Here is a 215,743-nt window from a genome sequence, read left to right as displayed (position 1 = left end):
TGGCCTCCAGCCGTCTATTTTCAGAAATATAAAAAAGGGGAAGTAAAACCCAGAAAAATCGTTCTTTGAAAAACGGAGAAAAGATTAGAATTCGGAAGAGCGTGTCCAAAATTAGGGGGCTCAACCGATATCGACCGAGATTCTGATATATCGGTCAAAGTTTAACTATATCGACCGAGATTCGGAAATATCGGCCGAAATTTAATTATATCGACCGAGATTCAGATATATCGGCCGAAATTTAATAATATCGACCGAGATGCAGATATATCGGCCGAAATTTAGTTATATCGACCGGATTACATATACATCGACCAAAAATTTATACTATCATCCAATTTTGACTTCTCCACAAAAGCTGTGCCTCTCCTTTTTAAATTGACTGTAAAGAAGGTCTGCCGCGAGGGTTGAGGACTGAAGACTAAGAGTGGCTTTGACTAAACAGCTTGCGCATTTGTTCTTCTCTACATGATTTGCAGCATTATAGCAAACCCTATCGGAAAAAGGGGGTGGACAAATGGTCAGAACGATTCTTTTTCTTCTAATCGTTCTTTTTGCTGCCGGGTGTACGAATGATAAGCCGAGACCTGAAGGAATAAGCGGGATAACTGGGACGCCGGCGGCCAGCGCTCAGGAACTGAAAAAAGGAAGCTACTCGGTTCATCACTTTGTCAAGGGAAATACTGTGTTTGTGGAATGTTTTTTCCCTAACGGCAATTTCGGACAAAAGAAGGATCTTTCAAAAGGGGAGCTGTTTATCACGGTTACCGTAGACGGAAAAAATGCACAGAAGTACTTTACTCCTGCTTTCTCCATACACGGACTTAAAAAGGGGTATCATGAAATATCTTTGGAAGTATCAGCTCATAATGAGCCTGAAACCGTTCACAGCCCTTATAGCTGGACTGTAAAAGTGGATTGATGTTTTTTCAGCAGCATTTCTATTCAGCCCTTTTTCATGGTAGAATGGCAGTGGAGGTGCTGTCATTGGTTTATGCAACAATGGAAAGTGTGCAAATTCTGGATCAGGCTGACCAGATTAGTGATATGATTCTTCAGTCCGAGCTGGCCGAGACCTACCGCGCTTGCCTGAACGATCTTAAGAACGATCAGCCTGCACAGGAAATTGTAAGCAGGTTTGTAAAAGTTAAAGATATACATGAGGATGTCCAGCGTTTTGGAAAATATCATCCTGACTATAAACAGATTTCCCGTGAGATGAGGGAGGTCAAAAGGGAATTGGATTTAAATGAGAAAGTTGCAGCATTCAGAAGAGCGGAAACAGCGCTTCAAACCCTGCTCGATGAAATAAGTGTTCAGCTGGGGAGTGCTGTTTCAGAACACGTGAAAGTGCCGACGGGCAACCCGTTCTTTGACAGTCTTTCTGCTTGCGGAGGCGGCTGCGGTTCCGGCGGCGGCTGCGGCTGCAAAGTATCATGAGTTATAGGCGGAGGTGACTCCGTCTTTTGTTTGTATAGAGATTTCTTTTTAAGCTCTTGAAATTAAAGCTGGGAGAGGCCGTTCTATTTTAGGAGAATACAATCCGAGCAAAGATTTCCGCAGCAAAACATCTTTTCAAGCGGAACATAAAAACGGTGTCTGTACACATAAAGATTTTCTTCATTACGGACAAAAATAGTCTCGGACGTTACTTTTTTATGGAGCATCGCTTTTTTTGAAAAGAGAAAGATTGTTTTTCTGACTTCAGCTTCGCTTGTACCGGGGACCGTTTCAATATAAAGGAAGGGCGTGCCGGCAATCAATTGCCTCTTCACAGAATAGAACGGTGGATGATTAAATAATTTTTCCATAAAATGATCCCAAATGAGGTCCAGGTCGGCCTTCATATTAATCCTCCTTCAAGAAGCGTATTGTTAATGAGTGTAAACTCTGATAAACTTTTCTACGACATGTGAAAAAGGGTGAGATAAATATGGATGGAAAAAGACAAGGCCTTATCGTTTGGATGCACTCATTAAAACAAGTGAAAATGCTCCGGCGCTTTGGAAATGTGCACTATATCTCCAGAAGGCTGAAATATGTTGTTCTGTATTGTGATATGGAGCAGAATGAGGCATTAACAGAGAAAATCTCTTCTTATTCTTTTGTAAAGCATGTTGAACCTTCTTACAAACCTTTTCTGAAATTGGAGTTTGAGAAAAAACAGGATAAGGCAAAAGAATACGATTATAAAATGGGCTTATAATGATCAAACGCAATCCTGATTGGAGGATTGCGTTTTTATTTTTGCTCTTGCAGATTCCTCTAGCAAGCCTTAATAGAGAAACAGCTGCTATTTTAACGGTGGAAGAATGTGATTCAACCTGAGAATCCCCGTTAAATACTGATAATATAAAACGTTCTCATGGAAAAGTGCTGAAGGCTTCACATCGAACTGATTAATCGGCTTTCCCGTTTTTTCAGCTGCTTCCCGAAAGAGCTGATGCCTTTTGGTTTCCTTTTCACGGGGGTCAGCAATGCCTTCCCTGCAAAAATAAATCGGGAGAAAATCTCCCGGGTCAGCAGGGGACATGATGACTCCTGCAGAGACTGATTTTTTGCCTTTCCATTCTGTATGAAGAAGGATGAAAGAAATGATTCTTTCTTCCTGGTGCTTAATGATCTCGAGCAATTCGTACAAATCCGAATATCCTTCTCCCAGTTCAATAAAACGCTGAATCATAAAATGATCTCCCTTACTTGTATGATTTTCTCCTACAAACTTAGCATGAAACGCAAAGAAGTGCCATGGAGGAAATAAATGTATAGAATTCAGCAGAGGGGCCATACTAGCTGTAGACAGCATCTCGTTCATGATGCTGTTGCCAACCGCGGAGAAGACTTACGTTTCCCCATAAGTTCTTCCTCCGGTTTCTCCTCTCCCTTTTCCTTCTAGCCTTTCGGTTTAGAGGGACCCTGCGGCATTTGCTGCAGGGCTTTTTTTATTCCTGGAACGTGTGCATCTTTTCTCGTTCTGTATTTTATGGTACGATGACTTTGCAAAAAAACAGGAAATTTGTAAAGCAGTGGTGAATGAGTAATGAGAGTAGTATCAGGTTCTTTAAAGGGAAGGCCTTTGAAGGCAGTTCCGGGCATGTCGACCAGACCGACAACGGATAAAGTGAAAGAAGCCATCTTCAATATGATTGGACCCTATTTTGATGGGGGTTCTGCCCTGGATCTTTTTGGAGGCAGCGGCGGCCTCGGAATTGAAGCACTAAGCAGGGGAGTGGCAAGCTGCATTTTTGTCGACCGGGAGGCAAAAGCGATTCAAACGATACATAATAACCTGGAAGCATGCCGGCTTCAGGATCAGGCTGAAGTTTACCGCAACGATGCTGAAAGGGCGCTCAAAGCAATCATCAAACGAGAACTTCAGTTTAAGCTGATCTTTTTAGATCCACCGTATAAGCAACAAAAATTGAAAGCGCTTATAAATCAAATAAGCGAAAAGCAGCTCCTGGCATCAGAAGGTTTTTTAATAGCTGAACACGGTACTGAAATTGCTTTGCCGGAGGAAATAGGAAACTTGAGCCTGGCGAAGTATGAAACGTACGGTGCAGCGGCTGTCAGTATTTATCAGCATAGCGGCGATGGGAGAATGGGGGAATCGTAATGGCGAGTGTAGCAGTATGTCCAGGAAGTTTCGATCCGGTTACTCTTGGACACTTAGATATCATCAGACGGGGAGCGAAAGTATTTGATACAGTGTATATCTGTGTTCTGAATAACTCTTCAAAGAATCCGCTTTTTAATGTAGAAGAAAGATGTGCTTTGTTAGAGGAAGTGACAAAGGATATGCCAAACGTAACCGTTGAATCGTTTAAGGGGCTTTTAATTGATTATGCGCGAAGCAAAAATGCCAATGCAATATTAAGAGGGCTTAGAGCGGTATCGGACTTTGAATACGAAATGCAGATTACATCTATGAACCGCGTGCTTGATGACACGATAGAGACCTTTTTTATGATGACAAACAATCAATATTCCTTCCTTAGTTCGAGCATTGTAAAGGAAGTGGCCAAGTACAAAGGGGATATTTCGGATTTGGTGCCTTCTCCGGTTGAAAAGGCTTTAATTGAAAAATTCAAGTAATGGAAAAGGCAGAGACCGGATCTCTGCCTTTCTTACTGTTAATAGGCGGCGGCTGTCCTCCGCCAATAGAGAATAATATACAAAAAGAGAAAAAAAAGTGTAATAGCCGGCCCGGAACCCAATAGCCAATCATACTCTTCAAAACCGTTTGGCCTTCCTCCAGTGCCATATGTTTCTGTTACGCCCCCCCTGTTTAAGTAAAGAGGCTTCCATAGCAGCCATGTAAGGAACGCGGCAATGAATCCCTGCATGATTCGTGCAAAAAAGAAGGGGAGGAATCGGATGTCCGTTTCAGCAAGGATGCTTGCCACTTGCGCTTGTACAGAAAGACCGCTGAAGGCAAGAATGAAGCTTGCAATAATGGCCTGAAACAAAAGGCCGGCCTCTGCATTGCTTGCCTGCATGCTGCCATGAGTAATTTCAAAAACACCGGCAAGCAAAGGCTGCGTCAGTGATACAGGCAGGGAGAACAGACTGAACAGCTGTGCCATACCGGAGGAAAGAATTCCGATGAAGCCCGTAATGCTGAGAATTTTGTTCAGCACAGAAAATAAAATGATAAAGCCGCCTATGACCAATAGGGTTTGTACAGAACCGAGCACCGCATCACCCAGCATTTTTCCTATTGGTTTCTTGTTTTTTAATCTCGTCTTGTGCAATGCAGCGAACGCTTCTGACAAAGACGGAAAAGGAAGAACCCTGCTTCTCGAGAGCGCCCGCTCTTCTCTGCTGTTCCCATGAAACCTCATCATCACTCCAACACATACATTGGATAAGTAATGGGCTGCAGCAAGCAGAAGGCCGAGAGCAGGATTTTTAAAAAAACCAACCGAAACGGCAGCGAAAATGAAGAGGGGGTTTGAACAATTCGTAAATGAAACGAGCCTTTCTGCTTCAATTGCTGTCAGCTGTTTTTCTTTTCTCAGCAGGGAAGTGAGCTTCGCACCCGCAGGAAAACCGGAAGCGATTCCCATTGCCCATACAAAACCGCCTGCCCCGGGAACGCGAAAAAGAGGCCTCATAACTGGCTCAAGCAGCACACCTGCAAAGCGCACGATTCCAAAACCGATTAAAAGCTCTGATACAATGAAAAAAGGGAGCAGGGAAGGAAAAACGATCCTCCACCACACATCAAGACCTGCCTGCGACGCTTCCAATGACGCTTTTGGGTGTAAAATGATGGATGCAGTGAGAGCCATCATGACCAAAGCAATAATAAGCGTGTTCCATTTTTCCCGGCTCAACAGTTTACCCCCGCTCTAGTTCTATACATTAAGAACTGTGTAATGATAAAATGGTTGTCAGGCATGTACAGCTTCTAATACCTTAATATACGAGAATAGCGGTCCTTTTTAGACCATAAGATTCACTAAGAGCCTTGAATTATCAGGAGGAGGGCCAAGTGGATGGAACCTAAAATTGGATTAGCGCTCGGATCAGGTGGAGCCAGAGGCTTTGCTCATCTTGGGGTAATAAAAGTACTGACAGATGAGGGGATTCCCATTCACATGATTGCCGGGAGCAGCATGGGGGCGCTGGTCGGCAGTTTTTATGCAGCAGGCTTGGAGATCAAAAGCCTTTATCAAATTGCAGCCGCTTTTAAACGCAGCTATTATTTGGATGTGACCATTCCTAAAATGGGGTTTATTGCAGGGGAAAAGATAAAGGGTTTGATACGTGCCTTCACAAAAGGCAATAATATAGAAGATTTGAATATTCCTTTAGCGATTGTGGCAACGGATTTATGCACGGGAGAAAAAGTGGTCTTTAAGAAGGGACCTGTCGCTGAAGCTGTTCGCGCGAGCATAGCCATTCCCGGGATTTTTGTTCCGGAGACAGTCAACGGCAGGATGCTTGTCGATGGAGGAGTTGTGGACCGTGTTCCGGTTTCGGTTGCAAGGGAAATGGGTGCAGACATTGTCATTTCCGTAGATGTGTCCGTTGTCAAAAAACAGGAATCCATCACTTCCATATTTGATGTGATTATGCAAAGCCTCGATATCATGCAGGACGAACTCGTCCATCACCGCGCTTTGGCTTCTGATATCATGCTCCGCCCAAAGGTAGCCAAATTCAGTTCAAGATCTTTTACAAACATACAGGAGATTATGATGAGCGGGGAAGCAGAAGCCAGGAGTAACCTGGAAGCCATCCGTTCTTTGATTGACAATTGGAAGGAGTCGCGTAATGAAGAATAGACGAAAAGGGGCCATCCGCGCTTTTGTCATCGGCATCCTGATTGCCATGGCCATTTCCTATATAAAGCTGCCCTACTACATAACAAAGCCCGGCAGCGCTTCAGAGCTGGAGCCAATCATTAACGTGGACGGCGGTTACGACTCAGCAGGAAGCTTTTCGCTGACAACCGTCAGTATAGGGAGGGCCAGTATACTAGGCTATGTATTTGCGCAATTTGACCGCTATGCGGAAATTGTGCCAATCGGTCAGGTGAAAGCACCCGATGAATCGGATGAAGAATACTTGAACCGCCAGCTGAAGCTTATGGAAGGATCGCAGGAATCGGCTTTGATCCTTGCCTATGAAGAAGCGGGAAAAGAAGTGAAAAGCGATTTTAACGGAGTATACGTCAATTCATTGATTAAAGGCATGCCCGCTGCAGATGCTTTAAAGGCCGGGGATCGGGTGTTTGAAGCAGACGGGAGAAAATTGAAGAGCGCAGAGGAGTTCACAGCATATGTAAGCAAAAAAAATGCGGGCGACCAGGTGAACATCACCTTTGAGCGGGATGGCAGGAAAAAGACGGCAAGCATACCAATCGCCAAGTTTCCCGATGCACTCAATAGTGGAGCGAAAGCAGGGATCGGAATAACCTTGATGACCGACAGAGAAGTAACAGTCAATCCGGATATTAAGCTAAACACAGAAGACATCGGCGGACCTTCTGCAGGGTTAATGATGAGCCTGGAGATTTATGACCAGCTTACAGAAGAGGATTTTACAAAAGGATATACCATTGCAGGAACAGGCACGATAGCTGAAACCGGAGAAGTCGGCCCGATCGGAGGGATCTCCCAGAAAATCGTAGCAGCTGACAAATCCGGAGCAGAAATTTTCTTTGCGCCCAATGAAAATGGAAGATCCAATTCCAATTATAATGAAGCGGTCAAAACAGCAAAAGACATAGACACGAAAATGAAAATTATCCCTGTTGATCAATTTAGTGATGCCGTTGCTTATTTGGGAAAATTAAAGGAAAAATAAACAGCAGCCGCCTGTGTTGTCAGGCGGCTGTTCCTATGGTTTTTGTTGCTGCAATCGAATCGGAGGTGTGGAGTATTCTGTTTTGAGCAGCTGGGCACGCATGGATTGTGGAAAGCCCATTGCATAAACAGCAGATGCTTTAATATCCAGCTCCAATGCAGGATGATTGAAGGCATTCACATTCGAAATGAGAGGCACAGAGAGGGTCTTCTTGACACTGCCAAGGTAGCGCTGTCCGGACTCGTTCATGCCAAGCACACGTATGTAAGGGCTCCGCTCATTATTTATTGCTCTGTGCATTTTTTCTTTAGTGGTCCTTGTCAGCAAATGAACACACATTCTCTGCAGCCTTGTCCACGTATACCGCTTTGTTTTTAGCTTTTCCATAAACTCCTTAAAAGTTGAGGCCTCTTTGATTGAAGCTGCCAGGCGGTTCTCCAGCCCTTCCTCTACTTCATAAATTTCTGCAAGCTCGCTTGGTTCCATCGTCAGGACCGTATATTGCAAATATGGGAAAAACCGCTCCCAGTTCATGAATGGAAACCCTTCTTTGACTCGCTGCGTTAAAATATTGAACGTATAATCCGGAACAAAACCTCTGATCTCCTTTAAACCATGAGGTCCGCTGAATATAGCGTTTCTGAGTGATGTCGCACTGGCTACCTTGCCCTCGGGAAGATCCTGATCATGGTATTGAGCGGATGTGCGCTTAATTGTAAGAGCCTTCATCCCGCTTTGCTGTTCTGCAATTGAAGACACATATTGAAACCCTAAAATATTATTTGGTTTAGTGAGATCAGCGAGAGGTCCCGAGTGGTCCTTAATTTTACTGAAGGAAAGAGAAAGCGCTTTTGGATAGCTTAAGCCCTGTTTAATAAATTCTTTTATGTGTGAACTGTATTGATCTTCATTTTCCGTAATCGCACTGACCGTAAGCAGAAACGGTTCAATTTCTCCATCCTCGCTTCCGAAGCATAGATGATTGGCTTTAAGAGAATCCAAAATAGAAACCGCTCCGTTAGCAAACGTACTTGCTTTTTGTGAGGCAAAAGCATAAGGCAGTTCAATGACAAGGTCTGCACCCGCCTCCAGTGCCATTCTGGCCCGCTCCCACTTCGGCAAAAGGGCAGGCTCACCCCTTTGCAGAAAGTTCCCGCTCATGACAGCTATTGTCAAATCGGCTTCAGCGGCTTTAACCGATTTCTGCATATGATAAAGATGTCCATGATGAAATGGGTTGTATTCAACAATCAGCCCTAATATATTCACTGAAATTGGCTCCTTTATTTTGTTTTGCGGATCAACCATGTTAAGATATATACAGCTTGGCCATCTTTAAACAACGGCAGGCAAAGTTATGTTATAATGCTAGTTATTGTGCCGCTGATGTATGGAAAGACTGCCGGAATGACTATATTATAGTGTAAAGAAAAAATATTGACAAATGGAATAGTGAAAGCTATAATTACCTTTGTTGCCTTGAGGTGATACGTTATGAAATGGTTAATCAACCAGTTATATCAATATCAAAGCAAAGGATTGGAACTGAATGAAGTGATCAATCTCACTGAGCTGATTGAAGAGCATCAGGAAGTGAGAGACATTTCACCTGTCCATATTACGGGCAGAGCGGCCATCCAATCGGATCAAGCTGCATTTCAGATGACAATCACAGGAGTCCTGACACTTCCATGTGCCAGAACGCTTGTCGATGTCCCATTTCCTTTTCATATTGAGACAACTGAAGTATACCTATTGAAACCGACAGACTATGATGAGGAAGCTGAAGGAGAAATTCACACGCTGGACAGCGATGAAGTCGATTTAATTCCAGCAATTAAAGAACTGATTCTTCTCGAAATTCCAATGCAGGTCTTCAGCGACAGCGTTAACGAAGAAGGAGCCGCTCCTCAGGAGGGCAAAGACTGGAAAGTCGTGTCCGAAGAGGAAAACAAAAATAAAGTGGATCCGAGAATGGCCGGCCTGGCCAAATTCTTCGATAACAATAACGAAAGCTAAAGGCTGAATTTTAGCTTTAATCAGATGATCGGATAAATACCGTCTTCATCCAGAACATGTAAGTTTAACACTCTTTAAGGAGGTGGGAAGAATGGCTGTACCTTTTAGAAGAACTTCTAAAACAAGAAAAAGATTGCGTCGTACACACTTCAAATTGCAAGTGCCTGGTATGGTAACATGCCCTAACTGCGGTGAAATGAAAATGTCTCACCGTGTATGTAAAGCTTGTGGATCATACAAAGGAAAAGAAGTTGTAGAAAAATAAGATTCGTAAAAAACCCGCTGGAAGCTGCTGCTTCTTAGCGGGTTTTTTGTGGTTTGTGCCGGGGATTGGGCATCGAAAAAAATCGCACCTTAATGAAAGCCCCTTCAAATCACCGTGATATAATGGTTTCATCTGAAAAACGGGGTGATGGGATATGGGAGAAAAGGTGATAATTACAGAAGCGGGAAATGGAATCGTTGAAATCAGGCTGAATCGTCCTGAAAAAAGGAACGCTGTCGATTTTGATGTAATGACTGAGCTGGAGATGTTTTTACATCAGTATGAGCACAGGGAGGACATACGTGCACTGGTCCTTACCGGAGATGGAGAGGATGCCTTTTGCTCGGGAGGTGATCTTTCTGCCTTCCACGGCTTAAAAACAGAGAGGGACGCCTATGGGATGCTTCATCGCATGGGGGAAATACTGTACCGGTTTGCGGTTTTTCCGGCTCCCGTTTTCGCTCTGATTAATGGTTCATCTGTTGGGGGAGGCTGTGAGCTGGCCATGGCTGCGGATACCAGGATTGCAAAGGCTGGAGTAAAAATGGGCTTTATTCAAGGAACCTTATCCATTACAACCGGCTGGGGAGGAGCATCACTATTAATGGAAAGAGTTCCGTCAGCTGCCGCATTGGAAGTGCTTTGTTCGTCGCGGATATATAGTGCTGAAGAATGTAAAGCAGGCGGATGGATTAATCATATCGTTCCGGCGTCAAAGTACAGGGAAGAGGGGATGAAAATCATTCAGCAGTCTCTTCCGGATAATCCGGCTGTCGGACGTGCCTATAAAGGGATTTCAGTGAATAAGCTCATGCAAAGCTTACTATGGGAGAGGATGGAAAAGGAGATAAAAGGGTGTGCTCGATTATGGGAGAAAGAAGAGCACCATCTGGCAGTAGACCGGTTTTTCAAGAAATCCTAACTGGATGCATGATCAGGAGAACGCATTACGCTATCCGGAATACATATTGGGTCAGCAGCAGGAAACCGGCTGAACTTTATGGATACCAGCCTTTCGGCATCATTCTATAGGAAGGAGTCAATCGATTCTCTCCGGTCATCTCTGAAGCAGACACCATCCGCTTTTGTTTTTGTACATAGTCTATCAATTCTACCAGTAGCATATGATTAGTAAAAACATGGTGGGAGGGATTGGGATGACAGCTACAAGACAGGATGCGTGGACCAGGGATGAGGATTTGCTGCTTGCAGAGGTTGTGCTTCGTCAAATCCGGGATGGTGGAACGCAGCTCGCTGCTTTTGAGGAAGTGGGCAGACATTTAACAAGGACAGCAGCTGCGTGCGGTTTCCGCTGGAATTCACACGTAAGAAAGCAATATAAGTCAGGGATCGATTTAGCCAAGAAACAGCGCAAGGAGGCGAGGGTAAAGATAGAGCCTGTGCCTGAAGAGAGTAAAACAGAGATTTTCAGGTCTCCTGCCGAGAAAAGCAATCTTACCATAAAAGAAGTAGTAAAGTTTCTGGAAGCTTATGACGAATCAGGCAATATTGTTGATTTAAAAGAGAAAAACGAGGAGCTTTCCGCTGAAATGAATCAATTACGCAGCAGAGTGGAAGAGCTTGAGAAAGAAAAGCAGCTGCTGCAAAGTCAGCTCGAGCTTGTGGAAGAAGACTATCATTCTTTGATTGAAATTATGGATCGAGCAAGGAAGATGGCTCTGTCGCATGAGGACGAAAGGAACCGCAAAGTAAAGTTTCAAATGGACCGGAACGGAAACCTTGAGCGTATTGAAAAGTAACGTCTTAAAGAGCGGAGGGCAGCCGTCATTTAGAAAAGGGTGGAGCTTGGCGCCCCTCCGCCTGATGCAGGCCGCTGTACCTGATTCTAAAATAATGGATGCGAGAAGATCAAAAAAGGACCGCTGAATGGGCGCGGTCCTTTTCTCTTTAGGCTGATTCTGAGGAATGATGAGAGGAGTCCGGTGACCAGAGCAGCGGATTTTCTCCCTTATCACGGTCCATATCATACTTAACTGCCTCAAAGTCCATCTTGCTCCAAAAGTCGGCTGACTTAACTCTTGGGTTCGTTTTTATTGGAAGCTTAAAGGATTTCGCAAACTCTACCAGGGATTGGCCGTATCCCGCCCGCTGATAGTCAGGCAGAACTTCAAGCTTCCAAAGCTCAAGGTAGTCTTGCTGTGGAGTAAAGTACTGGTCGAATTTTTTATCCACTTTGTACAAGCTCATCCTTGCAACTAGTTTTTCTCCAAAGTAGATTCCGTAAAAAGGAGAATCGCTGTCATTTTCAATCATGTTTCCTTCCAGTTCCTCGAGCATGGAAAGCTCCTGAAGTCCGTATTCTTTAAACCTTTTAAATTCTTCAAGTGTTTTGTAGTTAATGAGAAGGCGTTCCACCTTATGCATGTTTTTTCCCCCTTGATGCAGATGAAAAGCAGCAAAATTTTAAATTTACCGACTACTCTTATTATAGCATGGGAGCAAAGGATTTCAAAATGAAACGAAAACGCTTTCAAATTTTTAAAGGAGTTTTCATTATATTGTAGAAACATATTATTGAAGATGTGCTTTTTTATACAGGGCAGGATCTGAATGCTCTGGACACTGGCTGGATATTCAGTGCCGGCCTTACTAAGCCATTAATGCAGGGGGTGGAGATAGTGAAAAAAATCTTGATTGCCAACAGGGGGGAAATTGCTTCAAGAATTATTGAAACGTGCCAAAAAATGCAGATTGAAACCATTGCCATTTACTCGGATGCGGATCAGGACCTTCCTTATGTAAAAGCCGCAGATTATTCATTCCGCATAGGAGAAGCGCCAGTTGCGAAGTCCTATTTGCTCGCAGATGACATATTGGACCTTGCTGTTAGAGAAGGGGCTGACGCTATACATCCAGGATATGGCTTTCTATCAGAGAATAGTGAGTTTGTTAAGAAAACGGAGCAGAGAGGTCTTGTATTTATCGGTCCGCCTTCTTCAGTAATTGAAAAAATGGGAGACAAGGTGACAGCTAGAAAAACGATGCAGGAGGCTGGAATACCGGTCGTTCCAGGGAGCGGATTCGCGATTGGGACAGTGGATGAGGCGGCTGTAATAGCTGAGCGGATTGGATACCCTGTTATGTTGAAGGCGAGCGGAGGTGGCGGAGGCATCGGGATGCAGCTCCTTGAGAGCCGGGAAGATTTAGAAAAGGTTTTTGTCTCCGCTAAAACAAGAGCGAAAGCTTATTTCGGAAATGATGAAGTTTTTCTTGAAAAATATATTTCAGAGTCCCGTCACATTGAGGTGCAGATTTTTGGGGATGATCATGGACATGCGGTTCATTTATTTGAACGGGAGTGCTCCGTTCAGCGGCGGAATCAAAAGGTTATAGAGGAAGCGCCCTCTCCGAGCATTTCAGAAGAAACGCGCAGGAACATTTGCGGGGCAGCGGTCAAAGCAGCCCTTCACGTTGGATACAGAAATGCAGGAACCGTTGAGTTTATCATGGATGAGAAGGAGCAGTTTTACTTTCTCGAAATGAATACCCGCCTTCAGGTGGAGCACCGTGTAACTGAAATGATCACCGGTCTTGACCTTGTGAAGTGGCAGATACTGGCAGCTGATGGGGAGGTGCTGCCGCTGAGCCAGTCAGAAATCCGAAAGCTCGGCCACGCTTTGGAGTTCCGGATTTATGCTGAAGACCCAGTGAGGTTTATCCCTTCTCCTGGAAAACTGAATGCGTTTACATATCCTGAACATGCAGATTTTGTGCTTGACCGCACATACGAAGAAGGGAATCAAATCACTCCTTTTTATGACCCGCTGATTGCCAAAGCTGTCGTGTATGGAGAAAACCGGGATAAGGCTTTGGAAAAAGCCTCGGAGGTATTTGAAAACGTTAGGATTGAGGGAGTCAAATCTAATGTGCCGCTTTTTTCAAAAATTGTAAAAGATGACGTATTTAAATCAGGTCAATACAATACTTCCTATTTACAGCAATCAAAAATAGTCGGATAAAGGATGATTGAATATGAAAGAAGTTACAGCAAGCATGGCGGGTACTGTACTGAATGTGTTAGTAGAATCGGGTGCCTCTGTCAATACCGGGCAGGATTTATTAATGCTTGAATCCATGAAGATGGAAATACCGATTGAATCCACTTTTACAGGTAAAGTAAAAGAAGTAAAGGTTCAAACAGGAGATTTCGTAAATGAAGGGGACGTCCTCGTCATTTTGGAGGATTAAAGGGGGATCATTAATGAAGATGATGGAACTGGATGGACAGCTGAAGGAAAAGATTGCGGAAGCTGAGGCTGGCGGCCATCCTAAATACCACGAAAAATCACGGCAGCAGGGGAAGCTTTTCGTCCGGGACCGCTTAAAACAGCTGTTTGATAACGGGCAGTATACGGAGGATGGGAAATTCGCCAACCATCTTGCCGGAGACCTTCCGGCAGATGGCGTCGTAACGGCTATTGGCAAGGTTCATGGCCAAACCGTTTGTGTGATGGCGAATGACTCAACGGTTAAAGCTGGCTCCTGGGGTGCGCGGACCGTTGAAAAGATTATCCGAATTCAGGAAACGGCAGAAAAATTAATGGTGCCTCTTCTATATTTAGTTGATTCCGCCGGTGCAAGGATTACCGATCAGCTCGATATGTTTCCAAACCGAAGGGGAGCTGGCAGAATCTTTCATAATCAGGTCCGGCTGTCAGGAATGATCCCTCAGGTATGTCTCCTTTTTGGACCGTCGGCCGCAGGTGGGGCATACATTCCTGCTTTCTGCGATATCGTCATCATGGTGGAAGGAAATGCCTCCATGTATTTAGGGTCTCCCCGGATGGCCGAGAAGGTCATAGGCGAGAAGGTGTCGCTTGAAGAAATGGGCGGAGCGCGGATGCATTGCAGCGTCAGCGGATGCGGAGATGTACTTGTATCTACAGAGGAGGAAGCCATAGCCGAAGCCCGCACATTTATGACCTATTTTCCCGGAAATTTCAAGCATAAGCCATCAGGCAAAGAGCCGGCTGCCCCGGTCTCTGAAAAAGCTCTTTCTGCTATTGTTCCTGAGAATCAGAATGCGCCTTTCAATATGTATGAAGCAATCGATACGCTGATTGACGGAGGCAGTTTCTTTGAAATCAAAAAGCTATTTGCCCAGGAGCTCATAACCGGATTGGCGAGAATAGATGGGAAGACTGTAGGAGTTGTAGCCAATCAGCCGAGGGTAAAAGGCGGAGTCCTGTTTGTGGATTCTGCCGATAAGGCGGCAAAATTCGTAACCCTGTGTGATGCTTTTAATATCCCGCTCCTTTTCCTGGCGGATGTACCCGGATTTATGATCGGGACGAAAGTGGAAAGAGCGGGTATCATCCGGCATGGAGCTAAAATGATCGCTGCGATGAGCTCAGCCACTGTGCCGAGGATTTCGGTTATTATCCGAAAGGCTTATGGAGCGGGGCTGTATGCTATGTCAGGACCTGCATTCGAGCCGGATTGCTGCATCGCTCTTCCATCTGCTCAAATTGCGGTGATGGGCCCGGAGGCGGCAGTTAACGCTGTATACTCAAATAAAATTAATGAAATAGAAGACCCGAAGGAACGAATGAATTATGTGCTTGAGAAACAGCAGGAATATAAGGAGCACATTGACATTTACCGGCTTGCTTCAGAGATGATTATCGATCATATCGTCGGGGCGGACGATCTCCGAAATGAATTGGTCATCCGGTTTAGTCAATATGAATCGAAAGAAGAAGCACTCCCTTATAGAAAACATCCCGTCTATCCCGTATGATCTAATAATGACTCCAATCCTGCATGGTAATGCACAGATGGAGTCATTTTTTTATTTTCGTTTCCCAAACAGATGTTTTGCAGCGCCAATATTTGGTATGATAAGGGAAATAAAGAGGAGGCGTGTTTTCATGAACGCTGGAGTTATCGGCGGCGGAGCCATCGGTTTGCTTTTTGCTGCCTACCTGAGCCGCACCCACTGCATCACAATCTATACAAACACAGAGGAACAAGCAGCCGCTATAAGGGAAAACGGAATCACGCTGCTGAAAGGGAGTGCCCCGCTTCAAAGCTTCCCGGGCGCAACAGCCTCCAGGCATTACAAGGAGGAGCTTCTGATTGTGACGGTCAAACAGTTTCAGCTGCCTTCTGTACTGGAAAATCTTTCTCCTTCACATCCGAAGACCCTTCTATTCCTGCAGAATGGAATGGGACATATCCATAGTTTATCAGAGCTGAGAGGGCATAATTTGTATACGGGTTCAGTCAGTCACGGTGCGTTTAAACGCTCTTTAAACGAAGTGAGGCACAACGGGAGCGGCGGAACCGTTTACTCCGCTTTTTCTGCAGAAGGGGCAGCACATGATGAGGGACTTATACAATCACTGGGAACGGAAGATTTCCCTTTTCTCCTCGCCCCTGACTGGTATATTGTCCTTGCTGAAAAGCTGCTTGTAAACGCTTGTGTAAATCCATTAACGGGACTGTTAAAGGTCCGGAACGGAGAGCTTATAGACAACCCCCACTATTTACATTTGTTAAAAAAAGTCTTCAATGAGGCCTTTGAAATTTTGGAGCTCCCCGATAAAACGAAACAATGGGAGAACGTACAGAAAGTGTGCAGCATGACATCTGATAATACGTCCTCCATGCTTCAGGACCTTGCCAATGGGAGAAAGACAGAAATTGAAGGCATTGCGGGCTTTCTATTGGAAGAGGCAGCTAAAAAAAGGGTGCAGGCGCCCATTCTTGATTTTACATATAAAGCGATTAAAGGAATGGAAAGTATGTGAAACGGAGGACAATCATTTGGCTGGAGTTATCTCAGTTTTGCTTGGCGCGGCCGCAATAGTACCGGTACTATGCCTGGTCATGCTTATAGCCGCGTTCAAAACGATTACAGGAAAAGGGAAAAAGGCGGTTCTCGCTGCAGCAGACGTAAGTGTAATGATTTTTTTCTTCTCAGTTTATATTAAAGTAATCACCATCTGGAGGATTGAACCTTCCATGTATCTATTTTGGACATTTATAGGGTGGAGCTTCCTATTCACTCTGTTTTTCGCCTTTTCAGGGTGGAAAAGACCGGGGCGGGCATTTAAAAAAATGTGGAGGCTGTCCTTTCTTGTTTATTTTCTTGCGTCCCCCTTGCTGTTTTTTTATGGCGCCGGATTATTTGCGGTCAGAGAGTTTTACTAAAGGACGGGTGAGACGTATTTTTTAACAAAGCCTTCAAGAAGTGCTATACTTTTTGACGGAATGCATTTTTAACCGAGAAAGGAAGTACATCATGGAGATATCTGAGTTCTCCCTGCAATCGGCGAATCCGTTTGTCAGTGCACTGCTTGAAAAAAAGCTAGATAGTTATACATACTTTGATTATGACATCCACCAGGAAGATGTTTATAGAAAACGGCACAGCGATCTGCTTAGCGGTTCTTTTAACAGAAAAGAGCTGTTTTCCTGTCTGAAAACGTACAATGAAAAATTCCAGGCACCTGCGGCTATGCATAACATCGAAAGGCTGCTCGACAGCCAGAGCACAGTAGTGGTGGGCGGCCAGCAGGCAGGACTGCTTACAGGCCCCCTTTACACCATCCATAAAGTGATTTCTATTTTGACCCTCGCCCGGCAGCAGGAGGAAAAACTTGGGACACCCGTGATACCCGTATTCTGGATCGCGGGGGAAGATCACGATTTTGATGAAATCAATCATGTCTATATACAAAAGAATAACCGCATTAAAAAGAAGGCAGTCAGCCAGAGGATAACTGACAAGAGATCAGTCGCATTTGCAGAGCTCGACCATGCTGCCTGTAAAAGATGGGTAGAAGAAGTCATTCAATCTTATGGGGAAACGCAGTATACGAAAGGGCTGTTGAACAAATTAACCGCATTCCTGGATAAATCCTCCACTTATACAGAATTTTTCGAATGGCTTATTATGGATTTGTTCGGCTCTGAGGGACTTGTTCTGATTCAATCTGCAGACCGTAGCCTCCGGGAATTTGAAACAGAATATTTCCAGACGCTAATCCGGAAAAATGATGAGATTGCACGGGCGGTTTTACATCAGCAGCAGCTGATTCGGTCTCATGGTTTCTCCCCGATTATTGAAACGGCCTTGGAAAGTTCAAATCTTTTCTATGAATTGGACGGAGAACGCGTATTGCTGCATAGAGCGGAAGCGGGCGGATTTACGGATAAGGAAGGCAGGCTGTCTTTTACCGATCAGGAATTAATGGACGAAGCAGCCGCATATCCGGAAAAATTCAGCAACAATGTTGTGACAAGGCCCATCATGCAGGAAATGATCCTCCCAACACTGGCTTTTATTGCCGGTCCGGGAGAAATATCCTACTGGGCGGAGTTAAAAAAGGCATTCCAAACAATGGGTTTGAAGATGCCGCCGGTCATCCCGAGGCTCAATATTACCATTCTGGAACGGTCTATAGAGTCAGACCTTAAACAATTGCACATGGAATTGGAAGAAGCCTTACAAGCTGACTGGAAAGAGAAAAAACAGAAGTGGATGGAGGAACACCAGGAGCTTGACATCGATTCACTTGCAGAGGATGCGATTCAGCGCACGAGAGAGATTCACAGTGGCCTGTCAGAACGGATTATTTCAGAGTTTTCAGTGATGGAAAGTTACACAAATAAAAACATTCAATTTATTGTTAGGCAAATGGACCTGCTTCGAAAAGAAACAAAGAAAAATATAGAGCAGAAACACCATCACATTTTATCGAAATTTGACAGGGCAGAACGCTCTATTTTACCTGAAGGACTTCCGCAGGAAAGAATCTGGAACATTTATTACTATTTAAACAAGTACGGGAGTCAATTCACGCAAAATCTTTCGGGTTTGTCATATTCTTTTAATAATCAACATAAGGTTGTCAAATTATAACGTAAATTTTTTAAAAATCCTGTGCTGCACAGGGTTTTTTTTTGTTTTGAACTCGTGTAGAATGGGAAGTGGAGATAAGTGGGGGAAAGTGGTGAGTCAGGGAGAGAGAGTGGGGACAGGTCATGTTCATGGGGGAATATCAGCATACAATCGATGCAAAAGGCCGCATGATCGTCCCAGCTAAATTCCGTGATGGGTTGGGTGAGTCTTTTGTCCTAACGAGAGGGCTCGACCAATGTCTGTTCGGCTATCCAAAAGCTGAATGGGAAATCATGGAGGAAAAGCTGAAGGCTCTTCCGCTTACCAAAAAAGACGCTCGGGCGTTTACACGATTCTTCTTTTCAGGTGCCGTTGAATGCGAACTGGATAAACAGGGGCGGATCAACATTGCATCCCCTCTGCTGAATTACGCTAAGCTTGAAAAAGATTGCGTTGTCATCGGTGTATCAAATCGAATTGAGCTTTGGAGCAAGCCGGTTTGGGAAGACTATGTAAATCAGCAGGAAGATTCTTTCGCGGAAATAGCTGAAAACATGATTGATTTTGATATATAATGAATCATTGTGCATAGGTCTTTACACGGTCTATACAGGCATATTCGAATTTGATAAAGGTGGTATCATCCATGTTTAAGCATAAAACAGTTTTACTGAGAGAAACGGTAGATGGACTGAACATAAAACATAACGGTACATACGTTGATTGCACACTTGGCGGTGCAGGTCACAGTGAATATCTTCTTTCTCAATTATCAGCAGAAGGCAGGCTGTTCGCTTTTGACCAGGATGACACAGCCATTGAGCATGCAAAAAACAAACTATCGGATTATGAAGGACAGGCCATCCTCATTAAAAGCAATTTCAGAAACATCAGAGAAATGCTTGCGGAACAAGGTGTTGAAACAGTAGACGGCATTCTTTTTGATTTAGGAGTCTCATCTCCGCAGCTGGATACACCCGAAAGAGGATTCAGCTACCATCATGATGCACCCCTTGATATGAGAATGGATCAGCAATCTGATTTATCCGCCTATGATGTCGTGAACACTTGGAGCTATGAGGATCTGGTGCGGATTTTTTTCCGCTACGGAGAAGAAAAATTCTCAAAGCAAATTGCAAGGAAGATAGAAGCGAAGCGCGATAAGGAACCGATCCAAACGACATATGAGCTTGTAGAACTCATTAAAGAGGGCATTCCCGCGCCGGCAAGGCGTACAGGAGGCCACCCGGCCAAAAGAATTTTCCAGGCGATCCGCATTGCTGTTAATGATGAGCTGAAAGTGTTTGAGGAGGCAATTGAACAATCGATTGAACTTCTGAATCCGGGCGGAAGAATCAGTGTCATCACCTTCCATTCATTAGAAGACCGGATCTGCAAAACAACGTTCAAGCAGGCTGCTGAAGTTCCTCAGCTCCCGCCGGGTCTTCCGATTATTCCAGAGGGATTTGAACCGAAAATTAAACTCATTACGAGAAAGCCGATTTTGCCCGCAGAGGAAGAGCTGACTGAAAATAACCGGTCACGTTCCGCAAAACTCCGTATAGCAGAAAAGCTTTAAAGCTCGGATGACACATAGATAAAGAAAGCCTTTGATAAAAAAATGAAAACCAACTAAAAAATCCTGAAGAGGAGGGCCAGCCATGAGCAATTTAGCAGTAAAAGTAAATCAGCGCTCGCAGGAGCAAACGAAACGCCGGCAGCATCAGCATACCGAAACACAGGCAGTACCGGTAAAAAGGAGACTTCCCATCACCCTTGGAGAAAGGGTTCTGCTCGTTCTGTTCGTCCTGGGCTTGGCCGCAGCGGGCGTTCAGCTGATCTCAAGCAGTGTAGCTTCCTATCAGTCAAGCATTGAGGTGCAAAAGCTCGAAGCCCAAGTGGAAGCACAAACGAAAAAGAACAGCGATCTTTCTGTTCAAGTTACAGAATTAAGCAACTATGACAGGCTGATGAGCAAAGCAAAAGAGATGGGACTTAAGCTTGATAAGGACAATGTGAAAGGTCTTACCAATTAAATGATGCTGAAAAAAAATAAAAATATGAATAGAGGAGCAGCCGTATTAGCAACACTTTTTGCGGCGCTCTTCTTTATCATTGCTGCCAGGTTTCTTTATATCCAGCTTACTGGTCAAGTCGATGGACAAGTCCTCGCAGTACGGGCGGCCCAAAAGTACGAGGAAAAGCAAACCCTCGAGGCCTCAAGAGGGTCAATTCTCGACCGCAATGGAAAAGCGATTGCTGAGGATACATCAGCCTATAAAATCGTAGCTGTTTTGGATGACGAGCTGACTACAAACCCAAAAAAGCCGCAGCATGTAGCAGATAAAGAGGAGACGGCCGAAAAACTTGCTCCCCTTCTTGGGATCGAGCCGTCAAAAATGCTTGTAATTCTCAAAAAGGATGCGAAACAAGTAGAATTCGGCGCTGAAGGACGAAATTTAAGCCAGACAAAAAAACTGGAGATTGAAAAACTCAAGCTCCCTGGCATCGCTTTTGTTAAAAGCCAGAAACGATTTTACTCGAATGGTGTATTTGCCTCCCATGTTATAGGCTATGCTCAGAAAAATGAAGATACAGGGGCTATAAATGGGATGCTTGGGCTTGAAAAGAGTCTCGACAGCCATCTTCAGGAGAAGGATGGTGCCATCCAATATGAAAAAGATCATTACGGATGGAAGCTTCCGGGCAGTGAAGACAAAATCACCCCTCCTGATAACGGAAAGAACGTTTACCTGACACTTGATCAAAAAATCCAAGCGTTCATGGAAGATGCTATGAATGAAGCGGTTAAGGAGTACAATCCAAAAAAGGTGATGGCGGTAGCAGCCGACCCAAAAACCGGAAAAATTCTGGCAATGAGCCAGCGTCCAAGCTTTAATCCGAACACTAGGGATATTAACAACTACACAAACGATATCGTCGGCTATCCGATTGAGCCAGGTTCAACAATGAAAATGTATACCGTGGCGGCGGCAATAGAGGCAGGTGTATATAAAGGCGACTCCACCTACAAATCGGGAAGCTATAAGATCGGCAAGTATACGATTCGGGATCACAACAAAACCGGCTGGGGCGAGATTACATTTAATGAGGGATTTGAGCGCTCCTCAAATACAGCCATGATTAATCTGGCGATGAAGCTTGGCCCGGATGCGTATAGTGATTATATGAAAAAGTTTGGCTTTGGTACAAAAACAGGAATAGACCTCCCTGGAGAAGAGGCGGGTCAAATCAAATCAGACAGTAAAATTTCCCTGGCAACTGCGTCTTTCGGCCAAGGTTCAACAGCCACAGTGATTGAGCAAATTCAGGCTGCGACAGCGATTGCCAACGATGGGAAAATGATGAAGCCCTATATCATTGATCAGATTGTAGACACTGACAAAAATAAAGTAGTCAGCAAAAATGAACCTAAGCAAGTAAGCCAGCCCATCTCGGAGAAAACGGCTTCCCAGGTTCGGGATTTAATGGGGAAAGTGGTAACTTCCAAAAACGGTACAGGAAAACCATATGCCATTGAAGGCTATGACGTAGCCGGAAAGACCGGAACAGCCCAAATACCGGGGGAAAACGGCCGTTACATGACCGGGAAGGAAAACTTCATTTTCTCGTTTATGGGAATGGCGCCTAAGGATGATCCGGAACTCCTCGTATACGTAGCGGTTCAGCAGCCAGAGCTGGAACCGACTGAAACCGGATCCATGCCTGTTTCCGGAATTTTTAAGACCATCATGCAAAACAGTTTGCAATATCTGCAGATAGAACCGGATGAAAAACAGCCAGAAAAGGAAAAAACTAACGCCAAAGATCCAGTCATGGAATCTGTAATAGGCTTAAATAAAAAAGAAGCTGAATCCAGACTTAAAAACGGCGGCTATCAGCCGATTGCGCTAGGAACAGGCACGACAGTAGAAGCACAGTCCCCATCTGAAACTTCTGTACTGGCCAAAGGGGAAAAAGTCTTTCTTCAAACGGGCGGCCGAGTCAAAATGCCCGACATCTCCGGATGGTCTAAAAGGGACATTATGAAGCTTGCCGATTTGCTGCAGCTCCGTGTTTCTTTCACCGGAGAAGGATTTTCTGCGAAGCAGAGCCTGCCAAAAGGAACGCTGGTCAGTGAAGATACGTTACTGACCGTTAAGCTAAAGCCTCATTTTTGATGATTGGCGGGGGGCGCTGTTTTGGAACAGTTTGATAAAATGATGACGTTCAGCAGCGCAAGTACCTCCGTCCCTCATTGCGGCAAAGTCCCGGGGAGAGAGGCGGAATGCTCTATGTCCCTCTCCTCCAGCGTTTTTAATAGGCTGATGCAGGAGTTAAGGCAGCGGGCGTAATTGGGGTCGGAGGCTCTCCTCCGACCCCTTATTTGTGCTTGATTGGATTCAGAGGAGAGCCCTTTAATCCTGCAGCGTGTTTCTCGTATCGCGGACAGAGATTTAGCGCGCTTTGGCAGAGCTGGGGTTGAAGGCGATTTTTTTAAGGCAGGGGTCAGGTGTCCGGCAAAGAGATAACAGTGTGTAAGTGTAACGGAGCTTTACTGCTGTAAAGGGGCGGGGGACAGAGACAGCAGGATGTCAACCCTTGCGCACCAGGGACTGACAGATCTGGTGCCGGAGCTTTAGTGCAGCAGCGAAAGTGGGGCCAGGCACGGTGCCTGGCCCCTGTTGCTTTACCGTACTGGGGGACAGAGGCATGAATCTGTAATCCCTAGTCCGCCAATGGCTCAGTGAGTGGGTGCCGGAGCTTTAATCCTTTAGATGAAGTGGGGTCAGACCCACTGACGATGCATGGTATTAAAAAAAACTCCCAATCCAGAAGGGACCATCCTTTTTAAAAACGCTGCTAAAAATTGCTGAACAGCCGCTTGTATATCTCCTCTCATCTCCTCCTTCTCTTTCAGCACACATGATTTCATTGATAGGAAGGGTCCAGTCACCCCTAATCCCCCCTTGCCGTTCTAATCACACCTGTACAAGCATATAGTGGGAGGAGCATAGACAAGGAGTGATTTTGTTGCGCGTATCCCAGGTAACCGTCAGAAAACGACTGGCTGCTGTATTCCTGATTGGTGTGCTTGTATTTGCGGTGATTGATGTCAGGCTTGGCTATGTCCAGTTTGTGCTGGGGAATAAGCTGACAGCCGGAGCAAAGGACTTATGGAGCCGCAATCTTCCATTTGAACCTGAGCGGGGAGAAATTTTAGACCGGAATGGTGAGAAGCTGGCTACAAATATCAGCGCACCAACCGTATACGCAGTCCCGAGACAGGTTGAGAATCCGGCGGAAGCGGCGGCGAAGCTTGCACCGGTGCTGAATATGACGACAAAGAAAGCGTATGATTTCCTGACAATGAATGAGATGATTGTCACGCTTAAGCCGGAAGGGAGAAAAATTTCCCATGAGAAGGCAGGTGAAGTCAGAGCGCTTGGTTTAAAAGGGGTCTACATTGGCGAAGACAGTAAGAGATACTATCCGAACGGAAGCTACCTGTCACATGTTCTTGGATTTGCAGGAATCGATAATCAGGGGCTTCTCGGCTTGGAAGCCTATTATGATGATGAATTGAAGGGGGAGAAAGGGTTTGTCAAATTCTACTCCGATGCAAAAGGAAAAAGAATGCCGAATGAAGCAGATGATTACAGGCCTCCTGTAGACGGGCAAACGCTAAAGCTCACGATTGACTCAAAAGTACAGACAATCATCGAAAGGGAACTGGATCTTGCTCAGGCTCAATACAATCCGGATGGAATGATTGCCATTGCCATGAATCCGAAAAACGGGGAAATACTGGGAATGTCCTCCAGGCCGGATTTCGATCCTGCCAGCTATCAGGACGTAGAGCCAATTGTATATAACCGGAACCTTCCGGTATGGAGCACCTATGAACCTGGATCCACCTTCAAAATCATCACCCTTGCAGCAGCACTTGAAGAACAGAAAGTGGACCTGGAGCATGATCATTTCCACGATCCTGGTTCAGTTGAGGTAGCCGGTGCAAGGCTTAAGTGCTGGAAGAGAGGCGGCCATGGATCGCAGAGCTTTTTGGAGGTAGTCCAGAATTCATGCAACCCTGGTTTTGTAGAGCTCGGTCAAAGACTTGGGAAAGAGAAGCTTTTTAAATACATTAAGGAGTTCGGGTTCGGTCAAAAAACCGGGATCGATTTACAGGGTGAAGGAAGAGGAATCCTCTTTAACATCGATCGGGTGGGGCCGGTTGAACAAGCAACTACCGCATTCGGACAAGGAGTCTCGGTTACACCGATTCAGCAGGTGGCCGCGGTATCCGCAGCAGTAAACGGCGGGGTTTTGTATACCCCTTATATTGCGAAAGAATGGGTGGACCCGATCACCGGAGAAATCATAAGCAGGACCACGCCACAGGGAAAAAGAAGGGTCATATCAGAGGAGACCTCCAAGCAGATTCGATACGCTCTGGAAAGTGTAGTAGCTGCGGGAACTGGGAGAAACGCTTTCGTGGAAGGCTACAGGGTGGGCGGAAAAACCGGAACCGCCCAAAAAGTAAGCAACGGTGTTTACTTGAAAAACAATTTTATTGTTTCATTCATCGGGTTTGCCCCAGCTGATAATCCCGAACTCGTCGTCTATGTAGCGGTTGATAATCCAAAAGGGACAGTCCAGTTCGGGGGGACCGTTGCCGCCCCGATTGTAGGGAACATTATGAGGGACAGCCTGCCAGAAATGGGCGTAAAGCTTAGAAAAGATCAAATTGAAAAGGTGTACAAGTGGGGAGACACAAAGAAGGTGGAAGTTCCGAATCTTTTAGGGATGGAGCTGGATGAACTGAGGGAACAGCTGATCAATGTAAAATTTGATGTTGCAGGCAGCGGGAATGCAGTTGTTCAGCAATCTCCTGCAGCCGGGACGAAGGTGAATGAAGGTTCCGCTATCCGTGTATTCATGGGTAATCCATGATCGTAAGAGTACGATGAGCATTTCTGGAGACCTGCTATTGGCAAATCAGTCCGTCTGAGCAAAGCAAGGCTTAGCCGGGCTGTTTTTTTTGAATATAAAGATCCGTCCGGCTGCTTCTTCTCAACACTGCTCAGCCAAAAGTGAAAAATTGGCTCAGTGCAGATAAACATGAGGAGTCCGCATCTCACAAAAGGTTGGCTCTTTTCATTGAAGTGAGATAAAATATGAACTGTATGCATAAAAGCATATGGTTATTTTAAAGAGTGTGAATTGAGAGGTTTGATAAGGATGAAGTTGACTGATTTGCTTTCCTGTTTACATTTTGGAGAATTCCGTCCAGACGGAAACCCTGACATTGAATCAATTGAAATGGATTCTAGAAATGCAGGAAAAGGGAGCTTGTTTATTTGTATAAAAGGCTATACAGTAGACGGGCATCATTTTGCCGGACAGGCTGTAGACCAAGGGGCAGTGGCTGTTATAGCTGAGCGAAAGCTTGACCTTCCTGTGCCCGTTATCATAGTGCCTGATTCAAACAGAGCAATGGCTGTACTTGCGGATGCATTTTACGGACAGCCGACACAGAAACTTCATTTAATCGGCGTGACCGGTACAAACGGGAAAACGACAACCGCCCATTTAATTGAAAAAATTATGAAGTCTGCCGGTAAAAATACCGGGATGATCGGTACCATGTACATAAAAATCGGAGATGAGACTCTGGAAGTCAGAAATACAACTCCTGAAAGCCTGACTCTTCAAAAAACATTTAAGAAAATGACTGACAATGGGGTTTCCAATGCTGTAATGGAAGTATCCTCCCATGCTCTTCATATGGGCAGGGTCCACGGCTGTGACTATGATGTGGCGGTATTTACCAATCTTACGCAGGATCATCTGGACTACCATGGAACGATGGAAGCCTACAAACAGGCAAAAGGACTGCTGTTTGCCCAGCTTGGAAATACGTTTAACCATTCCCGGCCAAAATATGCGGTGATCAATCAGGATGATGACGCGGCAGCTGATTATAAAAGCATGACAGCTGCACACATCTTGACTTACGGGATTGATCAGCCCGCAGACATTACGGCATCAGCTATTCAGATGACATCAAGCGGCACAGAATTTATGCTGAAAACCCCTTACGGATCAAGAAGGATGAAGCTGAAGCTCATCGGAAAATTCAGCGTTTATAATGTGCTTGCAGCTGTTGGAGCGAGCCTCGCTTCAGGTATAGCCCTTGAGACCGCCGCTGCTGCACTCGAGGAGGCAGACGGTGTCAGAGGGAGATTTGAACTGGTGGATGCCGGACAGCCTTTTGCTGTCATCGTGGATTATGCCCATACACCTGATAGTCTGGAAAATGTTTTAACTACCGTCAAGCAGTTTTCCGAAGGCAGAACCTTTGTTGTAGTAGGCTGCGGAGGAGACAGGGACAAAACAAAGCGCCCGTTAATGGCTCAAATTGCTGTTAAATATGCAGACGAACCGATTTTCACATCGGATAATCCCAGAAGTGAGGATCCGCTTGATATCCTGGCCGATATGGAGGAGGGTGTCCGGGATCATTATTACCATTCCATATCAAACCGGGAGCAGGCCATCTTTTTCGCCGCTGCGAATGCAAAACCTGGAGATGTTGTGCTCATAGCCGGGAAAGGCCATGAAACCTATCAGCAAATAGGCAGCAGGACTTATGATTTTGACGACAGGGAAGTAGCCATTAAAGCAATCAGCAGCTTAAAAATCGGCTACAGCCCGACAATGGCATCCAAGAATGATAACGGAAGAGAGCAGTGAGGAAAATGAGTATGTTAAGACGGTGTAAACATAATAGAATATCCATTGCATATGATGTTCACGTAGAGACAAGGATGGAGCTTGAAGGAGGAAGGCGCAGTGCTTGAGCAAGTTATTTTATTTACCATTTTGATGGGGTTTTTAATTAGCGTTCTGCTTTCTCCTGTCTTTATCCCGTTTTTAAGAAGATTGAAATTTGGACAAAGCATTCGGGATGAAGGTCCGAAGTCCCATATGAAAAAATCAGGAACGCCTACTATGGGCGGTATCATGATTATTCTTTCTATTATTGTAACGACCCTCGTGATGACGGGGAAATTTGCTCAGCCAAGTGTAGAAATGTATTTGCTGCTTTTTGTTACATTTGGATACGGAGTGCTGGGATTCCTTGATGATTTTATAAAAGTTGTGATGAAGCGCAATCTGGGCCTGACTTCTAAGCAAAAACTTATCGGACAGATTATGATTGCAATCGTGTTTTACCTGGTTTTCAGACAATACAATTTTTCAACAGAAATCCGTGTGCCGGGCACAGAATTTGCGTTTGATCTCGGCTGGGCCTATGTGCTGCTGATTGTCTTTATGCTGGTTGGAGGATCCAATGCGGTCAATTTGACAGACGGTTTGGATGGATTGCTTTCCGGAACGGCTGCTATTGCGTTTGGAGCGTTTGCCATTCTTGCCTGGAATCAGAATCAGATTGATGTTGCCATTTTTTCTGTGGCAGTGGCCGGGGCTGTTCTTGGGTTTCTTGTGTTTAATGCCCATCCAGCCAAAGTATTTATGGGCGATACCGGATCGCTTGCCCTGGGAGGCGCGATCGTGACGGTGGCAATCTTGACAAAGCTTGAAATTCTGCTTGTCCTGATTGGAGGGATTTTCGTTTTGGAAACTCTGTCGGTCATCATTCAGGTCATTTCCTTTAAAACGACCGGTAAAAGAGTTTTTAAAATGAGTCCACTCCATCACCATTATGAGTTATCAGGCTGGTCAGAGTGGCGTGTTGTCGTTACATTCTGGACAGCCGGACTTATTTTTGCTGTTATCGGAATTTATATTGAGGTGTGGATGTAAGTGAAGACAATACAAACATTTGCAGGGAAACCTGTTCTCGTACTCGGGCTTGCCAAGAGCGGATTTGCAGCAGCAAAGCTCCTTCATAAGCTGGGTGCTGACGTGACGGTAAATGATATGAAACCCTATGAAGAGAATGAATCAGCGCAGATTCTTCATGATATGGGAATGAAAGTAATTTGCGGCAGTCATCCTCAAACACTGCTCGAGGATGAGAAGATTGAAATCGTTGTGAAAAACCCGGGTATTCCATATACCAATCCAGTGCTCGTTCAGGCTGCTGAAAAAAGGATTCCGATTATTACAGAGGTAGAACTCGCTTATCTTATATCTGAAGCAGATATCATTGGGATCACGGGTTCAAACGGGAAAACGACCACAACGACAATTGTGTATGAAATGCTGAAAAAAGGCGGCTTCAAGCCGCTCATCGCAGGCAACATTGGTACGGTAGCCTGTGAAGTAGCCGAACATGCTCAAAAGGAAGAGGTCATAGTAATGGAGCTCTCATCTTTTCAGCTCCAGGGCACCAACACCTTCAGGCCGGCTGCAGCTGTTATCCTAAACCTATTTGATGCCCATCTCGATTATCACGGGACAAGAGAAGCGTATGCAGATGCGAAAGGCAAAATCTATGAGAATTTGAATCCTGATCACCACGCGGTAATTAATGCAGACGATCAGGAGGTATGCAGACTCTCTGAAAATACGAGGGCCAAAAAAGTCTTTTTTTCTGTCAAACAGGAGCTTGAAGAAGGGGTCTTTATCCGCAATCAAGCGATTTGGTACGGGACGGAACGCCTCATTGATGTAAAGGACATTGTTCTTCCGGGGAAACACAACCTGGAAAACATACTGGCCGCAATCGCTCTTGTCAAAACGAGAGGATGCTCAAATGAGGCCATCATAAGCGTTCTTACATCATTTTCAGGAGTTGTGCACCGTCTTCAGCACGTGCGGACCATAAGGGAACGCAAGTTTTACAATGATTCAAAAGCAACCAATATTCTGGCCACCTCTAAAGCGCTTGATGCCTTTGAGCAGCCCGTTATTCTTCTTGCCGGAGGGCTGGACAGAGGAAATGAATTTGATGAATTAAAGCCTTCCATGAAGAATGTAAAAGCGCTGATCAGTTTTGGAGAAACCGCTCCAAAGCTTGAAAGAACAGCAAGAGAAGCCGGAATAGAAGTGATCAAACGTGTCGATAATGTGGAACAGGCAGCCGGCGCGGCTTACGGTCTTTCGAATGAAGGCGATATTATTCTGCTATCTCCCGCATGTGCAAGCTGGGATCAGTATAAGACATTTGAACAAAGAGGAGACATGTTTGCAAGTGCCGTGCATAAGCTAGATTGAGGGCTCGTACCGCGGCGTCTGCCGGGAGCCTGACCCTTTAGACGAAATAGAGGTGTATGGCTTTGACGGCGAAAAAAACGACTCCGGATTTTATTTTAATTATTGTCACGCTTCTGCTGCTGGCAGTGGGCCTTATAATGGTTTACAGCGCCAGTGCAATCTGGGCAGACTATAAATTTGATGATTCCTTTTTCTTTGCGAAAAGACAGCTGTTATTTGCCGGCATTGGAGTCATCGGCATGTTTTTTATTATGAACATAGATTACTGGACATGGAGAACGTGGGCTAAAGTTTTGATGCTGGCCTGTTTTGTTCTTCTGATAGCGGTACTGGTGCCGGGGATTGGGATGGAGCGCAACGGTTCCCGAAGCTGGATCGGTGTCGGGGCATTTTCCATTCAGCCATCGGAGTTTATGAAATTTGCCATGATTGCTTTTTTAGCTAAATACCTTTCTGAGCATCAAAAGAAGATTACATCGTTTAGAAAAGGCCTTGTTCCCTCACTGGGACTTGTTTTTATAGCTTTTGGAATGATTATGCTGCAGCCTGACCTTGGAACAGGTACAGTGATGGTTGGAACGTCTGTTGTGATGATTTTTACAGCAGGAGCAAGGATTCGGCATTTTGGCCTGCTAGGCTTGCTTGGTGTGGCTGGATTCGCTGCCCTCGTTTTATCTGCGCCCTATCGGATGAAGCGCATTACTTCATTCATGGATCCGTGGCAGGACCCGTTAGGAAGCGGATTTCAAATTATCCAGTCTTTGTATGCAATCGGGCCGGGCGGGTTATTCGGAATGGGATTGGGTCAAAGCAGGCAAAAGTTCTTTTATTTGCCGGAACCTCAAACTGACTTCATCTTCGCGATTCTTTCAGAAGAACTCGGATTTATCGGAGGGTCCCTTGTTTTGCTTCTGTTCTGCCTAATGCTTTGGAGGGGTATTCGAATAGCGCTTGGTGCACCGGATCTGTACGGAGCCTTTTTGGCAGTAGGGGTTATCGGAATGGTGGCCATTCAGGTTATGATCAACATCGGTGTCGTAACAGGCCTTATGCCGGTCACCGGTATCACCCTTCCTTTTCTCAGCTATGGCGGCTCATCCCTGACGTTAATGCTGATGGGAATAGGGGTATTGCTGAATATCAGCCGATATGCAAAATATTAAACAAACAGGCCATTTGTCGGATGAGGCTGACCCTGCTTAGGATGAAGACTCCGCAGAAGAGCTGTGCCTGAGCTTGCCGTGCCAGCCCATCCCATTTAAAAATGGATTTATTAAAGCATGGTGTTGATGTTTAAATCTGCTGAATGAATCGGAATGCGCGAGTCTTCGGGCTCAGAGCAGCGGGACAAGTGAGAGCCAGGAGTTGCTCAGCTGCTTCGGATAGGCAAACGGATGCTGCAGTCAACAGCCAAATTTACAAAAGCTTTTATAAAAAAGGGCATCGAGGAGGAAACGGAATGAAGATCGCTGTCAGCGGAGGCGGAACCGGAGGCCATATTTATCCGGCACTGGCATTAATCAAAGAGATGAAAAAGAAAAATCCCTCGGCGGAATTTTTATACATAGGAACAGAGAACGGCCTTGAAAAAGGAATTGTGGAAAGAGAAGGGATCCCTTTTAAAGCCATTGAGATTACAGGCTTCAAAAGGAAACTTTCATTGGATAACGCCAAGACCGTCATGAGGTTTTTAAAGGGAGTCCAGACCAGCAGGAAATATTTAAAAGAATTTAAGCCGGATGCTGTAATCGGAACAGGAGGGTACGTTTGCGGCCCTGTTGTATATGCAGCGGCAAAATTAAAGATTCCGTGCGTGATCCATGAGCAAAACAGTCTTCCGGGCCTGACTAACAAATTTTTAGCAAGATATGCAGATAAAGTTGCGATTTGCTTTGAAGAAGCGAGACGGTATTTTCCAGGCAATAAGGCAGTTATGACAGGGAATCCGCGTGCTTCTGAAGTCGCAGGGGTAAACGGGGAAAAAGGTAAATTGTCTGCAGGGTTAAAGCCCGGGAAAAAATCTGTCCTCGTTTTTGGCGGGAGCAGGGGAGCGAGGCCGATAAATAAGGCCATTCTAGAGGTTCTTCCGGATTTAGGTAAAAAAGATTACCAGATTCTTTACGTTACAGGTGAAGTTCATTATAATCAAGTCGCAGAAGAAGCAAAGACACTCGGATCTCCTGAAAATGTAATTATCAAGCCATTCATCCACAATATGCCGGAAGTGCTGGCCGGAACAGATTTGATCGTTGGAAGAGCAGGCGCTACATCCATAGCTGAAATCACAGCGCTGGGGCTTCCAAGCATTCTTATTCCAAGTCCGTATGTTACAGCGAACCATCAGGAAGTCAACGCGAGGTCTCTAAGTGATAAAGGTGCTGCTGTTTTGATGCTGGAAAAGGATTTAACAGGGAAATCGCTTCTCAGCGAAATAGACAGCATTATGAAGGATGAAGCAAAGCTAATGAATATGAGGACTGCTTCCTCTGAAATCGGGATGCCCGATGCAGCGGCCCGGCTCGCAGAGGTGCTGGAAGAAGTATCAGGCAGCAAAAATTAATGATTGTTTTACAGGAGGGCATAATGGAGAACGTCATCAGAGAGTTAGAAGAGGCAAAAGTTGGCAAAATACTGGTCAATGAACCATTATCCAAGCATACTACGATGAAAATAGGCGGACCGGCGGATTGTCTTGTACAGCCTGATGGGGTTGAGAGCATTGAAACCATCATCCAGATTGTTAAGAAATACAAGATCAAGTGGCGGGCAATCGGCAGAGGCTCCAATCTTCTCGTTTCAGATGAGGGAATTGAAGGAGTGGTAATCAAGCTTTCCGATGGCCTGGACCATATGGAGCTGGACGGTGACATACTGACGGTTGGCGGCGGTTATTCTGTGATTAAGCTTGCTACTATTATCAGCAAAAAAGGATTTTCAGGACTTGAATTTGCAAGCGGCATCCCCGGTTCTATAGGCGGGGCAGTCTACATGAATGCAGGAGCGCACGGCTCGGATATGAGCAAAATACTGCTCAAAGCCCGCATCTTGTTTGAAGACGGCACCATTGCCTGGCTTACAAAAGAAGACCTGCAGTTCTCCTACCGCACTTCAATTCTTCAAAATAAGCGACCCGGTATTTGCCTGGAAGCTGTCCTTCAATTGGAAGCTGGCGAAAAGGAATCCATTGTAAAAATCATGCAGAAAAATAAAGATTACCGGAGAGAAACCCAGCCCTGGAATTATCCATGTGCAGGGAGCATATTCAGGAACCCGCTGCCTGAATATGCAGGGGCACTGGTAGAAAAAGCAGGGCTGAAAGGTCATAGGATAGGCGGAGCGCAAGTCTCGGATATGCACGGAAACTTTATTGTGAATGCAGGCGGTGCAACGGCTGCAGATGTATTGAATCTGATTGCATTTATTAAAAAAACCATTTTTGAACAATATGGAGTGGAGCTTGAAACAGAAGTCGAAATTATCGGGCGGAAACCTGATAAAACAGCTTAATTAATCCGCCTATTGTGCTATAATGACTAATATAGGAAAAATGTAAAACGGCATCCTGGATGCCGTTTGTTTATATTATAAATTTTGAATTACAGTAGAAAACTATAGAATGAATGTCAGCGGAAAAGAAAAAGGAAGGCTCATGTCTGCGTACCGCTGCAGCGCCGCAAAACCCAAACACTGCTGCAGACCTATGCACCACGTCCGTTCTTTGCTGCAGATGGCGCTTAAAGCTTTATGCACTCCCTTCCGCTTTTGTTCAGAAAGGTGATTGGGAATTTGAATAATCGAATGGAACAGGAAAAAATTGTTTCGATCGAAGACCGCATCCCCAAATTGAAACAGCAGCGCAAGCAAAAAACCAATAAAAGGCTCATTATGTTTTTGTGCCTGTTTTTCATTTTGATTCTTCTTGTTATTTATTTTCAGTCTCCGCTCAGTAAAATAGCGGTCCTTGAAGTAACAGGAAATTCCCACTCAATTGAAAAGGAAATCCTGAAAGCCAGCGGAGTTGAGAAGGGGACAGGCTTCTGGAATCTTAATGAAGACAAGACAATAGCAAATGTAAAAAAACTAAAAGAAATAAAATCTGTACAAGTTTTAAAGACTTTCCCCAATAAAGTCACTCTTCAAGTCGAAGAGTATAGGCGGGTGGCTTATGCTGAAAAAAATGGAAGCTATCTGCCGATACTTGAAAACGGAGTGGTAATAAAATCGGACGCACAGTCGCTGCCTGCTGATGCTCCAATATTGATCAATTGGAACGACGCTGAACACCTTCAGGAAATGGCAACCGCTCTTCTGAAAATTCCGAAGCCGATCACCGCCTCCATTTCAGAGGTTTACCATACACCTGAGAAGAATGATTCCTGGCATATCACATTGTATATGAACGAAGGGTTTATCATCAGCGGCTCCGTGCGGAACATAGCAGAAAAGATTAAGGATTATCCTTCAATTGTGTCTCAGCTGAAGCCAGGTTCAAAAGGGATCATTCATATGGAAGTGGGCACGTATTTTGAATCCTTTGACAAGCCTGAAGAAAACAGCGGAAAAACAAAACAGGGAGAAGAGACAGATGAAGTTCAAGGGTAAGTATATTCTGCTCTCCATGGTTATGCTTGTCCTGGGATATTTGATTGCGTTCTCCTACCAGCTTACGAATGAAGGAAGCAAGGGAAGCATTTCAGCAGAAAAGTGGAATAAAGAATATGAATCAAGGCAGCTTCTCGTGGAACAGGAAGAAAAGAATCTTGAGCTTGGGGAAGAGCTGCATAAAAAACAGCAAAGCGTACAAAAGCTTGAAGAAAACCTAAAGAAAGACAAGCAGGCTTCAAGCGGCATGGTGGAAGAAATTGAAGAGCTTAGAATGTATGTCGGTGAAATTGGCGTGAAAGGGGAGGGGGTTCAGATTACCCTCGAAGACTCTTCTTACGTACCTGCCGATGAAAATGCCAATAATTATATTGTTCACGAAAGCCACATCTTTAAAGTAATCAATGAACTTTTAATTTCCGGTGCTTCTGCTGTCTCAATCAACGGGCAGCGAATTTCTGCAGACTCCTATATTTACTGCAACGGCCCGGTTGTGACAGTGGATGGAAATCAGTTCCCAGCTCCGTTCGTCATATCAGCGATAGGGGACCCGGATACGATGCTTGCTGCCTTTACTATTTCAGGCGGAATATCTGATCAGCTCGTCTACGACAATATCGTCGTAAAATCTGAAAAGAAAAGTGAGATTACAATGAAACCTATGCTTCAGGGTGAACGTGCATCCTGAGCGCTCATAGATGTAAGGAGTAAAGAATGTGTCAGGACAGAAAAAGATAGTGGGCTACACGCTGATCATGGGTCTCTTCGGTTTTATGCTGTCCGTTCAGTTTCTATCGATAAAGGAGCCGGTTATTCGAGACACAAGGGATCTATGGGAAATCAGGGAAGATTTAAAGGAAGAGCAGAAAAAACATACGGAGCTGGTGGCAGGTATAAGAAAATACGATGAGCTTTTAAGCACCTATGAATCAGGGGAAGAGGCGGCGGGTGAAGCTGCTTTGAAAAATACGCTGCAGGAGCTCAAAATCCAAGCCGGTTTAACCGAAGTAAAAGGAGAAGGGCTCGTGCTTCACCTGAAACCACTGTTTAATGAAGAGCTGATTGGGGAAAATACTCTATCTGTCTCACCGGACCTGCTGAGAAGACTGTTAAATGAACTGAATACGTACGATGCAAAGTATATTTCCATCAATGGCATAAGGGTTACCGGCACAACCGTGATCCGTGACATAAATGGAGTGACGAAAATGGACGGCTACTCATTAAATTCGCTTCCCATTGAAATCAGAATCATTGCGGAGGATGCAGAAAAGCTGTCTGACAGGGTTAAAGCATCCGGTACTCATGACTTGTTCGCCATCGATAATATTAAGCTTGAAGCAGAGGATCCCTCATCTGATATCGTGATTCCGGGAAGCGATAAGAAAATCCCCAGCGGCAAGCTTTCATATGATGAAGGCGTTAAAGGGGGAACTAACTAATGTGGCTGCCAGTGCTTGGGCTGATCCTCGGGATTGCTCTTGGTTTTACCACTGAAATTAAAATCCCTGCAGAGTACTCAAATTACCTGTCCATTGCGATCCTGGCTGCCTTGGATACCCTGCTTGGGGGAATACGCGCCCAGCTTCAAAACATATACGATGAGCTTGTGTTCGTGTCCGGATTCTTTTTTAACATTTTATTGGCAGCGGCTTTAGCTTTTCTGGGTGTACATCTTGGTGTAGACTTATATCTGGTGGCGGTCTTTGCCTTTGGTGTAAGGCTGTTTCAAAACATTGCGGTTATCAGGAGAATTCTGATTGCTAAATGGAGTGAAGCCAGGAAAAATGTAAAAAAAGTTGAGTAAACTAGAGGGAAAAATGCTTCTTTTGCCGAATAAATTCCTATAGCGGAATTTCTGGCCTAACCGAAAAGGAGCGATTCTGCTGTTTTTGGCATGAAAAGGCAGATTACACACGTAAATCGTGCCCTAATCCAAGATCCAGATTGTAATCCAGCTTATCAAATAATAGAATAGAAATGTAGAGAGAGAAGGAGGTGCCATAGAATGAACAACAGTGAAATCTTCGTGAGTCTCGACATCGGTACATCCAGTGTTAAAGTAATCATCGGAGAAATGGCCGATGATGCTCTTAACGTAATAGGTGTTGGGAACGTCAAGTCAGAAGGATTAAAAAAGGGTTCGATCGTAGATATAGACGAAACCGTTCATTCTATTAAGAAAGCCGTTGAACAAGCGGAGCGCATGGTAGGAATTCCACTTAAAAGAGTTGTAGTAGGAGTTGCCGGAAACCATGTACATCTTCAGGAATGTCATGGAGTGGTTGCGGTTTCCAGTGAAAACAGGGAAATCGCCAATGAAGATGTCCGCCGCGTTATAGAAGCGGCACAGGTTATGTCGATTCCTCCTGAAAGAGAAATTATTGATGTCATACCCCGTCAGTTTATTGTCGACGGTCTGGATGAAATAAATGATCCCCGCGGAATGCTTGGGGTAAGGCTTGAAATGGAAGGGACAATCATTACCGGTTCCAAAACAATCTTACATAATTTGCTTCGCTGTGTGGAACGTGCGGGGCTTGAAATTACAGACATTTGTCTCCAGCCGCTGGCTGCCGGTTCTGTAGCACTTTCCCGGGATGAGAAAAATCTCGGAGTTGCCATGATAGATATAGGCGGCGGCTCCACAACGATCGCTCTTTTTGAGCAGGGTCATCTCCGGTCATCTTCCGTCCTTCCAATAGGGGGAGAGCATCTTACTAAGGATTTGTCCATTGGCTTACGGACCGCTACTGAAGAGGCGGAGAGAATCAAGGTAAAGCATGGGCATGCATTTTATGATCATGCTTCACCGGACGAGGTTTTTGAAGTATCGATAATTGGTACGGATCAAAAACAGCAATTTAACCAGCTGGAAATCTCTGATATCATTGAAGCAAGACTCGAGGAGCTATTTGAAATGGTGCAGCATGAGCTTGCACGTCTCGGAGTCAGAGATCTGCCGGGCGGTTTCGTGCTTACCGGCGGCACAGTCAGCATGCCTGGAGTGCTTGAGCTTGCACAGGATATGCTACAGAGCAGTGTGAGAATTGCAAGCCCTGATTATATAGGGGTCAGAGAGCCGCGGTATATGACAGGTGTAGGGCTTATCCAATTTGCTTACAAAAATGCTAAAATTCAGGGAAGAAGAATTGGTTCCAACGTATCCCAGGAAGCTTACACTGAACAGGCGGCAGCTGTAAGAGAAGAACAGCCTCAGCGGACAAGCAAGCCTAAACAGCCAAATGAAGATAAGAAGCAAAGCAAAGTGAAAAAGTTTTTCGGCTACTTCTTTGATTAAAACGATCAACCAGAAGTGATTGATGGATTAGGAGGATTATGCATGTTGGAGTTTGAAACGAATATTGACGGTTTAGCAACAATAAAAGTAATAGGTGTAGGCGGAGGCGGGAACAACGCAGTAAACCGCATGATCGAGCATGGAGTTCAAGGGGTGGAATTCATTGCCGTCAACACGGATGCACAGGCACTGAATCTATCAAAAGCAGAAGTAAAAATGCAAATAGGCTCTAAGCTTACGAGAGGTCTTGGCGCAGGTGCCAACCCTGAAGTCGGGAAAAAGGCAGCGGAAGAAAGCAAAGAGCAGATTGAAGAAGCGCTTCGAGGCGCTGACATGGTATTTGTGACAGCCGGAATGGGCGGAGGAACAGGTACAGGTGCAGCCCCTGTCATAGCTCAAATTGCAAAAGATTTAGGTGCATTAACTGTTGGAGTTGTAACACGTCCGTTCACTTTTGAAGGAAGAAAGCGTGCGATGCAGGCTTCAGGCGGAATTTCATCTATGAAAGAATCCGTTGATACGCTGATTGTCATTCCAAATGACCGTCTTCTCGAAATTGTTGATAAAAATACACCGATGCTTGAAGCCTTCAGAGAGGCAGACAACGTACTGCGGCAGGGTGTACAGGGTATTTCGGATTTAATCGCAGTACCCGGTCTGATTAACCTTGACTTTGCTGATGTAAAAACCATCATGTCCAACCGTGGATCTGCCCTGATGGGAATTGGTGTTGCCACTGGAGAAAGCAGAGCGGCTGAAGCTGCTAAAAAAGCTATCTCAAGTCCGCTTCTTGAAACATCCATAGATGGAGCTCAAGGTGTCTTGATGAACATTACGGGCGGTGCCAACTTAAGTCTTTATGAAGTTCAGGAAGCCGCGGATATCGTTGCTTCTGCTTCCGATCAGGAAGTGAATATGATTTTCGGTTCTGTAATTAATGAAAACCTTAAGGATGAGATCGTAGTTACTGTCATTGCGACCGGCTTCAGCGAGCAGGAGATTAACCCTCCTAAACAGCCTCGCTTCGGAGGAACGGCTCAGCCTGCTCCTAACAAGCCTGCTATGCCTCAGAAACGCGAGCGTGATCGTGAGGTAAAGCGCGAGGAACCTGCACCATACAATGAAACTCCCCGCCAGCAGCAGCCGGACGATGCACTGGATATACCTACCTTCCTGCGCAACCGCAACAGAAGAAGATAAATAGAGTTTAAGCCTGGCACATCGATGATGCCAGGCTTTTTTTTATGCACCGGGTAAGAGAAACTCTCCGGATAGAAGGGGTTTTGTTCCGACAAAACCCCTGAAAAAAACACGGGTTTCCCCTTCATGAATTGACAGACTTTACAGGACGATCTCTATATACTTATGGCTATATCCTGCATATAAGACAATCATTAGCCTGTTAAGGAAGTAGGTTGAACATTGTCCGTTTATCTAGATGTCATATGGATGCTGAATTTTTTATTTGACTTGTTTTTGCTGCTGCTTACCTCAGTGTTTTTGAAAAGGCCGAAAGTGTGGTATCGGCTTTTGCTGGGAAGCTTGATTGGTTCATCGATCATCTTATTCATGTTTACCCCAGTGAGCCCGTTTTTCAGCAGCCCAGCAGGAAAAGTTCTCATTTCTGCTGCTATGGTCTATACAGCTTATGGTTTTGTCCGCATCAGCTATTTTCTGCAAAATATGCTTATGTTTTATTTTGTCACGTTTGCTATTGGTGGAGGCCTGATCGGGACGCACTATTTTCTTCAGCAGGACAGCTATCTCGCAAACGGTGTACTTGTTACACAGACGACAGGATTTGGAGACCCGGTATCCTGGATTTTGGTTATCTGCGGTTTCCCGCTGCTGTGGCTGTTTTCATCCGGACGCGGAAAGGATGTTCAGGTGAAAAAGCTTCAATATCATGAAATTGTGAATGTTACTGCGGTATTTGGCGACTCCGTTCTATCGATGAAAGGTTTAATTGACAGCGGGAACCAGCTGTTTGATCCCATCACCCGGACTCCTGTCATGATTGCAGATACGGCCCTGCTGAGAGATGAGATTCCGCTAGAGCTAGCAGATCATGTGATGTCCGGAAACATTCTTGAAAATCTGCCGGAGCTAGACGAGCACTGGGGTTTAAGAATGCGGATTATCCCCTACAGAGGCGTAGGGCAGCAAAATCAATTCTTAATCGGTCTGAAGCCGGATTCGATCACCATTCATACAGAAAAAGAAGAAATCAGCGTGAAAAAAGCCATTATCGGGCTGAGTTCATCCAAACTTTCGGCCGATGGGGACTTTAGCTGTATTGTTCATCCGCAAATGCTTCAGGGGGCAGCCTCGGCACATGTGTCCTAAATCAACCAGAATATTATAAATTTACCCGCATCCTTTAATATTAGAAGGGGGAGAAAGATGAAAAACTTAAGGCTCAAAGTGACGTACTGGTGGTATAAAGTCCTAACCAAGCTCGGCTTTAAGACGGATGAAATCTACTATATCGGAGGCAGCGAGGCACTGCCGCCTCCGCTTAATAAAGATGAAGAAGAGATTCTTTTGAAAAAACTGCCGAAAGGGGATCAGGCGGCAAGAGCTATTTTAATTGAACGGAATCTCAGGCTTGTTGTCTACATTGCCAGAAAATTTGAAAATACCGGAATCAATATTGAAGACTTGATCAGCATAGGAACAATCGGGCTGATTAAAGCGGTCAATACGTTTAATCCAGAAAAAAAAATAAAGCTGGCTACATATGCTTCCAGGTGTATTGAAAATGAAATACTAATGTATTTGAGAAGAAACAACAAAATACGGTCTGAAGTTTCATTTGATGAACCTTTGAATATTGATTGGGACGGCAATGAGCTTCTTTTGTCTGATGTGCTTGGAACGGATGATGATATTATTACTAAGGACCTGGAAGCAAACGTTGACAAAAAATTGCTGTTGAAGGCTCTTCAGCAGCTGAATGAAAGAGAAAAACAAATTATGGAGCTCCGTTTCGGACTGCAGGGCGGAGAGGAGAAAACGCAAAAAGATGTAGCGGACATGCTCGGAATTTCGCAATCATACATTTCACGGCTCGAGAAAAGGATTATTAAGCGATTAAGGAAGGAATTCAACAAAATGGTATGATTTTCTAATATGCCATCCTGTATTCAAGCAGGCTGATGACTATTGCAGCACCTGCTGATCGGAGCAGAAGCTGCTGGGGCAGGCCGGGCGAGGCGAAGAGACAGGTATAGAGCCGCCCTTGGATAACCAGCCGGCTGCCGGCAGGCGAATAGAACAGAAAAAATAAAAGGGGAGACAAACCCTTTTTTTATTTGGACCAAAGCAAAAAGTGCAGTCATGAGCTGTTTCCAATGTGCATATTTTTCCAACTGCAGGAAATACTGTTTTTTGTACAGCAGCTCCTGACTGGAGGGAAAGATGTGACACGAAATAAAGTAGAAATTTGCGGAGTAGACACCTCAAAACTTCCCGTGCTGAAAAATGAAGAAATGAGAATTCTCTTCAGAGAAATGCAGAGCGGGAACAACTCAGCAAGAGAAAAACTCGTAAATGGAAATCTCAGATTGGTTCTGAGTGTCATCCAGCGTTTCAACAACCGTGGGGAGTTTGTCGATGATTTATTTCAAGTCGGCTGCATCGGGCTTATGAAATCCATCGATAACTTCGACCTGGGACAAAATGTTAAATTTTCAACATACGCTGTACCTATGATCATCGGGGAGATTAGAAGGTATTTGAGGGATAATAATCCGATAAGGGTTTCCCGTTCCTTAAGAGACATCGCGTATAAAGCCCTTCAAGTAAGGGAAAAGCTGATGACTCAGACATCAAGAGAACCTTCTGCAGAAGAAATTGCAAAAGTCCTTGAAGTTCCTCATGAAGAGATCGTATTTGCCCTGGATGCCATACAGGATCCTGTATCCCTGTTTGAGCCGATCTACAATGATGGCGGAGACCCGATTTACGTTATGGATCAGCTCAGCGATGAACGCAACAGAGATATTCAGTGGATTGAAGAGCTTGCTTTAAAAGAAGGAATGAGACGGCTGAATGACAGGGAAAAGCTTATCCTCAGGAAGCGTTTCTTTCAAGGAAAGACCCAGATGGAAGTGGCAGACGAAATTGGAATATCACAGGCCCAGGTATCAAGGCTTGAGAAGGCTGCTATAAAGCAAATGAACAAGAACATCCAGCAATAGGGACAAGCCATAGGAACTGAGCCGGAAACGGCGAGGTTCCTTTTTTGCTGCATTTTTTAATACGGGCTCAGGTTTTGCTGAGGAAATTGGCGCCGCGGGTACCGGTATTTAGAATACTGAACCAAACCGGTCATACATTGGTTAATAAGAGATTTGTTAAGGAGAGATGGAGTACATGATGAATATATCCGAGTTCCAGACTAAGGATATTGTCAACGTTTCTGATGGAAAAAAGCTTGGAAGCATCGGGGATTTCGACATTAATGTGACGACAGGAAAAATCCAGGCGATCATCATCTCAGGCCCGGGGAAAATGCTTGGATTTTTCGGGCGGGAAGAGGAATTTGTCATCCCGTGGCGAAACATAGTAAAGATTGGAGAAGACGTCATTTTGGTCCGCGTAGCTTCAAAAGAAGCTTCCCAGGATTAGAGAGAATCAGAGGCTTATAAATGATTAAATTTGCCCTTTATTTATGAACATCAAGGGAAAGATGTGGTAAAATAAAGGCATTCATCATAGGATTTTTGTCGAAAAGGAGATCGGTATGAGTTCTGAGCTGTTTTCAAGTGACCGGGATACATTTTTGAGCCTGAACCGTTTTACAGGAGTGGACTCCTCCATCCTGGCAGGTTTTACGGTGAAAGATGGAGGGACCAGCAAGGATCCATATGCATCTTTAAATATGGGCCTCCATGTCCAGGATGTTCGGGAGGACGTCGTGGCGAACCGGAGGTTATGCGCCGCTGAGGCAGGCATATCTCTGGAAAACTGGGTGTTTGCAGACCAGGTTCATGGAAAAAGAATAGTCAAAGCCGGTCAAAAGGAAAGAGGAAGCGGTGCCTTTCATTACGATCAGGCGATACTGGAAGCAGATGGACTTTACACAAATCAGACTGGTCTTGTCCTAGCCCTTGCATATGCAGACTGTGTACCAATCTTTTTTTATGAAAAAAAGGCGAAACTCATCGGAATTGCCCATGCAGGATGGAAAGGAAGCGTATTAAATATTGGCGGTGAAATGATTGCTGCCTGGCTTGAAGCAGAGGGTGCTTCTCTTGAAAATATTCATGCCGCGATTGGTCCTTCAATCGGCCCATGCTGCTATAAAGTCGACGACCGTGTCATTTCAAAAGTGAACAAACTGTTTAATCACCATGAAGAGCTTCCCTGGGTAGAAACAGAGCCGGGTCAATACCGTCTGGATTTAAAAAAACTAAATGCAGCTTTGCTGAAAAAAGCAGGTCTTTCCGATAACCAGATTTCCGTCTCCGGACTGTGCACCTGCTGCGAAAAGGATTTATTCTTCTCCCATAGAAGAGATGCCGGCCGAACGGGACGAATGATCGGTTTTATAGGTTTAAAAGAGGAGGATTCCTGATTGGAAGTAAAACAAAATCTGACTGCAATCATTGAGAATATTGAAGCAGCCTGCAGGCGGTCAGGCAGGAACCGTAAAGATGTCCATGTAGTGGCAGTAACCAAGTATGTGACAGCAGACCGGGCAGAGGAAGCGGTTGAAGCGGGAATTCTTCATCTCGGAGAGAACAGGGATGAAGGCCTCTCCGGCAAATTTGACCGTATTGGGGCCCGGGCGGTTTGGCATTTTATCGGCTCTCTTCAAACGAGAAAAGTGAAAAATGTTATTGATAAGATCGATTACATACATTCACTGGACAGGCTCTCACTTGCAAAAGAAATTGATAAACGGGCAGACGCTCCCGTTAAATGCTTTGTGCAGGTAAACACTTCTGGCGAGGAATCCAAACATGGATTGTCTCCGGACGAAACCATCCCCTTCATCGAGGCGTGCAGGGAATATCCGAATATCCTGATTTCAGGACTCATGACCATGGCGCCAAACACGGATGACAAAGGGCTCATCCGGCAGACCTTCCAATCTTTAAGGCAGCTTAGGGACAAAGTGAAGGCTATGGAATTGAGCCACGCCCCTTGTGATGATCTTTCAATGGGGATGTCAAATGATTATACAGTTGCGATCGAAGAGGGAGCTACGTTTATTCGAATCGGCTCTTCCCTTGTAGGATAAACCAGGAGGTGTAAACATGAGTATTAAAAACCGCTTTAAGAATTTTTTTGTGCTGGATGAAGAGGATTACGAGTACCAGGAAGAACAAACATTTGAAGAGGAATATGGATCTGCCGAGCAGCCGGCAGCAAAAAAAGAAGGCAAACAAAATGTCGTTAGTTTGCAAAGTGTGCAAAAATCCTCTAAAGTAGTTTTATGCGAGCCCCGCGCTTATTCGGAAGCTCAGGATATTGCAGATCAGCTGAAAAACCGCCGGGCAATCGTCGTGAATCTTCAGCGCATCCAGCATGATCAGGCGAAACGAATCGTCGATTTTCTGAGTGGAACAGTTTATGCGATAGGCGGAGATATACAGAAGGTAGGGCTGAATATCTTCCTTTGTACGCCTGATAACGTAGATGTATCGGGCACAATCTCTGAACTGGCAGTTGAAGATGAACCTCAAAGGTGGTAATGGACAATGAGCATTGTTTTTACAGTATTAGGGTATTTGCTGCGGTTTTATTCGTACGCCATCATCATTTACATTCTGATGTCCTGGTTTCCGAACGCGAGAGAAACTAAATTTGGAGAAATTCTCGCTTCAATCTGCGAACCGTTTTTAGAGCCTTTCCGTAGAATCATTCCATCTTTCGGAATGATCGACTTTTCTCCAATTGTAGCCATCCTTGTTCTGAATCTTGCACAAGGCGGTCTATGGTCTTTATACAATATGATCAGCTGATTTAAAGGGACGAAAAAGTCCCTTTTTCTATGTGTGCAGAGAAAACACGGCACCAGTTTAAGTGAATGCACTTGATAGCTGAGTATCCGTGTTTTTACTTTTACGCCTTAGGGAAAACGTGAACGAAGCACCCATTATATAGAAACGGTGATAACATGACAGATTTATTTCAGCATTTCAGAGAAGATGAGCGGGATTTTGTTGAAAAAGTAATGGGCTGGAAGGATTTCGTCCAAAGCTCTTACAGTGCGAAACTTACGGACTTTTTGGACCCCAGGGAGCAGGAAATCGTACAGTCAATTGTAGGCGATCAAATGGAGACTAAAGCAGCTTTCGACGGCGGCGCCCCTGGAGCAGAGAGAAAAAGAGCTCTTATTCATCCTGATTACATGAAACCCGGGAAAGAAGACTTTGACCTGATCCTATACGAAATCAGCTACCCTGCAAAATTTGTAGCCCTTGAACACCCTCAAGTGCTTGGAGCGTTAATGTCCATTGGACTTAAGCGTTCCAAATACGGAGATATATTGATGGAAAACGAAGTCATTCAGCTTGTGGCGGCAAAGGAAATGGATGATTTCCTGAGGCTTCAGCTAACTGAAATTGGGAAATCTAAAGTGGAGCTGAAAAAAATCAGCTTCTCTAATGCCATTGCCGTTACGGAGAGCTGGAATGAGGCATCGGCGACTGTCAGTTCTCTCCGCCTTGATGCAGTAGCCGCTGCGATTTATGGACTTTCGCGGCAAAAGGTTCAGCCCCTTTTGCAGGCAGGGCATATTAAGGTAAACTGGCGCACAGCAGAGCAGGGAGCAATGGAGTGTCAGGAAGGGGACACAATTTCTGTAAGAGGGTATGGCAGAAGCAAAATCACAGAAATTCTTGGCCGGACGAAAAAAGACAAGATCAGAATGCACTATGGGCGGCAAAAATAATCGTGAAATTTGGAGGTTTTGCCCCAAAATTCACGAATAATGAATTATAATGGTATGCAGGGACGTATACCGATACATATGGAGGTGGCCTATAGTGCCTTTAACACCGCTTGATATTCATAATAAGGAATTTAATAAAGGGTTCCGCGGTTATGATGAAGACGAAGTAAATGAGTTTCTGGATCAGATTATTAAAGATTATGAAATGGTCATCCGTGACAAGAAAGAGTCTGAAGCACGCGTTGCAGATATGGAAGAAAAGCTGAGCCACTATACGGTCATTGAGGAAACCTTGAATAAATCCATTCTGATTGCACAGGAAACGGCTGAAGAAGTAAAGCGCAATGCTCAAAAGGAAGCTAAGCTGATCATAAAGGAAGCCGAAAAAAATGCCGACCGCATCATTAATGAATCCCTTTCGAAATCCCGCAGAATTGCCATGGATATCGAAGAGCTTAAAAAACAGTCTAAAGTATTCCGCACCCGTTTCCAGATGCTGATTGAAGCACAGCTTGATCTTTTAAAGAATGATGATTGGGATCATCTGCTCGAATACGAAGCGGAAGCTGTTTATGCCGGCGAGGATGAAGAAGCAAAATACCGTCCTTGACTTTTTGCCGGATATTCGCATATAATTTGAGCACAATCGAAATATGAACCGACGATGACAGGGATAGTAATCTGAATGGAGCCTTTATTCAGCGAACCGGGGGCGGTGGGAGCCCGGGTAAAGTTTTCAGACGAACATCACCCTTGAGTTCCTTCCTGAAAAACTGAGTAGGGAAGGCGCATCATTCCCGATACGAATGCTTAAGCGGATGCGTTTTTTGCGTGTCTATAAGGGTGGTACCGCGTGAAGCAAGCCTTCTCGTCCCTTTCCACAGGGATGAGAAGGCTTTTTTGTATTTTATTTTAGGAGGAAACGGAATGGATTATAAAAATACGCTGCTTATGCCAAAAACGGAGTTCCCTATGCGCGGCAATCTGCCAAAGCGAGAACCGGAAATGCAGGAAAAATGGGAAGAAATGAACATCTACAAAATGGTTCAGGAGCATACGAAGGACCGTCCTCTATTTATTCTGCATGATGGCCCTCCCTATGCCAACGGTGATATCCATATGGGTCATGCACTTAATAAAATTCTAAAGGATTTTATCGTCCGCTACAAATCGATGAGCGGCTATAACGCCCCTTATGTCCCGGGCTGGGATACACATGGTCTTCCGATAGAAACGGCTTTGACTAAAAACAAAAAAGTGAACCGCAAGGAAATGTCTGTAGCAGATTTCCGAAAGCTTTGCGAAGAATACGCCTGGACTCAAATTGAAAGCCAGCGCGAGCAGTTTAAACGTCTGGGGGTAAGAGGAGACTGGGATCACCCTTATGTCACGATGAAACCTGAATATGAAGCGCAGCAAATTCTTGTTTTCGGAGAAATGGCTAAAAAGGGGTATATTTATAAAGGTTTAAAGCCTGTTTACTGGTCTCCTTCAAGTGAGTCAGCCCTTGCAGAAGCTGAAATTGAGTATCAGGATAAAAAATCTCCCTCTATTTACGTTGCGTTTGACGTAGCAGATGGAAAAGGTGTTTTGGAGGAGGATGAAAAAATTGTCATCTGGACCACAACTCCATGGACCATTCCAGCGAACCTTGGAATTGCTGTGCATCCAGATCTTGAATACACCGTCGTGCGGGCAAATGACGCGAAATATGTAGTTGCCACAGAGCTGCTTGCCTCCGTAGCGAAAGAGCTTGAATGGCAGGACTTCGAAACCGTCAGAACCCTGAAAGGGAAGGAAATGGACCGGATAGCTGCGAAACATCCGCTCTATGAAAGAGAATCACTCGTCGTCCTTGGCGGGCATGTTACGACAGATGCCGGTACTGGCTGCGTTCACACGGCGCCTGGCCACGGGGAAGATGACTTTTTAGTCGGGAAAGAGTATGGCCTTGATGTGCTTTGCCCAGTCAATGAAAAAGGAGTAATGACCGAGGAAGCTCCCGGGTTTGAAGGGCTTTTTTACGATGAAGCGAACAAACCCATCACCGAAAAGCTTCAGGAAAACGGGGCGCTTTTGAAGCTTTCCTTTATCACCCACTCCTATCCGCATGACTGGAGAACAAAGAAGCCAACCATCTTCAGAGCAACGGCCCAATGGTTTGCATCCATTAAAGATTTCCGGTCTGAATTGCTGGAAGCTGTTAAAGAAACAAAATGGGTCCCTGCTTGGGGAGAAACCAGGCTGTTTAATATGGTTAGAGACCGTGGAGACTGGTGTATTTCCAGACAGCGCGCCTGGGGAGTTCCGATTCCTGTTTTTTATGCAGAGAATGGCGAGCCGATCATTACAGATGAAACAATCAGCCACGTATCCGGTCTATTCCGGAAACACGGCTCCAACGTGTGGTTTGAGCGTGAAACAAAAAATCTTCTGCCTGAGGGATTCACACATAAAGGAAGCCCGAACGGCACGTTCTCCCGCGAGATGGATATAATGGACGTCTGGTTTGATTCGGGTTCTTCCCACCAGGCAGTTCTTCATGAGCGTGAAGATCTCAAGCGGCCGGCTGATCTTTATCTGGAGGGCTCGGATCAGTATAGAGGCTGGTTTAACTCCTCCTTGTCCACATCTGTAGCTGTAACAGGCAAAGCGCCTTATAAAGGGGTGCTTAGCCATGGGTTTGCACTGGACGGCCAGGGCAGAAAAATGAGTAAATCGATCGGAAACGTTGTCTTGCCTTCCAAAGTAATGAACCAGCTCGGTGGGGACATTCTCCGCTTATGGGTCGCTTCCGTGGACTATCAGGCAGATGTACGGGTATCCGACGCTATTCTTAAGCAGGTCGCTGAAGTATACCGGAAAATCCGGAACACGTTCCGCTTCCTTCTTGGAAACCTTGCCGATTTTACTCCGGCAGACGCAGCAGACTGGGAAAATCTGCGGGATGTTGACCGCTACATGCTCGTAAAGCTTAACAAGCTCATTGATAAAGTGAAAAAAGCGTATGAAGAGTATGAATTTGCCGTGATCTATCATGCAGTTCATAACTTCTTTACGATTGAATTGAGCTCCTTTTACCTTGATTTTGCAAAGGATGTTCTATACATTGAAGGGAAAGATCACCCGGACCGCCGTGCCATCCAAACGGTCCTTCATCAAACTCTGCTCGCACTTACAAAGCTTACGGCGCCTATCCTCCCTCACACAGCAGATGAAGTCTGGGAGCATATTGACTCCGAAGCGGCAAAGAGTGTACAGCTGACGGATATGCCGGAAAGCATGGAGATCGAAAATGCTGAAGTGCTTGAGGAAAAATGGGATGCCTTTATGACGCTTCGCGACGATGTTCTAAAAGCTCTTGAAAACGCCAGAAGTGAGAAGGTCATTGGCAAGTCACTGACTGCGAAGATCACACTTTATCCAGACCATAAAACGGCAGCGCTTCTTGGGTCAGTCGAAGAGGATTTAAAGCAGCTCTTCATTGTCTCGGGCTTTGAAATTGGCGGAGATCTGAATTCGGCTCCGGCTCATGCGCAGCACTTCAGCAACATGAAGATTACTGTTGAGGCGGCCGAGGGCGGAACATGTGAGCGCTGCTGGATTGTCACGCCTGAAACAGGAAAGGACCTTGAACATCCAGGTCTGTGCGCCCGCTGTGCAAGCATAGTAAAAGAAGAATATACATCTTAACCAATGGAAGGGGCTGTCTAAAAAGTCCTTTCAATGGAAAATATAGAAACAAAAAACCCCCGGGTCATTCCGGGGGCTTATTTGTGAAAATCGCTTTGATCCAAACCGGCCGGTGTGGCTGTTTGAAGCGCAAGGTGCTTACCTCCAAGTTTCCCAAGAGGTTACCACCCGCTACGCCCGCTGCTGAGCGGCCTGAAGTGAAAATCAGTCAGGTCAACAGCTCTTTTCATTAGGCTTTGTTAAAGCATCGTGTTGATTTTTCACACCTGTTGATTGGAGCGGAAGGCGTGAGACTCCGAGCTAAGAGCTAAGCGAGGAGGAGGCTCACCGCCCAGTCCTTGGATAAGCAAGCGCCTGCTAGCTGCAATCAACAGCCAAGTTTAACAGAGCTTTTCATTAAAATTCAAAAGGAATTACTCGGCAGCCCCTTTTTTAACACAGTTAACTCCCTTATTTGATTGAAACAGCTCCTCGTTTCCCGGCAATAGTCATCTGTGGAAAAAAATGAACAGGGTTAGACTCCGCTGAACGGATAAACTATTTTTACAAACCTTACAGCAGGAGTTGAGCCGCATTGAGCAATGATTTTTTTTCGATCCGAAAGGAGCTTGAATTAATGCGGAAGGAGCTTCAGGAGCGGTTGTTCCACCACTCTATGTTTGAATCAGACCATGATGGAGCGCACAATGGAACGATTTTGCATCATGTTAAAGAAGAGCTGAGGGATGTCGAACACGCGCTAAGCAAAATGGATACCGGCTCTTACGGGTTCTGTGAAGAAACTGGCCTGTCCCTGCCAATTTCCAGTCTGAAATATTTGCCGACGGCAAGAAACGTTCATGATTTTTCCTACCTGGATCAGTATGAGAAAAAGTCACTTCCCTATTCACCAAACGGCAATTCAGATTATGCGGGAGAAATGGTTTACTATAGCCGTTCACACAGTTGAACGGTTTTTTTCTCTATTCCTTACTCTTTTCAAATTTTTATGATAAAATTCATTGTATCTAATTTGAATGCCTGGGGGAACGTACGTGCGTTTAGTAAGCTACATAATAGCAGTTGCGGTAATCATTCTTGATCAGCTCACAAAGTGGCTGATTGTCCAAAACCTGGAAATTGGGGAAAGCATTCCTGTTATTGAAGATTTTTTCTATATTACTTCCCATCGCAATCAAGGTGCCGCATGGGGAATTCTTCAGGGGCAAATGTGGTTTTTCTACATTGTTACGATTGTGGTGACCGCAGCAATCGTGTACTATATTCAAAAGTTTGTTCTGAAAGCGGGACTTTTAGGAGCTTCATTAGGTTTGATGCTTGGGGGAGCCATCGGAAATTTTATCGACCGGGTCCGTTACCAGGAGGTCGTCGATTTTATACAAACCTTTATTTTCTCCTATAATTTTCCAATATTTAACATAGCAGACTCTGCCTTATGCATTGGGGTGGCACTTTTATTTATTCAAATGCTGATCGACAGTAAAAATGAGAAAAAAGAGGGGCAAGCACAGTAATGGACATCCATGAGTATACAATTGATAAAGAGCAGGCTGGAGACAGGCTCGATAAAATCCTTTCTGCCATAAATGAAAACTGGTCAAGAACACAAATTCAGTCTCTTATGAAAAGCGGGCTGGTGCTGGTGAATGGCCAGGCAGTAAAGAACAATTATAAAGGGGCAGAAGGAGATCAGGTCTCAGTCGAGATCCCGGAGCCCGAAGAATTGAATGTTGAAGCAGAGGAAATGAATTTGGACGTTTACTATGAGGACAGTGACGTTCTGGTGGTGAATAAGCCGAAGGGTATGGTGGTTCATCCTGCACCCGGACACGTGACAGGCACTCTTGTAAATGGCCTGATGGCGCACTGCAATGACCTTTCAGGTATAAACGGGGTGATGCGTCCCGGGATTGTCCACCGCATTGATAAAGATACATCCGGGCTGCTGATGGTGGCAAAGAATGATCTTGCTCATGAATCGCTGGTAGACCAGCTCGTTGAAAAAAGTGTTACCCGGCGCTATAAAGCGCTCGTGCATGGAAATATATCGCATGATCAAGGTACGGTCAACGCACCGATCGGCCGGGATAAGCAAGACCGCCAAAGCATGACGGTTACGAGAGAAAACAGCCGGGATGCTGTCACTCACTTTAAAGTGCTGGACCGTTATAAAGATTTTACTTATATTGAATGCCAGCTGGAGACGGGAAGAACCCACCAGATTCGTGTACACATGAAATACATTGGCTATCCGCTCGCGGGAGATCCGAAATACGGACCGCGAAAAACGCTTTCGCTTGAAGGACAGGCGCTGCACGCAGGCGTCCTGGGATTCAATCACCCCCGGACCGGCGAGTACATGGAGTTCGAAGCACCGCTGCCTGAGTTTTTCAGCAAGCTTTTAACACAGCTTGAGAAATAACCGTTGACAGGCAGGAATGATTTTGACATAATAACTTTAGTTGAATAGAACCTTTAATTTCAGTCCTGTGAGGCTGGGAAGGGTACGGTTAATGATTAAACAATGGTACTCCCATGCCCTCTTTTCCCAACAGGATGAGAGGGCATTTTTTATTTGAAGGGAGGCAGACGTTATGTCCAAAAAAGCGGTTGTGCTGGACGAACAGGCGATTCGCAGAGCTCTAACCCGAATTGCACATGAAATCATTGAACGAAACAAAGGCATAGATGATTGTCTCCTGATCGGAATTAAAACACGGGGGATTTATCTCGCAAACAGGCTGCAGGAGAAAATCCGCCAGATTGAGGGAAAAGACATTCCAATCGGGGAGCTTGATATTACCCTGTACCGCGATGACTTGACTAAGAAGACGGGCAATCAGGAACCGCTCGTAAAAGGTTCGGATGTCCCGGAGCCGATCCTGGATAAAAAAGTGATTCTCGTTGATGATGTGCTCTACACAGGAAGAACGGTCAGGGCAGCAATGGATGCTCTTGTAGACATGGGCAGGCCGGCTGCCATCCAGCTCGCCGTCCTGGTTGACAGGGGGCACAGGGAGCTGCCGATCAGGGCAGATTTTGTAGGGAAAAACATCCCGACCTCAAGCTCTGAAAAGATAGTGGTTGAAATGGAAGAAGTCGATGAAAGCGACTCTGTATCCATCTATGAAAAAAATAGCTAGTTCTTTTTAAAGCAGTCCCGTGAGACGGCAAAGAGAACCGGAATCAGCATCTGTTTTTAAGATGCGTGTATTTCTGTGTACCTCTTTGCTGAATCCGGCAAAGAGGTTTTTTTAGGAGGAGAGAGATAGATGAAAAATGAAAAAATCGTTTTAGACATTCATGAAAAACCAAAAGCTCCCGTTTGGCTCACTTTAAGCTTCCAGCACCTTTTCGCTATGTTTGGCGCCACAATTCTGGTTCCGTTTCTCGTGAAGATGGATCCCGCTGTTGCACTTATCTCAAGCGGTGTCGGGACTCTCATATTTCTGCTGATCACCAAGTTCCAGGTGCCGGCTTATCTCGGCTCGTCCTTTGCATTTATTGCCCCGCTCGTGGCGGCTCAGACCGGAGGAGGCCCGGGTGCGGCTATGGTCGGAAGCATGCTTGCAGGTGCTGTATATGCTGCGGTAGCGCTCATAATTAAGGCGACTGGCCACAATTGGATTCTCAGAATGCTTCCGCCGGTTGTAGTTGGACCTGTCATCATCGTCATCGGGCTTGGACTGGCCGGAACCGCAGTCGATATGGCAACCAACAACCCTGCGGGTGATTACAGTCTGCTTTACTTTTCTGCAGCACTGGTGACACTTGCCGTAACCGTTATCTGTTCTATCTTCTTTAAAGGATTTTTCAGCCTGATTCCGGTTCTGATTGGTATTTTCACCGGTTATCTTTACTCCCTTGCAATCGGAATCGTGGATTTCAGCAAAGTCATCAAAGCAGGATTTATTCAGGTGCCCGATTTCACCATCCCGTTTGTGGATTATCAGCCGCAATTTACCTGGCAGATCCTCCTGCTGATGGCTCCGGTAGCCCTTGTAACGCTCTCAGAGCATATTGGACACCAAATGGTTTTAAGCAATGTCATTGGCAAAGATTTAGTAGAAAAACCTGGCCTGCACCGCTCGATTTTAGGAGACGGACTTGCGACGATGGCTGCGGCCCTGCTGGGGGGGCCTCCGAATACAACCTATGGTGAAAACATTGGAGTACTCGCGATTACCCGGGTTTACAGTGTATATGTTCTTGGCGGTGCTGCCGTCCTTGCCATTACGTTCGGTTTTATCGGGAAGATCTCGGCTTTAATCAGTTCCATTCCCACTCCAGTGATGGGAGGGGTCTCCATCCTTCTTTTCGGAATCATCGCATCCTCCGGTCTCAGAATGATGATTGACAGCAAAATGGATTTGGGCGATAAAAGGAACCTGATCATCTCCTCGGTCATTCTGGTGATCGGAATCGGAGGAGCGGTCATCAAAGTCGGCGAAAGCTTCGAATTGCATGGCATGGCGCTCGCGGCAATCATCGGCATTATCCTGAATGCTGTGCTCCCCGGCAAGGCGGGAGCGGATACGCTTCATCTTGAAAAGGAAACAGATCATAAAAAATCTGCTGTTTCCTAAATACTCATACCTTTTAAAAAAGTCCGGAGAGGCTTGCAAGGGTGTAAAGAATGGCCGGCTGGCCCTTCTGCTTTCGTGCACCCTGAACCGGTATGTTCAGGGTGTTTTTTTATAAAAACTGAAGGAGGAAGAAGATGAAGCATTTGTTAACCATGTCGGAACTTTCCCTGGAAGAGATCAACTGGATTGTTGAACTGGCCTGTAGGATGAAAGCAGGGAACCTTCCTTCTCTCAGGGCTGAACCGGTTTTTGCTGCCAATCTGTTTTTTGAGCCGAGTACGAGAACACGCTTCAGCTTTGAAGTGGCTGAAAAAAAACTGGGTCTTCATGTTTTGAATTTTCAGGCGGAGAGCTCGAGCGTCCAAAAAGGGGAAACCCTTTATGATACAGTCCGGACGATGGAGGCGATTGGGGCCCACGCCGTTATTATCCGCCATCCTCTTGACCGGTATTTTGATTCTTTAAGGGAACGGGTCAGCATTCCTATCCTAAATGCTGGTGACGGCTGCGGAAATCACCCCACTCAATCTCTGCTGGACCTAATGACCATTCATGAGGAATTTAAATGCTTTAAAGGCCTGACTGTAAGCATCCACGGGGATATCAGACACAGCCGTGTAGCAAAATCCAACGCAGAAACCCTGGCAAGACTCGGGGCTGAGGTGTTGTTTGCGGGACCGCCTGAGTGGCAGGACCCGGCCAATCCTTTTGGAAGGATCACAAGCACGGATGAAGCGATCGAGCAGTCGGATGCTGTCATGCTGCTCCGCATTCAGCATGAAAGGCATACAGCTGCGATAAAGAGCCCGGATGCTTATCTTGCTTCATATGGCTTAACGAAAGAGCGGGAAAGAAGAATGAAGTCGGGGGCAATAATCATGCATCCCGCCCCGGTCAATAGAGGGGTGGAAATCGATGACTTCCTTGTGGAGTGCAGCCGTTCCAGAATTTTCAGGCAAATGGAAAACGGAGTGTATGTCCGAATGGCCTGCTTAGCACGCTCACTTGCTTCTAAAATGCTGAATAAAGGAGAGAATCACCATGTCTTATATTCTTAAAAACGCAAAAGTTTTAGACGACGGAGGGAATTTTCTAAAGCAGGATTTTCTGATCGAAGACGGAAAAATAGCTAAAGCCGCGCCACAGCTTGAGGCAGGGGACCATCAAGTCATCGATGCATCCGGTCATCTCGTTTCCGCAGGCTTTGTGGATGTACATGTCCATTTAAGGGAACCGGGAGGCGAGCACAAAGAAACCATTGAAACCGGAACGAAGGCAGCAGCCAGGGGCGGATTCACAACCATTGCAGCCATGCCGAACACCCGCCCTGTCCCGGATCATCAAGAGCAAATGGAAAAGCTGATCGGGAGGATCAGTCAGAAGGCATCAGTAAGAGTTCTGCCATACGCATCCATCACTGTCAGACAGGCTGGAAAGGAGCTCACAGACTTTACCGCTTTAAAAACAGCAGGAGCCTTTGCCCTTACAGATGATGGGGTGGGGGTTCAGGAAGCGGGAATGATGTTTGAGGCGATGAAAAGAGCGGCAGCAGCAAATCTGAGCATCGCAGCACATTGTGAGGACAACTCCTTAATCAACAGAGGAGCCGTGCATGCAGGGGAATTTGCTGAAAAACATCAGCTGAATGGAATTCCCTCTGTTTGTGAGTCTGTACATATTGCCAGGGATATCCTGCTTGCTGAAGCAGCGGGGTGTCATTATCACGTTTGCCACATCAGTACGAAAGAATCCGTCAGAACGGTGAGAGATGCAAAAAGGGCGGGAATCAATGTCACAGCGGAAGTAACGCCCCACCACCTGCTGCTGTGTGACGAGGATATCCCCGGGCTTGACCCGAATTTTAAAATGAATCCCCCGCTTAGAGGAAAAGAGGACCGTGACGCCCTGCTTGAAGGCTTGCTCGATGGAACAATCGATCTGATCGCAACAGATCATGCGCCTCACACTGCTGAAGAAAAATCGGAAGGAATAAAACTCGCTCCTTTCGGAATCACAGGACTTGAAACGGCCTTCCCGCTCTTATATACCCATCTTGTTTTACCAGGGAAAGCGACGTTAGGCCAGCTGTTGAAATGGATGACGATCCGTCCTGCCGAAACATTTGGACTGCCGTATGGAACCCTTTCAGAAGGGGCGCCAGCAGACCTTGTGATGATTGATCTGGCAGAAGAAAGAACAATTGATCCCGCCGGATTTCTTTCAAAAGGAAAAAATACTCCATTTGCAGGCTGGAGCTGCAGCGGATGGCCTGTAGTAACGATAGCAGAAGGAAACATTGTTTTTGATGAAAGGGGAGTCCGGACATGAAGCGTTTGCTTGTACTGGAAGATGGGACCGTTTTTGAAGGAAACGGATTTGGAAGTGAAAGAGACTCGATTGGAGAAATTGTTTTTAATACAGGAATGACCGGATATCAGGAGATCCTTTCAGATCCTTCCTACTGCGAACAGATTGTGACCTTAACGTATCCGCTGATTGGAAATTACGGCATCAACCGGGATGATTTTGAATCCATAACCCCCTTTACAGGCGGTCTGATTGTAAAAGAGCATTCCCTTTTTCCCTCTAATTGGAGGAGCGGTTATTCGCTTGATGAATACTTGAAAATGAAAGACATCCCGGGCTTATCCGGAATTGATACAAGGAAGCTTACGAGAATCATCCGCAGCCACGGAACGCTCAAGGGTGCCCTCATCTCTGGAAATGCGGACCCGGCAGAAGTACTGGAAAAGCTGAAAGCCATCCGTCTCCCGGTCAATCAAGTGGAGAGAGTATCAGCGAAAACTCCCTACGCAAGTCCAGGTCGGGGGCGGCGGGTTGTGCTCGTGGACTTTGGAATGAAGCACGGGATTTTGAGAGAGCTGAACAAGAGACATTGTGATGTTGTGGTTGTGCCGCACAATACTTCAGCAGAAGCGGTTCTTCAGCTGAATCCGGATGGCATTATGCTATCGAATGGCCCCGGGGATCCAAAGGATGTCCCGGAAGGAATTGAGATGATAAAAGGCGTCTTGGGGAAGGTCCCGCTCTTTGGTATCTGTCTCGGGCATCAGCTCTTTGCTCTCGCCTGCGGGGCAGACACAGAGAAAATGAAGTTTGGACACCGCGGCTCCAACCACCCTGTAAAGGATCTGCAGTCGGGAAAAGTCGCCATCACCTCGCAAAATCACGGGTACACAGTCAGGGAAGCGTCCTTGCTTCATACAGACCTTGAAGTTACACATCTTGCTCTCAATGACCGGACAATTGAAGGGCTAAAACATAACAGCCTGGCCGCTTTCACTGTGCAGTATCATCCGGAGGCCTCACCTGGTCCGGAGGATGCCAACGGGCTGTTTGATGAATTCATGGAACTGATTGAAACGAAACGGAAGGTAGGGAATCGATAATGCCGAAGCGCACAGACATTCAAAAGATCCTTGTAATTGGTTCTGGCCCCATCGTTATAGGCCAGGCAGCTGAATTTGATTATGCAGGCACACAGGCTTGTATTGCTCTTAAAGAAGAAGGATATGAGGTCGTTCTTGTCAATTCCAATCCGGCTACCATAATGACAGACACGGAAATTGCAGATCATGTGTACATTGAACCGCTTACTGCAGAATTTGTCAGCAATATCATCAGGAAGGAGCAGCCGGATGCCCTTGTTCCCACATTAGGAGGACAGACCGGTCTTAATCTGGCTGTAGAGCTTGCGGAATCTGGTGTTCTGGAAGAGTGCGGGGTTGAGATTCTTGGAACCAGCCTTGAAGCCATCCAAAAAGCGGAGGACCGGGACCTGTTCCGCAGACTCATGAATGAGCTCGGTGAACCTGTACCGGACAGCGAAATCGTTCATACAGTGGAAGAAGCCTTTGTTTTTGCCGGCCAGATTGGCTACCCCATCATTGTAAGGCCCGCCTTTACGCTCGGAGGAACAGGGGGAGGGATCTGCAGCAATGAGGAGGAGCTTGCGGAAATCGTGGCCTACGGTCTTAAAGTGAGTCCGGCTACCCAATGCCTTCTGGAAAAAAGCATAGCTGGATTTAAAGAAATTGAGTACGAAGTGATGAGAGACAGTGGCGATCATGCGATTGTCGTATGCAACATGGAAAACTTTGATCCGGTTGGCATCCATACCGGTGACAGCATTGTCGTTGCCCCGTCCCAGACCTTAAGCGACAGGGAATATCAGATGCTCCGCAATGTATCCCTTAAAATCATTAGAGCGCTCGGCATAGAGGGAGGCTGCAACGTCCAGCTTGCGCTCGACCCGGACAGCTTTCAGTATTACATCATCGAGGTAAACCCGAGGGTCAGCCGTTCATCTGCACTGGCATCAAAAGCGACCGGCTATCCGATCGCAAAGCTTGCTGCCAAAATTGCCGTCGGCCTCACACTGGATGAAATGATGAATCCTGTCACTGGAAAAACGTATGCATGCTTTGAACCGGCGCTGGATTATATCGTGACGAAAATTCCGCGCTGGCCATTTGATAAGTTTGAATCCGCCAACAGATGGCTCGGTACGCAAATGAAGGCGACAGGGGAAGTGATGGCGATCGGGCGGACGTTCGAGGAGTCTTTGCTTAAAGCCATCCGTTCCCTTGAAGCCGATGTGAATCATATAGAGCTTAAGGCTGCGGCAGAACTGGACGATCCCCACATTGAAAAACGGATACGAAAAGCCGGGGATGAGCGGCTTTTTTACCTTGCTGAAGCATTAAGAAGAGGAATCACACCTGTGACGCTTCATGAATGGAGCAAAATCGATTTATTCTTTCTTTCAAAGCTCAACGGAATCATTGAGCTTGAAAAGCAAATTAAACACTCCCCCTTTGACTTAGAAGTTTTAAAGCAGGCTAAGAGCAATGGCTTTTCGGATGAGGCAGTTGCGAAGCTCTGGTCTTCAAATGAGAGGGAAATTTACGAGCTCAGAAAACAGTCAGGCCTAATGCCCGTCTACAAAATGGTTGACACGTGCGCTGCGGAATTCGAGTCTTCAACACCCTACTTTTACGGAACGTATGAGGATGAAAACGAATCGGCCGTCACCTCACGCGGTAGCGTTTTGGTGCTAGGCTCCGGTCCGATCAGAATCGGACAGGGAGTGGAATTTGATTATGCCACTGTTCATTCAGTTTGGGCAATCAAGGAAGCCGGTTATGAAGCCATTATTATCAATAACAATCCTGAGACCGTTTCAACTGATTTCAGCATCTCCGATAAGCTTTATTTTGAACCACTAACCGCTGAAGATGTAATGCATGTAATCGAACTGGAAAAGCCGATTGGGGTAGTGGTTCAATTTGGCGGGCAGACGGCGATCAATCTGGCAGATGAGCTTTCTGCAAGAGGAGTGAAAATTCTTGGAACGTCACTGGAGGATTTGGACCGGGCTGAAAACCGGGATAAGTTTGAACAAACGCTGCAAGACCTGGACATCCCGCAGCCGCAAGGAAAGACTGCTGTATCTTCTAAAGAGGCTGCTCATATCGCCGGCGAAATCGGCTATCCGGTTCTTGTGCGCCCCTCCTATGTGCTCGGGGGCAGGGCGATGGAAATCGTCTACAGGGAGGATGAACTGCTGCATTACATGAATAATGCCGTTAAGGTCAATCCGGCGCACCCTGTCCTGATTGATAAATACTTAACCGGAAAAGAAATTGAGGTGGATGCCATTGCGGATGGTGAGACGGTTGTGATCCCCGGCATTATGGAGCACATCGAGAGGGCTGGCGTGCATTCGGGGGATTCAATCGCGGTTTATCCTCCTCAAACATTGACTGCAAGCTGTAAAACCAAAATCATTGAGCATACCATCGCGCTGGCAAAGGGCTTGAACATCTCAGGGCTTCTGAACATTCAATTCGTTATTTACCAAGACGATGTATTCGTGCTGGAAGTCAACCCAAGGTCAAGCCGTACTGTGCCGTTTTTAAGCAAGATTACCGGTATTCCAATGGCCAATCTGGCTGCCAAAGTCGTGCTTGGACAAAAGCTCAAGGATATGGGATATGAAACAGGGCTTGCAGAGGAAAAATCCGGCGTATTTGTAAAAGTACCTGTTTTCTCTTTCGCGAAGCTGAGAATGGTCGATATTACGCTCGGCCCGGAAATGAAGTCGACAGGTGAAGTGATGGGCAAGGATGCAACGCTTGAAAAAGCTCTGTACAAGGGCCTGGTTGCTTCAGGAATCCAAATCCATAAATATGGATCAGTTCTGCTTACCGTCGCCGATAAAGATAAAACAGAAGGACTTGAAATCGCGAAACGCTTTAACCGGATCGGCTATCAGATTCTTGCAACGAGCGGAACGGCTGATTATTTAAGGGAGGCTGGCATTCCAGCTAAAATCGTGAATAAAGTCAGTGAACAGCAGCCGAATCTTTTGGATGTCATCAGAAATGGCGAAGCCCAATTTGTGATCAATACGCTGACAAGAGGGAAGCAGCCGGAAAGAGACGGCTTTAAAATCCGCAGGGAATCTGTTGAAAATGGAGTGCCTTGCCTGACCTCCCTTGATACGGCTAAGGCCATTCTCAGGGTGCTCGAGTCCATGAGCTTTTCCACTGAAGCGATGCAGCAGCTGAATCCGAAGCGGGAGGTAATCCATTCATGATCGTAAAGGAGAACATGCTCGTTTTGGCAAACCGTGAAATGGCTAAGGACGTATTTGAGCTTGTTTTAAAAGGGAAGATGACGGAACAGATGAATACTCCGGGGCAGTTTGTCCATGTGAAGGTATCAGAAACCGTAGTTCCGCTCCTGAGAAGACCGATCAGCATAGCAAAGATTGAGAAAAAAGAACAAACGCTAACGCTCCTATACAGAAAAGGAGGAGAAGGCACCGTCCTTCTTTCAAAAAGATCCCCTGGAGACCTGCTTGATGTAATCGGTCCCCTGGGGAATGGATTTCCGGTGGACTCTTCTCTTTCCGGTAAGAGAATGCTGCTGATCGGAGGAGGGATCGGCGTCCCGCCTCTTTACGAACTGTCCCGCCGATTGAAGGCTTTTGGTGCAGAACCTGTCCACGTGCTCGGCTTTGAAAGCAAAGATCATGCATTTTATGAAACGGACTTTGAGAGACTTGGTGATACGTATATTACAACGGTGGACGGCAGCTTGGGTTTGAAAGGTTTTGTGACGGATGCGATCAGCCTGTATGATCTCCGCTTTGAACGGGTCTATGCCTGCGGTCCGACACCAATGCTGAAGGCGATTGAAACCCTTTTTCACGACAGGGAGGTTTACCTTTCCCTCGAAGAGAGAATGGGCTGCGGAATCGGTGCCTGCTTTGCCTGTGTGTGCCATGTGCCGGATTCCCCTCACGGCTATAAGAAAGTTTGTTCGGACGGTCCGGTCTTTAGAGCGGGAGAGGTGGTGCTGCCGTCATGTTAGAAGTGAAATTACCGGGGCTGGAGCTTAAAAACCCAATCATGCCGGCTTCAGGCTGCTTCGGTTTCGGCAAAGAATTCGCCAATCTTTATGATCTGAACAAGCTTGGCGCCATCATGATAAAGGCGGCTACTCCTGAAGCAAGATTCGGCAATGAGACACCTCGGGTAGCAGAAACACCAGGCGGCATGCTAAACGCTATCGGCCTTCAAAATCCCGGTCTTTACGGAGTGATAGGAGAAGAGCTTCCCAGACTGGAGGCTTATGATGTTCCGATCATTGCCAATGTGGCAGGTTCAAGTGTCGAAGATTATGTGGCGGTAGCGGAGAAAATCAGTGCCTGCCCGAATGTAGCGGCACTGGAGCTGAATATTTCCTGTCCGAATGTGAAGACAGGAGGAATCGCTTTTGGAACGGACCCAAACATGGCGGCGGATTTAACGAAAGCTGTTAAAAAGGTATCCAGTGTTCCCGTATATGTCAAGCTTTCCCCTAATGTAACCCATATTTCTGAAATAGCCGCAGCTGCTGAGCAGGCTGGTGCAGACGGGCTGACGATGATCAACACGCTTCTTGGGATGAGGCTCGATTTAAAAACCGGCAAACCGGTTTTAGCCAACAAAACGGGCGGGCTCTCCGGACCGGCCATTAAGCCTGTAGCAATCCGGATGGTCCATGAAGTCAGCCGGGCTGTATCCATCCCGATTATTGGAATGGGGGGGATCCAGTCAGCAGAGGATGTCCTGGAGTTTCTGTATGCCGGAGCGAGTGCGGTTGCAGTAGGAACCGCCAACTTCGTCAATCCATTCATCTGTTCGGAAATCATTGATGCATTACCGGAAGTACTTGCCCGTTACGGATTCAGTCACATTAAAGAATGTATTGGAAGGAGCCATGACTATGCAGCCGGTTATCATCGCGCTTGATTTTGAGAACAAACTGGAAACAGACCGCTTTTTAAGCAGAATGGATCCGCAATCTTTTTATTTAAAAGCTGGAATGGAGCTGTTTTACAAGGAAGGCCCCGCAATAGTGGAGTGGCTGAAATCAAAAGGACATCAAGTCTTTCTTGATTTAAAGCTTCACGATATCCCAAACACTGTAAAAAAAGCAATGAAAGCTTTAGCCTCATTAGAGATTGATATGGTGAATGTCCATGCTGCCGGCGGTGTGAACATGATGGAAGCCGCCCTGGAAGGACTTGATTCAGGAACATCTTCCGGCCAAAAGCGGCCGATCCTCATTGGTGTAACACAGCTGACAAGCACATCCCAAAGAGTATTAAATAATGAGCTTCTCATCCATAGGGAAATGGATGAGACTGTTATTCATTACGCGGGCCTTGTAAAACAGGCAGGATTGGACGGGGTGGTTTGCAGTGTGTGGGAATCTGCGCAGGTGAAGGCATCGCTTGGGGAAGAATTTATAACCGTTACACCCGGTATTCGATTTGCCGGTGAGGCTCCTGCAGATCAAACCAGAATTGCCACTCCCGAAATTGCTCGCAGGAAGAACGTTACCAGTATGGTCGCCGGCAGAAGCATCACTGCAAAAAGTGAACCGATGCAAGCCTATAATCAGATGCTGAAAGAATGGGAGGGTGTTGTACAATGAAACACACGATAGCAAAATCTCTTCTGGACATTGGAGCTGTCACACTTAAGCCGAACGAACCGTTCGTATGGGCAAGCGGCATTGAATCTCCGATCTATTGTGATAACCGGCTTACATTATCCTATCCGCAAATAAGGAAAAGCATTGCAGAAGGCCTGGCTAATGTGATTCAGGAGCACTACCCGGATGCAACACTGATTGCCGGCACTGCGACAGCCGGCATCCCACATGCTGCACTTGTGAGTGATCTCCTCGGACTGCCGATGTGCTACGTCCGCGGGAGTGCCAAGGGGCACGGGAAGGGGAATCTGATTGAAGGACGGACCGGCAGCCATGACCGTGCGGTTGTTATCGAAGATCTGATCTCTACAGGAGGAAGCGCCATTCACGCGGTAAAAGCCCTTCGGGAAGCAGGAGCTGAAGTATTGGGTGTGGCAGCCATTTTCACCTATGGGTTTGATACCGCTGACAGCCATTTCAGTCATGACGGGATTTCTTATCAAACGTTAACGGATTACTCCACACTCATTCAAATTGCGGGGAGAGAAAACCTTATTCAAAAAGAAGATTTGGATAAGCTTGAAAAATGGCGGAAAAATCCGGCTGCTTCTGATTGGAGATCCTGAGCGCGTTTCTGAATATATTGATTTGTCTTGCTGTTTTTTGAGAGCCAGCTGAACGGAAAACCCCCATCACAAGGGGGTTTCTTTGTAAGTATCTTTCCATATTAAATAAATCAGAAAAACAAACCATATGCAATAGGGGAGAGAGCCTGGAATACGGACTAACTGGACAGCCCCTTTTTCCCATTTCCAAGGCACAATCAGAACGCCGAAATTATAAAAACCAGACAGAAAAGGTTAAAATCAGGCCGATCAGGCCGGCAGCTGTGAAGCTAAGGCGGAACCAGACCGGGATGCGGTGTTCAGGGATTGCTTTTGCGAGGGTGGACCAATACCATAAACCCGCGGCAGCGAATAACCGGAGTCCGCCTTCAGATGTGAACTTCATTTCGTTCAGCTCTGCCCGGCTCGACATCGATGAAAAAGCATAGGCGAATCCTAATGCGGAGAAAATATACCCGATTATAGAGAGGAGCGCTTTCCATGCCATTCTTCTTCAATCCCTTTCTTCAATCAGCATGGTCAGAAAAGATCCTAACCTATTTTCCGTTCTGCCGATAACATACGGAATGTTTGTTTTGAACAGCGGCCCCCCATATACAAACGAATGAAATTCCCCATTCTCACCGCACGGGTCTGCCCGTCCTTCCAGATCTTTTACAAAAGACTCATCATAGTGCCTTCCGAGAAAATCATAAGGGAGCCTGGCTCCATCTAAGCCAGAAATAACCGCCAAAAACCCATCCGATTGAAATTTTTTGGATAATCTGTCCGGCCGCTCTCCCCATAATGGAAAAATAGCCTTCATCCCATGCCGAGCTGTCAATTCTTCTCTGTATTTTTTTATATCTGCAAGAAAAAGGTCACCATAGGCTGCATGCAGGATTTTCTGATCTCTGCAAGTTTTAAGAAATTCTCCCATGCTTTTATCATATTCCTTATTAGAGGCGCCGGGGGGAATTTCAATGATGTGAAGCGGCAAATCCAGCTCCTCTGCCTGCTTTGCAATTAGACCTTTCGTAACACCGTGAAAGGGTACACGACCTGTAATGGAGTCCACTGCCGTAAATAATCCGCAAACTTGAATTTCTTGATTTTCAAGGAGTACTTGAAGCATCATGGCACTGTCTTTGCCGCCGCTCCAGGATACAATGGTTTTTTTCACACGAATCACCTCATATCCATAGTTTATCGTATCGTAAAGTTTTTTTTAACTTAAAAAAACCAGTCAATTCAAGCTTTGATTTAGTTTTGATAAAACCTACCCGAAAACTCGGGTTGACAATCGTTCGAATTGTGCTAAAATTTGAAATCAATACACATCATACTTATCCAGAGCGGTGGAGGGACCTGGCCCTGTGAAGCCCGGCAACCTGCTGAAAAGCAAGGTGCTAAATCCAGCAAAATGGAACCCATTTTGAGAGATAAGGGGAAAAACCTCACTAGTCTTTCTAAAATGGAAGGCTTTTTGCTGTTGATTTTAGGCGGTCCGGCTGCTGTCCGGTTACATGCCGTTTAATCAGCTTGAATGCTGTCAGAGCCTATTTTGTTAAAGGGAGTGCTGTCCGTGGGGGAGCAAGATCAGCTTGATCAAGTAATGGGAAAGCTAAAGGAAATGCTTCAAGCAATGAATTATGGATCGATTACCCTGATCATTCAAGATGGGAAAATCATTCAGCTTGAAAAAAATGAAAAAGTGAGATTGAAATAGAATAGGGATCACGATCGCTGACCAGACAAACTGGAGGCGGGACCTGCGCTGCGGCATAAATGTTTTATTATGCTTTGGTGCTGTCCCGCTTTTATTTTTTTACAAGAGACCTGCTTGTCCTGGGTGCTTACATGAGCACCCGGCCGGGCCATTGCGGCAGAAGCTGTTGGCTATAAAACCATTGTGTTTAGATTAAGAGAGGTGCAAACATGCTTACTTATGAGAACTGGACCGGCAGCTATCCGGATTTTGAAGATGAAGATCATTTGAAAGAAGCGCTGCACGTGCTGAGCTGGGCATACGGCCATTATGCGGACGAACTGGTGTATGCCTGCAGCTTTGGAATCGAAGGAATCGTCCTGATTGAACTAATATCCAGAATCAAAAAGAATGCAAGAATTGTTTTCCTGGATACAGAGGTACATTTCAAAGAAACGTATGAGCTAATTGACCGGATAAGGGCAAGGTATCCTGATTTAAACATTACGATGAAAAAACCTCCGTTAACGGTTGCGGAGCAGGCAGCAAAGCATGGAGATGAGCTTTGGAAAACCAATCCGAATGAATGCTGCAAAATCAGAAAAGTGCTCCCGCTAAGAGAAGTAATGAGCACCGAAAAAGCGTGGATTTCCGGCTTGAGAAGAGAGCAGTCTCCTTCCAGAAAAGATACAGAGTTTTTAAACAGGGACGGCAAATTTGAGAACATAAAAATATGTCCTCTCATCCATTGGACGTGGAAGGATGTCTGGCGTTTCGCCCATAAGAATGATCTGGATTACAATATGCTTCACGATCAGGGGTACCCGAGCATAGGCTGCAAGCCTTGTACACAGCCTGCTATTGATGTAAGTGACTGCAGGTCAGGACGATGGAATGGCACACAGAAAACCGAATGCGGCCTTCACGGGTGAGGAGTAAATGATAATGGAAGCTGCAGCAATTTTTTTAAGCTTATTTTTCGCCATGAATATCGGTGCGAGCGGAGCGGCTGCATCGATGGGAGTGGCTTATGGAACAGGGGCCATTCCCCGCAGGTTGGCAGCCCTTATTCTTTGCGGAATAGGTGTGATCCTCGGTGCTGTATTGGGCGGCGGAGAAGTAGTGAAGACGATCAGTTCAGGACTAATCCCCAAATCCGTGATTTCCATAGAAATTGTTCTTGTTATTATCGGAGCGGCAGCCATCTCTTTGTTCATGGCGAATTTAATGGGCATCCCGTTATCCACCAGTGAAGTTACGGTCGGAGCAGTAGTCGGGGTGGGGGTAGCCTTCCAGGCCCTTTATGTTCAATCCATCCTTGTTATCATGGCGTTTTGGGTCATTATTCCGGCGGCAGCTTTTTTTATCACCTATGCTGTTTGCAAAATGGCCAAACCGCTTTTCGCAAAGCTTGAGGCAAAGAGGGGGAGCTTGCTGATCTATCTCCTGATTGCGGCAGGATTCTTTGAAGCCTTTTCAGCTGGCATGAATAATGTAGCCAACGCTGTAGGACCGCTGGTCGCTGCTAATCTCATGTCAGTTGGGCAGGGCGTCTGGCTTGGAGGGCTTTTTGTAGCTGCAGGCGCCATCCTTTTAGGAGGAAGAGTACTTGAAACGAACGGGAAAAAAATAACGAATTTATCCAAATCAGAAGGAATCGTTATTTCCACGACCGGCGCTTTACTTGTAGTCATCAGTTCACTTTTTGGACTGCCCGTTCCCTTAACACAGGTTACCTCCACTTCAATCATGGCTTCAGGCGCTGCGAAGAGCGGAGCGCTTGTTTTTCAAAAAGGGATCGTGAAAAAAATTGTAAAAGTATGGCTTGTTTCTCCGCTCGTCAGTTTGACCATCTCTTACGTACTCGTCAAACTTTTTATAAAATCAGACTTTTACTCCACGTTTTCTGCGATTGCAGTCATGACAGCTACCCTTGGGGTTCTGTCTCTCATGAGGGCTATTAAAAAAGAAAAAAGTTCCGTGCATGAACAAGGCGGGGGAATCTAACGATAAAACCCACTTTTTTAATATGAATAGGAGGATTATAATGAGCTTAACACCGCATGGAGGAACCTTAATTCAGCGAACAGAAATTGGAAAAGATATAGGATTCATCAAAAAAACGATAGAAATAGATGCGATGGCATTGAGCGATCTGGAGCTTCTGGCTAATGGAGGTTTTAGTCCGCTTACCGGATTCATGCCAGAAGAGGAGTATTTGAGTGTAGTAGATAAAACGAGACTTACAAATGGAACGGTGTGGTCGATCCCGATCACTCTGCCTGTTTCTGCCCAAGCAGCGAAGACATTATCAGCTGGAGATCAGGCAAAGCTTAGCTTTGAAGATACCGTTTACGGATTGATAGAGGTCAGCGGGATTTATAAACCGGATAAAGAAAAGGAAGCAGTGAATGTATTCCGGACATCTGACCGGAATCATCCCGGGGTCAAAAAGCTTTTTTCAAGAGGGGATTTTTATGTCAGCGGTGAAATTATCATGACAAAACGAACAAATCCTCCTTTTCCGGACCACTATTATGATCCAATCGAAACACGCTCCGCTTTTGCGTCCAAAGGCTGGAAAACGATTGTAGGATTTCAGACGCGCAATCCTGTTCACAGGGCTCATGAGTATATTCAAAAAACTGCACTTGAAACCGTTGACGGCCTGTTTTTAAATCCGCTTGTAGGGGAAACAAAGTCCGATGATATTTCAGTGGAAATCCGTATGAAAAGCTATGGGGTTCTGCTAAGCGAATATTATCCGAAAGAACGGGTTTTTCTTGGAGTGTTTCCTGCGGCAATGAGGTATGCAGGGCCCAGAGAGGCCATTTTCCATGCCATTGTCCGCAAAAATTACGGCTGCACACACTTTATTGTAGGCAGAGATCATGCGGGGGTCGGTGACTATTACGGCACATACGACGCCCAGCATATATTTGATGAGTTTGCGCCCGAAGAGATCGGAATTACTCCTCTCCGTTTTGAACATAGCTTTTATTGCAATAAATGCGAGGGGATGGCTACGACAAAATCATGCCCTCATAACGCAGAGCACAGAGTCATCCTCTCCGGCACAAAGGTAAGGGAAATGCTCCGCAATGGCGAAGTGCCTCCAAGCACCTTCAGCAGACCTGAGGTCATTAAAGTGCTGATCGAAGGGTTAAAAGAGAAGAAACCGGAAACGGAGGAAGTGCAATGAGCCAGTCAAAAAATGTTACGTGGCACGAGCACTCTATAACAAAACAGGAGCGGAGAGAGAAAAACGGGCATCATAGCTTCGTTATCTGGTTTACCGGACTTTCTGGATCAGGGAAATCCACAATAGCCAATGAACTGGCCCGCATGCTCCATAAAAGCGGGGTTCAGGTTTACGTTCTTGATGGCGACAATGTTCGTCAAGGGCTTAACGGGGACCTTGGCTTTTCAGATGAAGACCGCCGTGAAAACATCCGAAGAATCGGAGAGGTATCCAAGCTTTTTACAGATGCGGGCAGTGTTGTCATTACAGCTTTCATTTCTCCCTTCAAAGAGGACCGAAGTCATGTACGCAAGATAATGGAGCCGGATGAATTCATCGAAGTATTTGCAGAGTGTTCCCTTGAGCAATGTGAAGCAAGAGATCCGAAAGGACTATACAAGAAAGCAAGAAAAGGGGAGATTAAAGGTTTTACAGGGATTGATTCTCCCTACGAAAAACCGGATCATCCTGAAATCACTTTGCAGAGCGGGAAGTATAATCCTGCGGAATGTGCTGAACAGGTTATCAGCTTTCTCAAGGACAAAAAATTCATTCAAGATTAAGCTGACGGATTACCTGCAGTCACATGTGCGGTATAATGGAATTAAGGAGGGATGCGTATGTCTAAGGTGTATCTCGTAGGAGCAGGACCGGGAGATCCGGACCTCATCACGGTGAAAGGCTTGAGATGCATTCAGAAAGCAGATACAATCCTTTATGACCGGCTAGTTAACAAAGAATTGCTGGAGCACGCAAAGGAAGGCGCTGACCTTATTTATTGCGGCAAGCTACCCGATTACCATACGATGAAACAGGAAACGATTAACCGTTTCCTGATTAAATTTGCTACAAAAGGCCATACCGTCACCAGGCTGAAAGGCGGCGACCCTTTCGTCTTCGGCCGGGGCGGGGAAGAGGCTGAGGCCTTGGCTATGAATGGAATAGATTTTGAAATCGTTCCCGGAGTCACATCCGGCATAGCGGCCGCCGCATATGCCGGGATTCCTGTTACTCATCGGGAAGTGAGCGGCAGTGTCGCATTTGTTGCCGGTCATTATAAAAATGAGGCAGAGGACAAAGAGCGCTGGAAAGGTCTTGTTAATGGTGTGGACACATTAGCGGTGTATATGGGAGTAAGCCAGCTCCCCTACATACAGGAACAGCTGCTGTATCATGGAAAATCCCCTGCTACACCTGCGGCCGTCATTCACTGGGGAACTACCGATGTTCAGAAAACCGTGACGGGAACACTCGAGAATATAAATAAGGCTGTTGATCAGCACGGCATTACCAATCCAAGCATGATCATAATCGGTGACGTGGTCCGATATAGGGATCAGCTGAAATGGTTCGGCAAAGACAAATTCCAGAACGCTGTAAGCGAGGCGCTGTAATATGAAACAAGCTGTACTGTATATATGCCATGGCAGCCGGGTAGAGAAAGCAAGGGCAGAAGCTGTATCATTCATCTCCAAATGCATGGAATCCGTTGATGCCCCCATTCAGGAAATCTGTTTTTTAGAGCTGTCAGAGCCTGATATTCTGTCAGGCTTTGAAGCCTGCATCAAAAAAGGAGCGGAAAGCATAGCTGCGGTTCCTGTGCTCCTGCTGACTGCCGCTCATGCAAAGCTTGATATTCCTGAAGAGCTGGAAAAGGCTGGAGCCTTATATCCTGAAATACCGGTTACATATGGGAAACCGATCGGCGTTCAGGGAGATATGGCGGAGGCAGTTCTGGAGCAGCTGCGTCCGCTCCCTAAAGATGAGGATGTTCGGGTACTTCTCACCGGAAGAGGAAGCTCGGATCCTGACGTTAAAAGAGATTTGGGCATAATCGCAAAGGGGATTGCTGAAAGGGCAGAAGGTGTGAACATAAGCCCGTGCTATTTAACGGCTGCAGAACCGTCTTTCTCAGATATGCTCTCAAGAATTGATGATTTTCCGGAAAAGAACATTTACATTGTTCCGTACTTGCTATTTACCGGACTGTTAATGAAAGGAATCGAGAAAGAAGCGAGTCAGCTTACAACCCGTAAAAACATGACAGTTTGTTCATATGTTGGGTTCTCCATGTATGCGGAAAAAGCATTTTTAAGAAGGGTTAATGAGACACTGTCGGCTCTTTCTGAAAAACCGGAAGCGGAGGCAAAATGATTCCTTTCATGATTGACTTAACAGACAAACCGGTTTTGATTGCCGGAGGCGGAGCAGTAGCCGTGAGAAGATTAAAGCTTTTTTTGCGGGAGAATGCGCGCATCACGGTAATCAGCCCGGAAGCAGACGGAGAAATTCAGGAGCTTCATGCAAAAGGATTGCTTGAATGGAAGCAGCGTCCTTTTGCTCTTGATGATCTAACCGGTTATCTTCTCGTGGTGGCTGCCACAGATGACAGGGAAGTCAACAAAAGCATCGCTGTGAATGCGAACCCTTTGCAGCTTGTAAACATTGCAGATGAGGCGATGGAAGGCAATACTCAGGTTCCGAGCCACGCTTCCAAAGGAAGGCTGACGCTTGCTGTGCATACCGGGGGTGCGAGCCCTGCCAGAGCCAGAGAAATCTGTATTGCTCTCTTGAATGAAATTGAGGAAGGCACAATTGATGAACTGGACACATTATATGAGGAACGTCGGGAAAAAAAACGGAGCAAGCGAAAATACGAAGACCTGTAACGGGTCTTTTTTCTTGTTGAAATAATCACAGGTAACGGGAAGAGCTGCTTAAGAAGGATGTGCCAGGAAGAGCTGAGACCCAGGAGGCTGCCAGCCGCATGAAGAAGTGCAGGCAAGGGAAGCCGATCCTCTGCAGTCTATAAACCACTAAAAGCAATCAATCTTCTGTCCGCATGAAAAAGACCAGTCCGCTCGTTACGGCAGTTTGCTCGCCAATACAAGACACGCAGGTTTCATAATCTTATGTATGGTGAACTTCGCAGGTCTATTGCTTGCTGTTTATCTCATCGGGAACTAGTGTGCTTCCTTCCTTTTTCATTTATTCCCCCTTTACGAGCGCAATTCCGCAAAAAGGAGCATGGCTCAGCCTATGCTCCTTTTTGCTTTCATTCTTTCAGCTTTTTGACCAAATCCGGATCCGGCGTAACAAATACCGTCTGCTGGCGGTCATATATAACAAAACCCGGCTTTGAACCGTTTGGCTTTTTGACATGCCGCACGAGTGTGTAATCTACAGGAACGGAACCCGAACTTCTTGCCTTGCTGAAGTAGGCGGCGATGTTCGCTGCTTCCCGGATTGTAGCATCCTCCGGGTTCCTGGATTTAATGACCACATGTGAGCCGGGGATGTCTTTTGTGTGAAGCCATGTGTCATCCCGGGCAGCCACCCGGCTGGTCAAATATTCATTTTGCTTGTTGTTTTTCCCGACCAGTATGACTGTCCCGCTCGTGGATCGGTACTGTTCGAGTACAGGATTAACAGCCTTCGGTTTTTTCCCCTTTCGATCGGGCTTTTTCTTCATATACCCCTCATCCTGGAGCTCTTCCCGGATTTCTGCCAAATCTTTTGGAGAGGCGGTCTCAATCTGCTGAAGCAGATTATCGAGATATTCAATCTCTTGTTCAGCGAGTTTCACCTGTTCGTGGATGTGAGAGACTGATTTTTTTGCCTTTTGATACTTGTTGAAGTAGCTTTGCGCATTCTCAGATGGCGTTTTTTGAGGGTTCAGGGCTATCTTGACTGAACTGCCAGTTTCATCATAATAATTGATCACCTCAGCGCTCTTATCGCCGCGCTGGATCGAATACATATTGGCAGTGAGCAGTTCTCCGTATAGCTGGAATTTTTCTGCATCCTCAGCATCAAGTAATGATTTTTGCAGCTTTTTAATTTTTGACTTATTTTTTTTCAACTCATTTTGCAGAAATCGTTCAAGATCGTTTCCCTGCTGCTTTACCCGGTCCCGGTCGGCTTTTCCGAAATAGTACCGGTCAAGAAGCTCACTTAATGATCCGTATACTTTTCGATCCCCGTTCATGTGCGTAAGGTCAATTAAATAAAAGGCCTCCTTATCTTCGCCTGTTATCATAACAGGCTTCCAATTTCCTTTTTCAAGGGTATCCATCGTTTCTGTAAACGCCTTTGGGAGGGTTATCCTGTTAACCATTCCGGACCGTTTCGTTATTTCTTTAGCCAGAAGGGGGGAAACGCCGGCAAAATGCTGGACAAGCTGCCGATCGAGATTGCCGGCAAAAAAATCAAGTTTTTTAACAACGTCCTCTTCCGTTATCCCGAATGGAGCCATTTTATTCTGTGAAGGGGGAAAGATGTATTCATGCCCCGGAAGCACAGTCCTGTAGCTGTTTACGGCAGGAGGCAGATGCTTAATGCTGTCAATGATTGTCCTTTGCCCAGAATCAACTAGAATCATATTGCTGTGGCGCCCCATTATTTCAACAATCAGTTCCTTATAAGTCATGTCACCAAGTTCATTTCTGCCTTTGACATGGAAAATGATAATCCGTTCCATATCCTTTTGTTCGATCCGTTCAATGACGCTGCCCTCGAGATGCTTTCGCAAAAGCATACAGAACATTGGCGGCGTACTCGGATTGTCATATGTCTCCTTGGTCAAATGCATCCGGGCATAGCTGGGATGCGCTGATATAAGCAATTTATAATTTGCCCCGCCGGAACGAATCTGCAGGACCAGCTCATTTTTATAAGGCTGATAAATTTTAGAGATTCGCCCGCTCTCAAGCTTTCCTTGAAGCTCTTTTGTTATTGCATATGTGAAAATTCCATCAAATGACATGTCCTTCACCCGCTCTGTTTTTCAAAATTTAGTGGAAAAAGCTCTAATATTCTATTCTCTCACAATTATAGCGCGAAGGGCCAGGAACTTTCACTAAAAACACCCGATTTGTCTGGTATTGAAAGGACTGGGCAAGCTGTCATGCTAATTAGTCATGAACCCGTGCTTGTCTGAATAGGATGGAGGTAGAGCAGAGCTTGACCAACATTTCAGAGCAAGGGGTGGATAGGCTGATCATGAAATGGCATGAGATGGAGATTCAAGATGTGGCGGAGTCCGTCAGCACAGACCGGGAATCGGGGCTCTCCGGCAATGAGGTTGAAGCCCGTTATGCTAAGTTTGGCTACAATGAGCTGCAGGAGGCGGAAAAAACTTCGGCGCTTTTGTTGTTTTTAGGGCAATTCAAGGATTTTATGGTGCTCGTTCTTCTTGGAGCAACGGTTATTTCCGCTTTCCTAGGCGAGTACATTGATGCTGTCGCAATCGTAGCTATAGTGCTTATGAACGGAATTTTGGGTTTTTTTCAAGAAAGAAGAGCAGAAAAATCATTAGAGGCTCTAAAGCAGCTATCAGCCCCACAGGTCAGCTGCCTAAGAGAGGGAGACTGGGTGAGGATCCCTTCACGGGAAGTTGTTCCGGGAGATATTATAAAATTCACGGCCGGTGACAGGATCGGGGCGGACCTTCGGCTGCTCTCCGTTAAAAGCCTGGAAATTGAGGAGTCGGCTCTAACAGGAGAATCGATTCCTGTGCAAAAATCCAGTGAAGCGCTAAAGCTAAAAGATCCAGGACTAGGCGATCTCTCAAACATGGCGTTCATGGGAACTCTTGTTACCCGGGGGAGCGGGATAGGCCTCACAGTTGGAACCGGCATGAAAACAGCGATGGGACAGATTGCGGATCTCCTGCAGTCTGCTGAATCGATGGACACCCCCCTGCAAAAGCGCCTCGAGCAGCTTGGGAAGATCCTCATTGTCACGGCGCTATTCTTAACAGCCCTTGTAGTGGGAGCAGGGGTCCTTCAAGGCCACAGTCTTTATGCGATGTTTCTGGCGGGTGTATCGCTTGCGGTGGCTGCCATTCCGGAGGGGCTTCCTGCCATTGTTACCGTCGCCTTATCCCTTGGCGTTCAAAGAATGATTAAGCAAAAATCGATTGTCCGCAAGCTGCCGGCAGTAGAAACGCTTGGCTGTGCATCCGTCATCTGCTCAGACAAAACCGGAACCATGACGCAAAATAAAATGACTGTAACCGATATATGGTCCGGAGGAAAACATTGGAAGGTGTCCGGAACCGGATTTGAGACTAGCGGGGCATTTACTTTTAAAGACCGGACAATCAGCCCGAAAGAGGAAAAGGCACTCCATCAAATATTAACGTTTGGGATGCTCTGCAATACGGCTGAATTAAAGGATGAGGAGAACGAAAGCCGGATTGACGGTGACCCGACGGAAGGCGCCATGCTGATCGCGGGGATGAAAGCGGGACTCACACGGCCATCCTTAAGGAATTCCTTTAAGATTATTGAGGAATTTCCGTTCGATTCTGCAAGGAAGATGATGAGTGTCATTGCAGAGGACTCGGCCGGAAACAGATTTGTCGTCACGAAGGGAGCACCGGATGTTTTACTTGGCCTTTCCGGACAGGTTTTATGGGAAGACCGGCAGGAGTATATGTCCACTAAATACGCGCAGCGCATAAAAGAATCGATTGAAAGCATGGCATCTAAGGCGCTTCGGACGATCGCTGTTGCTTATAAACCCGTCAATCCGGGCCGGGAATTGAATCAGGAGGAAGCCGAGAAGGATTTGGTCTTTGTCGGACTTCAGGGAATGATTGATCCCCCAAGGCCTGAAGTGAAGCTGGCCATCAAAGAATGCAGGGCAGCCGGCATCAAAACGGTCATGATTACCGGAGATCACGTGATTACAGCACGTGCTATAGCCAACCAGCTGGATCTCCTGCCGCCGGGGGGCAAAGTGATGGAAGGTTCGGCCCTTAACAAGCTTTCTGAAGAGGAGCTTGAGAAGACGGCGGAAAACGTCTACGTGTTTGCAAGAGTGTCTCCTGAGCATAAGCTGAAAATAGTCAAAGCGCTGCAAAACAGGGGTCACATTGTTGCCATGACAGGTGACGGCGTAAACGATGCGCCTGCCATTAAAGCAGCGGATATCGGCATATCCATGGGAATTACGGGAACGGATGTAGCTAAGGAAGCGTCCTCGCTCATTCTGGCAGATGACAATTTTGCCACAATCAAATCGGCTATTCGCGAAGGACGCAATATTTATGAAAACATTCGAAAGTTTATCCGTTATCTTCTCGCTTCCAATGTAGGGGAAATTCTCGTGATGCTCTTTGCCATGCTCCTTGCATTGCCCCTGCCGCTGGTTCCAATTCAAATTTTATGGGTAAATCTTGTGACGGACGGACTTCCGGCCATGGCTCTCGGCCTTGATCAGCCAGAAGGAAATTTGATGAGCCGGAAACCCCGTCATCCGAAAGAGGGTGTTTTTTCAAGAGGGCTTGGTTGGAAAGTGCTATCTCGAGGGTTCTTAATAGGAGCAGCGACCCTGGCTGCCTTTATGTTTATCTATTACAAAGATCCTGAGAACCTCGCTTATGCCCAGACAATTGCTTTTGCCACCCTTGTGATGGCCCAGCTTATCCATGTTTTTGATTGCAGGAGCGAGAAATCAATCTTTGACCGCAATCCTTTTGAGAATCTTTATCTGCTCGGTGCCGTGGCTTCTTCCATTCTGCTCATGCTGGCCGTAATCTACTATCCTCCCTTGCAGCCGATTTTCAAGACGGTCGCGATTGAACCAAGAGACTGGATTCTGGTTATGGGAATGGCCGCACTTCCGACATTTTTGCTGGCAGGTTCACTTTTAACAAGAAAATCCTGAGCTGGTATGGTATAATTCACAAGGTAATAGCGAGTCTATTACCTTTTTGTTTTTCATCTTTTGCTAGAGCGGATTATTGACGGATTAGCAACGGATGATTGAAGCGGTCTCTGGGCATGTAAACGGATAGCTGGAGCGGCGGATATCAGCATCATTGTTTAATAAAGCCTTATTTTATTGGCTTAGCAGGAACAGAATGTGCAAGAGAACCAGCCTTTGAGAAAATCTGCACAAAACGGCTTCTTCTCAAGTGCCAGGAATAAGGAATGAATCAAACCAACTCCCGCACACTGGAAGTGATGAAGATGATTGCCAGCATGACAGGGTTTGGAAGGGCAGTACGCGAAAAAGATGGAAGAAGGATCACTGTCGAAATGAAGTCCGTTAACCATCGTTTCTGCGAGATTAGTATAAAAATGCCTAGACAACTTATGTCCGTTGAGGATAAAATCAAAAAAGTAATCTCGGCCCGCATTCGGAGAGGCCGGTTAGAAGCATACATAACGATAGACGGAGAACCGATCACCAAGCAAACCGTCAAAGCGAACTGGAATCTATTGGATCAGCTGGCCGGTGCAGCGGAACAGATGAAGCTGAGATACGGGCTTGCAGATCAGCTGACGATTGATAGTCTTCTGCGGATGGAACATGCTTATGATGTTCAGGAAGAGGATTCAGACGATCAAGCCGGATTGCTGGAAGCGGTATTGCTGGCTGCAGAAGACGCAGTCGGTGCGCTATTTCAAATGAGGCTTGCGGAAGGAAACCATTTATTGCAGGATATTCAGAAACGGCTTGAGGAAGTACAGGCCGCAGCCGATGAAATTGGGGAATTGGCGCCGGGAGTACAGAGAGTGTACAGAGAAAAGCTTGCGGCCAGACTGAAGGAGATGCTTCAAGCGGATGCAGATGAATCGAGAATCCTGACGGAAGCTGCTCTTTTTGCTGAAAAAGCGGATATTACCGAAGAAGTGACCCGGATTTACGGGCATATAATGCAATTCAGAGAAGCGCTTTCTTCAAAGGATTCGATAGGACGGAAGCTTGATTTTATCGTTCAGGAGCTTAACAGGGAAGCGAATACGATCGGGGCTAAATCAAGTGACGGCAGGATTTCCGCAAAAGCGGTGGAGTTAAAAAGCATGATTGAAAAAATTAAGGAACAGGTTCAGAACGTGGAGTAGTCGCCTGTTTAGACCGCGGTTTTTCAGGCTAAACTAGAGCTGGTATCCTATAGGGGGAGCAAACGTTGAACATTAAACTTATTAATATCGGTTTTGGGAATATTGTATCAGCCAATAGAATCATCTCAATTGTTAGTCCTGAATCCGCGCCGATCAAACGGATTATCCAAGACGCCAGAGACCGCGGCATGCTGATTGATGCGACTTATGGACGCCGGACGAGAGCCGTAGTCGTTATGGACAGCGATCACATTATTCTCTCGGCAGTCCAGCCTGAAACAGTCGCCCACAGGCTTTCAAATAAAGAAGATTTACCAGATGAAGGGTAGGAGTTGTAAGAAGCTATGAAAGAAAGAGGACTGCTCATTGTCCTTTCTGGTCCCTCGGGAGTTGGCAAAGGCACAGTTAGAAAAGAGATCTTTTCACAGGATGATACAAAATTCCATTATTCCATTTCCGTCACGACACGAAAGCCTAGAAACGGTGAGGTGGACGGCATTGATTATTTCTTTAAATCCCGCGGGGAATTTGAAGATATGATTAAAAACGAAAAGCTGCTGGAATGGGCGGAGTTCGTTGGCAATTATTATGGAACGCCGGTGGATTATGTAGAGAAAACGCTAAGCGAAGGAAAAGATGTATTTTTGGAAATAGAGGTTCAGGGGGCCCTGCAGGTCAGAAAAGCGTTCCCTGAAGGTCTGTTCATATTCCTGATGCCCCCTTCCCTAAGCGAGCTCAAAAACCGGATCGTAACACGCGGAACGGAGTCTGACGAAATCATTGAAAACCGCCTTCTGGCTGCCAAGGAAGAAATCCTGCTGATGGATGCTTATGATTATGTCGTTGAAAATGACCAGGTTAATCTTGCATGTGACCGCATTAAAGCAATTGTCACAGCTGAGCATTGCCGCAGGGAGCGGGTTGCCCCGCGTTACAAAAAGAAAATTTCGGAGGTAGAATAATACGATGCTAAACCCTTCTATAGACTCGCTTATGAACAAATTGGATTCTAAGTACACACTTGTTACGGTAGCTTCAAAGCGTGCAAGAGAAATGCAGATCTACAAGGACCAGCAGATTCAAAAGCCGGTTTCCCATAAATACGTAGGAAAAGCACTGGAAGAGATTGATGCAGGACTGCTTTTTTACGACAAAGAAGAAAATTGATTTTTCATGCTGGCTAAAGCTGACTCCGCAAGCGGGGACTTTTACGAAGCCATGTTAGCAAAGGCTGTTCCGGGCTTCCCCGTCAAACCGGGGCGGCCTCTTTTTAATGGTCAGAAAAAACGGGTCCCTCATGCTCTGAAACAGGGGGGACCTCGTCCAATGCAGGGGCTTAAGAGGACGCAGGCCCAGGCAGGTTGCCACTTGTTATGACAAAGCGGAGTTTCCTTTCGGGCATCAGCACGTTTGTCCCCAGCAGATTTTTAGCCTTCTGCTTTGGGATTGGGCGAAAACTTGGTAAGATAGAAGAAGAATTTATGAAGATTGCGGGGGTTTGCAATGGGAGACAGAAAAAGAATTCTACTTGGAGTAAGCGGCGGCATTGCGGTATATAAGGCAGCCGCCCTAACAAGCAAACTGACTCAGGCAGGCTTTGAGGTTAAAGTCATTATGACGGCTTCTGCCTGTGAATTTGTATCGCCGCTCACCTTTCAGGCACTTTCAAGGAACGATGTCTATACAGATACATTTGATGAAAAAGACTCCAGAGTTATCGCTCATATAGATCTGGCTGATTGGGCGGATCTCGTCATGGTTGCACCTGCGACTGCCAATGTGATCGGGAAGATTGCCAATGGTCTGGCTGATGATATGCTGACCACTGTCCTTCTGGCCGCCACTGCCCCTGTCTGGATTGCACCCGCAATGAATGTACACATGTATGAGCATCCGGCTGTAAAGCGAAACATACAAACCCTTTATGAGGATGGATACCGCTTCGTAGAGCCAAGCGAAGGCTATTTAGCTTGCGGCTATGTAGGACGGGGCAGGCTTGAAGAGCCAGATAAAATCACAAACCTGGTTAAGAGTCATTTTCAACCCGCTGAATCCGGACCTTTATCTGGAAAGAAATTGCTTGTCACAGCAGGTCCGACAGTCGAACCGATTGATCCGGTGCGCTTTTTTTCAAATCGCTCTTCAGGTAAAATGGGCTTTGCCATTGCTGAAAAAGCAGCTGAGTTCGGCGCGGAAGTCACCCTCGTATCCGGTCCATCCAGCCTTGAAGACCCGGCTGGCGTAACGGTGATACGAGTTCAGACAGCTGAGGAGATGCTGCATGAGGTCACCGGGCGCTTCGCTAGTCAGGATGCAGTGATAAAATCAGCGGCGGTGGCTGATTACCGTCCGGCCCACCCTCAAAATCATAAAATGAAAAAACAGGATGGGATGCTTTCCATTCAAATGGAGCGGACCCCTGATATTTTAAAAGCTCTGGGAGAAACAAAAAAGCATCAATTATTAATCGGCTTTGCTGCCGAAACAGATCATGTCCATGAGTATGCGATGCAAAAGCTAAAAAGGAAAAATCTTGATCTGATTATATCAAATAACGTAAATCAGGATGGGGCAGGCTTTGCCGCCGATACGAATGTCGCAGCCATTCACCGTAAGGACGGAACCGTTACAGAATTGCCTCTTATGTCCAAGAAAAAAGTAGCGGAAGCCATTCTTCTGGAGGCAGCCGGAATGCTAGCCGGCAAGCAGACGGAATGAAAATTGCCCGTATTATTGTAGATGTGCCTGCTATGCAGACAGACAGACCGTTTGATTATCTTGTTCCTGAAAAATGGCAAAGTGTAATTGTACCCGGGCTAAGGGTAATTGTTCCCTTCGGACCGAGGAAGGTTCAGGGGTTCGTGACAGAAGTCGCTGCCGCCTCAGATGTCAGCAAGCTGAAAAGCGTTGCAGGCCTGTTTGATTTAACCCCGGCTCTTACAGGAGAGCTTTTGGAGCTTGGGAAATGGCTGACGGAGAAGACGCTGTGTTTTCAAATATCCGCATTTCAAGTGATGCTTCCGGCTGCAATGAAAGCAAAATATGAGAAAAAGATCTGCCTCACCGGATCTTCGGAAGAGCTTGCTCCAGACCTGCGGCCGCTTTTCCATAAGCAGGCTGAGATGGACTGGAAAGAAGCTGAAGCCCATGGTTTATTCGCTTCCCTTCAAAAAGAAATAAAAAATGGAACACTTGAAGTGGTCTATCAGGTTACCCAAAAAGGAAAACAAAAAAAGGTAAGACAGCTCACGATCGCCGAAGATGCTGAATTCATTAAAAGGACAGCTGATGCCATGCCTGCCCAGGCCGCTAAGCAAAAGGCGATTCTCGAGTATTTTATCAAATCAGAAAAGACGGCTGCAGGAGCGTTCGAACTGAAAGAGAAAGCGGATGCCTCCGATGCATCGGTCAAAGCTCTGGTGAAAAAAGGAATCCTGATCGAGACTTGGGAAGAAATTTACCGCGATCCATTTGAAAACAGAACTTTTCAGCCGACCGAGAATATGCCATTGACAGACGAACAGCAAAAAGCTATTGCTCCAGTGCTGGAATCGATTGATTCTCACCGCCACGACGTATTTATGATGTACGGAGTGACGGGAAGCGGAAAAACAGAAGTGTATTTACAAGCAATCGACCGCGTAATAAAAGAGGGCAGGGAGGCCATAGTACTTGTACCCGAAATTTCGCTGACTCCTCAGATGGTGGATCGATTTAAAGGACGTTTCGGTTCAAAAGTAGCTGTATTGCACAGCGGATTGTCCACAGGGGAAAAGTATGATGAATGGAGGAAGATCCAGCGCAAGGAAGTGCAGCTGGCGGTAGGGGCGCGTTCTGCCATCTTCGCACCTTTTGAAAATATTGGAATCATCGTTATCGACGAAGAGCATGAATCAAGCTATAAGCAGGAAGAAAATCCGAGGTATCATGCCCGGGATGTGGCGATTCGGAGAGCAGAAACCTATCACTGCCCCGTCGTTCTCGGCAGTGCAACACCTTCGCTCGAATCCTTCGCAAGAGCAAGCAAGGGCGTTTATCACCTCCTGCCTCTCAGAGAAAGGGTAAACCGGCGGGAGATGCCCGAAGTGAGCGTCGTTGATATGCGGGAAGAGCTTCGGTCCGGCAACCGTTCAATGTTTTCTGCGTCCCTTTTGGAACAGCTGCGCCTGAGACTTGAGAAGAAGGAGCAGTCCGTCCTCTTTTTAAATAGAAGGGGATTCTCATCCTTCGTTATGTGCCGCGACTGCGGGTACGTCATTCAATGCCCGAATTGTGATATATCTTTGACCTATCACCGGCAAGGCCATAAGCTGAAATGCCATTATTGTGCGCACGAAACGCCTATGCCTGCTGATTGTCCGGAATGCAGCAGCGAACATATCCGCTTTTTCGGGACAGGGACCCAAAAGGTAGAGGAAGAGCTGGCAAAAGTTCTCCCTGAGGCACGCGTAATCCGCATGGATGTCGACACGACCTCCAAAAAAGGCGCCCACGCGCGTCTGCTTGGACAATTTGGAGAAGGAAAAGCTGATATTCTTCTGGGCACTCAAATGATTGCGAAAGGTCTTGATTTTCCAAATGTCACGCTGGTTGGTGTGCTTGCAGCCGACACCATGCTCCATCTCCCTGACTTCAGGGCAGCAGAAAAAACGTTTCAGCTCCTGACTCAGGTTAGCGGGAGGGCCGGACGGCATGAACTGACCGGTGAGGTGGTCATCCAGTCTTATACGCCAGAACATTACAGCATCCAGCTCGCTAAAAACCATTATTTCGACGGGTTTTATGAAAGGGAAATGACCGAGAGAAAGCAGCATGCTTATCCTCCGTTTTTTTTCCTTGCAGTTGTGAATGTTTCCCATCCGGATTTGCTGAAAACAGCTGATGTTATGGAGAGTATTGCACAATTTCTCAAGCAAAATCTTGACCGGGACACAAAAGTGCTCGGGCCTGTTGCTTCTCCAATCCCCAGGATCAAAAATAGATATCGCTATCAATGCATGTTAAAATACAAACGGGATGAAAAATTGATTCCGGTCCTGAGGAAAATCATGGATCGCTATCAGCAGGAAATGGCGAGAGACGATTTGGCCATCTCCATTGATTTAAATCCCTCAACACTCATGTAACGCATTTATCTATAGATAAATCGTGCGAAAAGAGCCGGTGTTTCAGGTTTACTTGTGAAGCGGACGAAAAACAGCCAGAAACAGCACGTTGAGCCAAATGTTTAAAATGACCGGCATTCGCCGGTTTTCTATATATTTCACCCTTTTTTCAAAGCAGCTTGGAGGAATGAAAATGACCATACTGAAAATATACGAGCATCCCGATCCGGTACTCGAACAGCCCGCCGGGAAAGTGACAGTTTTTGACCGGGAGCTGGCAAGGCTTCTGAAAGATATGCATGAGACCATGATCGCTTCTGACGGAGTCGGTCTTGCAGCCCCTCAAGTAGGGATTTCCAAAAGAATTGCTATTGTAGATATTGGAGACGAGTCGGGCAAAATTGAACTGGTTAATCCTAAGATCATAGAGAGCCGGGGAGAGCAAACAGGTCCTGAAGGGTGTCTGAGCTTCCCCGGACTTTTCGGTGATGTAAAGCGGGCCGATTATATAAAGGTTCATGCCTGTAACCGGAAAGGAAAACCATATACGATTGAAGCGGATGGCTTTCTGGCAAGAGCGCTGCAGCATGAGATTGACCACCTGGATGGAATTTTATTTACCAGCAAAGTGCTGCGTTATTATAAAGATGACGAGCTTGAGGAAATGGAAGGATGAACTCAATGACAAGAATTGTTTTTATGGGAACACCGGATTTTTCGGTGCCGGTTTTAAGAAAACTAATCGATGAAGGCTACAATGTAGTGGGAGCAGTGACTCAGCCTGACCGGCCTAAAGGGCGGAGAAAAGAACTGACGGCGCCACCTGTAAAAACTGAAGCACTGAAAAACGGCATAAAAGTGCTTCAGCCTGAAAAAATCCGCAATCCGAAGGAACTGGATGAAGTCCTGTCGCTGCAGCCGGACTTGATCATTACAGCAGCCTTCGGCCAAATACTTCCGAAAGAACTGCTGGAAGCACCGAAGCATGGCTGCATCAACGTACATGCATCGCTGCTCCCTGAATTGCGCGGTGGGGCTCCGATACACTATTCGATTCTTCAGGGAAAAGAGAAAACGGGCATTACCATTATGTACATGGCAGAAAAACTGGACGCAGGCGATATCCTTACTCAAAAAGAAGTCATGATAACCGAAGAGGACAACGTCGGCACGCTTCATGATAAATTGAGCAAAGCTGGCACTGAACTTCTTTCTGAAACGCTTCCGCTGCTCTTGGCTGGTAAGCTTAAACCAATAAAACAGGATGATTCGAAAGCAACCTTTGCTTCTAACATAAAAAGGGAGCAGGAAAAAATTGATTGGAGCAAGACGGGAGAAGAAATTTATAATCATATCCGCGGTCTGAATCCCTGGCCGGTTGCATTTACAACATTGAACGGCGAAACCATAAAAATCTGGCAAGGGGAGAAAGTGAGCAGCACCCACCCGGCAGATCCCGGCACTGTGATTGGGATTGACTCAAACGGCTTTGCCGTGGCGACAGGCAATACAACTGCAATTAAAATTACAGAACTGCAGCCTGCAGGCAGGAAAAAAATGAGCGGGGAAGATTATCTGCGCGGATCCCAGTTAGCCCCGGGATTGAGATTGGGTGAATAAATGAAAAAGAGCAATGCGAGAGAGCTCGCTGTTGAAACGTTGACTGCGATTGAGAAGAATCAGGCATATAGCAACCTGCTTCTGAACTCAACGATTCAAAAAAGCACTATGCCTCCCAAAGATGTAGCCTTATATACAGAACTCGTGTACGGGACCCTTCAAAGGAAACTGACCCTTGATTATTTTTTAAAGCCTTTTACAGTAAAAGCGAAAAAAATGGAGCTTTGGGTAAAAGTTCTGCTTAGATTATCCCTGTACCAGATGATCTATCTGGACCGTATTCCGGAGCGGGCTATTTTCTTTGAAGCGGTCGAACTATCAAAAAGAAAAGGCCATAAAGGAATAGCAGGTTTTGTAAATGGTGTCCTTCGTGCCATTCAAAGGGAGGGGGTGCCTTCTTTTGGGGAAATCAAAGATCCAGTCGAAAGACTTGCCGTGGAAACGAGTCATCCGCTATGGCTTGTTAGAAAATGGGTTTCCCAGTTTGGTATAGAAGAAACCAGGAAAATGTGTGAAGTCCACCTTAAGGCTCCTTCTGCTTCAGCAAGGGTTAACCGTATGCGAATGACTCCTGCAGAAGCAATCAGCAGCCTTCAGGAAGAATCAATTGAGGCGGACAAAGGCTTGCTTGCAGAGGATGCAGTAGCCTTTACAAAAGGAAATATTTCAAAAAGCAGGCTTTTCAAGGAAGGTCTTCTCTCCATTCAGGATGAAAGCTCCATGCTTACAGCAAGAGCGCTGCAGCCGCTGGAAAACGAGATTGTTCTAGATGCATGTGCTGCTCCCGGAGGGAAATCAACCCACCTTGCAGAGCTGATGAATGGTACGGGAAAAGTGATTTCGCTTGATTTGCATCCTCATAAAGTGCAATTAATTGCCGATCAGGCAGAACGGATAGGTCTTAATAATATCGTCCCGGAAGTCATGGATGCACGAGAGGCCGGGGAGAAGCTGCAGAAACGCGAATTTGACAAAATTCTTGTAGATGCCCCGTGTTCAGGCTTTGGCGTAATTCGGAGAAAACCTGATATAAAATATGCCAAAAATGCCGAAGATGTAAAAAAGCTCTCCAGGATCCAGCGGGAGATCTTAGAATCGGTTTCGCGTTTGCTTAAAAAAGGTGGTACACTTGTTTATAGCACGTGCACGGTTGACAAAGAGGAAAATGAAGAAGTGATTGCGGATTTCCTCGCCGCCCATCCGGAATTTGAAGAAGACACAGATTTGAACTTGTACCTACCTGAAAAGGTTCACCCATATATCAAAGGCGGAAAACTGCAAATTCTGCCGCACTACTTCGAGACGGACGGATTTTTCATCACGAGATTAAAAAAGAAGGTGTAAACATTGAATAAAACAGAAAAAGCAAAAGAAAAGAAAGCTATCGAGGCAGCAAAGCCATCGATCTACTCACTTGAGCTTCAAGATATTAAAGACTGGGTGGAAAAGAATGGGGAGAAAGCATTCAGAGCACAGCAGATTTTTGACTGGCTTTATATTAAGCGGGCTGCGTCATTTGAACAGATGTCAAACCTGTCGAAAGAACTCCGGGAGAAGCTCGAAAACGAGTTTACGCTTACGACGTTAAAAACGCTGATCCAGCAAACTTCAGGTGATGGAACCATGAAGTTTCTGTTTGAGCTGCATGACGGCTATTCCATTGAAACAGTTTTAATGAAACATGAGTATGGTAATTCCATCTGTGTTACGACACAGGTCGGCTGCAGAATCGGCTGCTCCTTTTGCGCTTCCACTCTTGGTGGATTAAAAAGAAATCTGGAAGCAGGAGAAATAGTTGCTCAGGTCGTAAAAGTACAGAAGGCTCTTGACGAACTTGGCGAACGGGTCAGCTCTGTTGTTATCATGGGGATCGGCGAGCCTTTCGACAATTACGATGAAATGATGTCCTTCCTGAAAATTATCAACCATGATAAAGGGCTGAATATCGGGGCACGTCACATTACAGTTTCGACAAGCGGGATTATACCTAAAATCTACAAGTTTGCCGATGAGCAGCTGCAAATTAACTTTGCTTTATCCCTCCATGCTCCAAATACAGAAATCAGAACCCGTCTGATGCCGATCAACAAGGCATATAAACTGCCGGATCTTATGGATTCTATCCGGTATTACGTTAACAAAACAGGCCGCAGAGTCTCCTTTGAGTACGGTTTGTTTGGCGGGGTGAATGACCAGGTGGAACATGCGGAAGAGCTGGCAGAGTTAATTAAAGGCATAAAATGCCACGTGAATCTGATTCCGGTTAACTATGTTCCGGAAAGGGATTATGTGCGCACACCGAAAGATCAAATATTTGCTTTTGAGAAAACACTTAAAGAACGCGGAGTTAATGTAACAATACGCCGTGAGCAGGGCTCTGATATTGACGCAGCATGCGGACAGCTAAGAGCGAAGGAGCGGAAAGAAGAGACGAGGTGACCTTTTTGGAGACTGCTTTTCAATCGGACGTCGGAAAAGTCCGTTCTCATAATGAGGATTGTACAGGTGTTTTTTTCAACAAGGAACAGGCGGCTTTTGCCGTCGTTGCAGACGGAATGGGAGGCCATCTGGCGGGCGATGTTGCAAGCTCGATGGCCGTTTCCGCTTTCCGTAAGCTATGGGAGGAATCTGAGGGCATTCGGACACCTGAGGATGCGGAGAATTGGCTTAAAGCGAAAATAGCAGAAGTCAACCGCGTTTTATTTGAGCATGCCCTTCAGAATCCTGAATGCAGCGGAATGGGGACAACGTTCGTGGGAGCGATTTGCACCCGTACGTTTGCTACTGTCGGCCATATCGGAGACAGTCGCTGCTACTTGTTGAATGTGAGCGGCTTTAAGCAAATTACGGAGGATCATTCCCTCGTAAATGAACTTGTGCGGTCAGGAGAAATAACAAAGGAAGACGCTGAACATCATCCGCGCAAAAACGTACTGATGAGGGCAATGGGGACAGAGCTTACCGTACAGGTTGAGATCAAATCTTTTTGTACGGAAGAAGGCGATGCTTTGCTGCTATGCTCGGACGGGCTGTCCAATAAGGTGAGCGAAGAGGAAATGCAGCGGATCCTGACAAATGGAACAGGCCTTCAGAATTCAGCTGAAGAGCTTATTCAGCTTGCGAACCTTAATGGCGGGGAAGATAATATTTCAGTTGCCATGGTCCTTATGCCTTCCGGGGATGAGGAAGGTGATTCTGTTTGCTAATAGGTAAGCGTATCAGCGGACGCTATCGCATACTCGAAGTCATTGGCGGAGGGGGAATGGCCAACGTATACCTTGCCCAGGACGTAATCCTTGAGAGGAAAGTGGCCGTAAAGGTGCTTCGTTTTGACTTTGCCAACGATGAAGACTTTATCCGAAGATTCCGGCGCGAGGCGCAATCTACTACAAGTCTTGACCATCCGAACATTGTCAGCATCTACGATGTAGGAGAAGAAAAAGGAATCTATTATATTGTAATGGAATACGTGGCAGGCACCACTTTAAAACAATACATACAAAACCGTGCACCCCTTCATCCTTCAGAAGCTCTTGATATTATGAAGCAGATTCTGTCAGCGATTGCTCATGCACATGATAACCTGATCGTCCACAGGGATATTAAGCCCCATAATATACTGATCGACCATGATGGAAGGGTAAAAGTCACGGATTTTGGAATTGCCATGGCGCTAAGCTCGGCAACGATCACCCATACGAATTCCGTTTTAGGGTCCGTGCATTACTTATCACCCGAGCAAGCGCGGGGCGGTCTTGCAACAAAAAAATCCGATCTGTATTCACTCGGCATTGTCCTTTACGAGATGCTGACAGGAAGGGTTCCATACGACGGTGAGTCCGCCGTTTCCATTGCGTTGAAGCATCTTCAGTCAGAAACGCCGTCACCTGAACGCTGGAACCCGTCCATTCCTCAAAGTATGACAAACATCATTTTAAAGGCGATGGCTAAAGATCCGTTTCACCGGTATGATTCAGCAGAGGAAATGGAAGAGGATTTACATACCGCTTTAGATGCAGCCAGATTGAATGAAAAACGTTATGTTGTTCCTGTGGATGACGATGCGACAAAAGCAATCCCGGTCATTAAGGATGAGTACCTTTCAGGAAACGGCGAAACCATTAACCACTCCCCATCTTCAGGAAAACCGGAGGCAAAGGCGGAAAAAGAGGTTAAGCCTAAAAAGAAAAAAAGCAAATTTGCGGTTTTTATCATTACCCTTTTTCTCATACTGGTGGCTGCAGGAGTCAGCGCCGTAACTTTCGTACCATCCCTGCTGCTTCCTGAGGATGTTTCAGTGCCTGATGTGACCGGTGAAGAATACCCAGAAGCGGTTAATACTCTTAGTAAAGCAGGCTTCCAGGTGACCGAGAAATCGATGGCAAGCGACGAGGTGCCTGAAAATTATGTTGTAAAAACAGATCCTGAGAACGGGAAGATGGCCAAGGAAGGATCCCTCGTAACGGTTTATCAAAGCACCGGCAAAAAAACAGCCGAAGTGGAGGATTTAACAGGGCGGGACGTTGAAACTGCCCGGAATTTTCTTGAGAGGAAAGGGTTCAGTAACGTTGTAACTGAAGAGGTTTACGATGATGAAGAAGAGGCGGGAGTAGTCATTGATCAAAGTCCATCCGCAGGAACAGATGTTATCCCTTCCGAGGATGAAATAACCTTAACGGTAAGCAAAGGCCCGGAAGAAGTTGCCGTGCAGGATTTAAAGGATTACACAAGGAACTCAGTCATTAGCTATACCCAGCAAAGCAATATCCTGCTGAAGGAAAAGGAAGAGTACTCAGATACGGTTCCAGAAGGACAGGTCATCTCCCAGAGTCCTGCTCCCGGAGAGAGCATTAAGCCGGGTGAAACCCTTGAAGTGGTCTTTTCTCTTGGAAAAGAACAGCAGGAGGTAGCTGCGGTTTCAAAAGAGATTGATATTCCTTATGAGCCTGCAACTCCCGATGAAGAGCAAGAGGTTCAAATTCTGATTAATGATGCTGAACGTTCCTTCTCAGAACCGGCCCAGACCTTTAAGATCAAAGGTCCTGAAAAACGGACAATAGAGTTTAAGATTGCACCGGGCCAAAACGCATATTATCAAGTGACCATTAACAGCAGGATCGTCAAAAACGAAACGATCCCCTATCCAGAATAAAGGAGGGAATGTATGCCGGAAGGAAAGATTGTAAAAGCATTAGCGGGGTTTTATTATGTGTTAGATGGTGAGAGGTTCGTCCAATGCAGGGGGCGGGGACTGTTTAGAAAAAACAAAATCACCCCCCTCGTCGGGGATGAAGTGGTGTATCAGGCGGAAAACGATAAGGAAGGAACGATTATCGAAGTCCTGCCCCGAAAAAATGAGCTGGTCAGACCGCCCATATCAAATGTGGACCAGGCTATCCTTGTTTTTTCAGCTATTGAACCTGCCTTCAGCACCCTGCTGCTTGACCGCTTCCTTGTCCTTGTAGAGGCCAATGGCATAGAACCGGTTATCTGCATCAGTAAAACGGACTTGATTGAAAGCGCTGAGCTTAAAGAGAACATCCTTTCTTTTGCCAGCGATTACCAAGAGGCAGGGTACCGCGTATTTCAAACATCTGCAGAAAATATGGAAGGGATTTCTTCACTTGGGCCCTTGTTCGAAGATAAAATCTCTGTGTTTGCAGGTCAGTCAGGAGTCGGTAAATCCTCGCTGCTCAATGCCATTAAGCCCGATCTGGCATTAAAAACTGATGATATCTCAAGCCACCTGGGGCGCGGGAAGCATACGACGAGGCATGTAGAGCTCATAGCGATCGACAGTGGCCTGATTGCAGACACACCGGGATTCAGTTCCTTGGACTTTACGGGTATTGAAGTGCAGGATCTTGGTCATTGCTTCCCTGAGATAAGGGAACGGGCAGGAGATTGCAAGTTCAGAGGATGCACCCACGTATCTGAGCCTAAATGTGCCGTAAAGGAAGCTGTTCAAAAAGGAGAAATTAAGGAATACCGATACACCCACTATTTAAGTTTCTTAGAAGAAATTAAAGACAGAAAGCCGAGGTATTAATGTTGGTATACATTGCCCCTTCTATATTATCAGCTGATTTTTCAAAATTAAAAGAAGAGATAGAAGATGTTGATCGCGGTGGAGCCGACTGGATCCATATTGATGTAATGGATGGCCACTTTGTACCGAACATTACAATCGGTCCTCTTATCGTTAAGGCCGTGCGCCCTGTAACCTCATTGCCTTTAGATGTGCATTTGATGATCGAAAATCCTGATCTGTACATTTCCGAATTTGCTGCAGCAGGAGCTGACATGATCTCTGTTCATGCTGAAGCTTGTACCCATTTGCACAGAACCATTCAGCTCATCAAATCAAAAGGGGTAAGGGCTGGAGTGGTTCTCAATCCGCATACCCCTTTGAGTGTACTGGACTATGTTCTTAAAGACGTGGATTATGTTTTGCTTATGACTGTGAATCCCGGATTCGGAGGGCAGGCTTTTATCCCTGAAATGCTCGGCAAAATCAGAGCGCTTTCCTCAAGGATTCAAGAGGAAGGTTTGAATGTACTCATTCAGATTGACGGGGGAGTTAACGGTGAAAATGCCGGAGCATGCATCGATGCGGGAGCACAGGTGATAGTAGCAGGGTCGGCCATATACGGGAAAGCAGACCGTAAAAAAGCGATACAAAGCATCCGTGGAGAAAGCTGAAGGGAATCACCTGTTGGTGGTTCTTTTTTAAAAAGCATTATTGGAACGATGCGCCCCGCTGCAGTCTATAATCTAAAGCGGGACGGGCAGTTGATGTACCCGGCCGTCTCACATTCTCTGCTTTGAAGCAGCTTCCTGCCTGATTACAGCCTTCCGCATCAATGTGCAGATAGCCGGGACATATCGTTCCTGCAGCGGGATTTTCTGTATTCCGTAAAGCAATGCGATTTTGCAGAACGAATAAAGAAAATTAATAAAAGGAGAGAATGGGTTGAAACTTATACATATCGTGGCTGGAGGTCCTGAGCGGCTGATACCGGATCTGCATGCAGAAAATCATAAAGACGTTTCCTGGGCCGGTGTGGACCGGGGAGTCATTTATTTATTTAATCGAAAACTTCCAATGGCAGAGGCTATAGGGGACTTCGACTCGATCTCGGATCTGGAAAGGGAAGAATTGCAATTACGGCACGAAAGGCTGAATATTTATCCCTCTGAAAAAGATAAAACCGACACGGAACTGGCCGTTGATTGGGCCATAAGCAAGAAGCCGGAAAGAATCAGAATTTTCGGAGCTACGGGGGGCAGGCTCGATCATTTTTTCGCCAATATCTATTTGCTGATGAAGGAATTTGAATCTTCTATCCCGATCGAACTCGTCGATCGCTTCAACTTTATCCGCCTGTTGCGTGCCGGCAGTCATACGATCCAAACCGAAAAAACCTATCCGTACATATCTTTTATCCCCACCGGTTCTGATGCTGAAGGACTAACCCTGGAAGGATTTAAATATCCTCTCGAAAATCGGCATATTCCATTTGGTTCCACACTATGTATTAGTAATGAACTGATTCATCACACCGGTACTGTTTCATTTAAAAGCGGCATATTAATGATGGTGAGAAGCCGGGATGAAACAAATATGAAGTGATGGGTGAATAATTCAAAAGGCCATGAGCGTGCGTGGCTATTTTAAAGGATGATTGAAAGGGCTGAGGAGGGAAATTATGAAGTTCTATACGATCAAACTGCCAAAGTTTCTGGGAGGAATTATTCGGGCAATGCTTGGTTCTTTTAAGAAGGACTCATAAACATACAGGCGAATCAGCTTGTTTTCTCTGCCGTGAAAACGAAAAGCAGCGCGATGCTCTGATAAGGGCATCTTTTTTCAGTTAGTGTTTGAAAAAAGACGGTTAATGAAAAATATCACCAAAAAAGAGGAAATGCAGGTTCCCCCTGTTCATTTCCTCTTTGGCGAGCCTTATGCAGGCTTATTTTTTGGCGATCTAATTATACGCGTTCCACTTTACCGGATTTAAGAGCGCGAGCTGAAACGTATACACGTTTTGGCTTCCCGTTAACCAGGATACGCACTTTTTGAACGTTGGCTCCCCATGTACGCTTGTTCGCGTTCATTGCGTGGGAACGTGTATTGCCAGAGCGGGTTTTTCTGCCTGTAACTACACATTTACGTGCCATATGATTCCCTCCTCACCTTGCAAAACCTCATTGAAGCAAGCGATCGATTCATTTCGGTTTGCCTGTTCCGCAGAAAGGCGCACTTCCCTGATGATTGCTTTAACGGTTAAAAATGTCTGTATTCACGAGATACCTTAATAATTTACCATAACCTTCTTTAGTATTGCAACTATTCTTTGTCAAGTTTTTTTCCTTTGCGCCTTATTTCAATTAAGGTTACAATTCGGTTTGTTAGGGGAAGGTATCATTTATAGAATCGCTTACAGCGAGAAGAAAACAGAAGCGTTCAAGAAAAATACCTTGACATACGCAATTAAGCTATGCTGTATAATAATAGAAGCCTGCAAACATGGCATGAATTCAGCCAAGCTTTCAAAATGGTGAAGCCTATAGTAAAATAGCTTTATCATGCGTGCGGCCTTCAAGACTGAGAACACGCCATCTTAAGGCTTGAGGTATATTCATTGAGCGAAAAAAGGGAGGAAATAGCATGTCCATCGAACTTACCACAAAATACGGACAAATCGACATCTCCAATGAAGTTATTGCAACGGTAGCCGGCGGTGCAGCCATTGATTGCTACGGAATTGTAGGAATGGCTACCAAAAATCAGATTAAAGATGGAATTACAGACATCCTCCGCAAGGAAAATTTCAGCAGAGGTGTCATCGTGCGTCAGGCAGAAGACAGCATTCACATCGATATGTATATCATTGTTAGCTACGGAACGAAAATTTCAGAGGTAGCACATAACGTACAGACCAAAGTGAAATATACGCTTGATCACACGGTTGGATTAGCTGTAGACTCAGTAAATATTTTCGTTCAGGGAGTTCGTGTAACGAACCCGTAGTAAGGAGGAAAAATCGTGTCAATCAAAACTTTGGACGGCAACCACTTTGCTGAAATGATTATGCAGGGTGCGAACCATCTATCCAATAATGCCAAAATGGTGGACGCCTTAAACGTCTTTCCTGTGCCTGATGGCGATACAGGAACAAATATGAACTTATCGATGTCATCAGGGGCTAAGGAAGTACAAAAAAATGTGCAGGCCCATATTGGCAAAGTCGGTATGGCTCTTTCCAGAGGGCTGCTAATGGGAGCCCGCGGCAATTCCGGCGTCATCCTTTCCCAGCTGTTCAGAGGGTTTTCCAAGTCGATTGAAGGCAAAAGCTCTATATCGGCCAGGGATTTTGCCCAGGCTTTTCAGACTGGAGTGGATACGGCTTATAAAGCTGTGATGAAACCGGTTGAGGGAACCATTCTCACTGTAGCAAAAGATGCTGCCAAAAAGGCCGTATCTGCCGCAAAAAATGAGGACGATCTTATTAAGCTGATGGAAGCCATTCTTAAGGAAGCAAAAGCTTCGCTTGAGAGGACTCCCGATCTTCTCCCTGTTTTAAAGGAAGTAGGAGTGGTTGACAGCGGAGGCCAGGGGCTGGTTCTGGTGTATGAGGGGTTTCTGGCGGAATTGAAGGGCGAAAAAGTACCGGGCACTCCAATGGCGCTGCCTTCCATGAACGACATGGTCAATGCTGAACACCACAAGAATGTTCATGCCCACATTAATACAGAAGATATCGAATTTGGGTATTGCACAGAATTTATGGTCCGCTTTGAAGAAGGGAAAAAATCGTTTTCTGAAGATCAGTTCCGTAAAGAATTAAGTGAATTCGGAGATTCTCTTCTTGTTATTTCCGATGATGAGGTAGCGAAAATACATATTCATGCAGAACACCCGGGTGAGGTGCTCTCATATGGACAAAAGTATGGAAGCTTAATCAGCATGAAAATTGAAAACATGCGCGAGCAGCACAGCAATCTTGTCAGCGAGCCGGCAAAAGCTGCACCCCAGCCTGAAAAGAAAAAGGAGAAATACGGGATCATTACCGTTTCCATGGGATCCGGGATTGCAGATTTGTTTAGAAGCATTGGTGCCTCCGAAGTCATTGAAGGCGGCCAGACTATGAATCCGAGCACAGAAGATATTGTCTCAGCCATTGAAAAAGTGAATGCGGAGAACATTATCATTCTTCCCAATAATTCTAATATCGTCATGGCGGCACGGCAGGCTGCATCAGTTGTAGAAGAGAACGTGCTGGTTATTCCTTCTAAAACGGTTCCGCAGGGGCTCACGGCGCTTTTATCCTTTAATCCAAGCGGTTCACTTGAGGATAATGAGAGTGGAATGACCGAGGCACTGGGCAGTGTAAAATCAGGACAAGTTACGTATGCAGTCCGTGACACTCAAATCGACGGATTGGATATTTCTAAAAATGATTTTATGGGAATCATGAACGGAAAAATTGTAACGAAGGATAAAGTACAGGTTCAGGCCGCCATTAAACTACTTAATGAAATGATTGGGGACGGCGATGAAATTCTGACTGTTCTTTACGGTTCCGAGACAAACGCTCAAGAGGTTGACCAGCTTATCAAGCATATTGAAACAGCTTTCAGCGATATTGAAGTTGAAGTTCATAACGGTAAACAGCCTCTTTATTCTTTCATTTTTTCTGTAGAGTAAAGATCCCGTTTGCTGAGAGACCGTCTATTTCCATGACGGTCTTTTTTTTGTTAAACGGACCTGATGACAGATCTCATGAGAAGGTCCAAACATGTTTAGCCCTTCGTTTTTCAGGAGGCATGTACACAATTTATTCAAATCTGGTAAACTGTAAGCAAACTGAAAGTTATGATGTCTGCTAACTAGAGAGGGGTACCATTCATGAAATATCGAAGTGTTTTTGATATTATCGGTCCTGTCATGATCGGCCCTTCCAGTTCACATACAGCGGGAGCTGCCAGGATTGGAAGAGTTGCGAGAAGTCTGTTTGGAAGAGAGCCGAAATGGGCTGCTGTTTCTTTCTATGGGTCCTTTGCCAAAACATACCGCGGTCATGGCACGGATGTTGCCATTATTGGGGGAATACTGGATTTTGATACGTTTGATGAGCGGATTAAGACATCCCTTCAACTGGCTGATGCGGCTGGGATGAAGGTTACGTTTACTGAAGAGGATGCGGTTATGGACCATCCGAATACTGCACGGGTCATTATTGGAGACGACCAGGGACAGCTTGAGCTCGTAGGGATTTCCATAGGCGGGGGAAAGATTGAAATTACAGAGCTTAACGGCTTCCTTCTTCAGCTCTCAGGGAACCACCCTGCCATTCTGGTCATGCATAATGACCGGTACGGAGCGATTGCAGGGGTAGCAAACGTTCTGGCTAAGCATGCCATTAATATAGGACATATGAATGTATCCCGTAAAGAAAAGGGCCAGCTAGCCCTTATGACAATAGAAGTGGACCAGAATATTGACACAGAGGTTATAGAGGAATTGAAAACGCTCCCAAATATTTTGCAAGTGACAAAAATTGCAGAATAGCAAGTTATGGGTTAAGAGAATGGAGGAATTGGCATGTTTCGTAATGTAGCAGAGCTTGTTGAATTGGCTTATAGCCGGAATTGCAAAATTTCTGAAGTCATGATTCAGCAGGAGATGGAGATAACTGGAAAAAGCAGGGAAGATCTCATTTCAATGATGGACCGCAATCTTCAGGTAATGGAACAGGCAGTGGAAAAAGGCTTATCAGGGGTAAAGTCCCATTCCGGGTTAACCGGCGGTGATGCGGTTCTGATGCAGGCCTATATAGAAAAAGGAAACTTCCTGTCAGGAGAAACCATTCTCGATGCGGTAAGCAAAGCGGTGGCCACGAATGAAGTCAACGCGGCTATGGGTACGATTTGCGCGACTCCTACAGCAGGCTCCGCAGGTGTGGTCCCCGGTACTCTTTTTGCTGTTAAGGAAAAGCTAAAGCCAACGAGAGAAGAAATGATTGAATTTCTTTTTACGTCAGGAGCATTTGGGTTCGTCGTGGCCAATAATGCTTCAATTTCCGGTGCCGCTGGAGGCTGCCAGGCGGAGGTCGGTTCTGCAGCAGGAATGGCGGCTGCAGCCATTACAGAAATGGCCGGCGGTTCTCCTGCTCAGGCAGCCGAGGCAATGGCCATTACCTTGAAAAACATGCTCGGTCTTGTCTGCGATCCGGTAGCAGGACTTGTGGAAGTTCCGTGTGTTAAAAGGAATGCAATGGGAGCGGCGAATGCAATGGTCGCTGCAGACATGGCACTCGCCGGTATAACAAGCAGGATTCCGTGCGATGAGGTCATTGATGCGATGTACAAAATTGGGCAAACCATGCCTGTTGCCTTAAGGGAAACAGCACAGGGCGGACTTGCGGCAACACCTACAGGGCGGGAGCTTGAAGCCAAAATCTTCGGAATCTCCCTCGATCGCCGTGACACCTGATCTTTTGCAGCCTGTTTCCGTGTTGAAAGGGGTAGGGGATGAGACTGCCTCTGTACTCATGGAGATGGGGATCCGGACCATTGAAGACCTGCTTGAATATTTTCCTTACAGGTATGAAGACTACCGCCTGCGGGACCTGGCTGAAGTACAGCACGATGAGAGAGTTACGGTAGAGGGGAAGGTTCATAGCGAGCCTTCTCTTGCTTATTACGGGAAAAAGAAGTCAAGATTAACGTTCAGGCTGCTGGTTGGCCGTTATCTCGTTAGTGTCATTTGCTTTAACCGGCCTTATTACAAAAAACAGCTTTCAATTAATCAAATCGTTACCGTTAGCGGAAAATGGGATAAAAACCGGCAGACGATTACTCTTCAGGATCTTTCCTTTTCTCCTCATGAGTCCAAACAGGATTTAGAGCCTGTTTATACTGTTAAGGGTTCCCTTACAATGAAGCAGCTCAGAAAGCATATGGTGAATGCCTTGAGGGAGTTTGGCAGTCAAGTACCTGAAAACCTGCCTGAACAAATTCGTCTTACTTATAAGCTGATGCAAAAGGCGGAAGCTGTCAAAACCGTGCATCTTCCTCTAAGCCATGAAGAACTGAAGCATGCAAGGAGAAGGTTTGTTTATGAGGAATTTCTGCTTTTTCAGCTGAAAATGCAGGCCCTTCGCAAAGTGCAAAGAGAGCTCTCGAAAGGAATCACCCATGAGTTTTCCGAAGAAGCTCTTAATCGCTTTATTCAAACTCTTCCTTTTACACTAACTGATGCCCAAAGCAAGGTGCTGGAAGAAATCATAGCCGATATGAAATCCCCTTACCGGATGAATCGTCTGCTGCAAGGGGATGTTGGCTCCGGAAAAACCGTTGTAGCCGCTATTTCGATGTATGCCGCCATTGTGTCAGGATATCAAAGTGCGCTTATGGTTCCCACCGAAATTCTTGCAGAACAGCATGCGAATTCTTTATCAGCACTTTTTGAGCCTCTCCATCTTAAAGTGGCCCTGCTGACAAGCTCTGTGAAGGGGAAGCGGAGACGAGAGCTTCTTGAGAGGCTGTCAAAAGGGGATATTCATATAATGGTCGGGACGCATGCTCTTATTCAGGATGAAGTGAACTTCCAAAGACTCGGTCTCGTCATTACAGATGAACAGCATCGGTTTGGAGTCGGCCAGAGGAGGGTGCTGAGAGAAAAAGGGGAGTCACCTGATGTTTTATTTATGACCGCGACTCCGATCCCGAGGACTCTCGCCATTACAGCATTTGGGGAAATGGATGTTTCTGTAATCGATCAGCTTCCCGCGGGCAGAAAAACGATTGAGACGTATTGGGTTAAGCATAATATGCTCGACAGAATACTTGGCTTTGTAGATAAAGAAGTTAAAAAAGGAAGACAGGCCTATGTGATTTGTCCATTGATTGAAGAATCGGAAAAACTGGATGTTCAGAATGCTATAGACGTCCACGCGATGCTCGTTCATTCTTTTTCCCCTGCGTGGAATGTAGGACTGATGCACGGCAGATTGCATCCAAACGAAAAAGAAGCAGTAATGAGGGAATTCAGTGAAAACAAAACACAAATACTTGTTTCCACAACAGTCGTGGAAGTCGGGGTTAATGTGCCAAACGCAACGATTATGGTCATCTATGACGCAGAACGGTTCGGGCTCTCCCAGCTCCACCAGCTAAGAGGCAGGGTCGGGAGAGGCAGCGAGCAGTCATACTGCATCCTGCTGGCAGATCCGAAATCTGAGACGGGCAAAGAGCGTATGAAAATCATGACAGAAACAAATGACGGGTTTGTTCTTTCTGAAAAGGATCTTGAACTAAGAGGGCCCGGTGACTTTTTCGGGAAAAAGCAAAGCGGGCTTCCTGAATTTAAGGTGGCCGATATGGTTCACGATTACCGGGCATTGGAAACAGCCAGAACCGACGCGGCAAAGCTTATATATTCAGGCGCTTTCTGGAAGGATCCTGAATATGAAAGGCTGAGAAAGTATCTTGAATCCACTGGGGTTCTTGAAGGGGAGAAGCTCGATTAAATCACGCTTGCATTCCGATAATTAAGATTATATACTACTATTAGTACCTAGTCATAATAGCGCGGATGGGGTAATTTATTATGAAAAGATCGAAAAAAGAAAGACAGCAGCAATTGCTGAAAACGATAAACGGCACCCCTTTTATAACGGATGAAGAACTTTCTGAAGCATTTCAAGTCAGCATCCAAACAATCAGGCTTGACCGAATGGAGCTCAGCATCCCGGAACTTCGGGAGCGGATTCGTTCTGTGGCCCAGGCATCGATGGAGGATGAAGTGAAATCCCTTCCTCCTGAAGAAATAATCGGTGATATTATCGACCTCGAATTGGACCAGAAAGCGATTTCTATTTTTGAGGTGAAAGCAGAACATGTTTTCAGCCGTAATCAGATTGCAAGAGGCCACCACTTATTTGCACAGGCTAACTCACTTGCCGTAGCTGTAATTGACGATGAGCTGGCATTAACAGCAAAGGCCGGGATCCGCTTCACCCGGCAAGTGAAAGAAGGGGAACGTGTCATAGCGAAAGCGAAAGTAGAAAGTGTAAACGAAAACGGCCGCACGAAGGTGACCGTGAACAGCTATGCAGGAAGTGAACTCGTATTTTCAGGCGAATTTGAAATGTACCGCTCCAATCAACCAACAGAAAAAGGGATGAATCACACATGAGAATTGCTATGGACGCAATGGGCGGTGACAATGCCCCTAAAACGATTTGCGAAGGAGCAGTTAAGGCTGTTGAAGCATTTACAGACATCCATGTCACTTTAGTTGGCGATGAAACTGAAATCAGCAAATACGCTTCTGCTCACGAGCGGATTAAAATTATTCATACAACCGAAGTCATTGGCGCTGAGGATGAGCCTGTAAGAGCTGTGCGGCGGAAGAAAAATGCTTCCATGGTGCTGATGGCAGAAGAAGTGAAAGAAGGCAGAGCGGATGCTTGTATATCTGCCGGAAATACCGGTGCACTAATGACAGCCGGCCTTTTTATCGTTGGCAGAATTAAAGGGATTGACCGGCCTGCGCTCGCACCTACTCTTCCGACCTTGGACGGTCAGGGGTTTCTTTTCCTTGATGCAGGGGCAAATGTTGAGGCAAAGCCGGAGCATTTGCTTCAGTATGCCGTGATGGGTTCCATCTATGCAGAGAAAGTGCGCGGGGTGGAAAATCCAACCGTTGGCCTGCTGAATGTTGGGACAGAAGATAAAAAAGGGAATGAACTGACCAAACAGGCCTTTCTGAATCTGAAAGACTCTGGATTAAATTTTAAAGGCAATGTTGAGGCGAGGGATCTTCTGGAAGGAGCAGCTGATGTTGTCGTAACGGATGGTTTTACCGGAAACGTAACATTAAAAACGATAGAAGGGACTGCGATGTCTGTATTCTCAATGCTTAAAGCAGCGTTAACGAGCAATTTCACCTCAAAACTCGCAGCAGCCGTATTAAAGCCAAAACTAAGAGAAATCCGCTCGCAAATGGATTACTCTGAATATGGCGGAGCTGCGCTATTCGGTCTCAATGCTCCGGTTGTCAAGGCGCACGGTTCCTCTGATGGGAATGCCATTTATAATGCCATCCGGCAAACGCGGGATATGATATTAAATGATGTGTCCGGCACCATTCGCACAGCCATTGCTGAGCGTCAAACCGACTAAGAACGGAGGAAGTAAAATGTCCAAAATCGCATTTGTTTTCCCCGGACAGGGTTCACAGACAGTAGGCATGGGGGAGGATTTTGCCGCACAGACCCCTGAAGGGAAAGAAATTTTTGACAAAGCGGACGAAATCCTGGAGGATCAGCTGACAAAAATCATGCTCCAGGGCCCTAAAGAAGAATTAACTCTTACATATAATGCCCAGCCAGCCCTTGTCACAGCAAGCATTGCAGCCTGGAAGCTGCTTGATCAGGAGGGGATAAAGCCGGATTTCACAGCCGGCCACAGCCTGGGCGAATACTCTGCTCTCGTTGCCTCAGGAGTCTTGACTTTTGAAGATGCGGTTCTTGCCGTCCGCAGGCGCGGAGAATTTATGAATGACGCGGTGCCTTCCGGCAAGGGAGCGATGGCAGCAATTATGGGGATGGAATCCGAGCCGCTCCGTGAAATAACGGAGAGCACTACAGCGGATGGTGATTCAGTTCAGATCGCTAACCTGAACTGCCCGGGCCAGATTGTCATCTCCGGAACAGCAAAGGGAGTGGAGCTTGCTTCAGCCAAAGCGAAGGAAGCCGGTGCTAAAAGAGCCATTACGCTAGACGTCAGCGGTCCTTTTCATTCTGAGCTAATGAAGCCTGCTGCAGATAAACTGAAAGCGGTCCTTGATGAAATGACATTAAAGGATGCAACGATCCCAGTGATTCCGAATGTGACGGCTCAGCCGGAAACAGAAAGCAGCCGGATCCGTGAACTGCTGATCAGGCAGCTTTACTCCCCGGTAAGGTGGGAGGAAACCGTAAAAGCTTTGATTGAAAATGGAACTACTGTTTTTGTCGAAATCGGTCCGGGAAAGGTCCTTTCAGGGTTGATTAAAAAAATTGACAGAAGTGTGAAAATCCTGTCAGTTTCAGACATGGACTCACTGAAAGCTGCTGTAGAAGCCTTAAAGGAGGAAGTATGATGCTGGAAGGAAAAGCTGCACTCGTTACAGGGGCTTCTAGAGGAATTGGCCGTGTTATAGCGCTTGATCTGGCAAGGAACGGTGCTGACGTTGCGGTAAACTTTGCAGGAAATGAAGCAAAAGCCGAAGAAACGGTCAAGGAAATTCAGGCACTGGGAAGAAAAGCCATTGCCATCAAAGCGGATGTATCCAATTCAGAAGCAGTTAAAGAGATGATTAAAGATACGATCAGTGAATTCGGAACGCTTGATATTCTCGTTAATAATGCAGGCATTACGAGAGACAATCTGCTGATGAGAATGAAAGAAGACGAATGGGATGATGTTGTCAATACAAACTTAAAGGGTGTTTTTCTTTGCACGAAAGCTGCCACAAGACAAATGATGAAGCAGCGAAGCGGGCGCATCATCAACATCACATCAGTTGTCGGTGAAACCGGTAACCCGGGCCAGGCTAACTATACTGCAGCAAAGGCCGGTGTGATTGGTTTAACAAAAACATCAGCAAAAGAGCTGGCATCCAGAAGCATTACGGTTAATGCCGTTGCTCCCGGCTTTATTTCTACCGACATGACAGAAAAATTGGGTGACGATGTCAAAGAAGCAATGCTAACGCAGATCCCGCTTGCAAAATTCGGAGAAGGGGAGGATATCGCTAATCTGGTCACCTTCCTGGCAAGCGGCAAAAGCGGCTATATAACCGGGCAGACGTTCCACGTAAACGGCGGAATGTTTATGTAGGGATATTTCCAAAATCAAACTGGTCTTTTGACCGCGGATTGACTATAATACTTTGAGGGGAGGTGAATGCAATGGCAGACGTTTTGGATCGCGTAACGAAGATCATCGTCGACCGCCTTGGTGTCGATGCTTCTGAAGTTAAAATGGAGTCTTCTTTTAAAGATGACTTGGGAGCAGATTCCCTGGATGTAGTTGAGCTTGTAATGGAACTTGAAGATGAGTTCGATATGGAGATTTCTGATGAAGATGCAGAGAAAATCGCTACAGTGGGTGACGCAGTTAATTACATACAGAGCCAGGCGTAAAGTATGTTGAAGTCCCGCTATGCGGGGCTTTCTCCCGTTCATACAGGGGGAAAGCCGCCCAATTGTTTTGGTGATGATGGAGGTAGTTATGCAAAAGCATACACATTATAAAGAGAGAAGAAATTTTGCTAAGAAAGCAGCGGAGTTCAAGCAGTTCCAGGAGAGAATCGGCCAGGTTTTCTCTAATGAAAAGCTGCTGTACCAAGCGTTTACCCATTCATCGTATGTGAATGAGCATCGAAAAAAACCTTATGAAGATAACGAGCGTCTGGAGTTTTTAGGAGATGCTGTTCTTGAACTGACAGTTTCCCGATTTTTATACATGAAGTATCCGACCATGACGGAAGGTGACTTAACGAAGCTTCGGGCAGCAATCGTTTGTGAACCCTCACTCGTCTCTTTTGCCGGCGACTTGTCATTCGGCAATCTGATCCTTCTTGGTAAAGGCGAGGAAATGACAGGCGGAAGAGCAAGACCTGCGCTTCTTGCTGATGTTTTTGAAGCCTTCATAGGAGCGTTATACCTGGACAAAGGTCTGGATCCGGTCGTTGCTTTTCTTGAAAAATATGTATTTCCTAAGGTGAACGAAGGTGCTTTTTCTCATGTGATGGATTTCAAAAGCCAGCTTCAGGAACTGGTGCAAAGAGATGGCAGAGGGCCGCTGGAATACAAAATTCAAACGGAAAAAGGACCTGCACACAGCAGGGAATTTGAAGCCGTCGTAGCACTTGAAGGAACAGTGCTTGGAACAGGCATGGGCCGTTCGAAAAAAGAAGCTGAGCAGCATGCCGCCCAGCAGGCTCTTGGAAAAATGCAAACCAAAACTTGATTTTATATAGGCTGACCCAGCTTGAAAACTCTGCCTGCCGGCCAAGATGGATGCAGACAGAGCCGCAAAGCCGGTCAGTCTTTTTTTGCAGTCCGCGTCAATGGCTGCACGGCCGGCATGTTGCCTGCGGCTGTGAAGAGCCTCCTGATACGGAAAGCTCCTGCTGATGACCGCGTCTTTCATGACGGACGGCTGTCCTCAGCTTTTCTATTTTTACATAAAGGATTGTGTTAAAATATGTTTGAATTTAATAAGTGTAAGGAGGAATCTGAATGTTCCTCAAACGATTGGATATAGCAGGGTTTAAATCCTTTGCTGACCGCGCAAGCGTAGATTTTGTCAAAGGTGTAACAGCCGTAGTTGGACCAAACGGAAGCGGAAAAAGCAATATTACCGATGCGGTGCGGTGGGTGCTCGGCGAACAATCTGCTAAATCACTGCGGGGCGGCAAAATGGAAGATATCATTTTTGCCGGAAGTGATACGAGAAGAGGTCTGAACCTCGCCGAAGTTACGCTGACCCTTGATAATGAGGATCAGTTTCTGCCGATTGATTATCATGAAGTAAGCATTACAAGGAAGGTTTTCCGCTCTGGTGACAGCGAATATTTTATTAATAAACAACCATGCCGGCTGAAGGACATCATCGACCTGTTTATGGACTCAGGACTGGGGAAAGAAGCCTTTTCGATTATCAGCCAAGGGAAAGTTGAAGAGATCCTGAGCAGCAAAGCAGAAGAACGCCGCAGTATTTTTGAAGAGGCGGCAGGGGTATTAAAATATAAAACGAGAAAAAAGAAAGCAGAGCATAAATTAGCTGAGACCCAGGACAATCTGAACCGTGTCCAGGATATTCTGCATGAGCTGGAAGGACAGGTGGAGCCGCTTAAAGTACAGGCCTCCATCGCAAAAGATTACCTGGATAAAAAAGAAGAACTTGAACAAATTGAAGTGGCTCTGACTGTCCATGATATTGAAGAGCTTCACCGGAAATGGACCAATCTATCCGAGGCAGCAGAAAGCGGGAAAGAGAAAGAAGCCGCTCTGGCAGAAGAGGTTCTCCGTAAAGAGCAAGCCATCAGTGAAACAAGGAGCAGCCTTTCAAAGCTTGACGATACAATTGACAGCCTTCAGCAAGTGCTCCTTCAGACGAGTGAAGAGCTTGAAAAGCTTGAAGGAAAAAAAGAAGTCCTGAAGGAAAGAAGGCGGAATGCACAGCAAAACCGGGGTCAGCTTGAGCAGCTGATTCAGGAGCTCAGCTGTAAGATAGAGCACCTTAAAAAAGAACGAAAAACCGAAGAAGAAAAAGAAGCACGGCTCGCTGCCGAGATGAAGCAGTCTCAGGCACTTGTGAGAGAAAAGCAAGCCCTGCTGGATGCTCAAAGCGGAAATGTAGATCAGGAGATCGAACAGCTCAAAAGCGATTATTTTGATATCTTAAATCAGCAGACATCTGCCCGCAATGAATCGGCATACATAACCGAACAGCAAAGACTTCAGTCGATAAAAAACGAGCGTGCCTCTGACAGCAACAGCAAGTATCTGGAGGAGAGACTTGCGCTTGCGGAGGAAAAAGACAACCTTAAAGCACAGTTTACGAATATAGAAGCCAAAATGGATGAACAGATCCGGACATACCGCCATGCCCAGAAAAAGCTCGAGGCAGACAGGGAGACTTACAGCAAAAGAGAATCAGCATTATACAAAGCCTATCAATTTCTCCAGCAGATCCGTTCCAGGAAAGAAATGCTTGAAGCGATGCAGGAGGATTATTCCGGATTCTATCAGGGAGTTAAAGAGATATTAAAGGCAAGGGAGCAATTCGAGGGGGTTCATGGTGCGGTTGCTGAGCTTCTTAAAACAAAAAAGGAGTATGAAACGGCAATTGAAATTGCACTTGGGGCTGCATCCCAGCATATTATCACAGCAGATGAAATAGTTGCCAGAAAAGCAATCAGCTACTTAAAGCAGCATTCATTTGGCCGTGCAACTTTTCTTCCCTTATCTGTGATGAAAAGCAGAAAAATCGGCACAGCTGATAAATTGAAGCTGAAAGAGCATTCTTCTTTTATAGGAATTGCATCAGAGCTTGCTGAATATGACCCCCGCTTCGGAGCAGTCATGGAAAACCTCCTCGGGTCTGCAGTGGTTGCAAAGGACTTAAAGGGGGCGAACGAGCTCTCAAAGCTCCTCCAATTCCGCTACCGGATCGTGACGCTTGATGGAGACGTAGTAAACCCGGGCGGGTCTATGACCGGGGGAGCCGTCAAACAAAAATCCGGCTCACTTTTAAGCCGCAACAGGGAAACGGAAGCGATTGCCGGGCAGCTCGCTGAAATGGAAGAAAAAACAGCGAAGCTTGAACACGAAGTGAAAAGTCTGAAATCCGGAATTCTCGGCCAGGAGCAGCAGGTAGAGGATCTGAGGGTCAAAGGTGAAAAACTGCGGCAGGAGCTTAACTCCGCTCAGACATCATTAAAAGAAGCGGAGTGGAAGGAGAAAAACGTCAACGACCACCTTTCCATATATGACGCTGAGAAGGAGTCGTTTGAATCAGAACGGGAAAAAAACCGTTCACGGTTAGAAGAATTAACCTCACTCATTGAAACATCTGCAGAAAAGCTAAAAGAATTGGATCAGGAAATCGGCCGCCTGTCTTCGCTGAAAAACACTCAGCAGGAATCAAGGGCCGGCCTTCAGGATGAAGTAACAGAACTAAAAGTCATTCTTGCCGGAAAACAGCAGGCATACGAGAATGTATCTGAAAAAACAAGCCGCCTTAAAGCGGAACTGGCAGATCGCTCGAAGCGGCTGAAGGAAGCGGAAGAAGATTTTTCGCTATTGGCGACAGAGGTCAGCTCAAACACGAGCGGAGAGCAAATTCTTTCAAATGCATCTGAGGAAAAATTAAACGAAAAAAACAGAACCATCCAGATGATTGCTGAGCGAAGAACCGAACGGACGAATCTGCAGGAGCAGGTCGAGTCCATGGAAGCGGAACTGAAGGAAAGTTCCCGGATCTATAAGCAAATGGCTGACTGGCTTAAGGACGAACAAGTGAAAATTACCCGTCTTGATATCGAGCTGGACACGAAACTGAATCATCTTCGCGAGGAATACCTGCTCACGTTCGAAAGGGCGAAAGAAAAACATGTGCTCTCTATGGAGCCTGATGAAGCAAGAAAAAAAGTCAGACTCATTAAACGCGGCATAGAAGAACTCGGAACCGTAAACCTCGGAGCCATTGATGAGTATGAGAGGGTATCAGAACGATATCAGTTTCTTCACGATCAGCGTGAAGATCTGCTAGAAGCTAAAGACACCCTTCATCAGGTTATTGATGAAATGGATGACGAGATGAAAAGGAAGTTTTCCGGAACGTTTGAACAGATCCGTTCCCACTTCGAATCGGTTTTTCAAGCATTGTTCGGAGGCGGACGGGCTGAACTAAGGCTTTCCAATCCGGAAGACCTCCTGAATACCGGAGTGGACATTGTGGCACAGCCGCCGGGTAAAAAGCTGCAGCATCTAAGTTTGCTTTCCGGGGGAGAGAGAGCACTCACAGCCATTGCCCTGCTGTTCTCGATTCTTAAAGTAAGGCCAGTCCCGTTTTGCATTCTCGATGAAGTGGAAGCGGCGCTTGATGAAGCCAATGTGTACCGGTTTGCCCAGTATTTAAAACAATTCAGCCACGAAACCCAGTTTATCGTCATTACACACCGCAAGGGCACCATGGAAGAGTGTGATGTGCTGTACGGGGTTACGATGCAGGAATCCGGAGTATCCAAACTCGTATCGGTCCGGCTGGAAGATACGAAGGAATTTTCTACAACAAAGTGAAGGGACGCTGAGGGATGAGCTTTTTAAAAAGATTGAAGGAAAGCATTACGAAACAGTCAGATTCCGTAACAAACAAATTCAGAGACGGAATGACGAAAACCAGATCTAATTTTTCCACAAGAGTAAATGATCTTGTCTCCCGCTTCCGCAAGGTGGATGAAGAATTTTTCGAGGAGCTGGAAGAAATCCTGATCGGAGCAGATGTGGGTGTTGCAACGGTTATGGATTTGATTGATGAACTGAAGCTGGAAGTCAAACGGCGGAATATCCAGGATCCCCTTGAAGTAAGGGATGTCATTTCGGAAAAACTCGTGGAAATTTACGATAGCGGCAAGCAGTCTTCTGCAGAGCTGAACCTGAAAGAAGACCGTCTGAACGTCATTTTAGTTGTAGGAGTAAACGGGGTCGGCAAAACGACGACGATTGGAAAGCTTGCAAATAAATTTAAATCGGAAGGGAAAACCGTCGTTCTTGCGGCAGGGGATACGTTCAGAGCTGGAGCGATCGAACAGCTTGAAGTCTGGGGGCAGCGTACCGGGACCGCTGTGATTAAACAATCGGCAGGCTCGGATCCCGCAGCCGTCATGTTCGATGCGGTGCAGGCAGCCAAAGCCAGAAAAGCGGATGTGCTGATCTGTGATACGGCCGGCCGTCTCCAAAACAAAGTCAACCTGATGAATGAACTCGAAAAAGTAAAACGAGTCATCGAGCGGGAGGTTCCAGGCGCACCGCATGAAGTCCTGCTGGTCCTTGATGCAACAACCGGCCAAAACGCCATGAGCCAGGCTAAACAATTCTCACAATCTACCGATGTAACGGGCATTGTTTTAACAAAGCTTGACGGGACAGCAAAAGGCGGTATCGTTCTGGCGATCCGCAGTGAGCTTGACATACCCGTTAAATTTGTAGGACTTGGAGAAAAAATAGATGACCTCCAGGAATTCAATGCCCAGCAATATGTGTACGGCTTATTTGCCGACCTGGTTGAGGAAGCATAGAATGGACAGGAACCCCTAAAATGGGGTTCTTTTATTTTAGATAAGCGGGGCATGGAACTCCAGAGTCCGGGTGCATCTGAATCTGGCTGTGTTTGTATCCGCGCAACCATTTGACAGCATCCCGCTCATAAACGGCAAAAACCCACTCGCAATCGACAGCATCGCGCTCATAAACGACAAAAATACACTCGCTAATCGACAACGTCGCTGCCCAAGCGCCCTCCGCTTTTCTCTTTGTCCAGCTCCGGGTGCTATGCCGCAGGGCCGCTTCGCTCTCTCGGTCAAGGCAAAGAGCGCCTTTCGGTCGGGGGCTCCAATGTCCCAGTCGGCATGGGCAAGCGCCCTCCGCTTTTCTTTTCGTCAAGAAAAAAACTTGACGCGGGTTGGGAAAATAGGTAGAATGTAAATGTTGTAAAGGCATTTCACTTAACAAAAGGGGAGAGAGCCGTGATTTTAGAAAAAACGACGCGGATGAATTACCTCTTTGATTTTTATCAGTCACTGCTGACATCGAAGCAGAAGAGCTACATGTCTCTTTATTATCTCGATGATTATTCCCTCGGTGAAATTGCCGAAGAATACAGTGTAAGCAGACAAGCCGTTTACGATAACATTAAACGGACGGAAGCGATGCTTGAACAATACGAAGAAAAGCTGCTGCTGCTTCATAAGTTTCAGAAGCGCAACGCAATTATGAAACAGCTCAAGGAACTTGCTTCTGGGACGGAACGCGAAGACCAGCTGCTGGATCTATTCGAAGCGCTGGATCATTTGGAATAAGGAGGCGGTACTGATGGCTTTCGAAGGATTGGCCGACCGGCTTCAGCAGACCATTACGAAGATTCGCGGCAAGGGGAAAGTTTCCGAGGCCGATGTAAAAGAAATGATGCGGGAAGTCCGTTTAGCTTTGCTGGAAGCGGATGTAAATTTCAAGGTTGTTAAAGATTTTGTCAAACGAGTCAGCGAACGCGCTGTAGGCCAGGAGGTTATGCAGAGTCTTACTCCGGGCCAGCAGGTCATCAAGGTCGTTAAGGAAGAACTGACAGCTTTGATGGGCGGGGAGCAAAGCAAAATAGCTGTCGCTAAAAAGCCTCCGACTGTCATTATGATGGTTGGGCTTCAAGGTGCAGGTAAAACAACAACTACTGGAAAGCTCGCTAACCTTCTTCGGAAAAAACATAACCGGACGCCGCTTTTGGTTGCTGCAGATATTTACCGTCCGGCCGCCATTAAACAGCTCGAGACGCTGGGAAAACAGCTTAATATGGATGTTTTCTCCATGGGAGACCAGGTGAGTCCGGTTGAAATTGCTGAACAGGCAATCGCTCATGCGAAGAAGGAGCATCATGATTATGTGCTGATTGATACGGCTGGCCGGCTTCATGTTGACGAGAATTTAATGGACGAATTGACTCAGGTTAAAGAACTGGCAGCTCCTGATGAAATTTTTCTCGTTGTTGATTCTATGACCGGACAGGATGCTGTGAATGTTGCCCAAAGCTTCAATGAGCGTCTCGGTCTGACCGGTGTAGTGCTGACAAAGCTTGACGGTGACACCCGTGGCGGGGCAGCCCTTTCGATTCGGGCGGTAACAGAGACCCCAATTAAATATGTGGGTCTAGGCGAAAAGCTCGATGCGATTGAAGCCTTTCATCCTGAACGCATGGCCTCGCGGATATTAGGCATGGGGGACGTTCTTACCCTCATAGAAAAAGCCCAGGCAAATGTGGATGAATCAAAAGCAAAAGAGCTTGAGCAAAAAATGAGGACAGCAAACTTTACGTTCGATGATTTCCTTGAGCAGCTGGGACAGGTCAGAAGTATGGGGCCGCTCGATGAATTGCTCGGGATGATTCCGGGTGCCGGCAAAATGAAGGGCCTGAAAAACGTGCAGGTCGATGAAAAGCAAATTGGTCATGTAGAAGCGATTATCCGGTCCATGACGAAGGAAGAAAAACAAAATCCTGACGTCATTAATGCCGGGCGCAGAAGGCGGATCGCCAAAGGCAGCGGTACATCCGTGCCCGAGGTCAACCGTCTGCTGAAGCAATTTGAAGACATGAAAAAGATGATGAAGCAAATGACAAGTATGTCTAAAGGCAAGAAAAAAGGCGGCATGAAGTTTCCGTTCATGTAAATTTCAGGTCTGTTAAGAAAAAACACTTTACAAACCAACACAACATTGATAATATACTATCTTGTGAACTATTTTCGGAGGTGCTTTAATAATGGCAGTAAAAATTCGTTTGAAACGCATGGGAGCAAAAAAATCTCCTTTTTATCGTATCGTAGTAGCAGATTCCCGTTCTCCTCGTGATGGACGTTTCATTGAAACAGTTGGAACTTACAATCCTGTAGCTCAGCCTGCAGAAGTTAAAATTGATGAAGCTTTGGCTCTTCAATGGATGCACAACGGTGCAAAACCATCTGATACAGTGCGTAACCTGTTCTCTACTCAAGGAATCATGGAAAAATTCCACAATTCCAAACTGAACAAGTAAGATGAATCAGATGATCGGGTTAATCGAAACAATTGTGAAGCCGCTTGTAGACGAACCCGATTTGGTTTCGGTGGAAGAAGATGTGCAGGATAAGGTTATTGTGTACCGCCTCACTGTCAGCCGGAGCGACGTCGGGAAGGTCATCGGCAAGCAAGGCAGAATTGCAAGAGCAGTGCGGACTGTGGTTTATGCTGCAGGGACACGCTCTTCTAAACGGATTCAGCTTGAAATAAACGATTAACTTCGAAGGACGGGGCTCTCAGAGCCCCGTCCTTTTTAGTGACTGCGGAGTGTGGGAAAAAGCCAGCTGTAACACTGGCCGATATGAGCCTGCTGCCTCTTAACACCCTCAACCATGCCATTGCCGGTCTTTTCGGAAGAGTGCAAGGCAATCTTTTTTATTTAATGGAAAAAATGATAAAATAAAGAGAATGAGTTTGAAGGGTGGATGACGAGTGAAAATCTTGCAGACGGTGTCAGTTATGCAGGTGCTTACAGAAGGCAGCAAAACAAAACTTCTGGACGGTTTCAGCTCGACGATGGAGCAGCTGAACAGAGAATGCGACCAGCTATATTTTCAGCTCAAAAAACTTGAGAAAACCAATATCAGCAATGAAATGCGCCAGCAATATAAAAAAGAAATCGAAAAACGCAAGGATAAAATCAAAATGGTCGAATTTCAAATCGACCAGCTTCACACTCTGCCACTGGGCAGTGAGCTAAAGGAAAAAGAGGTTCAGGCACTGGTCGAGCTTGGTATAGGAGATTCATGGACAAGCTCTTCTGCTGAACGGAGCATCATTATTACAGATGGTATCATTACCGAAATTCGCTGAGGTGACAGAATGGAAGAGAAATGGTTTAACGTTGGAAAAATTGTGAATACACATGGGATTCGCGGAGAAGTCAGGGTGGTATCTGTAACAGATTTCGCTGATGAACGCTATAAGCCCGGCAAAAAGATTTTTATTTTTGGAGAAAAAAATCCAAAGCCTCTGGAAGTTGAAATTGAGAGCCATCGAAAGCACAAAAGCTTTGATCTGCTTACCTTTAAAGGCTATCCGAATATTAATGATGTAGAACCGCTCAAAGGAATGGCGATCAGGATTCCGGAGTCTGAATTATCAGAGCTTGATGAGAACGAATTTTATTTTCATGAAATTATCGGCTGCACTGTTTATACAGACGAAGGAAAAGAAATTGGCACGGTTAGAGAAATTCTGACTCCTGGTGCAAATGACGTTTGGGTGATTAAACGTCCGCGCCGAAAGGACGTGCTGATTCCTTATATTCAGGAAATAGTAAAGGATATCAATCCGTCTGAGAAAAGAATTATCATCACACCGATGGAAGGCTTGATCGAAGATGAGGATTGACTTTCTCTCCATCTTTCCTGAAATGTTTGAAGGGGTTCTCCATCACTCAATCATGAAGAAAGCACAGGAAAAATCGGCTGTCGAGTTTAACGTAATCAACTTCAGGGATTATGCTGACAACAAGCATCAGACGGTCGATGACTATCCGTACGGCGGAGGGGCAGGGATGGTGCTGAAGCCCCAGCCGATTTTTGATGCGGTTGAGGCTGTCAGAAATTCCTCTCCCGCGAATCCCCGTGTCATCCTTGTTTGTCCCCAGGGTGAGCGGTTTAACCAGATGAAGGCTGAGGAGCTCGCGAAGGCCGATCATCTCGTTTTCATTTGCGGACATTATGAGGGCTACGACGAGCGCATCAGAGAGCATCTCGTAACGGACGAAATTTCCATTGGGGATTTTGTTCTGACGGGAGGGGAGCTGCCGTCAATGACGATTGCGGACAGCGTTGTGAGGCTGCTGCCGGGAGTACTGGGAAATGAAGATTCACCGGTGCTTGATTCCTTCAGCTCCGGGCTGCTTGAGCACCCCCACTATACGAGGCCGGCAGATTTTAGGGGAATGAAGGTTCCTGACACATTAGTATCCGGCAATCACAAGCTGATTGATGAGTGGCGGGAAGAAGAATCACTGAGAAGGACCTTTGAAAGAAGGCCTGATTTGCTCGAGAACTACAGTCTTACAGATAAACAAAAGAAATACATCGAAAATCTTAAAAAGCTTTGAGATACCAGTTGCATGCTCCTATAAGAATATGGTAAGATATTTTTTGTGGTTTGCAGAGATTTATTTTCTGCATGCCTTATTAAGATGTTCCGCTGCAATAGTAAGATTGGAATGAGCATCTGTTGGAAGGAGTTGAATACGATGCAAAAACTAATTGAAGAAATCACAAAAGAACAGCTTAAAACTGATCTTCCTGCGTTCCGTCCCGGTGACACTGTACGTGTACACGTTAAGGTTGTTGAGGGAACACGTGAAAGGATCCAGCTTTTTGAAGGTGTTGTGATTAAGCGTCGTGGCGGTGGAATCAGCGAAACATTTACGGTCCGTAAAGTATCTTACGGTGTCGGTGTTGAGCGTACGTTCCCGGTACACACGCCAAAAATCGCTAATCTTGAAATTGTACGCCGCGGTAAAGTACGCCGTGCGAAGCTTTACTACTTGCGTGAATTGCGCGGTAAGAAAGCCCGTATTAAAGAAATCCGATAAATTAGAGAAAGAGCTTGTTAAAGCAACAAGCTCTTTTTTTATAGTCTGTAATTATCCATAAAATAGCAACAGGGTCACAGCCCTCAAATTCCCCATCAAAGATCCAGGTTTTAACTTACCCAAACTGTGTAAAAATAGAATTAGCTGAAGATTGGGATGGTGAGCTGTTTGACAAAGGAAAGAAAAGAGTTTTTTGAGTGGCTCAAAGCAATTGCACTAGCCGTTATTATTGCAGTCATCATCCGCCAGTTTTTATTTTCAACAGTAGTTGTAGATGGTGAATCCATGCTTCCGGCACTTAATCCATTCGACCGGATGATCGTCAATAAGGCGGGGTTTTCTTTGTCAGGCCCAGAGCGTTTTCAGATTGTTGTTTTCCATGCATCCCAGGATGAAGATTACATTAAAAGGATCATCGGACTGCCGGGTGATTCAATTGAATATAAGCGGGACCAGCTATACATAAATGGCAGGCCCGCTGCGGAGCCGTACCTTGAAGAATACAAGAAACGGCTCATAGATCCTCCGCTCACTGAAAACTTTTCTCTGGAAGAAGTGACTGGAAGAAAGAGAGTTCCTGAAGGGCATGTATTTGTAATGGGAGATAACCGGCGGATCAGCAAAGACAGCCGGCATATAGGAACAGTGCCTATTGCAGAGATTTTGGGGGAAGCCAAAATTGTTTATTGGCCGCTTCCGGATATGCGTATTGTGAAGTAAAAGGAAGGTGTAAGTATGGCGATACAGTGGTTTCCCGGCCATATGGCTAAAGCCAGAAGGCAGGTAACGGAAAAGCTGAAGCTGATTGATATAGTGTATGAACTGGTAGACGCAAGGCTCCCTTTGTCATCGAGAAACCCGATGATTGATGAAATCATTTCATCTAAACCACGGATTATTCTCCTGAATAAAGCGGACATGGCAGATGCCAGAGTTACAAAGGAATGGCTCGCTTATTTTAAAGATAAAGGAATGCATGCGCTGCCGCTTGATGCCCAGTCCGGAAAAGGATTAAAGGATATTCTGCCTTTATCCAAAGTTGTTCTGAAGGACAAGCTTGAGCGCCTTGAAGCGAAGGGGGTCCGGCAGAGAGCAATCAGAGCACTTATTATTGGGATTCCGAACGTCGGAAAGTCAACGCTCATCAACAGGCTTGCCAAGAAAAATATGGCGAAGACAGGCGACCGGCCAGGTGTGACGACGGCCCAGCAGTGGGTAAAGGTCGGGAAGGAAATTGAACTGCTTGATACCCCGGGTATCCTTTGGCCAAAATTTGAAGATCAGCTCGTCGGATACAAATTAGCTGTAACAGGAGCGATTAAAGATACCATATTAAACTTGCAGGATATAACTGTCTATGCTTTGCAATTTTTAAAAGAACATTATCCGGAACGTCTCAAGGAACGCTATGGGCTTGAGAGTATACCGGAAGAAATCGTTCCTCTCTTTGATGAGATCGCGGTTAAAAGGGGCTGCATGATGAGCGGAGGAATGATTGATTACGATAAAACCTCAGAGCTGGTCCTGAGAGAAATCCGTTCTGAAAAAATGGGCCCCCTATCATTTGAAAGACCTGGGGAAGAAATCGGATAAAATTCTTCGCCATGCCTAAAAAAATGTTTTAAAATGAAAACTCAAGAACGCTGCCATATTATGCAGTCTTGGGTTTTTATTTTGGGCTGAGAAAGGGAGAAGGACAGCCGGGCTGTGTGCTAAAAAGAGAAATAAGCCGGCCGGCAGTCTTTTCTCCTGCTTTTTTGCATAACTCTTTATTTTTGATGAGCACTCCCGATAATACATATGAAGGAAGATCAATATGAAAACGATAAAGGAAATAGAATCCATCATTACGGGGATCGACTGTCTTCACGATCCTTCGCTCAGCAGGCTGCTTCAGGATAGCAGGGTTTCAGTAAGAAGACTGGCAGAACGGCACAGACGTAAGCTGCAAAAAAAGCAGGAACTGAGACTCGTTTTTGAAGAACTGAAAGGATTTGAGAATGCAGCCCGGTCCAAAGGTTTTACATCCATAGCCGGTATTGATGAAGCAGGACGCGGACCGCTTGCAGGACCTGTTGTTGCAGGAGCCGTTATTTTACCTGAGGATTTTTATCTGGAAGGGCTCAATGATTCGAAAAAGCTGTCAGAAACAAAGAGGGATTTCTTTTTCGAGGTCATTGAAAGAGAAGCACTTGCCATCGGAGTCGGGATTGTGCACGCAGAAGAGATTGACAGGATCAATATCTACCAGGCTGCTAAGAAAGCGATGAAGCTTGCTGTTGAAGACATGCAGATGGGTCCTGATTATTTGCTGATAGATGCAATGGAAATTGAGTTGGATATTCCGCAGGAAAAGATCATTAAGGGGGATGCGAGGAGCATTTCCATCGCTGCCGGGTCAATCGTCGCGAAGGTGACGCGGGACCGTTTAATGAAAAAATTGTCGCATTCCTATCCCGGCTACGGTTTTGACCGGAATATGGGCTACGGAACAGCGGTGCATCTACAGGCTCTAAGGCAGCACGGAGCTACTCCTCATCACCGGAAAACCTTTAGCCCTGTAAAAGAAATTCTTTAATGGGAGGGAAAGATGTTGGATCGGATACTCTCAAGTCTTCCTTCATTTTCAGGCAGCGGACCGCATGCCCGCATGCCGCTGCAGCCTGGACAGATCGCTTCAGGAAAAATAGTGGAATTATATCCTAATCAGCGGGCATTAGTCCAGATTGGAGACCGCAAACTGCTCGCCCACGCGGATGTTCCGCTTACAAAAGGCGCTGTCTATATTTTTCAGGCTTCAGGGAGGGAACAATCCGTTTTCGCTTTGAAGGTCTTAGAAAAACTCGAGTACTCGGAGCAGGCTTCAAATACCGGTCTCCTGAATTCTGCAGGAACCAGCAGCCGCCTTTCCCAAGTGCTGCAAAGGCACTCAGAATTGGCACAGCACCTTCTAAGAGGAAATATCCCCTTTTCAGCAGAGCAATTGCGCAAAGCCGGAGAATGGCTTATAAGCCTGCCAGAGAGCTTAAAACCTCATGGGCTGTCAGCAGCTGCGGCTGTATTTGAAAAACAGCTGCCTGTCACAGAAGAAATTTTGTCCGCAATGCTTGAGACAAAGTCAGGCGGCTCAATAAAAGACAGCCTGCAGACTTTATCCGCAGCATTGGGGAAGCAGCCTAACCCTTCACAAGCGGAATTGGGATTAAAGCAAATGACCGAGAACGTCTTATCGTTGACCGATCAGAGAAAGGCTGTGCATTTGCTGGATATGGTCCGTCAGGCAAGCCTTTTCGGGAAGCCCGATCATGTGGCTGATGGAATTTTGAGAAAAGCGGAAGGGAATCCTCCTCCGGAAGAGCAGATCCGCCTTGCTCTGGCACCCGGCTCAAAAGAGGTCTTATTCTCCATGGAAGAACAATCCTGGCTTAGAGAAAAAGCTAAAGAGCTGGCTGTCTTATCCCAGCCTAAAGAATGGGTCCGGCTGTTTTCTGCTTTAAGAGAGACGTTGGGGTTAGGGGAAGCATCCGGTGAAACATTCAGAACGCTGCTTGAGCAGGCGGTTAACGGCAAAGGGCCCGCTGCTGAAGCATCAGAAAGGCTTGCAGCAAGACTGAATGGCTACCAGCTGGCACAGAGTGATCAGCCCGGATTCGCTGCCGTATGGCACCATTACCCTATTCAGGATGAACGGATCGGTTCTGATGTTTCAATAAGCTTTCAATTAAGAAAAAACCCGGACAATTCGATAGATCCTGCTTTTTGCCGTCTTGTCTTTTATCTCGAACTATCCAGTCTCGGACCGGTTATGGCGGATGTCCACATCCAAAACCGGATTGTCTCAGCAACGGTGAGCACCGAACCGGATATGTTCTTTGTGTCTCCGGCTGCAAATGCCTTGCTTAAAACCAGGTTTGAGAACCTTCCCTATACGTTTTCCGGTATTGCTTTTAAGAAGTTAATAAAAGAAGGGCTGGATGAGGCAGCACCTCATCATTTTGCCCGAAAAGGATACGATTGGACAGTATGAATGATTCCAGCAAGAGAAAGGCAGCTGCTCTTAAGTACGAAAACGGAAGCCAGAAAGCGCCCAGGGTAACGGCAAAAGGACAGGGCCTGATTGCGGATGAAATAATCAGCCGTGCCATCAAGGCTGGTGTACCTGTCAAAGAAGACCCATCTCTTGCCACCCTTCTGCATACGCTTGAGATCCAGCAGGAAATTCCCGAAGAGCTGTATACCGTAGTTGCTGAAATATTTGCTTATTTATATGAACTGGACAGAAGTGCCGGCGACAGCAAAGCTAAGCATTCCAAAGAAACCTAATCCTACATTTTTTATATTTTCACAAAAATAATTTTCACTTCAAAATTACGAATCTTTTGAAGGATTTAAAGATTTTGAGTGGAATGGTAGACAACCAATCAACTATTTTATAAAATGAAAGCGCAGTCTAATTTAGCTGATACATAGGTTAGGAGGATGGGAAATGAATATCCATGAGTACCAGGGAAAAGAAATCCTCAGAAAATATGGGGTCGCAGTACCAAATGGAAAAGTGGCTTTCACTGTTGAAGAGGCAGTTGAAGCAGCAAAAGAGCTGGGAACACAGGTAACTGTGGTAAAAGCACAGATTCATGCAGGCGGCCGCGGTAAAGCAGGCGGGGTAAAGGTTGCGAAAAATCTGGATGAGGTAAAAGAATACGCAAGTGATATTTTAGGAAAAACGCTGATTACTCATCAGACGGGTCCTGAAGGAAAAGAAGTCAAGCGTTTACTTATTGAGGAAGGCTGCGACATTAAAAAGGAATATTATGTGGGTCTTGTGCTGGACCGTGATTCTTCAAGAGTCGTACTGATGGCTTCAGAAGAAGGCGGAACAGAAATTGAAGAAGTAGCAGAAAAAACACCTGAGAAAATTTTTAAAGAATCCGTTGATCCGGCAGTCGGTCTGCAAATGTACCAGGCGCGCCGCATCGCATTCAACATTAACATCCCGCGTGAGCTTGTGGGCCAGGCGGCTAAATTTATGATGAGCTTATACAAAGCGTTCACTGAGAAAGACTGTTCAATTGCAGAAATCAACCCATTGGTTGTTACAGGCGACGGCAAAGTAATGGCGCTTGATGCAAAGCTGAATTTCGATGCGAATTCTTTATACCGTCAAAAAGATGTTCTCGAGTACAGAGATTTGGATGAAGAGGATGCGAAGGAGATTGAAGCATCGAAATACGATCTGAGCTACATCTCATTAGATGGAAAAATCGGCTGCATGGTTAATGGAGCCGGACTTGCGATGGCTACAATGGATATTATCAACTACTATGGCGGAGAACCCGCAAACTTCCTTGATGTTGGGGGCGGTGCGACGGCTGAGAAAGTAACCGAAGCGTTCAAGATTATTTTGTCCGACCGGAATGTTAAAGGAATCTTCGTCAACATTTTCGGCGGTATCATGAAGTGCGACATCATTGCAGAGGGCGTAGTGGAAGCTACAAAGCAAGTTGGCCTTGAAATTCCATTGGTTGTCCGCCTTGAAGGAACAAACGTTGACCTGGGCAAGCAGATTCTAAAAGATTCAGGATTGAATATTACAGCAGCTGAGTCCATGGCGGATGGAGCTCAAAAAATCGTTTCTTTAGTAGGCTAAGAAAGGCGGGGGAGAAAATGAGTGTTTTCGTTAATAAAGATACAAAAGTAATCGTTCAGGGTATTACCGGATCAACAGCTCTGTTCCACACGAAGCAGATGCTTGAGTACGGCACGAAAATTGTGGGCGGAGTTACGCCTGGTAAAGGCGGCACAGAGGTTGAAGGAGTGCCGGTATTTAATACAGTGATTGACGCAAAAAATCAAACAGGTGCAAATGCATCCGTCATTTACGTTCCAGCGCCTTTTGCAGCTGACTCCATCATGGAAGCAGTAGACGCAGAGCTTGACCTTGTTATTTGTATTACAGAGCATATCCCGGTCATGGATATGGTCAAGGTTAAGCGCTACATGGAAGGCAAAAAGACGCGTTTGGTCGGTCCTAACTGCCCGGGTGTCATCACACCGGATGAGTGTAAAATCGGGATTATGCCGGGATATATCCATACGAAAGGCCATGTGGGAGTTGTTTCCCGTTCAGGAACACTTACATATGAAGCTGTTCATCAGCTTTCACAGGCTGGAATCGGCCAGTCCACTGCTGTTGGAATCGGAGGAGACCCGGTGAACGGCACCAACTTTATCGATGTGCTAAAAGCCTTTAACGATGATCCTGAGACTTATGCTGTCATCATGATCGGAGAAATTGGCGGAACAGCGGAAGAAGAAGCCGCAGAGTGGGTAAAAGCCAATATGACAAAGCCGGTAGTAGGGTTCATCGGCGGGCAGACAGCTCCTCCAGGAAAGCGGATGGGGCATGCCGGCGCGATTATCTCCGGCGGCAAAGGAACAGCAGAAGAAAAGATTAAAACCATGAATGCTTGCGGCATCCAAGTAGCGGACACGCCTTCAGTCATGGGAGAAACGCTCATATCTGTTCTAAAAGAAAAAGGAATATATGAGAGCTGCAGAACACATTCATAATTAAATAGTAGAAACGGGTGCAGCGCACCCGTTTTTATTCGTATTTCATGCAGAAAGGGTGCTCGTGTGAACGCGGTTACAGAAAAACTCCTCCTTCTTTCTCATTGCCGGGGACTGAGTCCTGCAAACTTGAGAAAGCTATACTTGATTGATCCTTCCAAAAGCCTTCTCCTTAGCCTAAAGCCTTCGGATTACCTATCACTGGGACTGGTTTCCCAAAATTCCTCAAGCGCATTTACTGCAGATTTTCGATCGCTGGAGCCCGCTTACATTCAGAAAAACTTAGAAAAAGAAGGGGTCTCCTTTCTGACGATGAATGATTCATATTACCCTCGCGGATTAAAAGAAATACCAGATCCCCCAGTCCTGCTTTTTTATAAAGGAGATGTCTCCTTGCTGCTACAGAAGCACTCCCTGGGAGTCGCAGGATCCAGAGCATGCACAGCATACGGACTTGACTCCCTTACAAAAGTTCTCGTTCCCTTAATTAAAAAAAAATTCGTCATTATCAGCGGCCTTGCAGAAGGGATTGATGCTGCTGCCCACCGTCTTGCAATTAATAACGGAGGGAAAACAATAGCAGTCCTCGGTGGGGGATTCCAGCATATCTATCCCCGCTCCAACATAAAACTTGCGCAGGATATCAGTAAAAATCATCTGCTGCTGTCTGAATATCCGCCAGCTATGAAGCCGCAAAAATGGCATTTTCCCGAAAGGAACAGGCTGATCAGCGGTTTGTCATCAGGACTGCTCATTCCGGAAGCCAAGCATCGCAGCGGCTCTTTGATAACAGCGCAATTTGCACTGGAACAGGGGAAAGAAGTGTTTGCTATCCCGGGGAAAATTTCAGATAGCACCTCGGACGGAACGAATGAATTGATTAAGGATGGTGCAAAGCTTGTAATGAATTACCGGGACATTCTTGAAGAGTTTGCAGGTGTTAATAATGAGACAATCCATCCGAATTAAGGAATAAAATACCAGAGGACCGGAAATTACTGTTTGACAAACGCATGATATATATTTAATAATAGTGGGGATTTAACTTCAAATAATAAAAATGCTTACATTAAGCTTTTATAAACGCTTATTTCAAGAAACAGACAATAATTCGCTTTTTTAAGTCCGAGGAAAGCAGGGGCAGCCCTGCAAGCGTCAGTGAAAAACAGCTATATGCAGGGCAGGGCCCCGCGGGAATTTCAAAGGCGTGTATTTTGCATTTATGAGCCAGTGGAATCAGCGGGCGGAAATCTAATCGCATCCCGCTGCATGTAACATACAAAGAGAGAGATTACCTCTTGAGGGGGACATAAGTATGTCAGATTACCTTGTAATTGTAGAATCACCTGCAAAAGCAAAAACAATTGAAAAGTATTTAGGGAAAAAATTTAAAGTGAAAGCCTCTATGGGACATGTCCGTGATTTGCCGAAAAGCCAAATCGGGGTTGATGTAACACAGAACTTTACTCCAAAGTACATTACAATCCGCGGAAAAGGCGATGTATTAAAAGAACTGAAATCCGCGGCAAAAAAAGCAAAGAAAGTATATCTCGCAGCCGATCCGGATCGTGAAGGTGAAGCGATTGCATGGCATCTTGCCCACAGCCTTGACCTTGACGTCCATTCAGATTGCCGTGTTGTTTTTAACGAAATCACAAAAGATGCCATCAAAGAATCATTTAAACATCCAAGAGCCATTAATATGGACCTTGTTGATGCCCAGCAGGCCAGACGAATTCTTGACAGACTCGTCGGCTATAAAATCAGTCCGATTCTCTGGAAGAAGGTCAAGAAAGGGTTAAGCGCAGGCCGTGTTCAATCTGTTGCTGTCCGGCTGATTATTGACAGGGAAAAAGAAATCGGCGCGTTTACTCCAGAAGAGTACTGGAGCATCGAGGGCCAGTTTTTTAAGGGGAAAGACCAGTTTGAAGGGTCTTTTTACGGCATAGACGGGAAAAAACGGGAGCTCAAAACTGAAGATGATGTAAAAGAAGTGACCGCACGTCTAAAAGGCCATTCGTTTGAAGTGGCCAATGTGACGAAGAAAGAGAGAAAGCGGAATCCTGCTGTCCCGTTTACCACATCCACCCTGCAGCAGGAAGCAGCCAGGAAATTAAATTTCAGAGCGAAGAAAACGATGATGATTGCCCAGCAATTATATGAAGGAATCGATCTTGGCAAGGAAGGAACTGTCGGGCTGATCACTTATATGAGAACGGATTCCACAAGGATTTCAGAAACGGCCCAGTCTGAAGCTTCTGGATATATCGAGCAGCAATACGGAAAAGAGTATCTTGGCATGAAAAAAACAGCTAAGAAAAACTCCAATGCTCAGGATGCTCATGAAGCGATTCGTCCGACATCTACATTAAGAGATCCATCCTCTATGAAGGAGTATTTAAGCCGCGATCAGCTCCGTCTGTATAAGCTGATATGGGAACGCTTTGTATCAAGCCAAATGTCATCTGCTGTGCTTGACACAATGAGCGTTGACCTGGATAATAACGGAGTTATCTTTAGAGCGACCGGTTCAAAGGTTAAGTTCCCGGGCTTTATGAAAGTGTATGTAGAAGGGAATGACGATCAGGTTGAAGAGAAGGACCGCTACCTGCCTGATCTGAAGGAAGGCAATGAAGTATTTTCCAAAGATATTGAACCTGCGCAGCACTTTACACAGCCGCCACCAAGGTACACAGAGGCGAGGCTTGTTAAAACGCTGGAAGAGCTTGGAATCGGCCGTCCATCCACATATGCTCCAACTCTTGATACCATTCAGAAAAGGGGCTATGTATCACTTGATAACAAACGGTTTATCCCAACCGAACTCGGTGAAATCGTTCTGGAGCTGATTGTAGAGTTTTTCCCTGAAATCATTGACGTTGAATTTACCGCGAGAATGGAGAACAGTCTCGATGAAGTGGAAGACGGGCATATCCAATGGGTAAAAATCATTGATGATTTTTATAAGGACTTCGAAAAACGGATCACCATCGCAGAAACGGAAATGGAAGAGGTCGAGATCAAGCCTGAATATGCCGGGATCGACTGTGAAGAATGCGGGAATCCGATGGTTATAAAAATGGGACGCTACGGCAAGTTTATGGCATGCTCCAACTTCCCGGATTGCCGGAACACAAAACCAATCGTTAAAGATATCGGAGTCCCTTGCCCAAAATGTGAGAAGGGCAATGTGGTGGAACGAAAATCCAAGAAAAAAAGAATTTTTTACGGCTGTGACCGGTATCCTGAATGCGATTTCCTTTCCTGGGATAAACCGATTGCAAGAAATTGTCCGCGCTGTGAAGCGATGCTTGTTGAGAAAAAGCTTAAAAAGGGTGTTCAAGTCCAGTGTACGGCCTGTGACTACAAAGAAGAGCAGCAAAAGTAACGGTGAGCCCTCTTGCTCACCTTCTTTTTGTTTGCATCTGCAGGGAGGAAAAACGAAAATGAATCAGACTACTGTTGTTAATGTAATTGGAGCCGGCCTGGCCGGAAGTGAAGCGGCCTGGCAGCTGGCAGAAAGAGGCGTTCACGTTCATTTATTTGAAATGAGACCCGTTAAGCAAACTCCGGCCCATCATACAGATAAGTTTGCAGAGCTTGTCTGCAGCAACTCTCTGAGAGGAAATGCGCTGACCAATGCGGTGGGTGTGTTAAAAGAAGAAATGAGGCATTTGAACTCTGTCATTATAAAATCTGCTGACGACTGTGCGGTTCCGGCTGGCGGAGCACTGGCTGTAGACAGGCATGAATTTGCAGGTCTTGTGACAGAGCGGGTGAAAAACCACCCGAATGTGACAGTCAGAAATGAAGAAGTGACGAGCATACCGGAAGGGCCAACCATCATCGCAACAGGCCCCCTCACTTCAAAAGCCCTGTCGGATGAACTGCAGAAGCTGACTGGAGAAGATTATTTCTATTTCTATGATGCCGCAGCTCCGATTATTGAAAAAGAGAGCATTGATTTGGAAAAGGTATATCTTAAATCACGCTATGATAAAGGGGAAGCAGCCTATTTAAATTGTCCGATGAATGAAGAGGAATTTGACAGGTTCTACGAAGCGCTTATAGAAGCTGAAACCGTTCCTTTAAAAGAATTTGAGAAGGAAATTTTCTTTGAAGGCTGCATGCCGATTGAAGTTATGGCAAAACGAGGCAAGAAGACGATGCTTTTCGGACCGATGAAGCCGGTAGGACTCGAAGATCCCAAAACAGGGAAGCGGCCCTACGCTGTTGTCCAGCTTCGGCAGGATGATGCCGCAGGCACCCTCTATAATATTGTCGGTTTTCAGACACATTTAAAATGGGGCCCTCAAAAAGAGGTGCTTAAGCTGATCCCGGGACTTGAAAATGCTGAAATCGTCCGTTACGGGGTAATGCACCGCAACACCTTTATCAATTCTCCGAACCTCTTAAAGCCAACCTATCAGTCCAAGCACCGGGATGACCTGTTCTTTGCAGGGCAAATGACCGGAGTCGAGGGGTATGTAGAATCTGCTGCGTCAGGCCTTTTGGCCGGTATTAATGCGGCAAATCTCGTTCTTGGCAAGGAGCTCGTCGTTCTCCCGGCAGAAACAGCGCTCGGGAGCATGGCAAATTATATTACAAATGCCAACCCAGATAACTTTCAGCCAATGAACGCCAACTTTGGCATTCTCCCGGAGCTTCCTAAACGGATAAAAGTTAAAAAAGACCGGTATGAAGCGTACGCAGAAAGAGCGTTGGAAACAATTCAAAAAATTTCGAAAACGATTTAATATTCATTGCAAGGGCGGTTACAATGTGATAACATTTAATCGCCCTTGTGAGGTGATGAAATGGAAAATGTTAAGAAATGTTTAATTTTGTTCGTAGAATATTTACAAATTGAGAAAAACTATTCACAATATACAATTGTGAATTATACTGCAAATATTGATGAATTCTCTGTTTTTATGCAGGAAGAGGGGATTGCTGGTCTAGATCTTGTCACCTACCAGGATATTAGGCTCTATCTAACTAAACTTCATCAAAGTAAACTGGCAAGAAAAACCATCTCTAAAAAGATTTCAAGTCTCAGAAGTTTCTATAAGTTTCTCAACCGTGAAAAGCTGCTGACGGAAAATCCGTTTGCTCTCGTATCTCTGCCGAAGAAAGAAGGGAGAATTCCAAACTTTCTTTACGAACAGGAACTGGAGCTCCTGTTTTCGGTTTCAGATCTGAACACCCCCCTGGGCCAGCGCAATCAGGCCCTGCTGGAAATGCTTTACGCAACAGGGATAAGGGTAAGCGAATGTGCGGGCATGAAAATCCGGGATGCAGATTTGTTTATGGGAACGATTTTAGTAACAGGCAAAGGGAGCAAGCAGAGATATGTCCCATTCGGAAGCTTTGCACAGGATGCATTAGAGCTGTACTTGAATGACGGCAGAAAAAAGCTTGTTCAAAACACGGCTGAAAGTGAGTCCATCTTTGTCAACAGCCGAGGCAATCCGCTGAAACCCGGCGGAATCAGGCATATTTTAAACGAATTGGTTAAGAAATCATCTGCAAACCTACATATTCATCCGCACATGTTTCGTCATACGTTTGCTACCCATCTTTTAAATGAAGGCGCAGACTTGCGAAGTGTTCAGGAGCTGCTGGGGCATTCCCATCTATCCTCCACACAAATTTATACACATGTTTCTAAGGACCAGCTGAAGAAGACGTATATGTCTCATCATCCTAGAGCATAACCTGTTTATTAGAGGAGGAATTGAATATGGGCGAATTCCATGCAACCACAATTTTTGCGATCCACCATAATGACGGCTGGGCGATGGCTGGAGACGGTCAGGTCACATTCGGCAATGCTGTTGTAATGAAGCATACGGCAAGAAAAGTACGCAGATTATTTAACGGGAAAGTTGTCGCGGGATTTGCAGGTTCAGTTGCCGATGCTTTCACTTTATTCGAGATGTTTGAAGGCCGTCTGGAGGAGTATAATGGAAATCTTCAGCGGGCAGCAGTGGAACTGGCTAAGGAGTGGCGGAGCGATAAAGTGCTCAGACGCCTGGAGGCAATGCTGATTGTTATGAACAAAGAAGATCTGCTTCTCATATCCGGAACCGGAGAAGTCATTGAACCTGACGATGGGATCCTGGCTATCGGTTCTGGAGGAAATTACGCTCTATCGGCCGGCAGAGCTTTGAAACGCTATAGCGGCGAGACTTTGACTGCAAGGGAAATTGCTGAAGGAGCACTCCGGATTGCTGGAGAAATCTGTGTGTATACAAATGGCAATGTGATTGTAGAAGAGCTGTAGGAAGGGATTGGTAAAGATGAAAAGCCAATTAACACCCCGTCAAATTGTTGAACGCCTGGATCAATACATTGTTGGACAAAATGATGCAAAACGGGCAGTAGCAGTTGCCCTCCGAAACCGTTACAGAAGAAGTCTGTTAACCGATTCCCTAAAGGATGAAGTCGTTCCTAAAAACATTTTAATGATCGGACCTACCGGAGTCGGAAAAACGGAAATCGCGAGACGGATCGCTAAGCTTGTCGGAGCACCTTTTATTAAAGTCGAAGCGACAAAATTCACAGAAGTAGGCTATGTAGGACGAGACGTTGAAAGCATGGTCAGAGATCTAATGGAAAGTTCCATCCGCATCGTGAAGGAAGAAAAAATGAGTGAAGTGAAAGGTTCAGCGGAAGAAAATGCCAATCGGCGCCTTGTTGAACTTCTCGTCCCATCCAAGAAGAAAAACCAGCAAAACAAAAATCCTTTCGAAATGCTTTTTGGAGGCACCCAGACCCAGGAGCAGCAAACATCCTACGATGATGACTCGGATTTGGCTGAACGGAGAAAGAAAATGGATCACCAGCTCAGAATGGGTGAGCTGGAAGACCGGTATGTAACGGTCGAGGTGGAAGAGCAGCAGCCGTCCATGTTTGATATGCTGCAGGGCTCGGGTATGGAACAGATGGGCATGAACATGCAGGATGCACTCAGCGGTTTTATGCCTAAAAAAACTAAAAAGCGGAAGCTTACGGTTAAAGAAGCCAGAAAAGTTCTACAGAATGAAGAAGCACAAAAGCTGATTGATATGGAAGAAGCGACTCAGGAAGCCGTTTCAAGAGCAGAACAGTCCGGAATTATTTTCATTGATGAAATAGACAAAATTGCCAAAAAGAACAGCGGCGGCGGCTCCGCTGATGTGTCAAGGGAAGGAGTACAGCGTGATATCCTTCCTATTGTTGAGGGCTCAACGGTCGTAACCAAATACGGTCCGGTCAAGACAGATCATGTTTTGTTTATCGCAGCAGGAGCATTCCATATGGCCAAACCATCTGATTTAATCCCTGAGCTTCAAGGGAGATTTCCAATCCGGGTGGAATTGACGAAGCTGACTGCAGAGGATTTCGTAAGGATTCTTGTCGAACCGGATAATGCTCTTCTTAAACAATATAAGGCTTTACTGGAAACAGAAGGTATAAAACTTGAATTTTCTGACGATGCTATTCGTAAGATTGCAGATGTTGCATACCATGTCAATCAGGATACAGATAATATTGGAGCAAGAAGACTACATACCATTCTGGAGCGGCTGCTCGAAGATCTTTCATTCGAAGCTCCGGACGTTACGATGGATCAAATATCGATTACCCCGCAATATGTTGAAGAAAAACTGGGGAAAATCGCAAACAATAAAGATTTAAGCCAATTTATCTTATAGAGATTGATTATTTTTAGGAGGAAACCCAATCATGGCTTTACTAGAGAAAACGAGAACGATTAATGCAATGCTGCAAAAAGCGGCCGGAAAACCGGTTAACTTTAAAGAAATGTCAGAAATACTAAGTGAAGTAATTGAAGCAAACATATTTATTGTCAGCAGAAGAGGCAAGCTCCTCGGATTTGCCATTAATCAGCAAATTGAACATGAGCGGATGAAACAGATGCTTGAAGACAGACAGTTCCCTGAGGAATATACAAAAAACTTATTTAAGGTATCAGAAACTTCATCAAATTTGGATGTATACAGTGAATATACGGCTTTCCCTGTTGAAAACCGCGACCTGTTCAAAAACGGGCTAACGACAATTGTCCCAATCATCGGCGGAGGAGAAAGGCTCGGTACGCTGATCCTTGCCCGCTTAGAAGCTCAATTTGAGGATGATGACCTGATTATGGGTGAATATGGGGCAACTGTTGTCGGAATGGAGATTTTAAGGGAAAAAGCCGAGGAGATTGAAGTGGAGGCAAGAAGCAAGGCTGTCGTGCAAATGGCTATAAGCTCTCTTTCTTACAGTGAACTTGAAGCAATCGAGCATATCTTTGAAGAACTGAACGGCAGTGAAGGACTCCTGGTAGCAAGTAAAATTGCTGACCGTGTTGGAATTACCCGTTCAGTAATTGTAAATGCACTGCGCAAGCTGGAAAGTGCAGGTGTGATTGAATCGCGTTCTCTTGGTATGAAAGGGACGTATATAAAAGTGCTTAATGACAAATTTCTCATGGAATTGGAACGTTTAAAATCAAATTAACGAAAAAAGACACTCCATAATGGAGTGTCTTTTTATTTATGTGAGCATAAATACTTATGTTTTATAGGACTAAAGTCCCGTTCAAAAAATAGAACAATATAAGCACGAAAATTTACAAGAACTTCATAGACTTTAAGCCCATATATCACTACAATAACAGTATAGATTTAACATTTTTCGACATGAACAACATACGAATGTCTTAGAACTATTGTGGGGGTTAGGTTATTGCTTTTTTCGAATACAGTGACAACTCTTGAAAATGCACTCAAAACAACCAATATACAGCAAAAAGTTATATCAAATAACATTGCAAATGCAGATACTCCAGGCTTTAAAGCTAAGAAAGTCTCCTTCGGCAGCCTTTTAACCAGGGAAATGTCCAACATACAGGCGAACAAAACAGATGTGAGACATATCGATTTTTCCAAAACCTCTACTGGAGGAGCCGTCATAAAAAACAAGGACAGCGCCTATCACGCAAACGGCAACGGAGTAGACATTGACTCGGAAATGGCGGATTTGGCAAAAAATCAAATTCAATACAATGCCCTGGTCGACAGGCTTAATGGAAAGTTCAAATCATTGCAGACCGTTTTAACAGGAGGCAGGTAAACATATGACGATTTTTAACACATTAAACACTGCCGCATCTGCCCTTACAGCCCAAAGGCTTAGAATGGATGTCGTATCATCCAATATCGCCAATGCGGAGACCGCAAGAGGAAAGCTTGTGGATGGAGAATGGCAGCCGTATCAGCGTAAAATGGTTGAAGTCAAGGAAAAAAACAGCTTTTCGTCCATGCTTTCAAGAGCCGGAAACGGAATGGCCGGCAGCGGAGTGGAAGTAACTAAAATCAGCGAAGATGAATCGCCTTTTAAACTGGTTTACGACCCTGCTCACCCTGATGCAGATGATCAGGGCTACGTTCGGATGCCGAACGTAGACCCGCTGAAAGAAATGACCGACTTAATCAGCAGCACCCGCTCTTATGAAGCAAATGTGACTGTCTTTAACGCTTCCAAGAGCATGCTTCTCAAAGCATTGGAAATCGGAAAGTGAGGATGAACAAGGATGATAAACGGAATTAGCCCCGCATCTCTTCAGGCAATCGCGCCATCAGGCCCTACAGCTCAGTCTGCAGGGGGAACACAGCCTGGCCAGTTTGGAGAGATGCTGAAGAATGCCTTGAATGAAGTAAACCGGACACAAATGGAATCAGATAGCATGACAAACGCACTTGCGAACGGCCAGAATGTTGAACTGCAGGATGTCATGATTGCAGCAGAAAAAGCCAGCGTGACCCTGTTATCTGCAGTAGAAATGAGAAATAAAGCGATAGAAGCATATCAGGAAATCATGCGTATGCAAATGTAAGATGACTATTGCCGCCTTTTAACGAGTCGTCATCAGAACCGGGGGAACAGTAAGAATGAATCAAAAGATAAGAAATGCGGGTGAGAAAATCCTCCAATACTGGAGGAGCAAGTCAAAAGGGCAAAAAGGGATGATCATTGGGGGGTTTCTGGGAGCGGTCATAGCCATCGCGGTGCTGGGCTTCTTTTTATCAAGGCCGAACCTGGTTCCGCTCTACAATGAATTGACACTTGAAGAAGCAGGTCAGATCAAGGAAACACTCGATGGAAGAGGCGTGCAGTCTGAAATTGCCGATAATGGCACTTCAATCCTCGTGCCAGCTGAAATGGTCAACAGCCTTAAAGTTGATCTTGCAGCCGAAGGACTTCCTGAAAGCGGATCGATTGATTATTCCTTTTTCGGTCAAAATGTAGGGTTTGGAATGACAGATAATGAGTTTGATGTGTTAAAGCTGAAGGCTACTCAAACGGAGCTATCCAACCTTATTAAAGGAATTGAGGGAGTCCGTGATGCGAGTGTCATGATTAATCTCCCTCAGGAAACGGTGTTTGTAGGGGAGGAAGCAGAACAGGCATCTGCTTCCATAGTGGTGACTATGCAGCCCGGTACCAATCTGGACCAGACGAGAGTGGACTCTCTTTATCATCTCGTATCCAAGAGTGTACCGAACCTTCCTGCTGATAATATCGTCATAATGGACAACAATTTTAATTACTTTGACAAAAATAAAGACAGCGACCCGGCGGTAAGCAATTTTGCCACACAATATGACATTAAAAACGGCATAGAGCGTGATTTGCAGCAGCAGGTTCAAAAGATGCTTGGAACCATGATCGGTCAGGATAAGGTTGTCGTTTCCGTTACAACAGACCTGGATTTTACTCAGGAAAACCGGGAAGAAAATCTCGTAGAGCCTGTAGATGAAGAAAACATGGAGGGCATTCAGGTCAGCGCCGAAAGAATTACTGAAGCCTATACCGGAAACGGGGCTGAGGCAGCCGGCGGTACAGCAGGCACAAATGAAGGCGATATTCCGAACTATGAAGAATCTGCCCGGAATGGAGAGGGCGATTACGAGCGGACTGAAGAGCGGATAAACAATGAAGTAAACCGCATTAAAAAACAAATTACAGAGAGTCCTTATAAAATAAGGGATTTGGGAATACAAGTGATGGTCGAGCCGCCTAACCCTGAAAATCCGGAATCTATTCCGGAGGAGCGGGTTGAGGATATCAGACAAATGCTCTCAGCGATCGTGCGGACTTCCATAAATAAGGAAGAAAATGCTGAACCCATCTCAGACGAGGATATTGAAAGTAAAATTGTCGTATCCGTTCAGCCCTTTGAAGGAAAGCTTCAGCCGCTTGAAAGTACGGAATCTGCCGGCATTCCAATCTGGGTGTATGTCGCAGGCGGCATTTTGCTGGCGGTTATCATTCTTCTGATCATCCTCTTATTCAGAAAAAGAAAAACGAATGATGAAGAGTATTACGAGGAGATTGTAACGACTGCGCCGCTTCATGTGCCTGATGTAAATAACGACAGTGAAACTGAAGGCGATGTAAGACGGAAACAGCTCGAAAAACTAGCAAAAGAAAAGCCGGAAGATTTTGCGAAGCTGCTCAGAACCTGGCTCTCTGAGGATTAAGGAGGAACGGACGTGGCAAGAAGAGATCAAACAAAGTTATCCGGAAAGCAAAAAGCGGCCATACTCCTTATTTCCATGGGACCGGACGTTTCAGCTTCTGTTTATAAACATCTTTCCGAGGAAGAAATTGAGAGACTCACGCTTGAGATTTCCGGAGTCCGGACAGTGGATTCCTCAAAAAAGGAAGATATCGTAGAAGAATTTCATGAAATCGCAATGGCTCAGGATTTTATCTCATCCGGCGGCATTGCCTATGCAAAAGAAGTGCTTCAAAAGGCATTGGGCGAGGAACGGGCAGTATCGATAATCAGCCGGTTAACCTCTACGCTGCAGGTGAAGCCATTTGATTTTGCCAGAAAAGCAGAACCAACGCAAATACTGAACTTTATCCAAAACGAGCATCCGCAAACGATTTCTCTGATTCTATCTTATCTGGATCCGGTGCAGGCGGGTCAGATTCTGTCTGAGCTTCCCCAGGAAGTCCAGGCAGATATTGCAAGGCGGATTGCCGTTATGGACAGAACCTCCCCTGAAATCATCAATGAGGTCGAACAGGTTCTTGAGAAGAAACTCTCCTCTGCATTTACGCAGGATTATACTCAGACCGGCGGGGTGGAAGCAGTAGTGGAAGTGTTGAACGGCGTGGACCGCAGTACAGAGCGAACCATTCTCGATGCTCTGGAAATACAGGACCCGGAACTGGCTGAAGAAATTAAGAAGAGAATGTTCGTCTTTGAAGACATTGTGACTCTTGATAACCGGGCGATTCAGCGCGTAATCCGGGATGTGGACAATGAAGATCTGAAACTGTCTCTTAAAGTGGCGAGTGAAGAAGTAAGAGACATTGTTTTCAAAAATATGTCTACCAGAATGGCCGAAACATTCAAAGAAGAAATGGAGTATATGGGGCCGGTCCGATTACGGGATGTTGAAGAATCCCAATCGAGGATTGTCGGTGTGATCAGACGTCTTGAGGAGAACGGTGAAATTGTAATTGCCAGAGGCGGAGGAGACGATATCATTGTCTAAGCTGATCAAGTCCCGATATTCTTTGAAACAAGCGGTTTCTCCTGAACTGGTGCCCATCATTAAAATGGACGAAAGACTATTCTTCCAGGAAAAGAGTGAAGAGCCTGAATTCCTTCAAAACGCAAGATTGATGAGCGAAAAACTGATCAGCCGGGCAAGAGAAGAAGCAGATGAAATGCGACTGGCTCTGGAAGCTGAAAAGAGCAGCTGGGAGCAGGAACGGCTCGTTCTGGAGGAAAAAGCAAGAGAAGAAGGCTATAAGGAAGGGCTGAATTACGGCAGGCAAGATGGACTGGAACAAATGGGAGGACTCATTCAGGAAGCGAATCGGCTAGTATCCTTATCCAGAGAGGATTACCTGGAAAGAATCGCTTCCTCGGAGGAAACCATTGTCTCCCTTGCTGCAAGAATGGCCGAAAAAGTGATTGGGTCGATCCTGGAAGACAACCCCGATAAGATGAAAGAGATGGTTAAGCAGCTTTTAAAGGAAGTCAAAGATTACGATGAAATCAAAATATTTGTCCATCCGGACCGCTATGAATATGTACGTTCCCAAAAAGAAGAGCTAAAACAGCTTCTCACAACTGAACAGGAATTATTTCTTTATATGGATGACAGCCTTTCTTCTTTTGACTGTTACGTTGAAAGTTCATTCGGACGGATTGATGCTTCTGTCGAAACCCAGCTGAGTCAGCTGGAGCAGCAGCTTCTTGAAAGACTAGGTGAAGGAGGATCCTCATGAAAGCAGCGGACCTGCTGAATACAATTGATATGCTTGATTCCTATAAGCGTTACGGCAAGGTGAAAAGGGTAGTCGGCTTAATGATTGAATCCAGAGGCCCCGCCAGCTCCATAGGGGATTTATGCTATATCCACACCGGGTCAGGAAAAATTAAAAAAATACCGGCCGAGGTAGTCGGGTTTAAAGAAGAAAATATCCTGCTCATGCCCTTTTCCCCCGTTTCAGATATTTCACCGGGAAGCATAGTCGAGGCGACGAAAGAGCCTCTTAGAATTAGAGCCGGTGTTCCGCTGATCGGAACCGTTCTTGATGCACTCGGTATGCCGCTCGATGATGCCGCGCTTCCAAAAGGGCTGTCGTATGTTCCATCGGACCAGGCTCCTCCGAATCCTATGAAGCGGCCTCCGATCAATGAACCGATGGAGGTCGGGGTGAAGGTAATCGATTCTTTGCTCACAGTCGGAAAAGGTCAGCGGGTAGGAATTTTTGCGGGAAGCGGCGTCGGGAAAAGCACGCTGATGGGAATGATTGCGAGAAATACGAAGGCGGATCTTAATGTCATCGCACTGGTGGGGGAACGAGGAAGAGAAGTTAGGGAGTTCATCGAGCGCGATTTAGGGCCCGAGGGCCTAAAGAGATCAATCGTTGTTGTGGCTACTTCAGATCAGCCAGCTTTGATGAGGATGAAGGCTGCCTATACTGCAACGGCAATTGCCGAGTACTTCCGTGATACGGGCAGGAATGTCATGCTGATGATGGATTCGGTAACGAGGGTCGCCATGGCCCAAAGGGAAATCGGTCTTGCCATCGGAGAGCCTCCCACGACGAAAGGCTATACGCCTTCGGTCTTTGCAATCCTTCCGAAGCTCCTTGAACGGGCCGGTACAAACGAGAATGGTTCCATTACGGCTTTTTATACCGTCCTTGTGGATGGAGACGATATGAATGAACCGATTGCAGACACGGTAAGGGGAATATTGGACGTACACTTTGTTTTGGATCGCGAGCTTGCCAACAAAGGGCAGTTTCCGGCCATTAATGTACTGAAAAGCATCAGCCGGGTCATGAATCAGCTCGTTCCTTCAGAGCATAAGCAAGCTGCCGGCAAGCTCCGGGAATCCCTCTCTACTTATCTCAATTCAGAGGATTTGATTAACATTGGCGCCTACAAAAAAGGTTCTTCCTTTCAAATAGATGAATCCATTAGACTCTACCCTGAGATTCTGGGCTTTTTAAAGCAGGAAGTACATGAAAATGTCACACTGGCAGAAAGTGTTACCCAATTATTTATGAAAATGGAGCTGAATCACAACTGATGGAATACGCGTTTCGTTTCCAGAAGATTCTGGAACTAAGGGAAAATGAAAAGGAGCAGCGTCTTTCGGAATACAACCGGTCCGTACAGGACTTTGAGTCAGCCGCAGAAAAACTATACGATTCCATGAAGAAAAAGGAAGTTCTTGAAGAAAATACGAAGGTAAAGCTCGAGAGCGGGATGCAGATTCAGGAAATCCGCCATTATCAGCAATTTGTAACCAATTTGGAAAAAGCGATTGATTATCATCAGAAGCTTGTATTTATCAGCAGAAAAAGAATGCAGGATAAACAGGAAGTACTGATGGAAAGCAATGCTGAGGTTAGAAAGTTTGAGAAAATGAAAGAACGCGATTTTGAAAAAATTAAAGTTCTGGAAAAAAACAATGAGACGAAGAACATGGATGATCTCTCCATTCGATCGTACATGTATCGGGAAATATAGGTGGAGGAAATATGGAAGAAAGCAAAAAGGAATATGGGTGGATGCAATGGTTCATATTCGTCATTTTGATCCCGCTTGCTTTTACGATTGCCCTGATTGCGGTCATCCTTTCAGTGGCAGGATATGATATTGGCGGATCTGTCATGCAGCTTGCTGGAAAAAGTGAAGAAACCAAAATGGATGTACCAGAAAAAAGCACCGGCCAGACGAATCTGCAAAAATCTGATGCCGCTCCCAATAAGGACCTAACAGATGAAATCAGCAAGCAAAAGCAGGAAATAAAAGCGATGGAAAATGATGTTCTTTTAAAAGATAAAAAGATTGCAAGTTTAACTAAAGAAGTGGAAGACCTCAAAATTCAGATCGAAGAAGCCAAAAACAGCAAAACCGCCCAAAAGGATATTTCGAAGCTATATGAGGAAATGTCTGCCGGCAAAGCAGCGGAAATCCTTCCCCTGCTGAGCGAAAAAGATGCAAAAACCATACTCAGCTCTATGAAGGATGAGCAGATCACCGGCATCCTTGAAAAAATGACTCCAGAAAATGCAGCACTGTATACAGAAATGATGGCCAGTTTTGAAGGAGGTGAATAAACATGATCCGTGCTGTTATGCAGCTGCAGCAAGCAGTTCAACCGAACAGCCTTCCAGCAGTAAAACCTGCTGAATCTGCATTCGGTGCCTACCTGGGGATTACCATCAAAGGATCCGCCATCGGCCAGGAAAAAAGCCCGGAGTATCCTTCCTCAGGAACTGAAAAACACTTGATTCACTTGAGCGAATCAGAAGCGCTCGAACTCATTCATCTCCTTCAAGGAGAACTAGCTTCACAGTCTGAAGAACAGGCTGCAGTTCCAGATCAAAGCATCATGGAAGGCATTCTTTCCGACATCGTGGACACGCTTTACACTGCTGCTGAAAAGAGTGAACCTGCTGTTCTAACACTGAATGGGAACGCAAGCAATATCCATGCTCTGGCTGAAAGGCTGTCGAAGGGCCAGTTTCCTCGCGCGGAACAACCGCTTCAGAACCTGTTAAAAGCGACGGAAGGGCCAGAATTGAACCCAAAAGTTTCAATGCGGACCATTTTGGAGAAACATAGCCCTGCAGACATGCCGGGAATCTCCTCGCATACTTATGGGGAAGAACCGCTTCAGAAGCTGTTAAAAGTTGCAGAAGGGCCAGAAATAAACTCCCAAGTTTCAACGCGGACCATTTTGGAGAAACACAGCGCTGCAGACATGCCGGGAATCTCCTCGCATCCTTCCGGGGAAGAACCGCTTCAGAACTCATCAAGAGCGGCAGACGGGCCAAGTACTAGTCACCAGTACTCAAATATTGGTGTACTTATGGAAAGCCACGTTCAAAAACCAGTGCTGTTGAACGGTGCGGAACCACAGAGTGAATTTCAAGCAGTACAGGAGCCGGCTGGATCTAAGCATAACCAGCTTCAATTATTTTCAGTGCCTGTTCTGCTCATGGGAAGCCAGATGAATCAAACTGATGGGGAAGCTAAATTAGGAAATCGAATGTCAGCTGTTGAAGCCGATCCTGCCTACCCCTCCGCCATTCAGTGGCTGGCAGCCGAAACAAGCATGGAGAACATGCAAGCGGGATTAAGCATCCATCGTACAGAGGAAGAATTACCCGCTGATTATAAAAATGTTCTTCCTGATCTGAAGTTCGCTGAAGAGACCGGCATCACCCAAAATCCAAAACCGATGAACGCTTTAGCTGACGGTATAATTGAACTCCCTTACCCTCTGACTGCAGCAAACAGCACAGACGTTGGGAGAGCTTTAACCTCACAAGTCAGCGAGCACTTAGCACGGATGTCTTTTCAGCCTTTTGAAACGCATAAAACCTTTGTTTTTCAGCTTGTTCCTGAGCATCTGGGGGAACTGAAGGTTGAGCTGGTTAAAACCGGATCCCAGTGGAAGGGGACATTTCTTGCAGATAATACGGGACTGCAGTCACTATTGAACAAGCTGCCGGAAGGACTGGCCGGTGTACTGGAACCTCTGCGCATCAGGACCCTTCAGCAGCATCCTCTTACTTTGCAGCCGATACAGCATTCCAGTCAGCCAGTACAAACGTATGTAAGACAGCAAGATGGTCAAGCTGCTGAGCAAATAAGATATAGAAAGGAAGGCATCAGCTTTCCTGCTGAAGCAAACAGATTTGGGATGGCCCCTTATAAAACACAAGGCCTGAACCAATCTGCCCTTTCCGGATTTAGTCAATCAGATCAAGTTCAGCTGAAAGACACCACAGAAACGGGGGGAAAGATGACAGATTCCGATAAATCATCCTTTATCCCACAAAGCGCTTTAACGAAAGTGGAGCAGTTCTCACTATTTGTTAAAACCGAAGGACCTGCAGGTAATGTAAACCAGCAAGACCTGATTCAGCAAATTCAAAAACTGCTGTCTAACAGCAGATTCTCAACGTTTCAGTCTTCTGAAAAGCTGTTCCTTAAGCTTTATCCAGAGAGACTTGGAGAGCTGAGGATTGAAATTATGCAGTCGGACGGAAAATGGTCAGCGAAGTTCACTGCCGCAAGCCTTCTCGTAAAAGAAGCAATCGAAACCCATATACATCAATTAAAGCAAGGGCTATCCGGTCAGCAGATTCAAATGGAAAAAATTGAGGTTGTTCAATCATTTGCCTCTTCGCAGAAACACGATGACCATCAGCAGTCTTCGGGAGAACGGCAAAGAGAACCATCCCAGCGCCAAAGACAGCAGGAAGATCCAGATGAACGTTCATTTGAAGATTCCCTTCTAGAGCAGCTGGCGAATGAAATGTAAAAGGAGGCCGCTATGGAAACGAAAATTGATTCATCCTATATGCTCTCAAGTTTAATAAAAGAAGAAAGAAAGCCTAATGATCAGTTAGGGAAGGATGAATTCCTTAAAATCCTGATGACCCAGCTTCAAAATCAAGACCCGCTTAACCCGATGGAGGATAAAGAATTCATTGCGCAAATGGCATCCTTTTCTTCACTGGAGCAAATGACCAACATGAACAACACTATGCAGGACTTTTTGAAAAACCAGTCAGGAAGCAAGATTCTTCAATACAGTTCTCTCATTGGAAAGGAAATTTCCTATTCCTATAAAGAGAAAGATGATCAAGGAAATGAAGTATCAAAAGAAGGTATACAGCAGGTAAAGGCGGTTAGCCAGAAAAATAACGAAGTGGCGCTTGAGCTGATGGATGGAACGATAATCTACTCGGATGAAATCGTGAGGGTGTCAGATAAAGGCGGTGAATGAAATGCCAAAACGCATTGATCACCTTCAGCAGCACCCGCTTTCACTGCTGGTGAAAACAAAACCCAAGCCAGCTGATCAATCCTTTCAATCTCTTCTGGAACAAAAAATTACGATCAGCAAGCATGCACAGCTCCGGCTTGAGGAACGCAGCATCACCATGCCGGATGAAACATGGATGAAAATGAAAGAAAAAATGGAAGACGCGAAGCAAAAGGGAATAAACGATGCACTCATTCTCTCCAAGGAAGCAGCCTTTATCGTCAGTGTCAAAAATTCAACGGTGATTACAGCCATGAACCGCAAAGAAGCAGTTTCACAGATTTTCACGAACATAAACGGAACAATTATACTGGACTAAAACGGCCGGACCCGCTAAAGGGAAGCCGGGCTGCGGATGGAATGAAGCAGCCAGCCAAAAAAATGGGGGAATAAACAATGTTAAGATCACTATACTCAGGCGTAAGCGGAATGAAAAACTTTCAAACAAAGCTGGATGTTATCGGGAACAATATCGCAAACGTAAACACATACGGATTCAAAAAAGGACGTACTGTATTCCAGGATTTGTACAGCCAGTCGGTTTCTGCAGCAACTCAGCCTGCTAATGGGCTCGGGGGAACGAACCCGAGCCAGGTAGGTCTTGGGTCACAGATTGCTACAATCGATACCATTCATACGAGCGGAAGCTTACAGTCTACCGGGAGAAACCTGGATCTTGCTATTGCCGGAGATGGATTTTTCCAAGTGAAATCGTCTACTGATCCTAATACGTCTTACACAAGATCAGGAAATTTCTATTTGGACAACACTGGTAACGTCGTAAACTCGGAAGGGCTTTACCTCCAGGGTGATGGCGGTATAATCAATATCCCTACAGATGCTAAAAGCATGAGCGTTGGGCAGGATGGAAGTGTGTCCTTTGTAGATGTGAATGGGAACCTGCTGGAAGCCGGCACGATACAGATTGCAAAATTCCCTAACCCGGGCGGTTTGGAGAAAACAGGTGCTAATCTGTATAGCCCTACGAACAACTCCGGTGCAGCGACTGCGGGAGACCCAGGAGAAAATGGAACCGGTCTGATCCAATCCGGAATGCTCGAAATGTCAAACGTTGACCTTTCAGAGGAATTTACTGAAATGATCGTCGCTCAAAGGGGTTTCCAGTCCAATACAAAAATCATTACCACTTCTGATGAAATTCTGCAGGAGCTTATGAATCTCAAACGATAGATGGGGGGCAGGGAACAGCCTGAAGCTGTTCCCGAACTTATGATTAAAGTGACCCGGTTAAACGGACAGCCTTTCTATTTAAATGCCCTGCAGATAGAGCAGGTTGAGTCCTTTCCTGATACCGCCATCACTCTTACGAATGGCAGGAAATTTATCGTAATGGAAAAGGAAGAGGAAGTTGTGCGGCACATAACGGTCTTTTACAGTCAAATCGGCCTTTTAGCCTCAGCAAATAAGCTAAGGGAGCATGAAAATGAATAAAAAGCTATTATCGATCATGTTTATCATCATAACCTCGATCACTCTTATTGGAGTAGCCGCGCTGGCGGTTGTTACGAACGTTTTTGAAAAAGAAGCGAGCGGTGCTCCGTCAATCGATGAAATTGTGGAGGCTACTGTGGAAGTACCTGAACTGACAACAAACCTGGCTAGCGGAAACATTGTGAGGATTTCACTTAAACTTGAAACAGATTCAAAAGAAGCTAAAGAGGAATTGGAAAAAAGAGAGTTTCAGGTGAAGGACGTAATCATCTCGGAGCTCAGCACCATGAAAGCTGAGGAGCTATCGGGCAAAGCCGGAAAAGAATCACTAAAGAAAAAATTTATGGCCAGCATTAATAAGCTGATGCACGAAGGAAAAGTTGAGAAGGTCTATACTACCTCCTTTATACTCCAATAATTCAATTTCCGCGTTTACAGGAGGTGAAGAATATGTCTGGGGAAATATTATCCCAAAGTGAAATCGATGCCCTGCTGTCTGCCATCACGACAGGAGAAATGGATGCCGAAGAGCTAAAGAGAGAAGATGCCGAAAAGAAAATCAAAACGTATGATTTTAAGAGAGCTCTTCGTTTTTCAAAAGATCAGATCCGAAGTCTGACACGAATTCACGAAAACTTTGCCCGTCTTCTCACAACTTATTTTTCTGCACAGCTGAGAACCTACATCCAAATATCGGTTGCTTCGGTGGACCAGGTGCCTTATGAAGAATTCGTCCGCTCGATGCCCAAAATGACCATCCTGAACATTTTTGAGGTTCAGCCCTTAGAGGGGCGCATTGTGATGGAGGTTAACCCGAATATTGCCTATGCCATGATGGACCGGGTAATGGGAGGAGCGGGCTCTGGCTTTAATAAAATTGATACGTTAACAGAAATTGAGACGAGGATCATGTCCAGTCTTTTTGAAAAATCATTGGACAATTACCGGGAAGCGTGGAGCTCAATTGCTGAAATGGAACCTGATATGCAGGAATTCGAGGTTAATCCGCAATTCATCCAGATGGTGTCTCCAAACGAAACCGTGATCGTCATTTCTTTAACCGCCCAGGTAGGGGACACGAGCGGAATGATTAACTTATGTATTCCGCATGTTGTTCTTGAGCCGATCATCCCAAAACTGTCTGTGCATTACTGGATGCAGTCGGATCGTAAAGAGCCGAACGCATTGGAAACAGAAGCACTTCAAAAACGGGTTGAATTGACAGAAATCACCCTATCGGCGGAGCTGGGCTCCTCAGAAATTACCATTCATGAGTTTATGGAGCTGCAGGCAGGCGACATTATCCAAATGGATCAGCCAATCGGCAAGCCGCTCCTTATTAAAGTAGGAGACAAGCCTAAATTTACAGGTCAGCCTGGAAAATTAAACCGCAAATTAGCTGTGCAAGTCATTGACCACTATTTTGGGGGTAACGAAGATGGGGAGTAATGAAATGCTATCACAAGATGAAATTGATGCTTTGCTTAAAGGTACTGGATTAGAAGAGGGCGTGCCAGAAAACGGCGGGACGAACAATTATCTGGATGAAATGGAAGCAGACGCCCTCGGTGAAATAGGCAACATTTCATTTGGAAGTTCAGCAACTGCACTTTCTGCGCTATTGAACCAAAAGGTAGAGATTACAACACCTGCTGTCTCCATAATCGAGAAAAAGGAGCTTGCAAGTGAATTCCCGCAGCCTTATGTAGCCATTGAAGTAAATTATACGGAAGGGTTTAAAGGCAGCAATTTGCTGGTAATTGAGCAAAGTGATGCAGCGATTATCGCAGACTTGATGATTGGAGGAGACGGCACAAACCCGGATCCTTCACTTGGGGAAATTCATTTGAGTGCCGTTCAGGAAGCCATGAATCAGATGATGGGTTCTGCAGCAACAAGCATGTCAACCGTGTTTAATAAAAAAGTAGATATCAGCCCCCCAAGACTGGATCTGCTGAATATTCATGCGGGTGAAGGAACGGACACGATTCCGGATGCTGAGATGATCATCAAGGTTTCGTTCCGGCTGAAAGTGGGCAATCTGATTGACTCTAAAATTATGCAGGTGCTCCCGCTTCAATTTGCTAAGGACCTGATTCATGAGCTAATGAACCCTCCGGCAGCAGCTCCGGAGCCGGCCGTAACAATGAAAATGCCTGAACATCAACAGAGCACTCATCATCAGAAGCAGGCGCCGGCCGCTCAAAGAAATCCGCATTCACAGCAGCCTGCCCGGCAGCAGGAGGATAGCTACTCACCTCCTCAGCCTGAATATGACGTGAAGACTGCTGAATTTGCACCCTTTGAACCAATGCAGTCAGCCGGCACAGAAAACCGGAATCTTAATCTGCTTATGGATATTCCGCTGCAGGTAACCGTTGAACTCGGCCGGACGAAACGGTCGATTAAGGAGATATTAGAGCTTTCTTCAGGCTCCATCATAGAGCTTGACAAACTGGCCGGAGAGCCGGTTGATATTCTAATAAACCGCAAGATTGTAGCCAAAGGGGAAGTCGTAGTCATTGATGAAAATTTTGGAGTGCGGGTAACAGATATCATTAGTCAGCAGGATCGGTTAAACAAACTTAAATAATGGGAGTGGCAAACATGGCTAAACGAATTTTAATAGTAGATGATGCAGCATTTATGAGAATGATGATCAAAGATATTCTTTCTAAAAATGGTTTTGATGTAGTTGCAGAAGCGGCAGATGGTTTACAGGCTGTTGAAAAATACAAAGAGCATCAGCCTGATCTCGTCACAATGGATATTACCATGCCTGAGATGGATGGAATTACCGCTCTTAAAGAAATTAAAAAGCTAAACCCGAACGCTAAAGTGATCATGTGTTCCGCTATGGGGCAGCAGGCTATGGTTATTGATGCCATCCAGGCAGGAGCGAAAGACTTTATTGTTAAGCCATTCCAGGCAGACCGCGTAATTGAAGCGATTCAAAAATCGCTTAGCTAGGCTGGTGTACATGGTGAACAAAGCTGTACACTGGATTTCGATCCTGCTGATCACACTTACATTCATGAACACGGCCTTTCAGTCTGTACCGGTTCAGGCTGCCGGCAGCGGAGGGACGGTAGAGGATTATCTGAAGCAGGAGCAAAAGGAAAACCAGGAAAAAAGCGAAAATCCACCAGCTGAACCCCGGGAAGCATCAACGCCTGGGGTAACGGTATGGGACTTTTTGAAAATGATTGCTGCCACTCTATTCGTAGCCGGTTTGATTTATCTTCTTTTCCGATTGCTCCAATCCAAAAATAAATGGATAAAGCCGATGGGCTATCTTCAGAATCTCGGAGGAACATCACTCGGTCAAAACCGGTCCATTCAAATCGTCAGAGCCGGTGATGAAATTCTTTTAGTCGGTGTAGGAGACTCCGTTCAGCTCTTGAAAGTAATCAGCGAGGAAGAGGAAATAGAGAAAATAGTTCAACAGTATGAGGATAAAGGGCCTGATTTAAGTGGAGCGAAACTGTTTTTATCTAAGGCAGCTCAAACAGTCGGAAACAAACAGCCTGATAAAAACCATTCCTCATTTAAAGATTCTCTTCAAAAGCAGCTTAATGAGCTTGGAGCCGAAAGAAAGCAAAAAACCGAAGAATGGCTAAAGAGAGGGAATCGAGAATGAACGAATTGATGGGGATCCTGGGTTCCGGGGAAGCACAGAATGTGAGCACATCCGTGCAGCTGCTGCTCTTGCTTACCGTCCTGTCTCTCGCTCCAAGCATCTTAATCCTTTTTACATGCTTTACACGCATTGTGATTGTGCTTTCTTTTGTGAGGACGTCGCTGGCAACCCAGCAAATGCCTCCCAATCAGGTGCTGATCGGGCTTTCGCTTTTCCTGACCTTTTTTATCATGGGGCCGGTATTATCGGAGGCGAACGAGCAGGCACTGACTCCTTTATTAGAGGAAAAAATTACTCTTGAGGAAGCCTATACTAGAGCAGAAAAGCCATTTAAGGAATTTATGAGCAAACATACGAGGCAGAAGGACCTTGAACTTTTTTTAAACTACGCCAATATAGAGAAGCCGGAAACAGTCGCGGATATACCGATTACAGCGCTCGTTCCCGCCTTCGCCATCAGTGAAATCAAAACAGCTTTTCAAATCGGATTCATGATTTTTATTCCTTTTCTGGTGATTGATATGGTGGTCGCAAGTATTCTCATGTCAATGGGGATGATGATGCTTCCGCCGGTCATGATATCCCTTCCTTTTAAAATTCTGCTGTTTGTTCTCGTGGATGGATGGTATTTAGTCATTAAATCATTGCTTCAGAGCTTTTAGGGGAGGAAGGAAAATGAGTTCGGAAATGGTAATCTCCAATGCGGAGAAGGCGGTTTATACCACTTTATTGATCTGCGGGCCGCTTCTGGCGGTAGCACTCGTCATTGGACTGGCGGTAAGCATTTTTCAGGCAACAACACAAATTCAGGAGCAGACGCTGGCCTTCATTCCTAAAATCGTTGCGGTAATGGTAGGATTGATTTTTTTCGGGCCGTGGATGCTCACAACTCTCGTATCCTATGCCTCAGACATTTTTGGCAATCTGGACCGGTTTGTAGGATGAAATGTCACTTTTAAACAACTACCCTTTTTTCTTATTAATCTTTGCCCGGATTACTGCATTTATGATTACTATGCCTCTCTTTTCTTATCGGACGATCCCGGCCTTTCATAAAGCGGGTTTCTCATTTTTTCTCGCTTTGATCATGTTCGAGACACTTAACCCTGCAGATATGGCCATAGACGGAACTTATTTTCTCCTGCTAATGAAAGAGGTTTTCACGGGGCTGCTGATTGGATTTATAGCGTATATGATTTATACAGCGATTATGATAGCCGGCAGTTTTATAGATTTTCAGGTTGGATTTGCCATTGCCAATATTATTGATCCGCAAACCGGGGCACAGAGCCCTTTGATCGGACAGCTGCTCAATACGCTTGCCCTGCTGCTTATGCTGAGCTTGAATGCCCATCATATGCTTCTGGACGGTATGTTTTACAGTTTCACATATATCCCAGCCGAAGCTTTTTCCTTTACGCTTACCAGTGAAGGAATTCCGGAATTTATCATCAAATCATTCTCAGCTATGTTCCTGATCGCCTTCCAAATGTCGCTGCCGCTCGTCGGATCTTTATTCATTGTGGATATTGCATTGGGGATTGTCGCCAAAACGGTACCGCAGATGAATATTTTTGTTGTAGGGCTTCCTGTTAAAATGCTGACGGCTTTTGTATTGATGATCATTGTAATGAGTGCACTGTTCTTTGCAATGGAGGGCTTATTTGACATGATGGCAGAGACGATCAGAGACCTGATGCAGGGAATGGGAGGAGACGGCAGGAATGAAGCAGCTTAAACTGAACATTCAATACTTTTCAGGAGAAAAAACAGAAAAAGCCACCCCTAAAAAAAGGCAGGATTCCAGGAAAAAAGGACAGGTCGCAAAAAGCGCAGATGTTAACATGGCCGTAAATCTGCTTGCTGTATTTTTTGCTTTACTGGTCACAGGCGCCTTCTACAGGGACCGGCTCATCGCGTTTGTCCGCCAGAGCATTACAGAATATATGATGCTTGAAGTGACAGAAGAAAGCATTAAAGCATTAATGACCTCGGTTACCCTTGAAGCAGCCTATCTTCTTGCTCCGGTCATGGCCGCCGCCCTTGCCGCCGGAATTTTCAGCAACTACCTTCAGGTCGGATTTATGTTCTCAACTGAAAGCATTCAGCCTAAGCTTGAGAAAATCGACCCGATCAAGGGCTTTAAGCGGATCTATTCTATACGCGCACTGGTGGAGTTTCTAAAATCCATTCTGAAAATCCTGTTTACAGGAGGGGTTACTGCGGCGGTGATCTGGTTTCAGCTCGGCGATATTTTAAGACTCCCGTACTTAACGGTCGAGCAGTCTCTCCAGTTTTTAGGGGGGCTTACCGTTCAAATGGGCTTAGCGGCAGGAGCTGCTCTTTTATTCCTATCGCTGCTGGATTATCTGTATCAAAAATACGATTTTGAAAAAAATATCCGGATGTCTAAACAGGATGTAAAAGATGAATACAAGAAATCTGAAGGTGATCCGCTTATTAAATCTAAAATCAAACAGCGGCAGCGGGAAATGGCAATGCGGAGAATGATGCAGGATGTCCCGGATGCGGATGTCATTATTACAAATCCGACCCACTTTGCTGTGGCCCTGAAATATGATGAGTCAAAAATGGATGCCCCTTATGTTATCGCCAAGGGAGCAGATCTCGTTGCCCTTAAAATTAAAGAAATTGCAAAAGAACATGACATTGCAGCGATTGAAAATAAACCGCTTGCAAGATCCTTGTTTGCGCAGGTTGAGATTGGCCAGGCTGTGCCGGAAGAATTTTTTAAAGCAATTGCTGAAATTCTTGCGTATATCTACCGCCTGAAACACAAGGTGTAGCTTAAGATTGAAAGCGAGGAAGGAACATGTCAACAAGAGATTTAACTGTATTATCAAGTGTTGTGCTCATCGTCGCCATGCTGATCATTCCATTCCCAACATGGCTTTTGAGCCTTCTGATTATTTGCAATATCGCTCTCGCCCTGCTGGTGCTTCTTACATCGATGAACATGCACGAGCCGCTTGAATTTTCCATCTTTCCTTCTTTGCTTTTGCTCTTAACGCTCTTTCGGCTTGGACTGAATGTTTCTACGACAAGAGCGATTCTTTCCAACGGAGAAGGCGGAAAGGTGGTTGAAACCTTTGGAACCTTTGTTGTTGGAGGTAATGTTCTTGTAGGATTTGTGGTATTTATCATCCTCGTTATTATTCAATTTGTTGTTATTACGAAAGGTTCAGAGAGGGTATCTGAAGTTGCTGCGCGCTTTACGCTCGACGCGATGCCTGGTAAACAGATGAGCATAGATGCCGATCTTAATGCCGGCATGATTTCAGAACAGGAAGCAAAAATCCGCCGTGAAAAAGTCGGAAATGAAGCCGACTTTTATGGAGCAATGGATGGGGCGAGCAAATTCGTAAAAGGAGATGCCATTGCAGGGATCATCATTGTTATGATCAACCTGATTTTCGGGATGATTGTTGGAGTGGTGCAGCAAGGGATGCCATTCGCTGAAGCGGCAGGCCATTTTACCATGCTTTCAGTAGGGGACGGGATCGTCAGCCAGATTCCTGCTCTTCTTATTTCAACTGCGACCGGTATTGTCGTCACTAGAGCCGCATCGGAAGGCAATCTCGGTTCCGATATCAGCAAACAGCTTTTTGCCTACCCGCAAATGATGTATGTAGCGGCTGCATCTATGCTGCTGCTCGGATTATTTACTCCCATTGGTCTTCTTGTCACCGGGCCGATCGGAGGGGCTCTGGCAGTGGGAGCTTATATGATGCAGCAAAGCCAGAAGAAAGTGAAAGAGATTCCAGAGCTGGATACTGACTTGCAGCCTGATCCAGAGGAAATGAAAAGCCCGGAGAGCATCGTTCAGCTCCTGAGCATGGATCCTATTGAATTCGAGTTCGGTTATGGCTTGATTCCGCTCGCTGACAGCTCACAGGGCGGCGATCTGCTTGATCGGATTGTCATGATCAGACGGCAGCTAGCCATAGAGCTCGGGATCGTCATCCCGGTCGTCCGAATCAGGGATAATATTCAGCTTCAGCCTAATGAATACAGGCTGAAGATTAAGGGAAACGAGGCAGCAAGAGGCGATTTGCTGCTCGAGCATTACTTAGCGATGGCACCCGGAGCCGATGATGAGTCAATTGAAGGAATTGATACAATTGAGCCCTCCTTCGGTCTTCCCGCAAAATGGATCTCAGAGGGGATGAAGGATCAGGCAGAGCTTTTCGGTTACACAGTTGTGGATCCTCCATCCGTTGTTTCCACCCATATCACGGAAACGATCAAAAAGCATGCATCTGAATTGCTGGGCAGACAGGAGACGAAACAGCTTGTCGATCACTTGAAGGAAGCCTATCCGATTCTCGTAGAAGAAGTGACCCCGGCTCCGCTTTCCATCGGGGATATCCAAAAGGTTTTATCGAAACTGTTGAAGGAAAACGTCTCAGTCCGCAATCTGCCAATCATTTTTGAGACATTGGCGGATTACGGGAAAATGACTTCTGACAGTGACATCTTAACAGAGTACGTCCGCCAGTCATTGGCGAAACAAATCACGATGCAATTCTCGGGTGAAGGCCAGGTGCTGAAGGTTGTCACACTCTCAGGCAGGGTGGAAAAACTTGTGGCGGACGGGGTGCAGCAAACAGAGCATGGCAATTACTTGTCATTGGATCCATCTGTATCACAAGCCATTATCGAATCCATTGCAAAAGAAATAGAACTTTTGTCTATACAGGAACACTCTCCGGTCCTTTTATGTTCTCCAGCAGTCAGAATGTACGTAAAACAATTGCTGGAACGTTATTTCCCAGCTGTACCGGTGCTTTCCTATAATGAACTTGAGTCAAATGTTGAAGTGCAAAGCGTGGGAGTGGTGAACGTAGCATGAGAGTGAAAAAATACACTGCAGTCAATATGCAGGAAGCTATGAAAAAAGTGAAAGATGACTTAGGAAATGATGCGGTTATCCTCAATTCGAAGGCGACTATGACAGGCGGGTTTTTCGGTCTTTTTTCAAAAAAACAAATTGAAGTGCTTGCTGCAGCGGATCCCGATCCTTCAGGGGGCATGAAGCCGGTGCAGGAAGAATGGAAAGAGCCGGAACGGAAAGAGCCCGCACGGATTTATGCAGATTCGGCGGATAACCTGTATCTGAATGAACTGGAAAGCTTAAAATCAGAATACCGGCAGCTTGCTTCCAGCCGGACTTCCTACACCCTTCCCCAGCCAATTGAAACAGTCCGCCAAACGTTAGTGGGCCAGGAAGCCGGACCGGAGCAAATTGACTCCATTGTTCAAAGACTCCTTGCAGGCTGGTATAAACAAGATCAGCCTGGAACGGAGGGATCCAGCTTAATCAACGCAAAACGTCTTTTAATGGAAGATTTGGAAACGATCCCGTTTTCCGGACTTGATCATGCAAACCGCTGCATTGCCATTGCCGGCCAGACTGGTGTGGGGAAAACGACGACGATTGCCAAACTCGCTGCAGATTTTGTGATCCATAAAAAGAAATCCGTTGCATTTATAACAACTGACACTTACCGGATATCTGCAATAGACCAGCTAAAAACGTACGCTAAGATTCTGGATGTTCCAATAGAGGTATGCTACAGCGAAGAAGATTTTGAACAGGCTAAACAGAAATTCTCCCATATTGATCATATTTTTATAGATACCGCTGGCAGAAATTATAAAAACGGAGAATACATTCAGGAGTTAACCTCTCTATTGAAATTTGGACAGGATATCGACTTGTATTTAACACTGTCCGCAGCTTCCAAAAAAAAGGACATGCTGGCCATCATTAAACGGTTTGAAGCTCTGCCGGTTAAGCAGTTTATTTTTACTAAGCTGGATGAAACAGATACGTTCGGAGCAATTTATGAAGCTGTAATCACTGCACAAATAGGGATCGCTTGCTTTACAGCGGGCCAGAATGTCCCGGATGATGTAATGCCTGCCTCTGCTGAAGCACTTGTTGGAATGCTGATGGGGGAAACGAAGTGATGGATCAGGCCCAGGTGTTAAGGCAGATGCTCGCCCATTCTAATAAAGATTCTGACAGCCGTGCCGTTACGATTGGAATTGCCAGCGGTAAAGGCGGGACCGGAAAAACAAGCTTTACCGTTAACTTTTCGCTTGAGCTCGTCAGGTCTGGGAAAAAGGTTCTATTATTTGATCTCGATATCGGAATGGGAAATGTGGATATCCTGCTCGGGGAAACAGCGGAATATTCCATATATGATTATTGGGTCAAAAGCATCCCGATGAGCAAGGTAATCGAAAGAAGTCCTGCGGGAATTGATTATATAGGCGGAGGAAGATCCTTCAAAGATTTTTTTCAGCTTAAAGGAAGGGAACTGGAAACCTTTCTCGCAGAGCTTGACCGGCTCACAAAGGAATATGACTTCATCTTTTTTGATATGGGTGCTGGAATGACTATGGAGAGCCTGCAGTTCCTTCTGGCGGCTGATGAGATTTTTTTGATCGTGACTCCGGAACCTACCTCTCTAATGGATGCTTACTCTGCGGCTAAGCACATTTTGTTAAGGAAGTCTGAAGCACGTCTCTCAATAATGATCAACAAAGCGCGAACAAGAAAAGACGGGCAGTTCGCTTATGAAAGGATATCCTCGGTAATCAGTAAATTTTTGTCCTCTGCCCCCGGTCTGCTTGGAATTCTTCCCGACGATCCGGCAGTTATGGAAGCAGTTCTGAAAAGGAAACCGGTTACGAGGCTGTATCCTAAGTCGAAGTATTCCCAGGGAATGAATCAAGCCGTATCCTCCTTTCTTAAACAAGAATCTGATAATCAGCCAACTGGCAGTTCTGATACATTCATGAGCCGCTTAAAAACACTATTTAAAAACACAGCTGGAAAAGGTGGATGATATGAAGGTTCTTATCGTTGATGATTCTGCATTTATGAGAAAGATGATCACGGACTTCCTCAGCGGATATGAGGGAATCGAAGTGGTCGGAACAGCGAAAAACGGAAAAGAAGCTTTGATTCAAATTGAGAAACATCGCCCTGATGCAGTCACGATGGATGTGGAAATGCCCGTGATGGACGGGATATCCGCTTTAAAGGAGATTATGGATAAATTTTCAATTCCGGTCATCATGCTTTCTTCTACCACTCAGACCGGGGCAGAATCTACTATAAAAGCACTGGAAGCGGGAGCGGTGGATTTTGTAGCCAAACCATCGGGCTCTATTTCATTGGATTTGCACAAGATCAGGGATGAATTAAGAGAAAAAATTCTGAATGCGAAAAATGTAAAAAATATTATGCCGTTAGTCCCTGAAAAAGAGAAAGAAAGCTCCCATAATCTTCATAAATATAGTAAAATATCCACAGTAAGAGAAAAATATCCTAGATTAGACATCATAATTCGACAAAAACAACCGATTATCTGCATTGGCACTTCGACCGGCGGACCCAGGGCGCTTCAGCGTGTTCTTCCGTTCCTGCCGGCAGCCATAAAGGCTCCGATCTTTATTGTGCAGCATATGCCAAAAGGGTTTACCGCCTCTCTTGCGGACAGATTGGATAAATTAAGCCAGATCCGGGTTATGGAAGCCCGTCATGGCAGCAAAGCAGAAGCAGGAACAGCTTACATTGCCCCGGGGGGCTTTCACCTCACAGTGGTCCAGCAAGGCAGTGAACTGTATATGAGCGTAAAAGATACACCTGTCAGAAATGGGCATCGTCCTTCCGTTGATGTTTTATTCGAATCAATCAGTCTGTTAAGCAATTGCAGCAATGTTGCGGTCATCATGACCGGGATGGGGACTGACGGCACAAAAGGGCTGTCACGGATGAAGGAGCAGGGAAATACGGTCTCTATAGCAGAAGGGGAACAGTCCTCAGTTGTTTTCGGAATGCCGAAAAGTGCAATAGCTGCAAATGTAATCGATTCAGTTGACCATGTAGATCATATAGCAGAAAAAATCATGCAATATATTCAATCGTAAGGGGCGAATCCAGATGGAAATGAGTCAATATTTGGAAATATTTATTGAAGAAAGCAAGGAACATTTGCAAGCGTGCAATGAAAAGCTTTTAGAACTTGAAAAAAGCCCCGGGGATTTGTCGATTGTCAATGATATTTTCAGATCCGCTCATACGCTGAAGGGCATGAGCGCCACGATGGGGTATGAAGATCTCGCCAATCTGACTCATCAGATGGAAAATGTTCTCGATGCGATAAGGAATGGAAAAAACTCAGTGACTCCGGAACTTTTGGATACTGTTTTCGCTGCTGTGGACCATTTGGAAGAAATGGTATTTTCCATTGCAGAAGGCGGGGATGGCAAAAAAGATGTAGCCCTTGTGGTCAGCAGGCTAAAAGCCATTGAGGACGGAAAAACGCCTGAAATGCCTGAAGAGCATGAGAAAACGGCTGCATCAGTCAGCAGCCTTGGTCCTTACGATGACTTCCAGCAGACCATTATTCAGCAATCAAAAGAACAAGGCTACAATGCCTTTGAATTATCAGTCGAGCTGCGAACTGGCTGTTTGCTGAAGGCAGTCAGAGCATTTATGGTCTTTGAAATCCTGGACCAGGCCGGCGAAATCGTGAAAAGCGTCCCATCTGTTGATCAGCTGGAGGAGGAGAAGTTTGATCACTCTTTCTCTGTTGCCCTATTAACACAGCTGAGCAAAGAAGAAATCGAAAACAGAATTTTAAAAGTTTCTGAGATTGAGAAAGTGGAAGCGACAGAGCTTTCCCTCGGGAATATGGCTGCCAGCAAAGAAATAAATGAGGCAGCGGCTCAAACGTCAACTGCACTAGCGGCTGCAGATCCTGTACCTCCCGCAGCTGAGGCCTCGCCAAAAACAAAGCCCGGCTCAAAAACCATCCGGGTGAATATCGACCGCCTGGACATTCTGATGAATTTATTTGAAGAATTGGTAATTGACCGGGGCAGGCTCGAAACCATCTCTAAAAGCCTTAAGAATCCTGAACTGCAGGAAACAGTAGAAAGAATGACCAGGATCTCAGGAGATTTGCAAAGCATTATTTTAAATATGAGAATGGTTCCGATTGAGACGGTCTTTAACCGTTTCCCGAGAATGGTAAGGCAGCTTGCCAAGGATTTGAATAAGAAAATTGACCTGCACATTTCCGGTGCTGAAACAGAGCTGGATCGAACGGTAATAGATGAAATAGGAGATCCGCTTGTCCATTTAATACGAAATTCGATGGACCATGGAATTGAATCTCCTGAATCCAGAACCGCAAAAGGAAAAGCTGAAACAGGTCAAGTTGAACTGAAGGCTTACCATAGCGGGAATCACGTTTTTATCGAAGTATCGGATGACGGAGCAGGCATTAACAGGGAAAGAGTCCTTAAAAGAGCGATTGAACGGAGCATTGTTACGGAGCAGGAGTCTTCAGAATTAACAGAACGCCAGATTAATGAATTGATTTTTGCTCCGGGATTTTCTACTGCTGAACAAATTTCCGATATTTCCGGCAGGGGTGTCGGACTGGATGTTGTTAAAAGCGCCATAGAATCACTTGGGGGAGCTGTAACGGTAGATTCCGAGGAAGGAAAAGGATCTGTGTTCTCTGTCCAGCTTCCTCTAACACTGAGCATTATTTCTGTCCTGTTAGTAGATCTTCAAAAAGAGAAATATGCCATTCCGATTTCTTCCATTATTGAAACAGCTGTTATCCGAAAAGAAGACATTATGCACGCCCATAATCAGAAGGTAGTCGATTTCAGAGGGAAAATTGTACCGCTCGTATTTTTAGAGCAAATCTTCTCTGTGCCTCATTCCGAGGAACCTGAGGCGGAATACTTATCAATGGTTGTGGTAAAAAAAGGCGACCGGTTTGCAGGCCTGGTCGTGGATTCATTCATTGGACAGCTTGAAGTCGTATTGAAGCCCTTAGGCAGCTATTTAAATGAAGTGTTTGCTATTTCGGGTGCCACGATTTTAGGAGACGGTGAAGTGGCTTTAATTGTAGACTGCAACGCACTGATAAAGTAAGAGGAGGCTTGAGCATGCAGAATAGTCAATCAGAGACGAAAATTATCATCTTCCGCCTTGGTGAAGAGGAATTCGGCATTCCGGTAAATCAGGTAAAATCGATCGAAAAGATTCAATCCATTACAAGGGTTCCGGGTACAGATCCTTATATTAAAGGGGTAATCAATCTGCGGGGAGTCGTAACACCAGTCATTGATCTGCGGAAGCGGTTTGAGCTCTCCGATGCAGAATACACAGAGCATTCCAGAATGATCGTAGTGGCGGTGCATGGCATAGAAGCGGGTTTGGCTGCGGATGCTGCGAATGACGTTACAGACATATCTTTTGAACAAATCGAGCCTTCCCCTGAGGTGGCGGGGATGATCAAGACCGACTATATCAGCGGAGTGGTAAAGCTTGGCAAGCGGCTGATCATTATGCTTGATCTGGCGGAGGTTCTCGAAGCATCCCCGGCTGCAGCAGCCGATGGAGTAAAGTAAGGATGCTGACACAGAATCAAGTCGATGCATTAAGACAAATGACGAATATGGGGGCGGCAAATGCGGCTGCATCGCTGTCCCGAATGCTTGGCAGAAGGATGGAAATGGATGTGCCGGACGTTCAGGCTGTCTCTTTTACAGAGCTGGCAGAAGCACTGGGCGGGGCTGACAAAGAGGTCGCTTGCATTTTTCTGAGGATAGCCGGTGAAATTTCAGGCTCCATGTATTTTATTATGGAAGTGGGTCCGGCAGAAAAGTTTGTAAGAGAGCTTACAGGGATCGGCTCCCTCCAATTAAGCAAGCCGCCTTATGATGAATACGGTGTATCGGCTGTCAAAGAACTCGGCAACATCCTGATCGGATCCTATTTAACTTCATTGTCTGACTTTACCGGGCTTGCCTTTATTCCTGAAGTGCCGCAATTATCGGTGGATATGTTTGGTGCTGTAATCTCTGAAGGCCTGATTGAACTTTCAAAAGCATCAGACTTCGCCGTGCTCTTGCGCACCGTTATCCGGGATAGAGGAGATGTGGGGAACCGAACGCTTGAAGGGCACCTGTTCCTTCTGCCGGATTATGAATCGATCGGCCATTATTATAAGGCGCTTGGAGTCAGCAATGCTTGAAACTCCTGAAATAATTAAAGTCGGGATAGCGGATCTTCATACAGCGTCCTCACCGAGCAGGCTTCGCACCTCAGGTCTTGGCTCATGCGTAGGACTGGTGCTGTATGATAAAGACTTAATGACTGCAGGAATGGCGCATATTATGCTGCCGACATCGACTCTTGCAAAACAATGTGATTTCAACCGCTATAAATATGCTGATACAGCGTTTTTGGATTTGATCCGGAGCCTCGAGGCAATGGGGTCGCCAATTAGAAGGTTAAAAGCAAAAATGGCTGGCGGTGCTCAAATGTTCTCGTTTAAATCCGAAAACGAATTAATGAGGATTGGGCCGCGGAATGTTGAGGCAGTAAAAGCTCTTCTGCATCGCTATTCAGTGCCTCTTATCTCTTCAGATACAGGTGGATCAAGCGGAAGAACGATTGAATTTGATCCTGGTACGGCTCAGCTGGCCATTCGCACAGTGAATCTCGGAACATCCATAATATAGCCTTACAAAATAGGCAGCAGGCACTAGGGGGAAAGGCAATGACTCAAATGACAGGCAAAGAGGAACAGCAGATATGGAACCGATGGGTTACTGAGAGGGATCCTGCAGCCGGAGATGACCTGATTAGAAGGTACAGGCCGCTCGTGACATTCCATGTCCAGAGAATATCCGTAGGCCTTCCGAAAACTGTGAGCAGAGACGATTTAATGAGCCTTGGCTTGTACGGACTGTATGACGCGCTTGAAAAATTTGATCCGGGCAGAGATCTTAAATTTGATACGTACGCATCCTTCAGAATTAGGGGAGCGATCATTGATGGCCTGAGAAAAGAAGACTGGCTCCCGAGGAGTTCACGGGAAAAAGCGAAGCGGGTCGAGTCGATGATTGAAAAACTGGAGCAAAAATACTTGAGAAATGTAACACCGGGTGAGATTGCCAACGAGATGGGAATTTCAGAGGATGAAGTTCTTGCGGCAGTCAATGAAGGTTTTTTTGCTAACGTGCTCTCCATTGACGAACACTCTGCAGATCACGATGACGGGGATTTTACAGGTATGGTAATAAAGGATGAAAGAACCGAGACCCCTGAAGAAAAAGTTCTTAAACAGGAATTGATCGGACAGCTTTCAGAAGTCATCACCGAATTATCTGAAAAAGAACAGATCGTTGTCTCGCTGTTTTATAAGGAAGAATTAACATTGACCGAAATTGGTCAAGTGATGGATTTGTCTACATCAAGAATCTCTCAGATCCACTCTAAAGCGCTCTTTAAGCTCAGAAGAATCATGGAGAAATTCTTAAATTAAAACCCGGGGGCGAAACTGGCATAGGGCGGACAAGCCTGCCGGAAACGCCTTTTTTAGTTTTTGGCTTCAGAAGCCTGCAGGGCGCAGCTTGCTTTTTCTGAAGGCAGCTGGCCGGACAGCAGAAGGGAGGATTACCCATGAACACATTTTTCATCATTACGAGCGTACTCCTGCACATCGTTTCCTTATATTTAATTTTATTGCTTTTCACCAAGTTGGCCTCCCATACCGATACAAAAAAAGAGCAGCAGTCGATTCTTGAAGATACCGAACAGCTGCTTGCCGCCTTCATGCTCGAACAAAGGGAAGAGCATGACCGCTTAATGAGAGCGCTGGAGCATGCTGCAGGACCAGAGCAGGAAACCGAATCCGAGTCCGCGAACAGGATTGAAAACCGCAAAATTGGAAACACCCATATTGAAGAGGAACCAGAAATGGCCGAACAGCTGCCGGATCATCTTCTCCATGCTGAGGAAATGGAAGATTCTGTAGAGTGGAGCCATTCCGATCCGGTCCCTGAAGAAGCAGTCAGGCTTTATGAAGAAGGCCGCTCCATCGAGGAAATCGCCAGGAAGACGGGCAAAGGAAAAACAGAAATTGAGCTTCTATTAAAATTCCGTCGAAAATAGAGAGATAAACCTTGATTACGCTGTTTGACTGTGGTATATTTTTTCTTGGTGTTAATACACACGCTTACAGATCCGGGCATTGGTGCTGTTCAGTCAGTTATGCTAGGAAATGATGTAAAGCGGAGGAGAAAAACCATTAGGAGGAAAATTAACATGTCAGTAATTTCAATGAAGCAATTGCTTGAAGCTGGTGTTCACTTCGGTCACCAAACACGCCGCTGGAACCCAAAAATGAAACGTTACATCTTCACAGAGCGTAACGGCATCTACATCATCGACCTTCAAAAGACAGTTAAAAAGGTTGAAGAAGCATACAACGTAACAAAAGAATTGGCTGCTAACGGCGGTAAAATTCTTTTCGTTGGTACAAAGAAACAAGCTCAGGATTCTGTAAAAGAAGAAGCTCAACGTTCAGGCATGTACTACGTAAACCAACGCTGGCTGGGTGGAACGCTAACAAACTTCGAAACAATCCAAAAGCGTATTAAGCGTCTAAAAGACATTGAAAAAATGCAGGAAGACGGAACTTTCGAAGTTCTGCCTAAAAAAGAAGTTGTTCAGCTTAAAAAAGAGCTTGAGCGCCTTGAAAAATTCCTGGGCGGAATTAAAGATATGAAATCCCTTCCGGATGCTCTGTTCATCATCGATCCACGCAAAGAGCGCATCGCTGTTGCAGAAGCACACAAATTGAACATTCCGATCATTGGCATCGTTGACACGAACTGCGATCCGGACGAGATTGACCACGTGATCCCTGCAAATGATGACGCAATCCGTGCGGTTAAACTTCTTACAGGCAAAATGGCTGATGCGATCCTTGAAGCGAAACAAGGCAACGAAGGCGAAGAAGCTGCTGAAGAAGAAACAACTACTGCTTAATGAGCAAACCAAAAGGTGATAAGAGGGTCAGGCCTTTTATCGCCTTTTTTTAAAAAGAAATGAATTGCCTTACATAACTTTAAATTCTAAGGAGGAATTCCCCATGGCAGTTACTGCTCAAATGGTTAAGGAACTTCGTGAAAAAACTGGCGCAGGCATGATGGATTGCAAAAAAGCGCTGACAGAAACGAACGGTGATTTGGACAAAGCGATTGATTACCTTCGTGAAAAAGGCATTGCGAAAGCTGCAAAAAAATCTGACCGCATCGCGGCAGAAGGTCTTGCTGCTGTTAAAACAGAAGGTAATGAAGCTGTTATTCTTGAAGTAAACTCTGAAACTGACTTTGTTGCGAAAAACGAAGGCTTTAAAACACTTATCAGCGAGCTTGCGTCACACCTTCTGACGGCTAAACCAGCTACTCTTGAAGAAGCTCTTGTTTCCAAAATGGACAACGGTTCATCTGTAGAAGAGCGCATTCACTCTGCAGTAGCGACAATCGGTGAAAGAATTTCTCTTCGCCGCTTTGAAATTGTCACAAAAACAGACAGCGATGCTTTCGGAGCATACCTTCACATGGGCGGCCGTATTGCGGTTCTGACTGTTCTTGAAGGAACAACTGACGAGAGCGCTGCAAAGGATATCGCCATGCACGTTGCAGCTGTAAACCCTAAATACATCAGCCGTGACCAGGTTTCCCAGGAAGAAGCGGATCACGAGCGCGAAGTATTGACTCAGCAGGCTCTAAACGAAGGAAAACCTGAAAACATCGTTGCAAAAATGGTCGAAGGCCGTCTTGGGAAATATTTCGAAGACATTTGCCTTCTGGATCAAAGCTTCGTTAAAAATCCAGATCAGAAAGTTAAGCAATTTGCCGCTTCACACAACGCAGAAGTGAAAACTTTCATCCGTTTTGAAGTAGGGGAAGGCATCGAGAAGCGCCAGGATAACTTTGCGGAAGAGGTTATGAACCAGGTACGCAAGTAATTCGAAGTTCTACTAATCTGAACAAGCATTGAAAATGGGAACACAACCGTGTTCCCGTTTTTTCAAGACAGGACCTCTTTGTCCGCGAGCACCGAAATCAGGGCTTCCCGTACAATACAGCATCTTGTCTTATTTAATGGAATTTTAATGAAAAGATTTGGAGGCTATTATGATTAATCCAAAATATAAACGCATTGTCTTAAAGTTAAGCGGAGAAGCTTTAGCAGGCCCTCAAGGGTTCGGCATCAATCCGAGCGTCATTAAATCCATCGCCCAGCAGGTGAAGGAAATAGCAGAGATGGATGTGGAGGTTGCTGTAGTTGTCGGCGGTGGAAACATATGGCGCGGCAAAGTTGGCAGCGAAATGGGCATGGACCGCGCGACAGCGGATTATATGGGAATGCTTGCAACAGTTATGAATTCACTTGCTCTGCAGGACAGCCTTGAAAATCATGGCATTCAGACAAGAGTGCAAACCTCCATTGAAATGAGACAGGTAGCAGAACCTTACATCAGAAGAAAAGCAATCCGCCACCTCGAGAAAAAACGTGTGGTTATATTTGCTGCCGGTACAGGTAACCCATACTTTTCAACAGACACGACCGCTGCGCTCCGTGCTGCTGAAATAGAAGCGGATGTAATCCTGATGGCTAAAAACAATGTGGATGGTGTTTACAACGCAGATCCGCTAAAAGACGCAAACGCAGTAAAATACGAAGAATTATCTTATTTGGATGTTCTTAAAGACGGACTTGCCGTTATGGACTCTACAGCTTCCTCTTTATGCATGGACAATGACATCGCATTGATCGTTTTCTCGATCATGGAAGAGGGAAACATTAAAAGAGCAGTTCTAGGTGAAAATATCGGAACCATCGTGAGGGGGAAATAAAATGGCAAACCAGCATATTAACCAGGCAAAAGACAGAATGGAAAAAGCCGTTTCAGCTTTTCAGCGTGAGCTTGCTACCGTCCGTGCAGGCCGCGCAAGCGCTTCGCTTCTTGACAAAGTAACAGTGGATTATTACGGAGCTCCGACACCGGTCAATCAGCTCGCCTCCATCAGTGTCCCGGAAGCGCGCATGCTCATCATTACTCCTTATGATAAGTCCGCATTGGGAGACATTGAAAAAGCCATTCAAAAAGCAGATCTTGGTTTGAATCCGACTAACGACGGAACAATTGTACGTATTGCCATTCCGGCTCTTACGGAAGAAAGACGCCGTGAGCTTGGCAAACTGGTTAAAAAGTATGCGGAGGAAGCGAAAGTTGGAATCCGCAATATCCGCCGTGATGCTAATGATGATTTGAAAAAAGCAGAGAAAAACGGTGACATGACAGAAGATGAATTGCGCGGCCTTTCTGATGAAGTTCAAAAGCTGACAGACAGCTATATCAGCAAGCTGGAGCAGATTGCGAAAGACAAAGATAAAGAAATCATGGAAGTTTAACGTTTTTCTATGTAAAATAGAAGTGTGCAAAAGACCCTCTAACGTTTACAGGGGGTTTTTTTGTTAATACTGTTAACACAGCTAGGGGTCATAGCGCATCATTAGCTGCAGGGTGATGGAGGAATCACATGCTTAATTTTTTCAGAAAGGGCAGAAGGCCAGTATCACCTTCAGCCACTCATACATACACAAAAGAGGATTTAAGGGACGGACCCATTCCTCCTCATATTGCCATTATAATGGATGGAAACGGAAGATGGGCGAAGAATAGGGCATTGCCGAGAATGGCAGGCCATCATGAGGGAATGAAAGTAGTAAGGAAAATAACGAAGCTCGCAAGTGGCTTAGGGGTAAGTGCTTTGACGCTTTATGCGTTTTCAACAGAAAACTGGAAAAGGCCAAAAATAGAAGTAGATTACTTGATGAAGCTCCCTGAAGAATTTTTGACAACCTTTTTGCCGGAGCTGATTGAAGAAAATGTCCGGGTTAAGATTATGGGAGAAACAGAAAGACTCCCTGCTCACACACTGCGGGCAGTTGAAAAAGCCATACGGGAAACCTCTCATAATACAGGATTAACCCTGAATTTTGCTTTGAATTACGGAAGCCGGACAGAGATTGTAAAAGGCATTCAAAATCTTGTGGAGGATTCCAAAAAAGGCCTCGTGCGCACCGAGGATATCAATGAAGAGCTTTTCTCCGGCTATCTCATGTCAGAGTTTCTTCCGGACCCGGATTTGCTGATTCGCACGAGCGGGGAAATCCGGCTGAGCAACTTTATGCTATGGCAGCTGGCTTATACAGAATTTTGGTTTACAGAAGTTCTCTGGCCTGACTTCAAAGAAGCGGATTTTATAAAAGCAATCGCTGAATATCAGCAAAGGGGCCGCAGATTTGGCGGAGTATAGAAGGTGATGACAAATGATACAGCGAATAATTACAGCAGTACTGGCACTTGCGTTATTTCTGCCCTTTGTTATTCTCGGAGGAATCCCGTTTAGCTTTGCCATTTACGTATTGAGTACCATCAGTCTTTACGAGCTGCTAAAAATGAAAAATATCAGGCTTGCAAGCATACCCGGACTGGTAAGTGTTTTGCTTTTATGGGTATTGCTGATCCCGGCAAGCCATATAATTGTATTGGGACGCATTGATATTTCCAAATTAGAGGTTGCCTTGCTCGGAGTCCTGCTCTTTTTAACGTACACAGTAATTACTAAAAACCGCTTCTCCTTTGATGATGTAGGTTTCTCACTTTTATCTGTCATGTACATTGGCATCGGTTTTTACTATTTTATTGAAACGAGAGCATTAGGTCTGGAATTTATTGTGTTTGCCCTGCTGGTCATATGGGCCACTGATTCGGGTGCTTATTTTATCGGGAAGGCGATTGGCAAGCACAAGCTATGGCCGGAAATCAGTCCGAATAAAACAATTGAAGGCTTTTTCGGAGGGATTCTTTGCGCGCTGATCATCTCGATCCTGTTTGAGGCGGTTATGCCAATCGTAGATTCCTATGTGATTATAGCGCTTATAACCGTGTTTTTGTCTGTTTTTGGACAAGTGGGAGACTTGGTTGAATCTGCATTAAAAAGGCATTACCACGTCAAGGACTCCGGTCAGATTCTGCCTGGTCATGGCGGTATTCTGGACCGGTTTGACAGCCTTTTATTTGTATTGCCTCTCCTTCATTTCATGCTTGTCCTATTTTAACAAGGGCAGGCTCGATGGAATGCTGCGTGGATGGAAGCAGCAGGCTCTGCCGGAGACTGATAGCGCAGCTCAGGCAAGCGCCTGTTTATAGATAAGAAAAGCTTTTTGGGAGAGTGAAATCCATGAAAAGAATCAGCTTATTGGGAGCAACAGGTTCAATCGGCAGGCAAACTTTGGAGGTTATCCGGGAACACCCTGATAAATTTGAATTAACGGCTATGACATTCGGCTCCAACCTGGAAGCAGGCAGGGAAGCGGTTAAAGAGTTCAGACCTAAATTTGTCTCGGTAAAATCCAAAGACCATTACCTCCTCCTAAAAGAAGAATTCAGCGGAGAACCGATCTCTTTCTCCTTCGGCGAAGAAGGAAACATCGAGGCTGCTGTTCATTCTGAAGCGGATGTGACCGTAAATGCGCTGCTGGGAAGCATAGGTTTGATCCCCACTTTGAAAGCCATTGAATCTGGAAAAGCGGTAGCGATCGCCAATAAGGAAACACTTGTTACAGCTGGACACATTGTAATGGAGGCAGCACGGAAGCATAACTCCATTCTCCTGCCTGTTGACAGCGAGCATTCTGCCATATTCCAATGCCTGCAGGGGGAAAAGCACGATGACGTCTCCAGGCTGATCTTAACGGCATCCGGCGGGAGTTTCCGTGACAGGACAAGGGATGAACTTAAAGGGGTAACGGTTGAAGAAGCGTTAAACCATCCAAACTGGTCAATGGGAGCTAAAATCACAATCGATTCAGCTACTATGATGAATAAAGGGCTAGAAGTGATCGAGGCATTCTGGCTTTTTGGAATTCCATATGAGAGCATCGACGTTCTCCTTCATAAAGAGAGCATTATCCATTCGATGGTTGAGTTTTCAGACGGAAGTGTGAAAGCACAGCTTGGTACGCCAGATATGAAAGTCCCTATTCAGTACGCTCTTACTTATCCCGAACGGATGCCTTTAAAAAATACCGGCAGGCTGAACCTCTGGGAACAGGGCAAGCTCCATTTTTCAAAGCCTGACTTCACACGCTTCAAATGCTTACATTTTGCTTATGAATCAGGTAAAATGGGAGGGACAATGCCCACTGTACTAAATGCTGCGAATGAAGAGGCAGTTGCTCAATTTCTCGCAGGCAGGATTGAATTTTTGGATATTGAAAACCGGATTGAACGTGCATTGGAATCCCATGATATCATCCGCAATCCGGATATCCAGGCGATCCAGCATGCGGACCGGGAAGCCAGGGCTTTTGTCCGGTCCTTATTAAACTAAAGGTGGTATGCAGGTGAATACGGTTATTGCGTTTATTCTGATTTTTGGGGCCCTAGTATTTTTCCATGAGCTGGGACATTTGGTTTTAGCGAAGCGTGCAGGGATACTGTGCCGTGAATTTGCCATCGGATTCGGGCCGAAAATCTTTTCCTACAAGAAGAATGAGACCGTCTATACCATTCGCCTATTGCCGATCGGCGGCTATGTCAGAATGGCCGGGGAAGATCCGGAAATGGTGGAGGTAAAACCAGGTCACCATATAGGGCTCCTGTTCAATCAGCAGGATGAAATTGAAAAAATCATCTTAAACAATAAAGAAAAATACCCAAAAGCAAGAATCATTGAAGTTGAGCACGCTGATATTGAGAAGAAAATGGTAATCAGCGGCTATGAGCATGGAGAAGAAGATCAGCTCAAGCAGTTTAACGTCGCTAAACGTTCCTTTTTTGTTGCAGATGGCCAGGAAACTCAGATTGCCCCATATGACCGGCAGTTTGGTTCAAAAACACTTGGTCAGAGAACCGCCGCAATCATTGCCGGACCGATGATGAACTTTGTGCTCGCATTCGTTGTTCTTTTCGGACTTGGACTGATTCAGGGAACACCGATGGACAAACCGATTTTCGGTGAACTGACTGAAGACGGTGCAGCCATCGAATCGGGCATTAAAGAAGGCGATGTAATCAAAACAATCAACGGCAGGGAAGTAAATACATGGACGGATGTCACAAAAATCATCAGCACAAGTCCTGAAAAGGAACTGACATTCGCCGTGGTAAGAAACGGGGAGCCTCAGAGCATCAAGGTCGTTCCTAAAGCAGAAAAGGCCGGAGACCAGACGATTGGACGTGTAGGATCCTATGCTCCTATGGAAAAAGGCTTTTTTACAGCGCTTGAGCATGGAGCTACTCAAACCGTCTTTTATACGAAAGAAATATTGGTCAGCCTTGGAAAGCTGATTACAGGCCAATTTTCCATTGATATGCTTTCCGGACCCGTAGGAATTTATGATGTAACCGGACAGGTGGCGCAGTCAGGATTTGAAAACCTGCTCAGATGGACCGCTCTATTAAGCATTAATCTGGGGATAATGAATCTTCTTCCGATTCCGGCGCTTGACGGCGGGAGGCTCATGTTCTTTGCCGTTGAGGCCGTAAGAGGAAAGCCGATCGACCGTCAGAAAGAAGGGGTGGTCCATTTTATCGGCTTTGCTCTGCTTATGCTTCTGATGCTTGTAGTAACCTGGAATGATATCCAGCGATTCTTCTTATAAAACCGGCAAGGTTAGAGGGGTGTACTGATTTCCTCCATCGTTGCCATCGGAACGGGAGTGCGGGGCTCCTGCAGGGAAACAGGCTGCAGGAGCCTCCTCCGGTGCGGAAATCAGCTGGCCCGTAACAGAGCCGTAAAATTCAGCCGATTGAACGGGGTGCAGAAATGAAACAGAGTTTAACGTTTATACCTACATTAAGAGAAGTCCCTGCAGATGCAGAAATAAAAAGCCATCAGCTTCTGCTGAGAGCCGGCTATATCCGCCAGAATACGAGCGGGATATACAGCTATCTCCCGCTCGCCCAGAAAGTGCTTCAAAACATTCAGGGCATTGTGAGGGCAGAGATGAACAATGCCGGAGCATCTGAGCTGTTTATGCCAGCTATGCAGCAATCCGAGCTGTGGCAGGAATCAGGAAGATGGTATTCTTACGGTCCTGAGCTCATGAGGCTTAAAGACCGGCATGGAAGAGAATTTGCACTTGGAGCGACTCATGAAGAAGTTATTACGAGCCTGGTACGAGATGAAGTCAAATCGTATAAACGGCTTCCGCTTGCTCTTTATCAGATCCAAACCAAATTCAGAGATGAAAAGCGTCCTAGATTCGGCATTCTAAGAGGGCGGGAATTCATTATGAAGGACGCCTACTCATTCCACTCCTCTTTTGATAGTCTTGATGAGATGTATAGCAAAATGTTCAGGGCGTATTCCAACATTTTTGAAAGATGCGGCTTGAATTTCCGCGCAGTCATTGCGGACTCCGGAGCTATGGGAGGAAAAGACACGCACGAATTCATGGTGCTTTCTGATGTAGGTGAGGATACAATCGCCTACTCTGATCAATCAGGCTATGCAGCAAACATTGAGATGGCCCCCGTCACAGCAGAGTACTCCCGGCAAGAAGAACCGGCAGGAGAATTAGAGAAAAAAGAAACGCCTTCGCAGAGGACCATTGAAGAAGTAGCCGGATTTCTCCAAACTGAAAAAGAAAAATGCATCAAATCGCTTCTGTTCAAAGTTGATGACCGGTTCGTGCTTGTCCTTTCAAGAGGAGATCATGAGATCAACGACATTAAAGTCAAGAATCTCTTTGGAGCACGCACCGCTGAACTTGCTACACAGGAAGAAACAAAGCAGGCAATGGGATGTGCAGCAGGCTTCCTTGGACCGATAGGGGCTCCCGAGAAAATAGAAATTGCAGCCGACCATGCCGTCCGCTCCATTGTAAACGGGGTTTGCGGAGCCAATGAAGAAGGGCTTCATTTCATAAATGTGGATGCTGAAAGAGACATAAAAGCGATTCAATATGCAGATCTTCGTTTTATCCGGGAGGGCGACCCTTCTCCTGATGGAGAAGGGAAGATTAAGTTTGCCAAGGGGATAGAAGTAGGTCATGTTTTCAAATTGGGAACCAGATACTCAGTGGATATGGGTGCTTCCTACCTGGATGAGAACGGGAGATCCCAGCCGATGATCATGGGCTGCTATGGAATAGGGGTCTCCAGAACGCTTGCTGCCATTGTCGAACAGTTCCATGATGAAAAAGGCATTGTATGGCCTCAGCAGGTTGCACCTTTTGATTTGCATGTTATTCCAGCCAATATGAAATCAGAAGCACAAACAGCATTAGCTGAAAAAGTATATCAAGAGCTTGGCCAAGCCTATGAAATTCTGTTTGATGACCGGCCTGAAAGAGCAGGGGTGAAATTTGCTGATTCCGATTTGATCGGACTGCCTCTTCGCATAACTGCAGGTAAGCGGGCTGAAGAAGATATGGTTGAGCTGAAGGTGCGCAAAACGGGTGAAATGATGGATGTGCATATCAGCGAACTGGCAGAAACCGTTCGCCGCATACTTGGCTGAGCGTGAAATTGAGGAGCCAGGCATGAACGAATAAGAAATAGATAACTGAGGGTTTGGCTGCAAAGCGGCCAGACCCTTCCATTTTACATAGGGAGGAGAGAGGCAATCTTGGAAGAAAGTCTAACGGAACAGCGAAAAAGGTTTCAGCTTCTGCTTCAGCAGCTTGAGCTGACTGATGACCGCATTGTCCCTTATTTTGAGCATGCAGCCATCGCAAAGCTTACCGTTCATAAGAAACAGAAAAGATGGCATTTCGATTTTGAATTATCATCCATCCTGCCATTTGAGGTCTATCAGCTTTTTCAGGCGAGTCTCACAAAAGCATTTGCACATATCGCATCTATATCATTCTCAATAAAATCACAGCACGCTGAAGCCCGGGAATCACTTCTGCAGGATTACTGGATGGCGTCACTTGAGGATATTGATGGAATATCCCCTCCTGTTTTGTCGCTGCTGTCAGAACAGGTGCCTAAGCTTCATGGGAATAAGCTGATCATCAGCACGCGGAATGATACAGAAGCTGCGACAATTAAAAGAAAGTATACTTCTATGATTCAAGAGAGTCTTCAGGCGTTTGGTTTTCCATTGCTTCAGCTGGATGCCGAAGTGACTTTTTCAGAAGCGGATCTGAAGAAATTTAATGAGCAGAAGCTTCAGGAAGACCAGGAACGGGCAATGCTTGCCCTTACGGAAATGCAGAAGAAAGAAGAGGAGGAGGCTGACCAGGTTCCTTCTGGCCCGGTAGTGATCGGATATCAGATTAAAGACGACGAAGAGATCCGCCCGATGGACACGATCGAGGATGAAGAACGCAGAACCGTCATTCAAGGATATGTGTTTGATGCTGAAACGAAGGAACTCAGAAGCGGAAGAACGCTTGCCACAATAAAGATCACCGACTATACAAGCTCGATGCTCGTAAAAATGTTTGCAAGAGATAAAGAAGATGCCGCTCTCTTAAATGCCATTAAAAAAGGCATGTGGGTCAAAGCAAGGGGAAGCGTTCAGAACGATACGTTTGTCAGGGATCTTGTGATGATTGCCAATGATATAAATGAAGTAAAGCCGAAGGTTAGATTGGATACTTCTCCAGAAGATGAAAAGAGAGTCGAGCTTCACCTGCACTCCCCTATGAGCCAGATGGATGCTGTTACTTCTTTCAGCAGGCTTGCCGAACAAGCAAAAAAATGGGGGCATAAAGCGATTGCCATAACGGATCATGCAGTTGCGCAATCCTTTCCGGAGGCTTACTCAGCAGGAAAAAAGCATGGTCTTAAAATCCTTTATGGAATAGAAGCAAATCTCGTTGATGACGGAGTGCCGATTGCCTACAATGATGCCCGCAGGCAGCTGGAGGAAGCGGTTTATGTCGTTTTTGATGTAGAGACAACCGGTCTTTCAGCAGTCTACGATACAATCATTGAATTAGCTGCCGTAAAAATAAAAAACGGTGAAATTGTGGACCGGTTTGAATCATTTGCAAATCCCCACCATCCGCTGTCCGCTACCACCATAGATTTAACCGGTATTACAGATGATATGGTAAAAAATGGCCCGGAAGTTAAAGAAGTAATTGCCCGTTTTAAAGACTGGATCGGCGATGATGTATTGGTCGCTCATAACGCAAGCTTTGATATGGGGTTTCTAAACGCCGGGTATACCCGCTTGCTCGGAGAAGAAAAAGCGGCTAATCCTGTCATTGATACCCTTGAGCTGGGAAGATTCTTATACCCTGATCTGAAAAGCCACCGGCTGAATACACTGTGTAAAAAATTCGATATCGAACTGACCCAGCATCACCGGGCCATCTATGACGCGGAAGCCACTGGCTACCTGCTGCTGAAAATGCTCAAAGATTCTTTTGAAAAAGGGATTCAGTATCATGACGAGCTGAACAACAATATGGGGCAGGGAAATGCGTTCCAAAGATCCAGACCCTATCATGCCACTTTGCTTGCGGCAAATGATACTGGGCTGAAAAATCTATTTAAGCTTGTTTCCTTATCTCATATTCAATATTTTTACCGCGTTCCGCGTATTCCAAGGTCTGTCCTTCAGAAGCACCGCGAAGGGCTGATTATCGGTTCAGGCTGCGATAAAGGGGAAGTTTTTGAAGGGATGATGCAAAAGTCGCCCGAGGAAGTAGAAGAAACAGCCAAATTCTATGATTACCTCGAAATTCAGCCACCTGAAGTTTATCAGCATTTAATCCAGCTTGAATATGTTAAAGACCGGGATGCCCTTTTCGAAATCATGACCAATATAGCGGATCTCGGCAAAAAACTGGGAAAGCCGGTTGCTGCTACAGGAAACGTGCATTATTTGAATCCGGAAGACAGGATATACAGAAAGATCCTGGTCAGCTCTCAAGGAGGGGCAAATCCTCTCAACCGGTATGAGCATCCGAATGTTCATTTCCGCACCACAAACGAGATGCTGGACTGCTTTTCCTTTCTGGGAGAGGAGAGAGCTAAAGAAATTGTCATTGAAAACACGAATGCGGTAGCCGATATGATTGGTGAAGTAAAACCGATCAAAGACGATCTTTTTACGCCTAAAATTGAAGGTGCCGATGAGGAAGTCCGCCAGATGAGCTACGAAATGGCCGAAAGCATTTATGGAGCGCCGTTGCCGGAGATCGTAGAAGCAAGGCTTGAGAAAGAGTTGAAAAGCATCATCGGCCACGGTTTCGCTGTCATTTATTTAATTTCTCATAAACTCGTTAAAAAGTCTCTGGATGACGGCTATCTGGTGGGGTCAAGGGGATCTGTCGGATCATCGCTTGTTGCAACGATGACAGAGATAACTGAGGTTAATCCTCTTCCGCCTCATTACGTGTGTCCAGAATGCAAGCATGCAGAATTCTTTAATGACGGCTCAGTCGGCTCCGGATTCGATTTGCCGGATAAAGACTGTGAAAAATGCGCTATCCCCTATAGAAAAGATGGCCATGATATACCGTTTGAAACGTTCCTCGGATTTAAAGGGGACAAGGTACCTGATATTGATTTGAATTTCTCGGGAGAATATCAGCCTAGGGCTCACAACTATACAAAAGCTCTTTTCGGGGAAGATAATGTGTTTAGAGCGGGAACGATTGGTACCGTTGCGGAAAAAACAGCCTATGGCTATGTGAAAGGCTATGCCGGTGACCATAACCTGAACTTCAGAGCGGCTGAAGTGGACCGTCTTGTTCAAGGCTGTACGGGAGTAAAGAGGACAACAGGCCAGCATCCGGGCGGCATTATCGTTGTACCTGATTATATGGATATTTTCGACTTTTCTCCAATCCAGTTTCCGGCTGATGCAGCGGGTTCTGAATGGAAAACCACTCACTTTGACTTCCATTCCATTCATGATAACCTGCTGAAGCTTGATATTCTTGGGCACGATGATCCTACAGTGATCCGGATGCTGCAGGACTTAAGCGGAATTGATCCGAAGACCATTCCTACAGATGATCCGGAAGTGATGAAAATATTCAGCGGAACTTCCTCTCTCGGTGTGACGGAAGAAGAAATTATGTGCAAGACCGGTACGCTGGGCATTCCGGAATTCGGAACAAAGTTTGTAAGGCAGATGCTTGAAGATACGAAGCCGACTACCTTCTCTGAACTTGTCCAAATCTCCGGTCTGTCGCACGGAACAGATGTGTGGCTCGGAAACGCCCAGGAGCTGATCCATAACAGCATTTGTACCTTGAGCGAGGTAATCGGCTGCCGGGATGATATCATGGTTTATTTGATTTACCAGGGGCTTGAACCATCCTTCGCCTTCAAGATTATGGAGTCCGTTCGTAAAGGCAAGGGACTGACTCCTGAGATGGAAGAAGAAATGAGAAAAAACAATGTACCGAAATGGTATATTGAATCCTGCTTAAAGATCAAATATATGTTTCCAAAAGCGCATGCTGCAGCCTATGTTTTGATGGCGGTAAGAATTGCTTACTTTAAAGTGCATCATGCTCTCCTTTATTATGCAGCCTACTTTACTGTAAGAGCGGATGATTTCGATGTGGATGCAATGGTGAGAGGGAACACGGCTATCAAAGCCCGCCTTGAAGAAATCAGCTCCAAAGGACTGGAAGCAAGTCCGAAGGAGAAAAACTTGATGACCGTACTGGAGCTTTGCCTTGAGATGTGTGCCCGGGGCTATTCTTTTCAAAGGGTCGATCTGTACCGTTCCCATGCCAGTGAATTTATCATTGATGGAGAAACGCTTATTCCTCCGTTCAACGCCATTCCGGGATTGGGGACAAATGCAGCGCTTAATATCGTAAAAGCGAGACAGGAAGGCGAATTTTTATCTAAAGAGGATTTGCAGCAAAGAGGAAGAGTTTCCAAAACGATTATAGAGTATTTGGATAATCACGGGTGCCTGGAAGCCCTGCCTGATCAAAATCAGCTTTCGTTGTTCTAATGTTTCCTCTTTCGCTTTTGGATAGAGGGAGAGGGATTCACCCATTCCCATTTCATCTCATTCATTTGGATCAAAAAGCTGATGTTTTCGCCCTTTATTTGCATTAACCTTGTGATTATGGTATATTTTTATTGGAAATGCTGCGATAGCAGAGGCAAAGAGAGTGGGGCAACCCACTCTTTCGTTTTGGGTACGGGATTTTGGAGGCAGAACTGCCTGCCCATTTTGCCCGCTTTGCAGCAAACGTGTTTGCTTAATGGTAGCTTTACTCGATTCCCTGCTGTTACGGCAGGGTTTTTCAACAGCCGCTGAAGCTTATACGGCTGACATTTGCAAACGGGATTCAGAAGCAGAATTATGCATTTATTGTGCAATCGCATCGTTCGGCGGAGAATCCTGCTTCAGGCAAGGTCTCCGCTTTTCTTGACGTTTTTAGAATGAGATGAAATCAGCCCCGCAGGCCGAGGAGCTGAGAAGGTATCTTCATCCGGCTCCAGCGCCTGTCTTACGGGGGGATGCTGATTCCCTGCTACTCGCGGTGACCGCATTCCCGCTCCTGATGCCGGAACCCCGGCAAAGCTTGAGCCGTAACGGGCGCTTGCGCTTTTATTCCGTTAATGTGAACTTTCCTGGATATACAAGGAGGAAGAGAATGAGTAAAAAAGTAACCGATACAGTAAGCGAATTAGCCGTTCCGATCCTTGAAGAACTGGATTTGGAATTAGTCGATGTCGAGTACGTCAAAGAAGGGAAAAATTGGTTCCTGCGCGTATATATAGATTCAGAAGGCGGAGTGGATATTGAAGAATGCGGGCTGGTGAGTGAACGTTTGGGAGAAAAACTCGACGAAGTGGATCCCATCACCCATAATTACTTTCTTGAGGTTTCGTCACCCGGAGCAGAGCGGCCGCTGAAGAAAACAGCTGATTTTCATAAGGCAGCCGGAAAGAACGTCCACATCAAAACGTATGAACCTATCGATGGGGAAAAAGTTTTTGAAGGAATTCTCCAATCTTTTGACGGACATAGTCTAACTGTATTAATTACCGTGAAAACAAGGAAAAAAGAAGTGGTCATTCCGTTCGATAAAGTTGCCAGCGCCAGATTGGCCGTATCGTTCAATTTTTAAATGGCCCGCAGAATGAGAATATAACCGGACTCAGAGCCTGCCGGTGAAGATTAAAGGGGGAAGTTGGAATAATGAGCAGTGAACTTTTAGATGCCCTTACGATACTTGAAAGAGAAAAAGGGATTAGTAAAGAAATTATTATAGAAGCGATTGAAGCTGCTTTAATTTCTGCATACAAGCGGAACTTTAACCAAGCTCAAAATGTCCGTGTGGATCTAAACCGTGATACAGGCACCATGAGGGTTTTTGCCCGAAAAGATGTAGTGGACCAGGTTTTTGATCCCCGTCTGGAGATATCTGAAGGCGAAGCGCAGTCGATTCATCCGAATTACATAGTTGGAGACGTAGTGGAGATGGAAGTTACACCTAAAGATTTCGGCAGAATCGCTGCCCAGACGGCTAAGCAAGTTGTAACCCAGCGTGTCCGTGAGGCTGAACGCGGCGTCATCTATTCTGAATTTATTGACCGCGAAGAAGATATTATGACAGGTATTGTCCAGCGTATTGATTCAAAGTTTATTTATGTGAGTCTTGGAAAAATAGAAGCTCTTCTCCCGGTTAACGAACAAATGCCGAATGAACAGTATAAGCCTCATGACCGGATTAAAGTTTTTATTACAAAGGTAGAAAAGACAACAAAAGGTCCTCAGATCTTTGTTTCCAGAACACATCCGGGACTTCTCAAGCGCCTTTTTGAAATTGAGGTTCCTGAAATCTATGATGGTACAGTCGAAATTAAATCGGTAGCACGGGAAGCGGGGGACCGCTCCAAGATCTCTGTTCACTCCGACAATCCTGAAGTGGATCCGGTTGGCTCATGTGTAGGACCTAAAGGGCAGCGGGTTCAGGCCATCGTAAACGAGCTGAAGGGCGAGAAGATTGACATTGTCCGCTGGTCCAGCGATCCCGTAGAATTTGTCGCAAATGCATTAAGTCCTTCCAAAGTGGTTGAAGTGAAGGTTAATGAAGAAGATAAAGCGACAACCGTCATCGTTCCTGATTATCAGCTATCTCTTGCGATCGGCAAGAGAGGTCAGAATGCAAGGCTTGCCGCTAAACTTACGAACTGGAAAATCGATATTAAAAGTGAATCTGATGCAGCAAAGCTCGGTTTGCTGAATGAGAATGCTGATAAACCGGATGAAGCTGAATATGAGCTTCAGGATGATTTTCAAGACGAGTAAGAGGTGAACCGGATGAATCCAGGAAGAAAAATCCCTTTGCGCAAATGCGTTGCAACCGGTGAAATGAAGCCGAAAAAAGAAATGGTCCGCGTAGTCCGCTCCTCGGAAGGCGAAGTATCAGTTGATCCAACCGGGAGAAAAAACGGCCGCGGTGCTTATATAACGTTGGATAAAGAATCTATTTTACTGGCCCAAAAGAAGAATATCTTATCCAATCAGCTGAAAACAAAAGTAGAGGATTCTGTTTATGAAGAACTGATTTCACTCGCTGAGAGCAAAAAGCGATGAATCAGCCGAAATGGAAATCTCTGCTTGGATTGGCCAATCGAGCACGCAAAGTCATTTCCGGCGAGGAACTCGTTATTAAAGAGGTTCGTCACAGCCGGGCAAAACTAGTTCTGCTCTCCAAAGATGCATCCGATAACACAAGGAAAAAAGTGATGGATAAATGCCGCACATACAACACTCCAGTCGTGCATGTTGAAAGCAGATATGAGCTTGGACATGCAATTGGCAAGGATGCAAGAGTAGTAGCAGCTGTTTTAGAACAGGGATTTGCTGCGAAGCTGAAGGACTTGCTCGATTAAATTTTTTGGGGGTGAACACATGACAAAAGTGAGAGTATATGAATACGCAAAACAGCATAATGTGTCAAGCAAAGAAGTCATTTCAGCTTTAAAAGAAATCAACGTGGAAGTGTCCAACCACATGGCAATGCTCGAAGATGCACATGTGGGGAAATTAAATCAAAAATTTTCTGCCGGCAGCACGCCGAAAAATCAAGGATCGGCACCTAAACCTGCCGGAAAGGGGAATGCAGCCATTAATTCTCAAGGAAGCGGTGGACAATCCGCATCAATGAAAAAAACATCATCCAATAATCAAAGCCGTCCTTCTTCCGATCAACGGAAAAACACCCAGCAGCGCCCTGGTGATAAAAAGGGACCGCAGAGCGGAAGGAATAACAGCATGAATCAAAACAATAACAGAAGAAATACCAGCGGCGGCCAGAAAAAAGGCGGCAGCCGAAACAGCAATCAGCGCCCGCAGACTCACCATCAGCCGGAAAAACCGAAAAAAGAGCTGCCAAGCAAAATTACCTTTACAGGTTCACTCACAGTCGGTGAGCTTGCATCCAAGCTGTACAAAGAGCCATCTGAAATTATTAAAAAGCTCTTGATGCTTGGTGTTATGGCAACCATTAATCAGGATCTTGATAAAGATACAATTGAGTTAATCGCAGGGGAATACGGGGTAGAAGTCGAAGAAGAGATTCTTTTTGATGTTACCGAGTTTGAAGGGTATGATCAAACGGATAATGAAGCTGACCACACAATCCGTCCGCCTGTAGTTACAATTATGGGTCACGTTGACCACGGTAAAACGACTCTTCTTGATTCCATCCGGAACACGAAAGTGACAGAAGGTGAAGCTGGCGGTATTACCCAGCATATCGGTGCCTACCAGGTAGAAGTCAACGATCGCAAAATTACTTTCCTTGATACTCCGGGACATGCCGCATTCACAACGATGCGTGCGCGGGGAGCGCAGGTAACAGACATTACCATTCTTGTTGTTGCAGCAGATGACGGCGTTATGCCGCAGACTGTAGAAGCCATCAACCACGCTAAAGCTGCAGAGGTCCCAATCATTGTCGCCGTTAATAAAATGGATAAACCGAGTGCGAATCCGGACCGGGTGATGCAGGAGCTGACAGAGCATAATCTTGTTCCGGAAAGCTGGGGAGGCGAAACGATCTTTGTTACGGTTTCTGCTTTAAAAGGAGACGGCATTGATGAACTGCTTGAAATGATTCTTCTTGTCAGTGAAGTCGAAGAGCTGAAAGCAAATCCGAAGCTGCGTGCAACGGGTACGGTTATAGAAGCTCAGCTTGATAAAGGGCGCGGATCGGTAGCCACTCTTTTAGTTCAAAATGGATCTTTAAAAGTTGGGGACCCTATAGTTGTCGGAAATACTTTTGGCCGTGTTCGCGCCATGGTTAACGACATCGGTCGCCGTGTAAAAGAAGTCGGCCCTTCTGCCCCTGTCGAGATAACAGGACTGAACGATGTTCCTCAGGCAGGAGATCAGTTCATGGTTTTCGCTGACGAGAAGAAAGCGCGCCAGGTTGGGGAAGCACGAGCTCAAAAACAGCAGGTTGAACAGCGCGGCGAAAAATCCAAACTGAGTCTTGATGATTTGTTCGAACAGATCAAACAAGGCGATGTGAAGGACATCAATTTGATTGTAAAAGCAGACGTTCAAGGTTCTGTCGAAGCACTTGCTTCTGCCCTGCAGAAGATTGAAGTTGAAGGTGTAAAAGTTAAAATCATCCATACAGGCGTTGGAGCCATCACGGAATATGATATTATGCTTGCATCTGCTTCAAACGGAATCGTCATCGGATTTAACGTCCGTCCCGACACAAACGCGAAGAGAGCAGCCGATGCAGAAAAGGTAGACATTCGCCTTCACCGCATCATCTACAAAGTTATAGAAGAGATTGAGTCCGCTATGAAGGGGATGCTTGATCCTGAATTTGAAGAAAAAATCATCGGTCAGGTTGAAGTGCGCCAGACGTTTAAAGTATCAAAAATTGGAACCATTGCAGGAGGCTACGTTACAGACGGAAAAATCACCCGCGAGAGCGGAATGCGTCTGATCCGTGAGGGAATTGTGATTTTCGAAGGGGATGTCGATGTTCTCAAACGATTCAAGGATGATGTGAAAGAAGTCTCACAAGGCTACGAATGCGGGATTACAATTAAAAATTTCAATGATATTAAAGAAGGCGACATTATTGAAGCCTATGTTATGCAGGAAATCGAGCGCAAGTGATCGGCCGCGTCCACTGTGAATGGATGATTTATGACTCCTTTTCCCTTAAGGACAAACGATCTGTTATGAAACGGATCATAACCAGAGTGAAGCAGCAATATAACGTTGCTGTCTCCGAGCTTGATTATCAGGATTCATGGCAAAGAGCAGGAATTGGCATTGTCACGATTTCTTCTGATAAATCACAGGCTGAGAAAGAGCTGAACAGGGTTCTTGCGTTTATCGACTCCTTTCCGGAAATAGAAAGAACTTTAACCGAATTTGAATGGTTATAAGGATGGAGTGAAATTATGAGCATCAGATCAACTCGTGTCGGTGAGCAGATGAAAAAGGAATTAAGTGAAATCATCGGCAGAAAAATAAAAGATCCGAGAATTGGATTTGTAACGGTTACGGATGTCCGCGTTTCCGGAGATTTGCAAATTGCCAAGGTTTACATCTCTGTACTGGGAGATGAAGAGCAGCGCGAAAGCACACTCAAAGGCCTCGCGAAAGCAAAAGGCTTTATCCGCTCAGAAATCGGACAGCGGATCCGTCTTAGAAAAACACCGGAAATTCAGTTTGAATTCGATGAATCCATCGATTATGGAAACCGGATTGAAACGCTAATACACGAAATCAATCATTCCGATACCGACCGGGAGGATTGACCGGAAAAGGATGGCCTGCACGGATTTTTCTCCTCTCTTACCTGCGGGGGCACATGATGTGCTCTCCAAGAGGGGGCAAAAGAATCTTCCTGCATAAGCCATCCTTTTTTTGCTGAATGAAACCGCGGCCGGAAAAGCCCGCCCTGTTCTTAATTCTGTCCAGCAGCCTTATAGGAAAGCGGCATTCACCCTCTACTAATAAGTTCAAATCATTATCCGAAAGCAGGTGCTCGTATGGAAGGCGTATTGCTTGTAAACAAGCCGGCGGGAATGACCTCCCATGATTGTGTATTCAAGACCAGGAAGCTATTTAAAACAAAAAAAGCGGGGCATACAGGAACACTTGATCCCGATGTCACCGGCGTTCTCCCGATTTGTCTTGGACGGGCTACGAAAATTGTGGAATACTTAACTGCGTCCAGCAAAACGTATGAAGCCGAAGTAACACTCGGAATATCCACAGCAACTGAAGATGCTTCCGGAGAGATCATTGATCAGCAGGAGCTTTCAGAGAAACCGGATGAATCAATCATTGATGAGCTGCTTGCTGGAATGGAGGGGGAGCTCACCCAAACCCCGCCTATGTATTCAGCGGTAAAGGTAAACGGGAAAAAGCTCTATGAATACGCAAGAAAAGGCATGGAAATAGAACGTCCTTCCCGGACCGTCAAAATTCATTCAATCGAAAGAATTTCCAGCGTTGTGATGAGAGAAACATCGGCTTCGTTCAAGTTCAGGTTACATTGTTCAAAGGGAACGTATGTGAGGACACTTGCTGTTATGATTGGAGAAAAGCTTGGCCTCCCTGCACATATGTCCTATCTCATCAGAACCCAATCCGGGCAGTTTTCTCTTTCGCAATGCATGACATTTGAGCAAATCGAGCAGCGGCTCGCAGATGAAACGCTTCGTCTGATCCCGATATCTGAGGCGCTCAATCATTTGCCGAAATGGGTAATAAATGATACATTAGCAGAGAAAGTGAAAAATGGTGCGGTACTTCCAGTGCCGGAGCCATTTAAGGATGCAGACCCGGACGCAAGAATTACCGTTTATGATGAACAGGGTACTTGCCTTGCGATTTATCAAAAGCATCCATCTAAACCATCCTTTAAGCCTGCAAAGGTTTTATTTATTGACTAATCATTCGCGGCCGGCTACTGGCGGCTATAAGAAAAGGTGAAGGATTTCGTGCAAACGTATAAGATCTCGCATCCGCATCAGCTAAAGAAAGCAGATTTGAATAAGACGGTGCTCGCTCTCGGTTATTTTGACGGAGTACATAAAGGGCATCAGGCTGTGATGAAAACAGCTGCCGATGCAGCTGCGGAAATGGGAATCTCCTGGGGTGTCATGACCTTTCATCCGCATCCATCCATCGTACTCAGAAAACAAAAGGTTTCTGAGGCGATTACTCCGCTTGAGGATAAAATCGAGATGATTGAAGAGCTGGGGGCCGATTATCTGTTTGTTGTGGAATTTACAGAAGCGTTTGCGGCATTAGAGCCGCAGGAATTCGTGGACGAATACATAATCGGCCTTCATGTCCAGCACGTGGTGGCTGGCTTTGATTTCAGCTACGGAAAGCTTGGCAAAGGGACAATGGAGACCCTTCCATTTCACTCAAGGGGGCAATTCAGCCAGACAACCGTGCCTAAGCAGAAGCATTCTGACCGGAAGATCAGTTCCACGCTTATCCGGGAAGTGATCCGGAATGGAAATGTTGAATATGCCGCGATGCTTTTAGGAAGGCCATACTCGGGCAGAGGGACGGTCATACATGGGGATAAAAGAGGCAGGACAATCGGGTTCCCGACCGCTAATATCCTCTTGCACGATTATTACATTTCCCCTCCGACCGGCGTGTATGCTGTAGCGGTTAAAATTGGCGGGCAGCTCTATAACGGGGTATGCAATATTGGCTATAAGCCGACTTTTCATAAAGACAAGGCCCCGAAACCGAGTGTCGAAGTCCACATTTTTGATTTTAATCGGGAAATCTACGGGGTAAATGCAGAAGTTTACTGGTATAAAAGGATAAGAAGCGAGCAAAAATTTAATTCTGCTGAAGAATTAATCGAACAAATTGCAAGAGACAAGCAGGCAGCGGAAGAATATTTTCGAACCTGCTGACAATTCCCTTGCTTTTTATCTTAAATCATAGTATTCTTATGCTTGTAACTTTAAAACCATTGCGTGGCAAGTCGAGTCACCGACGCTTGCTGGGTAATCGGGGATTATAAGAAATTAGGAGGTGAACAGGATGGCTATCACTCAAGAACGCAAAAACGATCTGATCAATGAGTACAGAACTCATGATACGGATACTGGATCTCCAGAGGTCCAAATTGCTATCCTTACTGAACAGATTAACACATTGAACGATCACTTACGCACACACAAAAAAGACCACCACTCACGTCGCGGTCTATTGAAAATGGTAGGTAAACGCCGTAACTTGCTTACTTACCTGCGTAATAAAGATGTAACTCGTTACCGCGAGTTGATCACGAAGCTGGGATTACGCCGTTAATCTCAAAAAAGCGGGAGCATTCCCGCTTTTTTAATGCAAAAGAAAGAAAAGGATCCACATAACAGGATCTTCGGAAAAACGGTGTTCAGCCATGGGCCGGAGGAATCTGTCTCTAGCAGGCGCCGCTTTCCGATTCTTTTTGAATACAGCTATTTACATATAGACGTATCATTGATATGTTCATATTAATTAGTCCATACTAATAAATAATGGTTCATTATTACATATGAAGAGTTAGAGAGGAGCACACGCATTTATGGGTCAAGATAAGCATGTCTTTTCCATTGATTGGGCAGGCAGAACGCTGACTGTTGAAGCCGGCCAGCTGGCTAAGCAAGCAAACGGGGCAGTTCTGATTCGCTACGGCGATACAGCTGTATTAAGCACGGCAACGGCTTCCAAGGAACCGAAAGCGGTCGATTTCTTTCCGCTGACGGTTAACTATGAAGAGCGTTTATATGCAGTAGGTAAAATCCCGGGAGGATTTATTAAAAGGGAAGGAAGGCCCAGTGAAAAAGCAATCCTGGCCAGCCGGCTGATTGACCGTCCGATTCGTCCGCTGTTTGCTGACGGATTCAGAAATGATGTGCAAGTCATCAGCATCGTGATGAGTGTGGATCAGAATTGTTCTTCTGAGATGGCAGCAATGTTTGGTTCTTCCCTCGCTTTGACGATTTCCGATATTCCGTTCGAAGGCCCGATTGCTGGCGTTACAGTTGGAAGAATCAATAATGAATTTGTTGTAAATCCAACGGTCGAGCAGATGGAAAAGAGCGATATCAATCTCGTAGTAGCCGGAACAAAAGACGCCATCAACATGGTAGAAGCAGGAGCTGACGAAGTGCCTGAAGAAACCATGCTTGAAGCAATCATGTTCGGACACGAAGAAATTAAGCGCCTGATTGCATTTCAAGAAGAAATCGCCTCTCAAATTGCCAAAGAAAAGATTGAGATCAAACTTTTCTCTCTTAATGAAGAAATAGAGCAAAATATCCGGAACGCTGCTGGAGCAGACTTGAACCAGGCGATTCAGGTTCAGGAGAAGCATGCGCGCGAAGATGCCATTCAAGCTGTTAAAAAGCGTGTAATGGAAAGCTATGAAGAGCAGGAAGCGGATGAAGAGACACTTAAACAGGTCAAAGAAATTCTTTCCAAGATGGTTAAGGGTGAAGTGCGCCGTTTGATTACCGAGGAAAAAATCCGTCCTGATGGACGGAAACCGGACGAGATCCGTCCTCTTTCTTCTAGTGTAGGACTGCTTTCGAGAACGCACGGTTCCGGCCTGTTTACCCGGGGGCAAACACAGGCACTCAGCATTTGTACGCTTGGGGCACTTGGTGATGTTCAAATCCTGGATGGTTTAGGAATCGAAGAATCCAAGCGCTTTATGCATCATTATAACTTCCCGTCCTTCTCCGTTGGAGAAACAGGGCCGCTCAGAGGACCTGGACGCCGGGAAATTGGGCATGGAGCACTGGGGGAACGCGCACTTGAACCAATCATTCCTTCTGAAAAGGATTTCCCTTATACAGTCCGCCTTGTTTCTGAAGTTCTTGAATCCAACGGTTCAACTTCCCAAGCCAGTATTTGTGCAAGCACGCTCGCTATGATGGATGCAGGTGTTCCGATAAAAGCTCCTGTAGCAGGAATTGCAATGGGACTTGTTAAAACGGGTGAACACTACTCTGTCCTGACAGATATTCAAGGAATGGAAGATCACCTTGGAGACATGGACTTTAAAGTAGCGGGTACATCAAAAGGTGTAACAGCTCTTCAAATGGATATTAAAATCGAAGGTTTATCTCGTGAAATTCTTGAAGAAGCACTTCTTCAGGCGAAACGCGGCCGTATGGAAATTCTTGATTCTATGCTTGCTACTATCAGCGAACCTAGAAACGAGCTGTCCCCATACGCTCCTAAAATTATGATGATGTCGATCAATCCGGATAAAATCCGCGACGTAATTGGACCAAGCGGAAAGCAAATCAACAAAATCATTGAAGAAACTGGCGTAAAAATTGATATTGAGCAAGACGGTACAGTCTTTATTTCATCTGTTGACGAGGCAATGAATCAAAAAGCGAAGAGCATTATTGAGGATCTTGTCCGCGAAGTTGAAGTTGGACAAATGTACCTTGGTAAAGTTAAGCGCATTGAAAAATTCGGTGCATTCGTAGAAATATTCAGTGGAAAAGACGGGCTTGTTCATATTTCCGAGCTCGCTGAAGAGCGAATCGGCAAAGTAGAAGACGTGGTTTCCATTGGAGATGAGATTATGGTCAAGGTCACTGAAATTGACAAGCAGGGCCGAGTCAATCTTTCGCGAAAAGCTGTCCTCAAAGAGCAAAAAGAGGAACAAAATTCGTAAAACCATTGAAGCCAGGGCAACCCGGCTTCTTTGTTTTTTACACGCTTTAGCCTTTTAAAGTGAGCATCAGCAGATACCCGGTGCAGGATTTCAAGGATTGTCCGCATTCGTTGAAGACATCGTTCTACCTTGTCCCCTTATTACATATTTTGATACAAAAGGGGGAAAGGTAAATGCGAGGAATCAGAATGAAATTTGCTGTGACCATTTTGCTCATGATCATCACCGCCGGAGTGATGCAAAATTCTTATATATCTACCTATGTGCTGGAGTTGAAATCGGCGGATGTAGAAGCTGTTAAACCTGCCGGAGGGATTTGCGAGGAAATAAAAACGAAATCAATTGAATACAGCGTGCCGGCTAAAGACGCTGAGGTACATACAATCTGGAAGGCTACACCCGGATACAATGGCCGGGAAGTGGATCTTGAAGCATCCTGCACAAAAATGAACAAAATCGGCATGTTCAAGAAGGAGCTTCTCGTTTTCAGAGAAACAAAACCAAAGGTGCATCTATCCGATCTGCCGCCAGCCCCTATTTACAGGGGGAACCCTGAAAAGCCAATGGTTTCTTTGGCGGTGAATGTGGCATGGGGAAATGAGTATTTGCCAAAGATGCTGGATGTGCTTGAAAAACATCATGCAAAGGCTACTTTTTTCCTGGAAGGCAGATGGGCAAAAGAGAATCCCAAGCTTGCAAAAATGATTGCGGAAGCAGGACATGAAATCGGAAACCATTCTTATACTCATCCGGATATGAAAAAGCTCTCGAATGAACGCGCAGCCATACAGATGAAACAGACCAATGAAGTGATTAAAGCGGTCACAGACCGCAATGTCCGTTGGTTTGCACCGCCGAGCGGAAGCTTTTCGGATGAGACCGTGAAGGTAGCTTCCAGTTTGGGAATGAGGACGGTTTTATGGAGTGTTGATACAATAGATTGGCAAAATCCTGCTCCAGAGCAGCTGATTCAGCGAGTAATGAATAAAGTGCACCGCGGGGCTATTGTTTTGATGCATCCGACCAAGCCTTCAGCAGAAGCGCTTGACCAGATAATATCCCGGATCAATGAGCAAGATCTTTCACTCGGAACAATCTCCATGCTCATGGATGAATCCAGGTCTGAAGGAAGCCGTTAGATGCAGAGAATCAGAGGCAGATAGGAGGAATAAAATTGATTAAACGGTATACATGTCAAAACGGGGTAAGAATTGTACTTGAAAATATCCCCACTGTGCGCTCAGTCGCATTAGGGGTTTGGATAGGAACGGGTTCAAGAAGTGAATCTCCTCAAATTAATGGGGTTTCCCATTTTTTAGAGCATATGTTCTTTAAAGGGACAGAAACGAGATCGGCCAGAGATATTGCCGAAGCGTTTGACAGCATCGGCGGACAAGTCAATGCGTTTACTTCCAAGGAGTACACCTGTTATTACGCAAAAGTGCTGGACGAGCACGCAGGAATGGCTCTTGATATATTATCTGATATGTTTTTTAACTCCGCTTTTGATGAAGAGGAGCTGAAAAAAGAAAAGAATGTAGTCTATGAAGAAATTAAAATGTATGAAGACACACCGGATGATTTGGTTCATGACTTGCTCAGCAAGGCAGCGTATGGCAGCCATCCGCTCGGCTATCCGATTCTTGGTACGGAAGATACGCTCTCTTCATTTAACGGAGACTCGCTGAGAGAATACATGTCCCGTTTTTATATTCCTGAAAACATTGTAATTTCTGTTGCAGGAAATATCACAGAATCATTTATTTCAGAAATTGAAGAGAAATTCGGATTTTATGAATCCCCTCATAAACCGGAAGCTTTTGAGAAACCCATTTTTATGAATCAAAAGCTTTCCCGGAAAAAAGAAACAGAGCAGGCGCACCTTTGTCTTGGGTACGAAGGTCTTGAAATCGGCCATGATGATGTTTACAGCCTGATTGTGATGAACAACGTTCTCGGCGGCAGCATGAGCAGCCGTTTATTCCAGGACGTCAGAGAGCAGAAAGGCTTGGCGTATTCTGTATTTTCGTACCACTCTTCCTACGCGGACAGCGGCATGCTGACGATATACGGAGGCACAGGAAGCAGCCAGCTGGATGTATTATACGACACCATCCAGGAAACTTTAAGCACATTAAAAGCAGACGGGATTACAGCAAAAGAGCTGATGAACAGCAAAGAGCAGATTAAAGGGAATCTGATGCTGAGCCTTGAAAGCACAAACAGCAGGATGAGCCGGAACGGCAAAAATGAACTTTTGCTTGGAAGACACCGGTCATTGGACGAAATGATTGAGAAAATCAATGAAGTAACGGAAGAAAGTGTGAACAGGCTGACAACGGATATTTTCAGCCGCCCATATTCTCTTTCGCTGATCAGCCCTGACGGAGATTTGCCGGAAAGCCTAAAAAAATAAGCAAGCTGCGAAAGACAATTCTTACATTTTCGATCAGGCAGCAGCCTGGGATATTGAAGCAAGGTTAGACTTCGGGACCCCTATTATTAAGACCGGACGCATAAAGCGTCCGTTTTTTTTGTTTTTAATAATTATATTATGTAAACAGAAAACCTGATTATTATCATGCTCACTGAGGTATTTTCTTTAGCTCCGGATGATACATATAGGGTAAGGAGTGATGACGATGAGACTGAGTGATATGAGCGGCAAAGAAATCGTTGATGTGAAAAGAGCAGAAAGGCTTGGCATTCTCGGGCAAACGGATTTAGAGATTAATGAACAAACAGGACAGATTACAGCACTGGTGATCCCTTCCCAAAAATGGTTTGGCATGCGCAAGCAGGGAGCAGAAGTGAAAGTCCCATGGCAGCATATAAAAAAAATCGGGAATGATATGATCATCCTGGATGTTCCGGATTCTGAAATTGCCCAATTAAATGCCCCGAGCGAATGACCTTGTCATCGCTTTTTTTTTTGCCTCCTTTATGCTGGATTGAATCAAAAATATGCTCAAGGTGTTTTGAAATAAGCATAAACATTCACCCGGCACCTATCCCTCTCATATACTGTGAGCGCAAGTAATTTATTAAATGATCAGCAGGCGCATTACATGGTTCTGCAGGAACTGCAAAATATCAACTCCAGAACAAGATGAAGAAGGTGACAAGACCTTATGTTAACCGGCTTAAATATTGCTGTCATCGGCGGTGATGCAAGACAGCTTGAAGTCATAAGAAAACTTACGGAGCTCGGGGCGAAAATTTGGATGGCTGGCTTTGATCAGCTTGATCATGGTTTTGCTGGCGCAGCTAAAGCGAAAATGGATGAAATTGACTTTTCTGTGATTGACGCTGTTATTCTTCCCGTACCAGGGACAACAATGAATGGGACTGTCGATACAGTGTTTTCTAATGAAGAAATTGTACTCACAGATGCTTGGATTCGCCAAACTCCTGAGAAAGCGGTTGTCTATTCCGGGATCAGCAACGCATTTTTAGACCAGCTCCTGCAATCTGCCGGGCGAAAGCATGTTCAGCTATTTGAAAGAGATGATGTAGCAATCTATAATTCCATCCCGACTGCAGAAGGCACGATCATGATGGTCATTCAGAATACAGATTTTACGATTCATGGATCAAAGGTGAGTGTGCTGGGACTTGGACGGGTTGGTATGAGTGTGGCGCGTACCTTTGCCGGCCTTGGTGCAAAGGTTAAGGTGGGAGCGAGGAAATCCTCGCATCTGGCCCGCATAGAAGAAATGGGGCTCACTCCATTCCACCTGAACCAGATTGCAGACGAAGTGTCAGGGTCGGACATTTGCATTAACACCATTCCCCATCTGATAGTGACGCCTGCCGTATTATCCGGACTGCCTTCCCATGCGCTTGTCGTTGATTTAGCTTCCAAGCCGGGCGGAACGGACTTTAAGTTTGCAGAAAAACGCGGCATCAAGGCTATGCTGGCTCCAGGTCTGCCCGGAATTGTAGCCCCTAAAACAGCCGGCCAGATTCTTGCGAATGTGTTAACCCAGCTGCTGGGTGAGCAGTTAAAAGAACGGAAGGAGTCCTCAACATGAATGTGAAAGGGAAAACGATCGGCTTTGGATTAACGGGCTCACACTGCACGTACGATGCTGTATTTCCTCAGATCCAAAAGCTGGTTGAACTAGGGGCGAATGTGCTTCCGGTTATAACGAATACGGTAAGATCAACAGTTACCCGTTTTGGAGACGGGGAAGACTGGGTTGCAAGAATTGAGGAAGCGACAGGGAGCAAGGCAATTGACACAATCGTTAAAGCCGAACCGCTTGGACCGAAAATTCCCCTCGATTGCATGGTCATAGCCCCATTAACCGGAAACACAATGAGCAAGCTTGCAAATGCGATGACGGAGTCTCCAGTATTGATGGCAGCGAAAGCGACGATGCGGAACAATAAGCCGGTCCTTCTCGGGATCTCAACAAATGATGCGCTAGGATTAAACGGCGTCAACCTGATGAGGCTTATGGGAGCAAAAAACGTCTTTTTTATCCCCTTTGGCCAGGATCATCCAGAGAAAAAGCCTAACTCCATGGTAGCAAGAATGCAAATGCTCGTTCCATCTGTTGAAGCAGCCCTCGAGCATAAACAGATTCAGCCGGTAATTGTTGAAAGATTCAGGGACGAAGAATAAAAGGGATTGCTCCAGCATTCAGGTAAAAAATTCGTTCACAAATTCAGCAATGTGTTAGAATATTATCTAACATCAATAGCACACATAGTTGATGAATGGATTGCGGAAGGGGTTATGGCAAATGAGCTCAAATGGATACCGTGTTGCAGTTATTGGCGCAACAGGTGCCGTAGGCCAGCAGATGCTGAAAACGCTGGAGGAACGTGATTTCCCGATATCAGAATTGAAATTACTCTCGTCAGAACGGTCGGCGGGCACAACCATTACGTTTAAAGGCAAGGCCTATACAGTAGAAGCAGCACAGCCTGAAAGCTTTGAAAATATTCAAATTGCTCTGTTTAGTGCAGGCGGCAGTGTTTCCAAAGAACTGGCTCCTGAAGCTGTGAAACGCGGAGCGATTGTTATAGACAATACAAGTGCATACCGCATGGATCCAAACGTACCGCTCGTGGTACCGGAAGTAAACGAAGATAAATTAAAAACCCATAACGGCATCATAGCCAATCCGAATTGTTCAACCATCCAGATGGTAGCTGCTTTAGAGCCGATCCGCAAGGCGTTTGGACTTAGTAAAGTAGTCGTATCCACCTATCAGGCCGTTTCAGGCGCAGGATCAGCAGCGATTAACGAGCTCAATGATCAAACGCGGGCCATTTTGGACGGACAGGAATTTACGCCGTCTGTCCTGCCTGTGAATGGGGATGAAAAGCATTATCAAATCGCTTTTAATGCGATTCCTCAGATCGATAAATTCCAGGAAAACGGCTACACATTTGAAGAAATGAAAATGATTAATGAAACAAAGAAAATTATGGATATGCCTGAACTGGCTGTCGCAGCCACTTGTGTCAGGCTGCCGGTGGTTACGGGACATTCTGAGTCGGTTTACATCGAAACCGGAAGCAGCGATGCAAGTGCGTCAGATCTTCAAAGACTCATGATGGAGGCTCCCGGCGTTACCCTTGAAGACAATCCAGCGGAACAGCTTTACCCGATGCCTGCAAATTGCGTCGGCAAAAATGATGTTTTTGTAGGCAGAATCCGAAAGGACCTGGATCAAAGCAACGGCTTCCATTTATGGATCGTTTCAGATAATCTGCTCAAAGGCGCAGCCTGGAACTCTGTACAGATTGCTGAAAGTCTTATTAAGCTTGAACTGGTTTGACAGCCGGCAGCTGGCCTGACGAGCAAGGTTTTTACAGTTTGGCCGATAAAACCTGAACGTTAATCAAGCTTAAAACATAGCTGGTTAATAGGGAAGAGAGCTGGGCGGCTGTCCCTGCTCTCTTCTCATGTTTATCAGTGCGCAGGATACGAACAATCGAGGTGTAAAATATCATGAAAATTTTAGTTCAAAAATTCGGGGGCACTTCAGTAAAGGACCATGAAGGCCGTGATCAGGCATTCAGACACATAAGCCTCGCGATTGAGCAGGGATACAAAGTCGTCGTCGTAGTTTCGGCAATGGGACGCAGCGGCGATCCTTATGCCACAGATACTCTTTTAAGCTTGCTGTACGGGGAAGCAGAAGATATTACTGGCAGAGAACATGACTTGCTGCTGTCCTGCGGAGAGACGATTTCCTCCGTCGTTTTTTCGAGCATGCTGAAAAAGAAAGGCATTAAATCAGCAGCTCTAACGGGGGCTCAGGCAGGGTTTATCACGAACGGTGATCATACGAATGCGAAAATACTGGAAATGGACTGTTCCAGGCTTAAAGAAATGCTGGGAACCTATGACGCAGCGGTTGTAGCGGGCTTTCAAGGAGCTTCACAGAACGGAGACATAACGACACTCGGACGCGGCGGAAGCGATACGTCAGCTGCAGCTCTCGGTGCGGCACTAAACGCTGAATATATTGACATTTTTACAGATGTGGAAGGGGTCATGACTGCAGACCCGAGAATAGTTGAAAGCGCCCGTCCATTAGTAAACGTCACCTATACAGAAATCTGCAACCTTGCCTACCAGGGTGCAAAGGTTATCCACCCGCGTGCTGTAGAAATTGCCATGCAGGCAAAAGTTCCAATCCGCATCCGAAGTACGTATTCGGATAAAGAAGGAACACTTGTCGCCTCCCAATCCGGAGCCTTAACCGGTGCAGATGTTGCCGAACAGCTCATTACGGGAATCGCTCACCTGGCCAATGTGAGCCAGATTAAAGTAGCGGCAAAACGGGGAGAATACCATACCCAGACAGATGTGTTCAAAGCGATGGCAAAAAACAGCATCAGTGTTGATTTCTTTAACATCACACCAAATGAAGTCGTTTATACGGTTCCAGGCGCGGTTACGAAAAAAGCCGTTGAAATCCTGGAGTCAATGGGGTATCATCCAACTGTAACGCCAAAATGCGCGAAAGTTTCAGTTGTTGGTGCATCAATCATGGGAGTGCCCGGAGTTATGGCAACGATCGTGTCTTCCCTATCTGAAAAAGGAATCCAGATCCTCCAGTCAGCTGACAGCCATACGACGATATGGGTGCTGGTGAGCGAACAAAATATGATAGAGGCAGTAAATACGCTTCATGAAGCGTTCGATTTATCAAAGTAATGACGTACAGATGAAGGAGAATGCATATGGCACGTTTTGGAAGAGTATCCACGGCAATGGTGACGCCATTTGATTTTGCCGGCAACATAGATTTTAAAAAAACATCACAACTGATTGAATACTTAATTGCGAACGGGACCGATTCAATTGTCGTTGGAGGAACAACCGGAGAATCCCCGACACTGACTTTCGAAGAAAAAGCGGCTTTATTCAGCCATACCGTGAAAGAAGCTAACGGCAGAATTCCTGTTATCGCAGGTACAGGGAGCAACGATACAAGAGCATCCGTCGAATTGACAAAAAAAGCGGAAGAAGCAGGGGCCGACGCGGTCATGCTCGTCGCACCTTACTACAACAAGCCTTCTCAGGAGGGAATGTATCAGCATTTTAAAGCCATTGCCGCAAGCACAAAGCTTCCGGTAATGATATACAGTGTTCCAGGCAGAACGGCTGTAAAAATGACGGCTGAAACGATTATCCGCTTATCGGAAATCTCTAACATCGTTGCGGTAAAAGAAGCAAGCGGTGACCTGGAGCTAATCGCTGAAGTAATTGAAAACACAAGCGATGATTTTGATGTTTACTCCGGGGATGACAGTCTGACTCTGCCTGTCATGGCAATCGGAGGAACCGGAATCGTTTCTGTAGCTTCCCATGTAATCGGGAATGAAATGCAGAAAATGATAGAAGCTTATGCTCTTGGCAATGTAAAAGAAGCGGGCGCCATCCACCGCCGGATTCTCCCGGTTATGAACGAAATGTTTGCTGCACCAAGTCCTGCTCCGGTAAAAACCGCCCTTCAGTTAGCCGGCATTGATACTGGCTCCGTAAGGCTCCCGCTGCTTCCCCTATCTGAAGCAGAAAGAACCCGGCTCATGAGAGTAATGGCAAGTCTTCATAAATCCTGAATCGCTTCATCATTCTAAAGAAATCATCCGAAACCCAGGTACGCTCCGTCTATAAGAGCGATCCTGGGTTTTTTTCTTTATAGGCCAGAACCACGGAACCAGGGCCGTACAGCCTGAAGAACCAGCAGGAGCGAACTTAGCTGGAGGATGAAACCGCATCACGCATGATTGAACCTCCAAGTCCGGCCCCATATAGTCTGCTGGTTTTCTTCTTGTATTTTTTTGAAGCCTTACTGTATAATGAGGCTAAGTGACGTGGAACGGGCGAGCAAAACAGGGAGGATTTTTACATTGAATTTGAAACAGACAGAAGCTATTAAAGTGATCGCCTTAGGCGGAGTCGGGGAGATCGGCAAAAATATGTTTGTCATCGAAGTGGATGCAGACTTGTTTATTGTTGATGCCGGACTCATGCATCCTGAGGGGGAGATGCTTGGAATTGATGTCGTCATTCCGGACATTTCCTATTTGATCGAAAACCGCAGCCGTGTGAAAGCCATGTTTTTAACCCATGGCCACGAAGAGAATATTGGCGGTGTCTTTTATGTGATGCAAAAATTATCCATCCCCGTATATGGAACAAAACTTACCCTGGCCCTTGTTGTGGAAAAACTTAAAGAGTATGGAATGAAGAATCAGTCTTTGCTCAAAGAAATTGATTCTGAATCCAAAATTGAATTTGACTCTGCTGCCGTCACCTTTTTTCGAACAAACCACAGCATACCAGACTCGGTAGGGGTTGCCGTCCATACTTCGATGGGATCCATTGTACATACCGGTGATTTTAAATTCGATCAGACTCCGACAAGCAACCATGTGACAGACATCGGAAAAATGGCCCAGCTCGGTGAAAATGGAGTTCTCTGCCTCCTGTCAGACAGCACGAATGCTGAAAAGCCTGGCTACAGTGCGTCTGAATCGGTTGTCGGAAGCGAAATCGCCACTGCCATGTATAATGCAGAGGGCAGGGTCATTATCGCAGTCTTTGCAAACAACTACAGCAGAATCCAGCATGTGATTGATGCAGCCATTGAGAATGGCCGCAAGCTCGCGATTGTCGGCAAAAATATGCTGAACGTGCTGCAGACCGCTATCAGACTTGGCTATATCCACGTTCAGGATGATCTGATTATTCCCTTGCAGGAACTCGACAAGCATCCTGACCAAAAGATTGCCATCCTTACAACAGGAACCAATGGAGAACCGCTTGGAGCATTGAACAGAATGGCAAGACATTCCCATAAACAGCTGAATGTTACTGATGGCGACACTGTTATGATTGCTGCCACTCCACTGCCCGGCCATGAGCTGGAGTTTTCCAAAACGATTGATCTTCTGTACCGCGCCGGTGCAAATGTTGTATTTGGGCAAAAACAAGTTCATGTGTCAGGTCACGGAAATCAGGAAGAATTGAAGCTGATGTTGAATTTAATGAAGCCTAAATATTTCATTCCGGTTAATGGGGAGTATAAAATGCAGGTTGCCCACGGGAAGCTTGCTCACCAGGTAGGAATCAGCAAAGATCATGTCCTTTTGATTGAAAAAGGGGATGTTGTTCATTTCAAAGGTGACCAGGTCCGAACTGGCTCCAAAGTTTCATCAGGCAACGTGTTAATTGACGGACTTGGTGTAGGAGATGTAGGCAATATCGTTCTTCGCGACCGCCGGCTTCTGTCCCAGGATGGAATCCTGATTGTAGTCGTTACGCTGGATAAAGGAAAAAAACGACTCGTATCGGGACCAGAAATCATCTCAAGAGGATTTGTGTACGTCCGGGAATCTGAAGAGCTGCTTGACAAATCCGCACTGATTGTAAAAGAAATAGCCGAAAAATGCATGAGAGATTCATTAATTGAATGGTCCTCATTAAAGCTTAATATCCGTGAGGCACTGAACCAGTATTTATATGAACGGACAAAGCGCCGTCCTATGATTTTGCCGATTATCATGGAAGTATGAAAAGAAAACCAGCTCCGTAAAAAAGGAGCTGGTTTTTTAATTTATATAAACCTAGGCTTGATTCCTGGTGGTGTTATGTTCAGCGGTGGTTTTCTGTAAGAAAAGCCAGGTGAGGGGCGCGTATCGACGGCTGTTAGATAAGGCGTCCATACCAGTTGGATGTCCGTCAAGCAGTTAAGGCGGGCAAAACGAGGTTTGTCAGACAAAGATGTCAGACAAGACGGCCAGAGCGAGGTTTGTCAGACAAAAATGTCAGACAAAACGACCGAAACGAGGCTTGTCAGACAAAGATGTCAGACAAGACGCGAAAACGAGGGATGTCAGACAAAGATGTCAGACAAGACGGCCAAAATGAGGTTTGTCAGACAAAAATGTCAGACAAGACGGCCAGAGCGAGGTTTGTCAGACAAAGATGTCAGACAAGACGGCCAAAATGAGGTTTGTCAGACAAAGATGTCAGACAAGACAGCCAGAGCGAGGTTTGTCAGACAAAGATGTCAGACAAGACGGCCAAAATGAGGTTTGTCAGACAAAGATGTCAGACAAGACAGCCAAAGCGAGGTTTGTCAGACAAAGATGTCAGACAAGACGGCCAAAATGAGGTTTGTCAGACAAAGATGTCAGACAAGACGGCCAAAGTGAGGTTTGTCAGAAAAACCGGACAAACCTCCCTCTACCCATTCCTCCAAAGAAAAAAACCGGCCGTAAACAGAGTAACCTCCCACATCCGCATAAAAAAGGATTGTAAACGAAAATTCAGAGAACGCTGGAAAATTTTTCAGATTAAGCTTATTATAAATTTATAACCAGGGGGGATTATATTGGCGAAAAAATCAGCAGCACTATTACTATCTTTTATTTTGATCGTATCTATTTTAGAAATGAGCATCCCTTTTAACCCATTATTTGATTCTGAAGCTAAAGCAGAAACAAACTACCAAACTACCGGGAATGTGAATGTCCGTTCAGGCCCGGGAACTCATTATTCTAAGATCGGTGTGCTCAGCAAAGGGTCCGCTTTAAATGGGGTATCCAAAACAGAAAGTGGCTGGTATAAAATCAAGTTTGGTAACCAGACCGGATATGTGAGCGGCGCTTATGTAGCCAGCATGTCCAGCAAAGATGTTTACATAACCACTTCATTTGTCAATATCCGTTCCGCAGCAAAACGGGATAGCCAAAAGCTTGGTTCCGTCGATGCGGGGTATGTACTGGCAGATGCAGCTAAGGAGGACAGCGGCTGGTACTCAATCAGCTACAAAGGAGAGTCGGCATATGTAAGCAGTACCTATGTAACCTCCATTTCATCCGGCAAGATTAATCAGACCTCCGCATACGTCAACATCCGCTCAAGCCCCAGCCGGAATAGTCAAAAGCTCGGTTCCGCTGATGCAGGATATGTTCTGGCGAATGCATCCAAGGCGGGCAGCGGCTGGTATAAAATCACCTATAAAGGAAGGACGGCATATGTAAGCAGTGCTTATGTAACCTCCATTTCAGCAGAACAGATTTATCAAGCCTCTGCATACGTTAACATCCGTTCAAGCTCTAGCCGGAACAGTAAGAAGCTTGGTTCTGTGGATGAAGGGTATATGCTGGCGGTCGTATCAAAAATTAACAGCAGCTGGTACAAAATCAACTACAAAGGAAAGACGGGCTATGTAAGCAGCAGCTTTGCTGTCCTTCCCGGCACACGTGCCAGACTGGATGTAGAGAAGCTTAGCGGGCTCGGCAGTTCTGAACAGGTTATCCTGGTTACAAATAAAACAGCAGGTTCACGGAATGCATCCATCCAAGTCTTCGAAAAAGGGAACGGAGCATGGAAGCGGATCTATTCTATTAACGGGGTTGTAGGAAAAAATGGAATGGGCGCTAAGCAGGAAGGGGATGGAAAGACCCCTTCAGGGAAATATACACTTGGTTTTGCTTTCTACCGAGGGACTATGCCTCAGACAAATCTTCTTAAAAAACGCATTGCTCCAGATTCTGTATGGGTAGACGACAGCCGGAGCACGTTTTATAATACGTGGCAGTCTTCTAAAACAAAGGGGAAATGGGCCAGTGCAGAAAGAATGGACATTCCTCAATACGACAGGGGCTTTGTTATCAACTACAATCCAGAAAGAATTCCTTATAAAGGATCGGCCATCTTTTTTCATATAGCAGGAAGTTCTGGCTATACAGCCGGCTGTGTGGCAGCTTCAAGAGCGGACACGGAAAAAATAATGAAATGGGTAAATCCGGAAAAGAAACCTGTTATCATTATGACCCCTGAAGCTGAGCTGTCAAAATATTAACATGAAACTCCCTTCTCTTTTTCCTGAGAAGGGAGTTTTGCTATGCGAGGTGTTAAGCGTTTCAAATCTTCTCCTCCCTGTATGAAAAACCTGTCGTTTTTGCATAATAATAGCATATGACTGAAAGGCAGGAGATGGATATGGGATACAAAGAGCAGGAGGAACTGAAAAGTTCAAGCGGATCCGGAGAACAGGAAAAACAGGATGAGAAACAAGACGAAAAGCAAGGATCTCTAGCAGAAAAAATTCAGCAGCTGGGACAAACCAACATCCCCCAGATGTCCCACGAAACAAATATTCATTGTCTCACCATTGTCGGCCAGATTGAAGGGCATATTCAGCTTCCGCCCCAAAATAAAACGACCAAGTATGAGCATGTCATTCCGCAGATTGTCGCCATTGAACAAAACCCTAAAATTGAGGGGCTGCTTGTCATCTTGAATACAGTCGGCGGAGACGTTGAGGCTGGGCTTGCCATAGCAGAGATGCTAAGTTCTCTCTCCAAGCCGACCGTTTCAATTGTCCTCGGAGGCGGACATTCAATCGGTGTTCCGATAGCCGTCTCCTGTACCCATTCCTATATAGCCGAAACTGCTACCATGACGATCCATCCGGTAAGACTCACCGGACTGGTAATCGGGGTACCGCAGACGTTTGAGTATTTGGATAAAATGCAGGACCGGGTTGTAAACTTTGTGACGAAGCACTCGGGGATTACAGAAGAAAAATTCAAAGAGCTGATGTTCTCAAAAGGAAATCTCACAAGAGACATCGGAACGAACGTAGTTGGAACCGATGCGGTGGAGTACGGGCTGATTGATGATGTTGGCGGAGTGGGAGCTGCTATAAAAAAGCTTAACGAGCTGATTGCGAAAAATAAAGACAGCGATGACCAGGAGCAGGTCCTGCAATGATCCTCTATACAATGATGCCTCAGGAGCTGATTTTTCCAACCGATAACAGGGAACCGGCAGCAGAGAAAATGGCTATCGTCAATGGAGTGGAAATGATCGTCCGCCCTTGTGCGGATGCCTCATATGAAGTCGTAAGGCTCCTAAGCAGCAACCCGAATCATTATTTGCAATCCGAGTGTATGCCCGGTCAAAAAATCAAGTCAAGTCTTGTGGTATTTTAGTCAGGAACCCGTACATTTATGGTATACTTAACCTGTGGAAACGAGCAGCCTTTTGCAATGGCTGCTTTCTTCATTTATGCAGGCGAGGTCAGCTTTTGCGGGACCGGGGCATGCGAATTTTATGATTGATGACAGGTGATCATATGGCAAAAAAGAAAACAAGACAAAAGAAAAAAGCTTCCTCCAAACCGGTTTTTAAATATGAGCTGATTGGATTGGGCTTGACTGCTGCAGCGGTTATTGCCATGGCAAAGCTTGGCGCAGCTGGTTCAAGTATCGTTCAGTTTTTCCGCTTTTTTGCTGGCGAGTGGTATATTCTCTCGCTGCTCGCGCTAGCAGCAGCTGGAATTTACGTGTTCTGGTACAAAAAAAGGCCGCCTTATTCTTCAAGGAGGATGATCGGAGCCTATTTAATTACAGCAGCCGTTCTTCTGCTGACTCATGTTGGGCTGTTTGAAAATGTGCTTGCCAGAGGTGAGGCAGGATCCTCCAGTGTGATTCGCAATACATGGGAATTATATATGATGGAAATAAAAGGCGAAACAGCTTCCCGGGACCTGGGGGGAGGAATGATTGGAGCCCTTTTATTCGCAGCCTCTTATTTCCTCTTTGCTGCGGCTGGATCAAAGCTTATCGCAGCAGGGATGATTGTAGCCGGCATCCTGCTTATTACCGATAAATCTCTGCAGGAGACGCTATTTAAGATTTTCGGACCGGTATTTTCCTTTTTCAAAAGACAATTTTCAGCATTTTTACATGATATGAAACAGCTGCCGGGATCCTTTAAAAAGAAAAAAAGAAAGAGCTCATCTGCTCAAGGACAAAGAAAGACTCAAAGGTCCCGCGATGAGCAAAAAGATATGGAAGCTACGAAGCCTTATGAAGGGGATCAGGACTTTCATGAAAATGCGGAGCCGATCATTTCAAGCTTTGCGGACAGGGTAGAGGCCGTGCAGCCGCCGCAGGAGCCGGAAACCGAAAAGGCTGTTCAAAAAAACAGTGCTCCTGAGGATGAACCTGACCTTGCTCCTCCTATTCAGATCCGGTTTACGGAAGTCGAGAACAAAGACTATAAGCTTCCGCCGGTTTCCCTTCTTAATCAGCCAAAGCATAATGGCCAGCAGACGGATAAGAAAAATATTTATGAAAATGCCAGAAAGCTTGAACGCACGTTTCAAAGCTTTGGCGTAAAGGCCAAAGTGACTCAAGTACACCTTGGACCGGCGGTAACGAAATATGAGGTTTATCCGGACACGGGCGTGAAAGTAAGCCGGATTGTTAACCTTAGCGACGATCTGGCCCTGGCGTTAGCCGCTAAAGATATCCGGATCGAAGCACCGATTCCCGGAAAATCTGCGATTGGCATTGAAGTTCCGAATTCAGAGGTGGCTATGGTCTCACTGCGGGAGGTCATCGAACATAATGGGAAGGACCGCCCGGATGCAAAGCTTCTCATCGGCTTGGGACGTGACATTTCTGGTGAAGCAGTTCTCGCCGAGATGAACAAAATGCCTCATTTACTCGTAGCCGGCGCGACAGGAAGCGGAAAAAGCGTATGCATCAACGGGATCATCACGAGCATTCTGATGCGGGCGAAGCCACATGAAGTAAAGATGATGATGATCGATCCTAAAATGGTCGAACTAAACGTTTACAATGGAATTCCCCATCTCCTGGCACCGGTTGTGACGGATCCGAAAAAAGCCTCTCAGGCGCTGAAAAAAGTGGTCAATGAGATGGAGAGAAGGTATGAGCTATTTTCTCATACTGGTACGAGAAATATTGAAGGCTATAATGACAATATTAGAAGAGTAAACGCCGAGGATGGAGAAAAACAGCCGGAGCTTCCTTATATCGTTGTCATTGTAGATGAGCTTGCAGACTTAATGATGGTTGCCTCCTCTGATGTGGAAGACTCCATAACCCGGCTGTCGCAGATGGCAAGGGCTGCAGGGATTCACTTGATCATTGCAACGCAGCGCCCATCTGTGGATGTCATTACAGGAGTCATAAAGGCAAATATTCCTTCAAGGATCGCCTTTAGTGTATCCTCCATGACAGACTCCAGAACCATCCTCGACATGGGGGGAGCTGAAAAGCTTCTGGGAAGAGGGGACATGCTGTTTCTGCCTACTGGAGCATCTAAACCAGTTCGTGTCCAGGGAGCCTTCTTGTCCGATGACGAAGTGGAAGAGGTCGTGGATTTCGTAATTTCTCAACAGAAAGCCCAATATCAGGAGAATATGATTCCCTCTGAAACGGCTGAAACAGCAGGAGAAGTAAATGATGATTTGTATGAGGAAGCCGTCCAGCTTGTGATCGATATGCAGACAGCATCCGTTTCTATGATCCAAAGAAGGTTCCGTGTGGGGTACACAAGAGCCGCAAGACTGATTGATGCAATGGAAGAACGCGGTGTAGTAGGACCTTATGAGGGGAGCAAACCGCGTGAAGTATTGATGAGTAAGACACAATATGATGAAATGAGCTCGTAAACAGAAGGGGAAACCCTTCTGTTTCTTAGTATACAGGTTTACATAATATTATTATAAGAAATGTTAAGGCTGAGTAAATAGTATTACGGGAATTCGACAAAATTATTAAAATTTTTATTTATTTCTTAATGAAAACATGATATATTATGTTCGATTAGTAAAGGTTAAACATCAGATGTCTGATCTTTAAAAAACGGGGGCTTGTAATGGGCATTAAATCAGACAATCGGCACCTGTATCTGCAGGTTATAGATCGAATCAAAGAAGATATAAAAAAAGGCTCCTACAAAGAAAAAGAGAAGCTTCCTTCTGAGTTCGACCTGGCAAAAAGCCTAGGTGTGAGCAGGGCTACACTCAGGGAGGCACTCCGGATACTGGAAGAAGAAAACGTCATCATCAGACGTCACGGCGTCGGCACATTTGTTAACACGATTCCTCTGTTCAGTTCAGGAATTGAGCAGCTTAACAGTGTGACTGACATGATTCGCCAAGGCGGAAGAACCGCCGGTACCATTTTTCTGTCTTCAGCGATGACCGGGTCGACAGAGGAAGACGCTGAACGGTTTGGCATAACAGAAAATGACGAAATATTTCAAATCGAAAGAGTGCGGACGGCAAATGGCGAGCCGGTGGTTTATTGCCTTGATAAAATCCCGGGTGAACTGCTGCCAAAAGATAGGATGGCTGGAAATGAATCTCTCTTTGATCTTCTTGAATCCGAGACGAACAGGGTGATTGGGCATGCCATAACAGCGATAGAGCCGATCGGCTACCATGAGAAAATTTCACCGCTGTTACACTGCGAGCCTGAAACGGCCCTGCTTTTGCTCAAGCAGCTGCACTTTGATATGGAGGACAGGCCGGCATTGTACTCCCTGAATTATTTCCGGGCGGATATGTTCTCATTCCATGTTGTGAGAAAAAGATATTAGCAGAGTTCTTTTTTAGGAGGTGATGAAGGACAAGCTCTGCACATTGTATTCATAGTTTCATACTATTCTAATCATTACGGGGGGAAATAGAAATGAAAAAATGGGGTTTAGCACTATCAGCTGTTCTGGCTGCCGGTACCATCCTTGGAGCATGCGGAAACAAGTCAGCTGAAACAGGCGGAAAAGCAAGCGATTTCACTGTAGCTATGGTTACCGATGTCGGGGGAGTGGATGATAAATCGTTCAACCAATCCGCATGGGAAGGAATTAAGGCGTTCGGGGAAGAAAATGACATGCAAAAAGGGAACAAAGGCTACAATTACCTTCAGTCTAAAAACGACGGAGACTATGTAACCAACCTGAATACCCTTGTCAGACAAAAGTATGACTTGATTTATGGGATTGGATACAAGCTTCAGCCGGCTATTGAAGAAATTGCTGATCAGCAAAAGGAATCTAAATTTGCGATCGTTGATAGTGTAGTAGAAAAAGACAATGTTGCAAGCATCGTGTTTAAAGAACATGAAGGGTCCTTCCTCGTTGGGGTTGTAGCAGGCTTGACTACGAAGACAAATAAAGTAGGTTTTGTCGGAGGCATGGAAGGCGAACTGATCGGCAAGTTTGAAGCCGGTTTTGTTGAGGGGGTTAAAGCAGTAAACCCTGAGGCTGAAGTGGATGTACAGTATGCAGGAGCATTCGATAAAGCAGATAAAGGAAAAGCAATCGCTTCTTCCATGTACGGTTCCGGAGCGGATATTATCTACCATGCAGCCGGTGCAACAGGAAACGGAGTTTTTTCTGAAGCAATTGACCTTAAGAAAAAAGATCCGTCCCGGGAGCTTTATGTAATTGGTGTTGATAAGGACCAAAGTGAAGAGGGCAAAGGAACAGACAAAGACGGGAAAGAATTCAACATTACGTTAACTTCAATGGTTAAGCGTGTAGATGTTGCGGTTAAAGATCTTGCGGATAAAGCCAAAAACGACGAATTCCCTGGCGGAGAAGTGATCAGCTACGGTTTGGACCAAGATGCCATCAGTGTAGCTAAAGGGGACAATATCTCCGAAGAAGCGATGAAGCAAGCGGAAGAGTATAAGGAAAAAATCAGCAAGGGCGAAATCGAAGTTCCGACTTCACCAACAAAATAAACAGCAAGAACACTTATAGAAAAAGGCTGGATCTCCTTCTGGCCTTTTTTATAACACCCCGGCTTATATAATGGGCAAGATCTGCATCCGGCAGAGTTCCGCCAAACCAAATGCTATTCCTTGGCTTAAAGTCTACTACAGATGGCTGAATAGATTTTAAGGCGGTGAATCGCAATAGGATACATCCCCTATGAAAAAGGAGTGAAGCAACATGGATTATGTAATCGAAATGCTCGGAATCCGAAAAGAATTTCCTGGAATCGTCGCAAACGACAACATCACTCTGCAAGTTGAAAAAGGCGAGATCCATGCCTTATTGGGAGAGAATGGAGCAGGTAAATCAACTCTGATGAACGTTCTGTTCGGATTGTATCAGCCTGAAAAGGGCGAAATTCGTGTTAAGGGAAAGAAAGTGAATATCACAAATCCTAATACCGCAAATGAGCTCGGAATAGGAATGGTACACCAACATTTCATGCTTGTCAACAATTTTACGGTAACAGAAAATATTATCTTAGGAAATGAACCTTCTAAAATGGGCAAAACCAATATGAAGGAAGCTGAGAAGCATGTCCGCGAAATTTCAGAGAGATACGGACTTGCTGTAGATCCGGCAGCAAAAATTGCTGACATCTCCGTAGGAATGCAGCAGAGGGTTGAGATCCTGAAAACCCTTTACCGTGGAGCAGAAATCCTGATATTTGACGAACCAACAGCAGTGCTCACACCTCAGGAGATCAAAGAGCTGATTTCTATCATGAAAGCCCTTATTAGCGAAGGGAAATCCATTATTCTCATCACCCATAAATTAAAAGAAATCATGGAAGTGTGCCATAAGGTTACCGTTATAAGAAAAGGCCAAGGAATTGGAACACTTTCTGTTACAGATACAAACCCAAATGAACTCGCGTCCCTTATGGTTGGCCGGGAAGTCGTGTTTACAACAGTAAAGACCCCCGCATCTCCAAAGGAAACGGTTTTACATGTCAAAGAACTTATTGTGAAAGACTCCCGTCAGGTTACCGCAATAGATTCGCTGTCTCTGGAGGTAAAAGCGGGTGAAATTGTCGGGATAGCAGGTGTTGACGGGAATGGCCAGAGCGAACTGATTGAAGCCCTTACCGGGTTAAGAAAAATTGATTCCGGTTCCATTCTGCTGAACGGCAAGAACATTGCCCGGCAAAATCCGAGAAAAATTGCTGAATCCGGTGTAGGACATATCCCTCAGGACAGGCATAAGCACGGACTCGTTCTTGATTTTGCCATTGGGGAAAATATGGTTCTTCAAACCTATTATCAAAAGCCATATTCCAAAACAGGAGTTCTGCAATACAAGGAAATTTATAATAAAGCGGAGCAATTGATTCAGGAGTTTGATGTCCGTACGCCGAGTTCCTCTACACCTGCCAGAGCCCTTTCCGGAGGCAATCAGCAAAAAGCGATCATTGGCCGCGAGGTGGATCGGGATCCGGATTTGCTGATCGCCGCTCAGCCTACAAGAGGACTGGATGTCGGGGCGATTGAATTTATTCATAAACGTCTGATCGAGCAGCGGGATAAAGGAAAAGCCATTTTGCTTGTATCCTTTGAATTAGAAGAAATTTTAAATGTAAGTGACCGGATTGCCGTCATTTATGAAGGGAAAATCGTAGCGATTGTGAATCCGAAAGAAACAACCGAGCAGGAGCTCGGGCTGTTGATGGCCGGCAGCAAGATTAAGGAAGAAGGTGCGGCAACATGAATATCAAACTCAGCCGGTATATAAATCTGCTTATTCCAGTTATTGCGGTCCTCCTTGGATTGCTGGTCGGAGCCATCGTTATGCTTGTTAGCGGCTATGATCCACTTTTGGGGTATGCTTCCCTATGGAATGGTGTATTTGGAGATCCTTACAACATCGGAGATACCATCCGGTTAATGACCCCATATATCCTGACTGGCCTTGCCGTTGCATTTGCCTTTAAGACCGGCTTATTCAATATCGGTGTGGAGGGCCAGGTCATCGTTGGATGGCTTGCAGCCGTATGGGTGGGGCTCGCCTTTGATTTGCCGAAGGTCATTCACCTCCCGCTGGCCGTCATTGCAGCCGCATTGGCAGGAGCTTTATGGGGGTTTATTCCTGGACTGCTAAAAGCGCGTTTCCGCGTTCATGAAGTAATCGTTACGATTATGATGAACTATATTGCTTTATATGTGACAAACGCCATCATTCAATCTGTATTAACAAAAGGCAGCGATACAACTGAGGAGGTTCCGGCTTCCGCAAGCCTCCGTTTAGCCGAGAATCTTGAAGCGCTTACTAATTACTCGCGGATGCATTACGGCATTCTGATTGCCCTGGCGGCTGCATTCATCATGTGGTTCCTGCTGGAAAAAACGACCAAAGGATATGAGCTTCGGGCAGTAGGCTTTAATCAGGATGCAGCACGCTATGCCGGTATGAGTGTGAACAAAAACATCATTCTATCCATGGTGATTTCCGGTGGTTTTGCAGGGCTTGCAGGAGCTATGGAAGGACTCGGAACCTTTGAATACGTTTCTGTGAAAAGCGGATTTACAGGGATCGGCTTTGATGGAATTGCTGTAGCACTCCTTGGAGGAAATACGGCGGTTGGAGTCATTTTTGCGGCATTTCTTTTTGGAGGATTAAAAGTCGGTGCGCTGAACATGCCGCTTGAGTCCGGAGTGCCGAATGAGCTTGTTGAGATTGTTATTGCACTGATTATTTTCTTTGTGGCATCAAGCTATTTCATCCGCTGGCTGCTGCTTCGGTTTAAAAAGGGGGAAAAATAAATGACTTTGCTTCAGGCACTTCAAATCATCATTCCTACCGCTTTGTTTGTAGCCGCTCCCCTTATACTTACAGCGCTAGGCGGAGTATTCAGTGAAAAATCCGGTGTCGTCAACATTGGTCTGGAAGGCCTAATGGTTATTGGGGCATTCACGGGGATCGTTTTTAATCTTTCGTTCGCTGAAAGCTTTGGCGCCCTTACACCGTGGCTTTCCCTGCTCGCCGCTATGGCGGCCAGTGCGGTTTTTGCAATGCTTCATGCAGCAGCAACGATAACATTCAGGGCTGATCAGGTCGTAAGCGGCGTCGCGATCAACTTTTTGGCATTAGGACTGACGCTGTTTCTTGTGAAATTGATGTATGATAAAGGGCAGACCGACCGGATTGACCGCAGCTTTGATATTATCGACATTCCCGTCCTCAGTCAGATCCCGGTCGTTGGACCGCTGTTTTTCAGCAATGGATACATTACCTCATATATAGCGATCCTGCTATCCGTGGCGGTCTGGTATGTCATATATAAAACACCTTTCGGCCTTAGATTGAGGGCGGTTGGCGAGCATCCAATGGCAGCGGATACGATGGGGATCAATGTAACAAAAATGAGGTACATCGGGGTTGTTTTGTCAGGAGCACTCGCAGGAATCGGCGGCTCCATTTATGCTACGATTATTTCAAGAGATTTCAGCCATGCCACCATCAGCGGACAGGGATTTATGGCACTTGCAGCGATGATATTCGGCAAGTGGCATCCTCTGGGAGCGATGGGTGCTGCCCTGTTCTTCGGACTTGCTCAGGGAATCAGTATCGTTGGCGGCTCTATTCCGTTTCTTAAAGATATTCCTGCAGTTTACCTGCTCATCACCCCTTATGTTCTGACGATTTTTGCCCTTGCAGGGTTTATTGGACGCGCCGATGCTCCTAAAGCACTCGGAACGCCTTATATAAAAGGGAAAAGGTAAGCTTCCATTCCTTGATTATTCAGACTTCTGTCCCTAAAGCGGGCGGAAAATAAGAGGAACAAAGCAATCCCCTCCGAGTCCTGGGAAAAAGAAAAAGTGCTCAGAGCCATGCTCCGGGCACTTTTTGTCTGTAATTTTTCCCGATCCAAGCTATAAGATGAGCGTTCAGGGATAAGGGCCACTAGAAGCCGTTCTCCATCCTCCAGAAATAGTAAAGCATTTTTCCTGTAATGGCCGATCTATTCCTTATTCAGGCAAATGCGGCAGCTGGCTGATTTTCAGCAGCATTCCGGCTTATATGAATAATAACAGTGCCGGAACGGAACAATGTCTATATCGAATAATTATACAGGGTGAAGGATATGGCCAATTCCAACAAAATAAATTTACTTGCGCTTTCATCGGTTCCGCTCATCATGACGTTAGGCAACTCCATGCTGATCCCTGTGCTTCCGGAAATTGAAGAGAAACTCGGTATCAGTTCCTTTCAAGTTTCACTCATCATCACAGTCTATTCCGTTGTAGCGATTCTTCTTATCCCGATAGCCGGGTATCTATCTGACAGGATTGGGAGAAAGACGGTCATTGTTCCCTGTTTATTAATTGCCGGAGCGGGGGGAGCCCTTTCTGCATGGGCTTCAGTCAATACAGCAAATCCGTTCATGTGGATTCTTGCAGGAAGGATCCTTCAAGGCATCGGTTCAGCCGGAGCAGCCCCAGTCGTCATTCCTCTTATCGGAGACCTTTTTGAAGATGATGAGGAAATCAGTTCGGGACTCGGGCTGATTGAAACGGCCAACACGGCGGGAAAAGTGTTAAGTCCGATTATAGGGGCTTTTTTAGCCAGCTTCGTATGGTTTATGCCTTTCTGGTTTATCCCGTTTTTCAGCTTAGCCGGAGTGCTTCTCGTTTTCTTCTTAGTGAAAGTTCCGAAAAAAGAAGAAGAGGCTCAGGACTTTCGTGCCTTTATTTCATGTGTCAAAGATATCTTCAAAAATAGCGGAAGATGGCTGTACGCCATTTTCGCAATAGGCGGAATCATTATGCTTATATTGTTTGGCGTGCTGTTTTATTTATCCGACACGCTTGAGACAAAATATGGAATTGATGGCATTGCAAAAGGATTTCTTCTGGCCATTCCGCTGCTTGCGCTATCTGTCAGTTCCTTTGCTGCGGGTAAAATGATCGGAAGCAAAAAAACGTTAATGAAACTCTTAATTGTGATTGGAATGGGACTGCTCGCTGTTTCTTTTATTGCACTCAGAGTTCAGCATGAAATCGGTTTTTTATTTGCTTTCCTCGTTATAAGCGGTGTCGGGATCGGAATGGCACTGCCATCACTGGATGCCTTAATTACAGAGGGCATCGAAAAGGAACACCGTGGAACCATTACGTCCTTCTACAGCTCCATGAGATTCATCGGTGTGGCAGCCGGTCCGCCTCTTTATGCGGCGATCATGGCACAATCAGAGCACATGATTTATTACACTTCCGGAGGATTCAGTCTTCTGGCACTGGCAATCGGTCTCCTCTTTTTAAAACCTGAAGATAAGGATCAGCGGGCAAAACTGAAAACGACATAAAATGAAAACTCCTCATACAGCAGAGGAGTTTTTTTTGACCTATTTTTCCTATTGACAGAAGTGACGGAAGCGTATTAAATAGTTTATGTATTGAATGGTTAATGGGGTGAACTAATTTGCAGGATGAAAAAATCAAAGCCTTTATACATAGGTATGAAGAGGTGTATTTCTTTGCGGCCAAAAGAGTAACAGCTATCGTTACTGAGAAGGTTCTGGAGGATATCACAATTGAGCAGTACCAGATTTTAAGGTATATCACGATGTACCCCAAGTGCCAGGCAACATGGCTGGCAAACATTTGCGGGGTAAACAAAAGCGCTATCTCAGCCATGATTGAGAGGCTTGTGCAAAAAGGATTAATAGAAAGAATCCGTGATGAGAAAGACAGGCGGAACGTTTTCCTGCAAAGCACAGAAAAGGGACGGCAGGTGTATGAAAATGGAGAAAAGCAAATCCAGAATTACGTTGCCGGTTACTTAACGGAACTGTCCGAGGATGAGATCGACACGTTTTTAAGAGTTTTTGAAAAGATTTCAGCCTCAATGGCAGAAAAAGAACGGGGGAATGGAAGATGATGAGAGGGATTATTAAATTAAGGTGGATCCTGCTTGTTGTATGGATTGCAGCCGCGGCTGTCTTAATGCTCACTTCACCGAACATGGGAGATTTGGTAGCTGAAAAAGGGCAGATTACCGTCCCTGACGGGTATTCTTCCTCCGTAGCAGGGGAGCTGCTGGATGAGCATTCATCAGGAGATGGTGCAGCACTGGCACTTGTGTTTCATAATGAGAAAAAATTAAGCGCTGAAGAAAAAAATGAAATCAAAAAAGCAGTTGAAGACCTCGAGGAAAATCGCAAAAGCCTCGGGATTCAAACCGTAACAACCCATTTTACAAATAAAGAGCTTGAAAATCAGATGGTCTCAAAGGACGGCAGAACCATACTGGCAGCCATTTCCCTGGCGGAAGGTGAAAAGTCTGCTGCCGATGCTGCTGCTGAAATCAAAAAGCAAATCAGCTCCTATAAGGTAGAGCACTATATGACAGGAAGCGACCTGATTGATAAGGATGTAGTTGACAGCTCTCAGGAGGGGCTGAAGAAAACAGAGTATATTACAGTAGCTTTTATTCTCGTCGTACTTGTTCTCGTTTTCCGCTCCCTTGTCGCTCCGGTGATTCCGCTTATTACGGTAGGGGTAGCCTATGTGACAAGTCAGGCAGCAGTAGCTTATTTTGTAGAATACTTCAATTTTCCATTATCTACCTTCACTCAAATCTTTATGGTAGCTGTCATGTTCGGAATCGGTACGGATTATTGCATCCTTCTTCTCAGCCGTTTTAAAGAAGAGCTGGGGAACGGTGAAGAAAAAACGGAAGCCATTATCAAAACCTTTAAAACAGCCGGCAGGACCGTGATATACAGCGGCCTTGCCGTATTCGCTGGCTTTGCTTCCATTGCCTTTGCTGAGTTTAAGCTATATCAGTCTGCTGTGGCTGTTGCGGTTGGAATCGCCTTTTTGATCGCATCGCTCGTCACACTCGTTCCGTTTTTTATGATGGTGCTCGGGAACAACCTGTTCTGGCCTTTAAAAGGGAATATCAAGCATGCAGAAAGCAAATCCTGGGAGTGGGCAGGGAAATTCTCATTCAAGAGGCCAATCCTCGCTCTGCTCATTATCGCTGCAGTCATTGCACCTGCATTGATTCAGTACAATGGAAGTCTGTCGTTTAATTCTTTGGATGAAATCGGAGATCAGTATGAATCAGTTAAAGCCTTCAATTTGATTTCAGACAGCTTCGGCCCTGGTGAATCCCTGCCGGCAACGATTGTCATTAAAGATGATCAGCCGTTGAACACGAAAGAAAATCTTGCAGTTATAGAAAACATCAGCAAAGATCTCGATCAAATCGATGACGTTGACAAGGTGAGAAGTGCAACCAGGCCGCTCGGTGACGAGCTTGAAGAACTGGCAGTCTCAAGCCAGGCGGAGGAACTGGGTAAAGGCATCGAGCAGGGGAATGAAGGATTAAAAGAGATCGGGGAGGGCTTAAACGAAGCCTCTGAACAGCTATCCGGATCAGAGCCCCAGCTAGAGGAAGCGACTTCCGGAATTGATCAGCTCATAACGGGATCGAATGATCTGAAGGATGGCGTAGGCGAAATCAAAAAGGCACTTGAAAAGATTGGAGAAGGTGTAAGTGAAGGCTCCGCCGGCTCCATGGAAATCAAAGAGCAGGTTGATGCAGCAAAAGAAAGCTTGGATGAGCTGATTCAGGGCAGCGGGCAGGTGCTAGAAGGATATCAGGAAGCAGCAGCCCAGCTTGGGGATTTATCCGAGGGACTTGCAGCGGCAGATCAAGGCGTTAAGGAATCCAAAACAGCCATCTCAGATTTGAAAGAGCCTTTAAACAGGCTTGGTGCGAATCCTGCCTATCCGAACATACAAAATGACCCGGATTATCAAACCATCTATGGAACCGTGCTCGGTCTTGAAAAAGGGCTGGGAGAGTTAAGCAAGGCGACAGAGCAGCTTTCGGGAGGACTTTCTGGAGCCATCCCCCAAATCAAGAAAGCAAATGATGGCCTTGGGGAAATCAACAAGGGACAGCAGGAATTTCAAAATGGCCTTGTACAGCTTTCAGAAGGACTGGGCCAATTATCTGAAGGTCTTAATGCAGCCTCTGAAGGGCAAGGCCAGGTGATCAGCGGTCTGCCGAAGCTGCAGGAAGGAGCGGGTTCATTAGCTGAAGGGCAATCTGAATTAAAGATGGGTTTAAGTCCTTTTTCGGAGCAGCTTGGACAGCTGACAGATGGATTGAATGACAGCGTCGATGGACTGAACCAGGTTTCAGGCGGACTTAACGAAGCAGAGACCTATCTGGACGGGCTCAGCAGGTCGGACGCAGATGGCTGGTACCTGCCTGATGAAGTTCTGAAAAATGACGATTTTCAGCAGGTGTTCAATGAGTATATGTCTGAAGACCAGACCTTGACAACGATGGATGTCGTGCTGAAGGTTAATCCATATTCGAATGAAGCGCTCGAAAAAATGGATGACCTCGAAGCTGCTGTAAACCGTGCAGTCAAAGGAACGGAGCTTGATAATGCTACCGTTGGTGTATCAGGCGTTACAAGTACGTATGCAGACTTGCAGGAAATTTCGGATGCGGACTATAATCGAACGGTCCTCTTTATGATTACAGCCATTCTAATCATTCTGGCTGTGCTGCTTAAATCATTTGTGATGCCGGTTTATCTGGTTGGCTCGCTTTTAATTACGTACTATTCTTCCAGTGCCATATCAGAATGGATTTTTACGGATCTTCTCGGATATGACGGCATTAACTGGGCTGTGCCTTTCTTCGGCTTTGTTATTCTAATGGCCCTTGGCATTGATTATTCGATTTTCCTAATGGACCGCTTTAATGAATATAAGGAACTGGATGTAAAAACCGCGATGATTACAGCGATGAGAAATATGGGAACGGTCATTATTTCAGCCGCCATTATTCTGGCAGGTACTTTCGCTGCCATGCTTCCATCCGGGGTCCTGTCTTTGCTTCAAATTGCAACGCTCGTTCTCACAGGGCTCATTCTTTATGCGTTTGTTATTTTGCCGATTTTCGTTCCGGTCATGGTTAAAACCTTTGACAAAGCAAACTGGTGGCCGTTTATGAAGAAACGTGAACAGCATTAAGCTTTTACTAAATCCAGGCGTCCCTGATCATTCAGGGGCGTCTTTATATAAGTTCCTTGCATAACGGCTTTTTCTCAAGCATACAATCTCCATATTTCCTAAATGTTCCTCTAATTGGTATAATTACTGGTACAATTAGACTCATTTAATTTAAAAAAGGCTAAACTACAAAGGATAATCCTTAGATTGAGGAGTGAATGTATGTCTTTTTTTGAAGAAAAGCTAACAAAACTGAATGGAATGACCGTTCATACCATTAAAACGGATAAATACAAAACAAACACACTTGTATTAAAGCTTCTTGCCCCACTTAAAAAAGAGACGGTTACGAAGCGGGCGCTTCTTCCATACGTTCTTCAGCGCGCTACCGCCCGCTTCCCATCCACAGGTCAAATCCGTCATCACTTGGATGGATTGTATGGCGCAACCCTTTTTGCGGACCTTACCAAAAAGGGTGAAAATCATATCATTACCCTTCGGATGGAAGTGGCCAATGAGAATTTTTTAACGGAAAAAACCCCCTTGCTGGAAGAGGCCATTAAGCTTATGTCAGATATCCTCCTTAGACCTCTTTTAAATGGAGATGCTTTTGATGAAAGCATTATAAAGGAAGAAAAAAGGACGCTGAAGCAGAGAATTCAGGCTGCTTACGACGATAAAATGCGCTATTCGAATTTGAGGCTTGTACAGGAAATGTGCAAGGATGAACCATACGCTCTTCACGTCAACGGGGAAATGGAAGATGCCGATGCTCTGACAGCAGCAGAGCTTTACGAGTATTATCAGCGTGTTCTAAAGGAAGATAAGCTCGATTTTTACCTGATTGGTGATTTCTGCGAGGAAACAGCGGGGAAAATGATTCAAACACACTTTACTTTCGCTGCTAATTCCCATGCTTACCCTGAGCTTGAAAAGCAGGTCTCCCAAAAAGTTGAAGAAAAAGAAGTCATTGAAGAAGAAGATGTGAAGCAGGGAAAATTAAATATCGGGTATCGGACGAATTGCACCTACAAGGATGAACAGTATTTCGCCCTTCAAGTCTTTAACGGAATATTCGGCGGGTTCTCACACTCCAAGCTTTTTATCAACGTCCGGGAAAAAGCAAGTCTTGCGTACTATGCAGCTTCAAGAGTCGAATCCCATAAAGGTCTTCTCATGGTAATGTCCGGAATTGAAGTCGGCAACTTTGACCGGGCGGTATCCATCATTAAGGAACAAATGGGGGCTATGAAGGCCGGAGATTTTACAGAAGAAGATCTGGATCAGACAAAAGGAATGATCCGCAATCAGCTTCTAGAAACGATTGATACGAGCTTCGGGCTTTGCGAGGTCTTGTACCAAAATGCTGCTGCCAATGCAGGCCGCACGTTTGATGAGCTGCTTGATGGAATAAGCCAAGTAACAAAGGAAGAAGTGGTTGCAGCAGCATCCAATATTCAGCTCGATACGATTTATTTTCTTAAAGGAACGGGGGCAGAAAGCGATGGTTAAGCCGATACAGTTTAAACAGCTCCAGGAAGAGCTTTATCATGAGCAAATGGAGAACGGCCTGAATGTATACGTGTTGCCCAAAAAAGGATTTAACAAAACGTATGCAACCTTTACAGCCAGGTATGGCTCTATAGACAATGAATTTGTGCCTCTCGGACAAGAGGAAATGAAAAAGGTGCCGGATGGCATTGCTCACTTTCTTGAACATAAACTGTTTGAAAAAGAGGATGGAGATGTGTTTCAGCAATTCAGCAAACAGGGAGCTTCATCCAACGCCTTTACGTCCTTCACAAGAACCGCCTACCTTTTCTCGAGCACGGCAGATGCAGAGACGAATCTAGAAACACTAATTGATTTTGTTCAGGAGCCTTATTTTACGGAGCAGTCGGTTGAGAAAGAAAAAGGGATTATCGGACAGGAGATTGATATGTATGATGATAATCCTGATTGGAGACTTTATTTCGGGCTAATCCAGAATATGTATGAAAAGCATCCTGTTAAAATTGACATTGCCGGGACGGTTGAGTCCATTTCCCATATTACAAAGGATTTGCTGTATGAGTGCTACCATACGTTTTATCATCCAAGCAATATGCTTCTATTCGTTACAGGCCCTGTAGATCCTGAGCAGGTATTGAATCAGATCAGGGAAAATCAGAATAAGAAATCGTTCGATCCTCCGCAGGAAATTAAGCGTCCGGGACTTTCTGAAAGTAAAGAGGTTTACAAATCATCGGAGAGCCTACCGATGAACGTGCAGTCCTCCAAATGCCTGGTAGGCATAAAAGCAAAAGTGACCGGGTTTGCAGGGGAGGAACTTTTGAAAAAAGAACTGACTGCCAACCTAATTCTGGATGTTTTGTTCGGGAAAAGCTCCGTTCAATACCAGGACATGTACAGCAATGGGCTGATCGATGATACGTTCAGCTATGATTATACGGAAGAAGAAACATTTGGTTTTGGTATGATTGGCGGGGATACGGACCGTCCTGAAGAGCTTTCTGACCAGATTAAAGAGATCTTGCTGAAGGCAAAGCAAGAAGGCATTCAGAAAGACCGGCTGGATACGGCTGTAAAAAAACGAATCGGGGCATTTTTAAGATCAGTTAATTCCCCGGAGTATATTGCCAATCAGTTTACGCGCTATGCATTCAATGACATGAATTTATTTGATGTGGTGCCAGTTCTTGAGCAAATTTCTAAAGAAGATGCAGATGGATTGTTAATGGAAATGGCTGACGAAAGCCAAATGACCGTTTTTACAGTCGTCCCGAAAAAGACAGGACAGCAGCAATAAAGGATGCCGGCTGATTACAGCCGGCATGTTTAATGAAAAGGAGCCAGTAAATGAGGTACGCATTGATTACAGGAGCTACCGGCGGCATTGGATCAAAAATAGCTGAAAAGCTGGCATCAGAAGGCTGGAACTTGTATATTCATTATCATAAAAAACGGAAAAAGGCGGAATGGCTGAAGGAGAAGCTTAAAGGAACGGACTGTATCCTTGTTCAGGCGGATCTTTCAGCATCCGGGGGAACGAAGGAACTTCTCAGTCAGGTCACCCATCCCGTATCCCTGCTCATTCTTGCTTCGGGAACTGCCCCCTACGGCCTGATTACTGATCTTAGCGAAATAGAAATTGACCAGCAGATACAGCTCCATATGACAAGCCCGTTTTTGCTTTCAAGAGGAGTAGTACCCGGCATGGTGAAAGAAAAAAAAGGTGCCATAATTGCTGTAACCTCCATATGGGGGGAGGCAGGGGCTGCGTGTGAAGTTCTGTATTCAATGGTAAAGGGCGGACAAAATACGTTTGTTAAGGCATTGGCAAAAGAGCTGGCTCCAAGCGGGATCCGTGTGAATGCCGTCTCGCCGGGCGCTGTTGAAACCAGCATGCTTGACATGTTCACGAAAGAGGACCTTAAGGCGATAGCTGAAGATATTCCGGCGGGCAGGCTTGGGAAACCGGAAGAAATTGCAGATGCGGTTTCCTTTTTAGCCTCAGATAAGGCCTCATATATAAATGGCCATATATTATCCGTTAACGGAGGCTGGCGCTAAAGAAAAGTTTGACCATCCTGCATAAATTAGAGCAAATCAGCAAAACTAACCTTGTAATCAATCTATGGCACTGGAGGAATGACAATGTCCGTTTTGAACAATTGGGATTCATGGAAAAACTTCCTTGGGGACCGCCTTCATCATGCTGAAAACAGCGGAATGAGCCGTGAAACGATTTCAGGCCTTGCATACGAAATCGGTGGATATCTTGCGAACCAGGTTGAATCCAAAAACGACCAGGAAAAAGTGCTGGCTGATTTATGGAGTGTTGCAAGTGAAGAAGAACAGCATGCCATCGCCAACATGATGGTTAAGCTTGTGGGCAACAACGGTACAGAAGGAACTCATTAAAAAGGGGAGGCGATGCCTCTCTTTTTTGCTTTATGATATTCTGTTCAATTGGATTTAATCTGGCTGCCATGTGGCCCCATTTAAGCTCAATTTTTTCAGAGTGGACCAGCACTTCCGGAGGATTCCCTTCTAAAAATAATCTGCTGAAGCCTAAAAGGGATGTCCAGCATCTTCCTCCGTTAAGAGGTTTAGGGAATTCTTCTTTCTTATTGAGTGAAAATGCTTTATTATAGTTTTATAGGTACATATCGCCTCAATTGAAAGGGGGATTTTCCTTGCAAAAGGAAGAATGGTACTTGGAATATGAAATCCAGAAAAACCGGCCTGGCCTGCTTGGGGACGTTTCTTCCCTGCTGGGTATGCTTTCTATAAATATTGTAACGATCAACGGTGTAGAAGATTCGCGCCGCGGACTCCTCTTAAAATGTGAACACAACGATCAGATAAAACGTCTGGAATCTATTTTACATACAATGGATACGATTACGGTAACAAAATTAAGAAAGCCAAAGCTCCGTGACCGGCTTGCGGTCAGACACGGACGCTACATCCAGCGTGATGCGGATGACAAAAAAACGTTCCGGTTTGTCCGGGATGAGCTTGGACTCCTCGTTGATTTTTTGGCTGAGCTGATGAAACAGGATGGACATAAGTTAATTGGGATCCGCGGCATGCCGAGGGTCGGAAAAACAGAATCCATCGTAGCCTCCAGCGTCTGTGCCAATAAAAAATGGCTGTTTGTGTCTTCGACGCTCCTGAAGCAAACGCTTAGAAGCCAGCTGATTGCCGACGAATATGATGCAGATAATCTTTTTATCATTGACGGCATTGTTTCGACCAGAAGAGGGACGGAGCGCCACCTGCAGCTGGTTCGAGAAATCATGCGGCTCTCTGCGACAAAGATTGTGGAACACCCGGATGTATTTGTGCAAAATACGGAATATACAATGGATGATTTTGACTATATCATTGAACTCCGCAACCACCCGGATGAAAAAATTACATATGAAGACGCTGAAGAGCCCCAAATGCTCGATCAGTCGGCTTTTTCTGGATTTGATTTTTAATTATGGAAGGTGTTTTGGTTGAGCGAATTAGGGAATCACCTTAAGCAAGTGAGGGAAGAAAAGCAAATTTCACTGGATGATTTGCAGACAATGACTAAAATTCAAAAACGGTACTTGATTGGAATCGAAGAGGGCAACTATCAAATTATGCCCGGCAAATTTTACGTCCGCGCTTTCATCAAGCAATACGCAGAAGCAGTAGGCCTTGATCCTGAAGAGCTGTTTGAGCGTTACCGGAAGGAGATACCGGACAGCGGGCAGGATGAGGTGCCGGGACAGCTTTCGAGGGTTCAGACTCAGCGTGAACTGCCTGAAAGTGCATCCAAGGCAATCGACCTGCTGCCTAAAATCATAATCATTATTCTGATCTTAGCCGCTGCCTTTGTGATTTATATTTTAAACCAGAGCAATACAGGCAGCGCTCCGCCAGTAAAATCCGAACCCCAGTCAGAATCGATCGGATCAGAAGTCAAAGTGGACGATTCAATCAAGAACGGGGACACCGATTTGGCGGAGCAGCCACAGCAGGAAAAACAGGCAAAAGAGCCGGAGGAAGAGCCAGCTGAAAAACCTGAGCCGGAGCTGAAGCAATCCGTTACCGGCAAAAAAACAGGAAATGCCGCTTCTGATTATAAGGTAGAGAACGCAGAGAAACTCGAATTGGAGATCACCGCTAAGAACGCGGCCTGGATTTCGGTTAAAAACGGGAAGGGCAAGACTTTTCTGTCTAAAACGATTCAAAAAGGGAACACGGAGAAACTTGATTTGACAAATGAAAATGAAGTAAAAATCCGTATTGGAAACGCTCCGAATACAGACATTAAGATTAACGGTGAAGCTTTGCAATACGCGATCGATCCATCCAAAGTCATGACACAATCCATGACGATCACCTATACTACCCCTGAAAAGTCATCTCAATGATGGCTTTTCTTGCCATTTATCCTACAACAGAATAAGGCGGAGCTGTACTTTGCACAGTGCCGGACGAAGGAGCAGAAACATATGAATTTGCCAAACAAAATTACCGTATCCAGAATTTTGCTAATCCCCGTTTTTATGATCATCATGCTTTATCCCTTTAACTGGGGATCAATGAGCCTGGCCGGTACGGAAATGCCGGTTTCTCAATTTGCCGGCGCGATCCTTTTCATTCTGGCATCAGTAACAGACTGGATTGACGGATATTATGCAAGGAAGTACAATCTCGTGACAAATCTCGGTAAATTCCTGGACCCGCTCGCAGATAAGCTGCTTGTATCCGCTGCTTTGATCATATTGGTTCAGCTTCAGCTTGCTCCTGCATGGATGGTCATTATCATCATCAGCCGGGAATTTGCTGTGACCGGTTTAAGACTCATCCTGGCGAATGAAGGGGAAGTGGTCGCGGCAAATATGCTCGGGAAAATTAAAACCTGGACACAGATTATCGCTGTCTCCGTGCTTCTGCTTAACAATTTCCCGTTTGAACCGTTAAACGTCCCATTCGCACAAATGGCATTATGGGTCGCGGTCATCTTCACTGTCATCTCGGGATGGGATTATTTTGCTAAAAACAAACAAGCATTTTTAAATTCAAAGTAAGGTTCAAGGAGGACCAGGCTATGGATACGAAAACCGAAATTATTGCTGTTGGATCAGAATTGCTGCTCGGGCAAATTGCTAACACGAACGCGCAGTTTATTTCAGGTGAGCTTGCTGAAATGGGGTTCAACACGTATTACCATACTGTGGCCGGGGATAATGCAGAGAGATTAAAAGCTGCGGTTCAAACCGCCCAGTCGAGGTCAAACGTCATTCTATTTACAGGCGGGCTAGGACCTACGAAGGATGATTTAACGAAAGAGACGGTTGCAGCCCTGTTGAATGTAAATCTGGTTACCGATCAGGAAGCCATGCAGTCCATTGAGGATTACTTTGCAAAGCTGAACCGTACAATGACCGAAAATAACCGAAAGCAGGCCCTGGTATTCGATGGAGCGCAGATTTTACAAAACGATGTCGGAATGGCACCGGGAATGGCTTTGCAAAAGGATGGAATCGTCTACATTCTATTGCCGGGCCCTCCATCAGAGATGCGCCCGATGTTTTCAAATTATGCAAGGCCGTATTTGCTGGAGCTTCTCGGTGAGCAGGACCGGATTCTATCCAGAGTGCTTCGTTATTTTGGGATTGGCGAGTCCCAGCTTGAGTCAGAGCTTGAAGACTTGATTGACGGACAAACCAATCCTACGATTGCCCCGCTTGCAGGAGACGGCGAAGTCACACTGAGGCTGACAGCTAAGCATAAGGAAGAAACGACGGCTATCCAGATGCTGAACGTAATGGAGCAGACAATCAACAGCCGGGTCGGTGAATTTTTCTACGGGTATGAGAGCACAAGCCTCCTGCAGGAATTAACAGACCGCCTTATAGAAAGGAAGATTACGGTGTCATCAGCAGAGAGTCTGACTGGCGGCCTGTTTTCCGAGCAGCTAACGACTGTAAAGGGCACCTCCCGGGTTTTAAAGGGAGGAATTGTCTGTTATTCAAATTCTGTAAAGCAGAATTTGCTTAAGGTTAAACGGGAAACGCTTGATGAATTTGGAGCGGTTAGCCGGGAATGCGCGCAGGAAATGGCCGAAAATATCCGCTCTCTTGCAGAGGGGGATATCGGAATCAGCTTCACGGGTGCCGCTGGGCCTGAACCGATGGAAGGGAAGCCGGTCGGGACAGTATTTATCGGAATTTCATCCAAAAGCGGAACAGAAGTTCATGAGCTCAAGCTTGCAGGAAGCAGGGACGGAATCAGAAGAAGAACGGTTAAATACGGGTGCAGGCTTCTCATGAAGCATCTGGAAAAGCATACAGCGAAATAAGCTGTGTGCTTTTCTTTTTTTACCGTTTAGCTGATGGCATAATTAACTTTTGCCTTAGCGATAAATCGTATTTTCAATAAGCAAAGATGAAAAATAATCGAATGAATGTTCGACTTTTTTCTTGGCAAATTAAATAAAAAGAGATATAGTAAGAATAGGTTAAAGATTAGAGGAGGAACGATAGATGAATGATCGTCAAGCCGCCTTGGATATGGCGCTGAAACAAATAGAAAAGCAGTTTGGTAAAGGCTCTATCATGAAGCTCGGGGAACAGACTGACCGGAAAGTATCCACCGTCCCAAGCGGATCTCTCGCGTTGGACGTTGCACTCGGAATAGGCGGATACCCGCGCGG

The 215,743-nt window shown here is 45.7% G+C and carries 211 protein-coding genes, 1 riboswitch and 1 other annotated feature (1 of these 213 only partly in view); of the genes, 202 read left to right on the top strand and 9 right to left on the bottom strand.

Going from position 1 to position 215,743, the window contains the following annotated elements; genetic code table 11:
- Positions 1-517 precede the first annotated feature (517 nt).
- The gene (locus ACQCVE_RS04365; protein ID WP_426861745.1) at positions 518-922 is read left to right on the top strand and encodes a hypothetical protein; all 405 of its coding nucleotides are present in this window, start codon (positions 518-520) and stop codon (positions 920-922) included.
- A gap of 44 nt (positions 923-966) precedes the next feature.
- Positions 967-1,440, top strand: coding sequence for a YlbF family regulator (locus ACQCVE_RS04360; protein WP_426844598.1), 474 nt, complete (start codon positions 967-969; stop codon positions 1,438-1,440).
- 83 nt (positions 1,441-1,523) lie between these two features.
- On the opposite strand, the gene ACQCVE_RS04355 is transcribed toward ACQCVE_RS04360, so the two are convergent.
- Positions 1,524-1,847: a hypothetical protein gene (locus ACQCVE_RS04355; protein ID WP_426844579.1), complete on the bottom strand. Its 324-nt coding sequence runs from the start codon at positions 1,845-1,847 to the stop codon at positions 1,524-1,526.
- Positions 1,848-1,933: 86 nt separating this feature from the next.
- Between ACQCVE_RS04355 and ACQCVE_RS04350 the strand changes: the two genes are divergently transcribed.
- Entirely contained in the window at positions 1,934-2,206 is a 273-nt protein-coding gene (locus ACQCVE_RS04350) for a YlbG family protein (protein WP_426844578.1), read from the top strand.
- 87 nt (positions 2,207-2,293) lie between these two features.
- Here the strand turns inward: ACQCVE_RS04350 and ACQCVE_RS04345 are convergent, their stop codons facing one another.
- The gene (locus tag ACQCVE_RS04345) at positions 2,294-2,683 is read right to left on the bottom strand and encodes a DUF7147 family protein (RefSeq protein ID WP_426844577.1); all 390 of its coding nucleotides are present in this window, start codon (positions 2,681-2,683) and stop codon (positions 2,294-2,296) included.
- 357 nt (positions 2,684-3,040) lie between these two features.
- Here ACQCVE_RS04345 and rsmD point away from each other — a divergent pair, with 357 nt between their 5' ends.
- Positions 3,041-3,616 carry a 16S rRNA (guanine(966)-N(2))-methyltransferase RsmD gene (gene rsmD, locus ACQCVE_RS04340; RefSeq protein ID WP_426844576.1) on the top strand — a complete coding sequence of 192 codons (576 nt, stop codon included), beginning with the start codon at positions 3,041-3,043 and terminating at the stop codon, positions 3,614-3,616.
- Positions 3,616-4,095 (top strand): pantetheine-phosphate adenylyltransferase, encoded by a 480-nt coding sequence (gene coaD / locus ACQCVE_RS04335; protein ID WP_426844575.1) that lies wholly within the window; start codon positions 3,616-3,618, stop codon positions 4,093-4,095. The genes rsmD and coaD overlap by 1 nt, the downstream gene beginning before the upstream one ends.
- A gap of 38 nt (positions 4,096-4,133) precedes the next feature.
- Here coaD and ylbJ read toward each other — a convergent pair whose 3' ends face one another.
- Positions 4,134-5,339: a sporulation integral membrane protein YlbJ gene (gene ylbJ, locus ACQCVE_RS04330; RefSeq protein ID WP_426844574.1), complete on the bottom strand. Its 1,206-nt coding sequence runs from the start codon at positions 5,337-5,339 to the stop codon at positions 4,134-4,136.
- 162 nt (positions 5,340-5,501) lie between these two features.
- On the opposite strand from ylbJ, the gene ACQCVE_RS04325 reads away from it, so the two are divergent.
- Positions 5,502-6,293, top strand: a complete 792-nt coding sequence (locus ACQCVE_RS04325; protein ID WP_426844573.1) for a patatin-like phospholipase family protein — start codon at positions 5,502-5,504, stop codon at positions 6,291-6,293.
- Positions 6,283-7,317, top strand: coding sequence for a SepM family pheromone-processing serine protease (locus ACQCVE_RS04320; RefSeq protein WP_426844572.1), 1,035 nt, complete (start codon positions 6,283-6,285; stop codon positions 7,315-7,317). Before ACQCVE_RS04325 ends, ACQCVE_RS04320 begins: the two co-directional genes overlap by 11 nt.
- A gap of 33 nt (positions 7,318-7,350) precedes the next feature.
- Here the strand turns inward: ACQCVE_RS04320 and ACQCVE_RS04315 are convergent, their stop codons facing one another.
- The gene (locus tag ACQCVE_RS04315) at positions 7,351-8,586 is read right to left on the bottom strand and encodes a nucleotidyltransferase (RefSeq protein ID WP_426861743.1); all 1,236 of its coding nucleotides are present in this window, start codon (positions 8,584-8,586) and stop codon (positions 7,351-7,353) included.
- A 225-nt stretch (positions 8,587-8,811) separates the two neighbouring features.
- On the opposite strand from ACQCVE_RS04315, the gene ACQCVE_RS04310 reads away from it, so the two are divergent.
- The 4 genes from ACQCVE_RS04310 (at position 8,812) to ACQCVE_RS04295 (ending at position 11,361) form a co-directional block, all read left to right on the top strand.
- Positions 8,812-9,336 carry a YceD family protein gene (locus tag ACQCVE_RS04310; protein ID WP_426844570.1) on the top strand — a complete coding sequence of 175 codons (525 nt, stop codon included), beginning with the start codon at positions 8,812-8,814 and terminating at the stop codon, positions 9,334-9,336.
- 91 nt (positions 9,337-9,427) lie between these two features.
- Positions 9,428-9,601: a 50S ribosomal protein L32 gene (gene rpmF / locus ACQCVE_RS04305; RefSeq protein ID WP_426844569.1), complete on the top strand. Its 174-nt coding sequence runs from the start codon at positions 9,428-9,430 to the stop codon at positions 9,599-9,601.
- A gap of 154 nt (positions 9,602-9,755) precedes the next feature.
- Positions 9,756-10,523: an enoyl-CoA hydratase/isomerase family protein gene (locus ACQCVE_RS04300; protein WP_426861741.1), complete on the top strand. Its 768-nt coding sequence runs from the start codon at positions 9,756-9,758 to the stop codon at positions 10,521-10,523.
- 235 nt (positions 10,524-10,758) lie between these two features.
- The gene (locus ACQCVE_RS04295; RefSeq protein WP_426844567.1) at positions 10,759-11,361 is read left to right on the top strand and encodes an RsfA family transcriptional regulator; all 603 of its coding nucleotides are present in this window, start codon (positions 10,759-10,761) and stop codon (positions 11,359-11,361) included.
- A 148-nt stretch (positions 11,362-11,509) separates the two neighbouring features.
- On the opposite strand, the gene ACQCVE_RS04290 is transcribed toward ACQCVE_RS04295, so the two are convergent.
- Complete coding sequence (locus tag ACQCVE_RS04290) at positions 11,510-11,986, bottom strand: N-acetyltransferase (RefSeq protein ID WP_426861739.1); 477 nt, start codon at positions 11,984-11,986, stop codon at positions 11,510-11,512.
- 254 nt (positions 11,987-12,240) lie between these two features.
- Between ACQCVE_RS04290 and ACQCVE_RS04285 the strand changes: the two genes are divergently transcribed.
- The 47 genes from ACQCVE_RS04285 (at position 12,241) to pyrE (ending at position 63,383) form a co-directional block, all read left to right on the top strand.
- A complete protein-coding gene (locus ACQCVE_RS04285) occupies positions 12,241-13,581 on the top strand; it encodes an acetyl-CoA carboxylase biotin carboxylase subunit (protein WP_426861738.1) in 1,341 nt (446 codons plus the stop codon).
- Positions 13,582-13,594: 13 nt separating this feature from the next.
- The gene (locus ACQCVE_RS04280; protein WP_426844564.1) at positions 13,595-13,810 is read left to right on the top strand and encodes an acetyl-CoA carboxylase biotin carboxyl carrier protein subunit; all 216 of its coding nucleotides are present in this window, start codon (positions 13,595-13,597) and stop codon (positions 13,808-13,810) included.
- Between the two features lie 13 nt (positions 13,811-13,823).
- Positions 13,824-15,362, top strand: a complete 1,539-nt coding sequence (locus ACQCVE_RS04275) for an acyl-CoA carboxylase subunit beta (RefSeq protein WP_426861736.1) — start codon at positions 13,824-13,826, stop codon at positions 15,360-15,362.
- A 130-nt stretch (positions 15,363-15,492) separates the two neighbouring features.
- Positions 15,493-16,374: a 2-dehydropantoate 2-reductase gene (locus tag ACQCVE_RS04270; protein WP_426861735.1), complete on the top strand. Its 882-nt coding sequence runs from the start codon at positions 15,493-15,495 to the stop codon at positions 16,372-16,374.
- Between the two features lie 16 nt (positions 16,375-16,390).
- Positions 16,391-16,777, top strand: coding sequence for a DUF3397 family protein (locus ACQCVE_RS04265; RefSeq protein WP_426844561.1), 387 nt, complete (start codon positions 16,391-16,393; stop codon positions 16,775-16,777).
- 91 nt (positions 16,778-16,868) lie between these two features.
- Positions 16,869-18,491, top strand: a complete 1,623-nt coding sequence (bshC, locus tag ACQCVE_RS04260; RefSeq protein ID WP_426861734.1) for a bacillithiol biosynthesis cysteine-adding enzyme BshC — start codon at positions 16,869-16,871, stop codon at positions 18,489-18,491.
- Between the two features lie 122 nt (positions 18,492-18,613).
- Complete coding sequence (gene mraZ / locus ACQCVE_RS04255; RefSeq protein WP_426844559.1) at positions 18,614-19,045, top strand: division/cell wall cluster transcriptional repressor MraZ; 432 nt, start codon at positions 18,614-18,616, stop codon at positions 19,043-19,045.
- A gap of 71 nt (positions 19,046-19,116) precedes the next feature.
- Complete coding sequence (gene rsmH / locus ACQCVE_RS04250) at positions 19,117-20,049, top strand: 16S rRNA (cytosine(1402)-N(4))-methyltransferase RsmH (protein WP_426861732.1); 933 nt, start codon at positions 19,117-19,119, stop codon at positions 20,047-20,049.
- A gap of 82 nt (positions 20,050-20,131) precedes the next feature.
- Complete coding sequence (gene ftsL / locus ACQCVE_RS04245; protein ID WP_426844557.1) at positions 20,132-20,506, top strand: cell division protein FtsL; 375 nt, start codon at positions 20,132-20,134, stop codon at positions 20,504-20,506.
- Between the two features lie 3 nt (positions 20,507-20,509).
- Positions 20,510-22,651, top strand: coding sequence for a penicillin-binding protein (locus tag ACQCVE_RS04240; RefSeq protein ID WP_426861779.1), 2,142 nt, complete (start codon positions 20,510-20,512; stop codon positions 22,649-22,651).
- Between the two features lie 853 nt (positions 22,652-23,504).
- A complete protein-coding gene (locus tag ACQCVE_RS04235; RefSeq protein ID WP_426861730.1) occupies positions 23,505-25,424 on the top strand; it encodes a stage V sporulation protein D in 1,920 nt (639 codons plus the stop codon).
- Positions 25,425-25,712: 288 nt separating this feature from the next.
- On the top strand, positions 25,713-27,227 hold the full coding sequence (locus tag ACQCVE_RS04230) for a UDP-N-acetylmuramoyl-L-alanyl-D-glutamate--2,6-diaminopimelate ligase (RefSeq protein ID WP_426844554.1): 1,515 nt from the start codon (positions 25,713-25,715) through the stop codon (positions 27,225-27,227).
- A 99-nt stretch (positions 27,228-27,326) separates the two neighbouring features.
- A complete protein-coding gene (gene mraY / locus ACQCVE_RS04225) occupies positions 27,327-28,301 on the top strand; it encodes a phospho-N-acetylmuramoyl-pentapeptide-transferase (protein ID WP_426844553.1) in 975 nt (324 codons plus the stop codon).
- Positions 28,302-29,657 (top strand): UDP-N-acetylmuramoyl-L-alanine--D-glutamate ligase, encoded by a 1,356-nt coding sequence (gene murD, locus ACQCVE_RS04220; protein WP_426844552.1) that lies wholly within the window; start codon positions 28,302-28,304, stop codon positions 29,655-29,657.
- 62 nt (positions 29,658-29,719) lie between these two features.
- Positions 29,720-30,820, top strand: a complete 1,101-nt coding sequence (gene spoVE, locus ACQCVE_RS04215) for a stage V sporulation protein E (RefSeq protein ID WP_426844551.1) — start codon at positions 29,720-29,722, stop codon at positions 30,818-30,820.
- Positions 30,821-31,116: 296 nt separating this feature from the next.
- Complete coding sequence (murG, locus tag ACQCVE_RS04210) at positions 31,117-32,217, top strand: undecaprenyldiphospho-muramoylpentapeptide beta-N-acetylglucosaminyltransferase (RefSeq protein WP_426861729.1); 1,101 nt, start codon at positions 31,117-31,119, stop codon at positions 32,215-32,217.
- Positions 32,218-32,240: 23 nt separating this feature from the next.
- Entirely contained in the window at positions 32,241-33,164 is a 924-nt protein-coding gene (gene murB, locus ACQCVE_RS04205; RefSeq protein WP_426844549.1) for a UDP-N-acetylmuramate dehydrogenase, read from the top strand.
- Between the two features lie 279 nt (positions 33,165-33,443).
- Positions 33,444-34,259: a cell division protein FtsQ/DivIB gene (locus ACQCVE_RS04200; RefSeq protein WP_426861728.1), complete on the top strand. Its 816-nt coding sequence runs from the start codon at positions 33,444-33,446 to the stop codon at positions 34,257-34,259.
- Positions 34,243-34,947 (top strand): DUF881 domain-containing protein, encoded by a 705-nt coding sequence (locus tag ACQCVE_RS04195; RefSeq protein WP_426861727.1) that lies wholly within the window; start codon positions 34,243-34,245, stop codon positions 34,945-34,947. The genes ACQCVE_RS04200 and ACQCVE_RS04195 overlap by 17 nt, the downstream gene beginning before the upstream one ends.
- A 28-nt stretch (positions 34,948-34,975) precedes the next feature.
- On the top strand, positions 34,976-35,701 hold the full coding sequence (locus tag ACQCVE_RS04190; RefSeq protein WP_426861726.1) for a DUF881 domain-containing protein: 726 nt from the start codon (positions 34,976-34,978) through the stop codon (positions 35,699-35,701).
- Positions 35,701-36,066, top strand: coding sequence for a small basic family protein (locus ACQCVE_RS04185; protein WP_426844545.1), 366 nt, complete (start codon positions 35,701-35,703; stop codon positions 36,064-36,066). Before ACQCVE_RS04190 ends, ACQCVE_RS04185 begins: the two co-directional genes overlap by 1 nt.
- A 201-nt stretch (positions 36,067-36,267) precedes the next feature.
- On the top strand, positions 36,268-37,560 hold the full coding sequence (ftsA, locus tag ACQCVE_RS04180) for a cell division protein FtsA (RefSeq protein WP_426861724.1): 1,293 nt from the start codon (positions 36,268-36,270) through the stop codon (positions 37,558-37,560).
- Positions 37,561-37,602: 42 nt separating this feature from the next.
- The gene (ftsZ, locus tag ACQCVE_RS04175) at positions 37,603-38,760 is read left to right on the top strand and encodes a cell division protein FtsZ (RefSeq protein ID WP_426844543.1); all 1,158 of its coding nucleotides are present in this window, start codon (positions 37,603-37,605) and stop codon (positions 38,758-38,760) included.
- Positions 38,761-38,982: 222 nt separating this feature from the next.
- Complete coding sequence (gene spoIIGA, locus ACQCVE_RS04170; RefSeq protein WP_426861722.1) at positions 38,983-39,906, top strand: sigma-E processing peptidase SpoIIGA; 924 nt, start codon at positions 38,983-38,985, stop codon at positions 39,904-39,906.
- A gap of 57 nt (positions 39,907-39,963) precedes the next feature.
- Positions 39,964-40,683 (top strand): RNA polymerase sporulation sigma factor SigE, encoded by a 720-nt coding sequence (sigE, locus tag ACQCVE_RS04165; RefSeq protein WP_426861720.1) that lies wholly within the window; start codon positions 39,964-39,966, stop codon positions 40,681-40,683.
- A gap of 230 nt (positions 40,684-40,913) precedes the next feature.
- A complete protein-coding gene (sigG, locus tag ACQCVE_RS04160; RefSeq protein WP_426844540.1) occupies positions 40,914-41,762 on the top strand; it encodes an RNA polymerase sporulation sigma factor SigG in 849 nt (282 codons plus the stop codon).
- A gap of 175 nt (positions 41,763-41,937) precedes the next feature.
- Positions 41,938-42,192 (top strand): YlmC/YmxH family sporulation protein, encoded by a 255-nt coding sequence (locus tag ACQCVE_RS04155; protein ID WP_426844539.1) that lies wholly within the window; start codon positions 41,938-41,940, stop codon positions 42,190-42,192.
- 115 nt (positions 42,193-42,307) lie between these two features.
- A complete protein-coding gene (pgeF, locus tag ACQCVE_RS04150) occupies positions 42,308-43,141 on the top strand; it encodes a peptidoglycan editing factor PgeF (RefSeq protein WP_426861719.1) in 834 nt (277 codons plus the stop codon).
- Entirely contained in the window at positions 43,142-43,810 is a 669-nt protein-coding gene (locus ACQCVE_RS04145) for a YggS family pyridoxal phosphate-dependent enzyme (protein ID WP_426861717.1), read from the top strand.
- 16 nt (positions 43,811-43,826) lie between these two features.
- Positions 43,827-44,264: a cell division protein SepF gene (locus tag ACQCVE_RS04140; RefSeq protein WP_426844536.1), complete on the top strand. Its 438-nt coding sequence runs from the start codon at positions 43,827-43,829 to the stop codon at positions 44,262-44,264.
- Between the two features lie 6 nt (positions 44,265-44,270).
- Positions 44,271-44,534: a YggT family protein gene (locus ACQCVE_RS04135; RefSeq protein ID WP_426844535.1), complete on the top strand. Its 264-nt coding sequence runs from the start codon at positions 44,271-44,273 to the stop codon at positions 44,532-44,534.
- 155 nt (positions 44,535-44,689) lie between these two features.
- The gene (locus ACQCVE_RS04130) at positions 44,690-45,466 is read left to right on the top strand and encodes an RNA-binding protein (protein ID WP_426844534.1); all 777 of its coding nucleotides are present in this window, start codon (positions 44,690-44,692) and stop codon (positions 45,464-45,466) included.
- Positions 45,467-45,560: 94 nt separating this feature from the next.
- Positions 45,561-46,076 (top strand): DivIVA domain-containing protein, encoded by a 516-nt coding sequence (locus tag ACQCVE_RS04125; RefSeq protein WP_426861715.1) that lies wholly within the window; start codon positions 45,561-45,563, stop codon positions 46,074-46,076.
- A gap of 45 nt (positions 46,077-46,121) precedes the next feature.
- Positions 46,122-46,345: a binding site (T-box leader), on the top strand.
- A gap of 48 nt (positions 46,346-46,393) precedes the next feature.
- Positions 46,394-49,159 (top strand): isoleucine--tRNA ligase, encoded by a 2,766-nt coding sequence (gene ileS, locus ACQCVE_RS04120; protein WP_426844532.1) that lies wholly within the window; start codon positions 46,394-46,396, stop codon positions 49,157-49,159.
- A 574-nt stretch (positions 49,160-49,733) separates the two neighbouring features.
- Positions 49,734-50,108, top strand: a complete 375-nt coding sequence (locus ACQCVE_RS04115; RefSeq protein ID WP_426861714.1) for a TraR/DksA family transcriptional regulator — start codon at positions 49,734-49,736, stop codon at positions 50,106-50,108.
- Positions 50,109-50,193: 85 nt separating this feature from the next.
- Positions 50,194-50,673 carry a signal peptidase II gene (gene lspA / locus ACQCVE_RS04110; protein ID WP_426844530.1) on the top strand — a complete coding sequence of 160 codons (480 nt, stop codon included), beginning with the start codon at positions 50,194-50,196 and terminating at the stop codon, positions 50,671-50,673.
- Complete coding sequence (locus tag ACQCVE_RS04105) at positions 50,673-51,581, top strand: RluA family pseudouridine synthase (RefSeq protein WP_426861712.1); 909 nt, start codon at positions 50,673-50,675, stop codon at positions 51,579-51,581. The genes lspA and ACQCVE_RS04105 overlap by 1 nt, the downstream gene beginning before the upstream one ends.
- Before the next feature lie 172 nt (positions 51,582-51,753).
- Positions 51,754-52,302 (top strand): bifunctional pyr operon transcriptional regulator/uracil phosphoribosyltransferase PyrR, encoded by a 549-nt coding sequence (gene pyrR, locus ACQCVE_RS04100; protein WP_426844528.1) that lies wholly within the window; start codon positions 51,754-51,756, stop codon positions 52,300-52,302.
- Between the two features lie 129 nt (positions 52,303-52,431).
- The gene (locus ACQCVE_RS04095) at positions 52,432-53,745 is read left to right on the top strand and encodes a solute carrier family 23 protein (protein ID WP_426844527.1); all 1,314 of its coding nucleotides are present in this window, start codon (positions 52,432-52,434) and stop codon (positions 53,743-53,745) included.
- A 134-nt stretch (positions 53,746-53,879) separates the two neighbouring features.
- Entirely contained in the window at positions 53,880-54,803 is a 924-nt protein-coding gene (locus tag ACQCVE_RS04090; RefSeq protein ID WP_426844526.1) for an aspartate carbamoyltransferase catalytic subunit, read from the top strand.
- Positions 54,787-56,073 carry a dihydroorotase gene (locus ACQCVE_RS04085; protein WP_426861711.1) on the top strand — a complete coding sequence of 429 codons (1,287 nt, stop codon included), beginning with the start codon at positions 54,787-54,789 and terminating at the stop codon, positions 56,071-56,073. Before ACQCVE_RS04090 ends, ACQCVE_RS04085 begins: the two co-directional genes overlap by 17 nt.
- Entirely contained in the window at positions 56,070-57,155 is a 1,086-nt protein-coding gene (locus ACQCVE_RS04080; RefSeq protein ID WP_426861710.1) for a carbamoyl phosphate synthase small subunit, read from the top strand. Before ACQCVE_RS04085 ends, ACQCVE_RS04080 begins: the two co-directional genes overlap by 4 nt.
- On the top strand, positions 57,155-60,367 hold the full coding sequence (gene carB, locus ACQCVE_RS04075; RefSeq protein WP_426861709.1) for a carbamoyl-phosphate synthase large subunit: 3,213 nt from the start codon (positions 57,155-57,157) through the stop codon (positions 60,365-60,367). Before ACQCVE_RS04080 ends, carB begins: the two co-directional genes overlap by 1 nt.
- A complete protein-coding gene (locus tag ACQCVE_RS04070) occupies positions 60,364-61,146 on the top strand; it encodes a dihydroorotate dehydrogenase electron transfer subunit (RefSeq protein ID WP_426844522.1) in 783 nt (260 codons plus the stop codon). Before carB ends, ACQCVE_RS04070 begins: the two co-directional genes overlap by 4 nt.
- On the top strand, positions 61,140-62,069 hold the full coding sequence (locus tag ACQCVE_RS04065) for a dihydroorotate dehydrogenase (RefSeq protein ID WP_426844521.1): 930 nt from the start codon (positions 61,140-61,142) through the stop codon (positions 62,067-62,069). Before ACQCVE_RS04070 ends, ACQCVE_RS04065 begins: the two co-directional genes overlap by 7 nt.
- Positions 62,044-62,757, top strand: a complete 714-nt coding sequence (pyrF, locus tag ACQCVE_RS04060; protein WP_426844520.1) for an orotidine-5'-phosphate decarboxylase — start codon at positions 62,044-62,046, stop codon at positions 62,755-62,757. Before ACQCVE_RS04065 ends, pyrF begins: the two co-directional genes overlap by 26 nt.
- A complete protein-coding gene (pyrE, locus tag ACQCVE_RS04055; protein WP_426844519.1) occupies positions 62,754-63,383 on the top strand; it encodes an orotate phosphoribosyltransferase in 630 nt (209 codons plus the stop codon). The genes pyrF and pyrE overlap by 4 nt, the downstream gene beginning before the upstream one ends.
- Before the next feature lie 211 nt (positions 63,384-63,594).
- On the opposite strand, the gene ACQCVE_RS04050 is transcribed toward pyrE, so the two are convergent.
- Positions 63,595-63,870, bottom strand: coding sequence for a hypothetical protein (locus ACQCVE_RS04050; RefSeq protein WP_426844518.1), 276 nt, complete (start codon positions 63,868-63,870; stop codon positions 63,595-63,597).
- Positions 63,871-63,876: 6 nt separating this feature from the next.
- Positions 63,877-64,545 (bottom strand): hypothetical protein, encoded by a 669-nt coding sequence (locus ACQCVE_RS04045; protein WP_426861707.1) that lies wholly within the window; start codon positions 64,543-64,545, stop codon positions 63,877-63,879.
- 160 nt (positions 64,546-64,705) lie between these two features.
- Positions 64,706-64,811, top strand: a riboswitch (SAM riboswitch).
- Between the two features lie 166 nt (positions 64,812-64,977).
- Between ACQCVE_RS04045 and ACQCVE_RS04040 the strand changes: the two genes are divergently transcribed.
- From ACQCVE_RS04040 to ACQCVE_RS04005, 8 genes are all read left to right on the top strand, one after another.
- A complete protein-coding gene (locus ACQCVE_RS04040) occupies positions 64,978-65,091 on the top strand; it encodes a YezD family protein (RefSeq protein ID WP_426861778.1) in 114 nt (37 codons plus the stop codon).
- A 209-nt stretch (positions 65,092-65,300) separates the two neighbouring features.
- On the top strand, positions 65,301-66,002 hold the full coding sequence (locus tag ACQCVE_RS04035; RefSeq protein WP_426861705.1) for a phosphoadenylyl-sulfate reductase: 702 nt from the start codon (positions 65,301-65,303) through the stop codon (positions 66,000-66,002).
- A 13-nt stretch (positions 66,003-66,015) separates the two neighbouring features.
- Positions 66,016-67,077, top strand: a complete 1,062-nt coding sequence (locus ACQCVE_RS04030) for an anion permease (RefSeq protein ID WP_426861703.1) — start codon at positions 66,016-66,018, stop codon at positions 67,075-67,077.
- 40 nt (positions 67,078-67,117) lie between these two features.
- Positions 67,118-68,272, top strand: a complete 1,155-nt coding sequence (gene sat, locus ACQCVE_RS04025) for a sulfate adenylyltransferase (RefSeq protein WP_426861701.1) — start codon at positions 67,118-67,120, stop codon at positions 68,270-68,272.
- A complete protein-coding gene (cysC, locus tag ACQCVE_RS04020; protein WP_426844511.1) occupies positions 68,269-68,874 on the top strand; it encodes an adenylyl-sulfate kinase in 606 nt (201 codons plus the stop codon). The genes sat and cysC overlap by 4 nt, the downstream gene beginning before the upstream one ends.
- Positions 68,875-68,931: 57 nt before the next feature.
- Positions 68,932-69,705: a uroporphyrinogen-III C-methyltransferase gene (cobA, locus tag ACQCVE_RS04015; RefSeq protein ID WP_426861699.1), complete on the top strand. Its 774-nt coding sequence runs from the start codon at positions 68,932-68,934 to the stop codon at positions 69,703-69,705.
- A 1-nt stretch (position 69,706) separates the two neighbouring features.
- The gene (locus ACQCVE_RS04010; RefSeq protein ID WP_426844509.1) at positions 69,707-70,465 is read left to right on the top strand and encodes a sirohydrochlorin chelatase; all 759 of its coding nucleotides are present in this window, start codon (positions 69,707-69,709) and stop codon (positions 70,463-70,465) included.
- The gene (locus ACQCVE_RS04005; RefSeq protein WP_426844508.1) at positions 70,462-70,980 is read left to right on the top strand and encodes a precorrin-2 dehydrogenase/sirohydrochlorin ferrochelatase family protein; all 519 of its coding nucleotides are present in this window, start codon (positions 70,462-70,464) and stop codon (positions 70,978-70,980) included. Before ACQCVE_RS04010 ends, ACQCVE_RS04005 begins: the two co-directional genes overlap by 4 nt.
- A 386-nt stretch (positions 70,981-71,366) precedes the next feature.
- Here ACQCVE_RS04005 and ACQCVE_RS04000 read toward each other — a convergent pair whose 3' ends face one another.
- Positions 71,367-73,076 (bottom strand): Rqc2 family fibronectin-binding protein, encoded by a 1,710-nt coding sequence (locus tag ACQCVE_RS04000; protein ID WP_426861697.1) that lies wholly within the window; start codon positions 73,074-73,076, stop codon positions 71,367-71,369.
- 236 nt (positions 73,077-73,312) lie between these two features.
- Here ACQCVE_RS04000 and ACQCVE_RS03995 point away from each other — a divergent pair, with 236 nt between their 5' ends.
- From ACQCVE_RS03995 to spoVM, 17 genes are all read left to right on the top strand, one after another.
- On the top strand, positions 73,313-75,985 hold the full coding sequence (locus ACQCVE_RS03995) for a cation-translocating P-type ATPase (RefSeq protein WP_426861776.1): 2,673 nt from the start codon (positions 73,313-73,315) through the stop codon (positions 75,983-75,985).
- Positions 75,986-76,251: 266 nt separating this feature from the next.
- A complete protein-coding gene (locus ACQCVE_RS03990) occupies positions 76,252-77,169 on the top strand; it encodes a YicC/YloC family endoribonuclease (RefSeq protein ID WP_426844506.1) in 918 nt (305 codons plus the stop codon).
- A 65-nt stretch (positions 77,170-77,234) separates the two neighbouring features.
- Positions 77,235-77,498 carry an extracellular matrix/biofilm regulator RemA gene (gene remA, locus ACQCVE_RS03985; RefSeq protein WP_426844505.1) on the top strand — a complete coding sequence of 88 codons (264 nt, stop codon included), beginning with the start codon at positions 77,235-77,237 and terminating at the stop codon, positions 77,496-77,498.
- Between the two features lie 15 nt (positions 77,499-77,513).
- Complete coding sequence (gmk, locus tag ACQCVE_RS03980) at positions 77,514-78,131, top strand: guanylate kinase (RefSeq protein ID WP_426844504.1); 618 nt, start codon at positions 77,514-77,516, stop codon at positions 78,129-78,131.
- Positions 78,132-78,135: 4 nt separating this feature from the next.
- The gene (gene rpoZ / locus ACQCVE_RS03975; protein WP_426844503.1) at positions 78,136-78,336 is read left to right on the top strand and encodes a DNA-directed RNA polymerase subunit omega; all 201 of its coding nucleotides are present in this window, start codon (positions 78,136-78,138) and stop codon (positions 78,334-78,336) included.
- Positions 78,337-78,672: 336 nt separating this feature from the next.
- Positions 78,673-79,887 carry a bifunctional phosphopantothenoylcysteine decarboxylase/phosphopantothenate--cysteine ligase CoaBC gene (gene coaBC, locus ACQCVE_RS03970; protein WP_426844502.1) on the top strand — a complete coding sequence of 405 codons (1,215 nt, stop codon included), beginning with the start codon at positions 78,673-78,675 and terminating at the stop codon, positions 79,885-79,887.
- Entirely contained in the window at positions 79,884-82,295 is a 2,412-nt protein-coding gene (gene priA / locus ACQCVE_RS03965; RefSeq protein WP_426844501.1) for a primosomal protein N', read from the top strand. The genes coaBC and priA overlap by 4 nt, the downstream gene beginning before the upstream one ends.
- A gap of 172 nt (positions 82,296-82,467) precedes the next feature.
- Entirely contained in the window at positions 82,468-82,950 is a 483-nt protein-coding gene (gene def / locus ACQCVE_RS03960) for a peptide deformylase (protein ID WP_426844500.1), read from the top strand.
- A 5-nt stretch (positions 82,951-82,955) separates the two neighbouring features.
- Positions 82,956-83,894: a methionyl-tRNA formyltransferase gene (gene fmt, locus ACQCVE_RS03955; protein ID WP_426844499.1), complete on the top strand. Its 939-nt coding sequence runs from the start codon at positions 82,956-82,958 to the stop codon at positions 83,892-83,894.
- Entirely contained in the window at positions 83,895-85,238 is a 1,344-nt protein-coding gene (gene rsmB, locus ACQCVE_RS03950; RefSeq protein WP_426844498.1) for a 16S rRNA (cytosine(967)-C(5))-methyltransferase RsmB, read from the top strand.
- Between the two features lie 3 nt (positions 85,239-85,241).
- Positions 85,242-86,333: a 23S rRNA (adenine(2503)-C(2))-methyltransferase RlmN gene (gene rlmN / locus ACQCVE_RS03945; RefSeq protein WP_426844497.1), complete on the top strand. Its 1,092-nt coding sequence runs from the start codon at positions 85,242-85,244 to the stop codon at positions 86,331-86,333.
- A 5-nt stretch (positions 86,334-86,338) separates the two neighbouring features.
- Entirely contained in the window at positions 86,339-87,100 is a 762-nt protein-coding gene (locus ACQCVE_RS03940; RefSeq protein WP_426844496.1) for a Stp1/IreP family PP2C-type Ser/Thr phosphatase, read from the top strand.
- Positions 87,094-89,046 (top strand): Stk1 family PASTA domain-containing Ser/Thr kinase, encoded by a 1,953-nt coding sequence (gene pknB / locus ACQCVE_RS03935; protein ID WP_426844495.1) that lies wholly within the window; start codon positions 87,094-87,096, stop codon positions 89,044-89,046. Before ACQCVE_RS03940 ends, pknB begins: the two co-directional genes overlap by 7 nt.
- Before the next feature lie 12 nt (positions 89,047-89,058).
- On the top strand, positions 89,059-89,943 hold the full coding sequence (gene rsgA, locus ACQCVE_RS03930) for a ribosome small subunit-dependent GTPase A (protein ID WP_426861695.1): 885 nt from the start codon (positions 89,059-89,061) through the stop codon (positions 89,941-89,943).
- A gap of 2 nt (positions 89,944-89,945) precedes the next feature.
- The gene (rpe, locus tag ACQCVE_RS03925; protein ID WP_426861774.1) at positions 89,946-90,596 is read left to right on the top strand and encodes a ribulose-phosphate 3-epimerase; all 651 of its coding nucleotides are present in this window, start codon (positions 89,946-89,948) and stop codon (positions 90,594-90,596) included.
- Between the two features lie 271 nt (positions 90,597-90,867).
- Positions 90,868-91,527 carry a thiamine diphosphokinase gene (locus ACQCVE_RS03920; RefSeq protein ID WP_426844493.1) on the top strand — a complete coding sequence of 220 codons (660 nt, stop codon included), beginning with the start codon at positions 90,868-90,870 and terminating at the stop codon, positions 91,525-91,527.
- Between the two features lie 76 nt (positions 91,528-91,603).
- Positions 91,604-91,687: a stage V sporulation protein SpoVM gene (gene spoVM, locus ACQCVE_RS03915; RefSeq protein WP_426844593.1), complete on the top strand. Its 84-nt coding sequence runs from the start codon at positions 91,604-91,606 to the stop codon at positions 91,685-91,687.
- Between the two features lie 199 nt (positions 91,688-91,886).
- On the opposite strand, the gene rpmB is transcribed toward spoVM, so the two are convergent.
- Entirely contained in the window at positions 91,887-92,075 is a 189-nt protein-coding gene (rpmB, locus tag ACQCVE_RS03910; protein ID WP_426844492.1) for a 50S ribosomal protein L28, read from the bottom strand.
- Between the two features lie 490 nt (positions 92,076-92,565).
- On the opposite strand from rpmB, the gene ACQCVE_RS03905 reads away from it, so the two are divergent.
- From ACQCVE_RS03905 to recA, 119 genes are all read left to right on the top strand, one after another.
- Positions 92,566-92,928, top strand: a complete 363-nt coding sequence (locus ACQCVE_RS03905) for an Asp23/Gls24 family envelope stress response protein (RefSeq protein ID WP_426844491.1) — start codon at positions 92,566-92,568, stop codon at positions 92,926-92,928.
- Between the two features lie 15 nt (positions 92,929-92,943).
- Positions 92,944-94,605 (top strand): DAK2 domain-containing protein, encoded by a 1,662-nt coding sequence (locus ACQCVE_RS03900; RefSeq protein WP_426861693.1) that lies wholly within the window; start codon positions 92,944-92,946, stop codon positions 94,603-94,605.
- 201 nt (positions 94,606-94,806) lie between these two features.
- Positions 94,807-95,469 carry an L-serine ammonia-lyase, iron-sulfur-dependent subunit beta gene (sdaAB, locus tag ACQCVE_RS03895; RefSeq protein WP_426861691.1) on the top strand — a complete coding sequence of 221 codons (663 nt, stop codon included), beginning with the start codon at positions 94,807-94,809 and terminating at the stop codon, positions 95,467-95,469.
- A 33-nt stretch (positions 95,470-95,502) separates the two neighbouring features.
- Positions 95,503-96,393: an L-serine ammonia-lyase, iron-sulfur-dependent, subunit alpha gene (gene sdaAA, locus ACQCVE_RS03890; RefSeq protein ID WP_426844488.1), complete on the top strand. Its 891-nt coding sequence runs from the start codon at positions 95,503-95,505 to the stop codon at positions 96,391-96,393.
- Entirely contained in the window at positions 96,383-98,431 is a 2,049-nt protein-coding gene (gene recG, locus ACQCVE_RS03885; RefSeq protein ID WP_426861772.1) for an ATP-dependent DNA helicase RecG, read from the top strand. The genes sdaAA and recG overlap by 11 nt, the downstream gene beginning before the upstream one ends.
- An 80-nt stretch (positions 98,432-98,511) precedes the next feature.
- On the top strand, positions 98,512-99,099 hold the full coding sequence (gene fapR / locus ACQCVE_RS03880; protein WP_426844487.1) for a transcription factor FapR: 588 nt from the start codon (positions 98,512-98,514) through the stop codon (positions 99,097-99,099).
- Positions 99,096-100,088 carry a phosphate acyltransferase PlsX gene (plsX, locus tag ACQCVE_RS03875; RefSeq protein ID WP_426844486.1) on the top strand — a complete coding sequence of 331 codons (993 nt, stop codon included), beginning with the start codon at positions 99,096-99,098 and terminating at the stop codon, positions 100,086-100,088. The genes fapR and plsX overlap by 4 nt, the downstream gene beginning before the upstream one ends.
- 16 nt (positions 100,089-100,104) lie before the next feature.
- Complete coding sequence (gene fabD / locus ACQCVE_RS03870) at positions 100,105-101,049, top strand: ACP S-malonyltransferase (protein ID WP_426861689.1); 945 nt, start codon at positions 100,105-100,107, stop codon at positions 101,047-101,049.
- Positions 101,049-101,789, top strand: coding sequence for a 3-oxoacyl-[acyl-carrier-protein] reductase (fabG, locus tag ACQCVE_RS03865; protein WP_426844484.1), 741 nt, complete (start codon positions 101,049-101,051; stop codon positions 101,787-101,789). The genes fabD and fabG overlap by 1 nt, the downstream gene beginning before the upstream one ends.
- Before the next feature lie 71 nt (positions 101,790-101,860).
- Positions 101,861-102,094 carry an acyl carrier protein gene (acpP, locus tag ACQCVE_RS03860; RefSeq protein ID WP_426844483.1) on the top strand — a complete coding sequence of 78 codons (234 nt, stop codon included), beginning with the start codon at positions 101,861-101,863 and terminating at the stop codon, positions 102,092-102,094.
- An 88-nt stretch (positions 102,095-102,182) separates the two neighbouring features.
- Positions 102,183-102,923 carry a ribonuclease III gene (rnc, locus tag ACQCVE_RS03855; protein WP_426844482.1) on the top strand — a complete coding sequence of 247 codons (741 nt, stop codon included), beginning with the start codon at positions 102,183-102,185 and terminating at the stop codon, positions 102,921-102,923.
- A 272-nt stretch (positions 102,924-103,195) separates the two neighbouring features.
- Entirely contained in the window at positions 103,196-106,762 is a 3,567-nt protein-coding gene (smc, locus tag ACQCVE_RS03850; protein WP_426861687.1) for a chromosome segregation protein SMC, read from the top strand.
- 14 nt (positions 106,763-106,776) lie between these two features.
- Positions 106,777-107,760: a signal recognition particle-docking protein FtsY gene (ftsY, locus tag ACQCVE_RS03845; protein WP_426861686.1), complete on the top strand. Its 984-nt coding sequence runs from the start codon at positions 106,777-106,779 to the stop codon at positions 107,758-107,760.
- Positions 107,761-108,207: 447 nt separating this feature from the next.
- Positions 108,208-108,540: a putative DNA-binding protein gene (locus ACQCVE_RS03840; protein ID WP_426844479.1), complete on the top strand. Its 333-nt coding sequence runs from the start codon at positions 108,208-108,210 to the stop codon at positions 108,538-108,540.
- Positions 108,541-108,553: 13 nt separating this feature from the next.
- Positions 108,554-109,897, top strand: coding sequence for a signal recognition particle protein (gene ffh / locus ACQCVE_RS03835; protein WP_426844478.1), 1,344 nt, complete (start codon positions 108,554-108,556; stop codon positions 109,895-109,897).
- A 91-nt stretch (positions 109,898-109,988) separates the two neighbouring features.
- Positions 109,989-110,261, top strand: coding sequence for a 30S ribosomal protein S16 (gene rpsP / locus ACQCVE_RS03830; protein ID WP_426844477.1), 273 nt, complete (start codon positions 109,989-109,991; stop codon positions 110,259-110,261).
- 10 nt (positions 110,262-110,271) lie between these two features.
- Entirely contained in the window at positions 110,272-110,502 is a 231-nt protein-coding gene (locus ACQCVE_RS03825) for a KH domain-containing protein (protein ID WP_426861684.1), read from the top strand.
- A 214-nt stretch (positions 110,503-110,716) separates the two neighbouring features.
- The gene (locus ACQCVE_RS03820) at positions 110,717-111,097 is read left to right on the top strand and encodes a YlqD family protein (RefSeq protein WP_426844475.1); all 381 of its coding nucleotides are present in this window, start codon (positions 110,717-110,719) and stop codon (positions 111,095-111,097) included.
- Between the two features lie 9 nt (positions 111,098-111,106).
- Positions 111,107-111,637, top strand: a complete 531-nt coding sequence (gene rimM, locus ACQCVE_RS03815) for a ribosome maturation factor RimM (protein ID WP_426861682.1) — start codon at positions 111,107-111,109, stop codon at positions 111,635-111,637.
- Positions 111,627-112,358, top strand: coding sequence for a tRNA (guanosine(37)-N1)-methyltransferase TrmD (trmD, locus tag ACQCVE_RS03810; protein ID WP_426861680.1), 732 nt, complete (start codon positions 111,627-111,629; stop codon positions 112,356-112,358). The genes rimM and trmD overlap by 11 nt, the downstream gene beginning before the upstream one ends.
- Before the next feature lie 141 nt (positions 112,359-112,499).
- Entirely contained in the window at positions 112,500-112,844 is a 345-nt protein-coding gene (rplS, locus tag ACQCVE_RS03805; RefSeq protein WP_035411981.1) for a 50S ribosomal protein L19, read from the top strand.
- Positions 112,845-113,012: 168 nt separating this feature from the next.
- Positions 113,013-113,564 (top strand): signal peptidase I, encoded by a 552-nt coding sequence (gene lepB / locus ACQCVE_RS03800; RefSeq protein ID WP_426861678.1) that lies wholly within the window; start codon positions 113,013-113,015, stop codon positions 113,562-113,564.
- Positions 113,565-113,579: 15 nt separating this feature from the next.
- Positions 113,580-114,437: a ribosome biogenesis GTPase YlqF gene (gene ylqF, locus ACQCVE_RS03795; RefSeq protein ID WP_426861676.1), complete on the top strand. Its 858-nt coding sequence runs from the start codon at positions 113,580-113,582 to the stop codon at positions 114,435-114,437.
- Positions 114,438-114,660: 223 nt separating this feature from the next.
- Positions 114,661-115,422 (top strand): ribonuclease HII, encoded by a 762-nt coding sequence (locus tag ACQCVE_RS03790; protein WP_426844469.1) that lies wholly within the window; start codon positions 114,661-114,663, stop codon positions 115,420-115,422.
- A 12-nt stretch (positions 115,423-115,434) separates the two neighbouring features.
- Positions 115,435-116,871, top strand: a complete 1,437-nt coding sequence (locus ACQCVE_RS03785) for a hypothetical protein (protein ID WP_426861674.1) — start codon at positions 115,435-115,437, stop codon at positions 116,869-116,871.
- Positions 116,868-117,167, top strand: coding sequence for an EscU/YscU/HrcU family type III secretion system export apparatus switch protein (locus ACQCVE_RS03780; protein ID WP_426861673.1), 300 nt, complete (start codon positions 116,868-116,870; stop codon positions 117,165-117,167). Before ACQCVE_RS03785 ends, ACQCVE_RS03780 begins: the two co-directional genes overlap by 4 nt.
- Positions 117,168-117,330: 163 nt before the next feature.
- A complete protein-coding gene (gene sucC / locus ACQCVE_RS03775; RefSeq protein WP_426844466.1) occupies positions 117,331-118,491 on the top strand; it encodes an ADP-forming succinate--CoA ligase subunit beta in 1,161 nt (386 codons plus the stop codon).
- Between the two features lie 17 nt (positions 118,492-118,508).
- The gene (sucD, locus tag ACQCVE_RS03770) at positions 118,509-119,414 is read left to right on the top strand and encodes a succinate--CoA ligase subunit alpha (protein ID WP_426844465.1); all 906 of its coding nucleotides are present in this window, start codon (positions 118,509-118,511) and stop codon (positions 119,412-119,414) included.
- A gap of 66 nt (positions 119,415-119,480) precedes the next feature.
- Positions 119,481-120,383, top strand: coding sequence for a DNA-processing protein DprA (dprA, locus tag ACQCVE_RS03765; protein WP_426844464.1), 903 nt, complete (start codon positions 119,481-119,483; stop codon positions 120,381-120,383).
- 346 nt (positions 120,384-120,729) lie between these two features.
- On the top strand, positions 120,730-122,802 hold the full coding sequence (gene topA, locus ACQCVE_RS03760) for a type I DNA topoisomerase (protein ID WP_426861671.1): 2,073 nt from the start codon (positions 120,730-120,732) through the stop codon (positions 122,800-122,802).
- Positions 122,803-122,860: 58 nt separating this feature from the next.
- Positions 122,861-124,171, top strand: a complete 1,311-nt coding sequence (trmFO, locus tag ACQCVE_RS03755) for an FADH(2)-oxidizing methylenetetrahydrofolate--tRNA-(uracil(54)-C(5))-methyltransferase TrmFO (protein ID WP_426844462.1) — start codon at positions 122,861-122,863, stop codon at positions 124,169-124,171.
- 60 nt (positions 124,172-124,231) lie between these two features.
- On the top strand, positions 124,232-125,131 hold the full coding sequence (xerC, locus tag ACQCVE_RS03750) for a tyrosine recombinase XerC (RefSeq protein WP_426861669.1): 900 nt from the start codon (positions 124,232-124,234) through the stop codon (positions 125,129-125,131).
- A gap of 26 nt (positions 125,132-125,157) precedes the next feature.
- The gene (hslV, locus tag ACQCVE_RS03745) at positions 125,158-125,700 is read left to right on the top strand and encodes an ATP-dependent protease subunit HslV (protein ID WP_426844460.1); all 543 of its coding nucleotides are present in this window, start codon (positions 125,158-125,160) and stop codon (positions 125,698-125,700) included.
- Positions 125,701-125,716: 16 nt separating this feature from the next.
- The gene (hslU, locus tag ACQCVE_RS03740) at positions 125,717-127,114 is read left to right on the top strand and encodes an HslU--HslV peptidase ATPase subunit (RefSeq protein ID WP_426844459.1); all 1,398 of its coding nucleotides are present in this window, start codon (positions 125,717-125,719) and stop codon (positions 127,112-127,114) included.
- A gap of 31 nt (positions 127,115-127,145) precedes the next feature.
- A complete protein-coding gene (codY, locus tag ACQCVE_RS03735) occupies positions 127,146-127,925 on the top strand; it encodes a GTP-sensing pleiotropic transcriptional regulator CodY (protein WP_426844458.1) in 780 nt (259 codons plus the stop codon).
- 228 nt (positions 127,926-128,153) lie between these two features.
- Complete coding sequence (flgB, locus tag ACQCVE_RS03730) at positions 128,154-128,540, top strand: flagellar basal body rod protein FlgB (RefSeq protein ID WP_426861667.1); 387 nt, start codon at positions 128,154-128,156, stop codon at positions 128,538-128,540.
- A gap of 4 nt (positions 128,541-128,544) precedes the next feature.
- A complete protein-coding gene (gene flgC, locus ACQCVE_RS03725) occupies positions 128,545-128,988 on the top strand; it encodes a flagellar basal body rod protein FlgC (protein ID WP_426861665.1) in 444 nt (147 codons plus the stop codon).
- 12 nt (positions 128,989-129,000) lie between these two features.
- On the top strand, positions 129,001-129,303 hold the full coding sequence (gene fliE, locus ACQCVE_RS03720; protein WP_426861663.1) for a flagellar hook-basal body complex protein FliE: 303 nt from the start codon (positions 129,001-129,003) through the stop codon (positions 129,301-129,303).
- Positions 129,304-129,358: 55 nt separating this feature from the next.
- On the top strand, positions 129,359-130,951 hold the full coding sequence (gene fliF, locus ACQCVE_RS03715; protein ID WP_426861661.1) for a flagellar basal-body MS-ring/collar protein FliF: 1,593 nt from the start codon (positions 129,359-129,361) through the stop codon (positions 130,949-130,951).
- A gap of 12 nt (positions 130,952-130,963) precedes the next feature.
- Entirely contained in the window at positions 130,964-131,980 is a 1,017-nt protein-coding gene (fliG, locus tag ACQCVE_RS03710; RefSeq protein ID WP_426844453.1) for a flagellar motor switch protein FliG, read from the top strand.
- A complete protein-coding gene (gene fliH, locus ACQCVE_RS03705) occupies positions 131,973-132,722 on the top strand; it encodes a flagellar assembly protein FliH (protein ID WP_426861659.1) in 750 nt (249 codons plus the stop codon). The genes fliG and fliH overlap by 8 nt, the downstream gene beginning before the upstream one ends.
- Positions 132,719-134,038 (top strand): flagellar protein export ATPase FliI, encoded by a 1,320-nt coding sequence (fliI, locus tag ACQCVE_RS03700; RefSeq protein ID WP_426861657.1) that lies wholly within the window; start codon positions 132,719-132,721, stop codon positions 134,036-134,038. The genes fliH and fliI overlap by 4 nt, the downstream gene beginning before the upstream one ends.
- Positions 134,038-134,481 carry a flagellar export protein FliJ gene (gene fliJ, locus ACQCVE_RS03695; protein ID WP_426844450.1) on the top strand — a complete coding sequence of 148 codons (444 nt, stop codon included), beginning with the start codon at positions 134,038-134,040 and terminating at the stop codon, positions 134,479-134,481. The genes fliI and fliJ overlap by 1 nt, the downstream gene beginning before the upstream one ends.
- An 11-nt stretch (positions 134,482-134,492) precedes the next feature.
- The gene (locus tag ACQCVE_RS03690; RefSeq protein WP_426861655.1) at positions 134,493-135,074 is read left to right on the top strand and encodes a MotE family protein; all 582 of its coding nucleotides are present in this window, start codon (positions 134,493-134,495) and stop codon (positions 135,072-135,074) included.
- A gap of 2 nt (positions 135,075-135,076) precedes the next feature.
- Positions 135,077-137,290, top strand: a complete 2,214-nt coding sequence (locus ACQCVE_RS03685) for a flagellar hook-length control protein FliK (RefSeq protein WP_426861654.1) — start codon at positions 135,077-135,079, stop codon at positions 137,288-137,290.
- Between the two features lie 12 nt (positions 137,291-137,302).
- Positions 137,303-137,758, top strand: a complete 456-nt coding sequence (gene flgD / locus ACQCVE_RS03680; protein ID WP_426861652.1) for a flagellar hook assembly protein FlgD — start codon at positions 137,303-137,305, stop codon at positions 137,756-137,758.
- 1 nt (position 137,759) lies between these two features.
- Entirely contained in the window at positions 137,760-138,116 is a 357-nt protein-coding gene (locus tag ACQCVE_RS03675) for a TIGR02530 family flagellar biosynthesis protein (RefSeq protein ID WP_426861650.1), read from the top strand.
- A 77-nt stretch (positions 138,117-138,193) separates the two neighbouring features.
- Positions 138,194-138,988 (top strand): flagellar basal body rod protein FlgG, encoded by a 795-nt coding sequence (gene flgG, locus ACQCVE_RS03670; protein WP_426861648.1) that lies wholly within the window; start codon positions 138,194-138,196, stop codon positions 138,986-138,988.
- Positions 138,989-139,027: 39 nt separating this feature from the next.
- The gene (locus tag ACQCVE_RS03665) at positions 139,028-139,249 is read left to right on the top strand and encodes a flagellar FlbD family protein (RefSeq protein WP_426844444.1); all 222 of its coding nucleotides are present in this window, start codon (positions 139,028-139,030) and stop codon (positions 139,247-139,249) included.
- Positions 139,242-139,667, top strand: a complete 426-nt coding sequence (gene fliL, locus ACQCVE_RS03660; RefSeq protein ID WP_426844443.1) for a flagellar basal body-associated protein FliL — start codon at positions 139,242-139,244, stop codon at positions 139,665-139,667. The genes ACQCVE_RS03665 and fliL overlap by 8 nt, the downstream gene beginning before the upstream one ends.
- 32 nt (positions 139,668-139,699) lie before the next feature.
- Positions 139,700-140,698, top strand: coding sequence for a flagellar motor switch protein FliM (gene fliM, locus ACQCVE_RS03655; RefSeq protein ID WP_426844441.1), 999 nt, complete (start codon positions 139,700-139,702; stop codon positions 140,696-140,698).
- Positions 140,688-141,842: a flagellar motor switch phosphatase FliY gene (gene fliY, locus ACQCVE_RS03650; RefSeq protein WP_426861646.1), complete on the top strand. Its 1,155-nt coding sequence runs from the start codon at positions 140,688-140,690 to the stop codon at positions 141,840-141,842. Before fliM ends, fliY begins: the two co-directional genes overlap by 11 nt.
- Before the next feature lie 14 nt (positions 141,843-141,856).
- A complete protein-coding gene (locus tag ACQCVE_RS03645; protein ID WP_426844439.1) occupies positions 141,857-142,219 on the top strand; it encodes a response regulator in 363 nt (120 codons plus the stop codon).
- Positions 142,220-142,229: 10 nt separating this feature from the next.
- A complete protein-coding gene (locus ACQCVE_RS03640) occupies positions 142,230-142,889 on the top strand; it encodes a flagellar biosynthetic protein FliO (RefSeq protein ID WP_426844438.1) in 660 nt (219 codons plus the stop codon).
- Entirely contained in the window at positions 142,886-143,551 is a 666-nt protein-coding gene (fliP, locus tag ACQCVE_RS03635; protein WP_426844437.1) for a flagellar type III secretion system pore protein FliP, read from the top strand. Before ACQCVE_RS03640 ends, fliP begins: the two co-directional genes overlap by 4 nt.
- A gap of 13 nt (positions 143,552-143,564) precedes the next feature.
- Positions 143,565-143,834, top strand: a complete 270-nt coding sequence (gene fliQ, locus ACQCVE_RS03630) for a flagellar biosynthesis protein FliQ (RefSeq protein WP_426861645.1) — start codon at positions 143,565-143,567, stop codon at positions 143,832-143,834.
- 1 nt (position 143,835) lies between these two features.
- Entirely contained in the window at positions 143,836-144,627 is a 792-nt protein-coding gene (gene fliR, locus ACQCVE_RS03625) for a flagellar biosynthetic protein FliR (RefSeq protein WP_426844435.1), read from the top strand.
- Positions 144,614-145,696: a flagellar biosynthesis protein FlhB gene (gene flhB / locus ACQCVE_RS03620; protein ID WP_426844434.1), complete on the top strand. Its 1,083-nt coding sequence runs from the start codon at positions 144,614-144,616 to the stop codon at positions 145,694-145,696. Before fliR ends, flhB begins: the two co-directional genes overlap by 14 nt.
- A 26-nt stretch (positions 145,697-145,722) precedes the next feature.
- A complete protein-coding gene (gene flhA, locus ACQCVE_RS03615) occupies positions 145,723-147,762 on the top strand; it encodes a flagellar biosynthesis protein FlhA (protein WP_426844433.1) in 2,040 nt (679 codons plus the stop codon).
- Positions 147,759-148,883 carry a flagellar biosynthesis protein FlhF gene (gene flhF, locus ACQCVE_RS03610; RefSeq protein WP_426844432.1) on the top strand — a complete coding sequence of 375 codons (1,125 nt, stop codon included), beginning with the start codon at positions 147,759-147,761 and terminating at the stop codon, positions 148,881-148,883. Before flhA ends, flhF begins: the two co-directional genes overlap by 4 nt.
- Positions 148,883-149,767, top strand: coding sequence for a MinD/ParA family protein (locus ACQCVE_RS03605; RefSeq protein WP_426844591.1), 885 nt, complete (start codon positions 148,883-148,885; stop codon positions 149,765-149,767). The genes flhF and ACQCVE_RS03605 overlap by 1 nt, the downstream gene beginning before the upstream one ends.
- Positions 149,760-150,854: a protein-glutamate methylesterase/protein-glutamine glutaminase gene (locus ACQCVE_RS03600; protein WP_426844431.1), complete on the top strand. Its 1,095-nt coding sequence runs from the start codon at positions 149,760-149,762 to the stop codon at positions 150,852-150,854. Before ACQCVE_RS03605 ends, ACQCVE_RS03600 begins: the two co-directional genes overlap by 8 nt.
- A gap of 13 nt (positions 150,855-150,867) precedes the next feature.
- Positions 150,868-152,880, top strand: coding sequence for a chemotaxis protein CheW (locus tag ACQCVE_RS03595; RefSeq protein WP_426844430.1), 2,013 nt, complete (start codon positions 150,868-150,870; stop codon positions 152,878-152,880).
- Positions 152,881-152,894: 14 nt separating this feature from the next.
- Entirely contained in the window at positions 152,895-153,359 is a 465-nt protein-coding gene (locus ACQCVE_RS03590) for a chemotaxis protein CheW (protein ID WP_426844429.1), read from the top strand.
- Between the two features lie 2 nt (positions 153,360-153,361).
- Complete coding sequence (locus tag ACQCVE_RS03585; protein ID WP_426844428.1) at positions 153,362-153,985, top strand: chemotaxis protein CheC; 624 nt, start codon at positions 153,362-153,364, stop codon at positions 153,983-153,985.
- Positions 153,978-154,475, top strand: coding sequence for a chemotaxis protein CheD (locus tag ACQCVE_RS03580; protein WP_426844427.1), 498 nt, complete (start codon positions 153,978-153,980; stop codon positions 154,473-154,475). Before ACQCVE_RS03585 ends, ACQCVE_RS03580 begins: the two co-directional genes overlap by 8 nt.
- Before the next feature lie 38 nt (positions 154,476-154,513).
- The gene (locus ACQCVE_RS03575; protein WP_426844425.1) at positions 154,514-155,281 is read left to right on the top strand and encodes a FliA/WhiG family RNA polymerase sigma factor; all 768 of its coding nucleotides are present in this window, start codon (positions 154,514-154,516) and stop codon (positions 155,279-155,281) included.
- A gap of 137 nt (positions 155,282-155,418) precedes the next feature.
- A complete protein-coding gene (locus ACQCVE_RS03570) occupies positions 155,419-155,910 on the top strand; it encodes a hypothetical protein (protein WP_426861643.1) in 492 nt (163 codons plus the stop codon).
- A 153-nt stretch (positions 155,911-156,063) separates the two neighbouring features.
- Positions 156,064-156,789, top strand: coding sequence for a 30S ribosomal protein S2 (rpsB, locus tag ACQCVE_RS03565; protein WP_035411866.1), 726 nt, complete (start codon positions 156,064-156,066; stop codon positions 156,787-156,789).
- A gap of 103 nt (positions 156,790-156,892) precedes the next feature.
- Positions 156,893-157,774 (top strand): translation elongation factor Ts, encoded by an 882-nt coding sequence (gene tsf, locus ACQCVE_RS03560; protein WP_426844423.1) that lies wholly within the window; start codon positions 156,893-156,895, stop codon positions 157,772-157,774.
- A 169-nt stretch (positions 157,775-157,943) separates the two neighbouring features.
- A complete protein-coding gene (pyrH, locus tag ACQCVE_RS03555) occupies positions 157,944-158,666 on the top strand; it encodes a UMP kinase (protein WP_426844422.1) in 723 nt (240 codons plus the stop codon).
- Between the two features lies 1 nt (position 158,667).
- Positions 158,668-159,225, top strand: a complete 558-nt coding sequence (frr, locus tag ACQCVE_RS03550) for a ribosome recycling factor (protein ID WP_426844421.1) — start codon at positions 158,668-158,670, stop codon at positions 159,223-159,225.
- A gap of 128 nt (positions 159,226-159,353) precedes the next feature.
- Positions 159,354-160,133 carry an isoprenyl transferase gene (locus ACQCVE_RS03545; protein ID WP_426844420.1) on the top strand — a complete coding sequence of 260 codons (780 nt, stop codon included), beginning with the start codon at positions 159,354-159,356 and terminating at the stop codon, positions 160,131-160,133.
- Positions 160,134-160,146: 13 nt separating this feature from the next.
- Positions 160,147-160,938: a phosphatidate cytidylyltransferase gene (locus tag ACQCVE_RS03540; protein WP_426844419.1), complete on the top strand. Its 792-nt coding sequence runs from the start codon at positions 160,147-160,149 to the stop codon at positions 160,936-160,938.
- 122 nt (positions 160,939-161,060) lie between these two features.
- Complete coding sequence (locus ACQCVE_RS03535; protein WP_426861641.1) at positions 161,061-162,212, top strand: 1-deoxy-D-xylulose-5-phosphate reductoisomerase; 1,152 nt, start codon at positions 161,061-161,063, stop codon at positions 162,210-162,212.
- Positions 162,213-162,225: 13 nt separating this feature from the next.
- Positions 162,226-163,485, top strand: a complete 1,260-nt coding sequence (gene rseP / locus ACQCVE_RS03530; RefSeq protein WP_426844415.1) for an RIP metalloprotease RseP — start codon at positions 162,226-162,228, stop codon at positions 163,483-163,485.
- Positions 163,486-163,649: 164 nt separating this feature from the next.
- Positions 163,650-165,347: a proline--tRNA ligase gene (locus tag ACQCVE_RS03525; RefSeq protein WP_426861639.1), complete on the top strand. Its 1,698-nt coding sequence runs from the start codon at positions 163,650-163,652 to the stop codon at positions 165,345-165,347.
- A 108-nt stretch (positions 165,348-165,455) separates the two neighbouring features.
- On the top strand, positions 165,456-169,769 hold the full coding sequence (locus ACQCVE_RS03520) for a PolC-type DNA polymerase III (protein WP_426861637.1): 4,314 nt from the start codon (positions 165,456-165,458) through the stop codon (positions 169,767-169,769).
- A gap of 652 nt (positions 169,770-170,421) precedes the next feature.
- Positions 170,422-170,898 (top strand): ribosome maturation factor RimP, encoded by a 477-nt coding sequence (gene rimP / locus ACQCVE_RS03515; protein ID WP_426861635.1) that lies wholly within the window; start codon positions 170,422-170,424, stop codon positions 170,896-170,898.
- Positions 170,899-170,969: 71 nt separating this feature from the next.
- On the top strand, positions 170,970-172,082 hold the full coding sequence (gene nusA, locus ACQCVE_RS03510) for a transcription termination factor NusA (protein ID WP_426844411.1): 1,113 nt from the start codon (positions 170,970-170,972) through the stop codon (positions 172,080-172,082).
- 12 nt (positions 172,083-172,094) lie between these two features.
- Positions 172,095-172,370 carry an RNase P modulator RnpM gene (gene rnpM, locus ACQCVE_RS03505; protein WP_426844410.1) on the top strand — a complete coding sequence of 92 codons (276 nt, stop codon included), beginning with the start codon at positions 172,095-172,097 and terminating at the stop codon, positions 172,368-172,370.
- Positions 172,367-172,669: a YlxQ family RNA-binding protein gene (locus ACQCVE_RS03500; RefSeq protein ID WP_426844409.1), complete on the top strand. Its 303-nt coding sequence runs from the start codon at positions 172,367-172,369 to the stop codon at positions 172,667-172,669. The genes rnpM and ACQCVE_RS03500 overlap by 4 nt, the downstream gene beginning before the upstream one ends.
- Positions 172,670-172,688: 19 nt before the next feature.
- On the top strand, positions 172,689-174,920 hold the full coding sequence (gene infB, locus ACQCVE_RS03495; protein ID WP_426861633.1) for a translation initiation factor IF-2: 2,232 nt from the start codon (positions 172,689-172,691) through the stop codon (positions 174,918-174,920).
- Positions 174,917-175,195, top strand: coding sequence for a DUF503 domain-containing protein (locus tag ACQCVE_RS03490; RefSeq protein ID WP_426844407.1), 279 nt, complete (start codon positions 174,917-174,919; stop codon positions 175,193-175,195). The genes infB and ACQCVE_RS03490 overlap by 4 nt, the downstream gene beginning before the upstream one ends.
- Positions 175,196-175,210: 15 nt before the next feature.
- Complete coding sequence (rbfA, locus tag ACQCVE_RS03485) at positions 175,211-175,570, top strand: 30S ribosome-binding factor RbfA (protein WP_426844406.1); 360 nt, start codon at positions 175,211-175,213, stop codon at positions 175,568-175,570.
- Positions 175,571-175,804: 234 nt separating this feature from the next.
- Entirely contained in the window at positions 175,805-176,713 is a 909-nt protein-coding gene (gene truB / locus ACQCVE_RS03480; RefSeq protein ID WP_426861631.1) for a tRNA pseudouridine(55) synthase TruB, read from the top strand.
- Positions 176,714-176,761: 48 nt separating this feature from the next.
- Positions 176,762-177,703 (top strand): bifunctional riboflavin kinase/FAD synthetase, encoded by a 942-nt coding sequence (gene ribF, locus ACQCVE_RS03475; protein WP_426861629.1) that lies wholly within the window; start codon positions 176,762-176,764, stop codon positions 177,701-177,703.
- Between the two features lie 130 nt (positions 177,704-177,833).
- Entirely contained in the window at positions 177,834-178,103 is a 270-nt protein-coding gene (rpsO, locus tag ACQCVE_RS03470) for a 30S ribosomal protein S15 (protein ID WP_035411804.1), read from the top strand.
- 256 nt (positions 178,104-178,359) lie between these two features.
- The gene (pnp, locus tag ACQCVE_RS03465; RefSeq protein ID WP_426844403.1) at positions 178,360-180,471 is read left to right on the top strand and encodes a polyribonucleotide nucleotidyltransferase; all 2,112 of its coding nucleotides are present in this window, start codon (positions 178,360-178,362) and stop codon (positions 180,469-180,471) included.
- A gap of 173 nt (positions 180,472-180,644) precedes the next feature.
- The gene (locus ACQCVE_RS03460; RefSeq protein ID WP_426844402.1) at positions 180,645-181,610 is read left to right on the top strand and encodes a polysaccharide deacetylase family protein; all 966 of its coding nucleotides are present in this window, start codon (positions 180,645-180,647) and stop codon (positions 181,608-181,610) included.
- Positions 181,611-181,645: 35 nt separating this feature from the next.
- Positions 181,646-182,887, top strand: coding sequence for a M16 family metallopeptidase (locus ACQCVE_RS03455; protein ID WP_426844401.1), 1,242 nt, complete (start codon positions 181,646-181,648; stop codon positions 182,885-182,887).
- A 226-nt stretch (positions 182,888-183,113) separates the two neighbouring features.
- Positions 183,114-183,383, top strand: coding sequence for a YlmC/YmxH family sporulation protein (locus ACQCVE_RS03450; RefSeq protein WP_426844400.1), 270 nt, complete (start codon positions 183,114-183,116; stop codon positions 183,381-183,383).
- Positions 183,384-183,602: 219 nt separating this feature from the next.
- Entirely contained in the window at positions 183,603-184,505 is a 903-nt protein-coding gene (dpaA, locus tag ACQCVE_RS03445) for a dipicolinic acid synthetase subunit A (RefSeq protein WP_426844399.1), read from the top strand.
- The gene (dpaB, locus tag ACQCVE_RS03440) at positions 184,502-185,101 is read left to right on the top strand and encodes a dipicolinate synthase subunit B (protein WP_426844398.1); all 600 of its coding nucleotides are present in this window, start codon (positions 184,502-184,504) and stop codon (positions 185,099-185,101) included. The genes dpaA and dpaB overlap by 4 nt, the downstream gene beginning before the upstream one ends.
- Positions 185,102-185,222: 121 nt before the next feature.
- The gene (gene asd / locus ACQCVE_RS03435) at positions 185,223-186,266 is read left to right on the top strand and encodes an aspartate-semialdehyde dehydrogenase (protein ID WP_426861628.1); all 1,044 of its coding nucleotides are present in this window, start codon (positions 185,223-185,225) and stop codon (positions 186,264-186,266) included.
- A 173-nt stretch (positions 186,267-186,439) separates the two neighbouring features.
- Positions 186,440-187,654 (top strand): aspartate kinase, encoded by a 1,215-nt coding sequence (dapG, locus tag ACQCVE_RS03430; RefSeq protein WP_426861626.1) that lies wholly within the window; start codon positions 186,440-186,442, stop codon positions 187,652-187,654.
- A 26-nt stretch (positions 187,655-187,680) separates the two neighbouring features.
- Positions 187,681-188,562 (top strand): 4-hydroxy-tetrahydrodipicolinate synthase, encoded by an 882-nt coding sequence (dapA, locus tag ACQCVE_RS03425; protein WP_426861624.1) that lies wholly within the window; start codon positions 187,681-187,683, stop codon positions 188,560-188,562.
- Between the two features lie 291 nt (positions 188,563-188,853).
- Complete coding sequence (locus ACQCVE_RS03420) at positions 188,854-190,521, top strand: ribonuclease J (RefSeq protein ID WP_426844394.1); 1,668 nt, start codon at positions 188,854-188,856, stop codon at positions 190,519-190,521.
- An 821-nt stretch (positions 190,522-191,342) separates the two neighbouring features.
- On the top strand, positions 191,343-192,818 hold the full coding sequence (locus ACQCVE_RS03415; RefSeq protein WP_426844392.1) for an SH3 domain-containing protein: 1,476 nt from the start codon (positions 191,343-191,345) through the stop codon (positions 192,816-192,818).
- 140 nt (positions 192,819-192,958) lie between these two features.
- Positions 192,959-193,732 (top strand): ClpP family protease, encoded by a 774-nt coding sequence (locus tag ACQCVE_RS03410; protein WP_426844391.1) that lies wholly within the window; start codon positions 192,959-192,961, stop codon positions 193,730-193,732.
- Positions 193,729-193,953, top strand: coding sequence for a YlzJ-like family protein (locus tag ACQCVE_RS03405; protein ID WP_426844390.1), 225 nt, complete (start codon positions 193,729-193,731; stop codon positions 193,951-193,953). Before ACQCVE_RS03410 ends, ACQCVE_RS03405 begins: the two co-directional genes overlap by 4 nt.
- A 143-nt stretch (positions 193,954-194,096) precedes the next feature.
- On the top strand, positions 194,097-196,448 hold the full coding sequence (locus tag ACQCVE_RS03400; RefSeq protein ID WP_426844389.1) for a DNA translocase FtsK: 2,352 nt from the start codon (positions 194,097-194,099) through the stop codon (positions 196,446-196,448).
- 206 nt (positions 196,449-196,654) lie between these two features.
- Positions 196,655-197,380 (top strand): GntR family transcriptional regulator, encoded by a 726-nt coding sequence (locus tag ACQCVE_RS03395; RefSeq protein WP_426844388.1) that lies wholly within the window; start codon positions 196,655-196,657, stop codon positions 197,378-197,380.
- Positions 197,381-197,472: 92 nt separating this feature from the next.
- Positions 197,473-198,528, top strand: coding sequence for a BMP family lipoprotein (locus ACQCVE_RS03390; protein ID WP_426844387.1), 1,056 nt, complete (start codon positions 197,473-197,475; stop codon positions 198,526-198,528).
- A 211-nt stretch (positions 198,529-198,739) separates the two neighbouring features.
- Positions 198,740-200,269, top strand: coding sequence for an ABC transporter ATP-binding protein (locus ACQCVE_RS03385; RefSeq protein WP_426844386.1), 1,530 nt, complete (start codon positions 198,740-198,742; stop codon positions 200,267-200,269).
- Complete coding sequence (locus tag ACQCVE_RS03380) at positions 200,266-201,321, top strand: ABC transporter permease (protein ID WP_426844385.1); 1,056 nt, start codon at positions 200,266-200,268, stop codon at positions 201,319-201,321. Before ACQCVE_RS03385 ends, ACQCVE_RS03380 begins: the two co-directional genes overlap by 4 nt.
- A complete protein-coding gene (locus ACQCVE_RS03375; RefSeq protein ID WP_426861622.1) occupies positions 201,322-202,281 on the top strand; it encodes an ABC transporter permease in 960 nt (319 codons plus the stop codon).
- 362 nt (positions 202,282-202,643) lie between these two features.
- Positions 202,644-203,864, top strand: coding sequence for an MFS transporter (locus tag ACQCVE_RS03370; protein WP_426861620.1), 1,221 nt, complete (start codon positions 202,644-202,646; stop codon positions 203,862-203,864).
- A gap of 116 nt (positions 203,865-203,980) precedes the next feature.
- Positions 203,981-204,439, top strand: a complete 459-nt coding sequence (locus ACQCVE_RS03365; RefSeq protein ID WP_426861618.1) for a MarR family winged helix-turn-helix transcriptional regulator — start codon at positions 203,981-203,983, stop codon at positions 204,437-204,439.
- A complete protein-coding gene (locus ACQCVE_RS03360) occupies positions 204,436-207,561 on the top strand; it encodes an MMPL family transporter (RefSeq protein WP_426861616.1) in 3,126 nt (1,041 codons plus the stop codon). The genes ACQCVE_RS03365 and ACQCVE_RS03360 overlap by 4 nt, the downstream gene beginning before the upstream one ends.
- A 201-nt stretch (positions 207,562-207,762) precedes the next feature.
- Positions 207,763-209,052 carry an EF-P 5-aminopentanol modification-associated protein YfmF gene (gene yfmF / locus ACQCVE_RS03355; RefSeq protein WP_426861614.1) on the top strand — a complete coding sequence of 430 codons (1,290 nt, stop codon included), beginning with the start codon at positions 207,763-207,765 and terminating at the stop codon, positions 209,050-209,052.
- Positions 209,045-210,349, top strand: coding sequence for an EF-P 5-aminopentanol modification-associated protein YfmH (gene yfmH, locus ACQCVE_RS03350; protein WP_426861613.1), 1,305 nt, complete (start codon positions 209,045-209,047; stop codon positions 210,347-210,349). Before yfmF ends, yfmH begins: the two co-directional genes overlap by 8 nt.
- 50 nt (positions 210,350-210,399) lie before the next feature.
- Complete coding sequence (ymfI, locus tag ACQCVE_RS03345) at positions 210,400-211,113, top strand: elongation factor P 5-aminopentanone reductase (protein ID WP_426861611.1); 714 nt, start codon at positions 210,400-210,402, stop codon at positions 211,111-211,113.
- An 84-nt stretch (positions 211,114-211,197) separates the two neighbouring features.
- Positions 211,198-211,464 carry a DUF3243 domain-containing protein gene (locus ACQCVE_RS03340; protein ID WP_426844377.1) on the top strand — a complete coding sequence of 89 codons (267 nt, stop codon included), beginning with the start codon at positions 211,198-211,200 and terminating at the stop codon, positions 211,462-211,464.
- Between the two features lie 275 nt (positions 211,465-211,739).
- A complete protein-coding gene (locus ACQCVE_RS03335) occupies positions 211,740-212,531 on the top strand; it encodes a YmfK family protein (protein WP_426844376.1) in 792 nt (263 codons plus the stop codon).
- Between the two features lie 9 nt (positions 212,532-212,540).
- Positions 212,541-213,455: a helix-turn-helix domain-containing protein gene (locus tag ACQCVE_RS03330; RefSeq protein ID WP_426844375.1), complete on the top strand. Its 915-nt coding sequence runs from the start codon at positions 212,541-212,543 to the stop codon at positions 213,453-213,455.
- 81 nt (positions 213,456-213,536) lie between these two features.
- Positions 213,537-214,115 carry a CDP-diacylglycerol--glycerol-3-phosphate 3-phosphatidyltransferase gene (gene pgsA, locus ACQCVE_RS03325; protein WP_426844374.1) on the top strand — a complete coding sequence of 193 codons (579 nt, stop codon included), beginning with the start codon at positions 213,537-213,539 and terminating at the stop codon, positions 214,113-214,115.
- Between the two features lie 20 nt (positions 214,116-214,135).
- Positions 214,136-215,389: a competence/damage-inducible protein A gene (locus tag ACQCVE_RS03320; protein WP_426844373.1), complete on the top strand. Its 1,254-nt coding sequence runs from the start codon at positions 214,136-214,138 to the stop codon at positions 215,387-215,389.
- Between the two features lie 184 nt (positions 215,390-215,573).
- On the top strand, positions 215,574-215,743 hold the 5' portion of the coding sequence (gene recA, locus ACQCVE_RS03315) for a recombinase RecA (protein WP_426844372.1). 871 nt of this gene lie beyond the right edge of the window; 170 of the gene's 1,041 nt are visible here — the first part of the coding sequence; it begins with the start codon at positions 215,574-215,576; the stop codon falls past the right edge of the window.

This window comes from Metabacillus sp. 113a (genome assembly GCF_050107635.1).
Classification (GTDB): domain Bacteria; phylum Bacillota; class Bacilli; order Bacillales; family Bacillaceae; genus Metabacillus_B.
The sequence above is the reverse complement of the archived record's forward strand: the minus strand, read 5'-3'. Positions and strand labels throughout refer to the sequence as shown.

Excerpts from the sequence above, each read along its gene's own strand:
- ACQCVE_RS04365 (WP_426861745.1), top strand. The coding sequence starts at position 518 with ATGGTCAGAACGATTCTTTTTCTTCTAATCGTTCTTTTTGCTGCCGGG.
- ACQCVE_RS04360 (WP_426844598.1), top strand. The coding sequence starts at position 967 with ATGGCAGTGGAGGTGCTGTCATTGGTTTATGCAACAATGGAAAGTGTG.
- ACQCVE_RS04355 (WP_426844579.1), bottom strand. The coding sequence starts at position 1,847 with ATGAAGGCCGACCTGGACCTCATTTGGGATCATTTTATGGAAAAATTA.
- ACQCVE_RS04350 (WP_426844578.1), top strand. The coding sequence starts at position 1,934 with ATGGATGGAAAAAGACAAGGCCTTATCGTTTGGATGCACTCATTAAAA.
- ACQCVE_RS04345 (WP_426844577.1), bottom strand. The coding sequence starts at position 2,683 with ATGATTCAGCGTTTTATTGAACTGGGAGAAGGATATTCGGATTTGTAC.
- rsmD (WP_426844576.1), top strand. The coding sequence starts at position 3,041 with ATGAGAGTAGTATCAGGTTCTTTAAAGGGAAGGCCTTTGAAGGCAGTT.
- coaD (WP_426844575.1), top strand. The coding sequence starts at position 3,616 with ATGGCGAGTGTAGCAGTATGTCCAGGAAGTTTCGATCCGGTTACTCTT.
- ACQCVE_RS04325 (WP_426844573.1), top strand. The coding sequence starts at position 5,502 with ATGGAACCTAAAATTGGATTAGCGCTCGGATCAGGTGGAGCCAGAGGC.
- ACQCVE_RS04320 (WP_426844572.1), top strand. The coding sequence starts at position 6,283 with ATGAAGAATAGACGAAAAGGGGCCATCCGCGCTTTTGTCATCGGCATC.
- ACQCVE_RS04310 (WP_426844570.1), top strand. The coding sequence starts at position 8,812 with ATGAAATGGTTAATCAACCAGTTATATCAATATCAAAGCAAAGGATTG.
- rpmF (WP_426844569.1), top strand. The coding sequence starts at position 9,428 with ATGGCTGTACCTTTTAGAAGAACTTCTAAAACAAGAAAAAGATTGCGT.
- ACQCVE_RS04300 (WP_426861741.1), top strand. The coding sequence starts at position 9,756 with ATGGGAGAAAAGGTGATAATTACAGAAGCGGGAAATGGAATCGTTGAA.
- ACQCVE_RS04295 (WP_426844567.1), top strand. The coding sequence starts at position 10,759 with ATGACAGCTACAAGACAGGATGCGTGGACCAGGGATGAGGATTTGCTG.
- ACQCVE_RS04290 (WP_426861739.1), bottom strand. The coding sequence starts at position 11,986 with ATGCATAAGGTGGAACGCCTTCTCATTAACTACAAAACACTTGAAGAA.
- ACQCVE_RS04280 (WP_426844564.1), top strand. The coding sequence starts at position 13,595 with ATGAAAGAAGTTACAGCAAGCATGGCGGGTACTGTACTGAATGTGTTA.
- ACQCVE_RS04275 (WP_426861736.1), top strand. The coding sequence starts at position 13,824 with ATGAAGATGATGGAACTGGATGGACAGCTGAAGGAAAAGATTGCGGAA.
- ACQCVE_RS04270 (WP_426861735.1), top strand. The coding sequence starts at position 15,493 with ATGAACGCTGGAGTTATCGGCGGCGGAGCCATCGGTTTGCTTTTTGCT.
- bshC (WP_426861734.1), top strand. The coding sequence starts at position 16,869 with ATGGAGATATCTGAGTTCTCCCTGCAATCGGCGAATCCGTTTGTCAGT.
- mraZ (WP_426844559.1), top strand. The coding sequence starts at position 18,614 with ATGTTCATGGGGGAATATCAGCATACAATCGATGCAAAAGGCCGCATG.
- rsmH (WP_426861732.1), top strand. The coding sequence starts at position 19,117 with ATGTTTAAGCATAAAACAGTTTTACTGAGAGAAACGGTAGATGGACTG.
- ftsL (WP_426844557.1), top strand. The coding sequence starts at position 20,132 with ATGAGCAATTTAGCAGTAAAAGTAAATCAGCGCTCGCAGGAGCAAACG.
- ACQCVE_RS04240 (WP_426861779.1), top strand. The coding sequence starts at position 20,510 with ATGCTGAAAAAAAATAAAAATATGAATAGAGGAGCAGCCGTATTAGCA.
- ACQCVE_RS04230 (WP_426844554.1), top strand. The coding sequence starts at position 25,713 with ATGAAGTTGACTGATTTGCTTTCCTGTTTACATTTTGGAGAATTCCGT.
- murG (WP_426861729.1), top strand. The coding sequence starts at position 31,117 with ATGAAGATCGCTGTCAGCGGAGGCGGAACCGGAGGCCATATTTATCCG.
- murB (WP_426844549.1), top strand. The coding sequence starts at position 32,241 with ATGGAGAACGTCATCAGAGAGTTAGAAGAGGCAAAAGTTGGCAAAATA.
- ACQCVE_RS04195 (WP_426861727.1), top strand. The coding sequence starts at position 34,243 with ATGAAGTTCAAGGGTAAGTATATTCTGCTCTCCATGGTTATGCTTGTC.
- ACQCVE_RS04185 (WP_426844545.1), top strand. The coding sequence starts at position 35,701 with ATGTGGCTGCCAGTGCTTGGGCTGATCCTCGGGATTGCTCTTGGTTTT.
- ftsA (WP_426861724.1), top strand. The coding sequence starts at position 36,268 with ATGAACAACAGTGAAATCTTCGTGAGTCTCGACATCGGTACATCCAGT.
- ftsZ (WP_426844543.1), top strand. The coding sequence starts at position 37,603 with ATGTTGGAGTTTGAAACGAATATTGACGGTTTAGCAACAATAAAAGTA.
- sigE (WP_426861720.1), top strand. The coding sequence starts at position 39,964 with ATGAAAAACTTAAGGCTCAAAGTGACGTACTGGTGGTATAAAGTCCTA.
- sigG (WP_426844540.1), top strand. The coding sequence starts at position 40,914 with ATGTGCATATTTTTCCAACTGCAGGAAATACTGTTTTTTGTACAGCAG.
- ACQCVE_RS04155 (WP_426844539.1), top strand. The coding sequence starts at position 41,938 with ATGATGAATATATCCGAGTTCCAGACTAAGGATATTGTCAACGTTTCT.
- pgeF (WP_426861719.1), top strand. The coding sequence starts at position 42,308 with ATGAGTTCTGAGCTGTTTTCAAGTGACCGGGATACATTTTTGAGCCTG.
- ACQCVE_RS04140 (WP_426844536.1), top strand. The coding sequence starts at position 43,827 with ATGAGTATTAAAAACCGCTTTAAGAATTTTTTTGTGCTGGATGAAGAG.
- ACQCVE_RS04135 (WP_426844535.1), top strand. The coding sequence starts at position 44,271 with ATGAGCATTGTTTTTACAGTATTAGGGTATTTGCTGCGGTTTTATTCG.
- ACQCVE_RS04130 (WP_426844534.1), top strand. The coding sequence starts at position 44,690 with ATGACAGATTTATTTCAGCATTTCAGAGAAGATGAGCGGGATTTTGTT.
- ileS (WP_426844532.1), top strand. The coding sequence starts at position 46,394 with ATGGATTATAAAAATACGCTGCTTATGCCAAAAACGGAGTTCCCTATG.
- ACQCVE_RS04105 (WP_426861712.1), top strand. The coding sequence starts at position 50,673 with ATGGACATCCATGAGTATACAATTGATAAAGAGCAGGCTGGAGACAGG.
- pyrR (WP_426844528.1), top strand. The coding sequence starts at position 51,754 with ATGTCCAAAAAAGCGGTTGTGCTGGACGAACAGGCGATTCGCAGAGCT.
- ACQCVE_RS04095 (WP_426844527.1), top strand. The coding sequence starts at position 52,432 with ATGAAAAATGAAAAAATCGTTTTAGACATTCATGAAAAACCAAAAGCT.
- ACQCVE_RS04090 (WP_426844526.1), top strand. The coding sequence starts at position 53,880 with ATGAAGCATTTGTTAACCATGTCGGAACTTTCCCTGGAAGAGATCAAC.
- ACQCVE_RS04085 (WP_426861711.1), top strand. The coding sequence starts at position 54,787 with ATGTCTTATATTCTTAAAAACGCAAAAGTTTTAGACGACGGAGGGAAT.
- ACQCVE_RS04080 (WP_426861710.1), top strand. The coding sequence starts at position 56,070 with ATGAAGCGTTTGCTTGTACTGGAAGATGGGACCGTTTTTGAAGGAAAC.
- carB (WP_426861709.1), top strand. The coding sequence starts at position 57,155 with ATGCCGAAGCGCACAGACATTCAAAAGATCCTTGTAATTGGTTCTGGC.
- ACQCVE_RS04070 (WP_426844522.1), top strand. The coding sequence starts at position 60,364 with ATGATCGTAAAGGAGAACATGCTCGTTTTGGCAAACCGTGAAATGGCT.
- ACQCVE_RS04065 (WP_426844521.1), top strand. The coding sequence starts at position 61,140 with ATGTTAGAAGTGAAATTACCGGGGCTGGAGCTTAAAAACCCAATCATG.
- pyrF (WP_426844520.1), top strand. The coding sequence starts at position 62,044 with ATGCAGCCGGTTATCATCGCGCTTGATTTTGAGAACAAACTGGAAACA.
- pyrE (WP_426844519.1), top strand. The coding sequence starts at position 62,754 with ATGAAACACACGATAGCAAAATCTCTTCTGGACATTGGAGCTGTCACA.
- ACQCVE_RS04050 (WP_426844518.1), bottom strand. The coding sequence starts at position 63,870 with ATGGCATGGAAAGCGCTCCTCTCTATAATCGGGTATATTTTCTCCGCA.
- ACQCVE_RS04040 (WP_426861778.1), top strand. The coding sequence starts at position 64,978 with ATGGGAAAGCTAAAGGAAATGCTTCAAGCAATGAATTATGGATCGATT.
- ACQCVE_RS04035 (WP_426861705.1), top strand. The coding sequence starts at position 65,301 with ATGCTTACTTATGAGAACTGGACCGGCAGCTATCCGGATTTTGAAGAT.
- ACQCVE_RS04030 (WP_426861703.1), top strand. The coding sequence starts at position 66,016 with ATGGAAGCTGCAGCAATTTTTTTAAGCTTATTTTTCGCCATGAATATC.
- sat (WP_426861701.1), top strand. The coding sequence starts at position 67,118 with ATGAGCTTAACACCGCATGGAGGAACCTTAATTCAGCGAACAGAAATT.
- cysC (WP_426844511.1), top strand. The coding sequence starts at position 68,269 with ATGAGCCAGTCAAAAAATGTTACGTGGCACGAGCACTCTATAACAAAA.
- cobA (WP_426861699.1), top strand. The coding sequence starts at position 68,932 with ATGTCTAAGGTGTATCTCGTAGGAGCAGGACCGGGAGATCCGGACCTC.
- ACQCVE_RS04010 (WP_426844509.1), top strand. The coding sequence starts at position 69,707 with ATGAAACAAGCTGTACTGTATATATGCCATGGCAGCCGGGTAGAGAAA.
- ACQCVE_RS04005 (WP_426844508.1), top strand. The coding sequence starts at position 70,462 with ATGATTCCTTTCATGATTGACTTAACAGACAAACCGGTTTTGATTGCC.
- ACQCVE_RS04000 (WP_426861697.1), bottom strand. The coding sequence starts at position 73,076 with ATGTCATTTGATGGAATTTTCACATATGCAATAACAAAAGAGCTTCAA.
- ACQCVE_RS03995 (WP_426861776.1), top strand. The coding sequence starts at position 73,313 with ATGAAATGGCATGAGATGGAGATTCAAGATGTGGCGGAGTCCGTCAGC.
- ACQCVE_RS03990 (WP_426844506.1), top strand. The coding sequence starts at position 76,252 with ATGAATCAAACCAACTCCCGCACACTGGAAGTGATGAAGATGATTGCC.
- gmk (WP_426844504.1), top strand. The coding sequence starts at position 77,514 with ATGAAAGAAAGAGGACTGCTCATTGTCCTTTCTGGTCCCTCGGGAGTT.
- rpoZ (WP_426844503.1), top strand. The coding sequence starts at position 78,136 with ATGCTAAACCCTTCTATAGACTCGCTTATGAACAAATTGGATTCTAAG.
- coaBC (WP_426844502.1), top strand. The coding sequence starts at position 78,673 with ATGGGAGACAGAAAAAGAATTCTACTTGGAGTAAGCGGCGGCATTGCG.
- priA (WP_426844501.1), top strand. The coding sequence starts at position 79,884 with ATGAAAATTGCCCGTATTATTGTAGATGTGCCTGCTATGCAGACAGAC.
- def (WP_426844500.1), top strand. The coding sequence starts at position 82,468 with ATGACCATACTGAAAATATACGAGCATCCCGATCCGGTACTCGAACAG.
- fmt (WP_426844499.1), top strand. The coding sequence starts at position 82,956 with ATGACAAGAATTGTTTTTATGGGAACACCGGATTTTTCGGTGCCGGTT.
- rsmB (WP_426844498.1), top strand. The coding sequence starts at position 83,895 with ATGAAAAAGAGCAATGCGAGAGAGCTCGCTGTTGAAACGTTGACTGCG.
- rsgA (WP_426861695.1), top strand. The coding sequence starts at position 89,059 with ATGCCGGAAGGAAAGATTGTAAAAGCATTAGCGGGGTTTTATTATGTG.
- spoVM (WP_426844593.1), top strand. The coding sequence starts at position 91,604 with ATGAAGTTCTATACGATCAAACTGCCAAAGTTTCTGGGAGGAATTATT.
- rpmB (WP_426844492.1), bottom strand. The coding sequence starts at position 92,075 with ATGGCACGTAAATGTGTAGTTACAGGCAGAAAAACCCGCTCTGGCAAT.
- ACQCVE_RS03905 (WP_426844491.1), top strand. The coding sequence starts at position 92,566 with ATGTCCATCGAACTTACCACAAAATACGGACAAATCGACATCTCCAAT.
- sdaAB (WP_426861691.1), top strand. The coding sequence starts at position 94,807 with ATGAAATATCGAAGTGTTTTTGATATTATCGGTCCTGTCATGATCGGC.
- sdaAA (WP_426844488.1), top strand. The coding sequence starts at position 95,503 with ATGTTTCGTAATGTAGCAGAGCTTGTTGAATTGGCTTATAGCCGGAAT.
- fapR (WP_426844487.1), top strand. The coding sequence starts at position 98,512 with ATGAAAAGATCGAAAAAAGAAAGACAGCAGCAATTGCTGAAAACGATA.
- plsX (WP_426844486.1), top strand. The coding sequence starts at position 99,096 with ATGAGAATTGCTATGGACGCAATGGGCGGTGACAATGCCCCTAAAACG.
- fabD (WP_426861689.1), top strand. The coding sequence starts at position 100,105 with ATGTCCAAAATCGCATTTGTTTTCCCCGGACAGGGTTCACAGACAGTA.
- fabG (WP_426844484.1), top strand. The coding sequence starts at position 101,049 with ATGCTGGAAGGAAAAGCTGCACTCGTTACAGGGGCTTCTAGAGGAATT.
- acpP (WP_426844483.1), top strand. The coding sequence starts at position 101,861 with ATGGCAGACGTTTTGGATCGCGTAACGAAGATCATCGTCGACCGCCTT.
- rnc (WP_426844482.1), top strand. The coding sequence starts at position 102,183 with ATGCAAAAGCATACACATTATAAAGAGAGAAGAAATTTTGCTAAGAAA.
- smc (WP_426861687.1), top strand. The coding sequence starts at position 103,196 with ATGTTCCTCAAACGATTGGATATAGCAGGGTTTAAATCCTTTGCTGAC.
- ftsY (WP_426861686.1), top strand. The coding sequence starts at position 106,777 with ATGAGCTTTTTAAAAAGATTGAAGGAAAGCATTACGAAACAGTCAGAT.
- ffh (WP_426844478.1), top strand. The coding sequence starts at position 108,554 with ATGGCTTTCGAAGGATTGGCCGACCGGCTTCAGCAGACCATTACGAAG.
- rpsP (WP_426844477.1), top strand. The coding sequence starts at position 109,989 with ATGGCAGTAAAAATTCGTTTGAAACGCATGGGAGCAAAAAAATCTCCT.
- ACQCVE_RS03825 (WP_426861684.1), top strand. The coding sequence starts at position 110,272 with ATGATCGGGTTAATCGAAACAATTGTGAAGCCGCTTGTAGACGAACCC.
- rimM (WP_426861682.1), top strand. The coding sequence starts at position 111,107 with ATGGAAGAGAAATGGTTTAACGTTGGAAAAATTGTGAATACACATGGG.
- trmD (WP_426861680.1), top strand. The coding sequence starts at position 111,627 with ATGAGGATTGACTTTCTCTCCATCTTTCCTGAAATGTTTGAAGGGGTT.
- rplS (WP_035411981.1), top strand. The coding sequence starts at position 112,500 with ATGCAAAAACTAATTGAAGAAATCACAAAAGAACAGCTTAAAACTGAT.
- ylqF (WP_426861676.1), top strand. The coding sequence starts at position 113,580 with ATGGCGATACAGTGGTTTCCCGGCCATATGGCTAAAGCCAGAAGGCAG.
- ACQCVE_RS03790 (WP_426844469.1), top strand. The coding sequence starts at position 114,661 with ATGAAAACGATAAAGGAAATAGAATCCATCATTACGGGGATCGACTGT.
- ACQCVE_RS03785 (WP_426861674.1), top strand. The coding sequence starts at position 115,435 with ATGTTGGATCGGATACTCTCAAGTCTTCCTTCATTTTCAGGCAGCGGA.
- ACQCVE_RS03780 (WP_426861673.1), top strand. The coding sequence starts at position 116,868 with ATGAATGATTCCAGCAAGAGAAAGGCAGCTGCTCTTAAGTACGAAAAC.
- sucC (WP_426844466.1), top strand. The coding sequence starts at position 117,331 with ATGAATATCCATGAGTACCAGGGAAAAGAAATCCTCAGAAAATATGGG.
- sucD (WP_426844465.1), top strand. The coding sequence starts at position 118,509 with ATGAGTGTTTTCGTTAATAAAGATACAAAAGTAATCGTTCAGGGTATT.
- topA (WP_426861671.1), top strand. The coding sequence starts at position 120,730 with ATGTCAGATTACCTTGTAATTGTAGAATCACCTGCAAAAGCAAAAACA.
- trmFO (WP_426844462.1), top strand. The coding sequence starts at position 122,861 with ATGAATCAGACTACTGTTGTTAATGTAATTGGAGCCGGCCTGGCCGGA.
- xerC (WP_426861669.1), top strand. The coding sequence starts at position 124,232 with ATGGAAAATGTTAAGAAATGTTTAATTTTGTTCGTAGAATATTTACAA.
- hslV (WP_426844460.1), top strand. The coding sequence starts at position 125,158 with ATGGGCGAATTCCATGCAACCACAATTTTTGCGATCCACCATAATGAC.
- hslU (WP_426844459.1), top strand. The coding sequence starts at position 125,717 with ATGAAAAGCCAATTAACACCCCGTCAAATTGTTGAACGCCTGGATCAA.
- codY (WP_426844458.1), top strand. The coding sequence starts at position 127,146 with ATGGCTTTACTAGAGAAAACGAGAACGATTAATGCAATGCTGCAAAAA.
- flgC (WP_426861665.1), top strand. The coding sequence starts at position 128,545 with ATGACGATTTTTAACACATTAAACACTGCCGCATCTGCCCTTACAGCC.
- fliE (WP_426861663.1), top strand. The coding sequence starts at position 129,001 with ATGATAAACGGAATTAGCCCCGCATCTCTTCAGGCAATCGCGCCATCA.
- fliF (WP_426861661.1), top strand. The coding sequence starts at position 129,359 with ATGAATCAAAAGATAAGAAATGCGGGTGAGAAAATCCTCCAATACTGG.
- fliI (WP_426861657.1), top strand. The coding sequence starts at position 132,719 with ATGAAAGCAGCGGACCTGCTGAATACAATTGATATGCTTGATTCCTAT.
- fliJ (WP_426844450.1), top strand. The coding sequence starts at position 134,038 with ATGGAATACGCGTTTCGTTTCCAGAAGATTCTGGAACTAAGGGAAAAT.
- ACQCVE_RS03690 (WP_426861655.1), top strand. The coding sequence starts at position 134,493 with ATGGAAGAAAGCAAAAAGGAATATGGGTGGATGCAATGGTTCATATTC.
- ACQCVE_RS03685 (WP_426861654.1), top strand. The coding sequence starts at position 135,077 with ATGATCCGTGCTGTTATGCAGCTGCAGCAAGCAGTTCAACCGAACAGC.
- flgD (WP_426861652.1), top strand. The coding sequence starts at position 137,303 with ATGGAAACGAAAATTGATTCATCCTATATGCTCTCAAGTTTAATAAAA.
- ACQCVE_RS03675 (WP_426861650.1), top strand. The coding sequence starts at position 137,760 with ATGCCAAAACGCATTGATCACCTTCAGCAGCACCCGCTTTCACTGCTG.
- flgG (WP_426861648.1), top strand. The coding sequence starts at position 138,194 with ATGTTAAGATCACTATACTCAGGCGTAAGCGGAATGAAAAACTTTCAA.
- ACQCVE_RS03665 (WP_426844444.1), top strand. The coding sequence starts at position 139,028 with ATGATTAAAGTGACCCGGTTAAACGGACAGCCTTTCTATTTAAATGCC.
- fliL (WP_426844443.1), top strand. The coding sequence starts at position 139,242 with ATGAATAAAAAGCTATTATCGATCATGTTTATCATCATAACCTCGATC.
- fliM (WP_426844441.1), top strand. The coding sequence starts at position 139,700 with ATGTCTGGGGAAATATTATCCCAAAGTGAAATCGATGCCCTGCTGTCT.
- fliY (WP_426861646.1), top strand. The coding sequence starts at position 140,688 with ATGGGGAGTAATGAAATGCTATCACAAGATGAAATTGATGCTTTGCTT.
- ACQCVE_RS03645 (WP_426844439.1), top strand. The coding sequence starts at position 141,857 with ATGGCTAAACGAATTTTAATAGTAGATGATGCAGCATTTATGAGAATG.
- ACQCVE_RS03640 (WP_426844438.1), top strand. The coding sequence starts at position 142,230 with ATGGTGAACAAAGCTGTACACTGGATTTCGATCCTGCTGATCACACTT.
- fliP (WP_426844437.1), top strand. The coding sequence starts at position 142,886 with ATGAACGAATTGATGGGGATCCTGGGTTCCGGGGAAGCACAGAATGTG.
- fliQ (WP_426861645.1), top strand. The coding sequence starts at position 143,565 with ATGAGTTCGGAAATGGTAATCTCCAATGCGGAGAAGGCGGTTTATACC.
- fliR (WP_426844435.1), top strand. The coding sequence starts at position 143,836 with ATGTCACTTTTAAACAACTACCCTTTTTTCTTATTAATCTTTGCCCGG.
- flhB (WP_426844434.1), top strand. The coding sequence starts at position 144,614 with ATGAAGCAGCTTAAACTGAACATTCAATACTTTTCAGGAGAAAAAACA.
- flhA (WP_426844433.1), top strand. The coding sequence starts at position 145,723 with ATGTCAACAAGAGATTTAACTGTATTATCAAGTGTTGTGCTCATCGTC.
- flhF (WP_426844432.1), top strand. The coding sequence starts at position 147,759 with ATGAGAGTGAAAAAATACACTGCAGTCAATATGCAGGAAGCTATGAAA.
- ACQCVE_RS03605 (WP_426844591.1), top strand. The coding sequence starts at position 148,883 with ATGGATCAGGCCCAGGTGTTAAGGCAGATGCTCGCCCATTCTAATAAA.
- ACQCVE_RS03595 (WP_426844430.1), top strand. The coding sequence starts at position 150,868 with ATGGAAATGAGTCAATATTTGGAAATATTTATTGAAGAAAGCAAGGAA.
- ACQCVE_RS03590 (WP_426844429.1), top strand. The coding sequence starts at position 152,895 with ATGCAGAATAGTCAATCAGAGACGAAAATTATCATCTTCCGCCTTGGT.
- ACQCVE_RS03585 (WP_426844428.1), top strand. The coding sequence starts at position 153,362 with ATGCTGACACAGAATCAAGTCGATGCATTAAGACAAATGACGAATATG.
- ACQCVE_RS03580 (WP_426844427.1), top strand. The coding sequence starts at position 153,978 with ATGCTTGAAACTCCTGAAATAATTAAAGTCGGGATAGCGGATCTTCAT.
- ACQCVE_RS03575 (WP_426844425.1), top strand. The coding sequence starts at position 154,514 with ATGACTCAAATGACAGGCAAAGAGGAACAGCAGATATGGAACCGATGG.
- ACQCVE_RS03570 (WP_426861643.1), top strand. The coding sequence starts at position 155,419 with ATGAACACATTTTTCATCATTACGAGCGTACTCCTGCACATCGTTTCC.
- rpsB (WP_035411866.1), top strand. The coding sequence starts at position 156,064 with ATGTCAGTAATTTCAATGAAGCAATTGCTTGAAGCTGGTGTTCACTTC.
- tsf (WP_426844423.1), top strand. The coding sequence starts at position 156,893 with ATGGCAGTTACTGCTCAAATGGTTAAGGAACTTCGTGAAAAAACTGGC.
- pyrH (WP_426844422.1), top strand. The coding sequence starts at position 157,944 with ATGATTAATCCAAAATATAAACGCATTGTCTTAAAGTTAAGCGGAGAA.
- frr (WP_426844421.1), top strand. The coding sequence starts at position 158,668 with ATGGCAAACCAGCATATTAACCAGGCAAAAGACAGAATGGAAAAAGCC.
- ACQCVE_RS03545 (WP_426844420.1), top strand. The coding sequence starts at position 159,354 with ATGCTTAATTTTTTCAGAAAGGGCAGAAGGCCAGTATCACCTTCAGCC.
- ACQCVE_RS03540 (WP_426844419.1), top strand. The coding sequence starts at position 160,147 with ATGATACAGCGAATAATTACAGCAGTACTGGCACTTGCGTTATTTCTG.
- ACQCVE_RS03535 (WP_426861641.1), top strand. The coding sequence starts at position 161,061 with ATGAAAAGAATCAGCTTATTGGGAGCAACAGGTTCAATCGGCAGGCAA.
- ACQCVE_RS03525 (WP_426861639.1), top strand. The coding sequence starts at position 163,650 with ATGAAACAGAGTTTAACGTTTATACCTACATTAAGAGAAGTCCCTGCA.
- rimP (WP_426861635.1), top strand. The coding sequence starts at position 170,422 with ATGAGTAAAAAAGTAACCGATACAGTAAGCGAATTAGCCGTTCCGATC.
- nusA (WP_426844411.1), top strand. The coding sequence starts at position 170,970 with ATGAGCAGTGAACTTTTAGATGCCCTTACGATACTTGAAAGAGAAAAA.
- rnpM (WP_426844410.1), top strand. The coding sequence starts at position 172,095 with ATGAATCCAGGAAGAAAAATCCCTTTGCGCAAATGCGTTGCAACCGGT.
- ACQCVE_RS03500 (WP_426844409.1), top strand. The coding sequence starts at position 172,367 with ATGAATCAGCCGAAATGGAAATCTCTGCTTGGATTGGCCAATCGAGCA.
- infB (WP_426861633.1), top strand. The coding sequence starts at position 172,689 with ATGACAAAAGTGAGAGTATATGAATACGCAAAACAGCATAATGTGTCA.
- rbfA (WP_426844406.1), top strand. The coding sequence starts at position 175,211 with ATGAGCATCAGATCAACTCGTGTCGGTGAGCAGATGAAAAAGGAATTA.
- truB (WP_426861631.1), top strand. The coding sequence starts at position 175,805 with ATGGAAGGCGTATTGCTTGTAAACAAGCCGGCGGGAATGACCTCCCAT.
- rpsO (WP_035411804.1), top strand. The coding sequence starts at position 177,834 with ATGGCTATCACTCAAGAACGCAAAAACGATCTGATCAATGAGTACAGA.
- pnp (WP_426844403.1), top strand. The coding sequence starts at position 178,360 with ATGGGTCAAGATAAGCATGTCTTTTCCATTGATTGGGCAGGCAGAACG.
- ACQCVE_RS03460 (WP_426844402.1), top strand. The coding sequence starts at position 180,645 with ATGCGAGGAATCAGAATGAAATTTGCTGTGACCATTTTGCTCATGATC.
- ACQCVE_RS03450 (WP_426844400.1), top strand. The coding sequence starts at position 183,114 with ATGAGACTGAGTGATATGAGCGGCAAAGAAATCGTTGATGTGAAAAGA.
- dpaA (WP_426844399.1), top strand. The coding sequence starts at position 183,603 with ATGTTAACCGGCTTAAATATTGCTGTCATCGGCGGTGATGCAAGACAG.
- dpaB (WP_426844398.1), top strand. The coding sequence starts at position 184,502 with ATGAATGTGAAAGGGAAAACGATCGGCTTTGGATTAACGGGCTCACAC.
- asd (WP_426861628.1), top strand. The coding sequence starts at position 185,223 with ATGAGCTCAAATGGATACCGTGTTGCAGTTATTGGCGCAACAGGTGCC.
- dapG (WP_426861626.1), top strand. The coding sequence starts at position 186,440 with ATGAAAATTTTAGTTCAAAAATTCGGGGGCACTTCAGTAAAGGACCAT.
- dapA (WP_426861624.1), top strand. The coding sequence starts at position 187,681 with ATGGCACGTTTTGGAAGAGTATCCACGGCAATGGTGACGCCATTTGAT.
- ACQCVE_RS03410 (WP_426844391.1), top strand. The coding sequence starts at position 192,959 with ATGGGATACAAAGAGCAGGAGGAACTGAAAAGTTCAAGCGGATCCGGA.
- ACQCVE_RS03405 (WP_426844390.1), top strand. The coding sequence starts at position 193,729 with ATGATCCTCTATACAATGATGCCTCAGGAGCTGATTTTTCCAACCGAT.
- ACQCVE_RS03400 (WP_426844389.1), top strand. The coding sequence starts at position 194,097 with ATGGCAAAAAAGAAAACAAGACAAAAGAAAAAAGCTTCCTCCAAACCG.
- ACQCVE_RS03395 (WP_426844388.1), top strand. The coding sequence starts at position 196,655 with ATGGGCATTAAATCAGACAATCGGCACCTGTATCTGCAGGTTATAGAT.
- ACQCVE_RS03390 (WP_426844387.1), top strand. The coding sequence starts at position 197,473 with ATGAAAAAATGGGGTTTAGCACTATCAGCTGTTCTGGCTGCCGGTACC.
- ACQCVE_RS03385 (WP_426844386.1), top strand. The coding sequence starts at position 198,740 with ATGGATTATGTAATCGAAATGCTCGGAATCCGAAAAGAATTTCCTGGA.
- ACQCVE_RS03380 (WP_426844385.1), top strand. The coding sequence starts at position 200,266 with ATGAATATCAAACTCAGCCGGTATATAAATCTGCTTATTCCAGTTATT.
- ACQCVE_RS03375 (WP_426861622.1), top strand. The coding sequence starts at position 201,322 with ATGACTTTGCTTCAGGCACTTCAAATCATCATTCCTACCGCTTTGTTT.
- ACQCVE_RS03370 (WP_426861620.1), top strand. The coding sequence starts at position 202,644 with ATGGCCAATTCCAACAAAATAAATTTACTTGCGCTTTCATCGGTTCCG.
- ACQCVE_RS03360 (WP_426861616.1), top strand. The coding sequence starts at position 204,436 with ATGATGAGAGGGATTATTAAATTAAGGTGGATCCTGCTTGTTGTATGG.
- yfmF (WP_426861614.1), top strand. The coding sequence starts at position 207,763 with ATGTCTTTTTTTGAAGAAAAGCTAACAAAACTGAATGGAATGACCGTT.
- yfmH (WP_426861613.1), top strand. The coding sequence starts at position 209,045 with ATGGTTAAGCCGATACAGTTTAAACAGCTCCAGGAAGAGCTTTATCAT.
- ymfI (WP_426861611.1), top strand. The coding sequence starts at position 210,400 with ATGAGGTACGCATTGATTACAGGAGCTACCGGCGGCATTGGATCAAAA.
- ACQCVE_RS03340 (WP_426844377.1), top strand. The coding sequence starts at position 211,198 with ATGTCCGTTTTGAACAATTGGGATTCATGGAAAAACTTCCTTGGGGAC.
- pgsA (WP_426844374.1), top strand. The coding sequence starts at position 213,537 with ATGAATTTGCCAAACAAAATTACCGTATCCAGAATTTTGCTAATCCCC.
- ACQCVE_RS03320 (WP_426844373.1), top strand. The coding sequence starts at position 214,136 with ATGGATACGAAAACCGAAATTATTGCTGTTGGATCAGAATTGCTGCTC.